Source organism: Cohnella herbarum (genome assembly GCF_012849095.1).
GTDB lineage: Bacteria > Bacillota > Bacilli > Paenibacillales > Paenibacillaceae > Cohnella > Cohnella herbarum.
The window spans coordinates 7,048,087-7,278,772 of the sequence record NZ_CP051680.1 but is presented as its reverse complement, the minus strand read 5'-3'; the positions used below and the strand labels follow the sequence as shown (position 1 = coordinate 7,278,772).

Here is a 230,686-nt window from a genome sequence, read left to right as displayed (position 1 = left end):
CGGTGCTTCCCAAGGGATCGAATAAGACCAAGAGAACGAGCGGTCGCCTTCTTTCTTCATCACGTCGTAGATTCCGTATTCGGATATCCGCAACACGGAACGATCCGATTCGGAAGGGTCGACATTCTCATAGTCGACTTTCATCGTCACTCTCTCGCCTCGCTTTCCCGTTTCCGGGATAAAGACGACTTTCGCTTCGTAATCCAGATTCATGATAAGTCCTCCTCAATTTGTTTAACTGACCAGTCAGTACAACACAATCCTAATTCGATCCGATTATTCTGTCAATACCGAAAAACCAATCCTCGCTCAGGAAGCCATTGGTGGATGAGTTATCCTCGAAAAGATAACTGTTCTCTCCGTGAACGAGCGAAATAACGGTGCTCACCACCGTTAAGCAACAGGAAACCGACTTCCAAGGCGAAATAACGGTGCTCACCACCGTTAAGCAACAGGAAACCGACTTCCAAGGCGAAATAACGGTGCTCACCACCGTTAAGTAATAGGAAACCGACTTCTAAGGCGAAATAATGGTGCTCACCACCGTTATGCGGCAAGAAACCGGCCTCCGAGGCGAGATAACGGTGCTCACCACCGTTAAGCGGCAAGAAACCGACTTCCAAGGCGAAATAACGGTGCTCACCACCGTTAAGCAACAGGAAACCGACTTCCAAGGCGAAATAACGGTGCTCACCACCGTTAAGCAGCTGGAAACCGGCCTCCGAGGCGAAATAGCGGTGCTCACCACCGTTAAGCAACAGGAAACCGGCCTCCGGGGCGAGCGATTATCCCGATTTCCTTTTTCTTCACCGTTTCAGGGTTGACATCTCTGACAAATTCGCTCTATAGTTATTGTACTGACCAGTCATTCTAATTTTATTTTCAGGAGGAATTCTTATGAAACCCATTTCCGTCGATGGTTCGCGATTCGTAGATGCTCAAGGTCGTCACGTTATTCTCCATGGCATTAGCATGGTCTGCAAAGACAAAAGCAAAGGATATATCGATGATTGGTCCGAAGAAGATTTTCGAAAATTACGGCAATGGGGATTTAACGTCATCCGGCTCGGCATCATCTGGGATGGGGTCGAACCGAACCCCGGAGAGTACGACGTCCGATATATCGAGAAAATCAGGGAACAAATCCGGCTCGCCTACCGCTTCGGCATATATGTGTTCCTCGACATGCACCAGGACCTATTCAGCTCGCGATTTTCGGATGGCGCGCCGGGGTGGGCGACGTTAACCGATGGCCATTCCTATGCTCCAACCGCATTGTGGAGCGACGCCTATTTGTTCGATCGAGCGGTACAAACCGCGTTCGATCACTTCTGGGCCAACTCCCCCGCTTCAGACGGAGTCGGTCTTCAAGATCATTACGCCGCCGCATGGCGGTTCGTCGCCGCACGGTTGCGCGATGAACCGAACCTGATCGGCTACGACTTGATGAACGAGCCTTTCATCGGTTCTAAAGTGGAGGAAATGGTAGGCGGGATGTTCACTTCCTACGGTGAACTCGCAGCCGAATATACGGGACAACCGGCGCCCGACGTGGAACAACTGTTTGAAATTTGGTCCCATCCCGAGCAAAAGTTGCAGGCGCTGAGCTTGCTCGATTCTCCCGATGCCTATCGCAGAATCATGGAAGCTACCGCTCCCGCGCAAGTCGTTTTCGAACGGAGCGTGCTTACCCCGTTTTTCCGGAAGGTAGGGCAAGCCATTCGCGAAGAAGATCCTGACGGCATCTTGTTTCTAGAGACGAACTATTTTTCCAATCTGGGTGTGCCGAGTTCGATCCTGCCGGTAACGGATGTCCAGGACCGTCGCGACGGTCAACAAGCCTTCGCTCCTCACGGCTACGATCTCGTCACCGATTCGGAATACGTTCATGCCGCCAATAGCGGCAGAGTGGATTATATTTTCGAAAGCCACGAGAGGACGAGAAGCAGGCTCGAAATGCCGATGTTGATCGGAGAGTGGGGCGCTTACGGGGAATCCGAATTGGCCGAAGAGGCGGCGCTTCAAGTACAACGGAACTTCGAACGATTGTTATGCAGCGACGCGTATTGGTGTTACCTCTATCCCGAGATGGATCGATACTCCTCGTTTAACGCGGTGTGCCGAAGCTATCCGATGGCGACGTCCGGTACCCTTCTTAGTTACTCGTACGATCGCGACCGTAACGCGTTCAATATGGAGTGGGAAGAGGATGCCCATGCCAAGGCTCCGACGCTAGTGTTTTTGCAAAACATCCAAGCAGCCATATCCGCGGGCTTGCGACTATCGCCGATGACGAGCGGATACGAATGGTCGAGTCTGAAGGATACGAAGGCGGGCGTTCTCTCTATTCTTCCTTCCGGAGGAGGCAGAAGAACGCTAACGGTCGGTTAATTTCCAGAGGGGATATGTTATACTGGGACAAAGATCGAATCGCCAGAAGGGACCGATACTTCAGTGAGCAGAAATAAAATCGTCGACGCCTCGGTTAAACTGTTTTCCGAGCTTGGCTATCATAGAACGAGCATGGACGACATCGCCAAGGAAGCCAATGTAGCCAAAGGGACGCTTTACTATCATTTTTCGGGAAAAGGAGAACTGTTCGAGACAATCGTCACGGACGGTTTTCAAATGCTGAAAGACCAGATCGGGCAAGTCCTAAGCGAAAATCAACCTCCCGAGCAGCAAATCAGAAGCATCGTCCAACGACATGTTGAACTGTTCCTCCAGTACAGCGAGCTCGTCCATATTATCGCCAACGAAATTACGAACGGAATCGAACCGGAAATTCTCGAGCGGATTATGGGACTTAAGAACAAATATATCGATTTTCTGTCGGACATTCTGCGTCAAGGACATGAAGACGGCGAACTGAACAAGCTCCATTACGAATTGGCTGCCGCAGGCCTGATAGGCATGATCGAAAGCGCCAGCATGTACTTCATTAAGCAAGGGAAAGGTACCCGGGAAGAGCTGCACGAAACGATCAATACGATCGTTCTTCCCGCATTGTTGCGTAACCTGTAACGGCGAATCCTGCTTGGAATTCGAACAACCCGTCATTCTCTCGCGAATGACGGGTTGTTCGGGTATCGAGGCGACCTTACCGGCTTGATTTAGAAATGATATTGAGCTTCTTTTTCCGTCCGGATTTTAGTAAACGTTTCGGTCAACACGTACGTATCCTCGACTAAACGATCGATCCGGAAGAGAACGTCATCGTCTACGATTTCTTTGCGATGAAAATCTTTCTCCTCGATAAATACGTAAGTTTGGACAATCTGCGCTTTCATGTAAGCTAGTATCGGTTTGAGCTGTTGTTCCGCCACAAGGTAGTGCTTCGGCGTGCCGGCCGTAACGAGCATGCTTACGATTTTGTCGCGGAAGGCATTAACCGGCAGCAAATCGAAGATGTTTTTTAACGTTGCCGGAATGGATGCTTGGAAAATAGGCGTTCCGATAACAATGGCATCCGCTTCCATTAGCTTCCTTGTAACGAATCCCGTATCTCCTTCATACTCCAAGTAACTTCGCCCATCGCTGAATTGAACGTCGTAATCCGCCAGGTCTATGAGAGTGATTTCCGCATCCGGATATTTATCGGCAAACGATTTGACGGCGTAATCCATCGCCGTGCGCGTTTTCGATCCTACCTTCGAGCCCGATAATCCCACGATTTTCATCATTCATTCCCCCCCTATTATTTTGCGGTATGCTTACGTACCTCCGGTAAAATTTTCGTCGCGATCAGCTCGATATTATTCAATAGCTTCTCAAAGGGTACGCCGCCGAAATCCATTTGCGCGATGTAACGCTGATGGCCGAACAGCTCGTGTTGGTACAGTATTTTTTCAATGATCTGCTGGGGACTCCCGATTAGCATGGCGTCGCGGGCATCGCCGCCTTGGGCGAAATGCTGTTTTGGATACCCGCGCCCGTTAACCAACTCCATACCCACGTTAACATGCGGATAAGCTTCGCTTAGCGCCTGTTGAGTAGTATCGGCAACATAGAAGAAACCTGCGGTCGCAACCGGAAGTTGTGCGGGATCGAAACCGCTCTGCTGCGCGGCTTCCCGATAGGCATCAATCGATCGCTTAAAGCTGGAAGCAGGACCGCCTAATGTAGCGAGCATCATCGGAACTCCGGCATAACCGGCTTTAATTGCGCTTGCCGGATGCCCGCCTACTCCGCGCCATATCGGCAATGAGCCGTTAAGAGGACGGGGATACAGCTTGGCATTCTTTAAGGGAGCCCGGAACTGTCCGTTCCAAGTGATGACCTCTTCTTCGTTAAGCTTCACTAACAGTTCGAACTTCTCTTCGAACAGCTCCTCGTAATCGCGGACGTTGTAGCCTAACAATTCGAACAACCCTACCCGGGAAGCCCGACCGGCGATTATCTCCGCGCGTCCGTTGGAAATCAGGTCTATCGTCGCGAAATCCTCGTAGACGCGAACCGGATCGGACGTGCTGATAATGGTCGAAGAGCTTCCGATTTTTATTTTTTCGGTTGCCTGGGCAATTGCCGCTATAACGACCGAATGCGCCTGAGTCGTAAAGTATTCTTGATGACTCTCGCCTACGCTGAAGAAATCGACGCCCGCTTGCTCGGCTAACTTGGCTAATTCAATAATCTCATGAATGCGTTGCTGCGATGATATTCGATTCCCGGTACCCGGGTCGGGAAGATGATCGCCTAGCGTATATATGCCGAATTCCAGCCCTTTGTTGGGGTCGATACGGTATTTTTCCATTGCGATCCTCACTCCTATTCATTTAAGTGGCAACACTTTGTTTGCTGTTTCATAATGCTATTGTGTACCATAAGGATGAATATTAATAGTACGCACATCAATGTGGTATAGTATACAAAAAGATACCGTAAAGGAGCAAAGGGGAATGCAAATCGAACCGGACTTATGCCGAGTAGAAGATGCGCTGGGGATTCTCGTCGGGAAATGGAAACCGATTATTTTACTGCATTTACTAAATAAAGGCACGACTAGATTCAATGAGCTTAAACGAATCGTTCCGGGCGTTACGCAGAGGATGCTGACCAAGCAGCTGCGCGAATTGGAGGACGAGGATATTATCGTGCGCGTAGTCTACCCTCAAGTTCCGCCTAAAGTCGAATATTCCATCAGCGAATACGGCAAAAGTTTAGAACCTATTCTCATGGCCATGCATGAATGGGGAGCCGCGCATACTTTGCATAAAATGCAGTTAACGAAAAAGAAGGACTGAATCGCTCAGCCCTTCTTCGTCCCCGATTACGAGACCGCTTTCACTTTTGTAACGGAACCGTAATCTTGTCTTCATCTTCTCTTCATGAAAGGGGGTTACAATACAAACATGACCCCCCTTTTCAATAATATATATCTTGAGGCTTGCGGCTCGACGCCGTAAGCCTACTTTTTTTGTAACGCCGTTCGGAAGAAGGTCGTCACCGCCGGCCAGAAAGCCGGATCGCGATCCGAGGCGCTGTGTCCTTCGGCATCCACGAACAGATGAGGCAAATCCGGCGCGTGGGATAACACGAGGTTGAGCTCGGATGAAGGGATGAATCCGTCTTTGCGCGAATGAACGAGCAGAACGGGAGTCATGCGATTCCGTGCGTTATCGCTGAGTATTCTGGCGGGATTCGCCCGCTTCATCATGGAACGGGATATTCCGCTGCGCCACACCATCATCCGGGGCAGCAAATGCGCGAGCGGAAATTGCGGCAACTTCCTTCGTTTCAACTCCGCTCCGATCATCGTCTCGAATTTGACCGGCATCGAATCGGTAACGAGCGCGGCAATCGGAGCTCCTTCATCAAGGGCAAGCACGGCACCGAACGCGCCTAACGAGTGCCCGAGAACGCCGATTCGGCTTGGATCCACCTCGGTCCGTTGACCGAGCCAATTCAAGGCGGCAAGCAGATCGTCTCGGAACTGCAAACCTGTCGGCGTCTTATAAAATTCGCTCTCCCCATGGCTTCGCGCATCGTACATCAGAATCGAATAGCCTTCATCATAGAGCGGAAGCGCGTATCTCAATACCCTTGATCGGTTGGAGCCCCAGCCGTGCGCGACGATAATAACCGGACCCGGTCCGGGGGATTCCGCATCCGCATGGGATAAGAACCAACCTTTGACCGTCTTGCCGCCGCTTTTCCATTCGGTTGATTCGTACGGAACCGACGGCACCTTCTCGTTCGGCACAAGGCGAGGCCTCTGCGCTTTCACGGTTATACCGTACAAAGCCGCAGCCGCGCTTCCGGTCACCGCACCTACTCCGCTAACCATCCAGCCAATGACTGACATCTTCGCTTCCTCCGTTCTCTCCCGACCCTTTCCCCTTATTTTACCCCAATTCAACTCAACTCTGCACGCTGCCACGAATAAGAAAAAAAGACGCCCGACCGGAAATAAATTTTCCGAACGAGCATCTCCCAGGGGTATTCTCTAATTCTCTACTCCACTTAAGCTTTCCAGAGGCACCGGCACATGGCCGTATTGCGGCTTCGCCCCTCCGGACCAAGCGCTCCATCTTACGGCATTAGCTATCACGCGTTGGATCTCGGGATTGTGGTATGTCGGATACGTTTCATGCCCCGGACGAAAATAAAACACTTTCCCTTGTCCCCGATAGTATGCGCAGCCGCTGCGGAAAATCTCTCCTCCGGCGAACCAACTCACGAACACGAGATCGTCCGGAGCGGGAATATCGAAATGCTCTCCGTACATTTCCTCCTGCGGCAGCTCGATATATTCGCCGATTCCGGCAGCGATCGGGTGAGCCGGATTCACGACCCAAATCCGCTCCTTCTCGTCCGCTTCCCGCCACTTGAGTCCGCCGCTCGTGCCCATCAGTTTGCGGAATATTTTCGAATAATGGCCGGAATGAAGCACGATCAACCCCATCCCCTCCAGCACGCGGGCATATACCCGCTCGACGACGGCATTCTCGACTTCATCATGCGCCATATGGCCCCACCAGATCAGTACATCCGTTTGCCGAAGTACCTCTTCCGATAGCCCATGCTCCGGTTCGTCTAAAGTCGCCGTGTCCGCGTCATGCCCGTCTTCCCTTAGCGCTCGAGCAATCGTTTGATGGATGCCGTCCGGATAAATTTCTTTTACCGCCGGATTCGACCTCTCATGCCGATATTCATTCCAAACTCTAACCCGAATGGTCACCTTAATTCGCCCCCTTCAACGCTTCTTCCGGCGAAGGAATCTCGGATAAAGCAATCGTTCTTCGTTCTCCGGCAGCCCGAGCTATCGCTTCGAGCACTCGCTGGTTCTCATAGCCGTCCACCAAAGATGGAAGCTCATCGCGAACTCGTCCGCGCACCATATCGATGAAATCCTGCATCTGGCCAAGCTCGTATTTAGGGGGCACTCGCCGTGCTTCCGTCACGCTCGAGCCCGGATTGTCCAATTCGCTTTGCGGTCGAATCCATACCAACTCTTCGGGTTTCTCGCAGTTGACCTTAATCGTACCCAGATCGCCGTGAATCGTTAACTCTAGTTGATTACCGGAACCGTATGCGTTGCGGGAAGTTTGGAAAACTCCCGATACGCCTCCATCGAGCAAAGCCACGAAACCGGCGAAATCGTCGACGTCTACCGTCCCTTCTCCGCCCGATTTCGGATCCGGACGACGGGATATAAACGTATTCAGATGCGCGGCAACCTCCTTGAACTCGCCGATCATGAATCGCGCGGCGTCCACCATATGGGAGCCTAAATCCCCAAGCGCTCCTGTTCCGGTGATCGCCCGTTCATACCGCCAGTTCATCGGAGTATCGAACATCGGGATGCCCCAAGACTGCAAATACTGAACGAAGACGCTTCGAACCGTCCCGATCGCTCCCCCGCGGATCAAGTCCCGGGCGTAACGGAAGGAAGGAACGTAGCGATATGAGAATCCGACCATGCCTTGCAGAGGGTTCGGAAGATATTGCCGATACAGTTCGAATGCTTCGTCATACGTACGCGTGAACGGCTTCTCGGTCATGAACGGTTTGCGATGCTTCATGCAGCATTCCAATATCCGATAATGAACGTCGTTCGGTGTAATGGAGAGCACGGCATCTACTTCGGGATCCGATATTAATCCGGCGTAATCCGTATAGCCTTGTACCTGCCCAAGGCCGATCTTGCTCGAGAATTTCTCTACAGCGTCGGCGTTCGTGTCGCATACGGCCGTAATCCGGACGGATTCCAGCTTAGATAAATGCCGTACATGTTCTCCGGCCATGCCTCCAAGTCCGATGATGCCAATTCTGATTTCTTGCGGTTTCGATGTTTCCTGCATTACTTAATCCCTCCAAGCTGAAGTCCGGTTTTGAAAAAGCCCTGAGCGAAAATATACAAAAGGATGATGGGAAGCATGGAGATAAGACTGCCTGCCATTAACGTGTTATACTCGCTGGCGTATTGTCCGTTAAGCGAATTAAGGGCGAGCGGCAAAGTCATGAGTTCCTTGTCCGACAATACGATCAGCGGCCAGAAGTAATCGTTCCATGCCCCCATGAACGTTACGATTCCAAGGGTAGCGACGATAGGCATCGACAGCGGAACGATGATTCGCAGAAAGATGTTCGCTTGCGAAGCCCCGTCGATGAACGCCGCGTCCACGAAATCGTTATGAATCGTCTTGATGTGTTGTCTAAGCATGAAAATAGCGAACGGATTGAAGATGGTAGGGAGAAGAAGTCCCGTGAACGAATTCAACAATTGAAATTCTTTAAGCACGAGGAATACGGGAATCATCGTCACTTGTCCGGGTACCATCATCGTGGCCAGGAAGAGAGCGAATACGACCTCCCGGCCTTTGAACTCGATTTTGGCGAATACGTAAGCGGCCATTAGAGCCGAAGCGATGACAAGCGAGGTGCTTGCTATCGAGACGAATAAGCTGTTAAAGATCGCTTTCGCGAACGGGAATACCGTAAAAATTTTGTTGTATCCCTCGAACGATATTTTCTCCGGAATCCATTCGATCGGTATGCTGATCAGAGCTCCCTTGCTCTTGAGCGACGTACTGACCATCCAGAAAAAAGGAATGAGCGCGAACACCGCGAGCAACGACGCGAACGAATAAAACAACAGAGGTTTGGCCAACCGGTTACGAGTCATAATGCACCCACTTTTTCTGCAGCTTCATCTGTACCGCGGTGAAAACGAATATAATGACGAACAAGATCCAGGAGAACGACGAAGCGTATCCCATCTTGTAATATTTGAACGCGAACTTATAGATTCTTTCGACCATTACCTGCGTGGAACCATAGGGCCCGGCATCTTGGGTCATGATCATCACTTGCGGGAAAAGCTGAAACGAATTAATGACGCACATAATGAGTACGAAAAACAGCATCGGAGACAGGAGCGGCAGCGTGATTCGGATAAAACGGCTCCAGAAATTTGCTCCGTCCATGTGGGCGGCTTCGTAATAAGTCGGATTAATCGCCTGCAAGCCGCCAAGAATAATTAGCGCGAAGAAGCCCATGTCCTTCCAAATACTCGCGAACACGATACCTGGCATTGCCCAAATCCGATCTTGGAGCCAAGCAGGCCCATCGATGCCGACGAAAGACAAGATCGCGTTAATAGGTCCGTATTCATCGCTGAGAAGCCATTTCCAGATCAATGCCGCAGCTACCCAAGACGTCAGAACCGGAATGAAGAAGATGACGCGATACAATCCGATAGCCTTGTACGTATTGTTAAGAAGGACGGCCGCCAACACCGAAGCGATCAGAATGAGCGGGATATAGAGAACGATATAATACATCGTGTTCTTAAGCACCCGCCAGAATTCTTCCCCTTCGAGGATTGACTTGAAATTGCCGAACCCGATGAAATCCGGCGTTCCAGCCGCGAGATTCCAAGGATTTAATCCGTTCCAGTCCGTGAAGCTGATGACGAGAGAGTAGACGATAGGGATTACGCTAAAAACGAGAAGCCCGATCGTCGAGGGCAACAAGAATAGGATTATCGTCAGCCATTTCTTGCGGTTTCTTTCGCTTTGCATCCTACACCTCGCAACAGGAACAAGCGGCTGTCGGTCTGTCGTTCAACGTAAACCGACAGCCGCTTCGTCCGTTTATAGATGATCATTCCGTTCCATCGCGAACGTCTTACTTATTTATAGCTTGATTTTATCCGTCAATTCCTTCTGAGCGTCATCCAACGCTTGTTGCGCGGTTTTCGCCCCTTCGGAGGCCGCCGTTAAGTGAATGCCCAGAATGTCCGCCATTTCCCCGAATTGCTCGATGACGGGCGGAGTAACCAAATATTCCAATGAATCGAACACCGCTTGGCGGTTAGACGGAGGCGTCAATTTCAGGTAGGATTCCAATACGTCCGGATAAGTGACCGCCGGCAGCTCCCATCCCGCGTCAACGCGAATTTGGGCCGCTTCCTTGCTGGAGGACAGGAATTTGATCCATTCGAATGCCGCCTCTGCCACTTTGCTGTCTTTGTTGATGACCAGACCGTTGGAGAAGAAATGAGTCGCCTTCTTCTTATTGCCGGGCTCGACGGCGACATCCCATTCGAACGTCACGTTCTTCATAAAGTCGGAGAATGCCCATACGCCGGTAACGATCATGCCCAATCGACCCGATTTGAACAGATCCCAATCGCCTACACCGCTAAGCTGAGCTTGCGTTGGCATAATGTTCGTCTTCAGCACGCGGTCGACAATCCTTTGCAGCGTCTCCACGTTCTCGGGAGTATTGACCGTGAACGCCGTTTTGTCCGCATTCAGCAAGCTACCGCCATTCTGCTGAACGAGCTTATAGAATTCATGGAACTGAATCGGTTGGAACACGCCGTACGTGTTTTTGTCCAACGCGCGGATCTTAGCGCCCGCCTCGTCGAATTCTTTCCAAGTCCAATCTTTCGTCGGCAAATCGACTTTCGCTTTCTCGAACAGCTCTTTGTTGTAGAACAGCAAGACGTTGGAGAAACTTCCCGGCATGCCGTATTGTACGCCGTCTGCCGAGAAGGCATTTAGCGCTTGAGCGTTTAACGTCGATTTATCGAATTGCGTCGCATCGAAGAAAGGATTGATGTCGAGCAGTACGCCTTTCTTCGCATACGATACGAAGTTTTCATAGTTAAGCTCGTAGGCGTCCGGCGCTTGCCCCGCCGCCACTCTCGTCTGCATCTGGGTAAAATAATCTCCGTAAGCGATCGTCTCGATATCTATCTTGATGTTCGGGTGTTCTTTCTGGAAGGCTTCCTGCATTTGCGTCAAATATTTCGCGGTATCGCCTGAGCCCGAGAAGTTGCCGAACTTCACCGTTACGTTCTCTTCCTTAGCCGGCTCCTCGGAAGCTTGTTCCGACGGCTCCTGAGAAGATTCCTTCGGAGTGTCCGAAGCTTTCACTGACGGACTAGCGTTTGAACCTGAATTGTTGCCGTTCCCTCCCGAACATGCTGCCAATACGACAACCATAGTGAGCACAAGGAATAATGAAAACGCCTTCATGAATCTGAACTGTACCATCGAATACATCCCCCTATACCTAATTTGAAGGCCATTCTTGCATGGACAAGCTAGATTAAGCGTTTAACCTTCGAAACCTGCGAGATTAATTTGGTGAGTAGCGTGCCTCGCAGTTTACTTGGTTAACTTACGGACCGTTTCCCTTTCCACGACCTCTAGCGGAATTTCCGTTCGGTCGCCCTGGTTCTTCACTCCGCGTTTGTTTCTGATCTGTTCAATAAGGAGCTTAGCCGCGGTTTCGCCTTTTAATGAAATCTGCTGCTTCACCGTTGTCAGCGGAGGCAAGAAAATGTTCGCCATGGAAATATCATCGAACCCGATTACGGATACGTCCCCGGGAACTTCCTTGCCGGACTCCTTGATGCCCCGGATGACGCCGAAAGCGACCATGTCCGCCGTTGCGAATATCGCGGTAATCTCCGGAAATTTACTCGCGATCAATGAACCCGAGTTGCGTCCGTGCACGTAGCTAACGGAATTCTCGAACACGTAATCCGAGTTGTAGAATAGACCGGCTTCCTGCAAGGCGCGCTTATAACCTAGAAATCTTTTCTCGACGACGCCGTCCTTGCGGATCATCCCGGTAACGAGCCCGATGTTGCGATGACCGTTGTCTATCAGGTGTTTGGTCGCCAAATAGCCGCCCAACTCGTCGTCGATTCCGACTTTCGCGAAGTCGTTGTCGTGTACGTAACTATCGATAAGCACGATCGGGATGTTCGCCAGCTTGCATTCTTCATAGAGCTGCTCCGAATAGATACCCATGATAATCGCGCCGTCTAGGTTGCGCGAGGTGGAAATATCGAGGTACGTCTTACCCTTGTCTACGCCCGCTAGAATAATATGATAGCCGTAATCGCGTACGACGCCTTCGATGGCGCTGATCATTTCGCTGTAAAAAGGGTTTTCGAAAACGAGTTGCTTGTGGTCTTCGGTCTGCGGAATAATGACTCCGATAAGTTCCGATGTGTTCTTAACTAACCCCCGCGCAGTCATGTTAGGGATATAGTTCAAATCCTTAATCGATTCGTGGATTCTTGCTATGGTGTCCTGCGACACTTTGTTTTCCTTGCCGTTAAGCACATAAGATACGGCTGCGATGGATACTCCGGCATTGCGGGCTACGTCTTTTATCGTAATTTTCCTCATGATCTCGTGGGAACCAGCCTCCCTCTTAGTTAAACGTTTAATGTAAATATAAAGGGTGAACGAATTGTTGTCAATATAGTTTGGAAACGCTTTATTAAATTATTTTTGGGTTATCAGTCACGCCTCTTGGCGGTTCTTTCCCCTTCTTGGCGGGTGGCGTGGTCGGTGGTGTGGTTTGAGTACCACAAAACAAACCCCGCCTTCAACAACCTTCTCGCAATTCGAAGCATTCGCTTTCGGCAGGACACTGAGAGTACCTTTTTTCAGCGCGTGGTCGGTGGGTGTGGTTGATAGCCAGGCGGTTAGAGCACTGAGAGTATCTTAAACAAACCCCGCCTCACAAATCTAAGTTGTCACATTCCGTAGCGTACTTTGAGTACCTTTTTTTCAGCGCGTGGTAGTTGGTGTGGTTGATAGCCAGCCGGTCAGAGCACTGTGAGTACCTTATTTTCGCCAGATGTTGGGTGAAGTTGTCTGTAGAGCACTGTGAGTGCCTTATCTTCGGCGCTTGGTGGGTAGAATTGGCTGTAGAGCACTGTGAGTACCTTATCTTCGCCAGATGCTGGGTGAGTTTGTCTGTAGCGCACTGTGAGTACCTTATCTTCGACGCTTGGTTGGCCGGCTCCCTCTATTTCTCCATCATTCGTCTAAGCGACCCCCCACTACCTTGTTTATCACCCGTTAGCTTATGGGCGCATATCCTGCAGTAATCGTCATTCGCCCATGGGCAAAGGAGGAACAACGATGTCGAAATCGCGATCGACGGGTGCGAAACCGTTATTGCGCAAAGCAGCCGCTGATCAGAAAGCCAAGCTTTCATCCCGTCAATCCACGCAACATCAAACTAAAGCCTCGTCCGGCAAAAACAATAAAAAAGAGTCTAAAAAGGGGGACGTCGTCCATTTACATCAGAGCGAAGAGCAACCCCCATCTTACTTGACGCGTCCGATTCCATGGTGGGTTTTCCCGCAAGAAAAAGAGCGCGGTCTGCTCGGAGGGTTGTTCGGAGGAGGCTCTGGTGGACAAGGAGGGGGCATATTCGGTGGACCCGGAGGGCCAAATAGCCCGGGTGGACCTGGAGGACCAGGTGGACCAGGTGGACCAGGTGGACCCGGTGGGCCAGGTAGCCCGGGTGGTCCTGGATGGTCTGGCGGACCCGGTGGGCCAGGTAGCCTGGGTGGACCTGGATGGCCTGGTGGACCCGGTGGGCCAAGTAGCCCGGGTGGACCTGGATGGCCTGGCGGACCCGGTGGGCCAGGTAGCCCGGGTGGACCTGGATGGCCTGGCGGACCCGGTGGTCCCAATGGGCCCGGTAATCCGGGTGGACCCGGCGGGCCTGGCGGATTTCCAACGTTCCCCGGATCTGGACCAGGTGGGCCCGGTGGTCCTGGTGGACCAGGGGGACCCGGGCACGGCCCTAGACCTTTCCCGCCACCGCCGTTCCCTGGACCCGGTCCCTTTCCACCGCCATTTCCCGGACCAGGACCTTTTCCGATCCCGATCCCAGTACCGATCCCCATCCCGATTCCAGGACCGCAGCCTTTCCCGCAGGCCTATATCACGGTTCGAATTAACGGAGGAGCCGCATTTCCTTGGGTGAACTACACGAACTATATTCCTTTTTACCCGGGGATTACGATCAGCCAAGCTCTCGCCTCGACCGGTCTTGTCGACTTCGGACCGCAAGGTTTCATTCGCAGCGTTGCCGGTATTCCAATCGGCGGACAGACCGATGTGCGGCTTCGTTACAACGGGCGAGTCGTGCCGCAAACCATTCTCAATTCGCCGGCCGAGCCTGGAAGCATCGTCGGCTTAGAACTAATCAACTTAACGGGAGCCGTGCCGATCCCTCTTTAAATCGTTCACTTGCCGCCTTCCATCTCCCGTTCCACCTTGCGGCGAAACAGAAACGGAACGGCCAAAGCAACGGCAAATACGCATGCGGCGATTCCGAAATCCCGCCAGCTGCCCTTAGTTAAACTAGCGCCGAGAAAGTTATAAGCGAACGTTCCCGGTAATGTCCCGATAATCGTTGCGGGCAAGAAAGCCCGCAACGGGACTCGGGCAACGCCGGCGGCGTAACTCACCAAGTCAAACGGTACGAATGGGGCAATCCGAAACAGAAGCACCATCATAAACCCCCGTCTCTCCATCGCCTGCTCTATTTTCACCAACCTCGGATCCTCTTTTCCCCGAAAGAAACCCCCGCCTATTTTCCTTGCCAAGAGAAACGACAACACCGCCCCGGTAACGGCTCCGATCAACGTATAGAGCATTCCGAACCATGTTCCGAACGCAAGACCTCCCGCCATCGATAGAACCGAAGCCGGAAATAAAATAAACGGACGAGCGATGTACATAGCAACATATAGAACCGGCGCCAGCCAACCGAACGATAACACCCAAGTGCGTATCGATGCCGGATTCACATTCAAATACTTAAAGTCGATCCACAATAAGACTGCCACGACAACAACCGCAGCCCCGATTTTCAATGCCGTTGAACGACGCAAGCGGACAAGCCCCTTCCTTTGTTTGCCAGTTATCTCCGTATCATACAAGATCTTAAAGAGGAAGACAAAACGGCAATCCAAGGCTAAGCTATAAGTTCGCTCCTTACGTACAGTAGGTCAACCGTTGAACATTTCGTTTTATCATTGTAAAATAATGGCTTCTCTAGCCTCTTGATTTAGACTAAACTGAAAGTGTATGCGTTCAAAGCGTTATTATCTCAAGGTGGAATAGGGTGAATCCTTCTTATGCAACCGAATTTGCTCCTTCTTCTTGGTTCAAGCTTCCACACGTTAAACCAGACGCTGCAGGAAGAGATTTACCGCGAGTTTTACCAATTCCTCTATAAACCGATCGTATATATGATCAATGACCATGCCGCGACGGAAGATATCATCCAGGAAACCTTCATGGCAGCCCTAAGTAAATGTCCTTCGGTCGAGAACGAGGAGCATATGAAAGCTTGGATCAAGGTCGTCGCCAAGAACTTCACGATCAACCATATCCGCAAAAGAAAAAAGTTCCGAAACGACGTCAGCTTGGAATTCCCTTGGGATAGCGGAACGATGTCGCAAGCGGCCGCGGTATCCGTCGAACAAGAAGTCGAAACCAAATCCTTGGAAGAGCGGATCTCCCATCATCTGCAAGACATGAAGCCCGAGCAACGCGCCATTATCGAGTTGAAGTGGAAAAAGGGGTTAAGTTATAAGGAAATCGCGGTGGAAACCCGCGATACGGAAGCCGCGGTCAAACACAAACTGCATAGAGCCCGCAGTTATCTTAAGAGAAAACTGTACAAGGAATGGGGAAACCGAGATGAATAAGGATCAATTCGATCAGATGTTCGATGCCGCGTTCGAGGTTTCCTCCAAGCAGTTCAACGATAACGTTTCGATCGATCACAGACCTTCTTGGCTTCGAGTACAGCAGCGGCTATCCGCACGTCGCAAAAGAAGAAACAGATTTTCGAGATTATCGAAGCTATCCGTAATCGCAGCCTCCGTCTTGATTGGCGCCGCGATCTTCGGGAATTCCCAAGCAACAAAAGCAATCGACCCGATCTATACGACGATTAAAGAATATCCTTCGGGTCTTCTCGGCTTCTTCATGGGGCGATCGGAAGATCAGAATACCTCCCAAGCAGAGACGCCGTCGCACGAGTATCTTGAGGGTTTAGACGTCCAGAAGATCAATGAGAACTTAATCATGGCGAACGTTTCCAAAGCGCAAGCCGGCCACTTGCTCTCCTTCGAAGCACCGATGTTTCAATACTCCCCGAGCGGCTATTCCTTCTATCAAGCGCAAGTGTATTTCTACGATGGGAACGATAAGGCCGATCAGGCAATCTATCTATTCAACACCGAAGAGGGAAAATTCATGACGGTACAGTTACGAAAGCTCCCTCAGGATACGACCGGTTTCGGAATGAATGCCGAGGCCGAAGGCGTGACCGTAACCAAGGTTGACCTGAGCGACGGTCCAGCCATCTTAACAAGCGCGACGGACGGCAGCAATGCGCTTGATACAATCTCGCACGGCCTCCAAATTACTCTGAGCGGCGTCGTACCTAAGGACGAATTAATCGAAATGTACGAAGGCATGTACGAGTAATCAAACAAGGTTGGCAAGGGTTGACCCAGCCAACCTTGTTTTTATTCCGTGCCCTCTTCACTGGGTCGTAAACCTTAGAGAATACGGAATTTCCATTCTCATATTCCGATGGTTCGAGATTCTGCCCGTCACGATAATCTCTATCATATTATTGGAGCCTAATCTTTCGGCATCCGCTTTCAAATAGAGGTATAAAGTCCTCTCTTCGGCTATGTAACGATACAGAAAGCAATTCGATATCAACCTGCCTCCGGAATTGCCGTTCAGAATCAGGATATTCCTCATATTTAAGGTGTGCCTGTTAATTTCCTGTTGGAAGGTAATGGAAATAAGCGTATTTTCAGGAATATCATGAGATTCAGGTAGGGGTTGCGTTTCCTTGATCCACTCCGAATGCCGATTCATTATTTTCCTACGATTGAGTTGCTGAATCTCTCGCCTTCCTCGTAAACTCCGTTTTCGCTCACCCAATGAACGGTTCGGGCACGATACGTCGTTCCGGCCGTAACTGATTTAGAAAAGGTATTCGAATAAGTGACGGCATTATTCCCCCCTGTCGCAGTTCCCGAACCCACGTTTTCCCATGTACCCCCGTTTAATTTCTGCAAGTAAAATGTGATTCCTATGGAATCGACTAGCCCCCCTGCCGTAGTCGTCGCTGTGACGGTGACCGAGCCGGCCGTTGCGCTTATCGATACCGTCCCGTTGCTTAAGTAAAGGTGATTCGGATTAAATACTCCGAAGAGTTCGATCGTTGATGCAGAAACCGCAGCCTGATCTCCAGTAGGCGAGTTGTTCAACGCAATAGGTACCGTATCCATGGCGTGAGCGATATTGATCCTATCTTTGAAAATCGTGCCTGTCATTCCTGTCAGCATCAGAATAGCCGTCGTACCGATTACCGTTTTCGCGAAGTAGCTTTTGGTCATGTGTTCTACCTTCCCCTTATCGTATTTACAAACTATACACACCCGAAATCCATAAAGGTTGCAACAAATTTCGACATTTTTTATTTTTTTTGCGACAACGCAAAAAAACTGGAACTCACTCTACATGAACTAAGAGTAAGTTCCAGCCAACGCTTATCGCTTATTTTCGTAAAATCTCAGCCTATCGCGACTCCGCCGCCTTAATGAGAAGCCTCGTCCTTTAACGACTTCAACCGCTTCATGACGTCGTTGGCGCCGCGACCGAAGTAATCGTGAAGAGTGCCGTATTCTTGGTACAGCTTCTCGTAAACGGCAACGTTAGCCGGGATCGGCTTGAACGTCTCCTCGCGCACGCGAGCCATCGCTTTGGCGGCATCCACGACGCTGTCGTAGCCGCCTTTGGCGCTACCGGCCGCAACCGCTCCGAACATCGCGGCTCCGATCGCCGGCGTTTGCTTCGAATCCGCGATCTTAATCTCTCGATTCGTTACGTCCGCGTAGATCTGCATCAGCAAGCTGTTGCGCTGCGGAAGTCCGCCGCACGCGTATACCTCGTCCACGGGGACTCCGTTACTATGGAACGCATCGATAATCTTGCGCGTACCGAAAGCCGTCGCTTCGAGCAAAGTCCGATAAACTTCCTCCGGCTTCGTCAGCAAACTGTATCCGACGATTACTCCGGTTAGATTCGTATCCACGAGCACCGAACGGTTGCCGTTCCACCAATCTAGCGCGAGCAAGCCCGTTTCCCCGGGATTATAAGTCGCTGCCCGCTCCGTCAACCATTGATGTACGCCCACTCCGTCTTTCTCTGCGGCTTCTTTCACATAAGCAGGCACCGCTTCTTCCACGAACCATTCGAAAATGTCTCCAACGGCGGATTGGCCGGCTTCGTATCCGAGGTATCCCGGAATGATTCCGTCCTCGACGACTCCGCACATTCCCTCGACTTCAACCTCTTCCGTACCCAGAAGCATATGGCAGATGGAAGTTCCCATGGCCATTACGAGCTTACCCGGCGTAACGACGCCCACTGCCGGAACGGCAGCATGCGCGTCTACGTTACCGACCGCGATAGCGGTACCCGCGTTCAACCCGGTCAGCTTCGCCATCTCTTCCGTCAATTCGCCCGACTTGGTGCCGAGAGGTTTGATTTCTCCACGCAGCTTCGTTTCCGTCAGATTTTCCAATCTCGGGTCGAGCGCTTTGAAGAAATCTTTGCTAGGGTAACCGTCCTTCTTGTGCCAGATCGACTTGTACCCCGCCGTGCAACTATTGCGAACGAAATTACCCGTCAGCTGCGAAATGACCCAATCCGTCGCTTCCGTAAACAATTCGGTTGCCTCGTATACTTCAGGAGCCTCATTAACGATCTGCCATACTTTCGCGATCATCCATTCGGAAGAAATCTTGCCGCCGTAACGGGGCAGGAATTTCTCGCCGCGCTCCGCCGCGATCGCGTTCAGACGATCCGCTTCGTCTTGCGCCGCATGGTGCTTCCACAGCTTCACCCAGCCATGAGGATTATCTTTCCACTCCGGCTTGAAGCACAAGGGAACTCCTTGCTCGTCGATAGGCAACATCGTGCAAGCCGTAAAATCGATCCCTAATCCGATAACGTCGCTAGGATCGACTCCGGATTGCTTAAGAACCGCCGGAACGGAACGACGGAGCACCTCTAAGTAATCGTCCGGGTGTTGCAAAGCCCAGTCATGCTCTAATGGTAAACCCGAAGTCGGTAATTTCTCATCGATAACGCCATGGGGATAAGGTGTGACGTGATCGGAGATCTCGTGTCCGTTAGATAGATCGACGAGAACCGCGCGTCCGGATTGCGTGCCGTAGTCAACTCCGATTGCATATTTCTGGCTCATGGTAAGCCTCCTGTATGAATATGGATTAATCCTTCATTGCATCAATGTCTCGAATCGCCAGGTTGACCATAATAAGCATTAGCTCCGTGTTTACGCAAATAATGTTTGTCCAGCAGCGTTTGGTTCATGGAAGGGATGCCGGCGTTTAACTGTCTTGTATGGTAAGCCATCTTGGCCACTTCCTCCAGCACCACCGCATTGTGCAGCGCATCCATGGCATCCTTGCCCCAGGCAAACGGCGCATGGCTGTTCACGAGCACGCCCGGAATACGGTTCGGATCGATTCCCCGAAAAGTCTCAACGATGACATTCCCGGTTTCCGCTTCGTATGCCCCTTCGATTTCCGCGTCCGTCATCGGGCGAGTGCAAGGAATCGTTCCGTAGAAATAATCGGCTTGCGTCGTCCCTAGCGCCGGAATCCCTTGACCTGCCTGCGACCATATTGTCGCCCATGGCGAGTGCGTGTGAACGATACCTCCGATATTCGGAAAAGAACAGTAGAGAACCAAATGGGTCGGCGTATCCGAGGAAGGTCGCATTGTGCCTTCCACGATGTTGCCGTCCAAGTCCACGACGACCATTTGCTCCGGCTTCAGCTCCTCGTACGGCACGCCGCTCGGCTTGATAACCATTAACTTCGACTCCCGATCGAAGCCGCTCACGTTCCCCCACGTGAAAGTTACCAATCCGTAAGTCGGCAGTTCCGCATTCGCCCGACATACGACTTCTTTAAGTTGTTCCAACAAGTGAAACACTCCTTCCTTCTGCGCGAATCCCTATTCCAGTGCGTGTCGTCAAACAATCTACAGCCCATATTATACACTTGTACGTACAGGTGTGTCGATAGTTTCCGTCAACGGATATCCAGAACGGATTGGCGAACGATCAGCTTCGGCGGATGCAGCATTTCTTTGCTTGACGGAGCGTTCCCTTGCTCCAGTTGCGCGATCAGAACGTTCGCCGCTAATTCGCCGAGACCCGATTTCGGATGCTCGATCGTCGTTAGCTTCGTTTCCGTTGCCGTCGCTAGAAAAGAATCGTCGTATCCTATCATCGACAAGTCTTCCGGAATCCTCAAGCCCAGATCCCTGATCGTATCAAGCAGCGATACGGCCAGTTGATCGTTATAACATACGATCGCCGTAGGAGGCTGATCGGAAAGGAGCAGTTCGCGGAGCATCCTCTGAGGAAGCTCGTCTTTATTTTCGGTCGAATACCGTACAATCGAATTTCCGTCGGATGGAAGCTGATACTCTCTGCAAGCGCGAATAAACCCTTTCATCCTGCGTACCCCTTGCAAGTCGTCCGTTTTGAAAAAACCGGCGATTCTCCGATGACCCAGCTTTAGCACGTAGTCGGCTGCCATCAGTCCGCCGGCGTCGTCATCCATTCTCACGCTCGGAAACTCCAAATCCGGATAAGATTCGTTGATCATCAGCACCGGAATTCCGTGGTCCTCGATCGCCAAATAGTTATCGAAGTTAGGATTCCCTTCGGCGCTCTTGGTCGGCTCCACGATAAGCGCGCATACCGAGTGGCTCAGCATCATCTCCAAGCACTCCCGCTCCCGGTCTTTGCGATGATCGGTACTGGACAACAGCAGACGGTAGCCTTTGTCTTTAAGCGCCGATTCGATGCCTCGGACGATAGAAGGAAAGATGTAGTCCGATATAGAGGTCGTGATGACCCCTACGGTACGGTTCCCCGAAGCGCTGCGGCGCTCGGCGGATTGCCTGCTCACGTAGGTTCCTTTTCCCTGTTCTCGGGTGAGCCACCCTTCCGCGACAAGCTCTCCGATCGATTGGCGCACCGTCTGTCGACTCAAGGAAAACTGCTCCGCCAATTCGTTCTCCGAAGGCAGCTTGTCTCCCGGACGATACCGCCCGCCCGCGATCCATGATAAGATCTCTTCCTTAAGCTGCAAATATTTCGGCGATTGTGCATTCATCTCTAAGTACCTCCAGCTCGCGCGAACTCGTCAAAATCATTATGGACAGTATACCACAGGAAATCACTTGTACGTACCATTTTAACATTAATCCCTTAAGGTTGTACGGTGTCGCTTAACGTTCATCGCCGCTGCCCAAACTTTCGCAAGATATGATATAGTTTGATATAGTTTATATATCTGATCTTGGAGGTTTTCTATTGGCCAGCCGAATGATATATACGACCGAATTTATCGATATCAGTGCCGATAACGATAAAAAACAGGTTCACATCGAGCTTTCGAGCAGCGGTTACCGTCCGAAATACGTCTCGTTGTTCATCGATAATCGCGAAGAGTTAGAACGAATCATCGACGCGTTGCAAACGGCGAAAGCTTCTCTAGAGTAAAACGATATTCGATTCACCTATTTAAGGAGGAAATTCAAGTTGGTCGACATCACGTTTAAGTACAGCGAATATATGGGGAAAGCAATCAGAGGGTACCATCATAACTCTCTCCGGTTCTGGGTCTCGAACGGGATCGGCTTAGCGATCGTCCTGTTAGAAATCATTATGTACAGCCAGAATTCCAACTCAAGGCTATTATGGATCGCCCTCTTCGTCATCTTGGCGCTCGGCGCCTCTTATGCGGCATCCTGCTATCTTCAGCCCTCGAGATTTACCAGCGATCCGAGATATAACAAGTTATTCACCCTATCCGTCGGCGACGAGAAAATCCAATTGAATTCCGAAGACCTCCATTCCGAAACCGACTGGAACAGCGTGAAGAAGGTTTGGGCTACGGATCGATTTTATTATCTCTTCCTAGACAAGAGAGAATTCTGGGTGCTTCCGAGAGACCGATTCACGGACAGCGCTCAAGAAGAGCAATTCAAGCAGATCGTGAGCAAGCATCATCCAATCAATAAAGGACTCATTAAGTAACCGCGAAAACCGGATGATCCAGGTTGCCGATTTATCCTGCTATCCGCATAAAAGAAGAAGGACCCGCTCACGAGGCAGGTCCTTCTTCTTCAATAGGAGGAACGAGCAGTAGTCTTCGCAATTCCTCGCGCTCCAATAACGGCTCCATATCCTCGACCGGCCGGCCAACTCCTAGCTTCGGATGCACGGCGGAGCTCATTGCGATTTCGATCTCGGTTAAATCCGGGCCTACCGTTCTTTGCGCGTCTACGGAAGCCGCCCAAGCCCGAAATTCTTCCTCATTCGAGACATAAGAACCCGGTATACCGTAGGCTTCCGATAGCTTCACGAAATTCGGGCTGCTGTATCCGTCCACCGTGGAAGTTTGTCGGCCGCCGAAATAGAGATCCTGGAACTGCCTGACCATGCCAAGCGAACGGTTGTTCAGAACGATCATCGCGATCGGCAGCTTCCACCGAACGACCGTTTGCAACTCTTGGAGGTTGACCTGCATCCCTCCGTCTCCGGCGATCATGACGATTCGCCGATCCGATGCCGCGAAGGCGGCACCGATCGCCGCGGGAAGACCGAAGCCCATCGCCCCCATTCCTCCCGCGTTCAACATTCGCATATCTCCTCTTATCGCCAAAGACTGGCTCGCCCACATTTGATGCTGTCCGACGTCAAGACAGACGATCGTCTTGTTCCCTAACGCATCCCCAAGCCGTTTCATAAGCCGATTCGGATCGATCGATTCATTCTCTAACCCACCGCCCCCGGTCGGGTACCGCTTGCGGTAAAAGTCCAGCCGATCTTTCCAAGCCGTCCATTGCTGCTGAATCGGGTAGGCTTTCCACGCCGCCAACAGCTTCTCCGCGAACGGCCGCAGAGGACTATGGATAGCGAGCTCCGCTTTCACTTTCCTCCCCAACTCCGCATCGTCTATATCTACATGAATTACCTTCGCCCCTCGCGCGAACGTCTCCGGCCTCGTCCCGGTCTGCCTTGTATCTAGCCGCGATCCCAGCACCAACAAGCAGTCGCAATTCGCTAACGCCAGATTAGCGTAGCGGTGGCCGTAAGAACCGATGAGTCCCAAGTTCCAAGCATATTCCGAAACTATCGCGTCTAATCCCATAAGCGAACAGACGGCGGGAATGCCCGACAAAGTTAACCATTCCCTTACCGCGTTCGTTGCTCCGGAAGCCCTCACGCCTCCCCGACGAGAACGATCGGACGAGTCGACTTCTTAAGCAGCGCGATCGTCTGGCGAATATCCGCATCGGCAGGACCGGAAGGACTCCCGGCAAGCTCCAAGGCATATTCTTTGCTGGCGTAATAACTGTCTAGCCGCTCCGGAACCACTTCCGCTCGTTGCACGTCCATCGGTATGTCCAACAGTACGGGTCCCTGTCTCCCCGAGCGGCAAAGAAATACCGCCTTCTCCAGCTCATATCGAAGGTTGGCCGCATCCGTCACCATTGCGGCGTATTTCACTAGCGGCTTAGCTACGTTTACGATATCCGTCTCTTGAAATCCGTTCTGACGCACCTTATCGGCGAATTTATACTCGAACGTGTTCACTTGCCCGGTCAAGAACAAGCAGGGCACCGAATCGAAGTAACAGCTTCCGATGCCCGTCAGCAGATTTAAGGCACCCGGACCGCTCGTCGCCATGGCAACGCCGATATTGCCGTTAACCCGCGCGTATCCTTCAGCGGCGAACGCTGCCGCTTGCTCGTGATGCATCGCTACGGCCTGGATATCATCCCGTTCATCTAACGCATCCAACAGATGGGCAATCGCCCCTCCCGCCATTTCGAACACGTGCTTGACGCCGGACTCCGCAAGAAAATCTATCATGTATCTCGCTGCCTTCATGTCGGCCAAACTTTCCAAGGAGCGCTGCCCGATTTCCACAATCCTTCTAACAACGTTTTATCGCGCAGCGTATCCATCGGATGCCAGAACCCGTCATGCTCGTAAGCTTTCAACTGACCTTGCCCCGCCAGCGCTTCCAACGGCTCCTTCTCGAGCATCGTATCGTCTCCCCCCATGTACGCGAACACCTCCGGCTGAAACACGAAAAAACCGCCGTTGATCCATCCGCCATCCCCGCTTGGCTTTTCTCGAAACCCGTCTACCTTTCCCGATGCGCCGATTTGCAAAGCTCCGAATCTTCCTCCCGGCTGCACCGCGGTTACGGTCGCCATTTTCCCATGAGAGCGATGGTATTTTACGAGCTTAGAGAGGTTCACATTGCTTAAGCCGTCGCCATAAGTAAGAAGAAAAGGCTCATTGTCCAAATAAGGCCGAATGCGCTGAATGCGACCGCCGGTTAACGTATCCCTGCCGGTATCCACTAAAGTGACTTTCCACGGATCCGTGCAGCGTTGGTGCATCGTCATGCTGCCGCCGTCGGCGAAGTCGAAGGTGACGTCGGACTCATGCAAGTAATAATGGGCGAAAAATTCCTTGATCAGCACCCCTTTGTAGCCGAGAGGGATGATGAATTCTTGAAACCCGTAATGCGAGTAAAGCTTCATAATGTGCCACAAAATCGGTTTATCCCCGATCTCGATAAGCGGCTTCGGCCGATTTGCCGTTTCTTCGCTAAATCTCGTACCGTAGCCTCCGGCCAGAATGACCACTTTCACGGTCAATCCCCCTTATCCGACAGATTGTCTCTTACTTCATATGCCGGAACCGGAAACGGGGTGTGGGACGAGGGCGGTTAACTATTCGGGGAGGACAAACCGGATTTTTTCATTGCGAAAACAGTCGAAAAATCGTACGATGGAATTAAATTCGACTATTGGAGACGATTTCCATGGGCAACGGCGCCATCGGCGGACTCAAGCCATTATTCACAGGCAACTGAAAATCGAAAGCTCCCGCTCGCGGAGTTACGCTCGGAGCGCAATTACATATGAACCCCGTGCTTGATCTTCAGCAATCGGAGCAGGAGAGATGCAGGTCAGGGACGGTCAAGTCGCGCTCGTCTCGGATGCAAGCGGGCACTACCAACCGGGATCCAAGCAAATGATGCAAACCGTTCAGGAGCTGGAGAGAAAAAAGGTTGCCATGGAAAGATTGGGCGTGGAGTTCGTCGGGAAACGGGAAGACAAGGAAGACGAGGAAGACGAGGAAGACGAGAACGGCTATCTCCAGCTAGATGAGGAAGATAACCCTTTGAAGCAAGATCAGCCGAACAAGAACATGCAAGTCTCCGCCTTGGAACTTCTCGGGTACGCGAACCATAGTCCGCATACCGCCGAAGCGCAAATGCGCAAAAGCCACGCCAAGAAAAACGAGTTTTACAACAGTTACTTAGTACGACAGCAACTAGAAACCGCGCATAAACTACTTTTAGATTGGAGAAAAATCCATGACAAGAGCTCGTAGCAACGCGATTTCCGGAGGTCAGGCGCCGTTCCTGGGCGCCCAACGATCGCCCGGTCCCGCGAGACCCCCGATGATCGGTTCCCACAGGCAAGCGCAACAAAACCCATTGACGGACATGCAGCAATCGATTGGAAACCAAGCTACGATGCAAAGCATGGATGTCGCGCCCGAAACCCCTTATTATACGGAAACCGCCTCCTCTCCTCCCGTCATTACAAGCGGTTACTCCGGGGCTCCGACCGCCCCCGATACGACTTATTACACGGATACGGATTCATCGTCTTCGATCCCGCAGCAAGCTCCCAACGTTCCGAACGCAAGTTCATTCGAGATGAAACCGATGTTGCCTTCGATGCCGAAGTTCGACAAGCAAGACGTCATCGGGCCGAACGCGAGAATGAATACCGTATTGCCTTCCCAAACCTTTTACGCCGATACGGACGAGGCTAGAGCGCCATTCGCCCGCGGCTTCAACGATCAAGGCCAAATGACGAACGCTTCGGACGGAAGCGAGCTGAGCACGATCGGAGCCAGGCAAGCCGCTTTTAAGGGCTCTAAGCCGGATCGCCATATTTTCACGATGGATAAAGAGGGGCAATTCCATACGGCAGACGCCATCAAGGAAAACGAAGATCGGGGACAAAATGCCCTTAACCAAGGCCTTCCAATGCAAGAGCGATTCCATCACTCCAGCTTCCATGGCGGCAAGGACGTAGCGGGGGCGGGCGAATTGCAAGTGAGAGACGGACAAATCGAGCTCGTCTCCGATACGAGCGGCCACTATCAACCCGGATCCATGCAGATGATGCAAACCGTTCAGCAGTTGGAAAAAAGAAAAGTACAAACCGAGCGGCTCGGCGTCGAATTCGTCGGAAAAGGCGGTACGCAGAATATGCAGGCCTCGGCAACGGAACTGCTCGGTTACGCCAACCACAATCCGGAAACGGCCGAAACCCAAATGCGCCATAGGCACGGACAAAAAAACGCCGTTCTCTCGGAGCTGTTAAATAAGGCCAACAACCCCGACGGTCAGAACTTGAAGCCTTCCGAATTGAACCGCAGACCCGAGGAGATGGCGCCTGACAACGCTTCCGACCAGCGGGCACAAGCGCCTTCCGGATTCTATACCGGCGATGAAGCAGAGGAATCGGAGCAAGCTGAGTACGTCTATACCGATATCGACTCAGGTTCGGATACGGCAGAAGATCATTCCGAAGCCGAAACCGAGAATGAAGACATTTACTATAATTAAGCGGAAAACGCCAGCCAAAGCTATAAAAGTTTCCGTTTACGCGATTGTTCCTCCTTCGTCGGAATCCAGATCCCTTCCATGGACGCTCCGACTCCCAGCTCCGGCGTATAGACGACTTTCCCGCGACTCATCGTCAGCATAACCCGGCAGCGGAATTCCCGTCCGGCATACACGCTCTGCCGATGCCGGTAAAGGAGTTGCTCGGGTTGAAGCACGTAAGGCGCATCCGGATTCACGAGGACGATATCCGCATCCGAGCCGATCGCGAGCTTCCCCTTCCCGGGGAACAATCCGAACCTCTTGGCCGGATTTTCCGAGAGCAGGCGGGATAACAGAGGCAGCGGAATGCCTCTGCGGAGATACCCTTCATCGAACATCAACTCTAACGTACTCTGAGCGCCGGATATTCCGCCCCATATCGCAAAATAATCGTCGCCGGCGTTCATTTTCATCGCAGGAGGGCAGGGCGAATGATCGGAAGCGATCAGATCGACTTTACCCTCCGCTATTCTCGCCCACAATCCTTCCCTCTCCCTCATTCCGCGCATGGGAGGCGCGCATTTCGCCAGAGGACCTAAATTCCCCATATCCTCATCCGTGAAGAGCAAATAATGAGGACAAGTTTCTACCGTAACATTAACGCCGTTCTGCTTCGCCTCCCAAATGATATCAACGGCTTGAGGGCTGCTAATATGCACGAGGTGCAGAGGGCAATCCGTCCTATCCGCGAACAGGAGCACTCTGCGGACCGCATCCAATTCAGCCGCGAGCGGTCTAGATTCCAGAAAATCCCCTACGCTTCTCCGTATGCGACCCTCGAACTTCTTGGACATCGCCGCGATGATTTCCTGACTTTCCGCATGGACAGCCAACACTTTATTTTTGCTTGCTAGAACTTTCATCCCTTCGAATAGAGCAATATCGTCTACTTCCCTAAAGCAGCCCTCGCCCGTATCGCCAGGGAAAGACATGAACGCCTTAAATCCGACGACCCCGGCGTCCGCCAATGCCGCCAGCTCCTCCAGGTTATCCGGAACGAGTCCTCCCCATAACGCGTAATCGACATGAACGCCCGACCTTGCGGCAGCTTCAAGCTTCCGGTTCATGGCATCCACGTTCACCGTCGGAGGAAGCCCGTTCAAGGGCATATCGATGAAAGTCGTGCAGCCTCCGGCCGCAAGCGCAGCCGAACCGCTCTCGAATCCTTCCCATTCGCCTAGCCCGGGTTCATTGAGATGAACATGAGCGTCAACGGCTCCAGCCATCACGAATAATCCTTGCGCATCTATCGTTTGCTTAGCGGAAAATGGAATGTCTGGGGCAATGTCTACGATCTCGCCGTTAAGGATTCCGATATCCGCAACGCGGACGCGATCGGAAAGCACGACGTTCCCACCCTTGATAATAAAATCCAACTTGACTTCATCGCGCACGCCGATCCCTCCTACACAAATAAAACATCCTATTTTATGTTATATAATATAACATAAAATAGGATGTGATTTGAAAAAGAAGAGACTTTTCATTTTATATGTAATAATACATAACACAAAAGATACATGGACTAGCATAATAATCCTCAGTCAAACCAACCCTTGCGCTTAAACCACATATACATCCCCGCGCCTAACGTGATCATCACGCCGATAACGACAAAGTAACCTGCTTTCCACTCAAGCTCAGGCATATGGACGAAGTTCATTCCGTATACGCCCGCGATAAAGGTTAACGGCATGAAGATCGTCGTAATTACCGTTAAAGTCTTCATAATCGCGTTCATCCGGTTCGAGCGCAACGAATCGTAGCTGTCTCTGAGATCCGCCGTCATCTCTCGGTTAGACTCGATCATCTCCGTCAGTTTCAACAGATGGTCGTAGATGTCCGTGAAATAAGCGAGCTGTTCTTTAACGCCGGAGATCTTATCCGAGTTAATGACCCGATAAAGCAAATCCCTCATCGGAATGACGGTGCGCCTCAATCTGAGCAGATCCGCCCGGATGTCGTATACTTGCTCCGTCAACGCCTGAATATCCGGTCTATTTTCACCCTGATCTTCTAGCTCGTTCAACTGATCCTCAATCGTATATAAGGTCGGAAAATAATTATCGACAAGCTTGTCCATGATCAAATAAGCGACGTAATTATGATCTTTGCCCTTGCGAATCGCCGAATCCTGCATTCTCCGCCAAGCCTCGTCGACTTCCGAAGAGGGAGCGAGATGGAATGTTACGATCCCTCTCGGACCGAGGAAAAAATCGATCTCTTCAGCCTTAAGAGTCTCGGGATGAAGGGCATGCAGAACGAAGAAATGCGTATCCTCGTAATGGTCCACCTTAGGCCTCTGGAGTAAATGCATGCAATCTTCGATCGCGAGCGGGTGAAAATGAAAATAGCTGTCCAAAAGCTGAATTTCTTCGTTCGTCGGACAGTCGAAATCGACCCAAAACCATTTGATATTGCCGTCCATCAGGTTATGAAGGGGAACTTCCGCCAACAACTCCTGATCTTCCGTAACCGCCATAATCCGAAGCAATCTCCTCACCTCTATCGTCCATTATGCTCCGAATCGGTAGGAAATGGCAACTGCAATCAGTATGGATTTTTACGTACGTTCAGCACGTCGGAAAGGAAAGCAAGCGTAAGCCCTTGGCCCCAGCCTTGGATTCGTTTATCGGGTACGCCCTTGTAACCCGCGGCGTCTTGCATGACGGCCGTTCCGGCAGAAACTCCGGTTACCGTGCCGTCCTCTTGGATCCGGGCGATGATTCCATCGATGGAACGTTGCGTGTACTTGTTGTAAAGCCGGCCTTTGGTCAGCAGCGCTGCGGCGATGCCCGCGGAGCCCGACGTCTCAAGAGGCGAAGACGGATCATCCAATATCGTGTGCCATAACCCCGATTCATCCTGCAATCGCGCTAACGCGCTCAATTGATCTCGCAGCGAACCTTCGATGACCATGAAATTCGGAAGATCGACCGGCACGATATCCAGCGCCCGCGCCATCGTTAATGCCGCCCACGAATTGCCGCGCGCCCAGTGAACTCCCGACATATGGTTTCCCGCAATGTTGTCCCAACCATGATAATAGAGGTTAGTCTTCGCATCCTGAAGAACGTTCTCATGGCCATGATACTGACGTAATCCGTCGGCGAAATAATCGTCCCGATTCAACAGCTTGCCGATCCGAAGCAGGAAGTACCCCGCCATGAACATCGTGTCTACCCAAGCCTGCTCGGGGAAATTGTAGGTTTCGGAATTGACCGTATGCTGGAAAATACCCTCCCCGAACCTGACGGCTTCATGCGTCAAATACTCCGCCATTTCTTTCGCCGTCTCGATATATCGCTCGTCCTTCGTAACCTCATAGAGCGTTAGCAACGAATGTCCGATTGATACTCCGTTCACGGACAGCTTAGGCAGCCCATCCTCCATATTTTCGTCTACCCAAGCTTTTAACCGATCCAAATACTCCGTTTTCCCCGTTGCCGCATACGCTTCGCACACGCCATAAAAGGCTACGCCGCCGGGCCAATCCCAGCTAAAATCCATCCGGAACGTCCGGTCTACTACGCGATCGATAACTTCGATGATTTCGTTATCGTTAAATTGCAATGCAGGCATGTCGTCTGCTCCCTCCAATGTGAATTACCCCTTTAAGCCGCTTGTGCTGATTCCTTCGACGATATACTTCTGGAAAATAAAGAAAATAACGAATACCGGTACGAGAGACAGCGTCGACATCGCGAACATTCCGCCCCAGTTGTTAAGCGACTCCCCGTCGAGGAACAGCTTAAGCGCGAGCGATACCGGGTATAAATCCGGTTTGTTCAAATAGAGCAGCGGATGGAGGAAATCCTCCCAAGTCCAGTAAAAGGAGAAGATCGCGGACGTCATAAGCGCCGGCACGATAAGCGGCAGGATGATTTTGAAGAAAATGCCGTATTTACTGCAGCCGTCTATTTTCGCCGCTTCGTCGAGATCGGCCGGAATCGTCCGGATAAATTGCATGATCAGAAAAATGAAAAACGGGATTCCCAGAAACTGCGGCACGATAATCGGTTTGAACGACTGCAGCCAGCCAAGCTCGGAGAACATGATAAATTGCGGGATGATCGTCACGTCGCGCGGCAGCATCAACGTCAGCATCATGCAACCGAACCAAAAGCCCTTGCTGAAGAACGGGATGCGCGCGAACGCGTAAGCAACCAACCCGGAGCTGCAAACCGCTCCGATCGTCGAAAGGATGACGATAATAAACGAGTTTTTGAAAAACGTTCCGAACGAGTTGCCGGCGAAACCGGCCCATCCGGTTACGTAGTTGTCCCATTCGATCCGGCTAGGAATCAAGCTGTACGCCGTCGTGAAGATTTCGTCGTTAGGCTTAAGCGAGCTGACGATCAGCCATAAGATCGGGTAGAACATGCAGAAAGCCAGACCGCCGACGAGGAGATGATAAGAAAGCGACTTCCATCTTTTGCGCGAGATCGCCATGTTATTTGTCCCCTTTCGATTCGTAGTGCACCCAGTAGCGGGAGGATTGGAAAATCAGCAACGTGACGATACCTATGACGATCAAGGCTACCCATGCCATTGCCGAAGCGTAACCCATTTCGTAGAACACGAACGCCCTTTTGTACAAGTACAGGGAGTACAACAGCGTCTGATCAAGCGGACCGCCTTCGCCTCTGGAGATAATGTACGCCGGCGTGAAAGTCATGAACGCGGAGATCGTCTGCATGATTAAGTTAAACAGGATAATCGGACTAAGCAACGGCAGCGTAATCTTGAAAAACTGGCGAACCTTGTTCGCACCGTCGACGCTGGCGGCTTCGTAATAATCCTTCGGGATGTTCTTCAATCCGGCAAGGAAGATAAGCATCGAGGAACCGAACTGCCAGACGGACAAAGCGATCAGCGTCCACAATGCCGTGGCCGGATTGCCGATCCAAGACGTATCCGAATCGATCCCGATAAGGCCGAGCGCGGAGTTGACCAACCCTTGATCGCCGAACACTTGCGACCATAGGATCGATACCGCGACGCTTCCGCCGATTAATGACGGCAGGTAGTACGCCGAGCGATAAAGTCCGATTCCCGATATCGCTTTGTTAAGCAGCATCGCGACTCCCAGGGCAAAAGCAAGCCTTAAAGGCACGCTGGCGAAAACGTAGTTAAGGGTGACGGAGATCGACTTCATGTACTTCTCGTCGTCCGTGAACATCGTTCGGTAATTGTCCAAGCCGACCCAATTCGGCGACTCCAACAGGTTGTAGTCCGTGAAAGAATAGTAGAGAGAGGAAAACACCGGGTAAACGATAAACACCAGGAAACCCAGGATGAATGGAGCGGCGAACAAGTAGCCGACCACATGGTTATTCTCGCGTAGTTTCATGATTTCAGCTCCTTGGGCATGTCGGGTTCGATGCGGTTGCGGTTGCTTTAGCTAGGTTAGAAAGCGTTTACTCATACTCTTATTATGAAGTTCGCAATCGAACATCTGAAGGCAAAAAACCGTTGTTTTTGTTCAATTAGCCGACATGCCTAAGGGGAGCTAATCGATTATTTCGAGCAATTCCGGCAGTCCGGCGCTTCGCCGCGCAATTCTGAATCCCCGTACGCAAGCAAAACCGGATCCGCGATAATCGCGGACCCGGTTTCATTGGCCTTTGGCTTATTTTTTGTTCTTAGCAAGAATTTTGTTCGCTTCTTCGCGGAACTTGGCCGCGCCTTCTTCAACGGTCAGCTTCTTGTACAGGATTTGCTCTGCCGTATCTTTCAGAAGCTTGTCGACTTCGACGGCCCCTACCGGATTCGGCGGATCCATTTGGCTGCTGTTCTGTTCGGCCCATGCGACGTAATCGAATACTTTCGCTTGATCCGGAGTCAGGCTCGGTTTCAGAGCTTCCTTCACTTTGGAAGAAACCGGTACGCCGCGCTCGCCCATGATGATTTTGTTCGCTTCAATATCGTTAACCCAGAAGCTGATGAATTTCGCCGCTTCTTCTTTGACTTTCGAGTTTTTGGCGATCGAGAAGTACATGCTCGGTTTCAGGAACAACGCTTTGTTGTCGTTCCAGCCCGGTACCGGCAAAATCTCGAACGGACGTTTCGCCACGCTGGACGAAAGGATGAATTGGTTCGACCAACCCCACGTGCTAACCGCGTTGCCTAGCTCCAGTTCGCCGTCTTCAGGCGTGCCTTTTTTCTGCGCCAGCTTGTCGAGGGACAACAGATTTCCGTTGTCGTACCACGTTTGATACATCGTATAGAAGTCGATGAACGGTTTGTCGTCGGCATATCCTAGGCTGGAACCGTCCGCCGCGTACATATGTTGACCTTGGCCTCGTAGATAGAACGGGAAGAATACGTCATGACGAAGATCTTGCGTCAGAATTTTACCTTGCGCCTTCATGATCGGACCTAACTTAGTGAAGTCTTCCCATTTCCAATCTTGCGTCGGCATCGTGCCGCCCGCTTTCTCCAGCATCGCCTTATCGACGACTGCCAAGAGAGCGTTGGAACCGAGGTTCATCGCGAACAATTGATCGCCGATTTTACCGCCGGATAACGATGCTTCGCTGATGGAACTCACATCGATCGTGCCGTCTTGCGTGAAAGCCGTCAGATCTTCCAACTGGCCGCGACCGCCGTATTGGGAAAGGTAGGAAATATCCATTTGGATAACGTCGGGAAGATTGCCTGCCGCCGCGTTCGGGGCGAGTTTCTTCCAGTGATCGTCGAAGGAAGCATATTCGGGCTCGATCGTTACGTGCGGGTTAAGCGACTCGTACATCTCGATGACTTTCAGCGTATAATCGTGACGGGCTTGACCTCCCCACCAGGCAACGCGCAACGTAACCGGATCTTTGTTGTCGCCTTCCGATGCCGACGGCGAAGCTTCCGCCGAACTAGCCGCCGGCGATGATGCCGCCGGAGCGGAGCTGGCCGCGTCTTTGTCGTTATTGGAGCCGCATCCGATCATGCTCATGACTAAAGCAAGGCTTACTAACCCCGTTAATGCTTTTTTCATTTTTTAGTCCTCCCCTGAGCCCTCAGTAATTATTGATAGTGCTTACATTTCCTATTATCAGCGGGATCGACCGAAAGCGTAATCCAAAAAACCGTGCTGTTTGTTCAAAAACCAGAGTTGTCCGGAAGCTTCATATATTCGGATGGGGTGCATCCCATTTGTTTCTTGAACACCTGACTGAAGTATTGGGGATTATCTCCAAAGCCGAGCAATTCGGCCATTTCGAATATTTTAATATCCGGGTCCTTCGCCATCAGCTCCGTCGCCTTCTTGATCCGGGCTTTCACGACATAGTTGGAAAACTTCTCTCCGGTTTCCTTCTTGAATAGTTTACCTAAGTAGTCAGCGTTCATATAGAGCATCTCGCTAGCCACTAAGTTGAGAGAGAGCTCGGAGTTGCTTAACTGACCGTCGACGATATCGATGACCTTGCGGACGATAGAAGTATGCTTGACCACGTTCCGCTCATAGTGGTACTGCGCAAGCTCGCGTACCGTTTCTTCTAATAACTCTTGGATCGCTTGCAGCGTATTCAGCTCTACGAGCTCCGACATTTTGCGGTAATAGCGGTCGATCAGTTGCGGGTCTCCCAACCGTAGCAACGACACGTATTGCTGAATGACATAGGTTTTGGTCACGTTGATGTCCAGCTTCGCTCGCTTGAGCGCTTCCATCAGATCGGATAACGCCTGTTCGGCCTCTTCCCGAAGCCCGGACTGTACCGGCATCGTCAGCTTCTCTTCCTCGAAATCGAAATGCCCCATCGACCCGGGACTTCGCGCTCCCGTATCCTTCCGCGTGATAAGTCCGCCTTCTCCCAGATAGAACCGATATTTCAAGCTTTGGAGCGTTTCCTGATACAAACTTCTCGCCCGGGTTATCCGATCCGGCTCGCTCAGAGCGATCGTCGCGTCCATCTTATAGTAATGCTGGAACGTATCCCGAATCTCGTGAATCCGTCGGTACAGTTCGGAAAGCTCGAGCGTATCTTCGACGAGAACGAGTACGTGGTCGCCGATCGTCGTACTAAGCAGCGTGTTTCCAAGCAGGTCTTCCGCGATGTTCTTCACCGCAAACAAGTGCTCGAACTCCACGGAGCCTTCCAGTTGGAAGAGCAACAGCCGCACGGGACGTTCGATCTCGAAACGAAACAACTCGCGATAATACTCCCAATCCCGGCTGCCGTAAGTTTTGTTCGTAACGAACTCCTTCAGTACCTGCTCCTTGACGTGCGGCATTACCTTCAATAACCCCTGCTTCATATTCAGCACGAACCGCTCCCGGGTTTCGTCCAGATTCAGTTCCTCCACGATTTCCGTCAACGCTTCCGCGATTTTCTTTTCGTTCGTAGGCTTAAGCAAGTAATGCTTAACACCGTACTGCATCGCGCGGCTCGCGTAATCGAACTCTCCGAAGCCGGATAAGAGCACGAAACGGACGTTCGGATGGGACGCGTGTACGGCGGCTACCAGTTCCAGCCCGTCCATTCCCGGCATCCGGATATCGCTGACGACGACATCCGGCATCAGCTCATTAATTCGCTCGTAGGCCTCCAGCCCATTAGGCGCGGTTCCGATTAGCTCCGTGCCGATGGACGACCAGTCGATCATCTGCGAGATCCCGTCAAGAATAATTTTCTCGTCATCGACGAGCAACACTTTGTACATCTTTTAATCCTCCTCGTCCCGCGGTAAAGCAATGATCACCCGGGTCCCTTGTTCGGGAGCGCTGTCTATTCGCACCCCATACTGCTCCCCGAACGCGATTTTGATCCGTTCATCGATGTTAATGAGCCCGATCCCTTTTCCTTTGGCTTCCATTTCCCCGCTCCGCAGCTGAATAAGCGTGTCTTGCGGCATTCCCGGTCCGTCATCCTCGACGACGATGAACAGACCTTCCTCCGATAACTCGGCACGAACGACGATGCGGCTTGTCCCGATCGTCGGCTCCAACGCGTATTGAATCGCGTTCTCCAAGAGCGGCTGCAGCGTTAACTTGGGAAGCTTGCGCGACAGCAATTCGTCGGGAACGTCTAACTTGAAATCCAAGCGTTCATCGAATCGGTATTTCTGGATCGTCACGTAGCTTCTCACGACTTCAAGCTCTTCCCCGAGGGTCAGAATCTCTTCCTTCATGTTAATGGAATTGCGAAGCAGAAAACCTAGCGACTCCACCATGTTCGAAATTTGCGCCTGCTTGTTTACCTTCGCGATCCAGTTGATCGATTCCAGCGTGTTGTACAGAAAATGCGGGTTGATCTGCGCCTGCAGCGCCTTGAATTCCGTTTCCTTGATCAGCAATTGATTGGCGTAATTTTCCGTGATGAGCGTGTTAATCCGCTCGACCATCAGCCTGAACGTACGATGCAAAAGCCCCATCTCGTCCATCGCCATCGGCGTATCGTCCGCGGTTTGCAGGTGAGCCCCGGCGAAATTTCCTTTCTCGGCCATTTTCATCCGGGTAATCAAACCGTCGATCGGACGAGTCAGGCTTCTGGCAAACCGAATTCCGAGAAAAATTACGAGCGCGAATATCGCGATAAATACGATAACGACTAACTCTTTAATAAAAATAACCCGTTCGAAAATTTGATTAAAGGGAGTGATATTCAAATACGTCCATCCCGTGTTCGTGGACTTCGTATACGAGATAAAATACGTGTGGCTCTCGATTTTCCGAGTAAAATAGCCCTTCTGCGCTTGAAGCTCTTCGCGAACGACGCCAACGTCGAACAGAGGTTCCTTCGGATAAATAACTTCCCCGCCCGAAAAGAGGATCAAATCGCCCTCTGCGGCCGAGTATTGCTGCGCGATCTTAGCGATATTGACGCGAATAACTAACGTTCCCAAAAATTGCAGATCGAAATTCGTGTTGCTGAACGAACGAATTTCCCTCGCGGAAATAAGCGCGGGATCCTTCTCGTCCGGATAGATCCACACGATATCTCCTTCCGCTTCGCTCGTTAGACGCTTCATCCGTTCGCTTTTGCCGGCATCGATCTCCGTTACGTTCCCCGCGCCATTCTCTTTCCCTTCGGAGTCGATCAACTGAATCGAATAGATGGACGGCTCCGATCCCGCATAGGTCAAGAGACGATCGATTAGTTTTTGCCGCAAAATATGCTGGTCGTATTCGGATTCCGCATTCTTTATCGCCAGAAGCTGGCTCTGCAATTGAATATCCGCAATGATATCGTACGACATTTGCTCTATGCGGCTCAGCTTGGTCTCGATCGCCGCCGAGGACAGATTGAGCACTTGCGACGATTTGTCGTACAGCTGTTGATCGTAAATCGAAAAGGCATATTGTTGCACGAGAAACGTAAACGAGAACGTAACCGCGATAATCAAAGCAAACAGGATCGATAGCTTGTTCTTGATTTTCATATGCCGGAAGGAGTTAAACCAGTTCTGCATGCCGGATGCCGTCCTCCCCATCGAATAGGAATAAGTTTTAGTCAGTATGACATCCGCGGCAATCGACGTAAAGCGACCGTTCGAAAATTCGGTTCTCGGTTACGATCTCAAATACATAGCCAATGGCCAGATGGCGGTCGACCGGATCCCGGAAACGACAAGCTCAGCGATTCGCATCGCACCCTGCTCTTGAAAATGCGTATTATCTTCGATACCGCCAGGGAAGTTGGCGAACTCGCCGGTAGCCCCCCACATAAAGACCGACTTGGTCGCTTCCTCGCCCATTTCTTCGAACAACCGCCTGCTCGTTTCCGCAAGGTCGATCAACGGAACCTCCAACTCGGACGCCAATTGGCGAACCGCTTCCAAATACGGACCGTGCGTATCCCTAAGTTGCCCATTCGCTTCATAGAAACGCCGATGAACCGAGGTGATCAACACCGGATGAGCGCCTTTCGAACGGGCGCCCTCGACATACTGCCGGAGGTAACTCCGATAAGAGCCTGAAGGATCGGTGTAGCGCTCCTCATCCGGCTTCTGGTCGTTATGGCCGAATTGGATGAACAAATAATCGTTCGCTTTCGTTTCACGTAAGATCGCGTCCAATCTGCCTTCGGCGATAAAGCTCTTCGAGCTGCGACCGGACTCCGCGTAGTTGGCGACGATAACGTCGTGCTTGAGTAACCGAGGCAGCATTTGCCCCCAGCCGGCATAAGGAAACCCTTCCTCGGGTTGATCCGTTACCGTCGAATCCCCGGCTAAATACAAATTGATCGCCTGCGGAGCCGCGGATATCTCCAGAGCGTTCACCCTGGGAGCCGGCCCTGAAAAGGCAAGCTCCAGCCTGCCGTCGCGGACGTACACCCCAACCGTCTCCCGCACGAACTGTCCCGCGGATACGCGCCGATGATGCATAAGCAGTCTGCCGGGGTACGCCTTTAACGTCGTGCATGCCGGCACGATCCAATCTCCCATGACGATCGTTACTACGTAATTACCGTTAGGCACGTCCACCCGGAATGACGTATCCGCGGGAATGCATAGATCCCGCTTCAACGCATCCGGATCTTTCCGGTCTCGCGCGGTCACCCGCGAAATATCCGTAAAACCGTAGCCGAGCGCCGAATCATAGGCACTCGCGGATGTGATTTTCGTATATCCGATCTCCGCTTCGCCGATGCCGAAGTCGAATTTCCACTCTTTCGCAACCATCGTTAAGCCCCCAAACGGAAGGTTTTCCTTCCACTACAAGCAAAACGACTTCGGCGTCCTTCTGGACAGAGAATGTCGACTTTGTCGTAGCTATCAGATGAGTATGAAGATATAAAATCTTCTACTTTCTGATAGTTTAAAATAAAGACCGATTAATCGATGATCGATTATCCGGTCTCTTTGTTTAAAAATCAGTCTTTTTGATCCAGTCGAATATTGGAACGCCTTGCTCGCTTATTCATTGACTGTCCCTTGACTGCTAACCGCATAATCGGTTAAACTTAAACTAATTCTAAATTAAAGGAATGGTTCCGATGAGAAAAGCGGGAGCTATGACCGTGCAACGCAAAACGATTTACGATATTCTAACCGCGACCGACGATCACCCTACCGCGTCCGATATTATCGAGCGCCTTAAGGCCGGCGGACACAATTTCGCCTACGCGACCGTCTATAATACGTTGAAATATTTAACCGAGGAAGGCCTTATCCACGAGCTCAAACTCGAAGGAGACGCCAGCCGTTACGATGCCAGAACCGAGAATCATCAACATATCGTCTGCAGCTCGTGCGGCAAAGTCGACGAAGTGTTCGTTGAACCCCCGACAGCCTGGCTAAACTCGATCTCCGAGCAAACAGGCTATGAGATTACCGAAGAGAAGATTTTGTTTAAAGGAGTGTGCGAAGGATGCAAGAACGCGAAGTCAGCGGCTCATTGAGCGGAATTGCCGTCATGAACGATCGGATCATCTCATCGGAACAGCCGGGAAATGCCGATTATTGCGAAATCACTAACCGAATTCTTATCGTCAGCCCCCGTCCCGCTTCGTTACGTGCGTTGGTCGCGGAACTTGCGGAAAAATGCTACGACGTTCTTCTGCTGCACCATGCCGACGACCCGTTACTGAGCATGGTACAAGGGAATATCATCGTGGCGGATCGCACATACCAACTCCCTTCGGCTGTTTCCTGGCCTAGCGACGGTTCGGCTCCCGTTCTCGCGCTCGTGAACCCGGCTGAATCCGCGACCTTTCCGGGGGAAGAAAGCGTTAGTTGGCCTTGCCCGATCGATGAGGTCATCGCTAAGATTCAGCAACTTTCCTTGCAGCACGCCGTACCCGCGGAAGAATCGCGCAATTACGTGTTTAAGGAGCTTGTTCTGGATCCGGATCGTATGACCGTAACTCGTAAAGGCGCCAGGGTCGACTTAACGAAGACGGAATACGACCTGCTCAGAACGATTATCGCGGCCGACGGTAAGGTGATGACCCGCCAAGAGCTCATGAACGGAATATGGGGAGAACAATATTTCGGAGGCAGCAATGCGGTAGACGTTCATATTCGCAGCTTGCGCAGCAAACTCGACGACGATCCGCGGGCACCGCGTTATATTGCGACCGTAAGAGGGGCTGGCTATCGGCTGGCCGACTGATCGTCCATGTTCATGCGATCTTCACGAAACCTTAATCATACCTTCATGCAGCACGAGCGGCTATGAGGTATGATTTTTTCATGGCCATTCGTTATACTTAGTTTAATTATAAAAGAACAAGGAGTGTTACATTCATGTCCGAGAACATCATGAGAGTTGCCAAAATCGGGGAGCTTGCGCCTGCGTTCGACCTTCCTTCCACCAAAAACCTGGACACGCTCGAAGAAAACGTAAGCTTAGAAGCCTACAGAGGACGCTGGGTCCTGTTTTTCTTCTGGCCCTATGATTTCACGACCGTATGCCCAACGGAAATTATCGCTTTCAACGAATCGGCAGGCACGTTTCGGGATTTGAACTGCGACATCATCGGAGCATCGGTGGATAGCGTCTATACGCACCGGGCTTGGATGAATACGCCTAGAGATCAAGGCGGAATCGGTTCTATTCGTTACCCGATGGTATCGGATTTCACGAAAGAAACGGCGCGCGCTTACGGGGTTCTGGACGAGAAAACGGGAGCCGCTCATCGCGGACTGTTCATCATCGATCCCGAGGGCATCATTCGCTATCAAGTCGTTACCGACATGAACGTCGGCCGTAGCGTCGAAGAAACGATCCGCATTCTCGAAGCTTTGCAATCCGGAGGTCTATGTCCGATCAACTGGAGAAAAGGCGACAAAACCCTCGCATAAACGCCGCATTATGAACAGAAGGACTATCCTTTTAAGCTTTAAGCTTAGAGGATAGTCCTTTCTATTAGCTTATGAATGACAGATGGGTCAGCTTATCCGGATTGATGACGATATAAATATCGGCGATTACTCCTTGATCGACGTGGAAAGTTATAACGTTGTTCGGCTTCTCCCCGTGGTAGCATATGATCCCCGTTTGACCGTTAACGGATACGATCCGGTACGAGAAATCAGGAGGAACCTTGCTAAGCAATCCGAAAAGGAACATCGAAATTCTCTCCGCTCCAATAATCGGCTGTACCGCCGCCTTAACTTTCCCGCCGCCGTCGGAATAAAGGACCGCATCGGCTTTCAGCAGGTTTACCAATTGCCCCGTATTCCCTGAAGTCAGTGCCTGAACGAATTGCTCGATCCGCAGTTTTACCGATTCCGATTTCGCGACGTCCGGCTCTTTCACATCGGATTTTTCCGATATTGCCCCTTTGGCGCGACGGAAGATTTGCCGACAATTGGCGCTACTCTTGCCGACGATATCGGCAATCTCGTCATATTCATATTGCAGCACTTCTCGCAGGATAAACACGGCTCTTTCCGCCCATGAAAGTTGCTGAAGCAGCAAGAGATACGCCGTAGAGAGGGACTCCTTGTGCATATAAAGGGCCATCGGATTGCTCTCGTCGGAATAATGATCGTCGGTCATTAACGGAGTTGGCAACCACGGTCCTAAGTATGCTTCCCTTTGTTTGCTTGCAATACGTATTCGATCAATGCTTCGATTAGTGACCATTTTGCACAAATAAGCTTTTTCGTTCCGAATCGGCTCCGATTTATTCTCGTTCCAAGACAGGAACGCCTCTTGAACAACATCCTCGGCATCCAAGACGTTGCCTAACATCCGATAAGCAATCGAAAACAATAGCGGTCTGTAGGACCTGTAATCCAATTCCGTCCCCTTCGTCTCTTCCAACAAACCCGCCCTCCTTTCCCGTTCGAGTTAATTCGCAACAGATATTTTGCCGAGCTGTCCAGTCTCGTATCGATCCGCTTCGAGTATATGTTTAGCGGCCCGAATGGCGCTGGCCGCCGACGCGTCCGCAAGCATCTCCCCATGGCTAGCCCAATCTCCCGCCACGCACAAGCCTTTAATCTCCGGAACCCCCGGCCCTACCTCGAAAATCGTTCTGCCCAAGTGAGGATAATCGTGGACGATCGTCATATTCGGTAAGTATTGACGGGATACGACCTCGTTTTCCCAACCCGGATGAATAAGATTCATCATGCTCTCGAGCAGTCTTTCGTCCGACTTGGCATCTTGCTGTCCGGCTCCGTTATATTTGGTCAGATGCACCACTATTGTACCATTATCGCTTAACCTTGCTGCCCTAGAATGATCGGAGAAAAAAACCGGCTGATCCAGCCCGATAACAAATTGTCGGTCACCGATCGGCAAACGTTTAAGCGCTAAATCCAAGCTCGCCGCTACCGCAGGCCGTGCCTCATCCTTCCATCTGCGAAGCACCGTATTTTCCGCCCCCTTCGTCATTTGATAAGTGGCGGCGGGCGGAGCGGTGCTGATCACGTACGAGCAGGGAATGAGTTGTCCGTCCGAGCATGCGACTCCTTGGACTTTCCCTTGATCGTGAACGATTTCGAGAGCCGTTGTACCGGAGTGAATCGCAACCCCAGCGCGCTTAGCCTTATCGACAAGCTGATCGATGATGGTTTGCCAGCCTCCGTCCAAATATTTCACGCCGGACCGTAACGAACGTTGAACCTGCTTCAGCACCGGACCCGCAAGTTGCTTATCCGGATCTTGCGTATATGTCGCCGTTCGGCTTAACGCATAGAAAATATGGCGAACCATCGGATCCGCGATTTCCGATTCCGCCCATTCCCGCAAGCTAATTCTTCGTAGACTATCGGGATTTGCTCTCGTCACTTTCACGATCGTAGACAATAGCTTTGCTTTTCCCGACCAGTTCAGAAGCTTCGAGGTTAACATTGACTTCGGATCTCCCGGAAGCGGAGACAATTCATTGTCCCAGATCGCCAAGCCTTTGGTCGATGGCTTGCTTCCAGTCAATTTCAGCCCGTATCGTTTGAATATTTGACTTGCTTCCCCACCGATATATAGCGCGTGCCCGCCCAGGTTAAACAGTGCGCCATTCTTGCTGATCGTCATCGCCCTGCCTCCGAGTTTACTTGACTTTTCAAGCACCGCCACGGTTTTTCCCGCCTCTGCCAATTCGATTGCCGATATTAACCCCGCTAAACCTCCGCCGATAATAACCGCCTCGTATTTCGTCATCTTGATCAGCCTCCCATTTTCGTTCTCTACCCTAGTCGTAAATGGAGGTTGATTTGTGACACTTCATCCGCAATTTTTTTTGCCGTACGAAACGAATCATTCGATAAATTTGAGCGCAAAGTAAGATCATCTTGAAATCAAAGGAGGTAACGGATGATGGCGGGAAGAAACAACAAACCCGACAACGACGGTCCAGCTAGCAGCCCAAGTCAGCTCGGCCAGTTCGGAAGCAAGCTGGCCGAAGACAACGACGAGGAGTTCCAAGCCGCCGCGGAGCAGGCTTGCGAGGTTGCGGATGAACCGGATCACTAACTCTTGCTCGTTCGGGTAGCTTGCGCGTTTTTCGCGTTTTCGCCTTTTCGACGATATCCCCTACGCTCAGGAAACACCCTATGCGGGCTCTTCTGAGCGAACGGGATACCGGAAAAGAAAAAGAGTCATCTTCTTTGCTGTAATTTTCCAGCGGAAGATAACCCTTTACTTGTTTCGGATAGGATATTATTTGAGTTTATCTAATTCATCGATCGTAAGACCGGTACACTTCACTATTGCCTCGATGTCCAAGCCCAACGCTAACATGTTTCTCGCTACCTCTTGTTTCCCTTCAGCTTTTCCGTCTTGTTTACCTTGCTGAATGCCTTTTTGAATTCCTTTTTTCTCGCCGTTCTTCTCGCCGATTTCAATTCCTTCTCTTAATCCGGCCCTTCTAGCCGCAGACATCCCGCTGTTGTATTCGATGAACGCTTCTTCCCGGGCTTCATACAATCGGAGCGTTTCTTCGTCGCAGCTTAACCGCTGCAGGCGTTCCTCGGCAGTTTTAATCGTGGAATCCATAGTCATCAACTCCTCTAATTGTTGTTCTGTAACTTTCTCGTCCAGAAACAATAACCATCGGTGTAACGGATTATTCAGATCATGCTGCATCGCACGAAATTTAAGACACTCTAAAAAGTGAATTTCAAAAATGTCGGTGAGCATGAACTCTTTATTCCCGTCATCATAAAGATGAAATGTATTGTGAAAATGATCTAGAGGTAAATAGTTAAAATCCAGTATGTTAATCGTAATCGTTTTCTTAAGCAGATCATAATCATGTCCTTCTTTAATCGAGCCAACGAAGAGTTTGCTAAGGTAGAAGAGCGTTCTCTTATCCATAGCATGATCTCGTTCGATCTGCACCTCAAGGTCGATCTGCTCGTTATCCTCGGTTTCGCAGCGAACGTCTAGTCGGCCACTCTTGCCGTCGATGACTTCTTTAACTAATTCCTTGTTGTCGATCACCGTAACATCAATAATTTTCTTGTCATCCGCTGGATGAAGTATCGCATTCAACAAGGAAATCAACAGATTTTTACTTTCCGTCTCGCCAAATAGCCGTTTAAATAGAAAATCGTTCTTCGGTTTCAGGCGTTGGGCAATCATCGAATTTCTCCCTTCAGTATAACATTTTAGGAATGCGCTAGAAAACATGAAAAAACCGCTCCATTCCCCCTGTCTATAAGGAGAACGAGCGGCGTGTGCTTCACGTCCGAGTTTTTTACTTCATATCTAAAATATCATAATTGCTTCCAAATCGAAAGCCTATCCGAAGAAATGATTCAATGGTTTAGTGGCCCGAGCCCGAGTTTTCCAAAAATCTTTCGCAATCGAGAGCGGCCATGCAACCGGTTCCCGCTGCGCTGATCGCCTGGCGGTATTTGTTATCCTGAACGTCTCCGCAAGCGAATACCCCTGGGATATTCGTTTCGGTCGACCCCGGCTTAACGAGCAGGTAGCCGGTTTCGTCGGTGTTCAATTGCCCGCCTAAAAATCGGGTATTCGGCGTATGTCCGATCGCGACGAAAATCCCGTCCGTGGCGATCGTCTCTTCCAGCCCGGTTTCGTTGTTCGTTACTTTCAGACCGGTGACGCCGAGCGGTCCGCTTACGACTTCAAGCGGAGTACGGTTAAGGCTCCAACTGATCTTAGGATTGCTGCGAGCGCGATCTTGCATGATCTTCGATGCGCGAAGCTCGTTGCGACGGTTGACCAATACGACCTCGGATGCGAAACGCGTGAGGAAATGCGCTTCTTCCATCGCCGAGTCGCCGCCGCCGACGACGATGATTTTCTTGTTGCGGAAGAAAAATCCGTCGCAAGTCGCGCAAGTACTCACTCCGCGTCCCACGTTGTCTTTTTCGCCGGGAATGCCTAAATACTTAGCCGAAGCGCCGGTAGAAATGATCAGCGTTTCCGCCGTTAATTCTCCCATGCCTTCCACGGTTAACGTAAAGGGGCGTTTCGACATATCCACGCTATTCACCCAACCGGAACGGAACTCCGCTCCGAATCGCTCCGCTTGCTTGCGCATGTTCGCCATAAGCTCTGGCCCCATAATGCCATCCGGGAAACCCGGGAAGTTCTCGACTTCCGTCGTTGTCGTCAATTGTCCGCCCGGCTCGGGTCCTTCGATAACAAGAGGGTTCAAGTTAGCGCGAGCCAAGTAGATCGCCGCCGTTAATCCGGCCGGTCCTGTTCCGATGATGATCGTTTTATGCATGTTCGTCCACTTCCTTATATGTGCTAGTATAAAAAAATCATACCATTCACGCAGGAAATATGCATGAAGGTATGATGAACGTTAGATGAAGGTTTCATGAAGAAAATAAGAAAGTAACAGATGGTTTCAGCTAAGGACGCACCAGAGTACCATCGGCTTTGCGGTCCAACGTATAGGGATTATGATAGTTTACTCTTTTCCAGCCGTCGCCGACAAGCAGCTCCGCCTTCGATTCGTCCAGATCGATGCCTAGTCCGGGCTTATTCGAAGGATAGAGGTAACCGCCTTTTCTTACGATATGGCCCGGGAAAGCGTCCAGCTCCTCCGGTTTGAAATGATTGATCTCCTGGATGCCGAAATTCCAGACGGCCATGTCCAAGTGAACCGATGCCGCTTGGTTAACCGGATCGTTCTCTCCGCCTTCTTGCCAAGCCGTTCTTACTCCGAATGCCTCGCTTAACGCGGCGATTTTACGACAGGCGCTTATGCCTCCTACCTTGGATACGCGAACCCGGATAAAGTCGATCAATCTTTCTTTGATTAACTCCGTCCATTCTTGCGGGTTCACGAACAATTCCCCGACGGCTTGCGCCGTCGCGCTTTGCTGTCGGAGCTGCCGGTACCAACCGATCTGTTCGGGCGGTAGAACGTCCTCTAAATAGAACAGACCGTAAGGCTCCAATCGCTTGGCAAGCTGGATCGCGATGATCGGCGAGAGGTGCTCATGGACGTCGTGAGTGAATTGTACTTCCGTGCCGAATGTTACTCTCAATTGCTCGAACATCTTCGGAATGGAGCTCAAATACGCATGTTCATCGAACACCGCATCCGTCTTCCAAGCGTTATCGGGCAGCTTAGCCTCACTCGCGGATAAGAATCCGCCGCCTCCGTAGCCGCCCAACTGACATCTTACGACCGTATACCCTTCCTCTACGAATCGCTGTACGTCTTCTCTCAATTCCGCAATGTCCCTGCCGCCGGCATGACCGTAACAAGCTACCGCGGAACGACTGGCTCCGCCTAATAATTGATAGACGGGCAGCCCCGCTTCTTTGCCCTTAATATCCCACAGAGCCATATCGATTCCGCCGATCGCCGTCAGCATAAGGGCCCCGTTGCGCCAGTAGCCGCTTAAGTTCATCGTATTCCAGAGATCTTCGATATTCGCGGCGTCTCTTCCGATGAGAATCGGCGCCAGCAGCTGCTCGATCACCTGAACGATAGCCTCGGGATTGTACACGTCCGAAGCCGAGCCTATTCCGTATAATCCATCCTGATCCGTCGTCACTTTCACGATCGTCCAGCTTCCGTTTCGCCTTGTGCGAATGCATTTGATTCCGGTTATTTTTGCCATGCTTCTCTGCTCCTTTATAGGAAAGAAAAGCCGGCCTCACGCGCAAGGTCGGCTTTTCTTCTAGGCGTTATTTTTTGCTGGCCAAGTAAGCGTCGACTTGCTTCTGCGCTTCCTCGATGATTTTGTCGAGACCGTTGCTCTTCTGCTTCTCGATATAATCCGTAATGGAAGCGTCCACGTCCTTGACGACTCCGAATTCGATCGGCTTGCCGAATTCCTCGTAGGCTTGATCGCGTTTGGCGATTTCGTTCTTGATATTGTCTTCCGCGATAAACAGACCGTCGATCGGCGAATTGACGTTCACCGGTATGCTGGCGAACTCGGCTTCCTTCAACCAGAAATCCTTCGGATACGTCTGGTTCGGACGCATGTATTGCGGTTTCCAGAATGCCCACTGGCCGCCCCATTCCATATAGTTGCTCGTCGTAAATTGCATGCCTTCCGGATATTCCGCGACATCGCCATTCAGCACGTAAGTTTTGCCTTCGATTCCGTATTGCACGAGATCGTACAGCACCTGATCCGTCTCCATCATATCCAGGAACCGCAAGACGCGGTCGGGATGCTCCGAGTTGCGGTTAATGGCGAGCACGTTCGCGAGCGCCGTCCGGTTAACAAATTTTTTGTCCGGATAGAGGAAGGACATTTGATGCTTAAACGAAGGATCCGAGAAGCCCGGGTCCGCGAACGCCCACTCATGCGACGTCATCGTGAACAACGTCTTGCCGTTTCTCCATTGGCTGGCTCCGTCTTCCTTATCGATCATCGCGTCGCGGTTGAGGATTTTGTCGTTATACCATTTCTTGGTCATATGTGCAGCTTCCTTGTAGAAAGGCTGCTGTTCCATCGCTTGGATTTTGATTTCCGGATCGTTCAAGTAAAACCCGAGCTTATGGAAAGCCAGATCTACCCACTCGTCGCGGGTTTGATACATCTCCTGCGCCGTCGTGCGAGACAATTTCTCGTTCGGGTAAGCCGCCTTCAACTCGTGCAACAAAGCATCGACATCTTCGACCGTCTTGACCGAATCCGGCTCGCGCGTGATGCCCGCTTTCTCCGCCAAATCGGCGCGCCAGCCCACGAAAAACCGCTGGTTCATTTTCATCGTCCAAGGAAGTCCCACGATTTTACCGTTTACCGTAGCCGCTTCCAGCGTTCCTTGCTCTTCATACTTCTTGTTCAGGTTCGGAGCGTATTTCGGAAGCAAATCGTTTAGGGCCATATAGGAATCTTTCGCCGCCATTTGCTTATAGGACAACCAATCTCCGTCGAAGTTCAAATCCCACTTGTCTCCGGAAGCGGCCATTACGAGCATCTTATCCTTGAAATCGCCGAACGGGATAAAGTTGATGTTGAACTTGACGTTCAGCCCTTTGGCCTTGACATATTCGCTAACCTTGTCCCACACTTCGTCCGTGGCCGCCTTCTTGTCGCCTCCGAAGTAGAATTTGAGCGTTACCTCTTCCTCCTCTTTCGGAGGTTCTTCCGATGCCGCTTCCGATTGAGGCGCGGATGCGGAAGCAGACGGGGATACCGCGCTGCTTGCGGACTCCTTGCTCGGTTCCGCGTTGTTGTTCTTACCGCTGCACGCCGCCAGTACGATACTCAGAAGTAAAATGACAGATAGGATAATAGGCAGCTTGGCTTGTCTTCTTGACATTGTAATCTCTCCCCATGACTTGATATATACAATACAGCCGAAGCTGGCATTGTCATCCTTTGACCGCGCCTACCATCAATCCTTTGACGAAATATCTTTGCAAGAACGGGTATAGGAAAATGATCGGGCCGATCGTCACGACGGTCAGCGCCATCTTGATCGATTCGGACGGAAGCTGCATCGCGATCCGCTGAATGTCCATCGAGTTGCTCGAGCTCCTGAGGAACTCCACGTTGGAGATCAGCGTTCGAAGCAGTAACTGCAACGGCTGCAGCTCTTGCTTATCTACGAACATCAAGCCTAGGAACCAATCATTCCAATAGCCTAGGGAAACGAACAGTCCGATCGTCGCCAGCACCGGCGTCGAAAGCGGAATAATAAGCTGCGCGTATATTCTGAATTCCCCCGCTCCGTCCATTTTCGCCGATTCATGTAAATCCTCCGGCATGGACATCATGAAATTGCGGATAAGGAACATGTTAAACGCGTTGGCGAGCGGCGGCAGAATCATCGCCCACATCGTGTCCTTCAACTCCAAGTACCTCACGCAGATGATGTACCACGGAACCAAACCGCCGTTGAACAAGATCGTAATGATCGCGTAGATCGATAAAACGTTGCGATAGCGGAACGAACGTCTGGCCATCGCGTACGCGCCCATGCTCGTAACGATCAAGGAAAGCACCGTTCCCACCGCGGTCACGATAGCGCTGATGACATAGGCATCGACGATCCGGTTCGAACCGAGAATGAGTATCCGATAGGAATCGAAGGTGACATGCCTCGGAATAAGCGAGTATCCGTGGGTCACGATGTCATTCTCCGTGCTTAACGAGCCGGAAATGACCATGATGAAAGGAAAGAGACAGGCTAGGCTGAATAAGGAAATCATCGCGACGATGCAGGCTTGCCCGAACGTATATTTTTTGAGTGGCATGGTTCCTTCCCTCCGTAGCGGGTGATATTACTGCTCTAGAAAATGGCCGAATCCCTGTCCGCCTTGCGCGCGATGTAGTTGCTTCCCAGCACCAGCACGAAGGCGACGATCGATTGAACGAATCCCGCTGCCGAAGCCATGCCGATGTCGCCCGATTTACGAAGGCTTCGATAGACGAAAGTATCGATAACGTCCGTCGTCGGGAACAGCAACGCGGCATCTCCGATCATCGCGTAGAACATCCCGAAATCCGCGTTCATAATTCTGCCGACGGCAAGCAGCGTGAGGATCATAATCGTCGGTTTCAGCAACGGGATGCTAATGTAGCGCATCTGCTGCCATCTGGAGGCGCCATCTATGGAAGCCGCTTCGTAGTAAGAGTTATCGACGCTGGTCAAAGCCGCCAAGTAGATGATCGTTCCATACCCCGTTACTTTCCACCGTAACGCCAACGTCAGAATGAATGGCCATAATCCCGCTTCGCTGTAGAAATCTATGGGATCGAAACCGAGCGACTGGATGATTCGGTTTACGGCCCCGCTTTCGAAATTCATGAGGTTGTAAGCGAAAACTCCTACGACGATCCATGAGATGAAGAAGGGGAGGAACGTCAACGACTGCGTAACCCTCTTAAAATATTTGTTCCTGATCTCGTTGAGCATCAGAGCCAAACCGACCTCGAATACGAGACCTACGGCAATGAACAGCGCATTGAGCAGGATCGTGTTGCGAACCGCGCGGTACGCCGTCTCGGAAGATAATAAATAATCGAAGTTGTTCAAGATCGGGCTTGCCCAATCGCTGCCGAATATGCCTTCGGTGAATTGGAAATTTTTGAAGGCAATGACCAGCCCCGCAAGCGGCAAGTAATTAAAAAGGAATAGGAGCGTCGCGACGGGCAGGAACATAAGAAGCAGCGTACGGTTACGAATCAGCTCCCGAACGACTCCGTTACCTTTCGTTCTCGCGCGAGCGATCGTCCTCCCGGCTTCTGTCTCTATTTTCACGGTCATTCCCCTTTCTCTAGTGGGATAACATAATCATACGGGCGCGGCCAAACGCTTACTATGAGTCAAACTTAAACTTTGCTGGCTAGAATTGTCCGCATCGGTCGCCATCAGGTCAGCGACTATCGAACGATAGGATCGATATCCGTCCCGGTCACCGTACCCGGCTTGGAGTCGTCATCGAAACCGATCGGTCCGTTATAGAGGTTGTTTGAGATGACCATCCGCTTGACCAGTTCTCCGGCGTATGCATGGGTTTTGCCTGCTTGCTTGAAGAAAGAGTCGTACAAATACATCTCGCCTCCACCGGAATTAATGCCGCGAAACCCGACGACGGTGAAATTCCCCTGCTGCATCGTAAGCTTTCCGGATCTGACGTCGATTCCGCGCGAAGGGTCGCCCCACATGGACGTGTTGAAGAACGTAACCTCCGATTGAAATCCCTCTCCGACCGTCACGTATACCTTATCCGTCGTGCTCATGGACACGAGTTCCGTGTTGATGAAGACCAGCCCTCCCGGACCCGCGTCTTCCAGGAACACCCCTTTCTTGCTGCCATCGGTTCCGTGTCCGACGATGGTGGCTTCCGGTCCGACGATGGTGGCTTCCGGTCCGACGCCATTTTGCGAAGCGAAATGGATGCCGTATAACGAGCCGTACACGAACGTGTTGAAAATGGTCTGATCCTTGACGTTGCCTATCCGGAAAGCGTCCAAGTTTTCCTTCTGATAGCCCCATACTTTATCGAATTCGTTGTCCATCGGCCGGTTCGGATACTCGCTTCTCGCGGCATAGTGCGGATTGAACTGGACGTTGCGCACGATCCCCCCGGTTGCTCCGCCGCCGACATGGATGCCTTCCTTGAGAGGGGAGCCCGCAACGTAATCGATGTAATGCCCGCTCGTATCGTAAGATCCGAAATCGATGCCTTGATAAGAATCGGGAAGCGTCGTATCGATGACGTACACCCCGCGTCCTTTGCCTTGAATCGTCCAAGCAAACGGCTTGATCGCATTCCAATCTTGTCCGTCGTAGTACACATTAAGCCCGCGAATGCCCGCATCCGCTTCAAGGACGATAAACGGTACGCCTTCGGGATCGTTTTCTCCGTAATTCGTGAAAATAACGCTCCCCCCGCCGATCGTATGATGAGGAACGTCCCATGAGCCTCGAAGCTCGACTCCGCTTGGCACGCTTAGCGGCTCTTCGATCCGATATTTGCCCGCGGGCAAATAGACCGTCCCTCCGCCGGAATTTCCGGCATCCGCCAGTGCTTGCTTCACGGCGGCGGAAGCATCCTTGTCCCCGTTCCCATCCGCGAAGTATGGCGCCTCCCTCACATTAAAAAGAACGCTCGTCGCCGGTTTCGGCTGAACGGGGATATCGAGGTTCTTCACGTCGGGTAACCGTTTCAACACGTAGCGGTCGTCCTGAGTGACGCTTATCTCCGCCTTTGTCGCACGGTTAGTAAGGTCTAGCTTGCCTTGGAAGCCGGAGTTAAGCGCCTTAACCGACTTCACGTCCGCTTCGATCAGCACATGGCCTTCCGGCTGGACGAAGTTGGTTCCGCCCAAGATCAACGAACCTGATTTCGCTACGATTCCATGTCCGATAGCGGAGTCCCAGCCGCCGATCTCGCTGTTCTCGAAGGACAACACGCCGCTACCCTCGTTCACGACCGCATCGCGGGTCATCCCTCCGACCTTTACGGTGTTGAATTGCACGATGGAACGGAAGCCGGAAGTCGCGCGGATCGCCGTCGGATTTTCCCCAACGTTCGCCTGGAAGCTGCTGTCCGTGATGAGCAAGCCGTAATCGTTAACGCCTTCGATCAAGAGAGCGACGTTACAATTATCGATATCGATCCGATAAAACTGCGCGTTAGCCGTTTCGTCGGAATTCGTCCTAGTCGTCACTCTCATGCCGGTTTTGAAGCCCGCTAGCCGAATATCCGACATGTATTCCCAATCGGATCGTCCCATCACGATCCCTTCGGCGTGTTTCGTCGTATACTCGAACAACGCCTCCGGCGCCGGAGAGCCCGGCAAGCCGGAATTCGCCCAATATTCCGGCGACAGTCGGATCCCTTCCAGCCGCCCGATGTCGGTCGTGAAATCAAGAAAGACGCCCGTCTTCAGCACTGTTCCGTAGACCTGCTTGATATAATGAAGCTCGTTCCAGTCCGGCCCGACCTTGATCCCGTTATAGGCGTTGACCAACGTGACCTTCTCGACCGTCGCGCTGTCTCCGGACATTTGCTCGATTGTCCAAGGGTAAGCGTAGGGCTGATCCAGACTTTGCTCCGGATACCAGATCGATAGATTCGTGATTCCGCTTGCCTGCTGGAGGGAAATAAAGCTTTCGCCCTTCTCGTCTCCTCTGCCGGAATAGGCCTGAAGGATCGTTCCTTCGACGGCTCCGCTCGTCCAGGAATTGCTTCGGTCCCCTCTTAAGGTGACTCCCGTAGGAACGAATAACGTCCCCGCAATCTTGTAAAAACCCGCGGGAACGAAGACGACTCCCCCGCCATCGCTTCGGGCTGCGTTAAGCGCCTTCTGCACGGCTTCGGTATCGTCCGTCTTGCCGTCCGCGACAGCGCCGTAATCGGCAACGTTATATTCGGCGATCACGATATCTTCCGACGGATAATTCGTTTGAATGACCTTCTTCTGCTCGGCCGGGTTGAGCCATACCGCCTTTGGGGCGGTAGATTGCGAAGGAGATGGTGACTGCTCGGTGCTCGTCGTTGAGGCGGCGTCCGCAGCTGGCGTCTCTACGACTTCGGTCTCTACGGAATCAGCCGTCGCGCCGTTCCCTCCTTGGGTATCGTCGCTATTACCGTTCCCATTTGTCCTTGCGTAGACGATGCCGACGATTGCGACAATCGCTATAATAGCCGCTAAGTAAACGATAAGATAACGTTTGCTTCTCCACTGATTACTTTTTCCCCGCCACTGTTCACTTCTTTCCCACCACCGTTTGCTTTTTCCACACTGCCCGCTCATTTGCGCCCAGCTCCCCTTCGTCGTTCGCCAAATCGTACTTCCCGTGCGAGAAATGCCGGGACTCTAAAGTTAATGTTATCGACCCTCCCGAGTGCTTACTAGGAGACATCTTTAAACTTTGCGGGCTAGAATTGGCCGGTTTTTAGCTGCGCTAGGTTTCGCCTTGCCGCAAAATTCTGCGTTGGATATGAACGCAAAAAGACCGTCAAGGGATGTTTCCTTCCCCTGACGGTCCTCAGCAAATCTATTCCTACTGAAACGTAGATAGCGTTATGCCATCACCCTATTCTCCTCTGTCTTCTCGATCCTCTCTTCTTAACGTTATGGGATCACCTTATTGATCCGTTTGATCACCCAAACTAGGTTTTTTTGGAAAATAACGTTATTCCATCACTCTATTCGTCACCAAACGCTCGTTCCACCCCACTTAACGTTATGCCATCACCTTATATTGAGTTTAACCAATTGGATGTGCTGAAAGATGTACCTCCATCAATGAACCAGGGGGCATTATTGTGTTACTTCCTGGCACTGTAGCCTCCATCGATGAACCACGGGGCATTATAGTGTTGCTTTCTGGCACTGTAGCCTCCATCGATGAACCACGGGGCATTATAGTGTTGCTTTCTGGCACTGTAGCCTCCATCGATGAACCACGGGGCATTATAGTGTTGCTTTCTGGCACTGTAGCCTCCATCGATGAACCACGGAGCATTATAGTGTTGCTTTCTGGCACTGTAGCCTCCATCGATGAACCACGGGGCATTATAGTGTTGCTTTCTGGCACTGTAGCCATTGAAGTTCATTGAGGAGAGTAACTATTGGTTATGCAAAGAAGAACCCGCCCAAAGGAGGGCGGGCTCTTGGGCTCTTTGGCTCTTGGGCTGTTTTTTTCCACTTCTACCGCTCATACACGTCCTACTGATTCTACCGTTCCTACCGCGCCTCCCCGTCTTACTGATTCTCCCCCTCCTACCGACTCTCTCCCTCCTACCTCTGCTCCCCCTTCAACCGCACTAAATCCTATCTCTCTTTCGCCATATACTCGTCGATCTGCCGCTGAGTATCCGCGATGATTTTGTCCAGGCCGACCGCCTTTTGCTTCTCGATGTACTTTGCGATTTCGCTTTCCACGTCTATGGCCAATCCGAATTCGATCGGCTTGCCGACCTCGTCCGCGACTTGATCCCGTATCGTAAGCTCGTCCTTAACGTTGTCTTCCGAGATGAACAAGCCGTCGGCCGGAGAATTCACGTTAATCGGCAAACTTGCGAATTCGGCTTCCTTCACCCAGAAATCCCCGGGATACGTAGGCGTCGGACGCAAAAACTGCGGTTTCCAGAGCGCCCATCGGCTCTCCCATTCCATATAGTTGCTGGATAAGAACTGCATTCCTTTCGGAAACTCGGCGGCCTCCCCGTTCAACACGTAAGTTTTGCCCTCGATTCCATATTGCACGAGGTCGTAGAGTACCTTGTCCACTTCGAGCATATCCAAAAATCTGAGCACCCGATCCGGATGTTCCGAGTTGCGGTTAATGGCAAGCACGTTCGCAAGCGCCGTTCGGTTAATGTACCTTTTATCGGGATAGATCAAGGACATTTGCTGTCTGAACGAAGGATCCACGAACCCGGGATCCGCGTTCGCCCATTCATGGGAAGTAATCGTAAATACGAGCTTCCCGTTCCTCCATTGATCGGCTCCGTTTTCGTTATCTATGCTCGCATCGCGATTCAGGATTTTGTAGTCGTTCCATTTCTTGCTCATTTTCGCGGATTCCACGTAGAAAGGCTGTTGCTCGATCGCCCGAACGGTCATTTTCGGATCATCCATGTAAATCCCAAGACCGTGGTAGGCGAGATCGATCCATTCCTCCCGAACAAGATACAATGAAAGTGGCGGGGTGCGGGACAGCTTCGCATTCGGGTAGGCATCCTTTAATTCGTGCAAGAGAATGTCCAGATCCTCGACCGTCTTGATCTCGTCCGGCTTCCGGAAAATTCCCGCTTGTTCGGCGAGATCGGCACGCCATCCGACATAGGGACGTTCGTTCATCTTCATCGTCCAAGGAAGCCCGATGATTTTCCCGTTCATCGTTGCCGCCGCCAAAGTGCCTTGCTCCTGGTACTTGCTGTACAAGTGCGGCGCGTATTCCGGAAGGAGTTCGTTCAGAGCCATATAAGAGCCCCTTGAGGCCATTTGATTGTAAGACAGCCAATTCGAATCGAAATTCATGTCCCACCTGTCTCCGGATGCGGCCATGACGAGCATCTTCGCCTTAAAGTCCGAGAACGGAATAAATTGAACGTTAAACTTCACGTTTAATCCCTTGGATTTGACGTATTCGCTTACCTTGGACCATACTTCGTCTGTTGCCGCTTTCTTCTCCCCGCCGAAATAAAACTTAAGCGTCACTTCGCTTTCCGTAGGGGGCGGTTGAGTCGTCTCGCCGCTCTGCCTGCTGCATGCCGCTAAAGCGAATCCGATCATGAAACAGATTGCAACGGCGGCAATTGGAAAACGAATGTACGATCTTGGCGTGCGCATGCGCGTTGTCTCCCCTTAAGTGGTATGTTCCGAAGTCATACTAAAAGCCGCGCGACAATCGCGAAGCCCCGCACACGAAGAGCGGATTCGATGTTCTATATGAATTTCAATGCGCAATCGGTTATTCCTTCCGGCATCCGTTATGTCGAGATCGCCTTAGGACAAGCTCTTAACGATGTACTCCCGGCCGGCTTGAGCTTCCCATTGGATCAGCCCGTCGACCGTCCTCGTTTGCTTGACTTTCAGTCCTTGCTCCGTCACTTCGACGTCACACCCCGTTCGAACCGTACAAACGCCGTCATACCCAACGCGGATCGCGGATCGCTTCAGCATTCCGTCGTTCCAATAGAGATCGACCTCGCAGCCGTTTCTTGCCCTTAGACCGGTAATCTCCCCTTCCTTCCATGCCGCAGGCAATGCCGGCAGCAAATGGATTTCACCCGCATGGCTCTGCAACAGCATTTCCGCTATACCCGCGGCGCCACCGAAATTGCCGTCGATCTGGAACGGGGGATGATTGTCGAGCAGATTCGGAAGCGTGGAGTGCGTCAGTAACGCTCGTAAATTCTCGTACGCCTTCTCCCCGTCCTCCAACCTTGCCCACAGATTGATGATCCATGCCCTGCTCCATCCGGTATGCCCCCCGCCTTGGGACAATCGACGGTCCAGCGTTACTCGGGCGGCGGCCGTCCATTCCGGCGTTCCTCTAACCGTAAATCTTGAGCCCGGATGAAGGGCGAACAGATGCGAAATATGACGATGACCCGGTTCGGCTTCTTCGTAATCCTCGAGCCATTCCTGCAATTGACCGTGCTTCCCTATCGCGGGCTGGGGTAATCGACCTCTTAGCTCCGCTAAGACCCGCGCAAATGATTCGTCTTCGGCTAACGCTTCGGAGGCCTGGATACAAGCCGTGAACAGCTCGTGTAAAATCTGGCTATCCATCGACGGTCCGATGCATAGAGTACCGGATTCACCGTTAGGCAGAATGTATGTGTTCTCAGGGGATACCGACGGATTCGTCACCAATACCCCATCCTTATTTTCAGTCAGAAAATGAACGAAAAACTCCGCCGCTTCCCTCATTGTCGGGTAGACGCGCTTGAGAAAGGTAATATCCTTCCCATAAGCGTAATGCTCCCACATATGAAGGCTTAACCAAGCGGCTCCCATTGGCCAGTAAGTCGCCGGGAGATAGAGATCTTGCGGAGCCGTATCCGCCCATATATCGGTGTTATGATGCGCGACGAAGCCTCCGCATCCGTACATCGTCTGGGCCGTCTGCCTGCCGGGCTCGCGCATTCGCTCGATCAGATCGAACAGCGGCTCGTGGCATTCGGCCAAATTACCGCTTTCCGCCGGCCAATAGTTCATCTGAGTGTTGATGTTAATCGTATATTTGCTATCCCACGGCGGCAGCATATGCTCGTTCCATATGCCTTGGAGATTAGCGGGCAACGAACCCGGACGGCTGCTAGACACGAGCAAATAACGTCCGAACTGGTAATAGAGAGCATATATTCCGATATCCTCGGTGCTCTCTGCCTTCAAACTAGCCAATCTTACGTCAATCGGAAGCAGATCGAACCCTGCAGGAGCAGACAACCTGAAACCGACCCTGTTCATCAGGGAGCGAAAATCGTTCGAATGCCGTTCTTTAAGCGATAAATACGTTTCCCCGGAAACCCGCTCCGCGATTCGAAGAGCTTCGGCTTCAGGATCCGGGAAACGGAATGTCGTCGCGGCGGTTAATACAAAAATCACGCTATCCGCCCCCTCGACAAGCAACCGCTCCCCGACAATAGACAGGCTGCCGCCCTGAACGACCGCTCGAACGACGGTGCGGAAGTCGGAACCCCCAGCACCGCCGCAATTCCCCCTCATGACGATCATACTCGGATCGACTCTACCGATTTCATCGTAATAACGATTTCTCTCTCCACGCGTTAATCGAGCTTTTAAGCTGATTCCTCCGGGACGATCCGTCGTGAAATTCATCACGATCGCCTGATCAGGAAAGCTGGAGAACGTTTCCCGCTTGTAAGCGAATTCTCCGATTCGATAACTGACTTTCACGATTCCTTCCACGAGGTCCAACTCACGGGAATAATCCATAACCTCACCGGCTTCGTGTTGAAAGGATAAATGAAAATCCCCTAGCGGCATATAGTGACGCTGCGATTCCGGAATGCCCGACAGAGCCAACGTCGACAGCTCTTGAGCTTCGCGGAGCCTCCCTTGTCGCATCAAGCCGCGTATCGTTTCAAGATGCACAATGGCATCCGGGTTATTACGGTCTCGCGGCCCCCCATACCAGACGCTGTCCTCGTTTAATGCCATACGCTCCTGATGGATACCGCCGAATACCATAGCCCCCAATCTCCCGTTTCCGATCGGGAACGCTGCCTCCCAAGCGGCAGCCGGCTGCCCGAAAGCCATTCTCGTTGTCATTGTCATTTCTCCCCCTCGTTCCACATGTTGTAAAAAAATACTCCATAATTGAACAAATTCCTTCTCGACAAGCAAAAACGCTTATATCGATGAAAAGAGAGCGGAATCGATCTTCCGCTCCCTCTTCGGACAAGCTAATCTCTTATTTCAACGCTGCCCGAAGCTCGAGCGTTTTCTTGTTCCATGCTTCCGTCAACGGAATAATTTCATTGATATCGCCTTCGCCGAAGATGACATCGTTAAGAATATTATTCCAATTGTATTCGCCCCATCCCGGAATCGTAACTCCCGGTTGGATAACCGCGTTTTCTTTGGCGATTTGGACCGCCGCGATATTTTTGCCCTTCCACATCGGCGTTTGCTCGTAGTATGCCGTCAGTTCCGGATCGATGACCGAAGCATTGGCGCCTTGGTCGATCTTCCACATCTGCGCTTCCTTCGTGAACTGGAAGCTGAGCCATAAGAAAGCTTCTTCCTTATGCTTCGAACCGGCAAGCAGCGCAAGCGGACCATAGATCGTATATCCCGGTTGGCTAACTTTGCCTCTTGGGAAAGGCAGGACATCCCACTCGAACTTCGCGTTTTCTTTCAACTTCGGCAGCACCCAGTCCCCGCCGATCGCGAAGCCGGTTTTGCCGTTAATGAATTCTCTCGTTACGTCGCCTTGCGCCGTCGCCGCGGCGTTGTTCTGAAGCGATCCGTCCTTCGTAACGAATTCTTGCAGCCATTTCACGTCGTTGATGACGTCGGGGGTGTGCATGACGCTTTGCGTTAAATCTTCGTTCATATATTGAAGGTTCGCCGCATGTCCGTCCGCGATCGCTTTCGTGCTAAGCAGGCGCATTTGGAATTCGGCTTGCGTCGTCAAGCCGTACTCTCCCGCATCGACGTTCGTTAGCTTCTTCGCGATATCGCGGAAATCGTCATAGGTCCAGTCGTTCGGAGGCATTTCCAATCCGTTCTTGGCGAGAAGATCCTTGTTCACCAGAATCCACATCGGAACGTCGACCATCGGCACCGCAAGTTTCTTGCCGTTCAAGCTCATCGTATCGTAGAAGCCTTGCGGCAGAGATACGCTTTGCAGTATCGGATCTTTGTCGATATAAGGCGTCAAATCCTCAACCAGCCCGTTCTGGTCGAACGCGACGAGATCTTGATCGATCTCCGTCACGTCGGCGGGCGTACCGGCAGCTTCCAAAGTCGCGATAATTTCCATGATCGGCTGACCGTTCACCGGGATTTGCTCGATCGTAATCCACGGGTATTTCTGATGGAACAATTCGTACAGCGGGTTATAGGTATCTTTCCACGAGATGAACTTCAGAGTGACAGGCTCCCGATTCTCGTCGGGCGCGGATTCCGATGGCGGAGCCGATGCGGACGGTTCCGCGGACGGCGACGAGGATGGCGAGCCGGACGGACTTCCCGAGCTGTTCGAGCCTTTATTTCCGCCGCTGCACGCGGCAAGGACTACGGATAATATCAAAACCATACTCAGAACCCACAGCAATGAACGTTTGTTTTTCACTGTATTGCCTCCCCTAATGAATGATTGTCACAACGTGCGAATGAGTGCGTTTATGCGCTCCAGTTCCAGTTTTCGTTCCAACTCATGCTCGATTAAACTGCCGGCTGTTCCACCACCTCCCGAACGGAATCTATCGCCTCGCGAAAGCTCTATTCCACGATCCCCGTTCTCTCGATCCCGCTAACGAACCAGCGTTGCAGGAACATGAACACGACAATCGGAGGAAGAATGATCATAAACGCGGCCGCCATCTTGGAGCTCTCCGTTGCGGGATTATCGATCGTGTTCCGTTGGCCGAGCAAGGAAGGATTCAATACGTCCTCCAGCCGATCCAGCCGGATTGATAGAGGCGTGAAGTTGTCGGACAGAAACCATGACGGCTCGTAATACATGTTCCAGTACCAGATGAACGAGAAAAGAAAGACGACCAAGCAAGCCGATCGGGCTAACGGAAGCATGATTCCGAAGAAAAGCCTTGCCGTCGATGCTCCGTCCAACTTGGCCGCTTCTTCCAGGCTTAGAGGCTGCGACTTGAAAAATTGGCGGAAAATAAGGATAAACAGCGCGCTCTTAAGGCCTTGCCCGAAAATCGCCGGAATGAGGAATACGAAGATCGTATTCAGCAAGCTCAGTTTGCTGTAGATCACGTACAACGGAATAATGATGATTTGGGGCGGAATCAAAAACGTCATGATGACGAGAGCCGTAATCAGGCCTTTGAACGGCACCGTGAGCTTCGCAAGCGCATACCCGGTCATCGCGCAGATCAGCACTTGGACGATGGAGCACGAAATAGCGATCAACGCCGTGTTCCTAAGCGCCTCGGGATACTTCAAGCCTTTGATCGCTGTCGTGACGTTCTCCCAAGTCACGACCCTCGGAATCCACTTCACCGTCGGATCCAGCAGATCGCTCAGAGGTTTGAGCGCGGTGCTGATCATGTATAGAATCGGCTGCACGTAGAGATAAGCGACAATCGATAAAAGCAAATACAAGATGAGCTTGGCGAGCAGACCGTCCGAGATGCTGCGTCCCAAGAGGACGACTTTGATCCTCTGGGCCGTACGGCTCCAGAACACCCCTCTCACCTGAGAGCCGAACTTCTCGAACCATAAGCGGGTATTCATGAGCGATTCCTCCTGGCGTTCATGCTCCGGTTAAACAGCCACAGCACGAGGGCGATCAGTACGAAGATGAAGGCGAAATAGATCCACGCGAGCGCGCTGGCGTAACCGTAGCCCGTATCGATCTTAAACATGTTGTCCCGGATATGCTGCAGCACCGGATTGAGCGGGAACGTGAACAGATCGATAATCGTGTAGAGCACGTTCAGGCTGATGAAAGGAATGCTCGCCGGCAGCGTAATCTTCCAGAAGCTGTCCCACGGTGAGGCTCCGTCAATGCGAACCGCTTCGTAGATCGTCGGGGAGATCGTCTGGAATCCCGCGATGAAAATAAGAATTTGCACTCCGGAGTACCAGAGAATGAGAACGACCCGGCTAAGCACGTCCATTACCGTCGTTGCGAACTGCAGCCCCACGTATTTCTCGACCATCGGCTGAAGATCGTACTGCTCCAAGAACGGGATGTCCCCCGCTCCTTGCGTGAATAACTCCGACAGCACTTGCCCGGTCGCGAAAATAACGGGTAAAAAGAAAATCGCGCGGTAGATGAACCTGCCGGGAAAGCGCTGGTTGAGCATAAGCGAGATAAGCAGCGCGAAGATGACGATGATCGGAACCATTAGCAGCATCTGCTGGATGTACGTGATCAACTCGATCGGAAAGATGTTATCGACCACGAACGCGTCCTTGAAATTTTGCATTCCGAATCGTTCGTACTTAAATCCTCCCGGGACGACCGTCACCTTGTGAAGAGACATGAAGATCGACCAGCCGATCGGAATCGCGACGAAAATGCAGAAGCCGATCAACCAGGGAAGCATGAATAACAGACCGATCCCGTAACGTTTCGAATGGAAGTGGCGCTTCTGCCGCAAAATCTCTTTGGTCTTCATCGCGCGCCTGCCCCCTTCTCCACGTTGAACGTTTCTTTGTCGTAGTCGACGATGACGCGAGTTCCATCCTCATAAGTCGTCGCGTATTGATTGTTGGACAATTTCTCGTGATCGATGATTTTCTGCGCAAACAATTTTGCTAGCGAGTCGAACTTGCCGTACTCCGCTCCGACTTTATCGGCCCACTTCTCGTATTGACTGCTGAACAGGTAGTACATCCCCCCATCCCGCAAACTCCTGGCGTCCTCATGGGTCAGGAAGAACGATGGCATTGCCCCATACTCGATCGCCTTCAGAAATTCGGCCTTCACGTCGTTGCGCATGTTTCCTTCATCGAACGAATAAGGGACATAACCGTGCAGAACGATCGGGTAGAACGGAACCGTCTCGTCGATCATGAAGTCATAGCTGGACTCGTGGGGAAGATCTTCGATGTAATCGACGTGGGCGACTGAATAGGCATTGCCGCGGAATACGGCCGCCGATCCAAGCGTCTCCCGCGTGTAATCGAGCAGTCCTTCGTAAATCTCGATCGTATCGGCGCGCGTCGCGATCGACGAAGGATCGTAATCGTGGAATACCATTTCCCCGATCCAGTCATAGAACACGCCGGAGACGCCGATCTCCTTCAGCTTGCGAATCGTATCGTAAGCCATGTCGACCGTCCTTGCCGGCTTGCTTAAGAACCAGCCCTCGAACACGGAAACGATTCCTTCGACTCCGCGGATCCCGCTCGACTTCGGCGACAATCCGGTATTCGCCGTATTCAGCCATACGAAGTCGTCGAAGAACTGAACCTTAACATTCGACTTGCGCATTTCCGATATGAACTTCTTCGCTCCCGCCTCGCCCCCGAGCTTCTTCTCGATCGGAAAGCGATCGTCCAATTGATACCCTCCCATATTCGCCCAACCGTAATAGATCACTTCCATGTTGGCGACGCCTTGCTCCTGGAGACCTTTCACCATATCGGTTGCTTGGGAGAAAGTCGTCGCGGGAAAATATTTCACTCGGCCGTAAGCTTCATTGAAAGAACCGCCCATGATTTTCAGATATAACGGAACATGCTCGACCGGTTTCAACGGTTCGCCTAGACGGCCGTTCTCAGCGAGATAATTACGGTAGGAGTTCGCCATTCCGACGTAACCGGCATCCTTACCGCTCAAGAATCGGTATTCGATCTCCCGGTCCGTTTCCAAGCGTTTCTTCTGAACCGCTTTGACCGGCGTCGACTCCCTGCTCCTCATGTAGAGATAATCCTCGCGATAAATCTGATTCGAGAACACGTTATAGAGCGAAGATTTCAACCCGGGGGGCATCGCCGCGATATTCGCCGAATCTCCTCCGCGGCTAATGACCGCAACGTAACCGTTGTCACCGTGCGTCATCCCGAATACCGGGTAAGCGATATCCTCCCTTCTCTCGCCCGAACGGGAGAAGTTGATCATGTTCGTCGGTTCCAGCCCGTATATCTGATGAACGTAACCTTTGGAAATATCCGCTCGTTTGCTATCGAACTTGATGAGTCCGCCGGGACCGTCGGGAACGAAGATGTACCCCTCATCTCCTGCCGCGGCCGCTCCGAAATAGGGAAGCAGGTCCAGAGAAAACACGACGAATTCGCCCTCTTCCTTGATTCCTTCCGTAGGAACCCGCACCTTAAGACCGTTCGGAGTCAGTTCGTATTGAATGGACAGTCCAAGTCCTTTATCCGGAAAATAATAAGAAACCTGAAGTCCTTCCGCGCTCTTCGCCATCGAAATTTCAATCTTAGGGTCGAGAACGTCGACGGATTTGCGATTCGTCTGGTCTTTCCCCTCGGTCGTCACGTAAGTCAGCACGAACGTCGATTTCAGATTCGTCAGCAGTTGGCCCTTCACCGTCTCCGAAGCCAATTGCTCCTCCGAAGGGCTGCTGGTCCATCGATATCCGGTTGCTTTGTTGACGAGCGCGATTTGCGTATTATCGGGGCGAACGTATAGCGCGTACCCGTCGTTCTCCAACGCCAAGGAGTAGCCATCCGCTCCGGGCGCGGGCTTCCAACTCTCTCCCGCGTAGAGAGGCGCGCGGACGGAAGCCGGCTCGGCGATTCCCGCTTCCGCCAACGCCTGGGTCAGCGAGGTTTCTCCCGGCCGGAGAAAGAAGATCAGCAGGAACGCGATAACGATACATGCCGCCGAGGCAACCAGCTTTACTCGAAGGGATAGACGTTTGATGAAGTTAACGATAGAAGATCACCTCATTGTAAAGCTGATGGAAAAAGTCGTATAAATTATAGGTCAGTCCGAAAACGATAAATCCGAACAGCCAAATCGTGCCGATCGTGAACACGGTAATGACGATATTCTTCAGCGACTCCAGGAAATCGAAATTATGGATGACCTGCGTCATGACGATGAACATCGCCGCCATCCAGATGTACATGACCGACGATAAGGAGTTAAACAGTACGCTTTCCTCCAGCGTCATGACATTGGAGAGAATCATCAGCGGAATCGAGAACACCACGAAGGGAGCGAGCGCGTACGTGCTTCCTTGGATGACCTCCCTGAACTTCCCTTCTCCGTCCTTGATGCTGCACACTAAATAGTTGGCGATGATCCAAGTTATCCATGGAAGCACGAACCACAGAAGAGCATTGAACAAGTCGACCTGCGACACGTCGATCGGATTGATCAGAAATCCGGTCAAGTAGATGGCCGCGATTTTCACGGACACGACGACGACCAGAAGCGCGATGACCAGCCAAGGCGCCACCCGAGCCTCCTTCAACCGGTAGAACCCGTCATAGGGATGGATCATGACGTGGAAGAAGTTGCGCACATCCGCCAGATGACGATCGAACGATTTCGGCAGCGGCCGTCTTTCGAGCGTTTTCCGAACCGCCCACGGGAAGTACTTCACGAGTACAACGAAGGCCGCGATTCCGAGCAGCAACCCGAAGAAATGATTTTGCAGCCAGACGAGACGGATTTCCCAGAACGCTTTGGAGTACCCTTTCGTGTCGTAAGCTTCCTTCATGAACTCGAGCGCTTTTTCGTTGTTTTTCTCTTCCAAGTACACCTTGCCGAGCCCTTGATAGATGCTGTTGAACATCTCGTTCCTGGCGAATACCCGCTCCCAGTAAGGTTTGCTTTGCTCATACTTGCCTTCGCCGTAAAGCACTAACGCATTCATTACATCGTGACCGAACTCGGTGCGCTTGAACTTATGAACCGTCTTCGTACGGCTATCGGATACCCAAATATTGAACTTCGAATCGACTCCGATGCTGGTCGGAAAACCGAACACCCCGTATTGCTGCGTATTCACGTCGGTAAAGCCGAAGGCGAACAGCGGCAAGCCGTTCCGATCGAAAATATTCGCCCTTCCGAAATCCAGATCGATGTTGTACAGAAATCCGTTCTTGTCGATCGCGACGTCCTTGATTCCGTGGCTGTGCTGGAACGTTTTGTTCTTGAAAGCGTCGACGCCTCCGGCGTTCAGCTTGCGAATGGCGCCGACGCCGAAGTTGCCGCCCGTTGAGGTATAGATGAATCCGTCTTTATCAAGCGAGATATTCACGATCGGCTTAGGTAAGCTCGGAACCTCCTTAGCCAACTGTTCCTTGTTCAGAATGAGCTTCTTCAGCCAGTTCAGCAGCGTTTGCTGCGCTTTGTTGGCTCCGAAATAACCCATGAATTTGCCTTCTTGGTTTATCCGCACCAAGCCTTGATACGAAGCATTCAGTCCGACGTACATGACGCCGCGGCGATCGACGACGAGCTTGATCGGAACGAATTGTTCCTGCGCCATCACGGTCGTATCCGGTTTCTTATACTCCCGGTTGAATTTCCCCTCCGCATCGAACACGGCGATCCTTTGATTTCCGGAATCCGCCACGTACACTTCTCCGTTCGGCGCGACGAACACGCCTTCCGGCGAGCTTAACGCTCCGGCGCCCTCTTCGTCGCCGATGGAACGAATGACGTTCCCGTCGTTCGCCATCACGTAAATTTTGTCATTTCCCTTATCGGCTACGTACACGTTATCGTCCGTTCCGATATGAAGATCGACTGGCTCGTCGAAGTTGTCGCCAAAGGCTCCTTCAGGCTTATAGATCGCCTGAATTCCGAACCAATAGGACAAATTGCTATCGAAATAGGTCGTCTGATACGGGAGCCGCGCATGCGTGGTAACCGGTGCCGCAAGCAAGGCGGTCGCTGCCAGAAGCAGGAAAACAAGCCATCTTTTCATTGTTCCGACTTCCTTTGCTGGATTGTCACTTGATTCCGGAATGGACCATCGTCTCTAGCACTTTCCTCTGGAACAGCAGGAAAATAATCAAGTTCGGGATGAACATCAACAAGCCGGCGGCAGCTGCCATGTTCTGGCCCGATACGCTGTTCTGCAGACCGCTGATCAAGCTGTTGACATAGAAGGCCAACGTCCTCATCGTTTCATCTTGCATAAACAAAGTCGAAGGCTCCACGTCTCCCCATACGCCCTGGAAGGTGAAGATCGAGATCGTCGCAATCGCCGGGATCGTAAGAGGCAGTACCATTTTGGTAAAAATCCCGAATTGACTCGCCCCATCGATCTTAGCCGCTTCGAGCAGCTCGTTCGGAATCTGGGAAATGAACCCGATCAGCATGAATACGGCGATAGGCGAAGCGAGCGCGGGCAAGATATGCCCGAAATACGTATCGTTAATGTGAAGACCGCTAATGATCAAATATCTGGGAATGCTTACGGTCTCCGGCGCGAACATCAGGGACAACGTAATCAGCGACATGATCAATCCCTTAAAATGAAAACGGTACTTCGCGATCACGTAACCGGCCATTGTACTTACGACAATGACTCCGATGAGCGTAAGGATGACGATCAGGATGCTGTTGAACAAATACCGAGTGAACGGAACCGCCGAATTCGAGGCATGAAGGAGCAAAATTTCGAAATTACGCATCGAAGGATCCTGCACCCAGAATCTCGGCGGAAACAAGAACAGCTCGCTTTGCGGCTTAAAAGCATGGTTCACGATAAATATGATCGGCAGCGACATGAACGCGGCCAGCGCGCTAAACGCGGAAATCAGGATGACTTGAAACGGCGACACTCTACGAAGTCTTCGAATCATCGTTCTACAGCTCCTCCTTCGATCCGAACAGCCGATAAGAGAACCTCATGGCGAAATAGCTGACGAGCAGCAGCATGACCGAGATCGCCGAAGCATAACCGAGCTCGAAGCGGATAAACGCGTAATCGTCGATATGGTTGACGACGAGATGCCCCGCGTATTGCGGCGTAACGGGAAGACCCGTCAATTGCGTGGCGATGCTTCCCGCCTTCAAAGTCGTCACGATGGTCATGACGGCGCTGAACAGCATCTGCGGCTTCATCGAAGGTAGCGTAATGTAGAACATCTCTTGAAGCCGATTCGAAATTCCGTCGATTCTTCCCGCTTCGTATAATTCCCGGTTGACCGTCTGGAGACCGGCCAGCATAGCCAGGAAACCGACGCTGAAGCTCATCCACAAGGAAACGATGATCATGACCTTCATTAAATACTCGGGCTTCTGCAGCCACACGATCGGTCCGTTAATCCAGCCCATGTCCAGCAAGAAATTGTTCACGTAACCGACGCGATCCCCGCTGAACGCCGCAATCCATACGACCGACAACGCCACGGCTCCGGCCATCGAAGGAGCATAGAACGCGAGCGTGTAATAGTCTCGAATCTTAATCGGAAGTTGATGGATCAGCCAGGCGAACAGAAAAGCGAGCAAGTAACCGCCGGGACCGACGATGATCGCGAACAAAAACGTGTTCGGCAACGCTTTGGTCAAGAAGATGATGTCTTGAGTGAATAACGTGATGTAGTTGTTAAATCCGATAAACCTTAACGAGCCGAACCCGTCGTAGGACGTAAAACCCAACGTCGCGGCCATGACGACGGGAATGACGATAAAGATCATGAAACAGACGAGAAAGGGAGCCAAGAACAGATAACAGAACATGTCGCGTTTCATATCCGCGAAGAAGCGAGCTAGCTTCGTTCTCCATTGAACCGACCGGCCGACCTTGGCGATCCCGGGAGTAAGCTCCGTATTCGTCATTGAGGTTCCTCCCATTCGTAAGGTTCGCTAATTTGCGGGACTTGCAGATCCTCGTCGCCGGCGATGCCGAAGTCCTTCTGTCTCCGATACATCTCTCGCTGCAGCGACATCTGGGCTTTCTCGAGCGACTCTTGCGCAGGAACGCGATCGAACACGGTGCGGTTCCAAGCGAATTCCATTTCCCGCGTTAGGAAGTAGTACCCCGGAACGTACGGCAAATTTTTCGCCCATTTCGCTTGCTCCCTTAATGCCTTCAAATCGTCGTTAGGCCAAGAGAGAGTTTTCATCGCATCGACGTTGGCCGTATTCCAACGGAATTCGATGCCGTAGAACGATTCGATGTCGCTCGCGTACTGAGCTTGCACCTCTGCCGAGGTCCACCATTTCAGGAATTGCCAGGCTTCGTCTTTGCGCTCGCTTTTCTTCATGATCATGCCAGCCGACAACCCTTGAGGCGACCATCTCGCCACTTGTCCGTTCGGTTGCTTGATTCCCGGCAGCGGGGCGATCTTCCAATGACCGGTTATTTCCGGCGCGGCGACGAGCAACTGCACGTAAGTGTTGAAGTCCGCAACCCCGATCGGAATGTCCCCATCGCGGAAATGCTGGAAGAACGCGGGAATATCGATCGGCAAATTGTACTTGTCGAATAATTCCGTCCATCGCTTGAAAGCTTCCATGCCTTGATCGCTTGTCAACGTGCTCGTAAGTCCGTCCGCGGAATAAGGCTCCGCGCCGTTCTGGAAAAACAAAGTCGAGAAGTCGGCTTTCGGATAGTTCATCGTCATCCCGTTCTCTTGGAGCGTCGGAAGCATATCGAAGACGTCTTCCCATGTGTCCGGCACCTTCAGGTTCAAGCTCTCCAGAATATCCGTGCGGTAGAACAGCATCTGGAAGTTCTGTACCTCCGGTAACCCGTACACACCGCCGTCATAGCTCATCGCGCGACGTACGCCCGGGATGAACCTGTCGAATACTTCTTCGAAGTCGGGATAGCCGGACAAATCTTCTACCGCGTTCCTCATCGCATAATCCACCGGCGTGGCTTCGCCAATCCCTAACGCGACATCCGGCACTTCCCCAGCCGCGTTCCCGAGAATGAGCATATTCGGGTTCGGCATGAGATTCACGTTGACTTCGATTCCCGTCTTCGGGGTGAAATCCTGATTGATCATCTCGCGTAACAGATCCGCGTAATCGCGTCCGCGCTGCACCCAGATCGTCAAAGCTTCATCGCGATTATGCTTGCGCATATCGTAATCCTTCACGAAGGAACGGCTGAAATCGACAATCGAATATGGAATGCGCGATAGCCCCGTCGGTTCTTTTAATCCCGTCTCGGTACCCGGAGTACGCAGAATGATGTAATCCAGAAGCAGCGGCTGCTGCGTCAGCGTCGTCATCCACGTTCCGATATTGCCTTGAATCGTCGAGAAATCGTTAATCTTGTTCGGAATCTCGTCCACGTCGTTCCTCATCTTCACGAGGAGATCCAGCGCGTTAAGCAGCGCCTCCGAGATATCCGAATTTTTACCGTTCATATCGTTAAGGTAGTCCCTAATCATCGTCATTTGTTGGACGAAGCCATCCATCTTCCTCTCGATGTCCGGATCGAATTTCTTCATATCCCAAGTCCGCTTCTCGTCCATGTTGCCATCGAAGGCTTTAATGCTGTAATTGCCCGTTATGAGCCGAATGTTGCGGTCGAAGGTGGACAAATCCGTTAACACGTCCGTCAACGCCAGCTTAACCGGTTGCAGCGGGGAGGAATCCGCCGTCATGCGCAGCTTGTGCGCGCCTTCGGTCAGGTAAAAGCGATAAGGCTTGCCCTCCTGATCCACTAAAGTCTCGATCGTGAACTCCCTATTGAATTCGATCGGATACCGCAACAACTCCCGGAAAGGCGTCTCTCCGTCGATTTCGATCGTTCGATAAGCTTTGAAGCCGTTCCGATAGTTCTGGTACGCTTTCAGATCGATTTCATACCAGCCGTCTTTCGGCACCGTCAGTTCCCATTCGACCCACTCGCCCGGCAGGCGCCATCTCTGGCCGCCAAGCGTGTTATACGTGATGTATCCCTTAGGTTCAGGAGAGACGTAAGGTTCGTTCCAGTGTTCCGTTTGGATCATTAAGCTGGACTTTCGTTGAAAATGTTCCGCTTCCGTTAGCGAGTACCATTCCGCTTCGTCTTTGAACTCAGGATGGGCTGCCGCATACTCGGCATATGTCTTCAACCTTTGCTTCGGGAGGAACTTTATCTCCCTCAGCGCGACCGACTCCTTGTTGCCGACCATCCGCAGCTTGTGCTCACCCTGCTCAAGCCGGTATAACAAGGGCTCCGAGGAAACGGAAAAGTCGGAAACCGCCTTCGTCGACCAGTCTACGAGCTCCGTCTGTTGCGGACGTATTTCCATGCCGATCTCGTTGCGGTCGTACGGATACTTGGCGTCTTTCCAATTCCGCTGCAGCTCTATCCGTTCCGACTCCAAGAACGGGTAGGAGCCGTCGATCTCGATTCCCAGAATGACCGATCCTTTGCCGCTTGCCAGCGGTTTGTAATCGAGATGCAGTTCATACCAGCCCGAGCTGGGCACCCTGAAAGTCCATTCCACCCATCCTTCTTCGTTTAGCCAATGCAGGGCCGACCCGTCCGCATCGTTGATGATCTCGAGTTTGGCTTCCGCTCCCGATTCTCCATACTCGGCTGCTTGGATCCCGATCTGCTGTCCCGTACCGCCGGATTCGGCGTCCTCAGAGTGTTCCTGCATGAGCTTGGCGTAAGGAATCTTCTCTTCCCTGTCCTCATAGGACAACAAGTCCGAGGTCGTTACGCCGGAAGCGTAAATAGCCGTTTTCCCGCCATTGATCCAGCGATAACCGCCGAACAGGACGGCTGCGATCAAGACGAGTCGCAAGATGACGCGGAGGGTAGCGCGAGGCAGCTTCATCCTTGTCATCCTTCATCTCCTCCGACCTTAAGCGATACGCCCGTGTTCTCATCGAAGAAGTGCAGCTTGCCCATATTGAAACCGATTGCAGGTTTGTCGTCCTTGCTATACGTAATACCCGGATCCGTCCTGGCAATGATCTTGGATTCACCTACCGTCAAGTAGACGTAACTATCCGCTCCCGTCACTTCGGTCATCTGAACAATGCCTGACGCATATCCGTCCTCTTCGTCCTGCTGTTCCGGCTTGAGCAAGACATGCTCAGGACGGACGCCAAGCAACACGTTGCGAACCGATCTGTTCAATTTCTCGAATTGAAAATCATATTGTCTTGGCAGCAGCAACTTCATCCGCTTGTTGTTGAAATAGAACCGTCCTTCCTCAAGCGTGACGATGCCTTGGACGAAGTTCATTTGCGGAGACCCGATAAAACCCGCCACGAACAGATTCGCCGGTTCATCGTAGAGCTGTCGCGGAGGGGCGACCTGTTGGATGATCCCGTCTTTCATGACGACGATGCGCGTTCCCATCGTCATCGCCTCTACTTGGTCATGCGTGACATAGACCATCGTCCGCTTCAGATCGGCTTGAAGCTTGATGATCTCCGCGCGGGTTTGCGCTCTCAGCTTGGCATCCAGGTTCGACAGCGGCTCGTCCATGAGGAACACTTGCGGTTCGCGCGCGATCGCTCGGCCGAGGGCAACGCGCTGCTTCTGCCCTCCGGACAACTGGCTCGGCTTGCGGTCGAGCAGGTGGGAAATCTCTAATATTTTCGCGACGCGGTTCACCCTAAGCTCGATATCGTATTTCGCCGTCTTGCGAAGCTTCAGTCCGAGCGCGATATTCTCATACACCGTCAGATTCGGATACAGCGCGTAGTTCTGGAACACCATCGCGATATCCCGATCCTTCGGCGACACGTAATTCACGAATTTATCGTCGATGTACAGTTCCCCGTCGCTGATTTCCTCAAGTCCCGCCAGCATGCGCAACGTCGTCGACTTTCCGCAGCCGGAAGGACCGACGAGCACAAGGAATTCTCCTTCTTCAATGGACAGGTGGAAGTCGTTTACGGCCGGGCGCGACTCTCCTTTATAGTGTTTGGACACATGATTGAACGTGATGCTTCCCACCTCTGTTCACCCCTCGCGATTACTGTGGTTACACTTGCTTTCATTCATGTTACCGTACACGCGCTTGGGCAAAACAGGAGTGAAACTTGGCTTTTGCAGTCTATACTTAGCCTATTGCCGAGTACCGTTTTCCGGATTTGTCTGCCGGATTGTCTTGTGACTCTCTCATCCATGAGCTAAGATAGGGTTAATATCGCCTTTCCCGGGAGATAACCCTATGAATCCATGGCATGAGAAGATTGCTCTTAAAACGAATCATCCGCTTAAAATCATAGTCAGCTCCCTAGAGGAAGGTTTTCCGACGCATTGGCACCAAGAGATCGAGATTATCTATGTCCTGGACGGGCACATGCAGATCGGGATCAACGATGTCCTCTATTCCTTGAGCACCGGCGATCTTTTGTTCGTCGGCTCCTGCGAGCTGCACCATTACTTGCCCAATCCGCTCGGCTGCCGCAAAATCATCCTCCAACTCGGCAAACCGATTTTCGACGCCTACTCGGATCTCGTTTTCGGACACCGGTTCGTGATGCCGCATTTAATAGCAGGCTCCGAAATCTCTATCGATTCGGGAGAGAGTTTGCATGGAATCATAGAACGGCACATCGTCGCGTTATATCAAGAATGGGAAACGAGAGAGGCCGGGCACGAACTCGTGACCAAAGCCCGAATTAACGATATCGCCGCCTTCATGATCAGACATCTCCCGATGGAAGCCTATAGCTTGCAAGAAAGGACGAAACGCCTCGAACAGTTGGAACGACTGGACAACGTCTTAAAATACATCGAAAGCGACTACGGTTCGGAAATTACGCTGCAGAGCGCCGCCGAAGTCGCGGGGTTCAGCGTCACTTATTTCTCCAGATTCTTTAAGGAAGCCACCGGTTCCACCTTCGTCGAATACGTCAATTCGTTCCGCGCGAACATCGCCATGCTCCTGCTGACGAACAACGAGGAATCCGTAACCGAAATCGCCTACCGGTCGGGCTTTAACAGCATCGAAACCTTCAACCGGGTGTTCAAAAAAGTAAACGGCTGCACGCCTACCGCTATCCGCAGCAAAAAATGACGACTCTTTCTCAACCCCTGACAAGAAATGTCGGGGGTTTTTTTCTATATTTAAGATATGGCTTTGTTAAAGCGGTTACATTTAGCTCTGAAAGAGGGGGACTAAGGATGAATGCAACGAACGATATCGCGATCTACCGGAATCCCGACATCAATGTCGAAGCGCGAGTGAACGACCTTCTGGGCAGAATGACGTTCGGCGAGAAGGTGCGCCAGCTCGAACGATATTGGGGCGCTACATTCATGAGCGGGATGTATTCAAGCATGGATAACAAGCCAGTCAGCGACGCGAGGATTCAGTGGGATAAAGTGATGAGCAGAATAGGTGACGACGGAGTCGGCTGCATCTATGGTTTATTCGGCGCTCCCAAGGTGTATAATCAGTTGCAGCAATACGCCATTGAGCAGACCCGCCTCGGCATCCCTATCCTGTTCTGCGAAGATAAGCACATAGACCGGGTTGTCGATATCGGAACAATTAGCATAAAAAGCTTGGATATTGCCGTAAGTCGCGTGCTGAACCAAAAAATCAAGTTGGGGCTATTCGAGAAACCTTATGTGGAGTGAGTTTGTACTGATGTGCGGATAGGGAGGTGGTTATAACGGGGCCATCCAAAAAAACCATTTTACTTGGCTGCATACTAAGAATTTATTTTTTTCAAAATGCTTTCAGCCCACTGAGGAAGGGATTTCGATTGCGAGGTTATTGAACCATTGTTTACACTCAGAATAACCTCACCTTCTGTATGACTGTTATCAATAACGATTAAATTGTCGATCAAGTGGATGTGAGACAGTAAATTTTGAAGAGATGTTTGATGCCGTCTTACGATGTCTTCGGTCGGAATATGATGCCCGCCATTTTCTACTCGGATTGCTACCCTCTTGATATTCAAACGATAATCTCCTAGCCCTACATAAAACATTGTAACTTCGAACCCATTTGCCTTTGCATCGCGCATAAGGCGGATCGCATTTCCTCCAGCGAGTGTTGTTTCGACTGAAAAATCACGTCTGTTATGAATACAATCTCTAGCCAGTTTAATAGCTTCTTTCCCTGCGGATACTTTTCGACTTTCAGGATGAACCGAATCTATCCCACGAGCAAGAGCATCGGGATCGATGTTAACACTGATTCCAAGCCGATCAATGATCAAGTTTCTAATCGTACTTTTGCCGCTTCCGTTATTTCCGGCAAAGACGTACATGATCGGTACTAGTTCATGCATGAGGGACCTCCTCATCGGAAACGGGAACAATGGTTCCGTTGTAGTATTCTTTTACGATTTGACCGTCTTTCGTCTTATAAACAATATAAGTTTCGTTGGCTTTAGCATCCAACTTTGCGCGATCACCTGTGAGTTTTATTAGCTTTTGAAGATCTTTGATTTGATTCAAGCGACTCACCATCCCGTTACGTCAATCTCTACTTTGATTCTAATTATAACACAACTAACCGAAGAACCGCCTAAAAGGCTGCCCCTTAACCAACTTAAGGAGCAGCCTATTCCGCTTACTTCACCGCCACGATTCCGTTGCCGATGAAGTCGAATCTATTGACGTTAAACAGCCACCCGTCGCCGCCGTTAAACGCGAAGTAAATATCGTGCAAACCCGTCGGCGCGGCCTTGATCTCCCCTGCTACGTCGACCCACTTCTGCCAATCGCCCGTAACGGGGATTTCGAGCGTAGCGAGGAGCTTTCCGGTCGGGGAATCCGTCCTCATCTCGATCGTACCTCCGCTCCCTGCGGAGGATACCCTTGCTTGGATGCCGGTGATGTTCGCGAGATTCATTTTCTTATACGCGATCCAACTGGCGTTCTCGATAAAGCCCAAGTTGCGCCCAGCTCCAACGTCGGACGTATCTTCCGTCTGCAGCTTACCTCCGCTGGAATCCTCGTAATACTCCGCTTGGCGGTCCTTGGACAACACGACGATCGTTGAAGAGCCCATAAGCGGCGCAGCATCGTTGGTGCCATTGTCCGTGTAGCTGGCGGTAATGTAGTAAAACGTGTTTTCGATGCTCGTATCGCTCGTCGTCGTCTGGAACGAACCGGTACATCCCGTCCGGGTGGCACCCGGATGCGAATGCTCATCGTGCCCTAGAGCCGGCGTCACCTGCACCTTCGAGCAATCGATGGACTTATCCTCCGCATCGATTACCTTGACCGTATAGGCGATCGTGTCTCCCCAAGCGAAGAAACCCCGCTCTGCCGGAGCCGTAATCGTGACAACCGGAGCGCGATTGCCTACGGTAATCGGAATGATTACCGATGTCGCGTTGTCCTTCCTATCCGTGACGGTGACTTTCGCGTTATAGTTGCCGTTCTTGTCGTAGATGAAGCTCGGATTCGCTTCGGCAGAATCGACTTTGCCGTCGCCGTCGAAATCCCAGGCATAGGTCATCGGGTCGCCGGCCGTATCGACCGTTCCGTCCGTGCTGAACTTGACCGCCAGCGGCGCGAGTCCGTTCGTCGCGTCGGCGACGGCTTTGGCATTAGGCGCTTGGTTGCCGGCCGCTCCGTTATAGGCGACTTTGGAAATTTTGCCGTCGGATCCTCCGGTTCCGTATTCGATGACGTACAAGTTCCCATCCGGACCGATCTTCCCGTAGATAGGGTGATCGAACTTGAGGTTCGTCAGGAAAGGGTTGATCTTCAGCAGTTCACCTTTCTCGTCGAACCGGACTTCCTTGAACCATTGCCGCGAGAAGTCGAATATAATCAGCGACTTATCCAAATACGCAGGCAGCTTAAACACGTTGGCGTTATTCTCATCATATCGATAAACCGCGGCCGCGGCGGCCGTCCTTCCCGTGCCGTCCGTCATTTCCGGATATTCGGCGCTAGGTCCGTATGGATAATAGATCATTGCGCTCTGCGCCGGCGGCAGGTCCTTGCCCCCGGTATTATTCGGAGAATCGTTCTTAGGCGCGGAAGCATCGAACAGTTCGCCAATGGAATGCGTGACGAAATCATAATCCATGTACGGCTTATTGTCGGCGATAAAATGAGGCCAGCCGTAATTGCCCGCGACGACCGCTTTGTTAATCTCGTCGTATCCCTTCGGTCCCCGGGCTACGTTGTTCGCTCCCGCATCCGGCCCGACATCGCCCCAATACAGCGTATTGTCGTAAGGACTAATCGCCATTCGGAACGGATTCCGCGTCCCCATGACGTAAATTTCCGGTTTGCCCGAACCGTCCGTAAACAAGTTCCCTTTCGGAATCGAGTAAGTTCCGTCCTTCTCCGGTTTGATTCTGATTATTTTCCCGCGTAAATCGTTCTTGTTACCCGCGGTAAGCTGGGCATCCCAAGCGGATCTCCCCGGCGTCTCGTCGATCGGCGCGTAACCGTCCGAAGCGAACGGGTTCGTGTTGTCCCCGGTGGACAGATAGAGATTGCCGTCCGAACCGAATTCGAGGTCTCCGCCATGGTGACAGCATTCTTCTCGCTGATTCGGTACCCGGAGCACGACTTTCTCCGTTGCCAGATCGATCGTGTCCCCTTTCGCCTCGAATCGCGAGATTCGATCCTCGTTATCCGATCCTACCGGAGAATAATATAGATAAATCCAGTTATTATTCTCGAAATCGGGATCCAACGCAATACCTAGCAACCCTTGCTCGTTCCCGTCGACGACCTTCAAAGTGGCGGCGATCGTAGCCAACTCCGTCTTCGGAGAGTACACTTTCACTTTGCCGTCGATCTCGATGAAGAACATCCGGCCATCCGGGGCGAAGTCGAGCCCCATAGGCGCTTGAAGGTTCGTCATCAGTTCCTGCTTCTTATAGTTCGTGTCGTTGTATACGGTAGCCGAGCAATCTCCGTCCGCCTTGCCTGCTGCCCATTGGATGCCTCCGAGAATATGCCGGAGAAAACTCGGATCGTTCTCGTAGCTTTCCTTGGCGTGTCCGAGCCCCGTATACCAAGACCTGCCGCCGTCGTACTTCTGGCACCAGGCAATCGGATGGTCGTTGCCCATTTTGCCTCCCTTGTACGATTTCTCGTCGGCCGTAGCGAGCACGTGCACCTTGCCCCTCGGATTCGCAAGAAAGTTATACCATTCTTCCGAGCGCTGCCACACGGATGGAAGCCCCACGGTTGACGGATGGACTTTGTCCGCCACTTTGACCGTGCCCGGAGCGAACTCCGGGTGATCCGTGAACATGCCTCCTACCAGGTTCATATACCATGCCCAAGAATGCAGCGTATCGGAAGCAGAATGAATGCCGACGTAACCGTTCTCTTCTTGAATATACGCTTGGAAAGCCGCTTGCTGCTCCTCGTTCAGAATTTCCCCCGTCGTGTTCAAGAAGATCACCGCCGCGTATTGCCCGAGATTGGCCGCGTTGAACTTCGTCGCGTCTTCCGTGGCGTCGACCTCGAAGTTATTCTCGCCGGCAAGCTTCTTGATCGCCGCGATTCCCGGCCCGATCGAATCGTGCCTGAAAGCTTGAGTCTTGGTGAACAGCAGCACTTTGTATTTCTCCGGCGCGGCTACCGGTTTGGCGTCCACGCTCACGTTCTTGCTCCTATTTCCGTCCTCGCCCCCATTCCCTGTTTTCTTCTCGGGATTTATGAGGTAGTAACCTCCGCCAATCAGTAGGATAACGGCAAACGCGAGTGCTCCTAATAGCCATTTGGTTCGTCTCGGCATAGTCTAGTCTCCTCGAATTAGGAAGGACATCCGATCAGTCCATGAACGGGCTGACGGTCATGCTCTCAATACGGATGTTGCCGTTGCCGCCCGCGAACCGAATCGCGTTGTCGCTTCCTGGCCGTAACCTAACGGTGATGCTGGCACGACCTGAGAAATCCGAATCGCTGCCCGAAGATGGAGCATTAAGCAAAGAGTGGTCTTCGCCGTTAACCGTCAAATGCAGTTTGGCAAGGCGCTCCGCCGTCGCATAACGAATATAGAGGGCGGCTCTCCCTCCCCGATCGCCATCGATCTGATCGAACTGGCAATAAGAGCCGTCTTGATGCACTCGGGCGACCCTCGCATTTCCTCGAACGACCGTCTCCAACGTTGCCCCTCCGCCAACGGCGCTATTTTCCGCGGAGTAGGTTTTCTGATGCGGATTGGGAGCAGGCGCCGGCGCTACCGGAGGGACGCCCGTCTTCGTCTGAACGACGGTCTGAATCGTTCCGTCTTCGTTGAAGTACAATCGATCGATACATACGCTTCTTAAGTTGCCTTGATTCGAGATCGCTTGGTTATGGTAGAACATATACCATTGCCCCTTGTATTCCGCGACGGACCCATGGGAAGTCGAACAACCCGTCGGCTCTAGGAAAACGCCGCGATAAGTCCAAGGGCCAAGCGGATTGACGCTGGTGGCATATCTCATGCGGTTATGGTTATCCAGATTATCCGAGTAAGTCAAATAGTAAAGCCCGGCTCGCTTGAACACCCAAGCCGCTTCGTGGAAATCCTCGAGCCCGACCATTTCGCTCATCTCGCCCTTAATGGCCATCATGTCTTCGTTCAACTCTCCGCCCGCGCACTTGCTGCCTCCGCCATAGTACATATAGGCGCGTCCGTCATCATCCACTAGGACGCATGGATCGATCATCGCGAACCCTCCGAGGCCCGTAATATAACCTCTGTCCGTGAAGCCGCTAGCGGGATTTTGGCTGGTCGCGACCCCCATTTTCCACGTATCGTTCCATTTCGAGCCGCTTGGATGCGGATAATAGAAGTAATAGGTCCCGTTCCTATACGCGCAATCCGGCGCCCACATGAAACCGCCTTCCGGTCGGCCCCAGGCGACGTCGTCCGAACGGAGAATTTCGCCCTCGTCTATCCAGTTCACCATGTCCTCCGACGAGAACACATGATATCGGTCCATCAAATCGCAGCCTCTGGCCGGATCCATATCATGAGAAGCATAAATATACACCTTGCCGTCCTCCCAAACGTGGGCGGACGGGTCGGCGGTAAATATCGTCGTAATCGTTGGGTTCTGCGAAGTTTCCTTAAGAAAGTCCGCCGGCATGCTTTTGTTGCTCATCGGTTTGATCCTCCAATAAACGTGATAGGTGAAGCAGATCGGCTTCTATTGAAATAAGCCTACTTCAGCATAACGCGACGCCCCATGGGTCACCATGGGGCGATTTTAAACTATATAGGTGAATCAAATACACAAAGCGATGCCAACCTCATCGCGAACTTGGCTCACCCTAATTGGAACTTCTCCCAGGGGCCGATAGTCGCGCGATTGGCAATCAGAGAAGCCGCTCCCGCGTTATCCGCGCAAACGTACTGGTTGTTCGCCACTGCCCGGAGGGAGAACGTACCGTCGCCGTTCGCGACCCAAATGAACTTCTCCCAATTCCCGATTGAATCGGCTTGCGCGATCAGGTTTCCGGCTCCCGAATTCGTGGCGGAGACGAATTTGTTGTTGATCGTTGCCTTAAGCGCGATCGCTCCCCCTCCGGCATCCACGACGGTGAATTGCTCCCAACCGCCTCCGGCCGGCCGATTCGCGATCAATGCCGCCGCGCCCGCGTTTTCCGCGCAAATGAACATTCCGTTTACCGTAGCCTTGAACGTGATCGTCATTCCGATCGGAGCAGAAGTGCCGCCCCCGCCGTTATCGACGATCTTAAACGAGGAAATCGTATTGTCGTTGCCTGTAGCGGCCAGATTCGGATTGTCTGCGGTAAAAGTCCATGAAGGTCCGTCGAAAGCTCCGTCACCGTAAGCAATAACCGAAATTCCGGACGGTACCTTTATTGACGAGATACTGTCGTTCGCGATCCCGGCGGCTTGCATCTGGGAAATGCTATAATCGCCCGGAGGCAAAGAAACGCCCGTTCCGCTGTAATTGGCGTTCGGATAGAACGTCGGCTTAGCTCCCATATACGGAGCTCCGCTTCCCAACGTTCTTGGCGTCCCGTTAAACGTCGCCGTTCTCGGGCCTGCGCTCGCCGTACCCGTTAAATTCTGGTAAGAGTAACTGCCTAGCGTTTTCGCCGTTCTCTCTACGACGTAAGACGTATTCCCTGCCGTCGCGAAGTTAAATTCCGCGCTAGACGAAGTCGCCACGATCGCGTTATCCGACAACCTCCGCGCCTGTACCGGCTGCGTACCCCACGGATTCACGACCGTCGCCGTTTTACCGTACAAGCTCTTCACTCCGACGTATTTAATCTCTCCGGCTTCCTTCTCCGAGCTGACCAGAAATCCGCCGCTAGCCAGCAACGTGAATTTGCCGTTAAACGTCGTGTCGCTCGGCGCCGCCGGAAACACGCGAATCTTATCGTTATAGCTCTGAAGAAGCGACTCGTTTATCGCGTTCAGATGAACGCCCATATACTCGAATTCCCCGTTCGTGTTCGTCGTCCGCCCGTTCGGATAGTCTTGGTATCGCTGAAGCATCATTTTCATGCCGAGATACGCTTCGTCGCCGAGACCGAGCCTCGCCGCCTGAATCGGGGCCGGATCCCACACGTTATTGGAGCCGTAAGGATACGGGCGGCTATTGTAGTTATTGATCAGCATTTGCTGATCCGCCGATCCGATCCCGCTTACGTTGTACGGCCATGCTAATTCGAGGATCACGTTCTCGTTGTTGCGGTTTTGCGATAAAGGCGGGGCATGCGGAAAATATTTCGCCGGGTTGGCCGGATCGACCGGATAAGGAACGAGATTGTTCAGTATGTTTTGCCACTGCGACCGTAACGTCGCGTCCAAGCCGAGCGCTTGGCTCGTCTGGATCGTCACGGGGAACAATGCCCGAACCGCCGCTAGATCGGTAATCGCGTTCTGCACGTCCCAATGCTGCTCGTGCGCGTTCGACGAGGCCATGTAATATTTTCCGGTTCCGGTATTGTAAGAGAGCTTCCCTGCGTAAAATTTAGCCGCCTCTTTCATGAACGGGTACGCGGTACTGCTCAAATAAGCCGAGTCGTTCGTATACTTGTACTGCGCGTACATATTAAGCGCGGCTTCCGCCGCCGTGGATAGCGTATCCTGCGTATAATCGCTATTGATCGTGCCCCTTGCGTTCCCGTCCCAGCCCATCGTCTCCGGTACCCATATCCCGTCGATGCCATAGCGCGTCATCGTGTACGATTTAAGCGCGTTGAAATTACGGCTGTACAAATGATTAAACGTGTTCACCATTTCGGGATGGTTGGACGCGAGGAAAGAGTGATAGACGTCCCTCTGGTTCCAGTACCAATAGGCGTTGCTCCACTTCCCGCTGTCGTTGTCGTTCACGGCGCTGAACACTCCGTTAATAAAATGGAACGGATAATTGCCGTAAGCGCCCGCCGCGATCATGTAAGTGCTGAGGTAATAGAAATTTTCCAAGTAGTCCGCATCGCCGTTCGCGTTGGAATACTGCACGAACGATTTGCCCCAGAATTCGTGCCACCAATTTTTATAATTGGCCAACGTAGTCGGGTATCCGGTACTCTTCACGTTGTTCAGCACCGTTTTGGCTTGGTTGACCGAGTTATAGCCCGGAGCGTTAAGCCTGCTTGCGCTGGCGATCCAGATCGTATAGCTCGAGGAAGGCGTAATGTTCAACCGCACCTTCCGGGAGTCGACGGACTGGGTCGTGAAGCTTGCGCCTTCGACCGTCGCCGCAAGCGTATAGCCGAAGTTGTTCGCATCGGTCTGTCCCCGGCTTAAGCCGACTACCGTCGGTTCGGCGAAGGTCGATACGGTCCTCCACGTGTTAATGTCCGGAACATCCCCGCCGCTGAATCCGCTCACGTCCCACAGGCTCAGATCTAGGGATACGTTCGAAACGCCGGTTCGGCTGTCTTCCACATGGATGCCGATCACCTCGGAGTTCGGCGACCCCAGGATCGTGACGGTGCGGTTGGCGTCGTATTTCGTCGTGACCATCCCGTCGTACAACGAAAGCCTTTGCTGGTAAGAGCTATACCCTGTATCCAATCCCGGATTCGTGTACAGGTTCACCAGCCCTTGCGAAGCGAAACCTTCCTGCGACGCATCGACCCCGGACACTTGCATCGTAAGTCCACCCGCCGTGTTCCATACCATGGCGCCTACTCGCCCGTTACCGACGGTAAGCCCGCTCTTCGGTTCGGTTACCGGCGAATTGAAGACGATGTCGTGCTTGGACATATAGTTCGCGTAATCTACGTTCAGCAAGCCCGTTCCCGCGTTCAAGGAATGACTAGTCGGGCTGGCCGACGAGATCCCCGTTAACTGCTTGGACGTAAACCAAACGCAACAAACGAGCAATAGCGCGAGAACAACCTTTACCCTTTTGCCCATCATAACGCTGCTCATCATTAAAACCTCCCATCGGATTGGATGAATCGATTTTGGATCACGCTTACATTTATCTTTAAGTGGCTGTTGAACTCCTCCTTTCCTCGACTCCCGTAATCGGAATAACGTTACACCATCGCCTTATCGCCTCATCTCACATCATCCAATCGAACGGCATGCACGACGAACCGGGCGTCTTCATAAGCCGAAGAGCAGGTCGAGAGCGTCAGGATCGTGTCCTTGGCCGTCACCTTCACGTCGGAAGCGTGCAGCGATTTCGCTTGTACCGTATCGAGGAAAACCTGAAACTCTTCATCGGAACCGAATTCCGTTTTAATATAATCGAACGAGGAATCCGTCGTGTACGCCGAGAAAATAACCCATTTCGCATCGCCGTATATCGTATCGAATTCGATCAACGCCTTATTCTCGAAGTTCCACCTGCTCTCGTAATCGATCAATCCGGCGAACATCGTTTTGTTTTTCATATCGTGTCCGTACAAAATGGTATTTCGATTCGCTTCTCCGACCTTGTTCCGGTAATCCATGAAAATACTGCCCGCTACGTTACTCTTCCTGTTAACGTCGTTGCTCAAATAAAAATCGTTATCCTCCGCCTGTACGACGGGGTAGTCGATGCGGGTCTCGTCGATCTTGACCCATCCGACGATGTCTTCGTTCAGCTTGACCAGATCCGCGAATTTGGCATTAAACTCAAGGTTCGCAGGAATTTTCGCCGCGGCAGACGAAACTGCGACGGAAATCGGCTTCGCCTGATCCGTTGCGGGGTTCGTCTTTGGGGCGGCGCCTTGCACGATCGGCTCCTCGTAATACGCGTCGCGGATACCTTCGTACGTTTTCTTGTTCTCATAGCCGTCCCACGCGTAGACTCCGATCTTGTATAACGAGAAGAGTAGCACTACCGCCCCCGTTACAAGTAGGCTCGTTCTAACCGAGCGCTCGTTCATCCTGATCTTAATCCCGATTCTCAAGTTATCACCGCTCCATGCAAGAACGCCCCTCCGCCGCTGGCGCGGCTTCGGGAACGTTCTCTTGTCATAATGGAATTAGCAGGATTCGTTCGATATGATTTCGACGGTGAGCTACTGCTGTCTAACGAGTTTTTTTCTGGAGAGGAGCATGACCGCGGCAGCGCCGCCAGCGAGCAGTACGTACATCGTTACGCCATTGTCGCCCGTTGCGGGGTTGCTTGCGGGAGCTGCTCCATCCCCGCCGCTCGCAGCGCCCGCAGCGGATTCAAACCCGATCGCCCGGACGTTGATGTCGCCATCCGTAAATACAACGTACAGATCATGCGAACCCGTCACGCCGGTAACCGGAGCTTCGAACCATTGATACTTCTGCCAATCTCCCGTCGGCTCGTATTTGACCGTTGCGAACGGCGCGCCTTTGGGATCGTCGATCACGAAAGCGACGGAACCTGCCGCGTTCGGAGTCGCCAGCTCGATTTTCGCTTTCGCGGCGCCGTCGGCACCGAAGTCTACGCCGCTGAATTTCGCGTAGTTGCCTGCGATAATGTATCCAAGGTTCTTGTTCTCGTTATCCTCGATGCGAGGCCCGTTGCCGTCGGAAAATTTACCCGAATCGCTGTTCAGCTCCGAGTTCTCGCTCGGCGCGATCGTGCCGTAAGGATTGATTGCCGCGAACGCGAGGCTAGCGCCGCTTACTAGCATTACGACGACCATGGATAGTACGAATAACGATTTTTTCATGGATTTTTGTACACTCCTTTTAATTTGAAAAATACATGGCTTGCCTTGCTTGACAGTGTTGCGAATTCGTCCTTTCTTGCTTAACCCTGGTTGCGGCAACCCCGACCTCCGGCTTTCTCGTCGATGTCGTAGAAATACAGAGGCCTCCCTACCACCTCCTTGCCGATCCGACCAGAATGGAAGTGCTTTCATTTATTCGTTGCTAAACCGCTAAACGCCGATTACTTACGCTGAAATCCAATTTCTAGCCTATCTTATAATGTCTGGGCGATTCCCGACATGAGACGTTCTTAAATTTTCCGGTATAGGACTGTCTTCTTTGGCGGGGATACGCTTGAGGAACCAGTTACTGTCTCTCTAATCATCCGAAGCAAACAAATAAACGGACATATAGTTACTACTCGGGTCACTCTTTTTGCCTTTCTTAGCCAGATACTCTTTGTTGTCTAGGCCGAATGCACCTAGTTGGCGGAAGTATGGCGAGTGCGCCGAAAGTAGGCCAAAAATGTGCCTTGTTGGACGGAAGTATGGAGCGTGCTCCGAAAGTAGGCCAAAAATGTGCCTTGTTGGAAGGAAGTAAGGTGAGTTCGCCGAAAGTAGGCCATAGTCCGCCTAGTCCGCCTAGTCCGCCTATTTCGCTGTTTCGCAGTTTCATATATAGACGGCATTAAAGATTCTCAATAAACGAAGCGAAATCAGTCATATAGATTGCAACTGTTTTCCGAAGAGTAAACCTGGAAATCTTGTACATCTAAGTGTAAAGCATACAACTAGTTTGGGGAGTTCTTCGTTCCTCAACTGACTAAGTGCAAAACATACAACTCGTTTGGGTGAATATTTCGATTGCAGACGAAATCAAGCAATCTAAGTGCAGGTTATACATTTAGTAGGTGGAAACGGGGAATATAGGCGAAACTAAATGTACATTTTACAACTAAATTTTGAGTGGTGCGAGAATCGGCGTTAACGGATTGTTTAGTACCGTCTATATAGTTTCGCTACTTAGCTATTCGTCTATCCATCTGCACAAGGCAATGCTAATCCGCTCTGGCATCATCATTGCCAGTCAGAAAAAAAAGCGGCTAGCAGGGTAAAACCCGCTAACCGCCGCTCTTCGCGTTATTGATGGCTCGTAGGATGATTAACCGTCGGTTGAATCTCTCCCTTGAACATCTTGTTGATGTCGCTGGCTAACCGGAGATAAAAGTCCGATGATACGGCCACTCCGTCCACGTCAAGAGTTAGGAAATATTGATTGGTCGGGATCATGGAGCTGTTCTCGGCGATCTTGGCTATGGCCGTCCCTTCATCATATTCGTCGAACATGGCGATGTACCCGGTATTGATGCCCAGCGACTTCATGTTGTAGGCTTGCCTCCACATAAAGTCCCCGTGCAGCCTCGGATTCTCGTTTCGCGGACCGCCCGTCATGTTCGACCAGGCGGATCCCGGCCAGATGACCGGCTGGTAAGTGATATTCCGTTGCTGCGTATACGCGAAATCCGGAGTCCACTGATTCGTTTTGTACGCGTCCACGTCGCTTAGCCCGTTTCTGCCGAATCTTCCGACGAACCAAGGAGAGAGCATATCCAGCGAATCGTATACGCTCTGGAAACCGGGTTTGGAATCGTTGTTGCCCGTCCGCCAATACGTAGGCACCCCTCCGATTACGTAGACCCCTTGGTTCTTAAACCAATTGATCAGATCGGCATGCTCCGCCGCCGTTCCCGGACGGTCGGTGAAGCCGATTCCCCAGATGCAGACGACAATCTTACCGTTCTGCTTGGCGTATGCGGTAGACGAAGTCAGGTGCATGTTGTTCACGATGTTCGTCGTCCAATCGTGTTTGACGGCGTTCGCCCAGTTGCTTGCGTTCATTCCCGTAATGTCGTACATGACGTAAAACTTGCGATTATAAGTTTCGGCCGCGTTCTTCACCTTGACCGCTACGCTGTCGCGGTTCGTCTTCCAATTGTTCGGAACATCGCTTTCTTCTGCACCGAAACGCTGCAACGCGGCTCCGTCTATGTTGTAAGTCTGCATCCATTCGAAATGCTTGTTGACCGTCTCCTGATCGTAAGACGAGAACAGCTTCGCTTGGGTTCCGTTCCCGAAGTTGGCCAGATTCGTCGCATAGAGCTTCGAGTACTCCCGGATATCGGGATACAGCTCGAAGTTGACGTTAGAGTTAGCCGTCGGAGCGCTGCTGTTCTTGGACCAATGAATCCAGCCTCCGTTGGGAGAGCCGTCGCCTACCGCGTTGAACCAGCCTTGGTATCCCGCGAACAGCTTGCCGACGACGTCGCCGCCCGTCACGGGCGGGGCGTTGCCGAACTTAAACCAATTCAAGTTAAATAGGTTGCCCGCTCCTCCCGTAAACTTCAAGAAGAGATTGTGCACTCCCGTCGCGTTGTTCACGGAGCAGGAGGTGTTGACCCAATTCTGCCAACCGCCCGTTCCCGGTACTGCGCAGGTTCCCGCTAGAGTGCCGTTTAAGCTATCCAGCCTGACTTCGATATTCCCTCCGCTCGCGTTGTTGCTTGCGACCCTTGCCTGAAAGGATGTCGCCCCCGCACCGAAATCGACGCCGTTAAACGCGATATAATCTCCGTTATCGATGAACCCGATGTTCTGCCCGCCCTCGCTAGATGCTTCCGTCTGCGTGCCCGATTGGCTGCTGAATGCTTCCGCTTCAATCTGGTTGAACGCAGACAATCCCCCTCCGAATTTATACCAAAGAACGTTGAATAGATTGCCGGTTCCCCCCGTAAATTTCAAGAAAAGGGTATGCGTTCCGCTTGCGCTTCCATTCAGGCTGCAGGACGTGTTAGTCCAATTTTGCCAGCCTCCGGTACCCGTCACGGCGCATGTCCCGATGACGGCGCCCGTAATGCTGTCCAACCGGATCTCGATATTCCCCCCGCTTGCGTTACTTGCGACTCTGGCGGTGAAGGAGGTCGCTCCGCTGCCGAAATCCATGTTCGTATACGCGACGTAATCGCCGTTGTCGATGAATGCGACGTTCTGGCCGCCTTCGCTGGAGGACTCCAATTGGATGCCGGATTGACTGCTATACGCCGATGCAGCGTTCTGGGTGAAAGCGGATGCCGCCGAAGCAACGGAAGGCGAGAACGAGAATTGCGAGAGCAGCAACACCGCGATAAGCGAGATCATGGCGATCACGTTTCTTCTTGCTAACGGTTGATGGGTTTGCATAACTCAATACCTCCTCGGATTTTATTCTGGCCACGACAATCTTGGCTTCCCTATCGTATGGTGTAGGATCAGCTCCTCCTCTCCGGGCAACATGGGTTACGCAGTCGGACACATTTTATACGATCGGCGGAAAATTGTGTATGAGGCATTCTTATCATATCCCTAGCGATTATTATCCGATTTGGGGATGAAAATAGAGACGCCAAGATCGCACCGTAAAGTTTGTTATTCTCTCATTGTTAATGGGGGCGGACTCCCTTACAATTACCGCGTATATTCTATTTCCTTCACAGAAAAGAGGCCATCTCATGAGCACGCCGAAACGGGTTATCCACGTCATCTCCCATACGCATTGGGACAGGGAATGGTATATGCCATACGAAGCCCACCATGTAAAGCTCATACAAACGATGGATGCGCTGCTGGACACCTTTGCTACCGATCCCGATTTCCGCAGCTTTTATTTAGACGGCCAGACCATCGTTCTAGAAGACTATTTGCAAGTGTATCCGGAAAAAAGAGAGCTGCTGCAACGATTGTGCAAGGAGGAGAAAATATCCGCCGGTCCTTGGTACGTGCTGCAAGATGAGTTCCTGACGAGCAGCGAAGCCAACGTCCGGAACCTGCAGATCGGACACCGCGATGCAGCCGCGTTCGGCCCCGTATCCAAGGTGGGGTATTTTCCCGATTCGTTCGGAAACATGGGGCAAGCTCCGCAACTGCTGAAGCAGGCTGGCATTCACAATGCCGTATTCGGACGCGGGGTCAAAGCGACCGGGTTTAACAATCAAGTAGGCGAAGGCTCGAGCCTTGAATCTCCTTTCTCGGAACTCACATGGGAGTCTCCCGACGGGTCGCAAGTGCTCGGTATCCTGTTCGCTAACTGGTACAACAATGGAATGGAAATCCCCGTCGATCCCGCGGAAGCTCGCCAATATTGGGATCATCGTATCGAGAGCGCGTCGCGGTACGCGTCGACGCCTCACTTGTTGCTCATGAACGGCTGCGATCATCAACCCGTGCAGACCAATCTCTCCGAAGCCCTTAGGGTAGCCCGGGATTTGTACCCCGAGCATGAATTCGTGCATTCCAATTTCGACGATTATATTAACGATGTCCTAGCTACTCTGCCGCCGAAGCTTAGCACGACGCGCGGTGAACTCCGCGGACAGAAAACGGACGGATGGTTCACCCTCGTGAATACCGCGTCCGCGCGGGTTCCGATTAAACAGCTCAACCAGCGAAACCAGACTCTGTTGGAGAAGGTGGCGGAACCGCTCGCTTCTCTCGCGCTTGTCGAAGGCAAGCCCTACCCTCATGCTCTGTTCAACTATTCTTGGAAAACATTAATGCAGAACCACCCTCACGACAGCATCTGCGGTTGCAGCGTCGACGAGGTGTATCGCGAGATGGAAACCCGGTTCGCTAAGAGTACCGAAGTCGCGAAAGCGATCATTCGGGAAAGCGCGCGACACTTAAGCGAACGAGTCGATACAAGCGGCTTCGAAGTTTATGGAAGCGCCGCCGCGCCGTTCGTCGCGTATAACACGAGCGGTTACAAAGGCTCCTCGGTTACGAGTTTCGATGTCGAGTTAAGTAGGAGATACTTCAAGCAAAGCGAGAACCCGGTTCGAGTCGCGGAGGAAGTCCGCCAAAGAACGACCGCGGACGGATCGTTGATTAATCATCGGGGAGAGCCCGTAGATTTCGCTTCCGAGGATTTAGGAGTGAAGTTCGGGTATGACCTGCCCGACGATAAATTCAGGCAGCCTTATATGGCAAGATTCGTACGGCTGACTTTCGAGACGGGAATCATGCCGGCAATGGGACACTTGGTATTTGCTTGGATTTCGGCTATTGGCGAGGAGCAAGCTACGGGAAGTTCGGGAGTCGCTTCTCTCGTCACGGGAGAAGCGACATTGGAGAACGCCAATTTGCGTTTATCGATCGAAGCGGATGGCGGTATGACGTTGCTAGATAAGAGGAGCGGTCAAACGTTCTTGGATCTGGGGCACTACGAGGATGCGGGCGACGTTGGCAACGAGTATATTTTCAGACAACCGGACGGCGACGTTCCCATTACGACGAAGGGCGGCAACGCTCGGATTCGCGTCGTCGAAGATGCCCCTTACCGGGCAACGATCGAGATCGTACAGGAGATGAGTATTCCCGTATCCGCGGATGAAAGGTTGGATCAAGAGGTTCGGACGATGGTTTCGATCCTCGATCGGAAATCGGGTCGCTCGGTTAAGCGGGTGCCCCTCGTTCTGACAACGAGAGTGAGCTTGGAGCGGTTAGGCAAAGGCGTCCAAGTTAGCGTATCTTACGACAATCCGGCCAAGGATCACCGCCTGCGGGCGCTCTATCCAACCGACGTCCGATCTTCGACCCATTTCGCCGACTCTATCTTCGAGGTAGCCGAGCGACAGAACACCCCGTCCCGGGAGTGGCAAAATCCGAGCAACTGCCAGCATATGCAAGCGTTCGTCGATGCTCACGATTCCCAGCGCGGGCTGACCGTCGCCGGCAAAGGCTTGAACGAGTATGAGACGCTGCTCGACGGAAGGAGCACGCTGGCGGTCACCCTTCTGCGATCCGTCGGTGAGCTTGGCGATTGGGGCGTCTTCGAGACGCCGGAAGCGCAATGCCTCGGCAACCACTCCGCCGAGTGGATGATCCTACCTCACGGCGGGAGCGATCGAATCGATGCCTACCGGGAAGCGCACCGTTTTCCTGTGCCGTTGACGGTTTGCCAGACCGGCTTGCATGCCGGAACTGTCCCGCCGCGGTTCGAGTTCCTTCGTTGGGAAGGGGAAGGCATTTTGTTCTCCAACCTCAAGACGAACGAGCAACGAGGAGACTGGATGGCGCGATGGTACAACGCGAACGGGGCGCCAAGCGAAGTCAGGCTAGTTACGGCGCGGGACGGTCAAGCGTACGTTAGCAACATTCTCGAAGACAATAGCCACGATGCGGTTAACGGACAATTCCCTGTAGGCCCCTATCAAATCGTAACCGTCGGACTGCGCAACTAATAAAAACGAGGCTGCCCCTATGTCATCTTGGGCAGCCTCGTTACGATTTCATTGCTTCCGCGCTGTTTTTCCTCGCTGTAACCCGGTCCACCCGGGCTAATTCGCCCATACGCTGCATTTCCCCGCTGTAACCCGGCCCAGCCGGGCTAGAGGATTTGCCTCGCTCTCTCATCACCATCCGTATCCGCTTCCCCGAGCGAATCCAGAATCGGGTGACGGATCGTGATCTTCGTCCCCATGCTCTCGCCGGTTTCGATGAGCAACTTGTAGTTGTTCCCGAAGTAGAGTTTCAAGCGCTCATTGACGTTACGCAATCCGACGCCTTGGCGACGTTTGCCTCTTCCTCCGGTATCCTCGGCATCCAACTGCGTCAGAACCGACTCCGGAATCCCTTTGCCATTATCCGTAATTTCGATAACGAGATCCTGATCTTCCACGTAACCGGACATGATGACTTTACCTTTCTCGAAATTATCCCGGATACTATGCTGAATCGCATTCTCGACGAGCGGCTGCAGAAGCAGTCTCATGAACGGCAGCTCCAGCATTTCCTCGTCGAAGAAATACAGAACCCTTAGCGGCATCCCGATACGGGCTTGTTCGATCTGCACGTATGCTTTCACCTGTTCGATCTCGCGTCCGACCGTCGTAATGTCCTTCCCTTGATTCAAGCTAAGCCGCAGCAAATTCCCTAGCGCGGAAACCATCTCTCCGATATCGCTTCTCCCGTGATTCTCCGCCTTCCATCGAATCGACTCCAGCGTATTGTATAGAAAATGGGGATTAATTTGGTGGCTCAAAACTTGGAATTCCAGCTCCTTCTTGTTTCTTTCCGAACGGGACGTTTGCTCGATCAAACCTTCGATCTTCTTGATCATGCTTCCGAATCCGCGATACAGCCAGCCGATCTCATCCTTACGGGCCGACATGGGAACCTTGTATTCGAAATCCCCTTCCTCCAGCCTTCTCATCAGACGGACGAGCCTAACGACAGGTTGGGTAAAGTTCAAAGTGATATAGATGACGACGCCGACGGAACAGATCAAATAGACCGCGATAAAAAAGATCAGCAGCCGATTCATGACATTGATCGGTTGCGTCAACGCATGTAATGGCGTCATGCTTACGATCGTCCACGGCTCGTTATTCATTTTCGTATACGTGATCAGTTTCTTTTCCCCGTCCATCATCAGCGTTTCCGCACCCTCGGGGGATGTTTCCCGAATCTGCAGAAATTTCTTCGACGGAATGACGTCCCCCGTCCATTCATTGTCGAAGGAGTCGAACAGCACCCGGCCATCCGCGCCGACGATGAGAAACTTCTGGCCTTCCATGCTCTCCGAAGGAGAAAAGAATCTCTTTAAGTGATCCTCGGCAAGGTCCGTTACGATCATCCCCCGAGGAATGCGGTCATATAAGCCCGTAAACCTCTTAATATAGGAAAGCAAAGGTCTCCCGTAGAGACCTTCCTTAGGCATAGACAGATGCCAGGTCGGTACGACGGTAGCCTTCGACTTCCTGAACCATTCCTCTTCGCCGACCTCGATCGATTCCCCCATCGTGTTCATATAGGTCGGATAACGGGACGGATTCAACGGCAGGATCCGAACTCTGAGCGCATCGATCTGCGGCTTCCGCTGATAGACGAACCCTAACATGTTCACGGCGAAAGCCTCTTCCTCTTCGTTGCTCCAAGGCTCGCGTTCCAACCATTGCTGCACGGATCTGTTGCCGATCAAGTCGTTGACCTGATCGTTCAATTGATCCAGATACGTTTCGAAGTTCATTTTGGCTTGCTGCAAATAACTCATGGAGAACGTCGCGTTCGCGTTCTTGATGCCCTCGATCGATTTCATATAAGCGTAGTAAGCGAATATGATGAACGGAACGATCGTAATCGCGAAGAAAATAAGAATCATTTTATTCCGAAAAGAGGAAGCGAGACGCAACGAAGCCTTAATCATCCGCGATTCCCCTTTGTTTCCGATACTCTTTGGGCGTGAACCCGGACTGTTTCTTGAATAGCTTAGTGAAGTGAACCGGGTCCTTATATCCGACTTGATACGAAATCTGATAAATCTTGTATTTGACGTCCCCGAGCATATCTTTCGCCTTCATAATTCTGACCTCGGTCAAATATTCCAAAAAGGTTTGCTTCTTCTCCTTCTTGAATAGCTTGCTGAGCCACACCGGCGTCACATGCACCTCGTCGGCTACGATCTGGAGAGAAAGATTTTCCGAATACCTTTTGCGTATCATCTTCTCCGCCTCCAACACGATCTGGCTAGGAGAAGCCGTCAGTTTGCGGAAATCGGCTGCCATCGAGAGAAGAAACCCTTCGGTCTTAGCCCGAAGGGACTGCAAGTTATCGAATTGCTCTAACTGCTCCCAGAGAGAGATCGGGTTTCGTTCCCAACTTCGATCCGGCCATCCGGCCGCTGCCGCGCTCCGAAAGATTCCCATCAACCATTTGAATATTTGTTGCTGAACATCCTTGAGATTGGCCAGTCTCCAAGACTGCACCATGTCCACGAATCCGTTCATCGAGACGCTGATCTCTTCATCCGAGCCGTATTTGACAAGATCGAGTACTTCTTCGGACTCTCGAAGGGAAAACTCCGCCCTCTCTCCGTCGAATTCGAAGTCTTGTTCCGTAAAAATCCGATTGCCTCCGTATACGATTTTCCTGTCCAACAGTTCGCCCGACTCCAAGAACATCTCGTGGATATGCTTCAAATCCTTGGGCATCGAGCTGATTCCGATACTGGCCTTCACCTTAACGAATTCGTTGATTCTCCTCAGACAGATCTGAGCTACCGAATTGCCGAGCAGAATCTGTTCCGGATTTTTGCAGCTAAGAACCGCCCCCCACCTCAAGCCGGAATCGCTGAACAAGGCGAACGGGAACGGAAATTCCTCGGTCAGCGTCTGGTTAACGACGTTGCCAATACCGAATAACACCAGCTCCTTCTCGTTCGTATACCCGGCCCGATTAACGATCGCTTTCAGATCGTCAACTTCCACGATCATCATGAGCAACGGCTGTTGCGTCATCCATTCCAGATCCAAAGCTTGGAGGCGATGAACGATTCTGGTTTCCCGATAAGGATCGTATTCGTGCTCTATAATTTCGCGAAGCAGCTCTTCCCGCAATTTCGGCACGGCTAGCTGCATCTGATTTTTCATCTGGGCTTGGTTGTGCTGATCCATTCTCTCCCGCATGATTTGATCCGAAGCTTTGCGTACGATTCGTCCAAGTTCTTCCGTATTGATCGGCTTGAGAATATAGTCCATCGCGCCGAGCTGCATCGCTTGCTTCACCAATTCGAAATCGTCATAACCGCTTATGACGACGGCTTTCCATAAATATTCGTTCTCGCGGTACAGAGCTCCGAGAAATTCCAGACCGGACAACCGGCTCATCTTAATATCGGTTACGATAATATCCGGCTTCTTCTCCAGGGCGATCGCCAGTGCCGTATCGCCGTCATCGGCAACGAACACTTCCTCGATCCCGTAATCCAACCAGGGCACTCTCTTGCGCAAGCCTTCCCGAATCTCGAACTCATCGTCCACTATGAGAGCGCGCAACATAATCCATCCCCTTCCCGCTATTGGGTTAGCATTCTGGAAAACGCTTACAAGAACAATCATAACCGAATTCAGTTTAAGATTACACGGGGGTAATCTTAAACTTTCCGGTATTTATTTATTCTGTTCCCAGGTGAACTCCGGGGTCCAATTCAAGATGCTCTTGGCTCCCGCATTGCTTACGATGGCTTCTCTGCCCGCGAAAGTTTGACGTCGATCCGTAATCTCGGGATAGAAATGCGACAATAGCCTTTCCGTCGGCCAATCGCTCAACGTATCGTTACTCGTGATGTTTAACGTATGGCAGCCCTCATCGTCCGATCTCAAAGACGCGATACATGCCTGAACGGCATCGCGGATATCGATGTAGCTCCAGAGAATGCGTTTGTACCTTTCAGGCTCGGAGATGGCGGAACGCGAATATTCCTGCGGCGTCACGATCATGGAGAACCTCAGCGAGTAAACCCGCATGCCGGTTCGGCGATGGAACATCTCCGCCGTTTGCTCCCCGACGATCTTCGATAGTCCGTAGCATTCTTGAGGCAACGCGGGATGAAGCTCATCGACGGGTACGTAGTTCGGCGAGAATGGCGTCTTCGCCCAGCAGAAGCCATAAGCCGATTCGCTCGAACCGGTGACGACTTTATCGATTCCTAGTACGGACGCGGCTTCAAGCACATGATAAGTCGATCTAACGTTGTTCGAGAAAATATAATCGTTCGTATATCCTAACGGCGCCGGAATCGCAGCGAGATGGATGATCGCATCCGAACCGTGCAGCGCTCCGACGACTTGACCGAAATCGGATAGATCCACCTTCAGTTGCTTGCAACGTAATTTGTCGGACCGCTTCTCGTCCAACGATACGACTTGATAACCTTGGCGAAGCAGATCATCGACCACCCAAACTCCCAGCTTGCCACTCCCGCCCGTAACCGCGATTGTACGCATCCTTATTAATCCCCTCTCGCCCCTTTACTCAGTCCGCCTCTATCTTAAATCCCGAGCTACGGAGGGACAATGAGACAATGTTAAATAAAAGCGTGCGATATTAGCCGATCGAATAAAAATCCCGCACGCCGGGATTATCGGGAACGGGATTGGTTATCGCTGAGATTAAAGTTCTCTTTGAATCGTCTTCAACGCTTTCGGTAACATCGGCGATTCAATCTATTATTCGGATGCGCAGAAGCGTTCCAAGCCTTGCGCTAGGTTATCATAGGCCCATTTTACATGGTTCTCGTTATCATACTTGCGAAAAGCGCATTCGATATACAGAATCAGGTCAAGGTAAAGATCGTATAGTTTTCTTCTGGCGAGCTGCGAAGGTTCGGTCAAGGAAATCCCGTACCCTTGCCTGAAAGGGACCGATGGATTAAAGTGGCTAAAATAATGCTCCATGATCGGATCGCCCCATATCGCCCGCTCGAAATCGATAATGCCGGAGAGCTGCCCGTCTTTTACGAACACGTTGCCATCCCATAGATCCCAATGTAACAGTCTCGGCTCAATGACCTCGTCTAACGAATATAATCGCTCTTCAATGAGGCGTTCCAATTCCGGGTAAGCGATAGGCAACGACACTCCCGCTTCCTTCCCGTCCTCAAGAACCCCGAAGATCATTTCTTTGAACGTATCACGCCATGAACGGTCGGTTGGCCTGGAATAGAAGCCGAAGCCTTCTCCAATACACTCGTTGATTTGATAGTTGAGCTCCCCCAGCCGGCGTTCAATCGCATCCCTTTGTTCCTCTGGCAACTCGGCCTTCACTTGATTGTAAGGCTTACCTTCAAGATGCTCCATAATGAAATATTCGACCGGAAGAAGCTCAAGCGATTGATCGTAGACGTAAATATGAGGAATCGGTAAGGATCGGTTTGATGCCAATCGCCGCATCGCATCAACTTCCGTTTTCATCTGGTCGACTTCGCACCGCATGTATCGGATGTCCGCGGGAGGACGCGCTTTGAGAACTACCTTTTTCCCATCCTCCATTTCGATCGAATACGCGCTGTTCGCCCATCCCTCGGTAAGCTCGGAGTAAGACCGAATGGTACTATTCATCTTGGCTTGGATAACTTCATTAAGCTGCCGTTCGCTCAGCTTCGACTTATAAGCGCCTTCCATCCGGTTCCGCGTCCTCCTTCAAATGGACGGTCGCGCCGCCATCTATTCGTATTTCGCGGTTATCTACGGCAACCCATACCGGAATAGCGGAAGGATTGTGCGCCAGATGTCCCGACGCCGAGAACCGTAATCCCTTCAACGCTTTGGAATAAAGCACGATTTCCATGTTCGTCGCATACCAGATGTCGGAGCGGTTGCCAACGAGTTGCCCGAACTGGTCCAGCAGCTCCCAATTGTTCTCCCGATCGAAATCATGGCTATGCCCCCACACGTACAGGAGTGCCATTGTCGGAAATACCTTATTGTCGCTAAGCCATTTCTCGGCATGTCCGATCATATCGCGGTGATGGCATGTCGGAGACCATTGCTGAAAGTTGTCCGGCATCCGATAAGAGCCATGACTGTCTACCGTCCGGGCGTATTCGATCCCGACGGAATCCAACATTGATACGATGGAACCATCCCACGAGCCGAAAGGATAGGATAGACCTCGAACCGGGTACCCCGCCAATTCTTCCAAAGCGATTCGGTCGTTCAGCAATTCCTGTACCGCTTGCTCCTTCGGAATAAAAGGCAGAAACGGATGAGTCACGGTATGCGCCGATATCTCGTGCCCCGCGAACAACGTCGCAATCTCATCCCGCTCCAAGTAATCTTTCTTGCCCAACATCCCTGAATTCAAATGAAACGTTCCGCGAAGGCCGTAACGATTCATCGTCTCCACGAGCCTGCGATCGTGATAGATGCCATCGTCATAACTCATCGTTAACGCCATTCTCTTGCCATCCGGAAACCTGTCCAACTTTACTCGCATACTCGTTTCCACCTCATTTAAGGATGTAGGTGCTGCGGTTGTCTCGCCATTGTCGCATTTCGCGACAATGGGAGGGGAATGCACCATCCACAGCGCGCTATTGTCGCATTTTGCGACAATGGCAGGGAGCTCCGTTCACACCCTGTCACTATCGCAAATTGCCAAAGACGCTGAATGCCCTAAAGCCTCAGCGTCTTTCCGTCACTCTCTATCTAGTCTTCGGCAAGAATCCACCTTTACGGTTTATTCCTCTTATATCTCATAAATAATAGCCTATGTCTACAACTTCCCACATAAAAATTCCCAGAAACCGAGTCATCCAAGCACCATGAGTACCATCACACGTGCTTATTCCCAGAAACCGAGCCTCCCAAAAACCCATCAGTACCGCCACACGAGCTTATTCCCAGAAACCAAGTCACCCGAGCCCCTCACAATAAGCCCATTAAACTCCCCATAACTCTATCGCCGCTTACCAGCTAAACTTATACTGCCCGGAACCAACCGCCAGAGCGACGGAGCCTTCCACTTGCTTCGAGGAGACCACGCCGACCGCGGCATCTAACGATTTCCCGCTCTCTTTGACCGATGCCAGATCGGCCCCCGGAAGATGAATTTCCGCGGTCGTGTTCGCCGGAACGGACACCTCGAGCTCCATTCCTCCATCCGTCTTCTTCCAATACGAACGAATTTCCCCGTACATCGAATCCAATCGTCCATCCGCCCAAGTCAGTCCGTCACCCGGCCGAGGACGAATCACGATGCGCTTGTAACCGGCCGCTTGCTCGTCCGTATCGATACCCGCTACGGAACGGTAGAGCCAATCGCCGATCGCGCCGTAAGCGTAGTGGTTGAAAGAGTTCATGTCTTTGCTCCAGAAGCTGCCGTCTTCCTTGATTCCGTCCCAATGCTCCCAGATCGTCGTCGCGCCTTTCGTTACCGGGTACAGCCACGAAGGATAATCCTGTTGCAGAAGCAGCTTATAAGCCGCGTCGTTCTGGCCGTTGTCGCTTAACGCATGGTTCAAGTACGGAGTACCCACGAATCCGGTCGTCAGATGGAATTTGCTTTCTTCCAGCAGCTCCATCAGCTTGGCCGTAGCCCGTTTCTTAGCCTTGTCATCGAGGATTCCGAAGGTGAGGCCGAGCACTTGCGCCGTCTGGGTCGGAACCGAAGATCGGCCCGACGGGGTGAAGAACTCTTCCGCGAAAGCGGCTACGATTTTCTCGTACAGCTCCCCGTACTTTGATGCATCTTCCGTTTCTCCGATGACCGCCGCCGCTTTCTGCAGCAAGGAAACCGAATAAGCGTAGAACGCCGTCGCGATATAATCCCTGTCGGTCGCTCCGACGTACGTATCCGGCTTGGAATCGAGTCCCAGCCAATCGCCGAAGTGGAATCCCGTATTCCATAGATATTCGTTGTCGCCTTGGCGGCGAATATATTCGACCCAAGCTTTCATGCTGCCGTATTGCTCTTCCAGTATTCTTTTATCCCCATAACACAGGTAGATCGTCCACGGACAGATAACGGCGGCGTCCCCCCAAGCGGCAGAGGAATGGGAATCTTCGTTCAGCACGTGCGGAATGACGAACGGAACGCCTCCGTCTTCCCTCTGATCGGCTGCCAGATCGCGGTTCCATTTCGTGAAGAAAGGAGCGACGTTCTTTAAGTAAGCAGCCGTGCGAATGAACATCTGGGCATCGCCCGTCCATCCGAGCCTTTCGTCCCGTTGCGGGCAATCCGTCGGCACATCGAGGAAATTGCCTTTTAGGCCCCATTCGATGTTGTGCTGCAATTGATTCACGAGCGGATCGGAGCACTCGAATCGGCCGGTCGAAGCCATATCCGAATGAAGCACGACTCCGGTGAAATCCTCCAACCGAATCGGCTCCGGGAAACCGACCAATCGAACGTATCGGAAGCCTTGGAACGTGAAGCGCGGCTCGAATGTTTCCGGCTCTCCGCCTTTCAGCACATACTTAATGGTCTGCTTCGCGGCGCGCATGTTCTCGGTGTAGAAGTTACCTTCCGAATCAAGCACTTCCGCGTGGTGAATTTCGACTTCCCTGCCCGCGGCACCCTCTACCGTAAAACGTACCCAACCGACCATGTTCTGACCGAAATCGATGACGGTTTCTCCGAGCGGCGTCTTAATCAGTTCGATCGCTTTAATCTCTTCTATTTTTTTGACGGTTTCGTTTTCTTGGGCGATCAGGACCTCATTGGATTGAGCGATAACCGCTACTTCGTCCCACCCGTCGTCATCGAATCCCGCGCTGCTCCATCCCGGTTGCTCCAATCTCGCGTCGTACGTTTCTCCGTGATAGAGTTCGGACATGAGGATCGGGCTTCCCCCCGTCCGCCAGCTTGCATCCGTCGTTACGATCTGTTCCGTCCCGTCCGCGTAAGAGATGTGCAACTCCAAAAATAGCGCTTGGCGATTACCGTACAAGCAATGATGATTTTCCCAAGCAAGCGGTCCCTTGTACCAACCGTTGCCGAGCATTGCGCCGATGGCGTTCTCTCCGGTTGCGAGTTGGTGCGTTACGTCATATGTCTGAACTTGAAGCCGATGCTTATAACTCGTCCAGCCCGGGGTAAAATAACTGTCGCCCACCCTGGAGCCATTGATCTCCAGTTCGTATATTCCCAAAGCGGATGCGTATACGCGAGCTTGTTTTACGCCGCCCTTTACTTCGAACCCTTTGCGTAGCAACGGGCTTCGTTCCGAAGGAGATTCCGGTTTCCCTTCCAACTCCGCCTCGTTCTTGATAACGCCGATCCATTCCGCCCGCCATTCCGTATTATCCAATATTCCCGTTTCGAAATAAGCCGTTTCCGACCAGCCGGAGTTGTCCCCGCTAGTGCTCCAGACTCGAATCCGGTAATGATAGAGTTTACGCGAAACCACGTTTAAGCCGTCCAATTCCACGTGAACGGACTGTTCCGATATCACCTTGCCCGATCCCCACACGACGGCATGAAAGTCCTGCTCTTCGGCGACTTCGATTTCGTAAGCCGATTGCATGACGGCTCTCTCGTCGGATTTTAGCTTCCAACTGATCCGGGGGTTCGTTACGTCCAGCCCTACCGGATTGATTTTGTATTCGCAACGCAGCTCGATAACTTCCAACATCACTGAGTTAACTCCTCTCTGAATGACAGGCGATTTATCTCTTTATGATATAATGGAGCCACTCGCATGTATTGCGGCATTACGGACATCTTATATTTGTAAAACGGACATTGTTGATCGGTAAAAGGGAGCGGAGAAACGGATGAGCAACAGGCCGGTAGAGACATTTAAGAGCGAAGGAATGTTTCAAAAAGATATGCTTCTTTACGTGAACCGGGCTTCGGAAGATTTCAACTCGCCGATGCACGATCATGATTTTATCGAATTCGCTTATATTGCCGAAGGCAACGGATTTCACCATGTCTTCGATCAAGTTCACGAAGTAAGCAAAGGGCAGCTCTGCTATATTCCCATCGGCACTCCCCATGTTTTCCGTCCCATATCGGCGAATCTGACCAAACATCCGCTCACCGTCTTTAATTGCGTCTTTAGCCCGCGACTTCTAACGAAATTAGGCGACTTCGTCTCCGACGGCCATGTTAAAGCTTTCATATCGGCCCTTCATGAAGGCGCGCAATCATACTTCCACCTCGCGGAGGCGGGAGATTCCATAGAGAAGTTATTCGTTCAGCTCCATCGCGAATATTCGTTGCCTCTAGGTGGATCGGCGGATTATTTGCACGCATTGCTGCTTCAATTGCTCATTGTCGTCAACCGGGGAAAACATGTCCCGCATTCTCCGCCGATACGTAAATTCTCCGACTTCGACCATCTGTTGACGTATATGGAACGGAATTTGTCCCAAGAACTGTCGCTCGCCCGCCTCGCGCAAATCAGCCGATGGAGCGAACGGCATCTTCAACGCTTGTTCATGCAGCATACCTCTCAATCCTTCAACCGGTACCTGCAATCGCTGCGCGTGCGCAGAAGCTGCGAACTGTTAAGAAATTCGACGTTCAAGGTCAACACGATCGCCGAAATGACGGGTTATAAGGACATAGCCTCGTTCTTGACCGTTTTCAAACGAATCGCGGGCATGACTCCCAGCGCTTATCGGAAGGCCCATTCACGAGTTTCGGATAAGTAGCGCGAATTTTTACTTTCCGAAACTTGTAACAAAATCACAATAACGAGTGACTATATAGACGGCATTAAGGGTTCTCTATAAATGAATGCAAAATCAGTCATAAAATTAAAAGTGTTTTTTGAATTAAGCGACTCAGCAATTTAGAGTAAACCTGGAAATCTTGTACACTTAAGTGTACAATCTACAACTAGTTCGGGGGAATTTTTCTTTCTCAAATGACTAAGTGTAAAACCTACAACTAGATTAGGTGAATATTTCGATCACAGACGAAATCAATCAATCTAGGTGCACTTTTTACATTTAGAAGGTGGAAACGAGGAATTTGGACGAAACTAAATGTACATTTTACAATTAAATTTTGAGTGTTGTGAGAATCGAGTATGTATTTTTATTAAGCATAGATAGGCGATAGATAACATTCCGGGAAATCTTTAAGCGCTGCTGTTAAAAGGCTTTATTGACGAAATAACTGATAGACCAATAGAAAGTATCGACAAGCTTTGAGTTAAAAAAATATGGATTTTTTAGTACTCGTCTATATAAATGAATATGTGTACTTTGCTCAGGAGCTAAATATTGAAGAATCAAACAAAATTCTACTTCCTATACAACAAAAAAAGCCGATCCGGGATAAGATTATCCCTGATCGACATGGACATAACTTGCCGGCACGCCATCCTCCGCCTAACTTTTTATTCCGGTCATCGTGATTCCCTCTACGAAATACTTTTGACCGACCAGGTAGAAAATCACGCCCGGAGCAAAGGACAGACACGTGGCTGCCATCGTCAGAGACCAGTCCGACTTTAATTGACCTCTGAAATTGGTAAGCCCCAACGCAATGGTATATTTATCGCTCGAATTAATGTAAATCATCTGTTGGAGCAAATCGTTCCATAGGCCGATGAAAATAAACAACGCGACGACAATCATGGCCGGCTTGATCGCCGGGATAATAATGCTGAACAAGATGCGGAAGTATCCGGCGCCGTCGATCGTTGCCGCTTGGTCGAGTTCTCTCGGTATGGAGAGAATAAACTGTCGGATCAAAAAGATATTGAAGGCGCCGCCCCCGCAGAAATAAGGCAAAATCAAAGGCAGATAGCTATCATGAAGCCCCAGACCCCGCGTCCACCCAATGTACAGCGGAATGAGCGTAACCATGGTAGGTAAAAGCATCGAACCGATGCAAAGCGCCCAGATCAAACTTTTGCCCCGAAACCGCAACCTCGCAAAGGCATATCCGCACAAGGTGGCCGTAAACGTTCCCGCCAAACAGGAAGGAACGATAATGACCATCGTATTCCACAAATATTTCCAAAATTTGAATATTTCCAAAGTTTTTTCATAGTTGGAAAACAGCCAATTATTCGGTAGGAGCGAAGGCGGAAATCTGTAAATCTCGGCATTCGTCATCAGCGACGTACGGAATATCCACCAAATCGGAAAGAGTACGAGAACGGCGCAGAATACGACAACGACAAGCGTTAGGACGTTCATCATTCGATCATTGCGTTTTTTGCTCTTTAGTCTGCCATATACGGCTTCGCTCATTTGTCGTCGCCCCCTTCGGAAAAGATCCACCGGTTCGACGTCTTGAACAGCACGGCGGTAAAGGCGGCAAGGATGGCGAAAATGATAAAGGTCGTCGCGCAGGCATAACCCAGCTTGTAATTGACGAAAGCCTGATCGTACATCAGATAAGTCATGAATCGGGAAGAATTGCCCGGACCTCCGTTCGTTAGAGCAAGGGCCGGCGTAATGACTTGGAGATTAGCGATCAGGCTCATCAACAAGTTGTAGAAGATGATCGGCGAGATACTGGGCAAGGTAATATGCCTGAAGCGTTTCCAGCCATTCGCGCCGTCCATTTCAGCCGCTTCATGATAGACTCTCGGAACGTTCTGAAGCCCGGCCAAAAAAATAACGATCAAGTTCCCGGACAGCCAGACCGCAATCAAGGATAGAGAGGGGACCACGTAATTGGAATCCGCAATAAAGAGAACTTTATCCAACCCCATCTCGGAGAGGAGATAATTGAAAAATCCAAAGTTCGCCTCGTACAGCCAGGACCACCCTACGTATATGGCAACGGCCGGCAAAACATACGGCACATAAAATACGGCTCTAAAAAAACCTCTTGCCGGAATTTTACGATTCAACAGCATAGCGATGAAAAGCGAATAAACCATGCTTCCGGCTACGGATAAAACGGCGAAGTAGATCGTCGCGATAATCGAATCTTTGATATAAGGATCGGTAGTAAAGATCTTGATATAATTATTGAGGCCGATAAATTCGGGATTTGCTAACCCTGTCCAATTCGTCATGCTGATTCCCAGCACTCCCAGAAGAGGGAGATAGGTCAGGAAAATCAGTCCGAGGAATGCCGGAATCAAGCATATATAAGCAACCCTTGCCTCGCTTGAATGAATGCGGGAACGACGTTGCGGCGGTTGATTAAAGGTTTCCATTTCTCGCTCCCCACCTCATGTACGAAGGACGACCGCCACTTGCGCGATCTTGGCGGTCATCCTTCTTATTCGTTATTTTTCGCCTTTATTGGCTGCTTTCAAAGCTTCGAGATTTTTGGAAATGGCTTCCTTGGCGGTCGTCTTTCCGGTCCACACATCCCCCAGAGTCGATCCGAGCAAGGTGTTGAATTCCGTCGTATAATTCGTAAAGAACCAGGAAGCCGGTCTCGCTGCCGAGGATTGCGCATAATCGACTACCGCGGATTTATATTCCTCGTACGGAGGGAAGTTCGGATTGTCGACCCATTTATGGGTGAGAGTTTCATCCTTATACCACTTTTCCAGCACCGGCATCCAGATTCCCGATTCAATGAGTCCCCAGTTGTTTTCTTCCGAACCGTACCACTTGAGCCATTCCATCGCTTCTTTCGGATGTTTAGTCTGGGAGAATACGACATTAGCGCCGCCCGTATTGAGGGTAACCTTTTCCTTCATGTAAGGCAATACGGCTACGCCATAATTCAACCCTTCCGCTTTGGCGGCATTCAAGCTTGTTCCTACGTTCCACTGGCCGTTCGTGGCCATGGCGACCGTTCCCGCAATAATGGTGCGCTGAATGCCGTCGTCGGTTTGTCCGACGGACAACGGGGCAACATGATCTTTCAAATACAGATCCGCGACTTTCTGAATCGCTTCGGTGCTGGCGTCATCCCCGATTTTCACTTCTGTCCCGTCGGCGTTATAGAAACCGCCGCCATTGCTGAGCGCCCAAGTTTCTAACTGCCACGGCAGATTTTCGACGGATGCGCCGTACTGAACGATGCTCTGCGAATCAAAGCCATCCTCGTCAGGATGTTTGCCATTCTTGTCGATCGTCAGCTTCTTGGCCGTTGCTACGAATTCGTCCCATGTCCATGCTTTATCCAACGCGTTCGGAGGATAAGGCACGCTCGCTTTGTCGAACATGTCTTTGTTGTAATAAAGAAGGAGGATTTCGTTCGCGGAGGCATAGGCTACGGTTTTGCCTTGATGTTTGTAAGCCAGGCTATCCAGCGGTTTGCTGTCGCTTCCTTCGTACATGGCGCTTACATCGTTCAGCATGCCTTCGGAGGACCACTGGATGACGCCATCCTCCCGCATCATCCCCGTATCCGGCAATTGACCTGCCGTTGCCATCGTATTCAACTTGGTCATGTAGTTTTCCCAAGGAATCGCTTGCACTTCTACTTCGATGTTTTCTTGGGAAGCATTAAACTTGTCGGCCACTTCCTGGGTTTTGCTTCCTTCTTCCGCGCTTCCCCACATCGAGTAGATAATTTTGACTTTCTCGGTCTTGGAAGGCTCTTGCGCCGGCGAACTCTCCGGCGATTTCGAAGCCCCTTCTCCCGATGGCGATGCGTTTGTATTTTCGTTATTTTTGGAGCTGCATCCCACGATCAAGGCCAAGATCAAGATCATAGCTACGCTAATCATGAATCCTTTCTTCATTGCCTTCACATTAACCCCTCCATCATATAAATTTCGTTGTCTTTCCTGAATTCCTCCCGCGTCGGCGGGGAATATTTCATCTGTCTATAAGGCGGTTATTCCGAGGAACGATTGCTCCATGCCCTTCCCTCCCTGACCAGAGTCGGAATCGTACTCTTTCACCAAAACAGGATTAGTGCCATTTCTCGGAAATCCATACTCTCATTTCCCCCGCGCCCCTGTTAGCCCATGCAAAGTAGGGAATGAACCGAGCCGTCGCGGGCTCAAGCCGAACATCGACGTTTGCTTGATAGAGCTTATCCTTCCAGCCTTCGTCCCGTATTCGATATGCGGGGACCGAAATCGTCTGCAGCCCGCCGAGAAGGCTATCATCAAAGCTTGACTGCGATTGGCCGTCAGGCTCGATAATCATTCGATGCAGATGAGGACCGTTATCCGCTTCTTCTAAGCAGTAAACCATCGGGCCTCTCTGCAGGGATACTTTCCCGATCGTCTCGCGAATAAGAGGATTACCCTTCATGAAACGGGTGGTCATCGGAAGAACGAGATGGACAATGTCTCCCGGCAACCATTCCCTGTCGAGATGAACGTAGCCGTCTTTCCGTTGCTCGTCGGAGATTTCGATCCACTGACCGTTAACGGAAATCTCGGGTACCTTGCTCCATTCCGGAATTCGCAGCGCCAGCGTAAACCTGGCGGCTTGCTGCGGCAAAACCTCGAATCGGATATTCCCTTCCCAAGGTAACTCCGAATGCTGCACCAATTGAATTTTCCGATCCGCAAGTTCGAATTGGACTTGGCTTCCGATATAGAGATGCACGTATGCCGTATTCTCTTTGACCGAATAAATATAGGAACCTAACGATGCAATCAATCTCGCGATGTTAGGCGGGCAGCATGCGCAACCGAACCATCTCTGACGCTCTGCCTTCACATGCTCGAAATTTTTGTTTTTCGCATTGCCTTCAGGCCAAACCTCGAGCGGATTCACGTAGAAGAAATGCTTTCCGTCGCGCGACATCCCTCCGATGACCGTATTGTACAGAGCGCGTTCCATGATGTCTGCGTATTCGCTTATCGGTCGGATTCGAAGCATTCGTTGCGCGAAAAAGATCAATCCGATCGAAGCGCACGTTTCCGCGTAAGCGGTATCGCTTGGCAGATCGTAATCGAGAGTAAAAGATTCGCCGTGAGCCATGGAACCGATCGCGCCCGTAATATACATTCGCTTGGACACGATGTTATGCCAGAGCGTACGGCAGGCTTGCAGTAAACTTTCGTCTCCCGTCACGGCCGCGACGTCCGCCATTCCCGAGAGCATGTAGACGACCCTGACCGCATGGCCTTCCGCCGTCTGTTGCAGCCTAACCGGAAGATGCGCTTGACTGTATGATTTGTCTTTGGACATTCGCAAGCTCTTGAAGTGGGTCGCTCCGTCGCGCCGATCGTATTCTTCGTCGTAGAAGTGCGGAAGCTTCCCTCTCTCGTCCAAGAAAAACTTGGCCAGCCGCAAATACTTGTCTTGACCGGTCGCGCGATATAACTTCATAAGAGCCAGTTCGATTTCCTGATGTCCATCGTAACCCTTGATTTTGCCTTCCTCCGGACCGAAGGCTTCGTCGATGCAATCGGCAAGCTTGCATGCTACGTCCAGAAGAAGCCTCTTCCCCGTCGCCGAGCTGTATGCGACGGCGGCTTCTATTAAATGCCCGGCGCAATATAACTCGTGGCATTCCGCAAGATTCGTCCATCTGCCGTCCGGCTCCTTAAGCGTGAAGTACGTGTTCAGGTAACCGTCCTCATGCTGCGCTTTGGCTATAATTTCGATAACCTCATCGGCGATGTTCTCCAGTTCTCGGTCCGGTTGAAGGGCTAACAAATATCCGACGGCTTCAAGCCATTTCGATACATCGCTGTCTTGGAACACCATTCCGTAAAACTCGCCCTGCTCCAAACCCGCCGCGATTTTGAAATTCCGAATCGCTCGGCTCGGCTCCGTCCCCTCGATCCTGTCGTTAAGCGCCTCCCATTGATAAGGAACGACTACGTCGCGGACTAATGAAATATAGGGGGACCAAAAATCATCCTGAATGATTACCTGCTTAAGAGAAATGGCTGTGGAGTCGGATAAATTTCGCATCAAATATGCCCCTTTATTTTATAAATCCCACCTAAGATGTAAGCGCTATATTAAGTATAATACATGTGTTATCATGGGATTTATATATTCAATTACAACCACATTTTTAAAAATTACAACCAACAGGAGGGAACGAATTTGAGTACGCCTATCCTGCATTTCATCTCGCCGCCCGTGCCTTACTTCATCGATTGCGGCCGTGCTTACTACCGGATCGGAGATCGCCATGTCAGTCGGAATCATATCGGAGTGTTCGATTTAGTCGTCGTTACGAAGGGGAGATTGAATCTGGGAGAAGGCTCGACCGAATGGACGATCGAACCGGGAGAAGCCTTCATCCTGCGGCCCGATGCCAATCATTACGGGACCGAGCCGTGCACCGAAGAAACGGAGATCATCTGGATTCATTTCCATACTTTCGGGGCTTGGGATGAATGCGGCGGGATGAACAAATGTTTGGAAAACCAGTCGGCGCTTATCGCCAGCCATAAGCAAACCGCGTATTTGAATCATACCGAGGTATGCTCGGTATTCATCCCGAAACACGTGAAGCTGAAGCCGAAGGCTCTTGAAATCTTAAATCAATTTTTCCAATTGGAAGACGAGCCCCGATCGCTGCGCAACTGGAAGCGGCAATCCGCCTTTCAACTCTTCATCCAACATCTAGACCGCGAACTCGCTTCTACTTCGGACGGTACCGCATTTCACTTAGCCGAGAAGATCGAACTGTTCATCCGGCAAAATTACACGAATAAGCTAACCAACGCAACGTTGCAGGAGGAACTGAACTATCATCCTAATTATTTGGCCAAATGCATGTTGAAAGTGTACGGAATGACGCCGATGGATTATTTGCTTCAATATAGGTTGGAGCAAGCCAAGAAGCTGCTCGTCCAAACGGATTGGTCCGTCGGACGCATCGCGGAGGAAGTCGGCTTCCAGCATGGCTCCTATTTCACGTTCTGTTTCTCCAATAAAGAAGGGATCGCTCCGCTTGCCTTCCGCAGGAAGCTCATGGGACATCCCTAGAGGAACGGAGAGCATACGAAAATCCGCTCTGCTGCGTTGCTCGCAAAGCGGTCATGGAATGACCTATCGGCCATTGTCGGCCGGAATTATAGTTCCCAAGCCTATTTTCTCGGAGCGACCTAGTAACCGATCGCTTTATTCACCGCTTCGACAACCCGATTCGCTTGGAACGGCTTGACGATAAAGTCCTTGGCCCCGCTCTGGATGGCTTCGATAATGAGATTTCGTTGCCCCATTGCGGAGCACATCACGATGCTGGCCGTAGGGTCGAGCTTTCGTATTTCTTTAACGGCTTCGACGCCCTCCATCACGGGCATCGTAATATCCATCGTTACGAGATCGGGCCGAACCGCCTTATACCTATCCACGGCCTCTTGACCGTTCGCGGCTTCGAAGATGACCTCGTGACCTGCCTTCACCAATATATCTTTAAGCATTGCGCGCAAGAACGCCGCATCGTCTACTACCATGATTTTTGCCAATTGAGCCTACCTCCCCAAGTAAAACGACGTCGCCCTCTTCGAGACGGCGGTACGCGTTTGTATCGAGCGATCGGATGAGTATAAAGTCATTGAATTTTATACTTTCCGATAGTTGATCGTAACCTTTGTTATGATCATACCCGACAGGACTCAACAAATTCTGAACAAATCCGCTTATGATGGCATCCGATCGTTGCGGCTTTCGAACCATTCCGTCACGATGCCCGACGGACGCACTCCGAAATCCTCGTTTAACATGTCCGTCAGCAACTCGTATTGATGATTAACTTCGGAGGTATTGCCAAGCTTGTCGTATAGTCTCATCAAACCGAAATAGCTTTCTTCGATTTCCGGAAACCGCACTTGAATTTGTTGAAACAAGGAAATGGCGTCTCCGGAAGAACCCGCCGCTTCCAATTGGCTTGCGTTCTTCAGAGCGTGTTCCAGCCATAATGCCCTCAAGCGCTCTCTCTCGTTCGCCGCCCAATGGAAGTCTTCCGTCTCCAAATAATCTCCGCGATATTCTTTGACCAGCAACTGAACCATTTTTTCCGGTTGGTTCTCCTCGGCCGCCGCCTTAACCGCATTCTCCCACGCTCTTGCGTCGACTTGAACGTTCGCGGGAAGATCTAACCGATAGCGACCTTCCTTATATTCGATTTTTAGAGGAATGTTGGCGGTCTTAAACGCCTGGCGGATTTGATAGATGGCCGTATGCAAATACGTAACGGATTTATCCAGATCCCCTTCCGGCCAAATCCGGTCCAGCAGTTCGTCCTTGTTCGGCGTCTTATCTGCCAGATGGATCATGAAAGCGAACAATTCCTTGGCTTTCGTCGTTCTCCAAGGAATTTCCATCGCCCCTCCCCGGGCGTCTTGAAAGCTTAAATGGTGCAGCAGACAGAGCATCGCTAAACCGTCCTCGCGCGGTTCGCTTCCGCCCGGGCGCATCGCCGCGAGCCGCTTCAAGGTGACGTCCAGCCTTTTCAATTGAATCGGCTTCAACAAATAATCGACGGCCGCGAGCTCGAAAGCATCGATCGCGTATTGCTCGTAAGCGGTCACGAACACGATATGCAGCTCCGGATTGGCGGACTGAAGACGGGAAGCCAGCTCCAAGCCGTTCCATTCCGGCATTTCAATGTCCACGAAGGCGACGTCCGCGCGTAAATGTTCCTGTTGCTTAAGAGCTTCTCTCGGATCCACGAAAGCTCCGACCACCTCGACTTGATAGCGCTGCAGTATCCGAACCATGCTGTCGACCGCCAAAGGCTCGTCATCGATCACGATAGCTTTCAAGAAATTTCCTCCTTCGCCTTGGTCGGAATCCGAAAGCTGACTTCGGTTCCCGCCCCCGTCTCGCTGCTAATATTTAATCCCGTGCCATGCGCGTTAATCAAACGGCGATGTACGTTAAACAGTCCTATTCCGGAACGATAAGCTCCCGACAACACGGACTCGATCTTCTCGGGCTTGAATCCGACCCCGTCATCCCGTACGATCACCCGGTACCCCCCCGTTTCCTCCTCAACCTCGATCCGAAGCTCTCCGCCCTCGAATCGCGGCAGAATGCCATGTCTTAGAGCATTTTCGACGATGGGCTGAATCGTTAACGGCGGAAGCATGAATTGAAGGCGATCGGGTAACGCCACCTTCACGCGTATCCGATTGCCGAACCGAGCCTGCTCGATCTGCAAGTACGACCGCACAAGCGTCCACTCCTTCTCGAAGGTTACGAGCTTGTCCAAGTTGCGGAGATCGAAGCTGTTGCGCAAATAGCTGCCGAAGTCGTTCAGAAGCTCCCGGGTTCTTTCCGGATCTATCTCGCTTAAGCTCGCGATCGTGTTTAAGGTATTATACAGAAAATGCGGTTTAATCTGAGCTTGGATGAGCGCCATCTCCATATGGAGCTGATCCCGAATCGATTGCTTCATTCTCAACAAGGTTCTCGTTCGGGCTTTGAATTCGGATGCGTCGATCGGTTGGGTGACATAATCGTTGGCTCCGGCATTGAAGCCGACGAGCAGGTCGGCAGGCAGATTGCGGGACGTCAAGAAAAGCACCGGCAAGTCGTAGAAAGAGTTTCTTGTCCGGATATGGCGGCATAGCTCGTAGCCGGACAACCGGGGGAGCATAACGTCCAATACGACCAGATCCCAGTCCGATTCCCTCTCCCATGCTTGAAGCCCCTGCATGCCGTCCGAGACGGCGGTTACGCGCAATCCTTCCTGACGAAGAATATCCGCCATGATCTTCAGCCCCACGGGATCGTCGTCAACGATCAAAGCTTTGGGGGCATCCGGGGATGGATGAACCTCGGCAAAGGCGTTGGAGGTAGCCGCGATGAGCGAATTAACGTCGTCGTCATCGCCCTCTTCATCGCCAAGCAATCTAGCGATTGAATCCGGCACTTCGTCCTGTTCGGCGGATAACGGGAGCTCGAATCGAAGCTCCTGAGCATTCTCGGCCGAGGTCGAGGTCGAGACAGCTAAGGTCCCCCCGTGCATTTCAATCAGCTTTTCGCTAATTTCAAGATTCATTTCGGTGTCCGATAACGTTTCCTTAGGCAAATTACCGTTACGATCGGCATGAATAATCACCGACGCCTTGCCGGGGTCTCCGGTTAGCTCCGCTTTCACGACGATCAAGCCTTCCGCTCCGGATTTAACCGTATAGTGGAGCAGATTAAACAAAATCTGCATAAGCCTCTGTTCATCCGCCAACACATGCGGAACGCCCGGTTCCGTACGGTTCTCGAAGCTAACGACGTCATTGTCGCTCATATACCGCATAACTTCCAATACCCCGTTAATCGCCATACGAGCGTCGACCGCGCGAAGCTCCAATTCGACCCCGCCGTCATTTAGCTTGGATAAGTCGAGAATATCGTTCAACAAATAGGCGAGCTTCCTCCCGGTCGCGACCATCAGCGACAAACGTTCCTCTTGCCGTTTTCCTTGAAGCTCCCCCTCGTCGATCATAATTTGAGCCAGGTTAATGATGCCGTGCAAGGGCACGCGGATTTCTTGGGACGTGTTCGCAAGAAAATCGTTCTTCAATCGATCCGCGACCAGCAACCTTTTCGACAATATCTCCACTTGCTCCATATTCGTAAAGAACCTTTTCGCGATAAACAAAGCCATCATAATCACGAACAACAATCTTTCGAACGGGGGGACGGCAACATCCGTATCGAATCCTAAATAGCGGAAGGCGTGTACTAAACTTTCCATCAGAATGCAGACCGCCGCGATTAAGGAGAATACGGATTCGCTCTCCCGGCGGAAGCTGCCCGCAAGCAAAATATAGAGAGAGTAGAAGAACACGATGCTTTCGCCTACGATCAACTGCGTATCCCATTGGGAGAACAAAGAAGCGTCCGCGACGACGACCGCGCCTGCCATTCCTATCGCCAACGCCATAATAAACCGGATGACCCGCTTGTTGCCGTACCCGGGAAACATGGCGAGAACGAATAGGAACAAGCTCGAGTACAGACCGATGGAAGGAAGCATCTGCAGCTTCGTTTGCCAATTATAGCCGATATCGGGAAACAGCCAGAATAACAGCCTTTCTCCGTGCGACGCCCAGAAGAGCAGCGACATCCAGAAGAAGAGACCGAAGTACAGCAGTTCTTTGTTTTGCCTGCGGAATAAATACAGGAACATGAAGTATAGGCCGCTCACGATATAGAAGCCCATCAACAGATTATTCCCGACTAACCGGAGCTGAACGTTACGTTCGACCGCTTCCGATGAACCGAATTGGATATTCTGGAAAATACCGCCTAGGCTGCCGTAATCGAAATTAGAAGCAACTATGACAAGCTCCATCATGCCGTCCGCATCTGGGGTAACCTTAACCGTATAAGGCATTACGCGAGGCTCGGAATGCTCTCGGTCTATTCCCGGTACGCCCTGTTGTCCGACGAGCTTACCGTCCACGAACAACTTGTGAGCGGTTCTTATGACTTGCGCTTGAATCGCATATTCGTCCGCCCCTTGACGAGGCAACAAAATTCGAAGCCTGTATGTGCCGTAGCCGAACGGAGTCGGGTTGCCCGGAGCTATGGCCGTATCCCAAGCACCCGGCACTTGCAAATAACGCACCCGTTCATCTTCAATCGGAAACGGACCGCTTCCGGGCTCGATGAGCTTGCCGGGATAGAATTCCCATTCCCCGCGCAGGCTTAAGACGTCGCCCGCGGTTTGGATATCCGCCGCGGAGGAAGCTCCGACATTCCATTCCGACAAGTCCAAGACGCCGGCTTTAGCCTGAGGAGGTTGCTGCGTTCCCCCTACGTATATCCATAAGCTTCTTATGCCGATCAACGCGATAAATACCGCGATAACGATTCCTAATTTACGTTTCACGACTTCACCCGTTATTCTAGCTCGCATTCGTGCTTTTTCTATAAAATTCTACATCGCGAACGGCGGTTCCTGCACAACGCAAAGAGTCCGGACGGTTTCATCCGGACTCTTCCGCAAACCTATGATCGTCTTACCTGCTCGCGCCTCCGCCTCCGGACGATCCGCCGCCGCCTCGTCCGCCGCCGGCACCGCCTCCGGATCCTCCTCTGCGGCCTAACAAGTTGATCACGGAAAAGGTAATCGCTCCTCCCGTAAACTTGAAGTCGAGGAAAATGAGCAATGCGATCCCCAAGCCAAGCAACACCTTCATGTAGCCGGGAATGCTTTCGAAGAAATTGCTGCCGTCGCTAACTCCCATAGGAGGCGCAAGCTCTTCCGTAACCCCCGATGAGTCCAAACCGTATTCCGCGGCGATCTCGTTCAAGATCGCGCTTTGCGTCTGTAAGAAAGCCGCGTCGAGTTGCCCCGAGTCGCGATTAGGGACAAAGTATTGATCCAGGATCGCCCCGGCTTTCCCGTCCGGAATACGTCCTTCCAGCCCGTATCCGACTTCCATCCTTACGTGGCCGTCGGATGCGGAGTACAGCAGCAACACGCCGTCGTTCCTCGCCGAATCTCCAAGTCCCAGCTTGCGGAAGGTCGCGACCGCCACATCTTCGAGCGTCTGTCCGTCCAGAGATCGAATCGTTACGATACCGATTTGCGCCGTTCCGGTGTTCTCTTTCAGCCATTTCGCCCTTGCGTATAGTTCGCTGCGCGTTTGCGAAGAAAGGACATTAGCTTCATCCTGAACATAGACGCCGTAACGGCTATCCGTTTGCGCGTGGACATGGACTCCTCCTGCTCCTGCCAACGTGAGCAAGAGCGGGATCAAGATCAACAAGCTTAACGCGTATTTCCTCACGCTAAGTCTTATCCGAGCCATCATCAGAACTGTACTTCAGGCACGGTTTCCGCGCCCGGCGCCGCCTTGAACAGGTCTTTCTTCTCGAAGCCGAATAGCGATGCATAGAGAGCGGTCGGGAACTTCTTGATCCTTGTATTAAAATCCGTGACGGAATTGTTATAATCCTGGCGGGCGACCGCGATGCGGTTTTCCGTTCCCGACAGTTCATCCATCAAGCGGGTAAACTGCGCATCCGCCTTCAATGTCGGATAATTCTCGACGACGACGAGCAATCTCGACAAGGCCCCTTCGAGTTCGGCGTTAGCCGCCGCTTTCTCCGTGGTGGTGCCTGCACCCGCAAGCTTGCTTCGCGCGTCGGCGATCGCTTGGAATACTTCCTTCTCGTGGGCCGCGTATCCTTTGACCGTATTGACCAAATTCGGAATGACGTCCTCCCGACGCTGAAGCTGGGTATCGATCTGCGCTTCCTTGTTGTCTACCGCCGTTTCCGACGAGACGAGTCTGTTGTAGGAGCCCACCGTCGACATCACGACGATAAGCACCAATGCCGCAACGACAATCCACGTAATCGTTGAACGTTTCATCGTTTTCCTCCATCGTAGCTCTCGCTATTTTCTCTTATGTCCTTATCCTTATTGTGCCCAAATGAATCCGTTTTGGCAAATTGCGGCGTCCATCCGTTAGAGGGACCAGGGATTGATTGTTAAACAAAGAAGCTCCCTTACGGGAGCCCTGACCTTAACTGCCTTTAGTGGAAGCCACTTGCCACTAACGAATATTCACGGTTCGTACTTGCCAAACTCCCCGCATTTCACTCGGTAGCCCCCGCTTTTTTCGCCTCCATAGCGGCATAACCGTCGCAAATCAGCTCAAGCTTACCGGTTGTCGGATCCATAACAAAACCATGCACCGGGATAAAGGAAGGAACCAACGGATGTCTGCGGATCATATCGATGCTGTGTTTCACGCCTTCTTCGGGACGATCGAACCCTCTCAGGAAACGATCCATCCGGATGCCCGAGTTTTCCAACGTTTCGATTACCGTCTCCGAAATCCCGTTCGCCTTGAATTTCTCCACGAGCGAGGCCGAGTCTAGCTGGGTCATGCCGCAACCGTGATGCCCGATGACAAGCACCTCTTTCACTCCCATTTCATGAATCGCGATCAATATGCTCCGCATCGCGCTTCCGAAAGGCTGGGTTAAGATCGCGCCCGCATTCTTGATTATTTTCGCGTCCCCGTTGCGCAAGTTCAGCGCTTTGGGCAACAGCTCGACAAGACGCGTATCCATGCACGTTAAGATGGCTACTTTCTTCTCCGGGAACTTGTCCGTTAAATATTTCTCGTACTTCTTCTGCTCAACGAACTGCTGGTTATGCTCCATAATGTTACTTACGATAGACATAGATCTCACTCCTCGCTTCCCATTCAAACCAAACATACCAACCATGAAACCATAAGATTCAAGAGGTTGTTTCTTAATTTTATTCGATTTGATTAAAAATGCAAAACTTCTTTTCGGCGGATCGATGATAACCAAAGCCAGTCTCAATAGCGAATCGCCGGCTCTAGAATGGTAATCGTTCCGTTGTTCGCGTTCATATTCACCAATGCTCCGATCGGCAGAGCCGCTTTGTAAATGCCATGACCGGTCGCCAAGTCGGCGATCAGCGGCTTGCCGAACGGCACGATATAATCTTCGATTAAATCTTCGTACGTTTGCCCGTAAGCATCTTGGCAGCCCGTGCATTCTCCCATGATAATCCCGACGCAATCCTTGAACTTCCCTGCGAGACTAAGCTGCAATAGGTAACGATACACGGTGTTTACCGGTTCATGGACTTCCTCCAGAAACAATATTTTACCTTTCGTATCGATCTCGAACGGCGTGCCGAGAGAACCCACGAACGAGGTTAAATTCCCTCCTACGAGAGTTCCGGTCGCGCTTCCGGGCACTTTGCCGACAAGCGGTTTTCCCGGAGGATTATCGATCGCGCGTGGCACTTTATTCGATGAGGTAGCCGTAAAAAACTGCTCGAAATTGTACGGAGGCGTCTCCGGTTTAAAATCGAGGAGCAACAGGCTGTGCAACGTAATGATACCGGATAATTGCGAGAGCACGTTTAACAGCACTGTAATATCGCTGTATCCGCTAACGATCTTCGGATGACGACGAATAAACGAATAATCCAGGAAAGGAAGAATTCCCTCCACGCCGACCCCTCCGCGGGATGGAAGGATTAACCTCACGCTATCGTTAGCGAACATATCCATAAGATCCTCGGCACGCTGCCTATCCGTCCCGGCCAAAAAACCGTTCTCTTCGAACGCGTAGCGGCCTAGAATAACGTTTAGCCCCATCGAACGCAAGTACGCAACGCGGGCGTTGATCGTCTCCGGCGCGAGAGGACTGCCCAACGTAACGATTCCTACCGTATCTCCTTGCTGCAACGCCAATGGTTTAATCGCCATTACGTCCCCTCCCGGCATTGATTCGCTATTGCTACTCTATGAAGGGGGATGCGCTACGATACTGCAAAAATCGAATATCAAGAGCCGGTCCCGTTGGGTTATAATGGGGGGAAGCCTGTAAGATGACGGGGGGCGTGTTGACGATTGGCGAAAACGAAAATTTTTATTAGTTCAGTCAACGAGGACGGGCTTAAACGGCTGCGCAGGGATGCGTTCGCCGAACTCAGGGATCTCGGGCACGAACCGCTCATGTGGGAAGAGAATCTCGGCCCTTGGCCGGCGAATATCGATCCCGTCGTCAAATGCCTCGAAGCGGTCGAGGAATCCGATATTTTCTTGCTGTTCATCGGGAATAACGGAGGTACCTACCATAAGCCGGCGCAGAGAACGGTTACCCACATGGAGTTCATTAAAGCTTACGACCGGGACAAAACGATTCTCGTTTTCGTGGACGTCACGGTAAAAGCTTTATTCTTCGGACGCATCAAGAAATGGATAGACGACTTCCTGGAGCAATACATAAGCGAATCGAACCAGCATCCCTCTCCCGAAGTCATGATGACCGCTCTTAAGCTTAATTCCGACATTCCCGCTCATATCGATCCGTATGTCTGGTTCCTGCTCCATGACTTAACCATTCGAAACGTGTATATGGACGATATCTCGTTAGGCGTTAGAATCGATTGGAAAGAATATTTCAGCGATCTGCTCCGCAGAGGATCCATGTTGCTTCCGCTTCAGCATTCCATTATGGAAAACGGCAAAAGACTGGAACAATCCGAGGACGCTTTCCGGTTTCTGTCTCAACTGTCCTTGCTTACGCAATCGCCCGATGCCTCGAATTACGAAGCGATATTAACGGCGATCATGCATAGAATGTCTGGAGGACTAATCGAACATCGATACGGGAAATATATGACCGAAGTTATCGGCTCTTACAAAGCTTGCATCGGAGCGACCCTATACACGAACGAAAACGACAAAATGAAATACGTGGCCAAATGTTCCGACGTCGCCTGGAACCGTTCCTTCAGGCTCGAAGACAAAAGCTCATACGTTGCGTTAACTTATAATTTAGGTAAGGATACCGTTCATTATACGCAGGCGAAACAAATGTTCTATTGCTGCTTCAAACAAGGCGACTACGTGCTTACGCTGCATTTTCCCGCGAATTCGGACTGGGATAATCACAAGTACATGACCTACCAAGAGAGCGTAAATGATGCTATAATTAATAAAAATCCTTACTTGGTCGTGATGATCAAAATGTTCTTAGGAGGCATGCAATCATGAGCGTATACGTATCCAAGAACGGCAAGGTTAGTCTCGCGGTCGGAGCTCAACCGAAGGACGCGCTTCTGTTCGCTCCTTCCAAGAAATCGTCGACGCAACTGCTTAACGAGAATCTGTCCGCTTGGAAGCTAAGCAATACCCTCATTCAAGAACGGTTCGCCAAAGCGACTCAGCGTCATTAAATAAGATTCGATAACTGCCCGCGATGCCGAATCGGCTTCGCGGGTTTATTTATTTTCGGGTGGATCGGAGAGACTACGACGAGCGAACGGATTTACATCCTTTAATTTATTTGATATAGTAACTTACATTAAGTAACTAATCGTTGTGGGGGTATGACAAATGTCTCAATCCATTCATGCCGATACGGTTCTCGGGCAACTTAAGCTAAAGGTAAGAGATCTTCAACGCTCTATCCGCTTCTATAAGGAAATCATCGGCTTCCGAGTACTTAGGGAAGAGGCGGGAATAGCCCATATGACCGTTAATGGCAAATCGACCTTCCTGATTCTCGAGGAAGTACAAGATGCCGCGCCCGTTGCGCGAAGATCCACTACCGGGCTATATCATTTCGCAATACTCGTACCGACGCGGGAACAACTGGGCTTGTCCCTACGCAAGTTGGCAGAGTCCGGAGTCCAAGTCGGGCAAGGAGACCATCTCGTAAGCGAAGCCTTATATCTCTCCGACCCCGATCATAACGGCATCGAAATCTACCGCGACCGTCCTCGCTCCGAATGGAAGAAGGATGCGGAAGGGAACTATATCATGGGAACGGATCCCGTGGATATTAAGGGGCTGCTCGAATTGGCGGGAAATAAGCCTTGGACCGGCTTGTCTCCGGAGACGATTCTCGGGCACATCCATCTGCACGTAAGCGAGCTTTCCGCGTCCAAAACGTTCTATTGCGACATCTTAGGGTTTGACGTAGTCGCCGATGTTTCGAAAAAAATGGGGGCGTACTTCATCTCCGCCGGAGGTTATCACCACCATATCGGCATGAACATCTGGGCGGGAGTAGGCGCGCCGCAGCCTCCGGCCAACAGTACCGGCTTAGCCTTCTATACGATCGTGCTGCCAACCGAGGGGGAACTCGAACGTATTCTCGCGCAGTTGGGAACCTCCGGTATCCCTTTCGCTCAGGAAGCCGATTATTGGCGGGTTAACGATCCCTCCGGCATCGAGATTCGGCTTACGATCGCAGCTTGATCGGCGAAATCGCCCTGCATTCTGATAAGTCTTTCGATTTCTTCAAAAAAAAGACTTGCTTAGCCCCAAAATCGGGGTCTAGGCAAGTCGTTTTCCGATTTAGGACGCTTCAGAGGGTTCCGCCGATTGCTCCGCGCTCGTACCCGCGTCCGCCGGCCGCTTCTCTCCGCCTTCGAAGCCCCTTCCTTTGCCGCCGCCATGATGACGTCCTTCTCCGAACCCTTTGCCGTTGACGATTTTCTCGGCGATATCGGCTGCGTTCGCCAATTGCTTATCCGCTTGTTCCTGCGTCAGCTTGCCTGCCTTTAGCGCCTCGTTGATGGTTGCGGTCATGGAAGCCGCTTGGGCATCGATCAACTTCTGCGCTTCAACGCCTTTTTCAGTCGCTAGTTCCGCTAACGATTTGCCCTCTTTCAACTGCTCCTTCAGTTCATCGGCGCTTAAGCCAAGCAGCTTCGCAACCGCCGTTAGGTCCCGCTCTCCGCGGAACCCGCCTCCCATGCGGCCATGCTTGTCCGGTTTCAGCTCGGAATCGATCGCCTTGTCCAAATTATTCGCGAAATCCTGTTTTCTTTCCTCGAGTTTCTTATTGTAAGCTGCCGTCATGACGCTCTTGAGGCTTTCGCGCGAAACACCCTGCTCTTCTGCAATCTGAGCCAACGTTTTCCCCGTTCCGGTCTTCTCGTTTAAAGCCGCTTGATCGAGCTTGAGCAGATCCAGAACCTCTTGGCTAACGATGCCGCCGCGTCCCTCGAACGAGCCGCCTTTAACCGACCATGCCGGTTTCTCCGTCGTCTCTCCCGAAGATGTGCCCGTAGTCGCGGCATAAGCGGAGAAGGGAATCATAACCGCTAACGCTGCAGTAATTCCTAGTGTTTTTACCGATCTTTTCATTGTTTTTCCTCCTATTCCTATAGTCGCCTTACCTCTTTCATTATTCGCACCGATCCTGAAGCCGGGATGAAACCAACCTTAACGGAACATAAGGCCCAACTGAATGTTATCTGAACGTTTACTCCCCTAATCTTAAGATTTTCTTCAGGTCTTATTTCCAATTCATTAAGGATTGAACCTGTATAATCAGACTAGAACGGAGGGAATACGATGATTGAAATGATTCAAATAAACCATCAATTCGCGATTGGCAAAAAAGGGAAGGAACGAGTCGTTCCCGTGCTTCACGATATCGATCTTCATGTTAAGCAAAGCGAGATCGTCGCGATCGTCGGACGCAGCGGTTCCGGCAAATCGACGTTGCTTAATCTCATGTCCGGGTATATCCGGCCGACTTCCGGATCGATCCGCTTGGCCGGACAAGACGTTACCGGCTTAAGCGAAGGCGATTGGGCGAACTTCCGGTTGGCGCATCTGGGCTTCATGTTCCAGAGCTTCCAATTGATCCCGAGCATGACCGCCTTCGAGAACGCCGAGCTTCCGCTCGTGCTTAAAGGCTTGCCCGTCGCCCAACGCAAGAAACGGGCCATGGAACTTCTGGAGCAAGTCGGAATCGCCGAATACGCAGGCCATTATCCGGGCGAATTGTCCGGGGGGCAACAGCAACGGGTTTCCGTCGCCAGATCGTTAATGCTGAATCCGCCTATCGTGCTTGCGGACGAGCCTACCGGAAGCTTGGACAGCGACAACGAACACCAGCTTCTTGCGCTTATACGCCATCTGAATCAGGATCGGGGAACAACTTTCGTCTTGATTACCCATGACGATCAAGTCGCATCGATCGCGCATCGTACGATTACGCTGAGGGATGGGCATCTCTTGAACGCGGTCCACAAAGGAGGGGTTCACGCCTATGAAACTCACTGATCAATTCCGGTTTGTCCGGCAAAACATGAAGAAAAACAAAACGCGGCTGTTCATGACCGTGCTAGCGACGGCTATGGGCTGCTCTTTCCTTATCGTGCTCGCTTCCGTCGGCTTCGGCTTGCAGAAGAGCATCGTAGACAAAGCGGTTGGGGATCGAATGGTTACCGCGATAGAAATATACGGGATGGAATCCTCTAACGAAGTGGAGAGGCAGATCGGCCAGAAGAACGTCGAAAGCCTGCGATCTCTGAAGAACGTCAAGGCGGTTACGTATCGCAACCCTATTCGCCAATCCTTGAATCCTTCCGTAGATGGCGTCCCCGTGAATAATAACGGAACGACTCACCTCGACTTCGATGCCGAGACGAAGGCTGGTTTCGAGCTAAGCGCCGGCAGGTTGCCTCAAGCCGGAAACGAGGTCGTCGTCGGGTACCATATCCGCATATCCAATGAGGCCAAACCGAACGAGGAGCCTCCGGCCGCTAAGGACTGGCTTGGCCAAAAGATGGATCTCGAGGTACAACAGCTAGAGAAGGACGGCACTCTGACTAAGAAAACAATCCCCGTCACCATCGTGGGTATCGGCCAGAAGCCGTCCCGGGAATGGCTGACGGACGCGAAAATCTACATCGGAAACGATTTATTGTCTAAGATCGAAAGCTATACGAAGACGCAATGGGGAGAAACCAGAATCGTTCCCGACAAAAATAATCCGGAAGGCTACGAGCCCCCTGGATTGCAGGACCCACGCGGATACAGCCAAGTGCAAGTCATCGCCGACCGGGCGAATCACGTCAAAGCGATCTCCAAAGAAATACGGGAGCAAGGGTACTTCATCCATTCGATCGCGGACGAGTTGGACCAGATCAACCTTATATTTTTGATTATGAAAATCGGACTCGGGTTCGTCGGCACCATCGCCGTGCTCATTGCCTCTATCGGGATATTCAATACGATGACGATGGCGGTCACCGAACGGGCGCAGGATATCGGCATTATGAAAGCCATCGGCGCGCATCCTTCCGCGATCCGGCGCATCTTCCTTCTGGAAAGCAGCCTGATCGGCTTGCTCGGAGCGATCATCGGAACGATTGTCGCCTATGTCATTTCCATAGCCGTCAATGCGGGATTGCCTATGATCATCGAAGGATTCATGGACGAGAAGGTACCGTCGGATTTCGTCTTCTCCTCGATCCCTCCGACGCTTGCTATCGTAGCTTGCTTGATCTCTCTGGGGGTCGCCTTATTATCGGGATCGCGTCCTGCCAAACGGGCTACGCGCATTGACGTCTTACGCGCTCTTCGCAGGGATTTATAAGCCGTGCAGCATCGCAATACGCTCGCAAAGGGGCCATCTTATGAGCATGAAATACCGTTTCGTTTTGATTGCGGCTCTCGCCTTTGTCCTTCTTCTTTTTGCAGGAAAATGGGCGATCAATCTGCTCGAGCCGTTCCGATCCTTTACCGTGACGGTTCATAATGAATCCGGACGTCCTATCGTTGCGGTGGAAACCGGAATTAATACGGGGAGCCCTAACACCTCCGATGTCTCAAAGCACGATTACGAAGAAGTCATCGATGCGGGAGAGAGCGTTAAAATCAAACCAAGGCTCACCGTCAGCGGAGAAAGCAGCATTTATCAGAAATTTACGTACGAGAACGGCGAAACGAAGGACGTCGTCGTATGCGGGTACACGGAATATGCTTCGGGCTACTCCAAGGTCACCCTTCGCGCCGATGGCACCGTCGACGTAGAACAAAAATGCATGTAATTCAACGAACCCTGCCAACAAGCCGCTCATCCCACTAAGGGGAAGAGCGGCTTGTTTCATTGACTGGTCTGCTGTTAAATGAAGATATTCATTAAGACTTGACGGTTATGCCCCGCAACTCCTCGTGGGTTCCCCGCACAGCGTCCGCGAACTCCGTCCAGAGCCGGTCTTCCTTGTCGTACAAGCCGTAATTGCCGATCAAACCTTGGCGATCCCAGAAGTCGTACAGGGAAAACCAATGCGTGCCGATCATATAAGGCAATCGGGCGGCTTGAGTCACGAAATCGCGATAGCATTCCCCGCGGCGCTTCTGATCGCGCACGTGGGTCAGTTGGGCGCCGTTCGTGATCAGGTCGAACCCGGCGCTGCGTCCCGCCCCGAAGCTGAACTCCGTGATCATCATCGGTTTACCGGCGATTCCGTAGGCGCGATTTAAATACTCCTCGGGGATGTCGAAGCTGTAGAAATTGACCGACATGACGTCGACGTATCTCCCCATCGCCTCCAGCACGATTTCCGGCGTGCTCGTTCCGACCAGCCGGCAACCGAGGATCAGGTGATTCGCGTCGTACGTCCGCAGAATCTCCGTCGTCGTGCGGAAATACGTTTCCGCGATCCGTCCGAGGAATTCCAGCTTATCCCGTTCGTAGACGGCTTCGACCGTCCGGTATTCCTTGATCCACAGCAAATCCTCGAAGTCCTCGTACTCCGCCGCCCAATCCTCGTTTAAACGTTCGATCGTGCCGTAGCGCTCCCGCAAAAAAGATACCCACGCTTTCTTGCCGCTCGCGTCCGCGGGCAACCGGATGTAATCTTCGACGAGGTTCGTTTCGTTCTTCCCCTTGCCGGGATCGTTCATCCCCCATTGTCCGGACGTCCCCCACCAATGCAGCTCGTTGTCCGTATACACCCCGATCAACGTCGGGTCGTCCGCTAGATCCGAGCTTCGGTTGCAGTAAGCCTCGACCATCGCCTCGTGCGCGGAATCGGCGAAGCTCGGATCGAAGACGTCGGGGAAGCCGTATCCTCCCCAACCGTTATTCACCATTTTCGACTTGGCGGAGCAGCGGATCTCGATCGTCTTGGGCAGCGCCCGCCGGGAGAAAGAAGCATCGTGCCAGGCCGCCAACGTATTGAACCCGAGCTCCCATACTTCCGACAGCTTCGCATCCGCCCAGCGCCCGTACCAGCCGGGACCGCCGTATTTGTCCATCAGCTTCCGTTCCATCGGAACGCCCAAGCCGTAGTTGAAGCAGTTCACGCCCAACGAATAGAAAGGGTTGCCGTCGCCGTCCGTCAGCCGCCATCGTCCGTCTATTTCTTTGTTAATCCGATAAAATGCGCCCATTCCTATCGTCCTCCCATTTCTTCACTATCCTTTCCGGAATCGTTAGCCGTCCCGGTATTCCTGAGGGGTAATGCCGAAGTGCTTCTTGAACACCTTCATGAAATACGTGCTCTCGTATCCGACCCTAGCCGCGATTTCGTAGATTCTCAAGTCCGTCTGCTTAAGCAGCGTCGCGGCTTTTCCTAGCTTCTGCCGGAACAGGTAGTCGGTCAACGTCGTCCCCGTCTCCGTCTTGAACACTTTGGAGAGGTAGACGGGATGCAGGTGGACGTGCTCCGCGATCGCGACGAGCGAGACGTCTTCGGCCATCCGGGATTCCACGAACGCTTTCACTTGGTCGAGGATCGTCGTCCGCGCGCTTTTCGTGCGGCTTGCCAGATCGTCCTTCAGCCTTCGCATGACGCGCAGCGACCAGCTTCTGAGCTGTTTCCCCGAACGCAGATCGTCCGCCTTGCCCGCGATCCGGAAATCGTCGTCGATGATCGGGGCCAGCCGTTGGCCGTTCTGATGCGCCATATTGGAGAAGGCGGCATACACGACGTAGAACGCTTCGAGCAGATGCTCGCGCGAATCCCCGAACGAATCGTCGATTTCGGCCGTGATCCTGTTCAGCTTTTCTTCCCCTTCTTCCCATCTGCCGGCTTCCAGCAGATGCAGCAGCGTCGGCGTCCGGTACAGCTCGTCCAGCGAGTTCGCCTTCGTCTTGCCGGGTTCGTCCGTCATCGTGAAAAAGTATCCCCGGTCGCTGCCGACGCGGGTCCGCAGAGCGGACAGGGACGCCCGGTACAACGGTCTAACGTCTGACGGAAACTGTCCCCACCGGCTGAGCATAAGAGAGATGCGTCCCCGCAAATAGGTTTGAACGCTTCTCTGGAGCTGCGAAGCGAGCCGTTCCACCAGCCGTTGCCTTTCCGCGGCCCTTTCCTCCGAAGGCTGCCCTCGGTCGTAACGATCGTCCTGCTTGATCGCGAACACGAGAAAATCGTGCGCGTCCTTGTGATACCATAGCCGAAAATGTTTGCCGAATATTTCTTCCGTAATATTGCACACGGCATAAGCCAGCAGATCCAGGCCGTTATCGGCGTATTGGACGAATTCGTCCTCCAGCCGAAGAATCATGACGGCCGCCTCGTCCCCGTCCGCGAAAGGGATTTCCAGGAATGTCATCTGTTCCTCCAGCCGTTCCAAGGACAAGTAGTGACCGTTCAGCAATTCGCTTAGCAGTTGCCCTCGCATAAGCGGACGATGCTCGTACAGCTTCGACATCGTTTGCTGGACGGAGCTGACCTGCTCCCATTCCCGCTTCAGCTTCTCCTGCACCTCGCGGACGGCGAAGACCAGATCTTCCACACGCACCGGCTTGACCAAATAATCCATCGTCTGGGAGCGGATCGCTTCCCGGGCGTATTGGAATTCCGCGTGCCCGGACAGGATAATGCATCTCGTCCCCGTCCAGCCGTCCTGAATCGCTTGCAGCAGCTCCAATCCGCTCATGCCCGGCATCCGGATATCCGTTATGACGATATCGATGGGATGCCGCTTCATCAGCTCCAACGCTTCGTAGCCGGATGCGGCTTGGTGGACGTACTCGACGTCGAGCTGCTCCCACGGAACCGTGTACGCGATCCCCTCGCGCACCGACTCCTCGTCGTCAACGATCATCAGTTGAAACACCGCGTTCCCCTCCGTTCCTCGAGCCTTATGCGTTCGCGGCGTCTTCGCCGTCCCTGGCCGTTCGGAGCTGCCAGCTCAACGTCACCGTCAATCCGCCTCCGGGCGTATTCGAGTACCGGACGCCGGATTTGTCGCCGAAGCCGAGCTTCAGCCTCTGGTTCACGTTCCAGATGCCGTACCCCATGCCTTGCCGCATGGGCAAGCCGAGCTGCTGCGTCAATTCCGCGAGCTTCTCCGGCGGGACGCCGACTCCGTCGTCCGCGACTTCAATCTCGGCCCGATCTCCCGTCCGCCTGACCGCGATGCGGATGAGACCGCCTTCGACGAGCGGCTCCAGACCGTGCACGACGGCGTTCTCGACGACGGGCTGAAGCAGCAGCCGAGGCACCTCCAAGCTCGCCATCTCTTCGGACAGCTCGATTTCGTACCGGATCCGCTTCAGTCTCAGCGCCTGAATGGCCAAGTAATTTTCCACGAGCCGAATTTCCTCTTCCACCGTCGCTTCCGGCTTTTCGGACCGGGTCGTGTACTTGTAATAGTCTCCGAGATTCATCGCCATCTTCTCTACCGCTTCTTCTCTGCCGAGCCTTGCCATGTTCACGATGTAATAGAGGCAGTTATAGAGGAAATGGGGATTGATCTGCGATTGCAGCTGCTTTAATTGGGCGTCCCGCGTCGTCAGTTCCTCCCGGTAGACCCGCTCCACGAGATCGCCGATCTGGCCGGTCATCTCGTTGAACTGCTGAAACACGAAACGGAATTCGTTCGGCGGGCGGTTCAGAATCCGCGTCGTGAAATCTCCCCTCTTCACGCTCTTCAAGCTTCTAAGCAAAATCCGCAGAGGATGCTGAACGTGCCGGTACAAGAGAAACGCGACGATGAATCCCATGACGAGCAACAGGCCGATCGAGGCGTAGAACAGCCGGTTGCTCATCTTCATCGGCAGCAGCACGTGCTGCATCGGCACGAAATCGACAAGTCTCCAGCCCAGGGCGGGACTGTCGATGCTGTTCACCAAATACGTTTCCCCGCTCAGCTTGACGTTGAAGGAGTCGAGTTTTTTCGTCGGTCTGTCGTTCAACACGCCGGCGACCAGCTCGACGGTCTTCCGGTCGGCGCTGCTGTTGGCAATGATACCGGAATCCGGGTCGTAGAGGAACGGCTCTCCCTGAGCGGATAGCTTGTATTCATCCAACATGCCGATCAAGTTGGCGTCGGAAAACCGGATTTCGACGATATTGTCCGCTTTAAGCGGATTATAGTAGGCCGAATACGGCGTGGCCGCGTAGAAGTAAAAGTCGAACCGGCCAGGCCGATCGGCCGACGAAGGCCAAGCCTTCCAGTGGCTGGCTACCCGGCTCTTCAAATAGTCGGGATCGTAAACCACGCCGGAAGCCGGCGAGATCGCCTGCGAAGACAGCGGGAAATAAACGCTGATGTCCATCGGCCACTCCATCGTATTGCTTTGCACGGCGATGCGGGCTTCGAGCTGCTGTTTGAATTGGATGACGTTGAAATAATCCTTGAAGCTTTCCAGCGTATCCACCGAGCGCAACGAAGGATCCGAGCTGAGCAGAAAGCCGCTGCGGGACATATGGTTGACCTGCGTGTTCATCCGATTCTGCAGGAACCCCAGCCGGCTGATCAGCGATTCACTGACGGTTTCCTTCACAACCCTTACGGAAACAACGTTCGAATAGGAATAGAGGAGAACGACCAGGATTAACAATAGCACGATAAAGAAAAAGATTTTATGGAAGATTGTCCATCTCGTCTCGTTCAATCCCTTGCGCCTCCTCTTCCTTTTTTTCTGCGTACCCTACTCCTTCACCGCGCCCATAATGACCCCTTTAACGAAATATTTTTGCAGGAACGGGTACACGAGCAGAATCGGTAGCGCCCCGATGAAGATTTGCGCCGCTTTGACCGTCCGGTTGGAGATGTCCTCGAGCGCGCGCGGGTCCATCGTAATCTTGCTAAAGTCCTGCTGCACGATGATCGTCTGCAGCAAGGTCGCCAGCGGATAATTCTCGGCTTTCGTGTTATAGATCATCCCGTCGAACCACGAGTTCCAATGACCGACCATCGTGAACAGCGCCAAGGTCGCGATCGCGGGCAACGAAAGGGGGAAATACACCCGCCACAACGTCGTAAAATGGTTCGCCCCGTCGATCAAGGACGCTTCTTCCAATTCCTTCGGGATAGCCCGGAAGAAATTAAGCATCAGGATTAGCGAAAACACGTCCACCGCTCCCGGAAGCACGAGCGCCCAGATCGAATTGTTCAGTCCGAGCTTGATCATCAACATATAACTCGGCACCAGCCCACCGCTGAACAGCATTGTGAAGACGAAATACCAAATATATAGGCTGCGCCCCTTGAAAGAGCGCTGTTCTTTCGATAAAGGATAACTCGTAACGAGCAGCAATACCAGAAAAATAAACGTGCCCAGTAGCGTGCGAATCGTCGAGATGGCCATCGCGTTCACGAAATTCCGGTTCTCGAACGTCTTGCGGAACGCGTCTATCGTGAAGTCGACCGGCCAGAAATCAACCAGATTGGCGTTCGCCGCCGCCTTGCCGCTAAAAGCGACCGCCAAAATATGAATCATGGGCAAAATGCACGCGAGGGACAGCAACGCGAGAAACGCGATATTGACCACCGTAAAAGTCCGATAACCCAAAGATTTGTCAATCACGGGAAACCCCTCGTTTCACTTAGAAGTACGAGTTCAAAAAGTCTGATTTTCAAGAAGGTTGGATGAAGACCGGTGATGAGGAACAGAATGTAGGCAAACCTACATGATTACCGGAAGATCCGGCTGAATTCAAGATTAGACGTCGAATCCGCTTCCCGATTAGCTTCGTGATCAAAATTGGGCTTTTTGAACATCCTCTTAGAAGATGCGATAGTTGGCCCAGACGTATGCCATCCGGTAAGCCGTCACGATGAGAAACATGCCGATGATCGACTTGAATAGGCCGACCGCCGTGCCGAACCCCAAGTTTCCTTGCACGAGCGCGGTTCGATAGACGTAAGTGTCGATAATGTCCCCTTTTTCGTACACCATAGAATTGTACAGGTTAAAGATTTGATCGAAGCCCGCGTTCAGAATGCCTCCGAGCGCCAGCGTTCCGACGACGATCGTAATGGGTATCATGGCGGGCACGGTAATATGCAGCGTTTGTTTCCACCGGTTCGCCCCGTCCACCAGCGCCGCTTCGTACAAAGTCGGGTTTATGCCCGCCAGCGTAGCTAGGAAAACGATCGTGCTAAAGCCGAATTCCTTCCACACGTGGCTGACGACGATCGTGAACCGGAACCAATTGCCGTCGCCCAAGAAGAAGATCGGATCTATTCCGAACAAGTTATACAGCAACCGGTTGATCATCCCTCCATCGACCGATAGCATGTCGATTAAGATCCCCCCGAGAATGACCCACGACAGAAAATGGGGCAAATAGACCAGCGTTTGCACCGTTCTCTTGAACGCGGCTTTGCGCACTTCGTTCAGCAATAGCGCGAACAGGAAGGGCACGACGAGTCCGGCTACGATTTTCCAAGCCGAGATGACGACCGTGTTCCAGATTACCTGAACGCTGTCCTGCTGGCCGAACAATTTGTGAAAGTTATTGAAGCCTACCCAAGGCGAGCCCCCGATTCCCAGCCAAGGCTTGAAATCCTGGAAAGCCATGATCACTCCCGCCATGGGCAAATACGCGAAGATGAACACCGCGATCACGGCAGGAACCATCATCGCGTGAAGCTGCCAGTTTCTTCTCCAATTCCAGCCGATCTTCGGTTCGTATGTCGCTTTTTTCATGCTCCTGCCTCCTCCGGTTCTCGGCCGCAAAACGCGGAACGATCCTTGAGCCGCGCACGGCGGGCTCAAGGATCGTTCCGCCCGTCTTCCTGGGTTACTTGCCCCCTGCTGATTTGTACCATTCTTGGATTTCCTTGGTGACTTGTGCGCCACCGGCAGCATTCCAATCCTTGACGAAGTCGTCGAAGGAGTCCAGGCTAGCGTTGCCGTACAGGATTTTCGTGAAGGCGGTAATCTCCATCCGCTTCAGGTTCTCCCATTTGTCCTTGTAAGTCGGTGTCGGAGCGCCGGTAAACAGATTGTCGAGCGTATACTGATGCTGGCTGGAGACGATCGACGCCGCTTCCAACTGTTGCTTCGTGGAAGAGAGCGCGAGCTTCTTCTCATACGGCGTCGAAGGCTCCTTGCCATCGTAAAGCTCCGCCAGCGTCTTGACGAACATGGATGGCGTGCGCGGCGGGATGCCGAGGAAATATTTCGCCGGATCGATGTATCCGCCCGGAATGTTCCCCTCGAACACCGGTTTGCCGTCGACGATATCGTAGTCGTAGCCCTTGGCGAAACCGTATTCGAACTCGCCGCCTGCCACCGGATCGTTATAATGGTCGTACATATAGTTGATATACTTGAAATAGATTTCCGGATGTTTCATGTCTTTGTTAATCAACGTGACCAACACGTGCGTGCCTTCGCTAGCCTGGCCTATTTTACCGTCCGGTCCCGCAGGCAGCGGATAAGGCTTCACGACCGCTTCCGGTACGTTCTTAACGACGTCTTGCAGCGGCCAGTTATACAACCATGTCGGACCGAAGGCGATGCCCGCCTTGCCGGAGATGAACAGCTCGGCTGCCTTCATTTCATCCTGGAGCGCGACCTCCTTATGCAGATAGCCCTTCTCGATCCATTCCTTCAGCTTGCCTAGCGCCTGCTTGATTTCCGGTCGCACCGAGCCGTACACAACCTCGCCGCTCTCGTCCTTCTCCCAGATTTGCGGCACCGCTCCGAACGCTCCGAAGATTTCTCCGGTACCGATCCAAGCGTTATAGCTTTCCTTCATGGTCGAGATCATACCGTACGTATCCTTCTTGCTGTTGCCGTCCGGATCTTGATTCACGAAGGCGTCCATGACCTTCTCCATCTCGTCGATCGTCGTCGGCGCCTTTAAGCCGAGCTTATCCAGCCAATCCTGGCGAATAAACATCGCGTCGTCGTGCTGCATGATATAATCGATTCCCGGGATCGCCATTCGCTTTCCGTCCCTAACGTAAGGAAGCCAAGCGTCCGGCACTTCGGCCATCGCTTTCTTGTAAGCTTCCGAAGCGTATTTGTCGAACAGCGCCCCCGCATCCTGGAATTTACCCGATTCGATCAACGCGTGGGCTTCCGTTCCCGGAACTTCAATAATGTCGGGAAACTCTTCATTGGCCGTCATCGACAGAGTCAGCTTCGTCTTGAAGGCATCGTTGGCCTTCGGAGTCGTCCATAAATACTTAACGTTGATTCCGAGCCGCTCTTTCATCCACTTCGTATACACGTTGTTGTCGATCGTCTCCCCGTCCTTGAACTTGACGTCGTCCCCGAGCGCACGGACGTTCGTAAGCGTCACTTCCGGGACGAATTTGCCATCGATTTCGGGCAACGAATCTCCCTCTCCCGCTGCTCCGTTCGATGCTGCGCCCGCTTCCCCCGAAGCGGACGGAGACGAATTGCCATTCCCCGAACAACCGGCGACCAAACCCGCGATCAGAATAACCGCCAAAACCAGGCTGAACCGTTTACGCCATTGGTATTGCATGCAAGACACCCCTTATCAGCGATATATTAAGCTACAAAATTCAGTATAGACATCCTAATCGCCGTGGTATATTGTAACCGCTTAACATTCATTGGTTTCTGTTAGCCAACTTCTAATCCATGCCGCTTCGCTCTTTGATGCGCGTTGCCGACATAGGGAAAAGACCGGTACAAGCCTCAAGAGAGGCTTCGCCGGCCTGATGCAGATTGTAGAAGTCCTTACCTTGACATTGTCCATCCCCGTCTCGTCCGTCGTATCGGTCAACTGGTCGCCGCGGGTCTCATCCGCCAATGCTGCAAAGAGGCAGCTTCATGCTCCGTCCCCGCCGTCGAACGTGAATCCGTGGACGTGATCCGCCAGCCAGACACCGGTCTTCTGCAGATTTGTTCCCGTATCGCGAATCGCGTTGCCGCGAAAGACGTTGTCGGCGGACGCCCCCTCTGCATAGATGCCATATCCGGACTGCTCGTTGCCGTTATCCTCGACGACGTTGTTCGTCCAGATATTCCGGTTCGCGCCGTTGCCCGTTTTCTCCGGTCTGAAAATAATGCCGCTTTTGGCGTTGCCTCGGAACTCGTTGCCGTCGAACAGATTGTCGCTATCCTTATGCCCGATCGAGATGCCGCATTCTCCGTTGCCGGAAAACGTATTGCGCGAGAAATCTCCATGCTGCACGCGCCAGCAAATGAACAATCCCGCCCGACCGTTGTCGCTGCAATCGCATTCCGTCACGCGCGAGTACAGAGATCCCGAACCGGGGTGCAATCCGGAATCGGCGCAACGCCGGACGACGCAGCGATGTAGGGAGATGTTCTCCGTAATCTGCCAGCTGATTCCGTCCCCGTTGAAGTCCAAGACGGATACCCTTTCGATCCGGCAATTGTTCGCTTTGTATAAATAGATGCCGCCGGCTCGACAACCGCCAATCGGCCCGTTCGCGGCTTTGTTGCCGTCTATCGTCAAGTCGGAGATCAGGACGTGCCCGATTTCCGTTCCTTCGATGATCGAGCAGGCGTTCGTGACGGTACCCCCGTTATCCGCTTCGTAATCCCGGACCAGATAACGGTCGAAATGCAGCACGTTGCCTTCGATGGCTGTCACGACCGCCGTGCTTTCGTCCCAGCCGTATTTTTGCGAGTCGTCGAAGATTTGCAAGCCCATGCCGACGCGGAACCCGGAGGCGTCCTCGACCTCCGCTCGTAGCTCTCCGTAATCGGCGTCAAGCGTAAAGCGGCTTCGGAAGCCGTCCGCCTTGCGCAGCACCGTCTCCGGACCCGATCCTTGCAAGGTTAAGCCGTCTACGAGCCGAACCGGCCCGTCCATCCGAAAGATGCCTTTATCCAGCAGAACGCCGCCCCCGCCCGACCGCGAAGCCGCTTCGACGGCCGATTGGATCGCCTGGGAGGTAAAACCCGGGAAGTCGCTGTCCGGACCTCCGACCGTAATCGGTTGTTTTCTGCTCTTTAACACGTGGTTTCCGTTCATTTCGGTTCCTCCTCGGATATCGTTATCTAGTTAGCCCCGCGAAATGACGCCCCGAGGGCAATTAATCCTATTATACCGAGCGCAACGTACTGCCAACTATTGTAATTTCCCATCTTTTATAGTCTTTTGATAACTTATTATTGAGGGGCGACTTTATACCGGACTTTATACCGCCTATTCGGTCAAGATTGTTTCCTGAAAGGTAATGTTCCACTTCCAAAACGAAAAGCCCCGCCGATTTGCCTTGATGGCAAACCGGCGGGGCTTTTCGTTATTTCTTACGATCGGACGGAAGCCAAAGAGCGAACAGTCCAACGAGCGGAAGGAAGCTGCAAGCGAGCATCACGTCGTACAGTCCATAAACGTCCGCCGCTTTTCCTAGCGCGACAGCTCCGATAGCTCCCATGCCGAAGGCTAATCCGGTCGTCAAACCGGAAGCCATGCCGACGTTCGCCGGCATAAGGAATTGCGCGTATACGACGCTGACGGAGAAGCCGGATAATACGACGAATCCGAGCACCGTAATGACGGGATAGATCCAGAATAGCGGAAGATGAGGGAGAACGAGGGCGATCGGGGCCGCACCGGCTATGGAGAACACGATCATGTTCTTCAACCCGAGCTTATCCGCGAGAACCCCGCCGAAATAAGTGCCGAGCACGCCCGCCGCTAGAAACAGGAACACCGGAATCTGGGCTTGCTGCGTCGTGAGCCCATAGTGATCCTTCAGGAAAAACTGATAGAAGCTGCTAATTGCCGCATGGTACCACGAACGGGCAAATACCAGAAACACGAGCATCGCCATCGCGAATTTGACCCGCGGATGGCTCATTTTCTCGACTAGCGTCGAACCAGCCTTGCCCGCTGCCGCCCTCGACCGTTCCGTCTCCCACTCCGCCAGCTTGCGTCTATACCAAGGTAAGAGTCCGAGCAATACCGCAATCGCGAATCCCGCGAACAAAGTTCCCCAGATCGCGCCGAATTGTCCGAGCGGCACGAAAATGAATGCCGTCATCAGGGGAGCCAAGGAGCTACCCGCGTTCCCTCCGACTTGATAGACCGATTGGGCGAATCCGCGCTTGCCTCCGGCCGCGAAATACACCACTCTCGAGCCCTCGGGGTGAAAGATCGCCGAACCTAATCCGATGAAGACGACCGCAATCAGCAAGAACCAGAACTGCGGAGCGAAAGCGATGCCTATCATACCGATCATGCTTAGGCCCATCCCGATCGGGAGCATGATCGGCATCGATCGGCGGTCGGAATAGGCGCCGACGACGGGTTGCATAACGGATGAAGTCATATTCAACATAAAACCGATCCAGCCGACCTGCATGAGCGACAAGTCCAAAGAATCTTCCAAGATCGGGTACAAAGCCGGCACGACCGCTTGCATGGAATCGTTAAGCATGTGCACTAAGCTAATCGCCAAGAGCACGGGCATTACGGCTTTGGTTCCCTGCGATGCCGCCGAATTGGAACCAACGTTTGAAGCCACGAGTCATTCCTCCGATGAGATAAAGCTTATGAATATCAAGTTTAGGAGCGGAGTTCCTTGATGTCAAGGAATGACATTGTGACATTAGGCAACAATCGATCTCTTTCCTTATCCCTGGGCTTCAATCTACTTTCAGCAAAGCGTCAATGAAAGCCTTTATCCCCTTCTTGTCCGTCGAGGACGACCATTTGTCCAATTGCGCTTGTTCCCCGTCGAAAAAATATTCCAGAACGCGTCTCAGTTCCTCGATATAACCGCGTTCATCTAAGCGGCTTTCTCGTTCGAGGGTCATGACCAGTCCGCTCCAATTTGGGACACCTCGCTCCAAGGGAGCCCACTCGGGGTACTCCTCGGCTAATCTCGCGGCGGTTTCGATCGAGCCCGCGACGTACAGTTCGACCGCCAAGTAATTGCCGATAAAGCGATGAGACCGGTCGCTCTCCATCGCCTCCCGGAACTGTTCTGCCGCATCCGCAAACCGTCGTTGCATCATTAGCGCGGACGCATACCGGGACTGGGTGTAACCCTCCGGTTTGCCTCCGTTCGCGATAAGATACCTATGGTAGTACTCATCGGCTTTCGCCCAATTCCGCCGGCTTTCGTAAACATCGAATAATTGAAACAATATATCCCTGCTCCCCGGATTCAACTCCTGCATTTTCTCGAGATAAGAGATCGCCTCCTCGGACAACTCATATTCTCGGGCCATGGAAGCTTGTGCCCCTAGAATGCGGATGATCATATGCAGGCTGTGCCGATCCGACCGGTCGGCTGCGAAGTCTTTCTTATATGCAGACAGAGCCAAATCCAACTGCTCGTTGATCATAAATTCATCCGCGGCGGTAAGGGTGCGCTCCTTCAAATAGAAGAACGGCAAAGCTCCCATCGTATTTTCGTTTAACCGATAGCCATCGCTTCTCGTGATCATTCGGTCGTTGGCGTCATAGGCCTCAACGTACCATGAATAGCGGTTGTTCGGATTCGCTAAACCGAGCAAATCCTTAGCCGTGACGACCATCTTGCCGTCCACTTCCCTTAGCGAGAACCCACCGGATGCTTGGTAAAGGGTTTCGACGGGTACGTCCGCGGAAGCGTCCGCGATTCGATCTTGCAATCGCAAATTCGATACGCCGCTTTCGAGCGGCGCTTTCCCATATAGCGCATAGTACGCCGCCCCTTCGACGGGTTTCCAGCGGAACTTCACCGTTCTTCCGGTGAGGGTCGCATCGTTAGCCGGCTCCTGAATTTCGATCAGCGGACGCAGCGTCACGTCCTGGGCGACCGAGTGTCCGTTACCGACCGCAATCCAATCGTCAACCATCGTCGGCCATGTCCAACCATCGATCTGATCGTACAGTAGCCCGATATACAATTGATAATTGCCCGGGATGACGTTCTTGAACTCATATCTCCCATGGGAGTCCGTAATCATCTGGTACGGTTCTCCGTCCGTTACGCTATGGCTAACGTCTTGTTCAGCCCTTAAGAATACGCCTACGCGAGCCATAGCCGTGCCATCGCTTCGTTTCACGGTACCCGACACGGTTGCCGTCTCGGTTTGCGCATTGTCGTTCAATGCGCGCACCAATTGCTCCCGGAACGAGGTGAGCTGTTCCAACTTAACCGGCGTAAATTCGTCCATTTCGGGAAACTTCTTTTTCTCGTCCGCCATCCACTTCCTGGTCTCGTCCAACTCTCGATCGATTTCCTTAAGCGCGAAATCCGCCCTGCCTTCCCCCACGAGCAATTGCGCCTTTAACTGCGCAACCTTTCCATCGAAATCGAGATCGACCGAAGGCCGCTTTGCTTCTAGTTCGCTTATAAGCCGCATAGCTTCGCCCGATTCGCCGGCGTTCGAAAGTAACTTCGCTCGTTCGAACTTCAGTTTATCCGACGTCGAGCGTCCTGAACGCGACTCCGTCTCTTCCAATATCGCCAGCGCCTCGTCCGTACGGTCATCGCTAACGAAGTATTGAACGAGTTGATTCGCCGCGCTGATTCGATAGATGTCATCGGGACCTTCATCCAAATACTGCCGCAAATAAGGAAGCTTCTCCTCCCAGCTCCAGATACGGCTTTCCCTTTCGGTAGAATGGCTCATGATCGAACCGGAGCCTACGTATACGTCGAAGCTGTGCGCCGGAGAATCCGATCCGTAGCCGATCATGTATTCGCGTATCAGCTCCCACTTCTTGGATGGGGAAGCCGCATTCTCCAGCGCGGCCAGCAGGCTTTTCTTCCCTCCGACGTTCCCGGCTTCGTAGTCCTTGACGGCCGTGCTTACCTGAAGCTTCGGGATAACGACGAATTGAAGCAAAGATAGGAGGATGCCGATCGCAGCAACTCCCATGACCAAGTGCTTAACCTTGAGGGTCACCTTCAAGCGAAGCCACCGCCCTCTCGTATTGATCTTTCCAATAGGTGTTGCCGCCGGCTTCTATGAGTTGCCTTTGATCCCCTTGGCGCGTTTCATCGCTAATTTCCGAATTCCGTACTTGAACGACCGCCATAATCGCAATAATGACGGCCATGCTCATGCCGAGCGGAAGAAGCGACACTTCGATTTCCTTGTTCCACAAGGCGCTCCATTTCTGCCTCCAAGTGCGGGGATGGGCGAGCCCCAACACTTCCGCTTCTTTCGTAAACCTCATCCGGCCAAGTTCTTCGTCCAGCTTTGTTTTATAGTGCTCCCGCTCCGTCTTCATCCCCATCCCCCTCTTCCTCAAGCATTTGCCTCAGCCTCATTCGGCCTCTGGCCAATCTGGCTTTCACCGTATTCTCGTTGCTCTTGACGTGCTCGGCGATCTCCAGCACGCTAAGTTCGTTGTAATAGTACAACGTAATGACTTCTCGATACCGATAATCAAGCCGATGGATCGCCTCGCTCAAGCGTTGATTGCGCCATTCCGCTAGCAAGAGATTTTCCGGACCGGGTTCGGTTTCCTCGATCATCCGTTCGATAGAAGCCGAGGGAAACAGATTCCTCCAGCTCCAAGTTCTCATTTTCATCCGGCACCGATTCACGACGATTCGGAGGAGCCAACCGCGGAGCTTATCCGGCTCTTTAAGCTGATGAATTTTGCGATAAGCTTGTATAAAAGTATCCATGACCGCTTCCTCTGCCGCCTGCCGATCTTTCACAAGCAAGAAGGCGGTACGTTGCAATTCATCGCCGTACTGCGCCATTAAGGCTTGAAGCGCCAGCTCGTCTCTCTCTAGTAATCTCCGAACGACATCCAGGTCTGCTCCCCCTCTCCTACACAATAAGATGCGTCTCCTCGCGATCGGGTTGCATCCCGCCTTAAATTTTATTCGCGTAAAATAATAAACGGCCCGCAAGCCGATGGACTTGGGGCCGGTTTTGTATTTGGTCTATTCCGTCTTGAACTTAAAGTTTCTAGCCCAATAGATGATCGGTGTCGATGCGACGGAAATAATAAACTTCAGCACATAAGTCGTAATTACGATTTCCCACCAAACGTCCCACGGATATTCCCCGGCGAAAGCAATCGAGCAAAAAATGAGCGTATCGACCAATTGACTAACGCCCGTGCTGCCGTTGTTGCGGATCCATAGCTGGCTCCTCGTCGGATATTTGACCTTGAGCTTGCTGAATAGCTTAACGTCGAGAAATTGGCTGACCAGATACGCGGCCAAGCTGCCAAGCGCGATACGCGGAGCTAAACCGAATATCGTCTGTAACGCCGGATGTCCGAAATCGGTCTCCTGCGGTTCGAACACGAGCACCATCTGCATAATGGCCGTAGACATGAGCAAGAAGAAAAATCCGAACCAAACCGCTTTTTTCGCTTCCTTCTCTCCGTACTTCTCGTTCAACAAGTCCGTCGTCAGGTAGATCGTGCCGTACATCGTATTGCCGAGCGTCATGACGAAGCCGAACATTCCGATCGTCTTGACCACTTGAATGTTGGCGAGCACGACCGCCGCGGCGATCCAGGCGTACAGCCCCATCTTGCCGAACAACCGGTAACAGATCAAGAACAACGCAAAGTTGACCAGGACGAATAACACGCCCCAACCTAAGTTAAACATTAAACCATCCTCCTAGTTTTGTTGACGCGGGAGTTTGCGAACCGCGGCTCCGCTTTGCGGAGCGAACGGCTTATTATAGCATGAAAAAAACGAATGCGGGACGGAATATCATTCCATCTCGCATCCGTTTGTATAAGTCGACTGTCGATCGGGGTTAAGCCGCCTCTTTCTTGAGGTTTTCTTCTTGCGGGTGTTTGACCTTCCCGACGAGTAAGCTTAGAGGCAGGGCGGCTACCGCGATGAAGGTCGCGATCAGGTAAACGTCGTTCACGCTCATCGTAAAGGACATCATCGAGATAAATGCTTTATCGGTTTCTCCCGCCATGGCGAAATCCATGCCGTGGTGTACGGACCGCGTTGCCAGCAAAGTCGTAAAGATGGCGATCGCGAACGAGCCGAACACGTTCCTCGTCCAGTTCATGATGGCGGACGCGTGACCGGACAATTCGCGAGGTACCAGTTCCATGCCCGCGTTGCTGGAAGGCATCATGACCAACGCGATGCCGAGGTTACGAACGATCATCCAGAATAAAATGTAGGAATGGGATACGTCGATGCTAAGCCAGCTTAACGTTAACGACCCTACGGATAACAGGACGATCCCCGTAACCATGAGCCAGCGCGGTCCGACGATCCCGTAGAGCTTGCCTACGATCGGCATCACGAGCGCCATGGCCAGCGAAGCCGGCAACAGGATAAGTCCGGTGTCCATCGCGGACACGTGCTGGATTCTTTGCAAGAATACCGGGGTAAGGAAAGTTCCCGAGTATAGGCTGATCGTCAGAATGTTGGCGATAATGAGATTTAGAGTATATCTGCCGTTCTTGAACACTCGTAAGTTCAATAGAGGCGTCTTGGCCGTAAGCTCTCTCCATATGAAAAGAACGAGAGTGATCGAACCCCCGACGAGCAAGGAGATAATTTCCCAAGAATCCCAGCCCCAATTATGTCCTTGTCCCAGCGCCAGCAACAAGGCCGAACTGCTCGCGATAACGGTAATGAGTCCGAATGCGTCGAAACTCTTGGGAACGCTAAGCCGATAATAAGGAATATAAGCGATGACGCACCAGATCGCGATTAAACCGATCGGCACGTTCATCAGGAACAACCACTGCCAATCGTAGTGTTCAAGCAGCCAACCGCTAAGCGTAGGCCCGAATGCCGGAGCCATCATGGAAGCCAGTCCCCATAACGCCATGGCCATCGGTTGTTTTTCCCTTGGTATAATCTGATAGATGATAGACATCGTTGCCGGAATGATCAATCCGCTGAACGCGCCCTGTAATACGCGGAACGCGATCAAGGACGATTCATCCCATGCGGCGGCGCATAACGCGGAAGATAACGTAAATCCGATCAACGAGAAGAGGTACAATCTCTTGTAGCTGAACTTCTCGCCCAAATAACCCACGATCGGCGCCGTCGTGCCCATGGCAAGCATAAAGCCGGTTAACGTCCATGTGATCGTATCCAATGACGTATCGAAATGGTCTTTCAAAATCTCCAAAGCGATGTTAATCGTGCTAGAAGCAAGAATACATAGGAACGAACCTATAAAAATTGCAACCATTACCGGTAGAAAACGTATTTCTTGATTGGTGTTGCCGCTGTTCATCTCTCTACTCCACACCCTCCACAGTACTATGTATATTTTTACATAAAAATTGGTACGGAGAATTATCATACTACTGGAATTACCATCTGTCAAAGTTTGTTATCGCCTGGAGGCTCGGACATGAATACCCTCTCTTATGGACTATTAAGCCTGATCTCCCACTCGCCTTTGTCCGGTTACGACTTGATGCTGAAGATCCAGCCGTTCTGGCCGGCCAAGCACAGTCAGATTTACCCGTTGCTCGCGAACATGGAGAAGGAAAACCAAGTGACGTTCGAACTGGTTTCCCAAAGCGACAAGCCGGACAAAAAAGTCTATTCCATAACGGCAGAAGGAATAGAATCGCTGAAGCTGTGGTTGACGGAGCCCGCTTCCGACCCGGTCATGAGGGACGAACTCATGCTTAAAGCCTATTGCGTCTCTTTCGTCGATCCGGCGATTTCCCGTAAGCTGTTCATTGATCGTCTGGAGTATTACCATATGAAATTGCAAAGGTACAAAGATAAGATCGCGAATATTCAAAAGGCCGATGGCTTGAAGGAAGGCGAAGTTCCTTCCTACCGCTCCCCCTTGTTCGGAGCTTATATTTTGCTTAACAAAGCGCTAATGAGCTGTCGAACCAATATCGAATGGTGCGAATGGGTACTTTCCGTCATACCCCCCGAGGAAAAATAAGACGCCATTCCTCACCGAGCGCGCTCGTAGCCCCGAGATAGATGGTTATTCAGGTAAAAGTCAAAAAAGACTGATCGTTCCGGCACAGGGAACGATCAGTCTTTTTTGCGTTATTTTATTACAAATGCGTGCGGGGAGTTAAGATGTCCCTATCTGCTTTGCCTCCTGCTCTGCGCTTGGTCACGGCCGCCCAGCCTTTACGAATCCATGGAAGCAGAACGTAGTCGAGCCCGAATTTCCCCGCGTTCGCCCCTCCCGCCAGCACGATCATTCCGATAAGCAGAAGCCAAGGATTAGTCGACACCGTTCCGGCGAACAAGAACAGGAAGTTCATCAGCACTCCGAAGAATGCGGCGGCGGCCGTTAATCCCCCTACGATAAGCCCCAAGCCGACCAGAAACTCCCCGACGGGAATCAAGAAATCGATCAGCTTCACGTTCGGCAGCGCGAAATGCTCCAAGAATGCCGTATACGTCGGGAAAATCGCTTCTTTGGTCGCTTTGTCCGCAATCGGATTCGCGACCGCGTTCTTCAAGAATCCCGCCGCGGTGAATGCTTCGCTTCCGGTTAATTTATGCCAGCCCGCCTCCATCCACTGCCAACCCAGATAGATGCGTATAAACGTAAACGCCACTGCTGCCCAGACGTTTTCCTTCAGAAATTTCGAAACCATAGCAGCCATCTCCTATTCGGATAATCTTATGTTGATCTTGCACCCTCATTATGCTCCCGTCGTCAAAAAGATAGTGTGAATAAAATCACAAACTATGTGTCGAAATGTTGAAGACAGCAATACGTGATACAATAGTCGAAAAACGTACTGGAGATTACCTGCGATGAAGGAAAACAACTCAAACTTAAACGCTAAGCAGGAGCAGGCCATTATCATAGGAGCCGGACCCTGCGGATTATCCGCCGCGCTCGAACTGCAAGCCATCGGGATCGAACCCCTGTTGCTCGAGAAAAACGCGGTCGTCCATTCCATCTATCAATATCCGACTTATATGAACTTCTTCAGCACCGCCGAATTGTTAGAGATCGGAGGCATTCCGTTCACGAGCCCGAACGACAAACCCTCTCGCCGCGAAGCGCTGCAATATTACCGGGACGTCGCTCTCCGTCGTCAACTGCGCATCCGCGCTTATGAAGCGGCAACTGCCATCCTACCTCAAGAAGACGGAGCATTCCGCGTGGAAACCTCCGACCGGTTCGGCGGAAAGCGCGTCTACGAGACGCCTTACGTCGTCGTCGCGACCGGCTACTTCGACCACCCGAACCTGCTTGGCATCCCGGGAGAAGAGCTCCCGAAGGTTACGCATTTCTTCGGCGAGGCGCATCCGTATACCGGGATGAAGGTGGCGATCATCGGCGGAAACAACTCCGCGGTGGACGCGGCGATGGAACTGTTGCGGGTAGGCGCCGAGATTACGGTCGTCTATCGAGGAGAAGACTATTCGCCCAGCATTAAGCCTTGGGTCAAACCGCTATTTCAGGGCATGGTTAATAAAGGGAATATCCGCATGATATTCTCTTCTCGAGTGGTCGGAATCGGGGAAAATACGATCACCGTTCAGCCGAACGATCAAGATAGCGAATCCTATACGCTCGATAACGATTTCGTGCTTGCATTGACCGGTTTTCGGCCAGAGCGAACATTGCTGACGGATGCGGGAGCGGAAGTCGATGCCGAGTCGACGATTCCGACCTTCGATCCGGAGACGATGGAATCGAATGTCCCCGGTCTATTCATCGCGGGCGTAATCGCCGCCGGACGGGAAGCGAACGAGATATTCATCGAAAGCGGACGCCACCACGGCGAGCTGATCGCTCGGCGTATCCGGCAACTCAGGGAATAGTGGCGCGGGAAAGGTGGGTGACGCTGGAAATTACTCGATTTAATCGAGTAATTCTCGTGAATTGGGCTTTACGGCGAAGAATTACTCGATTTTTTCGAGTAATTCTTGCGAGTTTGACTCTACGGCGAAGAGTTACTCGATTATTTCGAGTAATTCTCGTAAATTTGGCTCTACGGTGAAGAGTTACTCGATTTTTTCGAGTAATTCTCGTGAATTTGGCTTTACGGCGAAGAATTACTCGATTATTTCGAGTAATTCTTGCGAGTTTGGCTCTACGGCGAAGAGTTACTCGATTTTTTCGAGTAATTCTTGCAAGTTTGGCGCTACAGCCAAAGACGAAAGAGATACTCGATTCCTAATCGAGCATCTCGTTTCAATCTCGCTGAATTTATTTATTCGCCGCTTGAGGAAGGATCAGCGATACTTGAGTACCCGAGCCTGGCACCGAGCGGATGCGCAGCTCTCCTCCGATCGCACGAGCCCGCTCCTCCATGCTGAACAGTCCGACGCCTTTCGTACCGCCGTCTCTTGAGAAGCCTTTGCCCCGATCCTCGATCTTGACCTCGACGTAGGCTCCGTAGTCTTTCACCGCAACCGAGGCTTCCTCCACGTCCGCATGTTTGCCGAGATTCATCAACGCCTCTTGAATGATCCGGTAAATGGTCGTTTCCTCTTGTATGCTTAACCTTCTCCGCAGATCGGACGTAAACTGGACCCGAATTCCGTAATGCTTGGAATACGTATCGAAATAAGTACGCAACGCCGGGATGACGCCGAGATCGTCGAGAACGGACGGCCTAAGCTCCCATGCCAGTCCTCTCACGTCCGCCATCAGATGGGCAACTTCCTCCCGCAGCGCTCCCAAGCGGTCATGTTCGCCGCTGGAGATGATCGTATCCATCGAAATCAGCAACGAAAACAAGCTTTGACCGATGCCGTCGTGCAGGTCGCGCGAAAACCTCCGCCGCTCTTCCTCCTGGATCTGCATCATTTGGGAAAGCAAGAGCTGCAGCTCTTCCTCGCCGTTTTTCCTGGCGGTAACTTCATGACGGATCGCCAAATATTGATAGGGCTTGCCCTTGTCGTTCAAGAACGGAACGATCGTCGTATCGACCCAATAGTAAGCGCCGTCCTTGTTGCGATTCTTAATTTCTCCGCGCCACACTTTTCCGGAGGAGATCGTACGCCATAATTCGGTCATGAAAGATTTGCTATGATGGCCTGAATTAATAATCCGATGATCTTGACCGATAAGCTCCGCTCTGGAATACCTGGAAATCTCGCAAAATCTGTCGTTCACGTATTGGATTTTCCCCATTCGGTCCGTGACGGCAACGATCGAAGCTTCGTCCAAGGCGTGTTTCAGATCGGACAGCTGCTTAACCGTCTGTTCCAGCGAACCGTCGAATTCCGAATCGTACCTGCCGTACTCATGCGTCAAAGTTCAACAGCCCCTTTTTCATCGCGAACCTGACCAAATCCGGTCTCGTTTTCAGATTGAGTTTGTCCATCAGATTGCTTTTGTGCGATTCAACGGTTTTGACGCTGATGACGAGTTGCTCCGCAATGTCCTTGTTCGTGTAACCTTGGGCTACCTTCGCCAATATTTCCTTCTCCCGATCCGATAACGATTCGAAGCTGCCCTGATCGTTGCCGTTCTTCAGCTTCTCCAAGTATTCTCCCATCAATCGTTTGGTCGCCATCGGGTGCAAATACGCGTTCCCCTCCGCAACGTGACGAATCGCGCTAATCATCTCTTCATGCGGCGAGCTCTTCAGAATATAACCGGAAGCTCCCTGATGAATCGCTCTAAACAAATATTCCTCGTCGTCGTGCATCGTCAGAATCAACACGGCCGTATTCGGAAGCCTCTTCTTCAACTCGGCAGTCGCGCTAAGGCCGTCTTTCCCATGAGGCATGCTCAGGTCCATGATCACGACATCGGGCAAGTATTGCATTGCTTTCGCGATGGCTTCCTCGCCTTCCGCCGCTTCTCCGACGACTTCCATGTCTTCCTTGGCGCCTAGCAACATCGCGAGCCCGGAACGAACGACGGCGTGATCGTCGACTAGCAATATTCGGATCATTGTCCCGCCTCCTTATACGACTACTATATCAAATCTTCCATACTGTCGGCTAATTCCGTTGCAACCCGATCGACCGTTTCGCGTTGATTTACTTCATATATACGAGGGCTCCTGTCACCGATCAACAAGATTCCTTTCATTTCTTTCCCTATCCAGACGGGAACGGCGTATGCGGACTCCAAGCGTTCCGTCAGCCAAATCGAATAGTTCGCATGTACGTTGGCCTTCCTGGAATCCATTTTATCCCACGTCATTCCACGGCCTACCTTAATGATTTCTCCTTCGATGCCTTGCCCGTGCCGAACCCGAATGTTCAAGTAACGATCGTTCAGATTGCCGGAAGCCCATTTCCATGAAATGCAGCGTTCTTTGCCGTCGATAACGGCAAGAGCGGAGAAGTCGCAACTCGTCTGCTCTCTCATTCCGCTCAAAATATCCCCTGCGCGCAATCTCATCCCCATCCCCCCGCTCTTCAAGCTTCCTCCTTCTATTTTATCGAGTAGACGCCCGGTTGTAAGTCAGGGAATCCCCTGAAAGAAACGCGGGAAAACACCTAACTTTACGTACGGGTGTGATTTTCCTCACAACAAAATAGGGGAATTCCCCTTATCGATTCAGAGTATTCCCCGATAACAATATTTACTTGCGCAGGGTACGATAGTATTAAGATTTCACAAGGGGGATGGCGGCAATGAGCATCAATTTTCCAGCTACGGCGACCAATCTGGAAGAGAGTACGAATCCGAGCGCGGGAAGCAAGGGGTTCGCGAGCTTCTGTACGCCTAGACAATTCCAACAACTCGAAAGCATAATGGTTCCCATGCGCGTTGCCTCGGGAGGATTCCTGTTCTGGGAAGGCGACGAAGCGGACAATTTGTATTATATTCGCAGCGGAAGAGTGAAGCTTCGCAAATCGACGGAAGAAGGCAAAGAAATCATTCTCACGATCTTGCAATCGGGGGATTTGATCTGCGAGAACGTTAGCGGTCTCTCGCTTCTTCAGTACGGTTTCACGGCGGAAGTGACGGACGCCGCGGAGATCGGCGTTATTTCACGGTATGCCCTGGAAGCGCTCATGCAGCATAACGGTGAGCTGGCGCTCAGTTTCATGCATTGGATGGCGTTATCCCATCGGGTAACCCAATCCAAATTCAGGGATCTGCTCCTCTTCGGCAAGCCGGGAGCATTGGCTTCGACGCTGATTCGCCTGAGCAATTCCTACGGGGTCATGGAAGCATACGGAATCCGGATCGATATGAAGCTTACGCACTCGGAGCTTGCGGACTTCATCGGCGCGACCCGCGAGAGCGTCAATCGCATGCTGAACGAGTTCAAAGAAAAGGGAATCCTTGATTTCCGTTACGGCAAAATCATCATACGCCAGTTGAAAGCACTGCAAGACATTTGCCAATGTCCGAGTTGCCCCGGTTGCTCGAAAGAGATTTGCCGCATCTAGGCTTCCGGTTGATTGCCGCTCCCTTTATTACCCTGGACGATACTTGGGTAAGATGATTAGACGACGATACAAAGCTAAAGGCAGCAAGCATGGGTCATCGGAATGAACCATGTATAAGCTCCAATCGTCTAATCGGGCAAGAAAGGGAGCTGATCATCATGTCCAGCATCGGAAAATATCGCTTTCTCCTCGTCGCGTCGTTGCTCGTCCTCTTACTCGTTGGATGCTCGAAGAGCGAAAGCGGGAACGGAATGAACTCTTCGACCGACGGAAATACGACCTCGCAAGCAACTACCGCCACCATTCCTACCGGTACATCCTCGTCCGGTATCGCACCGTCGCCTTCAGCAACGCAGACCGCATCTTCGCCTGCTTCGGAGGCGCCCCCGGCTACCGACCAAGCTTCTCTCGGCAAGGTGACTGCCTTGCGATTAGCCGACTTTCAGTCCGGTTGGGCCGGAGGCGAGGGCTGGATCGCGAGAACGGACAACGGCGGCAAAAGCTGGACGAAGCAATTAGAACATAAGTATATCGTTAATCAATTATTTGCTTTGAACCGGAATGAAGCATGGGCCGCACTCGACATTGGCGATTCGAAAGGATTGCAATTGCTGCACACGACAAACGGAGGAAAGAAATGGATAACGGACGGCAGCGTGCCTAATCATGATTTCCTCCATTTCGTAACTTCCAAGGAAGCTTTCAGCGGCAGTGCGCGTACGACGGACGGCGGGCAAACATGGACCACTCTCAAAGTTCCCGATTCCATAGCGGGGGATGCCTATTTCCATGATCGGAACAATGGCTGGGCGGTTACGCAGGGAACGAATAAATTCAACATCATGCGTACGACGGACGGCGGGAAAACTTGGCGGTCCGCGATGTCGCGAGCTACGGTATCCCCAGTGACCGGCGTCGTCATCCGATCGGCAGGCAATAATGACGCTTGGGTCGAACTAATCGGCGATTCCGGCATGTCCCAAACATCCTACTCCCTCTTCCATACCGCGGACGGAGGCCGCGCTTGGATTCCCGTCTTGGCCAATAACCAAGCCGGATCCGGACCGGCTCCCGGTTACGAGATGGATAAGCCGACGAAAGTTCCCCATAACAAGGGAGCCGGACCTGGCACTCTCTATGTCGTGAATTCCCAAACCGCCTTCATGGGCGGGAAATGCATGGCATGCGATCTCCCGAATACGATGGGTAAAACCTTGGACGGAGGAAAAACGTGGGTGAACCTTCCCGCCGAATTCGCGGGTTACGGAGAGCAATATATCGCGGCCGCGGATGCTAAGCATATTTGGTGGATCAATAGCGACAACACGGAATCCTCCATCATGTACACGTCTTCGGACGGCGGTCGGAACTGGAACAAAACGTATACATTCGCGAAACCGAAGTAAAGATCGGCAATGACTGCCTAGACAATAACAGCCCAGCCCGTTGAGCCGAGCCTTCACCAACGCTTTTTAAGCGGGGGTCGGAGGCTTTTTCCGATTGCATGACTCCCGTTTCTGTGACATACGTCACAACTTTTGTCATTTTAGTCATGAGATGAGTTCAGGCACAGCCATTTCGTTCGCACTTGTGTTAATCTGAAAGCATCCTAATGAAAAGAAGATGCCCATGATCCGAGTGCTGATAGTCGATGACCAAACCCTGCTGCGGGAAGGCTTGCAGACGATTATAAATTTGGAAGAGGATATGCAAGCCGTCGGCCTCGCTTCGAACGGTCTGGAAGCCGTCGAGATGGCCTCTAATCTTCGACCGAACCTCATTCTAATGGACATCAAGATGCCGCTTCTTAACGGAATAGACAGTATGAAACGCATCAAGGAAAATCATCCCGGCGTGCTCGTCCTCATGCTGACGACTTTCCTCGAGGACACCCTTATTGTTAGCGCTATGGCGAACGGAGCCGACGGCTTCCTCTTAAAGGACATGGCGGGGGAACATATCGTCCAAACGATTCGCGAAGCGATTAAAGGACATCTTATCCTGCCTGCGCCTATAGCAGCCAAGCTTACCGAACGGCTCGCTTATTGGAATCAAACGGAGCCTGGCCCGTTTCACGAGCATGCACTGGAGCAGCACGGCCTCTTCTTCAACGAGAAGGAAAGGGAGATCATTCTGCTCATGGTCCAAGATAAACCGAACAAACAAATCGCCTCCACCCTCTATATGAGCGAAGGAACGATCCGCAATTATATTAGCGTCATCTATAACAAGATCGGTACGAACGACCGTACCGCGGCGATTATCCGATTGAAGGAGTATATGATCCCATGAAACGCAGGTCGACTTCCTTATGGATTTGGATAATCGTATGCGCGATTGTTTTGGGGGCTTTCCTGCCTTCGCTCTTTATCAATAAAAAATTTATCGAACAATCGAGTTCGCCGCCTGCCCGTCTCGTTAACGACTGGGAAGTCCGTTTCGGGCAGCAACCCGGCCAAGGCGATAGCTGGCAAGCTCTCGGCGAAGAGGAACAGAATAAGCTAAGCCATTACAAAGGTTCTCTATGGGTTAAACGTACGTTACCCGAACTGCCTTGGAATAAGCCGTATTTATTCCTATCCGGAATGAACAGATTCGAAGTTTTCTTGGATGGGCAGTCCGTCTATCGTTTCAATATGGAACCCGGCCTTATCTGGAATCATTTCATCATGACCTGGCATCCGATACCGATCCAGCCGGAAGACGAGGGAAAGGAACTTTCCCTGCATATGGAATGGGACCGCATGCCTTTCATGATGAACAACTGGATTGTCGTCGGAGAGCCCGACTCCATCTTAACCCGCTTTTTGCAACAGGACTCTTCGCGTTACATTTATTCCGTCCTTTATATAACCGTCGGCATCGTAGGTCTGATTTTCTTCGCCAGACGAAGGGAAAAACTATACTTCTGGTTCTCTCTGCTCACGTTATCCTCGGGTTTCGGACTCCTTCTGATATGCAACTCTCTGCAATGGTTCTTCGATGTTCAAGCCTTGTATTACTGGAAAGATCTATTATTAACGCTGGGTGTATACGCGTTTACCGGATTATATGGCGAAGTGTTAGGCGCTTCTAGGCGACTCATCGTCCGAATCACTAAGCTTACCTTGCTCCTATACACGATAGCGTCTTTGTTCGCGGGAATTTGGAGCCCGACTTGGTATTGGAAAATGCTTAACGACGGTTTACCATGGTTAGCGATCGTCGCAATCGGCGTAGTGACCTATGCCTTGGCACGGTTTCCGAATAGCGCCCAACGGCAGTACGAAAGAAGATGGTTGCTTCGGGGTTACGTCATATTGGTCATTAGCGGATTGGGCCATATGATCTCAAATTACCTATACGCTCAATACAAACCTTTCAACGAGTTATGGCATTATTTCAATATCGTAATCGCGAACTTGCTCCCGAACGGCCTTCTTCTCTTCATGTCCTGCATGGTATTCGTCGTCATTCATAGAGTAGGCTACATCTATCAAGATTCGGAACGGAATGCCCGGGATCTGCAAACGAAGAACATCGAGCTCGAGCAGTTTTATCGGAATTTGGAGCAAATCGTAGAAACTCGCACGCAAGAGCTGGAAGAAGCGAACCGATCCTTAACGATCACGCTGCGGGAGAAAGCGGAAACGTTGGCCGAAGTGTCCGTATTAGAGGAAAGAAACCGGATCGCGCAAGACATGCATGACGTCGTAGGCCATACGCTGACGGCGGCAATCGTCCAATTGGAGGCGAGTAAGAAGCTCGCGGCCAAAGAAGGCAACCTTCCCTCCGAGAAGCTCGACACCGTTAGCGGACTTGTCCGTAAAGGCTTGGAGGATATTCGCAAAACCGTGCGGCTGCTGAAGTCCGATTCGCCCCCCGTCAAGCTGGAATTTGCGCTTCGAGAGCTAATACGCGAAACGATCGAGACGATGGAGGTTGCCATCGAAGCGGACATCGAACTTCCGTGCGAAATGGGGAAATTAACGGAGAAAGTCATCTATCACGCTTTGCAAGAAGGCTTAACGAACGGTATCCGCCATGCGGGCTGCAGTTGGTTCCGTTATTCGATTCGTCCTCGCGAAGACTTATTGGAGATCAAACTATGGAACGACGGCAAACCTTTCGGCTTCGCTAAACCGGGATTCGGCTTGACGACTATGATGGAACGGGTTCATCTCCTCGGCGGAACGGTTGCCGTCGGATCCTCCGAAGGGGCTGACGGCATTCCGATGGGATGCGAGCTTGCCATTACTTTTCCGTTACCTTTACTTCTACCGTCGTCGCCTCGGTCGACTTCGGCTTAATAGCACAAGAAGGCAGCGCAGGAATATTTCCCGCACTGCCTTCTTTCATATCCTCTTCATTCGCTGGATTGCCTATTTCAATCAGGAGTACTTCGGAAGCCAATCCCCATGGGCCTCGATCAGATCGTCGCACATGGAGACGATATCGTCTATCGAGAGCTCGGCGGCCGTATGCGGATCCAACATCGCCGCGTGATAGATATGTTCTTTCTTACCCGTGATAGCGGCTTCGATCGTTAACAATTGCGTATTGATATTCGTGCGGTTCAGCGCGGCTAACTGCGGCGGAAGATTGCCGATGTAAGTCGGGTTGACTCCGGAACGATCGACCAGGCACGGTACTTCGACGCAAGCTTCGCGAGGCAAGTTGGCGATTAAGCCGCCCGTGTTCATGACGTTGCCGCCGATCTTGAACGGGACGTCCGTCTCGATCGCTTCGAAAATGTAAGAAGCGTATTCGTGAGAGCGAACGTGCTCGAGGTTTGCATCGTTGACAAGCTCTTCGCGCATGTTTTTCCATCTGCTGATTTGCTCGATGCAGCGGCGCGGATACTCGTCGAGGGGAATGTTGAACCGTTCGATCAGCTCCGGATAGTTACGTTTGATGAAATACGGATGGTACTCGGCATTATGCTCCGAAGATTCCGTGATGTAGTAACCGAAATTCAGCATCATCTCGTACCGAACCATATCGTTATGCTTTTCTTTCTGCTTCTCCTTCGCGCGTCTCTTGATTTCCGGATACAGGTCCACTCCGTCTTTAGACACTTCCAGCAACCATGCCATATGGTTAATGCCCGCGATCTTCGACTTCACTCCCGTCTGATCCAGTCCTAGATGCTTGAACATTTCGGGAACGCAAGCCTGCACGCTGTGGCAGAGACCAACCGTGTTCACGCCGCCGTAAGTATTCATCACGTTGGTGAGAACGGCCATCGGATTCGTATAATTCAAGAACAAAGCATCCGGACATACTTCGCGAATGTCCGCCGCGAAATCGAGCATAACCGGAATCGTGCGCAAATTGCGGAATAGTCCGCCGATCCCGACCGTATCCGCGATCGTTTGTCTGTGGCCGTATTTTTTCGGAATTTCGAAATCCGTAATCGTACACGGATCGTATCCGCCTACTTGAATCGCGTTGACTACGAATTTAGATCCGCGAAGAGCTTCTTTGCGATCGGTGAAGGCATTGATCACGCAAGTGCTTCCGGATGTCTTTTTGATGTTATTAAGCATGTTCTCGGAATCTTTCAGTCTTACCGGGTCGATATCGAACAGCGCGATCTCGAAATCCTGCAACGCTGGCGTAAGCATGACGTCCCCGAGCACGTTTTTAGCGAATACCGTACTTCCTGCGCCGAGAAAAGTGATTTTGGACAAGATCAAAACCTCCGAATGAATAATGTGAACTGCTATTCTAAATGTAATGCAAGCGTCATCAAAAGAGTATGGAAGGTTCGCGCATCTATATGGACATTTGTCGTTTATTTGATAAAGTAGAAAGAAACAATTCAGACAGGTGACGCCTATGTCTTCCGAACACCATTCCTATTCGGTCAGCATGAATCCCTCTCCCGCGGAGGGTGAGCTTTCCGTCCTCTTCAGCGGAGAAGCCCAGCCGATGGGCTTGCATAAAATCGGACCGGCCATACACGACTATTACCTGGTTCACACGGTTCTGTCCGGTCGCGGGGAGTTCATCATTCGGGATACAAGCTATCCGTGCGTTGCGGGAGATACTTTCGTTATTTTCCCTGGGGAGCTATTCTCCTACCAAGCCGATGAACGCGAGCCGTGGAGTTATGTATGGGTCGGCTTCATCGGCCGCGGAGCCGACGACGTCATGTCGCAAGTGGGGGCTACGCCCCATCACCCGGTTATCCCGGGTAGTCTTAACCCGAACATCCGTAGCTATTATGACAAGCTTATCGGTTGTTACGATTCCGCTGCCCTTCCCGAACTAGCCAACCTCGAGGCCGGCGGATGGATTCGTCTCTTGCTGCAACAGTTCGGAGTCGCCCGCAAGAAGCTCGAGAAGAACCATCCCGAATCCACTGCGGCGATCGACCTGGTCATTAAGCAAGCGATCCAATATCTGACCTTGCAATATACCCAGCCGATATCGATCGAGCATCTGTCCGGGATGCTAGGCTACCATAGAACTCACCTTTGCAAGCTGTTCAAGCAATCGACCGGGTTGTCGCCTTCGCAATACTTGTTGAACATTCGCATGCAACGAGCCGAATCCTTGCTCGCATCTTCGATGACCATCGAACAGGTCGCTTCCTCCGTCGGCTTCGGCGATGCCCTCTACTTCTCGAAGAAATTCAGGAAGTGGCGGGGCCAATCCCCGACCGAATACAGAAAAGCGCTTCGGACTCCACCGAAGCGCTCTAAAGATCCCTATAGATTGAACTGACGTTGGTTACGTCGTTGGTTACGGATTATAAATCTGATCGAATATTCCTTTGTCCGCGAAATGCTTCTTCTGCGCCGCCGGCCATCCGCCGAAATCGCGAATCGTGACCAACTCGAGCTTAGGGAACTGCTTCTCGTATTCCTTAAGAACGGCAGGATCGTTCGGACGATAATAATGTTTCCCTACGAGTCTTTGCCCTTCCTTAGTGTACAAGAATCTCAGGTATTCGTTGGCCACTTCGGTCGTTCCGTTCTTGTTGGCGTTCTTGGTCACGACCGCAACCGACGGCTCTGCGAGTATGCTTAAGGAAGGCGTGATGATCTCGTAATCGAAGCCGAATTCCTTCTGAACCAAATGGGCTTCGTTCTCCCATGTCAACAGCACGTCGCCGATGCCGCGTTGCGCGAACGTCGTCGTGGAGCCCCTTGCCCCGGTATCCAGAACGGGTACGTTCTTGTACAGCTTCGTAACGAAATCTTTGGCCGCCGTTTCGCTGTTCTTGTTATGCTTCAGAGCATATGCCCATGCCGCTAAGTACGTCCAACGCGGCGCTCCGCCCGTCTTCGGATTCGGAGTGATGACCTGTACCCCCGATTTGACGATGTCGTCCCAATCCTTGATTTTCTTCGGGTTCCCCTTGCGTACGACGAATACGATCGTAGAAGTATACGGCGAGCTGTGGTAAGGAAGTTTATCTTCCCAACGCGCATCCAGCAATCCTTTGTTTTGAACTTCCGTGATGTCCAGCGACAGCGCCAACGTAACGACGTCTGCCTTAAGCCCGTCGACGACCGAACGCGCTTGTTTACCGGATCCGCCGTGAGACTGTTTGATTTCCACCGTTTGACCGGTTTTTTTCTTCCAGTAGGTCGCGAAAATTTTGTTGAATTCCTCGTATAGTTCCCTTGTCGGATCATAAGAGACGTTCAGAAGCGTCACTTTTTTCTTCTTGGACGCCGCCTCCGCTCTGTTATCGTCTCCCAAATTTGCCGTTCCGAAAATCAAGGCGATCGCAGTCAGTATTAAGACGGCGGCTTTCAAAGTTTTGAAGCTTTTCATTGGCCTTTCCTCCAAACTGGTAAGTTTTAGTTGGTCCTCCATCATCATAATACATACTATTCCTAGTTGTAAACTAGTATTTAAAGTAACGGGATTGGCTGGCATTATTCGACAATTCCCTTGACACGATTAGATTACAAATGTAATCTATAGTCGTAGACTACAAGTGTAATCTTTAATCCGGCATCACCGGTGAACATCGGATGCAATCGAACAGGAGGAATGAATATGCCTGAATCCCCCAACATTTCGGACGCGGAATGGGATATCATGCGAATCGTTTGGCAGGCGTCGCCCTTAACGGCCGCCGATATTATCGACCGCCTCAGCGACAGCAAGTCGTGGAAGCCGAAGACGGTGAAGACGCTCATCGGCAGACTCGTGCAGAAGGAAGTGCTTGGATTTCATAAGGATGGTCGGGAATACGCTTATTTCCCGCTGGTAAACGAAGACGAATGCGTGCAGGAAGCCAGCCGTTCGTTCCTCGACCGAATTTATGGGGGTTCGCTTAAGCCGATGATGGTGCATTTTCTGGAATCCGGCAAGCTCTCTTCCGAGGACATTAAGGAGTTGAAGGCGCTGCTCCAGGAGAAGGAGAAATAATCGATGGAGATTATGATCCGTTTATTCGAGCGCACGTTAATCAATTCCATGGAAGCCGCGGCAGTGGTAATCGCAATTCTGCTGCTCTCTTGGTTGTTTCGTAAAAAACTTTCCCCGGGTTGGCATTATGCCCTATGGATGTTGCTTCTCGTAAAATTATTGCTCCCGTTGCTTCCCGGCAACTTGGAGAGCCAGCTTCGCTGGATATCCCTTCCCGACTCGATCGAGGCTTCCGTCCATGACGACGGCAACGGAATCCGTAACTCTGATCCCGTTGCCGTACCGGCGGGAGTGACCGATATTCCTAGTAACTCAGCTACGGGCAGTACCGACGGAGGCACCGTTACCGAGCCTTCGGCTGCCGCTTGGCAATTGTCCGACGACGTTATTCGGATATCCGCGATCGTATGGCTATCCGGGGTCGCGCTAATATGGCTATTGCTATCCGTCGGACATCTGAGAACGTCTCTAGCCTTTCGTAAGGAAGCACGCATCCCCATCCCTCGCGAATTGGACGAACTGTTCACGAAAATTCGAGCTAGCAGCGGAATTCATTCCAGAGTAGGCCTTCGGCTCACCCGGCTTGTCTCCGCTCCGGCATTGTTCGGCATAAGATCACCCGTCGTGCTGATTCCTCGCGAAGTACTCGGGCATCTGACCGAGGCCGAGTGGGAATGCGTCATTCGCCATGAGCTGGCTCATTGCCAACGCAGGGATATCCCGATAAATCTGCTAGCCTATTTGCTAGCTTCCGTCCATTGGTTTAATCCGGCCGTCTGGTTCGGTCTGCAACGCATGCGGATCGACCAGGAAAACGCCTGCGATGCGACCGTCCTTAGCTCCTCCGAACTTAAAGAACCTTACGCCGCAAGCATCGTCAAATTACTGGAAATCGGCGCGTCGCAAAAAACCGTTACCGCCGGCGTCGGATTTTTCGGCAACAAAAAACAGATCAAGAGGAGGATTGTCATGATCCGCGATTACCAGCCTTCCAAGAAAAAGATCTCATTGATCGGATTATCTCTGCTTCTCGCGGCGGCTGTCCTAACGCTGCCGTCTGCATTCGCCGATAGCAAGCCCGCTCCATCGGAGCAAATCGAAGAAGCGGCACAGCCTTTAGCGGAGATTATCCCCGCCGCTAAGACTAGCGACGAGAGCGCCATCGAGTTCTCGCTCCAACTGCCTAAAGGCAGCAAGATTTCCTCGCCCTTCGGTTATCGTATCCATCCGGTGAGCGCGAAGAAATCCCTTCACGACGGCATCGATATCGCCGGCAAAAAAGGAACCGACATCGTCGCGGCGGCCGGGGGAAAAGTCGTCCTAGCCGAATCCGTGAGCGCTAAAGGGCTCACCGTAACGATCGAGCATAACAAAGTTTGGAGCACGGAGTATCGGCACTTGGACAAACTTTCGGTCAAAGAAGGCGACGAGGTCAAGGAAGGCGACTTGATCGGACTGATGGGAAGCACCGGGAATTCCACCGGACCTCATCTTCATTTCTCCGTCCTCAAGAACGGCGAGTACGTCGATCCTAATCCCGTGACAACGATCCGCGTTAACGAGAAATAATATTGTCCGGTTATAAACCAAAGGAGCTATCCCATTAAGTCGGGGATAGCTCCTTTGGTTTATAACAAAAAAAATGGTATTAGCACCGCCACACGCACCATTCTACCCCGCTTGAACGGGTTGCTTTTTCTCCGTACTAATCCATACCAAACCAGCCGCCATGAATAGCGCTCCGATGATCTGCCATGCGGTGATGCCTTCGTCGAAGAAAATAAGCCCGGCTACGACGGCTGCCGCCGGCACTACGTAACGGAAGAAATTCGCGCGAGCCGCGCCGATCTTGAACATGCTCGCATTCCATACGACGAACGCGAACACGGTGCAGATTAGCACGTTATAGACGATGGCCGTATAATGCCCGGTCTGCAATTCGCTCCAGTCGACTTTTCCCCAGCTTCCCGCCGTAAAAGGCAGCATGAACAAACTTCCGAACATAATAAACCAGGCACTGACGCGCAGCGAAGAATAACGCTTCATGAGCGGCATGCAAGCGAGATTAAACAAAGCTCCAACGATACTGATTCCGAACGCCAACAAATTTCCCGTCATATGGTCGGAAGAAAGATTCAAGCCTTCCGCCCCGCCGAGAATGATGAACGAAACGCCGACGATCGCCGCCGCCCCTCCTACTCCAAGACGCCGAGTAAACTTCTCCTTCACGAATAAGGGAGCGAACAAAGCCGCGAATATCGGCCATGGCGCAACGTTTAACAAGGAAGCGTTGGCGAGCGTCGTATATTTAATCGAGTACATAACCGCGATCTCCAACCCCGTCACGCCGATCAATCCGATCAAAGCCAATTGCAGAACGGCTTTCCACGGCAACCCGACGCTGCCTTCTTTAATAAGCAAGATCAGGAAGAAAAAAGGAACCGCCGGCCCGAAACGCAAAAAAGAAAACAAAATCGGGTCGAAAGTTTCCATCGCCGAACGCGATACTCCAAAATTCGCTCCCCAAATGATCGAAACCGCTATTAATCCGAGATAATAAATCCACTTTTTGTCTTTGTCCATGGTGCGCCGTCTACCTCATCCCTATGAATGTAACCTAGAACAGTGTGAATGAAATGACGAGCATAATCAATACAATATCGAAAAACGCTCAAGCGTAAACGGCTTACGATTCAAAAACCGAATCATTCAAAAGAAAGAGCCGCCCCTTATCGGACAGCCCCTTCCGTTGCGAAACTCGATCTATGAATAATAATGATAATGCCTATCTCTCAATCCAAGCTATAATCCGTCAAACCTAGAGGCAGCGAAGCGGGCTTCTCGCAAGTGCTCTTCATCACGTAATGAACGCCTTGCTCGGCCGCGTCGTGGAAACCGTGCATAGCTTCCAACACATGGTAAGCCATCTCTCCGTTCGCCCGATGTTTGCGCCCGGTTTGAATCGCCCTTGCCATATCGGCGGCGCCTACGCCTCGCGCGTTCTCGGCTTTGCCGTGCGTTAGCGGAATAGTAGACCATTCCTTGGAACCGGCGCGCCATACGCTAATCGGACCGCCGAAGCCGTTCGGATCGGGAACGATTAGCGTCCCTTCGCTGCCGTAGACTTCGATGCGCGGGAGCATCGAATTTCCCTTCACGTCGAAGCTTGTTAGGATCGTAGCGATCGGACCCGAGGCGAAATCCATGATTCCGGCGACGTGAGTCGGCGTCTCCACTTTGATCTTCTGACCGAATTTCGGTTGGCTCGTAATCGTTCGCTCCGGATAAGAGATGCGCGTCGATCCCGTCACGCGGGAGATGGGACCGAGCAATGCGATCAACGCAGTTAAGTAATATGGCCCCATATCGAACATAGGTCCGCCGCCCTTATGGTAATAAAACTCGGGCGCAGGATGCCAGTTCTCGTGACCGCCGCATACCATGAACGCCGTCGCTCCGATCGGAGTTCCGATCCATCCGTCCTCCACGAGCTTAACTGACGTTTGAATACCGCCGCCGAGGAACGTATCGGGCGCGCTTCCGACGAGAAGCCCTTTGCGTCGCGCCAGCTCCAGCACCTGCAAACCTTCTTCCCTGGTTACGGCCAGAGGCTTCTCCACGTAGACGTGTTTGCCGGCTTCGAGCGCCTGCAAGCAAACCGATGCGTGCGCTAACGGAATCGTCAGGTTAATGATCATCCGGATCCCGGGGTCGGCAAGCAGTTCCTCTACCGAACAGCCGCGGATCCCATGTTCCGCCGCCTTGGCAATCGCGCGCTCCACGTCCAAATCCGCGCAAGCGACGACTTCCATCGACTCGAATCTTTTTCCGTTTTGAAAATAAATGCCGCTAATATTTCCCGTACCGATAATGCCGACTTTAATTTTATCCATAGATGCCCCTCTTCCCCGAGTTAGAGTTGGTTATCGGCCATGCCTGTATATGCTTCTTGAGCTTGGACTGCGGGAGCAACGGCTTTGCCTTCCGCGCACCAATTAAAGCCTCGCCGCATTAATTCCTGAACGACGGGGATTTCCATGATATTCGCCTGATGACCGAGCGAATTGTAGTAAACGCGTCCGTGACCCCAGCGTTTCGTCCAAACGACAGGCATATCCACCGCTTTATTCGTCGAGTGAGGACCGGGCGCCACGGGAAAACGAGTCGTAGCCAGTACTTCATTTGCCGGATCGACATGCAAATAATACTGTTCCGTCGACACCTTGAAATCTTCTATTCCTTCGACTAACGGGCTTGAACCGCTCTTGATCTCTACCGTATATTCCGTTCCGTCGTTACCCGGATGCGAGATCCATTGCCCGCCGGTCATGAATTGCCAGTCCGTGTTCTCGCGAAATGCGTCGCACATCCCGCCGTGACAGCCCGCTAAGCCTACGCCGCTCTGCACGGCCGCGGAGACGTTGTTCACCCAATCCTGCTCGATCCGTCCCATCGTCCACACCGGCACGATCAAATCGAGTCCCTTCAGCTTCTCCCCGTCGGCGAAAGCTTCCAGCGTATCGGACACCTCGACTTCGAAGCCTTCCTTAACGAGCTGTCCGCGGAAGATCTCCGCGACTTCCTGAGGTTGATGGCCATTCCAACCGCCCCAGACGATCAATGCTTTTCTCATGAATCCATTCTCCATTCGGCTCAATCGCCGCTAGATTTTCGAATCTTAAGCTCGGTTTGTAATCTCTCGTTGATGACCGCCTCCGAACTCTCCTTATCCATGAGCCGGGTAAGCAATTTCTCCGCAGCCAGCCGTCCCATATCGTAGAATGGAACTTTGACCGTCGTAAGCGGCGGTTCCGTCACGCTTGCCGCGTCGGAATCGTCATAGGCGACAACTTTAAGATCCTCGGGCAACCGGCAGCCTTGCTCCCTTAATCCTTGCATGAGCCCGATTGCCATCCGATCGTTGCTAACGAAGATCGCATCCAACCGGCTCAGATCGCGATGAACCGGAATTGCGGCAAGTCTCCCGCTCGTCCGGCTGTAGTTGCCTTCGTATACGATCGATTCATCCAGTCGAATTCCCGCATCCCGCAATGCTCTGCCGTAACCGGTCATTCTATCGCGGCTATTCGAATATTGCGGAGAGCCGTTCAGAAAGCCGATTCGCTTAAACCCTTTGTCGAGCAAATGCCTCACCGCTTCGTAACTTCCCTGCTCGTGATCCGCGGCTACGATGCTGACTAACGGATTATCGAACCTCTGGTCCATGACGCAGAAGGGCAGTCCTTCATCCGCGAGTCTATTGATCCCTTCCTTCTCGGAATCGATTTCGCTAGCGCCTAGAACGATACAGGCATCGACCCGTTGCGTGCGGTATAAAGAAACGTAATCATACGCTACGGCCGGATCGCGAAACATCAACAACAGACCGTAACCTTTGGAACGGACGGCCTCGCCGATTCCGCTCAATAGCTCGGAGAAATAATAGGTCGAGAACAGATGAACTTTGGGCACATAAGGAAGCACGACCCCAAGATTCCCGCTCTTCCCCCGGGCAAAACTCGACGCGACGGCATTAAGCTCATAGTTAAGCCGTTTGGCTGCCTCCAGCACCCGATCCCGGGTCGATTCCTTCATCGGACCGATTCCGTTCAGCACGCGGGATACGGTCGCTTCGGAAACTCCCGCTAGCTTCGCTACCTCTTTGCGATTCGTCAAAAGGCTAACATCCTTCATCAATCCGTTTAATGTACGCGTGTACATTATGTCATGGGCAAGAGATGGAGTCAAGCGAAATTGCAATGAAATCGACCGCTCGGCGCTACAAACATAACCCGCTTCCGCAGTCTTTTGACGACGGTACACGTTATTGATTGCCTCGCGACGTCTTTCCCAAATCTCGAGGCGTACAAGAAGTGCATATTATACGCTTAGATTCCTCGAGACTCTTCAGCTTCAACATCCAAGTGTAAAATTTACATCTAGTTGGCGGTTCACAGACTTGATTTGAGCAATCCGTTTAATCTAGTTGCATGCTCTACATTTAGCTCATTAATCGAGTAGAACTCATCTCCATCTAAGTGACATTTTTACACTTAGTTGTTGGTGTTAGACGAGTGCGAATGCTATACTCTCTGATTAAATTACGAAAACCCGCGATATACGCGGGTTGGATTTCAATACATAGCGTTCGATACCTGATCTAGGCGTCGACTATTTGGGCGCTGACGTACGGTTCATGAATTAGGCCCGGCTCCCCAACGCAGGCTTAAGCTTGTCCGCTCTAAATTGCGTACGGTATAGCCAGAGCACGGCAACGATCATTAAGCACATGACGATGAAAATATTGCTGTACACGAAAGCCCCTTCATTGGTAACGAACGGATTGAGATGCAACGCTATCTGCTTATTATCGAGCAATTTACCGATAAGGCTCATGGAAATCGCGCCGGAAATGAAATTCATCATGGAAAACAACCCCATGCCCACTCCAATTTGTTCCTTAGCGAGCGTTCGGGAAATCGTATTCGACATGGCCACCTGCATGAACGTTTGGCCGATATTGCCTGCGATCAAGATGATTGCTATAACGTAAGGCGTTACGCCTACAAAGCTCGACAGCAAAGCGAAGCATAGAAGCATCAAGAACGAAGCCGTCGTCAGAACGAATCCGCTTCCGCGTTCGTCGGCCAGCTTTCCGCCTCTGCGTCCCAACATCGCCGAAGCGATGGCCGCCGGAAATAATACAAATCCGATGCTTCCCGGGGATAAATCGTTTAGATCCGCCAAAAACTGCGGAGTCATGAACGTAACCCCGAAATTCATCGACGTCGTAATAAAGGTAATGAGCAATCCTATGGAAAAGCCCTTATTGGCAAAGATGCCCGGATGAATGAACGGATTGGCCGCGGTCCGAATTCTGACAATAAACAAAGCAAACAGGATAGCGCCGACGAAAAATAACGGCCAGTTGCTTTGCGTGATCGCCAATAGAAACAACGAAACCGTTCCCGCCAGAAGAGCGCCGCCCCAGTAGTCGATATGCCCGGCTTCTCCTTTATCATCGCCCAAATATTTACGAAAGAAGGGGAGCGTGACTAAGGAGAAAAGGGAAAACAAGAACAACAGCCTCCAACTGCCGAAGTTCGAGATCAGCCCGGCGACGATCGGCCCCAATGCCCCGCCGAGAGCCAGGCCGACCGCCGAAGTACCGAGCGCCCTTCCCCGTTTCTCCGGCGCAAAGTAGCGAATGGGAATAATCATCGCGGTCGCCGGCATAACGGCAGCTCCTGCGGCTTGAAGAATACGTCCGGCAACGATCATCCAATATTCGGACGCGAGCATTCCGACAACGGAACCTATGGCGAAAAGGATGAGTCCGAACGTTAATAAGTCCTTCAGTCGGTATCTGTCCGCAAGCTTCCCGAATACGACCGATCCGATGGCATACACGACCATATAACTCGTCATGACCCAACTAACCTGCGAAGGAACGAGGTCGAACTCGCTCCCGATGGTCGGCAGGGCGACGTTAAACATCGTCCCGTTCATTACCGAGAAGATCAGCGCAAAGACGAGAACGCGCAGAAGTTTGTCCGCATTTTTTGCAGTTACATCAGTCATCATTGTGCATTCCTCCTAGTTGCTGCATTTCATGCAGAATTTGGTTGTGCTGCCGAGACCCCGTTAGTGGGAATGGTGACTTCCCTTGCTAGTCGGGATATAATGAATGAATCAAACGCGACCTATTATTAAGCAAAGGAGCAATCGCAAATGTCCAACCCTGACAATGTACCTTTACCGATCGATCTCATTCATATTTTGGTTAGGGCGACCCACTCTATCCAAAGGGATTTTAAGACGCAGATCTCGTCCCTTGACCTGCCATTCCAACTATCCGGCCCTCGCTTACGCATGTTATCTACGGTTGCCGAAGAGGGAGAAATCCGCATGAACGAATTGGCCGTCAAGTTGGGAATTAAGGCTCGAACCGTAACCGACTTTGTCGACGCGCTCGAGAACGACAAGCTTCTCGTCAGAATCCCGGATCCCAAGGACCGCAGGGCTACGCTCATTCAGCTCACGGAACTGGCGCAAGTCCATTTGAACGAAGCGCTGGAGAAACAAGCGATTATTGCCGAGCAATTAATCCATAATCTCGGGTCGGAGCAACGAAAGGAACTTCACGCGCTACTGATGCTGTTAATGAAAGAAAAGGATTATTCTTCCGACTGTATCGAAGATCTGAATTCATAATTCAAATATGCAGTAAAGCTAACGTTAGCGATAAGAGCGTTAATAGTAAGGGAGCACCGAACTGCTTAAACGAATCCCCCGCCCGCATATGGAACAGGACGGCTCCAAGCATCGTACATGCGATCCACAATGCGGCCAAAGAAAGCATCCCCGTATCCCAGAAGCCCGCAACCAATCCTACGACTCCCGCCAATTGCACGAATCCCGTAACTATTCGGAACCACTGCGGAATTTTTAAGTGGTTAAATACTTGTACTTGCATCGATGCGCCGGCAATTTTACTTGCGCCGCTGAATGAAAAAGCAAAGATTAAAAGACATTGTAAAATGACTGAGAGTATGGTCATTGTCTTCCCCCATTTTCTAAAGTTGCGGCCGGCATTAAAGACACCACCTCTTAATGAGATCATAACTTAATGCGGTATCACATAATGAGGATACACAGTATATTTCGAGAAGTCAACAATTGCGAAAAACAAGCTTTGACAGAAAGAGTCGAACTCTAATATGAAGATGTGGAAAACAATTAAAACAAATTGTTTTCCTTGTTTTCACAGTATTAAGGAGGGATCATATGAAGAACAGAATCCTGCAAGAGGCCACGAAGGAGATCTTGCACAGAGGCTTGAAATTTTCCGTCAGGGATCTCGCTTCACGTCTTGGAATAAGCACGAAAACGTTGTATCAGCACTTCCCTTCGAAGGAACGGATTATCGCCTCCATCGTCGAGCAAGCGGTCAACCAAATGAAAGATCGCGAGAAAGAACTCATGAACGATTCGTCTCTCCCCCTCAAACAAAAACTTTACGAAGCGCTGGTTATCATTCCGCAAGGCTTCGTCTTTAGCGATATTCGCGTCATGAAGGAGCTTCAGATGGCTTACCCCGATCAATGGGCAATCATGAACGATTACTTAACCAAGGGCTGGGATAACATTCGGTTGTTAATCCTGGAAGGCACGGAGAAAGGCGATATCCGCGACTTCGATGTCGAGACGTTCATTCGGGTGTATATCGGAGCCATGTACCAACTGATGGATCATAGCGTTGCCAGCCCCAGTGGACTTAGGATGGAAGACTCGCTTTCCCTCGTGGTCGACTTACTGTTGCGAGGCATTTATGCGGATCCTTCGGTTAAGGAGGGGTCCCGGTGAAAGCCTATTTATTCTTGACCGTAGCTATCGTCAGCGAGATTATCGGTACTTCCATGCTTAAAGCTTCTGACGGATTTACGAAGCTGTACCCAAGTATCGGAACGGTCGTCTGCTTCGTGCTGGCTTTCTATTCGTTATCGCTTAGCCTCCAACATATTCCGCTCGGCGTTGCTTACGCCATCTGGTCCGGAGTAGGAACGGCTTTGACCGCCGTCATCGGAATCGTGATATGGAAAGAAACGGCAAGTCTGACGACTGCCGTCGGGATCGTGCTCATCATTGCGGGCGTTATCGTTCTTAACCTCAAGGGTGCCGGAGCGCATTGATGCGTTTATTGAGTCGCGGCGGCTTGATCTCATCTATTTACGAACCAAGTATGGAGCGCCCAGCTTGTTGTCTACACTAAGAGAAAAACCGTTCTCTAAAGGCAGGGAGCTTATGAAAAGATGGCGCGCTTGGATCATTCTCGGTACGGTCACCTTATTGACGGGTTTCGTTCTGTTCCGGCAACTAGAAGGCAGCGGCACGATTTCATCCGCTTCCTATAAATCATCCGCGTTAACGGACGATCGGCAAACCCCCGAAAAACCGCAAATCGGTTACACGGCCCCCACCTTCTCCTTAACAGGCATGGACGGTAAAATCTACGATTTGAAGAAGCTCAGAGGCAAACCCGTCGTCCTTAACTTCTGGGCTTCCTGGTGCGGTCCATGCCGGGACGAAGCTCCGTCCTTCGTGAAGCTGAACAAGCAATTCGGAGATCGCTTGCAGATTATCGCCGTTAATCTGACCGCCACCGATAGCGTTCAATCGGCTCGCGAATTCGCTAAGAATAACGGGTTTACGTTCCCCGTCGTCTTCGATACCGATGGCAAAGTCGGGGCAAGCTACGAGATCCGTCCCATCCCGGCAACGTATTTCGTCGACCGCAACGGAATCATCAAGGACGGCGTGCTCGGATCGCTATCCTGGGACGACTTGGAAACCCGCTCCTTAGCGCTACTTAGATCGTCCGAACCGGAACGGTAAGGAACGGATAAGGAGCGATAACCAATGCCATCTTTAGGCGTTCAAAGCTTGCTCCGGCGACGAGATGACTTGATCGATGATTCCGTATTCCAGCGCTTCCTGCGCGGTCATGAAATAATCGCGGTCCATGTCTTTCTCCACCCTCTCGAGCGGTTGCCCGGTTCTCTCGGCGGTAATCCGATTCGTCTTATCCCGAATTTGCAGAATACGCTTAGCGCTGATCGCGATGTCGCTTGCTTGCCCTTGCGCTCCTCCGTGAGGCTGATGGATCATGATCTCGCTGTTGGGCAACGAGAACCTTTTCCCTTTGGCTCCGGCCAACAGCAGAATCGATCCGAACGATGCAGCCATTCCCATGCAAATCGTGTGCACCGGAGGCTTAATAAATTGCATCGTATCGTAGATGGCGAATCCGGCCGAGGTCGACCCCCCCGGAGAGTTGATATAGAGACTGATCTCCTTCTCCGGATCCTCCGCGGTCAAGAACAGCAGTTGGGCGATGATGCTGTTCGCGACTTGATCGTCGATCGCTGCCCCCAGAAATATGATGCGATCTTTCAGCAACCGAGAATAAATATCGTAGGATCTCTCTCCGCGATTTGTTTGCTCCACGACGTACGGGACGTAATTCGACATGCTGCATTCCTCCGATTCCTTTGATGTTGATTCGCTTGCTCCCGGTAAACGAACGGAGGACTTCGAAAGATACGGCCAACGCGCTATAATATAGATAACGAAAATCCGAAAAAGATTTGTCGTTCTCGCGTATCCTTTTACCCGTTTCATTCGTTTACTATCGCAAGGATCTATGACTTCGCCGCCCTACCGGACGGTTACCGTCAATTCAAGGTAAAGGAGCAATACGGATGACCTTGGCCGATAATGAAATACTCGCCGCGCTCGAACCGGGCAACGGAACCTTCGAACAATTGCGAACGACGTTGAACAGATATTGTCTTTCTCTCACGGAATGCCCATGGGATGCAGAGGATTTAGCGCAGGACACTTGGGTTAAAGCGCTTAGCTCGTTGAAATACTTTAACCATCATAATCCCGAAGCGCTATTGCTGCGAATCGCCAAGAACGCTTGGATCGACCGAACGAGAAGACAATCCGTACTCGTCCGAATCTTGAAGAGCGAACAGATCGCCGCCTCCTTGCCGGACAACGGATTTCTCGAGATCGAAATAGCGCTTCATGCCCTGATGGAGCATTTATCCCCTCTGCAGAGAACCGTTTTCTTGCTAAGGGAAGTGTTCGACTTTTCGATTGCCGAAACCGCCGCCAAACTTCAAACGACGGAAGGCGCGGTGAAAGCAGCTCTCCATCGCGCTCGAAAGTCGCTGGACGCGATTCGAGGGGACATGGAAGCAGGCACGATTCCTTTGCCGTCAGAGGAGCATGAACGGACATTTCTCCGGGCGCTTGCTTCCGCTTATCGCACGGGAGACGTTCCGACGCTCGTCGAACTTGCCATGCAAGTCTACGCGGAGCCCGTCATGGCAATCGGCGTCTTACAAACCCCGCTTTCACGTCAATCGCATGCCGTGCAGCCTATGGCCAACTCCCACTTCTACTCTCACTCCGCGACGCAGAGTTTCATGCGAATGGTTTCCTAAGCACGATCCAAGACTCTATCGAGATCCCTATCAAAGGGATCTTTTTTTATTCAATCTATGTTTTTCGTGAATAGGCCGAATCCCAAGCCTTCCAACCGTTATTTACAACTTTCGGATAATATCTAAGGGTACATCTTCATGATACTGTAAACAGGTATTAGCGATAAAATAGGGAGGAAACAAGGATGAAAAGGTCCAAAATCATCGTATTGCTTGTCGTAATCGCTTTATTCTATACAGCGGGCGTAGGTTATGCCGCGAGCAATCTTACCGAGATTAAAGCGTATTTGAACGGGGATATCAAATTTATCAAGAACGGCGTTAATTGGCGACCGACCGACGATAAAGGAAACGAAGTACTGCCGATCGTCTATAATGGAACGACCTACCTTCCGCTTCGGGTAATCGCGAACGGCTTCGATGTCCCGGTGTCCTATGACGGGGCAAACCGTACGGTACTTCTCGGCAGTTCTAACACGGCTCTGAATTTTTATTCCGAACGAGTTAAAGTCGAAAATAAAGCCCTCTTTCTATACGATGTTATCAATAAGCAGCAGCTTGTATTCGGCGGAAAGCAATATAACGGAGCTTATGCATTCACGGCGGATTACCTGGAGAGCGGATCTATTAAGATTGATTTTGGCGAGAAATTCAACACCTTGCACCTCGTTATCGTTGGAAAAGAGAATCTGAAGTTTAAAGTATACAACGGCAATAAACAGCAGCTGTCCGATGAAATAAGCCTTGTTAAAGGCGAGGTCAAGGAAATCGATATCGATCTGCAAGGAAGCCAGCATGCGTTGATCTACGGCTATGGCGCCGCTCAAAATCTAAAACTCGAAGAACTCCCGCTCATTTACGTTCTGAAGGACAGCTTCGCGACGAACGGCGAGACCCCGCCGGGGGGACTTGTAATGCCGGAAGATACAGGTACCGGAGTTCCCGATATCAAATAAACACATACGAAACCGTGTTAAAAAAGATGGCGTTCTCCCATTCGGCAACCGGCTGCTCGTAGCAGCCGGTTGCTTGTCGCTTCAAGGAATCTGCTCCTCGCTCTCCAGTACGAGCTGATGTTTCGAGAAATCGGGTACGTACGAATACCGGGTTGCGCCGTCTTGCCCTGCTGCTCTGCCGCCTTCCACGACAAGTTTACCGTCGGAGACGATCGGCAAGTTTACGGGCGACGTTATCGCATTCGGCAAGGTGCTCTCTCCGTTCAGGAACGTGAAATTCGACGCTTCCCCGGACTCCTTATCGACTCCGTACGCATAGAACTCCAAGCCGTGACAGTCCGTGTACCTGGGAATAAACAAGAAAATTTCTGCGTTCGGAAAATCAAGCTTCATGAACTCGATCGCGCCGTTCTCCCGTTGGATCATTTCCAGCCGGTTGAATTGCTGAACTAACTTCTCATCTCCCGATCTGTTAAGGAAGTAAAGCTCGTAGTCGCCGGCGAACTGAAGATCCGTTTCCTGACCGATGCAGCTTGGCGCCCCAAGAGCTTGGATGTTCTCATCTCCGCCTTGCCGGGGACGCAGTTGAAAGAGGCCATACGCGGATTCCCCCGTTGCCCGAATTCCTTCGTTAGGGGCTGGCATTTCCGCTTCGATCGGAGGAACCTCAGCGTCGGGCGATTCCATAACGGGAGGATCCGTTGGCGGTGCTTCCTCCACGCCAGGACCGATTTGCGTCGTATCGATATCGCCCCCCTCGTTCAGCGTTTTGTAAATAACGCGTTCGACGACGCGATCTTTCCAATAAATGACTAACTGTGCTTCAATATCGCCGTTATGCAAGCCCGCTAGATCGAAGCTGCCGTCTTGATCGGTGATCCCGTTAACGGGTGCCGCTTCATAACCGGCGCTCATGCCGTAGTCGTAACGCCATATATCTACCGCGCTCCAGGTCGACATGTCTCTCGGATCTTCTTTATGCTCCCGCGGGAAATCCCGCCGGACGGACTGACCGACGTACTCTTCGCCGAATGCTCGTTTAACCTCCTCTTCCGACAAACCGATCCTCAGATGATCAGATACGTATTGAACCGTCATAACCGGCTCATCGGCCGCTTGTCGATCGGATCCGTTAGGTTGGCTCAGCGCAGGAATGAGAATGAACGCCAGCGCGAGGATAGCTACGGCCGCAATCGTGACAGCCCAAGGATTCAACCGCCTTCGGGACTTTGTCGGCCCTCCTGCTCTAGCCCGCGATTCCACTTCCTTCTGCTTGTTCGAGTCGAATGCGTTTTCCCCGAAAGGACCTTTCCTCAATCTGGCATACCACTCCGGTTTATGATCGTCCATCGTTTTCCGCCTCCTCCAGGTACGTCCTCATTTTCGCGCGGGCTCTATGCAGCCTGGACTTGACGGTTCCGATCGATATTCGGAGCAATATTGCGATTTCCGCCAACGGCAACTCATATTGGGCGTCGAGGATGAGCACCTCCCGATATTTCGGCGCTAGCTTCAGAACAAGCAGCCATATGGAATCCGTATAAGCGCGATTCATGTATTGCTCCTCCGCCGAGGGAGAGCTCGGGGCCGGATAGAGGAAGCCGAGCAGCGTGACTTTGCGGATAAAGGCGGACTTCCTATAGTTATAGGCCGTGTTTCTCGTAATCGATAATAACCACGTTCGCACGGACGACTGCCCGCGGAACGAGGAAATGTGCAGAAACGCCTGCAAAAACACTTCCTGGGCGATATCGTCGGAAACGTGGTGGTTTTTGGTCAATAGGAACGCATAATTCCATACGTCTTGCCCGTGCTCCCGCATCAGATCGCGCAATGACGCGGACTGCATGTTGGATACGTATTTCAAATAATCTTGCGCCATCGTGCTCACCTCGATAATTAGACAACGCAGCGAGCAAAAGGTTCCCGATTCCGAATCTAAAAACGACTTTCGGCGTAAAATTTCTTCGAATCCTATCCGATCTTACGAAACTCGGATACGGTAACCCCGGTTACTTCTTTAAATACTTTGCAGAAATACGAAGTATCCTGGTAACCCACCTTCTCCGCGACTTCGTATACTTTGAGTCTCGGGTCGGCCAGCAGTTGCTTAGCTTTGTCCATTCGAACGCGGTTCAAATATTCGATCACCCGCATCCCCGTCTCCGCTCGAAAGAGATTGGACAGGTAGTTAGCGCTGAAATTCAATTCATGCGATAACTTTGCCAACGAGAGATCTTCGCGATAGCGGGCATCGATCAAAGCAATAGCAAGTTGAATTTCTTTGCGGTAGACCTTCTTAGAACGATTCGTCTCGAATACCGTTCTGCAATACGCCAATACCTGCTCATGCAACCGCTCGACGGAATCCAATCTTTCAAGCGCCCGGATGACCGTGCCATGCCAATCTCCGGGCACTGCACTCCGGATGTTACGCGCTTCGGCTTGAACGCCAAGCAGCGCGAACACGTTAAACAGCAATTGCCTCATGGCCTGTTTGGGCAGCCGAATCGTTCTAACGTGACGGAACAAAGCTTCCAATGCCGATTCTACGGCTTCAAAGTTTCCTTCCTTAAGCGCCGACATCCAATGATGTAAATAAGCAGGATCGAGATCGATCGCCGCTTGTTTCGCTTTATCTACCGCATAAATCCGGTTCCAGCCCTCGTACGCGGTTTGGTACAACGCCGCTTCGGTCTGTTCCAAGCGCATCTTCAACTCCGATAACTCCACGCTAATCCCGTTGATTCCTACGGAAAGAGATCGATGGATGAGGTTACCGGCGGCTATCAATCCGCTAGCCAATTCGCCGGCTGCATCCCCTATGTCCTTCTCGTTCCGGCCCCCACGAAAGCTTAGCAGGATAACGTATTTGCCGGGCGATAACGCAACGGTCAACGCTTTAACGTTACCTGACTGATCAAGCAACCAATGCTGGACTCCGGTTTCTATCCTTTTCTTGGCATGCTCTTCGTTATCTCCGATGTCGGCATCGAATTCCGGCAAGCATACGACTAACATGACGTTGTAAGAACTCTCTCGCATAGAGAAACCGCGTTCTGCCGCTTTTCGGTCGATATCGTCCTTATTCGTCAGTTCCCCGAGCATAATCCGTTTCATGAACATCGATTCCGCTTCCATCCGATCGGCCTCTTGGCGCTCATGCGCGCTTCTGTTCCGCTCCAGCCTTTCCCTCACCTGCCCGAGCATCCGAAGCAACGACTCCGGTTCTAGATCGTGCTTGAGCAAATAATCCTGGGCGCCCAGCTTCAGCGAATCCTTAACGAACCTGAAGTCGTCGAACGAGCTTAGCATGACGACAATGGTATCCGGCGTCTTGCTCTTAACCGCTTGAATGAGATCGATGCCGTCCATCTCCGGCATGCTGACATCCGTTAATATCAGGTCGAATCGTTCGGTTTCCATATATTGCAACGCTTGTTTGCCGTTAATCGCTTCGGCGGCCAGATCGAACCCGTTCGCCGGCCAATCGATGATGGTTTTGACCGCATAACGGTAGATGGCATTGTCCTCCACGATCATCGCTTTATACGACATCGCGTTTCACCTCTTCCTGACGGTTAGAGTAAGGAATATGAATCATCGCTTTCGTACCCGCGCCTTTGGCCGTCTCGAACGATAGACCGTACCTGTCTCCGTAGAAGGATTGTATGCGTTCATGCACGTTGCGCACGCCTATGCTATTCAGACCGGGATAACGCTTCTCGCGATCCGATGTCAGTAGTTCCGACACCTGAGCGGGATCCATGCCGATACCGTTGTCTTCAACGACGATTCGCATGATTCCTTTCTCCGCCGATGCCAGAATACGGATGAGCCCCGTTTCCTTGGACATCTCCAGCCCGTGCATGATCGCGTTCTCCACGAGAGGCTGCACGATAAATCTCGGAACGAATCCGTCCATCGCGTTCGGATCGGCTTCGTATTCCACCTCGAATGCGTCGCCGTATCCGATTTTCTGAATATGAATGTACTTGCGAACGTCATCCATTTCCTCCGAGAACCTATGGAATTCCCCGGCGCCGCGAATCGAAGATTTCAGCAGGCCCGTCAACGCGCTTATCATTCTTTCGATCTCGCTCTGCCCCCGGCTATGGGAAAACCAACGAATCGTGCCTAACGTGTTATACAGAAAATGAGGATTGATCTGGGCCAGAAGCACCGAATATTCCGCTTGCTGCTTGGCGAGTCTTTCGTCGGAGACGTTCGTGATCAACTCGTTGATCCGGGAAACCATCATGTTAAACCGAACGGCCAGCATCCCGATTTCGTCGCGCCCCCGCGGAACGGCCTTCACGTTAAAGTCCCCGTCTTCCACCCGCCTCATCGTTCTCTCGAGCAGCTTAATATCCCGGGTCGTACCAACGGAGAACCAGAAGGCCACGATAACGGCTATGAAAATGAATAGGATACACACGGCGATAATGATCGTTTCCAGCACGCGAGTACCGGCAAGCAATCGGTTTAGCGGGATAAAACACAATATATTCCACCCCGTATCGACCGATTGGTATTGGGTCAACAACGCCTTTTCCCCATTTACGCGCATAACCCGTTCTACCCCGGAGGCAGGTCTTTCCCCGATATTCGCAACGAGCTCCCGCACTTCTTGGGCCGATTGCCCCGACCCGATTTTCCCGGCGATCAGAGGATCGCCTTGCCCGCTCAGAATAACCAAGTTATCGGTATGGATAATGGAGCCGTCGGAAAGCAGCTTCATGAAATAGTCCCGGTCGAGATGAAATACGATGATCCCGAAATCGTTATTCACCTGATTGATATCGATATAGGATCGAGTCAGGGCAACTTCGTCCGTTCCCCTTAGCGATGCCGACCAGACGATTCCTTTGTCCGCCGCATCGAGTTTCGCCGCCGCACGGTCCGCGATCTGCCTCGCTACCGTCGTATTCATCCCTCTTTGCGCGGCAGAAGGGCGTTCCCACCAGAACAACCGTCCGTTGTTGTTCCGAATCGTGATGGCGTTCAGGTACGGATTGTTGCTGCCGTACTGGAATAGCAGATTCGACACCCTCGTGTATGCCGATGGATAATTGGAATCCGTCAGTGCTCCGGTGCGTTCCGATATGATTTGCGACAGCGGCTTGTCGTTCAGCAAGAACACGGTCGCATTCACGAACTCTTCGACCCTGTTGTCCACGTTCTTGGAAAACTGGTCGATTACGTTAAGCGAAAGCTCTCTCGTGTTGGCTTCGATATAGTGCCGGGAAGCGAGAGTCGCCACGCTGCCGATTGCCAACGCTAGGAGCAAAATAATAAAAATATTGGATAAGAGAATTTTAGTGCGGATCCGAAAATCTTTCATTCGCCTCATCAAATGAAACCGTTCCGGTATACGCATAGCTCCGCCCCTCTCTTCCATCGTCACTTCTTCAAAGGACGAACGCGGTTGAAGGCCTCGTCCAACGCCCGAATGCATTTGTCCACGTCATGCTCCGGGTCGTAGAGAAACAAAGTTAACTCGTTCTGATAAGCGACGAGAAGCTCCTGGTTGACGATCTCCGGATAGAAGATCGAATAATCGAACGTCTTGCCCGGCTTTAAGTAGCGTTGATCCAATTCTACGTATGCAGGATCGAAGTCGATGGGAGAATCGGCCATTATGGATATCCCTTTCTTCTTATCTTGGTAGACCGCCGCCATCTCCGGGGTCGAGAAAAACTTCGCTACCTCCAAGGCGATATCGGAATGTCGCGATTTCGGATTCAACACGATTCCGCCGGTCGACTTCATCGCGAATTTGGCGTCCGTCGGATCTTCGGAAGGCGGAAAAGCGAATAAACCGATCTCCGCATCCGGGTTGTAAGAACGTACTCCGTCTATCGTCCAAGTACCGTTCAGGATCATCGCGGCTTGACCGGATGCAAGCATGCCTAGCGCATCGGTCCACCCCGTGCTAAACGGATCGTCTCCCACATACGCAAACCTCTCCGCTAGCCGCCTCAACACTCCTTTGAGACCGCCTCTATCATCGGCGTAAGATGATCTTCCCGCTTCGATATCCTGAATCCAAGTCGGATCCTGTACGCCGCTTGCTACGACATCCGGCTGAATGTCCGCCGTTAACGTCCATATATCTTTGTAACCTGCCGCAATCGGCTGAATTCCCGCTTGTTGCAGTTTTCTGCATACGGCAATGAATTCGCTCCAAGTTTCGGGAACGTTGCGGATGTTCGCTTTGGCGAACGCCCTTTTGTTGTAGAACACGCCGATTCCGTTTCGGTCTAAAGGCAAAGCCCATATTTTGCCGTCCCGCGTTCGAACGCCTCTTAAATCTTCCTTATTCAATCCCTCGACTAACGGTTTTCCCGTCAGATCCATAGCATAACCGGCTTCTATGAATTCTTGCTGCGCCTGAATGCTGTCGACCATATAGATATCCGGCATTCTCTCTACCGCGGCCAGATTATGAAGCGCGCTCATATAGGTATTGCCATCCGTGGCAATAATCTCGAACGTTACGTTAGGATGCGACTCCGTAAATCGTCTCGTTCCGATTTCCAGCCATTTCCGGGCGCCCTCTTCGCGAAAATGGTGATACCACACTAACTTGACCGGCGTTTCGCGGACTTGAGCTTGATCGGGAGTACCGCGTCCGTCCAGCTGATCCGCCACCCAACCGCAACCCGCGATTCCGATCGCCATGGAACCTATCGCACAGACGCACAGTAGCTTCCGGATTCGGTCTCTCATGTCCTCCACCACCCATGCCCTCAAATTGAAGCGCTTACATTAATTATATCATATTGCGTTCCTTGCTTCAGCGGAAGCGCAAACTGCCGCCCCCGATGGAGACAGCAGTTTGCGGCGCCTCGCGCCAATCCCGTCCGATTATCCTTCGATCAGCTTCTTATAAGCATCCAGTTGCTTCTGGAGTTCCGCCATGATTTTGTCGTAACCGGCGGCCTTCAGCTTGGCGCGGAAAGCCTCGACGGCTTTGACCGGATCTCCGGCTTTGCCGTAAGTGATCGCCGGCCCCATCTCTCCGGTCACCTGGGAAATAGCCGCGAACTCGGCTTCGATCGGCGTTTTATCAAAGACGAACTGACCGTACGCGTACGTTTTCTTGATTTTGTCGTACTCGGCATACAAGGTCTCTTCCACTTGATCCCATGTCGTATCGCTCGGGATTTCCAGCTTATCCACGCGCCCGCCCCAGAAGTCGGAGTAAAACTCGTGCTGCTTCGGATCATAGCTGGCCGGACGAACCCGCTTGCCGTCCTTGATCTCGTATTGAACGCCTTCTATTCCATAGTTGAGCAGACGGTATACCTTCTCGTCGTTGCGGATGAGATCGTACGCCATAAGCGCCCGTTCGGGGTTCTTGCTATGAGCGCCCAGCGACGTGCCGCCGTGCGTAATCGATAGCTCGGGCAAGTTGCCGCTCGTTCTGGAGAACGGATACATCTGCAGCTCCGATCCCGGTTGTTCGCGATCCATATCTACGCGTAAAGTTGCGAACGTCTGGGTATGATGCTGATCGACGCCGGTTAATCCGCCTTTCAGCAACGTACGCGTGTCTCCCTTGTAATTCAATACGTCCTCGCGCCAGAACCCTTTATCCGCCCAGCTTTTCATTTTCGCGGCGAAGTTGATCATCGTGTCTTCGAATACCGGACTCACGACCGTATATTTCTCGTCTTCGCTTTTCGAAGCGAACACCGGCAAATACCCCGTGGAGAGCGGTAGCTCCAAATTTCCCGTATAAGATTGGACCCAACCGCCGAACGTGCTCGTTCCGCCTTGAGAATCCCAAGGAATAACGCCTTGCTTGTTGTCCTTCACGAACTGCATGTATTTCTCCATTCCATCCCAATCCTTGATCGGATCGGTTATGCCTGCCTCCTTCGCCCAGTCCCCTCGATAGAAGAAGCCATGGTTGACCCATTGGGTATAAGCGTCCTCCGGAATGAGAACGATTTTACCGTCGTATTTGCTCTGGGCCCAATTTTCCGGCGGGATAGACTCCCAGGTTTGCGGCGCGTACTTCGGCAGCAGATCGTCAAGGTTTTTGAAGGCGCCCCGCTGCGCGTTCCCCCAAGTATCGAGCCAGTCGGTCCCGATCGTAATCAAGTCTATCGCTTCCCCGGAGGCTAGCAGGAGGTTGTATTTCGTCTGCCAATCGGCCCACTCTACCCATTTCCATTCCAGCTCCGCGTTGATCTTCTCCTTCATGATCTTGTTGACTTCTTTCAGCGCCGCGTCGAATTGTCCGTTCTTCGGTTTATCTCCGAGAATGACGTAGCTGATCTTCACGAATTCGGAAGTATCGATGGCTCCGGCTTCGGCCGAAGGCTTCTTGCTCTCCGAATTAGCCGCATTGCCGCCGACGTTAGCCTTCTTGTTCCCTGAACATGCCGCAAGACCGATAACGAGCACCATCGCGAGCAGCAGAACGGAAATCCTCTTGAATTTCTTCATACGCAATACCCTCCCCAATCGAATAAAATGGATGGACGACTATGTGAGAAGACCGGAGTTCGGTCATTAACACCGCATCTGCGCGGTTCAGCCTTTAACGGCACCGACCGTAATGCCTTTAATAAAGTATCTTTGGACGAACGGGTAGAAAAGAATTACCGGTCCCGTAGCTACGACCGCCGTCGCCATCTTCATGGACTCTAATGGCAAATCCCGCAGCTCTACGTTCGAAGCGGCCGAGGAACTCCTAATGAAATCGGCGCTCGTAATGACCGTATACAGGAACAGTTGCAACGGGCGGTATTGCATATCCGGCGATAGGAACAGCATGGAATGGTACCATTCGTTCCAATAACCGATCGCGATGAACAATCCGATCGTCGCGAGCGCGGGAGTCGTCATCGGTAGAATCAGGCGAATGAAAATTCTAAAGTCTCCCGCTCCGTCGATCTTGGCGGATTCCGTTATCGCGTGGGGAATGGAGCGAACGAAGCTTTTCATCATAATGATCAAGAACGGAGTCATCAGCCCCGGCAGCAAGACGGCCAAGTAGTTATCTTTAAGATTCAAATATTGAGTGATTAGTAAGTAGAACGGAACTAGCCCTCCGGAAAATAACGTGGTGAAATAGATAATGAACGATATCCCGTTGCGATATTGAAAGTCGGGGCGTTGCAACGCGTAACCCGTCATCGCTACGAGGAACAAGCCTGCCGCCGTTCCGACGATCGTAATTCCGAACGTGACCCAGTAAGCTCCGATGATCAGATCAGGGTTCTCGAACACGATTTTATAGGCGAACGTGCTGAAATCGCGCGGCCAGAAATTGAAGCCGTTTCTAGCGATCGAGCTTTCCGACGTAAGCGATGTGCCTACGACGAGCAGGAACGGCAATAGACAGATGAGGCCGAATACCCCGATGAACGCATAGCCGAATCCCCTAACGAGGTTGGACGAAACATCCGAGCGAATTTTCGTGCGCGTCGTTCCCATGCTCTCTTCTCCTTTCCGTACCCAAGATGGATGATAAGCGCGTGTTCAAAAAGTCAGGTTTTTAGAACAATGAATTATCGGGGGATACCTTCCTGACCATCCAATTGGCGCTGATGACGACGAAGAAACCGAATACGGACTGGTACAAGCTGACGGCGCTGCCCATCGAGAAGTTAAAATTGTTCATCAGCGAACGGAATACGTACGTTTCGATAATGTCCGTAGTCGCGTAGAGCGCCGTATTGTTAGCGCCCACCAAGTTGTAGAAGAGACCGAAGTTCCCCCGAAGCACGCTGCCGAGAGAAAACAGAAGCAGGATGATGAACGTCGGCTTAAGCCACGGCAGTACGATGTAACGAATGCGTTGCAAGGCGTTCGCTCCATCGATTTCCGCCGCTTCCACGATCTCCGAGTCGAGCCCCATGATCGCCGCGAAATAGATGATGGAACCATAACCCGTCGACTGCCATAAATAGGTGAGCAAGATGATGAACGGCCAGATGTGCGGGTTGGAATACGTTTTGACCGGATCAAGCCCCGTCGATTTGAGAATCCCGTTCAGCAGCCCGTAATCATAACTGAGAATGTTATAGGCGATTAACCCGATCAAGACGAACGAGATGAAGTAAGGCAGAAACATCAGCGTCTGGGTTAATTTCTTGAACCATTTTCTGCGCAGCTCGTTAAGCAAGATCGCCACGATAACCTGCAAAGCGTTGCCGATGAGAATAAAAGCGAGATTGTAAGCGATCGTGTTATAAGTAAGCCTCCATAAATCTCCGGTCATGACGAGAAAGCGGAAATTGTCCCATTGCACGAACGGGCTCTTGAAGATTCCGTCGGTGTAGTTGTACTTAATGAAAGCAAGATACAGGCCGGGCATCGGCAAGTAAGCGAAAATAAGGAAGAACGCAATGGCGGGCAGGCACATGAGAAGAAGAGTTTTGTTGTTGCGCAGCGCGCGAAGTCGCGATCTCTTGCTCTTCAGTCCGGTATGGACGATTGTATCGGTCGGGGTCGTAGCGCTCATGTTCATTCGGTTTCCTCCATATCTCGGACTTCATCGGATAATCCGGTCATACCGGCAAGAAGCGGAAACTTCGAACAACCGCCTCCTGTCCCTTGTGAACCGCTTCGAGCAAGATCTCCAACCCGTTCGGCGCTTCTTCTTCGAACCATGGTCCCGGCACGTAAAACGAATCCGGGCTTCCGCCTTTCATCGAAGGCTGCTCCTCGCCGCCCGGAAGCCATAGACGCCCGACCAACCGTTTGTTGAAGAAAACCGTCAGTTTAACGTTAGACCCGTCGACCGCCACTCTCCAACCTTGTCCGTCATTGGAGTCGTCCAAAGCCCCGAACAACCAGGACATGCCGCCCGGCGGCAATTCACAGGGGAGCTCAACGGAAGCGCATTGGCCTCGAACCGCCTCCGCATGGGCGAGCAGTTCCTTCTCTCCTGCCGAAGACAGTCGCCAGCCCGTTGCCGATTTCCCTTCCAGAAGCTTGATTTTCCCGGTCGGCAGTCCTAGCGGACGTTCAAGCAGCAACGTTATTTGCTGATCTCGCTCCTCCGGGGAAATCCAAAGGGAAATATCCAAGTAAGGATCGATCGGCGTAACTCTACCCGCTTCCCGGCCATTCACCCACACCGTGACCAACGCTTGCAGCCCGTCGAAGTGAAGCGTCCACGAGCTTGCCGATTCGGATACTTGCAAAGCTCTTCGGTAATATTCGAAAGCATGAATATCGGATGACAGCCATCCTCCGAAGCCGACGATCGGCCATGTTCCGTCCGGATGTTCCGCATCGGACAATCCGGGAACGGGCGCTGATGACGACGCTCGGAATATTCTCCAATTACCGGTCAGATCGTTGATCCGGGTCACCGTTACGAGATCGGCAAGTCCCTTCATGGCATGCAGTCGTAGACTTGGCAACCGTACGTCGTCGAAATTGGAGTGACCCCATATTTCCACGCGGGCGGCAACATGGCGGACTTGTCTCGGATCCGGAAAAGAAACGTATCGGCTCGCGCCGCCTGGAGCGATGGTTCCGACGTACTCCTCGTCCGCGTAGAGGGAAATCACATCGCTCCCTTGCCGGATCAGAATACCTTGGACCATAGGATCGTCCGCTTCGGCCTCGTACCAAGCGAAGCCGCGATAGATGCCTTGAGTCTCCAATAACTCGGCTCGCGGAAGAGAAATAGAGCATTCCTGCGTCAACGGAACGTGAGGCTTCAATGCCTTTGCAGACCAAGCCACGGGAAGGTCGTTCCTTGGTGCGGTCTTCGCGACTTTCGAATGCTCGTATCGAATTCGCCAGCCGCTCTCTTCCGACTCTATCGAATCGACGAGCAGCGCTTTTGCCCGATCCATTCCCGCGATGAAAAGCGAGGTGCCGTCGGATAAGCGGATGCTGCATCTGCTTTCCCCTTCGGGCCCGAAAATAAACTTCACTAGACCGTCATCATCCCGAACCGCCATGCCGGCCGACTCTATCGATTGCACCTCCGAATGAAAACGGAAAAGGACTTCGCCGTGCGCCTCCGCATGGAATACGAGCATCGTGCTGCTTGCCCCTTGAACGGAATCCGTCATCTCCGCGCTGGAACTTACGATCTCCCCTTCGATCCCCCACCTTTGCAGCGGAACGTTTTCAGGGCATATCGGGCAATAGCCTTGCTCTAGATCCGTAAGGAAGACAAGCGCTCCTCCTCCGGCTAAATTCAGTCGATAGGGAGCGGCTGCCGTTAACGCATGACGGTCCTCCGGGATAGCCTCGGTTAACGAGTCGCCGTAAACATTCATAATTCTGCGGAGCAATTTTCCCTCGTAAGCTTCTTCCCGGACATGCCCTTCAGGAGAGATCATCCCTCCGAAATCGTAATCCGAGGTCATGAAGGCAAGCGGCTCGCCCCAATTGTTGATCGCGTTCGTAAAGCCGAAGTCCGTCCCGGATACCTGCAAATAAGGGCCAAGCAGCTTCGCTCCGCAGGACATCAATCTCCGGAGCAGAAAGTGGCTGCGGTTCGTTTCCGTAACGAGCAGAGGAAAGCCTCGCTCCCCCAACTCGCGCTTATAGGCCAGCACTTTCGCTTCGAATTCCGGGTCGCGATCGTTCGGATAGAAATTACAAGCCGGTACGAGCCCCTCCGCGTAACCGGTCGCTCCGAATAATCCGCCTTGTCCCGCGCAGGCGATCAAAGGAACCGTCAATCCGCGAATGTTAGCCATGTCTCTTAAGACGGAGAGATACCCGCGCGGATCGGAGCAGCCATAGAAATCCAGTTCGTTCTCGAGCTGTACGGCGATGATGTTGCCCCCGTTATCGATCTGATAATCTCTCAGAATCGGCATAATCCGGTCAAACCATCGCGATACGTACCGCAGGAAAACAGGATCGTTATCTCGTAGCTTCATCGCTTCTCCGGCAAGCAGATAGGCGGGCAAAGCTCCGCCGTCCCATTCCGAACAAATGTACGGGCCCGGCCTGGCCACGACCCATAATCCGATTTCCTTAGCCGTTCTCAAGAAAGCCTCGACATCCCGTTCGCCTTCGAAGCTCCATTCGCCCTCCGCGGACTCGTGATAATTCCACGGAAAATAGACGTCTATCGCGTTATAACCGAATGCTTTTACCCGTTCCATCCGTTCCTTCCATAACGCTCTCGGAATTCGGAAGTAAAATAAGGATGCGCACAGGATAAGCTCGCTTTTGCCGTTCACGATAAAGCGGTCAGGCTCCAATCGAACCGAGTTGTCCGCAATGCTTACGTCATTCAATTCTTTGTCCTCCCTTCCGCTCACCCGCAATGAAAGCGGTTACTTAAAAGTGTAAGGGAAGCCGCTTCTTATATCATTCAAGAAAACTTCGATATGTTGTAGAAAACACCGAACCTTGCCGCCGTTAGGAGGGACGGAGATCCGTAGTCCTTTTCTCGTTCGCCCGGCATATGATTTTTCTACGATTTATTGGGAATATGAACGAAAAAACGGCTTCGCCGTCCCAAAAGTTCTCCCAGGGTGCACAGATCGTTTTTGCTAAACCTTGTTTCTATCCACCGCTATTTTCGACTCCCTGAGTAAACTGCACATACCTGCTCAACCCCATAGCGGATTGGATACAGGGCAATCGCATTTGGAATGATTTAGTATTGTAGGCTCAATACGCTAGCTTATTTTTTTAACGGAACCTACGGTCGTTATTCTGCTCAAAAAGGGACTTTTCAAAATCTAACGGATGTGGGCGCTCTTATTTGTGTGTTTTCCAGTGAAATCATGCCTATTGCGCGTAAATAGAGGCTGCTGGCTCCGTTAGAATTCCGAAACACTTCTTTTCTACGAAATAGCGGCTGTGGCCGCCGTTAGAAAATAATGCTCGATTGTTGTTTGCTATGTGATCGTTGCTCAGGAACCCACGATTCTTGATCGAGTTTCATTTCCTATACATCGCAAAAAGCCGTACATCCCGATAAGATGTACAGCTTTCAGCGGTGTATGCCGATCCGCTATCTAGTCTTTAACCGCTCCCGATGTGATCCCGTTTATGATGAACTTCCTAGCTAATAAGAATAGGACTACGGCAGGCATTCCGAGCACCACGAGCGCCGCGTTGAATTTGCCGAGGTCTGCCGGCGTAAAACCGAACAAGCCTTTCAACGTATTGACGGCTACCGTGGCGGTAAGCAGCGACTTGTCGGTAAGGAACATCAGCGGCAGCAGAAAATCCTGCAACGACCACATCGTCGATAATACGGCCAAGTTAATGAGCGCGGGTACGGATAACGGCAAGTAGACGCGGTAGAACACCTGCAGCTTGCTGGCGCCGTCGATATTCGCCGCCTCCATCAGCTCGTGCGGCAGGTTGTCGTAATAATTGCGCAGCATCAGTATCGCGAAAGGCAACGTAAGCACAACCTCGCCAAGGATCACCGCCCCCAACGTATTGTACAGATGCAACTCGGTTAGTATTTTGTAGAACGGGATAATGATGACCACCCCGGGCACCGCCAAGCACATCAGGACGACGGAATAGATCACTTCTTTGCCGAAAAACTTAAACTTGGAAAACGCATATGCCCCAAGAGAAGCGACGAGCAAAATGATGGCCGTGTCTCCGATCGCGATTAGCCCGGAATTGACGAACGTTCGGGATAACGATATCCCGTTAATGTCATGCTTGAACAAATCGACGTAATTTTGCAGCCCGTTCACTTTCAAAGAATTGCGAATAGCCGTATAGAACGGAAATAACCACGCCAGCGCGAACAAATAAATGAAAGCTTGGACGAACAGCTTTTCCTTCCTCCGGGCCAAGATCTGGTTCATGCCGCTTTCCTCCTCTCTCTCTTAGGCTTGTAAACGAACAGTTGTATGAGGGAGATTCCGAATGCGATCAATAAGACAACGACGGACGCTGCGCTAACGAAACCGATGTTGGACCCTGCCGAACGGGCGAAGCTGTAAATGTACACGCTCGTATTTTCCGTCGTTCCAGCGGGTCCGCCCTGCGTAAGGAGAAATACTCTCTCGAATTCGCGAAAGCTGCCCAAAATCGTCGATAGGATGATCGTCTTATGCGCGTTCTTCAGCAATGGGAACAGGATGTTCCACAGGATTCGCGGCATGCTTGCGCCATCGATGACCGCCGCTTCAAGCAAGCTCGGATTAACCGTCGTCAGATCCGCGTTGTAATACATCATAGGAAGACCGATGAGAAAGATAGAGATGGAAATGACCGATACGAAAGCCAACTGGGGATCCGATAACCAACGCTGTGCCAGAAAATCCAGTCCGATGCTGCTCAAAGCTTGATTCAGCGTGCCGAACCGGTATTCCAGCATCATCGAGAATACCATGGCGATCAAAGCTAGCGGCATGAAGGAAGGGATGAAGAACAGGGCGCCGATGAACCGGGAGCCCTTGAACTTGAAATTCAAGAATACCGCGGTAATGAATCCGACCGTAATGCTGATCAATATGGCAGCCGCCGAGAACGCTAGCGTGTTGACGATCGAGAATAGAAAACGATTGTCGCCTAACACCTGGCGGTAATTGTCGAGTCCGATATATTCGGCGTTGCGGAAGGAAATATCCTCATAGAAGAAGCTCGTTTTGATAAGGAACAAGAAGCTGTAAGCCAAAAACACGGCAAAAATAATAAGCAGTGGCGCGATAAACAAATACCCTGCGGCTTGCTCCTTCCACTTCGTTCGCATGCGTTCACTCTCCCGTAAGGCCAACTTGTCCGTAAGTCCCTCCGCGATAGCGCCTGCATGGGGCAAGCGCTCTCGCGAAGAGGAGTTTATTCGATTTAGTTCGGATATTTGCCGGTTTCGTACTCTTTTTGAATGTCTTTCGCGATATCGGCAGGTACCGAGTTTTTCAGAATCATCTTCTGCAACTGCGCTCCGACAACGTCGGAGAACGGGGAATTGTTATTGCGATCCGCCGTTGGATTGCCCACCAGCTCTACGAGCAACTTGAAGGAATCCTGCGCCGCGGGCGTCGTGAGCAACGATGCATCCGGAGTGAAGCCGATTTTGTTCGTCGTGAAATTAAACTGGGAGGACAACATGTCGTTTCCTTCTCCGAACACGAGATACTTGATCCATTCCATTGCTTCCTTCGGATGTTTCGAGGATACCGGAATAGCGAGGCCATTCTCGATGAACGAACGAATCGAAGCTTTGCCGCTTGGATCGATGGACGGAATCGCGATCATACCGACGTCATTGATCGTCACTTGATTATCTTTGCGGTATTGCTCGGACAGCATATTGGCTTCCCAAGTGCCTTGGATGAAGAACGCCGCTTGACCGGAAGTAAAGATGTTCCGGGATGCCGTGTAGTCCAGATCCATGACGTCTTCCTTGGAGAAGATCCCGTCGTCGAACAGCTTCTTGAAGCTTTCCAACGCTTTTACGTAATCAGGGCCGTCAAGTTTTCCGCCTTTGTTGTAACGCCATTGGTTATAGAGATCAGACTGTTGTCCGAGAATCGTCAAGAGCACTTCGTCTAATATCCATGCGTCCTTACCGCCAACGGCTACGGTCAGGATGTCTTTCTTCTTCTCGCGAACGGCTTGGGTAATCGCCTTCAGTTCGTCGTATGACTTAGGTGCAGCAAAGCCGAGCTCGTCGAGAATATCTTTGTTGTAATACATCACCATCGAACCGTGAGAGCCCATCGCCAGGAACTTTAAGCCGTCCGCTTGGGATTTGATTTGCTCCACGCTGTTCGCGGAGATCACCGATTGCCAATCGGGCTGAGCCTCGGCCAACAGTTCGTCCAACGGAAGGAGACTGCCCTGGATTTTACTCGGCATGGCGCCCGTCTGAACGCCGACGACATCCAGATCCTCGCCTCCGTTCGTCAGGGCTAGCGGCATCTTGGTTTGGAAGTCCTTACTTTCCATGACCGTCAGATCGATCTTAATGCCGGGATGGCTTGCTTCGAACTTCTCGATAACCGGCTTATACGCATCTGCGGAAGGATTCCAAGTCCAGAACTTCAACGTTACCGGTTCTGCGTTAGCGGGAGCCGATTCCGAAGATGCCGGCGCGCTGCTCGATTCTTGGGCCGCGGGGCTTGAGTTACCGGAGCCGGAAGACGAGCTTTCCGAGTTGCCGTTATTGCTGCCGCAAGCCGATGCCAATCCGGCTAGCAGCATGCCGACGGTAAGCAGCATAATGATTTTCGCGGGTTGTTTTTTGTTCATGTGCGTATTTCCCCCTGTTTCGAATGAGTGGATGAAGCGGTTACAACACTCATGCTACAGCCCAATCGCTCAAGCGAAAATGGAGGAAGCACATAGATTGATATGGACAAAACACATGAAAAAAAAGGTTCCGCATTTACTCCCCCCGAAGCGCGAATCATTGTCCATGTTATGGCCTAGGTCTCGGATTTCCATGCGATCCCGATCCCGAACCATGCCTAGGTTTGGAGGCCGTAGTGAAGGTTAGACGGTATTCGCTGGCAAGACCATCGCCTAGCTCGCCTTTAATCGCGGAAGCCGGAAGGGTCAATGTATATGTCGTAGCCGCTTTAAATCCGCTCTTCGGATATACGGACAACGTATTGCCGTTCAATTGAAGGTGTGCCTTCAAGGAATGGCGGCCCGATTTTAACGTGATCAAGTTGAAATTGGCACCTTGCTTCAAAGTTTGATTAAACGTAATCTTAGCGGACGCGTGCCCATAAGGTACGTTCGCGGCTTGATCCGCAGGTTGGCTTGAGATAACGGCAACGGGTTCGACGATCTGCACGGTTACGGTTGCGAGATTAGAAGCTTCATAGCCGTCGTCGACGAAATAAGTAAACGAGTCGGTCCCGCTGGCTCCCGTATTCGGGGTGTAGCTGAACTTGCCGGTTCGGTAATCAATGACGGCCGTGCCTTTAAGACCGTTCTCTTTTACCTTGTAAGATAGCGCATCCCCGTCTTCGTCCATAGCCAGCAATTGACCTATGAAATCTTGATTGATCGCCGTTTGGACCGCCGTGCCGTTAGCGACGGGCTTGCGATTCGATGCGGATACTTTAACTACCTTAAACGCGTCGACAAGCATATAAGCACCGTTTTTCTTCACGAGCTTGATCGTATGCGTTCCGTCAGGAGACAAGCCTTGTTTGGCAAACACGACTTGGTTGGTCATTCGCGTCGGGGAATACGTATTCACGGTACCTTGGCTTACTCCGTCTACGTAAACTTCGATTTCCCCCTGATTGGAAGCCGTCTCGGTAATGAATTGGATCTCCGATCCGCTAAACGTAAATTCCGCGCTATCCCCGTTCGTCATCGAATAGTGCACGTCCGTGCGGTATGTATCTCCGCTCCTGCCGGTGCTTACGTCCCAATTGCCCGTGTAAGCGATGAACGGGTCCGAATCATTGTACATGCCGCGTTGCTCTGACGGATCATCCGTGCCGATAATGCCGTATTTGGCCGCGTTCTTGACGTAGATCATCGACTGGACGGAATTCGGGTTCATCGAGCCGTCTTCGTACATCATCATGTTGTAGCTCAAAACCTGATGATCTTGCATCGCCGTGACGATTCGGGAAACGGCATCGCCGGCGGAGACGGAAGGGACGATAGGCTGGTTAGGCAGATGGATGCCCCAGTCGTTCTCCATATTAAACGCTACGTGGGCCTGCAACCCCTTATATCTGCCATCGATCATGATCCCGTTGTCGTTGTTCGGAAGCGGCATATACCACTCGGCGGACACGTAATCCTGGAAGTCCGTACCTCTCGGTCCTTGCCAATTGTTGTAGGTAATTAATCGATCGGGGTTGCCTGCTTTCGCCGCAGCTCCCAGTTCCTCATAGTCGGCAGGGTAGTATATACAGTCGTCATCGATATACCAACCTGCTAATTTGGTACCGTAGCGGTTGCCGACCTCGGTCATGATTTGTTTCCAATGGGTCAGAAACTTCGTTTTATCGTCCATCGATACCCAGGTTTCGTCCCACCAAGGCTTTGTTTCGCTTCCCGTGTGATAGTAGAGCATCAATTTAATGCCTCTTTCGTTCAAGGCATCCGCGAGTTCTCCGATCAAATCCCGTTGGGAAGTGTGTCCGGGGAGGATATCGTCGACCGCCTGAATCGGAGCAGGGAAGTAATAGCTCCACCAGGTTACCGACCAAATCACGTAACCTGCGCCCATGACCGACATCTGATCGGCGAATGCGTCTACGTCGAATTCGTCGATCTGCCGCGGCCAAGGCTTTTTGGCGCCGGATTGCGGATAACCCCATTCGCCCCACTGGAAGAACACCCCGTATTTCGCGTCCCTAAACCATTGCGTATCCGAACGGAAATCGGCAATCCGTTGTTCCATCGCAGGCCATTCGGCCGCTGGAATCAGCTCGAGCGATTTGAGCTCGTTATGATTCGGATTCGAAGCCGTCACCAGAATTTCGCTTAGTCCGGCGGGAAGCAATAGCGTTCCCGGAGCTCTAATCTTATCCCAGTCTCCGGAACCCGCGAACTGGACGTTGCCGTACGTGACGCTCGTCACCGTGATGGTCGAATTCGTCGGCGCTTTAATTAAAGCATCGACTACATATTCGCCCGCGACGGGAACGTTTACCGTCCATTTGAAGTAATCCGCGGGGGAATTCCAATTCGTTACCCAGAACCGCTTTTCGTTCACATGGCTGGGATCGACGAATTGTCCGAGAGAGGCGGAACGATCTGCCCGATCCGCCATCAAGTAAGTGATTTTGCCGTTGACCGGAATGGCCTCTAATTGTTGAATGGCTATTTTAGCGTCCGTCAGCCTCGAGATGTCGCCGACTAATGCCTTTTGAGCTTCCGTCAAGGCGTTATAGCTATTTTCGGCCGCCTGAACGGCCTGTTTATCCGCCAACGTTACCGAAGCTTTGTCGGGCAACGCGTCGATCTTCGCTTTTACGAGATCGGCAATCTGTTGATCCGTGAGCGTACCGTTCTCGTACTTGATAAAAGCATCGACCTGCAGGTAAGAACCGCTCGTCTTAACCAATCTAATCGTATGCTGTCCCATGGTTAGATTTTTGTTGCTGTAGAGAATCTGCTGGGATAAATAATTCGAGGATCTGCCCCCGGCGTCCGCAATGCCTTGCGACACTCCGTCGATAAGGACGTCGAACTTCCCGTAACCGGCATCGTTGCTTGCCGGCGCGACGACTTCGATTCCCGTACCGACAAACGTATATTCTACGGAATCTCCGTTAGCGGACGTATAGTGTACATCATTCTGGTAATCCCCCGCCCCTCGGTTGGAGGAATAGCCCCATCCGCCGTTATAAGCGATCGATGGATCCGTATCGTTGAGATAAATCCCAGCGGTTGATGCCAAGGCGTTGCCGGCCCCGATCCCGGTGAAGTTGAACATACCGAATAATAGCGTAAAGACTAGCGAAAGCACGATCGATTTCTTTTTGTTATAAGAAGACATCTGTACCCACCATCCATTAGATTATTTTGGAATGCCCTTCCGTTTCGTCCGGAAAATTCAGCAATTTCTTTCCTTATCACCTTCTGCTCTTCTCTTGTTTAGCCTTCGACAAGTTAATGAAAGCGGTTGCATTTTGGGGCTGATCTCATTCTCTCGTAATTGCATAACTAACAGAATGGATAAACCATAGAACTTCGAATAGACAATCCACAGAAATCGCCGTCTTATAGTAGCAAAATAACTGAAATATCGTTACTGCTTTGGTCCACTTCTTTTAAGAAGCAGTCCTTGGCACATCTTGGCTTACTTCGGCAATGTTCGCAATCCAGCCTCACACTAAGTAACATTCTCCGTGGATCGTTAGCCACCCTTCGGAGGGTGTAAGTTACTCTCAGTTCGTTTCGCAGTTCGTTAGCCGAAATTTGGCAGTTGTAAGGTACTCTCAGTGCGCTTCCCGGATCGGCAGCCAACCTTTGGCGGAGATAAGGTTCTCTTTGTGCTCTAACGGATTTGCAGATAAAAGAAAGAATTTCTCCGAATTTGGGGAGACCTGAGTAGTAACGTTCGCAACGCACCAGAAGCCGCCAGGGAATTCTCCCTGACGGTCTGGAACGATCCTATAGGAGTAGGGCGATGTCGATGCACGTTTATTGCGCTTTATCGGAATGATGCCGCGGCTTTCCGTTCTTTTCGCGTTATTTTCAAAACCCCGGAATACCCCTCTGCTTCGCGGCCTGAACGCGATTGTCGTCCATCTTGGCGATCGCCTCGTCGATCGAGAGGGAGCCGATCATCATTTGTTGAACGAGCTTGCCCATTTCATTCTGGCTATAACCGACGATGAAAGGGGTCACCGAGGGGTACAGATACTTATCGATAAGGCTTTTTGCTTCCTCGTATTGCTTCGTGAGCTTGTTGCTCGTCACGCTGGCGAAGTAGGTTTCCGTATACAGATCGCGATAGATCTCGTTTAAGATTTCCGGCTGGCTTACAAAGTCAATAAATGCTTTGGCATCCTGCAAATGCTGTCCGTTCTTGTTAACCATCAGCATCGCCGCGTTCGGTCCTTCGAACTGCTTGGCGTCCGGACCTCCCATAAAGTTAGGCATGATGCCGAATTTATCCGCCGTACCGGGAAATTTCTTCTCCAGATCGGTATACAAATACACGTCCCATGCCATCGCCATCGCGTATTTGCCGTTCGCCAAAGCCGCGGGTTGGCTGTCCCAATTATTATTGAGCACGTTTTTGCCGAAGTAACCGCCGTCCTTCATTCTCATGTACCATTCCAACATTCGGCGAAACTCCGGAATATCGGCGAAGCGAATGCGGTTGCTGTTCAGGCTTTCGACGAGGTCGGGCACTTTGCTGACCAGAAAATCGATCCCATATTGGGGCAGTAAAGGCCACGTGTCTTTGCTGGCCAGATAAACCGGGATAATACCTACTTTCTTTAATCGCTCGCACGCATCGAAAAACTCCGCCTGATTCGTCGGGACCGGGATGTCGTATTTCTCGAAAATCTCTTTGTTATACAGCATGCCGCCGATCGAGGATTCCCACAAAGGCAGGCCGTAGATTTTATCCTTATAGGTCAGCCTCGGCACGATCGCAGGCTTCAAATCCGCGACCCACCGTTCGCCGCTCATGTCCGCGAAGTTATTCTCCGGCTGCAGGTCGCTGAGTCCCGCTCCTCCGAAATGGATGACGATATCGGATATTTCGCCCATCGCGACTCTTTTGCGGATCAAGGTGTCTACCGTATCGATCGGGAACGCCTGCACTTCGACCCGGTTCCCCGTCTGTTTCTCGTAAAGCTCGATAGCTCTAACGATGATAGGCTTCTGCACCCATTCTTGGTTCCCCATTAACGTGAGAGTCACCTGAGGTTTACCCGATCGGGAAGGATTTGAGGGATTCGTTCCGCCGCAAGCCGACAACGAGACCGCTAACGCGACGAGCAGCGATAAACACCATCCGTTCCGCCTCGTCATTCCATCTCCCCCTTGCGCGTTCCTTTGTATTCCTTCGGACTGGAACCTGTCGCGTTCTTAAACACTCTGCTGAAATAGAGCGCATCCTCGTAACCGACGTTCTCCGCGATTTGCTTGAGCGGCATGTCCGGATGGTCGCGCATCATTTCGATCGCTTTGCGAATACGCAGCCTGGCCAAGTACTTGCTTGGCGGTATTCCTTTGACTTCGCTGAACACGTTAGAGATGTAGATCTTGTTGTAGCCGAACATCTCCTGCAGCTTCTCGTTCGTAATCGTATTCATATAATTGTGCTCCAAATACGATTCGATCCGGGAAATCAATTCCTTGGCCGAATATTCCGTTTTGCCTTTAAGGCGTATTCCGTTCAACTCTTTCATGAAGCCGCGGAATTGTCCGATCACCTCGTCGAACGAAAGACAGCCCGTAATGAATTCATTGGCATCGAAAGACGGCGACTTGCCATTCTCGTTCATGGACCAGTAGCTGCGATACATTCGAACGATAGCTTCGAGAAGCGCTTCGACGCCGTGCTGAGGATACCTGGCATTTTGCCACTCTTCGATCCAGCCCTGCAACGTTTTCTCGAACTGAACATGGGAATCCAGCTTTACGAGCGATTTGATCGTCTGTTCTATCTCGTTCGTAATCAGAAAGGGCTGACGCTGCTCCGAGTTTTCCTCATGGGCGTAAAGCCGCGTTTCTCCGATCACCGTATGCTTGGCAAGCTTCACCCTAAGCCCTTGAACGATTCCACCGAGCGACTCCGCGGACGTAACGGCTTGTCCGACGCTAACGGAAAGAGGAAGTTTCGCCTTTGCGGCACACCTCTGAAGGATCCCTGTGCCGATCAGTTCGATATCGCGTTGCTCAAGCTTGCCGGAGACGGCCAGAACGACGATTTTCTCGTTCGTTTGTATTCCGTTTAAGCACCAAAGCTTGAGGATCCGGTCGTCTTCCAATCGATCAAGCAGTTCCGGCCCGACCGCGTTCATTAAAGAGCGGCCCGGGTTGTCATAGTCGAATGCCGCATGGGAATAGTTGCCCGCTCTTACCAAGATCGGATAGTAGCAGGGGTAATCAAGCTGTACGGGCGGCACCAAGGTCTGCGGCTCCGATTGGTGAAACAGGGATTTCATGTACTCCGATTCCCTGTCCGCATCTTTCTTTTCCAAACAATCGGCCACTTTCGCAAGCATATTCGTAAGCACTTCGTCTTTAATCGGCTTGAGCACGTAATCGAACGCATGCAATTGCAGGGCTTCCCTTGCATAATTGAAGTCGCTGTACCCGGATAGAACGACGCAAGGAAGATCGGGCCACAGCGCCTTCGCTTCTTTAATCAGTTGCAACCCGTCGACGAAGGGCATGCGAATATCGGTAATTAACGCGTCCGGCTTGTTTTCCTGCATTTTCTTCATGGCATCCCGGCCATTAAAAGCCGTATACGCGACTTCAAAACCGAGCCCCGCGGATTCGATCATTTCTTTGACCATATAGAGAATAGGCGGCTCGTCTTCGACCAGCAGAACCTTATGCATGTATTTCTCCTCCGATCACGATTTCGGCTCCGCCGTCCGCAGGGTTGGACAATTCGATTCTCATCGTAGCCCCGTAATAAAGAATAAGCCTAGTGAATACATTCAGCAGCCCGATGCCATTACCGGCAACGGGGGTAGTTTCCAGCTCCGACTTGCCTAAAGTTTCGCCGCCCGTCGTATGCGCGATCCATTCCGCCTCTTGGCGAAGCCTCGACAAGGTTTCCGGTTCGAATCCTTTGCCGTTATCGAGAATTTGCAGACTCCACCTTTTATCGGTTACCGTCCCCCGAATCCGCAGCACCCAAGGAGGATCGATGGCATTGAAGCCATGCTGGAAAGCATTTTCGACAATCGGTTGAATAATAAGCTTGGGCATCGGGATGACGTTCATGGCCGGATCGATCGAGATCTCGTATTCCACGAAGCTCTGATAACGCCTGCTCATAAGCTCTAAGTAGTTGCGCATATGTTCCACTTCGAAGTGAATGTTGGATTCCTTCTGCTCGAACTTCATCGTATAACGCATCATGTCCGACAACGCCGTACACATTTCCATGACCTCGCCGTTTCCTTTGCTTTTGCCATAGGCTCCGATCACGGTAAGCGTATTATATAGAAAATGCGGATTCACTTGCGCCTGAAGGGCGTTCATTCGCGCCAGCATTTCCCGTTGATAGGAGTTTTCCGCTTTCTGCATCGTTTCCTTGAGCTCATCCAACAGTTGTTGAAAAGCAACTCCGAGCAGTGTTATCTCATTGCGGGTTTGCAGTTGGGCCGGGAGAAGCTCCAGGCTCGACATGTCCACGTTCGCAAGGGAATCCTTGAGCCTGCGTAGCGGACGGGTTACTCTCCCCGCGTATAGATAAAGAATGAGCAGCAGCACGACGAGCAACGCGAAATATACGGCAAGCGTGCTGTTGCGTAAATACTTCACCGGCTTGCCGAATATTTGCATATCCTCGATTAATAAGATATTCCAGTCCGTGGCCGCTAGCTTAGAATAGAACACCATATAGTCGCCGTTAGCCGTTTTCCATCTTTCATGTCCGAAGTCGGACGTCAACCGAATGTCCTTGAGCTCCTCCGATCTCAGACTCCAATCCGGATTTAACGTGCTGTAGAGGATTTGACGGTTCGAGTCGTTGATCGCCACGTTGCCGGTCGTCAAAGAGTTCTTGAAATAGAAAATATCTTCAAGCTCCTTGATGTTATAACTAACCTCTACCAAGCCATACAAGGTAGTTATCCCTGAGCGGCCTAACGATGGAGAAAACGGTGTCCCCGGTTTCCGACCACTCGTCCGGATGAGGGGGAAGAAATAGCTTATAAGCTTTCATCGTAAAATATTGCCGAACTTCGGGCATTTGACGGATATGGGTTTTGTCCACATTACGGCTGTCCATCTTGTTGCTGACGCCTAAATAATCCCCGTACAACGAAATGATGCTGATTCTTCCCTTCAACGGTTGCAGGGAAGTGAACGATAATAGCGTATTGCGAATATCCCGGCTAAGCTCGGAGTTCTCGTCGAAGTAATTGTCGCTCGGGTCGTCGGGAATGTCCCGCAGGACGTTCATGATTTTGTCGGACGCGTTAATGGAGATGGACAGCTTGTCCATCTCGTTCAATACGCGGTCTACCTGCTCTTGCAGCTTCAACGTCGTCTGCTGCTTGTTCTGGGCTACATTGCTTTCTATTATCGATTCCATGCGGAAATAGAAGTACATATTGATCAAGGAAAGAACGATAAAGAGGGATACGGACAACGAGAGGAAAATTTTCTTCTGATAGCTTAGCGATTTGAACATGGCGTATTCCCCTAGTGGAGGATAAGTGCGATGCTGTCGGGCAGTGAATACAGCTTTCTTCATTGTACAACAGCGCCGCGATTCGTCCTATGGACGATTCAAAGTTAGAAACATGGAGGATATACAGTTCGACCGCAAAAAAAAGACGACACCAGGATAAATCCTCCCGAGCCGTCTTTCCCCTACTTTTATTTCTTCCCGTTAGCCGTCAACCATTCGTCCAGTTGCTTCTGCATTTCTTCCGTCTGTTTGGCGACGCCCGCTTTCTGAACGGCATCGTAGTATTTCGGGAATACTTTCTCGGGATCGACCGCCCCGCTTTGCAAAGCTTTGCCGTACTGCTCGCCTACGGCGAACACGTTGGCTCCTTCCGTCTTGTACGGCTCGTTGTTGAAGTTAAACCCGTGCACTTCCGGAAGCTTGGCGTTCTTGTTAAGGGCCTTCGTAACTTCCCAAGTATCCGGCGCCTGGCCTTCCTTCAGATATCCGATCAGCACGTTGCCGAATACCCAGCCCAAATCTTCTTTGTATCCGCCGTCTTGGTTAATCTTAACCGTATTGTCGCCGACTTTGGTATAGTGCTTGCCTTCGATGCCGAACGCGAGCAGGTTGAACAACGTTGGATCCGTAGCCGTTAGCTCGAGGAACCTTAATGCGCGATCCGGATTTTTCGATGTCTTGCTGATCGAAGTCATCGTCGGACGCACGCCCGTGAATTCCGGCTCGGAGATGCGTTTGTACACGATCTCGTTGTTGCCGAACCGCTTCTGATCGTCCACTTCGCCGCCCGGCTTCATCGTCGTATTCCACTCCATGGCGACTTTGCCGGAACTTAGCAAGCTGTTCAATTGATCGTCCTTGATCGTGGCGGCGTCCTTGTAGATGTATCCCGCTTTATACCACTTGCGCATCATATCGAGGAACGTTCTATATTCGGGTTTGTCGAGCGTATCGATGATTTTATACTCGGGATCGCCGAGCTTGTAACCCTGCGGCGCATAACCGTATTGGCGACCGAAGTCGAACATATGGGCCGTTTTGGCGATCGGAATGATGTCCGGCTCGTTGTCCTTAATAACCTTCAGCACGGGCTCGATATCGGCTTGGGTTTTGATCCCGTCGAGATCGATGGCGTATTTGTCCACGAAACGTTTCTGAATGGCGAAGCCTTCCGCTTTGGCCGCGATCTGCATGTTCGGAACCGCGTAGATTTTTCCGTCTACTTTCGTATCGTCCCATGCGACTTGCGGGATCGCCGATTGCAGATTCGGACTGGCCGCTAGCAGATCGTCGAGCGGCAGCAGTGCGCCCTTGACGACTTTGTTGTCGTAATCTCCGCCGCCCCAATTGGAGGTCCATAACAAATCGAACGCTTCGTTCGCGGCCAGCATCGTGTTTATCTTATCTTTGTAACCGGATTCAATAATCGGTTTGAGTTTGATCGTAGCGTTGATCTTCGGTTTAATGTACTCGTTCACGGCATCTTCTACCGCTTGCTGGTCGGTCGGCATGTTGAATACGATGTAATAATAAGTCAATTCGACGGGAGCTTCCTCCGGCGTTGCCGAAGGTGATTCGGATGCGGATTCCGCAGGCGATGACGGTGCCGACGGCGATGCCGCGGATGACGAAGCCGCTGGCTCGTTATTGTTCTTACCACTGCACCCGGCGAGAATAAGTACTGCCATGAAGCATATTGCCAACGCGCTTGCCATGGAACGTTTCCAGACTTTCATGGGTTGACCTCCTTGGTCGAACTTGTTTTTTATATTTCAATCTATTGCCGGGTAAGAACAGATTCGAGATGACCCCTCCATGTTCCTACCTGGTCGAATAGAAGAAAACCGGCTTAACCTTTCAGCGAACCTACCGTCAGCCCTTTGACGAAATACTTCTGGAAGAACGGGAAAATGAATACCATCGGTCCCCCGGCTAATATCGCCATCGCCATCCGGGCCGATAGCGTGGGCAGTTCGCTCGTATCGACGCCGAATTGGTTCACGAAATCGCTGTTACTGGTCAGGAACTCCAAGCTTTGCAGCATGCGAACGAGCAGCAGTTGAATCGGGATCAGCTTCTCGTTATCGATGTACAACAAGGAAGGGAACCAAGAGTTCCAGAAGCCGAAAGAGATGAACAACCCCAGTGTCGCAAGAGCGGGAGTAGAGAGCGGCAAGACGATCGTAAAAAATATTCTCAGCTCCCTCGCTCCGTCCATCTTGGCCGATTCGATGATCTCGAACGGCATTTTCGTCAAAAATCCCTTCATGATCATGATGTAGAAAGGGGATACGAGCGATGGCAAGATGAGCGCCCACAACGTATTTTGCAAAAATAAATATTGCGTAATCAGAATGTAGGAAGGGACCAATCCCCCGTTAAACAGCATCGTGAAGAAAATAAAGAACGTCGCCGGTACCCGATACCGGAAATCGCGCCGGGAAATGACGTACCCTAGCATCGCGGTTATTAATAAGCTGAGCAGCGTGCCGGCTACCGTAATCAACACCGTCACTCCGTAAGCGCGCAGCAACAGGATCGGCGCCTTGAAAATGTATTCGTAGGCTTTCATCGAAAAGTCCGAAGGGATGAACTGATAGCCGTTGTCCAAGATAGAGCTTTCGTCCGTGAAGGAGATCGAGATGACGAGAATGAACGGGACGATCATGCATAAGGTTACGAATATAAACAGCAGATGGATGAGCAGCTTGCCGGGCGCGAATTTAGCTTTCATGGCATTCAAAATTGTTCCTCCTTAGAACAGCGAGTTTTCTTCGTTGATTTTGCGTACGACGTAGTTCGCCGCTATGACGAGAACCAATCCGACCGCCGACTGATACACTCCGATCGCGGTCGACATTCCGATATCCCCGTAAACCCGCAACGCCCGGAAAACGTAAGTATCGATGATATCCGTCGTCGGGAACGTCATGCCGTTATTGTTCGGAATGAAATAATGCAGCCCGAAATCTCCGACGAAAATATGCCCGATCGCCAGAATAAGCAAAACCACGATCAACGTGGACAGCATCGGCAACGTCACCCTCGTCGCCATCTGCCATCTGGAAGCCCCGTCTATTTTCGCGGCCTCGTAATACTCTTGGTTGATTCCCATAATCCCCGCGAAATACACGAGCGTGGAGAATCCGATATTTTTCCACAAATACGCGGATACGAGAATGTAAGGCCAAGGCTTCGTCTCCAAGTACCACATATGAGTTTCCATGCCGAACAACTCCAGCACTTTGTTCAAATATCCGTTCGAGCTATCCAATAGCGCCAAAGCTAAGTAACTGACGACGACCCAAGAGAGGCAGTACGGAATGAACATGGCGGTTTGATGGATTCGCAGCCACTTTTTCCCCATCTCGTTCATGAGCATCGCGAAGGCTAATGCAATGACGGTGGTCAGGAGCATATAAATGAGCCCGTACCCGACCGTATTGCGCGTAATCAACCACGCGTTATCCGATATGAAGAAAAATCTGAAATTATCGAATCCGATCCAATCGCTGCCCCAGAATCCTTTGTCATACCTGAAATCCTTAAAGGCCAGCACGGTACCGAACATAGGCAAATAAGAGAAAACAAAAACCAAGAGAGCGCCGGGCATCAGAAGCAGCAACAACTCCGAATTTTTCTTGAGATGAACCCATTCCGATCGACTTTTCATACGTTTACCTCCAACTGATCGTCCATGATTAGGACTGCGACTTGCTGCACCCCCATCATGGCAAACCCGCAAACGAAGGAATACTGTGCGATCGGGTTTTTCATCGATTTGCGGCTATGATTTTTGCGACTCCCTGCGTCAAACGCACAAAAAGCGCCCGATTCGACCCCTTTGGAGGCCAAATCGAAGCGCTTCATACGCAATTTCGACTAACTGATATTCCTTTTCAACCGATATTCCTTCGGGGTGACCCCGTACTTTTTCTTGAACAGCTTGAAAAAGGTGCTTTCGTTCAGATAGCCGACCAGTTCCATGATCTCTTTGATGCTGAAATTTTTCGTTTCCAGGTATTCCAGGGCGCGCGACAGGCGTACCTCGTTAATATATTCGCCGACGGAGACGATTTCGCTTTGCTTGAACATTCGCCCCACGTATGCGGGAGTCATTCGCAGCATCGAAGCGATGCCCTGCAAGCTTAGATTCATATCTCCATAATTCGTGGCCACGATTTCCTTGATCGCGTCCATTAACACCGTATTTTTATCCTGCTCCGAATTTTGCAGCTTTTCGTGGATTTCGCGACAGACTTGATGGATAAGCTGCTCGATTTCCCCTAATGTTTCCTTCTCCAGCACCTGTCGGCTCAGCGCGCTCAGATCGACGGATACCGATGCGACCCTGAGCTTGTTCATATCTCGGATCGTCGTCTTGACGATGTCGACCAGTTGGAGAATGCCATGAAGGATATGATCGTAATGATAAGCGGATACCTGAGTTATAATGATGCTGACCAAGCTCTCCATCGCTTCCAAATCGTTCGTTCTGATCGCTTCGCTCAGCTTCTTCTCTTGCTCGGGAGGGAAACTGTACTCGAATCGTTCGTTGTTCGGTTTCACCCGTTCCGGCGTAATCATCTGTCCCTTACCGAATACGAGTCTATACATCGAATGCTGGATCGCCAATCCATATTGCACCGTAATCGCTTCATGGCCTCTAATCAATTCGCTGGTCGTCATCGTCAACGATAACTTGTAGTAACCCTTTACGATGTCCTGTATTCTTGTTAATAACGATTCAACCTCTTCGAACGAAGTTGCCGTTCCCGCTTCCCTGCTCACGATCATAACCAGATGGTCGTTTCTCATATCGGCGATTTCGGATCGGAACGGGCTAGGGGACATAATCTCTTCCGCGATGTTCGAGATGGCGAAGGAATACAGTTTTCTTTCGTTATCGCTCGTTCTCGAGACGAACTCTGCGTATTGATCGATCTTGATGAGTACGAGCCAGATGAAGCCGTCCGGCACGATTGCTAGCCCGTTCTGAGTCACGCAGTCGCGAAAATGATCTTTCGTATACGAAGAACTGCCCGTGATGATGCTTCTTAGGTGATAGTTGTGTACGATATTTCTTTGTTTGTCCTGCTCGTTCGTGACGAGGCTTAGCTTCTGCGCCATTAAGCTATAGACGTTGGTGACGTAAGATAACTCGTCTTTGCTCCGGTTAACGGGATCCGCGCCCTCTCCGGCATGGTTACGAATTCCGGCAAGCATCTGCTCCACGGGTTTATACAGTTTATGCGCAATGAGGATAGATAAAGCGATCGACAATAGGAGGAAACAGACGATCACGTAGATCGAAGTCATCCTCATCTCGTAAATGCCGCCCAACACGGCATGGTACGGTTGAACGCTTATCGCATTCCAGCCACCGACGCCCATCTGCATATACGAAACCATATATTTGCCGGATGAGCCGAAGGATTCGGAGAACGAACCGAATTTACCTTCATGCTTGGCTTGATACGCCGCAAGCGCTTCCGTTAGACCGTTCAGCTCCGGAACGTTCCGTTCGTTGCCGGAGAGTACGACTTGACCGTTCCGATCCATGATAAACACGTCCGACTCGCCCGGAATCGCGAAATCGTTCACGGCTTTCAGATTAGCGAAAATCCATTCCGGTTTGACGTTTACGACAAGCGCGCTCTCATGATCGTTAATGTCGTTGAAGCTTTCGTAGATGATCATCGAGAAAAAATCGACGGAATTTTCCCGTTTGCTCAGATTCATCGGAATCAGCTGCATTTGGGGAAGCTTCTGCTTGTTCTGCAGTTGTTTGGCGATATTCTCGGCCATGTAATGATCCTTCAAATTTTCCGCCAGAAAGCCGAGCGCGTAGATTTTATCCATATGTCCGTTGTAGATCATGACCGAATGAAGAAACGCCGAAGATTCTTGCGCCTTGTTCATCAGGCGGATACCGTTAATAATATCGATTTCTTCCTGCTCTTGGCTGGACATAAGCGTGAAGAAAATTTGATTGTCGTTATAGATCGTTAACGCTTGATTCCTAACGATCTCCTGCATGTAGGAGATGTTGTGGTTAATCTGGTTCATGACCTTGCGATTCGCTTCCTTCTGCATCTGCACGACCCGGGTTTCCGTACTGTAATGAAGAACCATCGATGATAAAATCAAGACGAAGACCATCAAAATCGAGATCGTCAGCAATATCCGTTGCAAGTATTTTCTCGATTTGTAGGCTTGCAGCACTCTCATCGGGCGACACCCTCATCTCATCTTTCTTCCGTTGAGTCTAGAATCGCACACAAAGACGCTTTGTTCTACTGTGATTTTTGCGAATAACTTACGTTAGGCTGCGGCCCGATCCTCCCGAACTGGATATCTCTCCAACCTAGCCCGTAGGCGGGCGATTCGCTCCGCAAACGATAATCCCCGGCCCCCGCATCCAGGAACAGAGGGTCGGCGATCCGAGAGTCACCATCATATTTGCCCTCCAGTAAGGAAAGCCACTGCGTCCAGTCGTATTCGCCCCGCCCGAGCGAATCGGACTTCCGCTCGATCAGCGGCAGCTCGCCCGCGATTCGGCACGACTCTCCGTTCCGCCAATACAGATTCCGGTCCGCCACCGTAAACCTCTCCTCGTCCCAGTTCACGAAGTAATACAGATATTTACCGGAGTTCGCTATCACATTCCCTTCCACGATAACGTGTTTATTCGTTTCTCCCGCCATTTCCTGCGTTCCGATCGCCGAGATCGCTTGAGGATTATCCACGAGCAAGTTGTTACGAATCCGGTTGCCGATTCCCTTGGAAAAAATAAGCATCCATAGCTTGCCCTCTCCCGTGCTATAGAGATGATCCAATACGTTGTTCGATACGATAAAGTCATCCGAAGCGTCATCCAAATAAATGCCGAAGCCGAACGAGAAATGGATACCGCTGTGGTGCAGCCGGTTGCCGTGAATGATATTCCCCCTGCCCGGGCCCCACGATTCGATCATTCCTCCGTCCTGACTGTCCTCCATGACATGAGAAATGTCGTTATAGGCGATCCGATTGTTTCGCGTATGAAGGAAATCCCAATGGTTCTCCCAGGTGACCGGGACATCGTACAACGTAGAAGGCATCCCGCCGTATCTTAGGCCTTTCATCGAGATCCCGTATCGCGGCATATGGGAAATCAGATTGTGGGAAACGTCGCTGTCGCCGCTTTGGAAAAGTAAAATGCCGCAACCGTGCCCGATCAACTCCCCGCCGTGCCGAATGCGATTGTTCGTTATCGCGTGCCCCTTATTCGTATATGAAGCTTCCGCGGTCTTAAACTCGCCCTCTCCCGGCGCAAAACCTGACGCGTACACCCCGACATACCCTATGTATTCGATCTCGTTTCCAGACAGGACGACATTCCGCGAATGGCGATCCAAGAAAATTCCGCACGTTCCCGAGTTACGGATCGTACAGCCCGTAATCGTGATTCCGGAGGCGTTGTCGACGTAGATTAGCCCTTCCCGATGCTCCTCCCTCTCGGAATTGTCCGCCATCATCCGATATTCCCTCGCGCTATCCGTGCATGCCAGCGTAAGTCCGGCAATATCCAGATTTTGCAGCCTATGCTCCGGATCCCGTCCTCTTAACTCCAAGAGACGGGTGACGGTCGGAGCAATGATTCGTTGGGGCAGCGAACTCTCCTCGTCGAAGTTATCGCCTTGAAGCGGCCAATAGTACAGCATTTGCGCCCCCTCGTCCAAATGAAACTGACCCGGGGAGCGAAGGAATGCTAATGAGCCTTGAATATAGTAACGCGAGCCTTGGCCGATCTTCCATGTCGCCGGGGACTCGAAGATCAGGGTGCGCTTGGAATGATCGATCGCTAAAACGGTTTTCGTCTCGGAAAACCAATTCCATTCCCCTTCCCCGGGCCAGACGAACGCTTGAGCGCTCTCGAGCCGGATATCCTCGGGGATATCTCCCAACCGGAAACGAAATCCGGCGATCACGTCATCGACGGCTTCGTCGGTATGAACGGCCTCATCGGTAAGGAAATAGCCCTTCTCCGGGAATCGCGCCTTCAAGACGCGGCGACCGTCGTCGTATAAAGTTTGAAAGCGATATTGCGACTCCACCTTAGCCTTCCATACGGTATCCGAATGCTTTTCCCATCCCGTAATCGTTCTGCCGCCGAATAGAACGGGCTTTTCGTCGGGGGCGTTGCAATAACGGACGCGGAACCCGTCCCTGCCCGAGTCCCGTTCGTCGAACCGAAGAGCGGCATCGATTTCATATGTTCCGCCATGCATATACACGATCACGTCCGCGGTCATTCCGCCGCTAATCTCCTGACGAACCGATCGCTGCGCCCGATTGATCGTTAAGAAGGGCAGATCTTTGCTTCCATCGTTATCGTCGCTTCCGTGCGGAGCTACGTACAAACATTTTGGATTAGGCATACATTCATGACCTCCGGTTTCAGGGATAGGAAATGCGCTTCCTACCATTGTGCATGAAGGACTCTCGTAAACCTAGCCGTAACCATTCGAAAATCGCCTTTCTCGGACTGTTCATTTTGCGAAAACCTATGCCGTGCATGATTTAGTTGCGTCTTCCTCTGCTGCTCATTATGATGAGGGAGATAACCTGATCCTCATCACGCCGTAAGAGGGGTTTCTTCTATGTCTATCGCAACGTTGGACGACTTGATGCCGACGGTGAATTTCGCCAGTCGCGCGACTACGCAGGCCGCAATGGACTGGGGCGTGCGCCTCATCCCGGATTGCCAACTCGTCTATGTCGTTTCCGGACAGGCCGAGTTGACCGTGGGGTCGAATCACTATATCGTTCGCGGGGGAGAATGCGTCTATTATGGTCCGGAATGCCCTCATCGGTTGTCGGCCTCCGGCATGACCGATTATTACAGCGTGCATTTCGATTGGAAGCAATCCTCGTCGCTTCCGGTTCATCCCGCGCATCGAATTCGATTTCTTGAACAAGACGGGCTCATCGGCGATACGCGTAACCCCATACTGGATATTCCTCCGTTCGGTAAGGTCTTGCTTCCGACGCGGTTTTCCGTTTCCGGATTGGAGCCGATTCTAACGAGAATCGTTAAAGAATACGAGCTTGAGCAGCCGGGATATGCAGTGACTCTCCGCGGACTCATGATACAAGCCTTATCGCTGCTGTTCAGACAACTGCTGGATAAGGGAACGGCTCGAAAGCCGCATAACCGAATTGATCCCGCCATTCAAGCGATGCAGGAGCAACCCGGCAGAAACTGGGCGGTATCGGAGCTCGCAGCGATGTGCGGCTACCATCCCGTTCATTTCGCCAAGCTGTTCAAGGAGGAAATGGGGCTGCTGCCCAAACACTATATCATCGGGGAAAGAATCAAGAGAGCGAAGCGCGAGCTATTGCATGGGGAGAAGGTCGAGGTCATATCGGAGACGCTCGGATTCGCGAGCATTCATTACTTCAGCCATCAATTTAAACGACTAACCGGATTGACGCCCACAGAATTCAGAATGCATGGGCGTCCTCCGGAAACGTAAGACTGCCTATCTCACGAGGAGGAGTTAGGCGGTTTTTCGGCCTATCTCCTCGCGGTCACGCGTTTTAGCAATAATCGAATTGAATTCAGCCGAATCGAATCGCTGTTACTCTTTTTTCTGCGCGACGGGCATCATCATCCCGTCATCCATGCCCATCATTCTCACGCTATCCGACTCGTCTTCCGCTTCGGACAAGAAGACTTCGCTCCCGTAAATAGGCTCCGCATAAGGCAGATGCGTACGCCCGCGAGCTAGAATTTGCCGATAATTGCCCGAATCGCCTTCGTATCCGTCGTGATCCCAAGGAATCCAAGAACGGGCGTTGCAGTAATGGCAAACATAGGAACGGCGATAACGGTCGGTCGTTCGATTAGGGAAAGATCTGTGAAACAGATGGGAGTGAAAAAACAGTACGTCTCCAGGTTTCATCGGTACGGAAATCGGAGGCGGGTAGTTCGCGACGATCTTGGATAACGTGTTGACGTCGTCATCGAGGTGGCTGACGTTCGCGACGGTCCCCAGATCCTTGAAGGCGTCCACGGCGTGAACGTTGCCGCCGTTATAACCGTCCGGCGGATAGATCGGCTCGTGGTTAGATCCAGGAACGACCCATAAGCATCCGTTCTCCTCGTCCACTTCCTCCAACGCGATCCATGCGCCGACCATCGTATCGGGATGGGTTTTAATATAATAGGAGTCCTGGTGCCAGCCTTGTCCTCCCCGTTCAGGTGGATTGAGGAACATCATGGACTGTAGCGCGTACACATCGGGGCCAATCAAAGCCTCGGTTACATCGAGAACCCGAGGATGAAGCAAACCCCATTCGGCGGTCGCATCCAGTCTGGAAACCATATGAACCCGCGTCTGCTGCGCGAATTCCTCCCGCAAGGGATCTCCCTGCTCGTCTGCCTGCTCGTCTGCCTGCTCGTCTCCTTGCTCGTACCCTTGCTTGTCTCCTTGCTCATTTCCTTGCGTATCCGCTACATTCCGTTTTGGGGCAGGCTCTTGCGGCACGAGAGTACCTAATCTTGTTCTCTCCGCCAAATCGAATAGACGATCAATGTCATCATTTGATAACAATCCTCTAACGATTAAATACCCGTCCCGATGGTATTGGGTATACTCCTTCACGCTGACCAAATAACGATCATCCCTTACCCGCGACTTCGGCGTATATGAAATCCCCATCTCACGAACCCCTCCATTGCTTTCTGTTACTCACATTGTGCGATATTCCAAGCATCGTCTCAATGGAGGGAATCCGGTAATTGATGTGTTTATTTGATATATTCGTTCACGAAGATATGACGATTTGCGGGGTATGGCGTTTCCTGATCGTGTACCGCCGTCGCATGCCGGAACAAGGAGCTTTCGCAGCGTTCGATATAAGCGGTCGGCGGCATTCCCCTAATGCGCTTATACATTTTGGAGAAGTGATGCTCGTCTCCGAAGCCTACCCGGAACGCGATTTGCTTAACGGTCCATTGACCGCTCATCATGAGCTGCTCCGCGCGGATCAGCCTGCGTTCGAGTAACGCGCGTTTCGGAGATATGCCTACCGAAGCCGCGAACATACGCGTGAAATGCTCGTGGGACCAGCCCGATTGCCGTGCGATCTCCTCTATCGTAACCGGTTCCTCAAGATGCGCCTCCATGTAGGCGATGGCCCGGGCAATCGGAATAGGCAACGGGTTCGCCAACTCCTCTAGCGCATTGTCCGCGGATGCGCAAAGCTCTTCCAGAGCCGCAGCAAGCAAAGCCGATAACCGCCTCCTCCAATATGGGGATTGGAAGTTGGCGATTCGCAGCATTTGTTTCATCAATGATGGCAGCAAACTATGGCTGCTAACAAGCAATCGATGCGTGTCTCTTAGCAACGTGCCGAACCGGATATCGTTTTCCCTTAAGCATTCGTAATCGAAATGAATGAACAGATGCCGTACTTTGCGTGCGGGATCGAACACATAACGGTGATTCTCTCCCGGGCGGGTAAACACGAAACAAGGCTTATCTAAGGATATAGATAGCCCTCCGACTTCAACCTCGTATACGGAGGCGGTTCCCTCCGGAAAATACACAAGCTCGTAATCCGGGATGTTTCTCGTTCCCAGAATAGAACCGGCTTGCGCCCACACGTCGCCGACGGTATGAATAAACGGCCATTGGTTCTCCAGATCTGCCATTATTCTTCGTCGCTATCCGGAAACACGTTTGCAAGATCTATCGCTAAGCAAGGAACGGTTAAAGACGTCAGCTTATCCTGCTCCGTTAAGGTAGATGCCAACATATATCGCCCGTCTGCCAATACGAATTGCTCAACGATTCGGAATACCGGATCGGTCAGCCAATATTCCTTCACGCCGAACTTCTCGTACAAAGCCTTCTTGATCGTCTTATCTCGTCGGCCAGTGCTTTTCGACAAAATCTCAACGACCAAATCCGGCACTCCGAATATGAAACCGTCGCGAATGATGCCCAAATTCTCTTTGGCGATATAAATCACATCCGGTTGAACGATATTCTCCTCGTCGAAATGAACGTCCAGTGGCGCTAAATACGTTTTCCCGTCCTGACGGCAGGAGATTTGAAAATGAAAATGAAAATTGCCCAATATTTCCTGATGAACGGCTTTCGGAGAAGACAGAAAATCATAGCGTACTCCTCCTATGATTTCATACCTTTCGGGCCGATCGTATACTCCCTGACCTTCCTTGACGATCGGGTCGGGTTTGCTCTTCTTGGACGTATCGGATTCGCTCATCGATTACACCCCGCCATCTACTATTTCCAGTTATTATAGCATAGAAAGACTGATGGCAGGGCTTCGACGTCCTAATCTTACAGCGGCCGCAGCTTGGTCAATCGTCCATCGTGAATCCACTCCGCTACGTAGACGTTACCCTCGGAATCCACGCATAGGCCGTGAGGAGAACTGAATCGGTCGACGCGGTAATACGATTTCGCCAAGTTAGGCCAACCCTCTTGCTTATAGGCCTGTTGGTCTTCGCCGAGATGAGCGCAAAGCCTGTCATGTCGATCGTAGATCGACACTCGGCTATTCAAATCGGGAATGTACATCTTCCCTTCGAAAAAGTAGAAGCTGCACGGAAGGTCCATGTCCTTGTCGATGATTCTCTTGAATTCGCCGTCCGGCGTGAACGCTTGGAGCCTATGATTTCCCCGATCGGCCACATAGATTTCCGGCTCCCCGCTTCGCAGATCAACGGATATTCCGTGCGGACAGTCGAACCGGCCGGGATCGCTGCCTTTTCCTCCCCAGGAATTCTTGTATTCCCCGGCAGCCGTGTAAACATGAACCCAGCTTTGTCCGTACCCGTCGGTAATATAAATATCCCCGTTCGGCGCGACCGCTACGTCCGTAGGCATGTATTTGCGCTCCGCATCGTATATTTCCGGAAGATCGGGCGCCCCCAGCGTCATGACCTCTTGTCCGTCCAAAGTCATCTTAACCATTAGCCCTCTAGAGATATCCGTTGCGTACAAATATTCGCCGGTCGCCTCTTGGTGCAAATAAAAGCCATGCGCTCCGTCTCCGAACGAGTCCCCGAACGCGCTTAAGAAGTTCCCTTCCTTATCGAATTTATATATGGAAGAAGCGCCCGTATGAAATACGTAGACCTGATCCAAACTATCGGTTACGATTCCGTGCGTGTAACCAAGCGTATAGGATGACGGAAGTTTAGCCCAGCCCTCGACGATCTCATAATCATAGCTTTCGTTTCCCATTCGTAATTGCGGTTGATTCGTCATTTAATCAGCATCCTCTCGACTAGACAAAATGGAAGAGCGATTCGCATCGCTCTTCCTACAGTATACATCATCTACTTAACGCCAGCAGGCGCATATACGACCGGAAAGTGCTCGCCTTGCATAATTTCGCCCTTGGCCACCGTCACGTACGACAGCATGACATGATCGCTTGAAGGCTCGTAACGCGTATGTCCCGGCATATAGTGAACCGCGATCGCCCTGCGCTTCATCTCGGACCTATTGTTCGGACTTCCATGCCATGTGAGACTGTGATGATAACCGACCTGTCCTTTTTTGATTTCGAAAGGAACGGCTGTGACGTCCGCGCCTTCCGGAAGCAACTCCGGATGCCGGTGATAGGGCATAAAATCTTTGTCGCTGGCCAGATGCTTCTGATGGTTGCCCCACTTATGGCTTCCGGGCACCATCCACATGCAGCCGTTCTCGATTACGGCATCGTCTAACGCGACCCATGCGCTCACGAGCTCCGCGGGCTGGATGATCGGCCAGAGCGGATGATCCTGATGCCAAGCCGTGGGACCTCCGGTGATCGGCGGTTTGTACTGAATTTGATCGTGCCATATTCTGAGCGTATCGGTTCCGCACAGTTGCGCGACCTCCTCGCAGATCGTCTTGTTGGCGGCGTGTTGGAAGAATGCGTCGCTTGCCATCCAGATGTTGACGATCTGAACGACTTTCTCGTTCGCGGTCATCTTCATCCCTTCGTACAGCGCCGCCTTTTCCTTCTCGTTTTTTTCTTCGTCGCCTAAGAGATTGTGATTCAGCACCGGTTTTTTCACCGATTTGCCCTGCATCACTAGATCAAGCTCGTCGCGCAGCGCTTCTACCTCTTCGTCGTTCAGCACGACGCTCCCCTTCAGAAATCCGTTTTTTTCGAATTCGGCCAATTGGTTCTCGTTCAACATCGGGATTCACACCTCTCTCGATACTCGTTAGGATTGCGGGTTGATAGCTACATCATAAGAGATCGAGGCGACGTTGTATTTCCGATAAACCAACATTCGTTTGCGTTTTTCTAAGATTTTAATCGACGATCTTGAAGTTCGGCTTCACTTTATCGAAATTCGGATTTTCTCCGCTCACCATCAATCCCATTCCCCAATCGAAATGTTCGTTCTTCGTCGGAAAATCGGCAGGATCCCGGTATTGGATCAAGACGTTCCTTCTTGTCCGCTCGCTGCGGTTGGCGGATGAACCGTGGATCGTTAAATAGTTGAAGAAAAGAACGTCCCCCGCTTCCGCCTCGCACAACGTTCCGTCCGTAATCGGATATTCCTTGTGATTCAAATAATGCGCTCCGACATGCGGCAATTCCCCTTGCTTGTGGGAACCCGGTATGACGCGCAAGCATCCGTTCTCCTCGTCCGCGTTATCCAGATGAATGCTCGCCGCCAGCATCGTGTGCTTTTCATGCGGGAAGTACGGGTAATCTTGATGCATCGGGAACGCGGCACCGTTCTCGGGCGGCTTCACGAGCATCTTGGAGTGATGGATTTGAACGTTGGGCCCGATTAATCGCGAGAGCACCTCGACCATATTCGGATGAATGGCTGCCCGCATGAAAGACGCATCGTGATAGTGAACGTCATGGAAACCTTTAAGCACCAGCTTCTTCAATTGCTCCGGAGGAAGGAAGTCTCCTTGCCATGCCGCGTTCGAGTCTTGCTTAGCTTGGGCGGCCCTGCGAATGATCCCCTCGACGGCTTCTCTCATCTGATCTACTTCGGCTTGGTTGAATACTCCTTTAACTAATAAATAACCGTTTTCTTTGTAAAATTCCACATCTTCCACTCGCACCATCGTTATTCCTCCTTTATGGGATTTAGAGTTTGAAATCTTTGTTTATGTAGCTTATTGTAGGGTTATTAACGGAATCCGTCTTTGCTCGCAGATGACATTGTTTTGTAAAATAAGGACATCTATCGATATAGAAGAGAGAGGCGGTTAACGAATGTATCTTTGCAAGGAAACGCACGCGATGTTGAACGAGCAAGCGCTTCTGCTGGATGGAGAAGGAGCCGCGTTTACGATTCACTATTGGGGCGTTATCCCTCAACTCTTCGACAATCCCGTACACAAGCATTCCTTCTTCGAAATTTGTTATGTCATGAACGGAGAAGGAGAATATACCGATAACGGAACGACCTATCCTTTGCGAGAAGGCACTCACTTCTGCTCCAAACCAGGAGCGACTCATCAGATTCGAACGAAGGAAGGGCTATTCTTGGTCTATGTCGCCTTCGAATTGGATGAAACCCGCTCGCAGAATCGCTACATCGACTCCTTCCGCGTGCTTGCCGAACAAGGCACGGTCTGTATCCCCGACGGCAACGAGACTCCAACCGCGCACCTATGGAAAGCTCTTCTCCTGACGGAAAAAGGGAACTTGCCCCCTCCGGCGGTCACGTCCGTCGCTCGCGCGCTGCTGCTCTCCTTCCTGGCTCTCTTCGGAAATCGCGAATCGTCGGTCTCTTCCAGAGGCGATTCGGCCGTCATTGTGCGCCAGGCTAAGCTGTACATTCGGGACAACCTTTCGCAACCCTTAAATCTACGGGATATCGCAAGATACTTGAACGTCTCCGAAAGACATCTTTCCCGGCTGTTCTCGGCAGGCATTCACGAGAATTTCACCAACTACATACGGGATGAACGCATTCGGAAAGCGGCCGGTTTGCTGACGGCCAGCGAGCTTTCGATTAAAGAAATCGCCGCGGCCACGGGCTTCTCTTCCGTTCATTATTTCACTCGCGTATTCATGCGAGTAAAGCGTTTTTCGCCGGGCCGCTATCGCCAAAAGTTCGGAAAGTTCAACGAAAAAGACTATTCCAAAGATCAGATTTGACCTTTGGAATAGTCTTTTTCTCTTTACTGGCTTGAATCTCGGCATTAACCTGCCGAAGACTGATCTTCAGCGTCTCCGATCGCCTCTTCCGTCGTACCATTCGGGTTCGTCACATAGACGATGATCCGCCGCGCCACTTCATCTTCTCCGGTAACTTCGGATGTTACCACCCCGAGCTGCGATCCTGCCGGTACCGGTATCGGAGCTTTATTCGCGTGCCAGACTACGAACGCGGACCATGCCCCGATCAATACCAATAACGCCGCGCCGATAACAAATGTTTTCCATCCGCTTTCCCTTTTATTTTCCCTCTTATTCATTCATGTCTCTCCTTAAGCTTCGCATACTTGATCCCAATTCATCCACAGTGTATACGATGGAGAGATTCGACGTTAGTGACCGCAGCCATGCATTACCGTCATAATCGGTCATGAATGACTTTCCGGTGATAAGGCGTCCAGCTTCCGGTCACCTTTTAATTAGATCAGCTTAGCCGCCCACAAGCCCGCGTTCAGAATCAGCTTCCGGTAACCTTCCACCTTGAAAGCGGACAAGCGATGTCCCGGCATCAAGTAGACGATACGTCCCAAGCCGAATTCATGCGTCCAAGCGGCAGGCCACATCTCCCCCTCGTGCTCGTACTCAGCCAATATTGTCGTGCGAATATGCGGGTTGAATTCGAATCTGTAAGGCTCGTCATCTACGATAAAAGGTTCGACCCGATCCATGATCCGATGATTCGGCTCGCGAATATGAATCGGCAACGAAGTAAACTCGGGATGGCTCGCGAACTTCGCGCCGATCATAACCGCAAGCTCCTGATTTCTCTGCAGCGAAATGCCGTTATGGATCGCCAGCATTCCGCCGCCCCGCGCGACGAACGACAACAGTGCCGCCGTACGGGAGGGAGATACCTTCTCTTCGAGAAACTCCGTATAGGAAATGAACAGCTTGTAAGGAGCAAGATACTCCTCATGAAGCATTCCGTAGTCGCTCGTGCTTCTAACTTCTATTCGGCCGTCGAAGATGCTCTCGATTTCCTTATCGACACCCGAGAACGGATGATAGATCGCATCCGAGTAATTGCCTAATGCCAGTGCTTGAACCTTACTCATCCGATCGTTCCTCCCTACCTATATCGTTATATCCATGCGTCGACCGAGATCAGGATCGGGATCCCCGTCTCCCCCACTACTCGGTAACTCGCGACCGGCTCGACGAACAAGAAAAATGACCCATAAACAACAAATCCAATAACCCAATGCAAGCAGAAAAAGGATCGCCATCATATCTTGGAACGTGAAATTAAGCTGAAACGGAAATACGAATAAGGTTAGCGCACCGAAGCCGAAGAGAACGTTCCACCCCGATCTGGCGGATTCGGCAAGTCCGATCGTGCCGCGAGACAAGGCGCTTCTCCGTATCCCTTCGCAAATCCCATAGAGCATCGTCAGCTCTATGGCGGTCGAAAATGCGGTTAGCGTTAATAAAGAAAAGGATGGCGTGACGTAATTGGTTAGGGAGAAGCCGATCTGCAGTCCTAGAATTTGCAGAATAGACAATATAAACTGAATTCCGGCTGCTCCCCAAGCAATCGAGAACGGGCGCTCGTTCGAATTCAACCGCGACAACCCGATCAAGATCAGTAAGTATCCGATCACGTCGGGCAGCACGTCGAAGCTCCCCAAACGAAAATCGATCAACGCGAACGCAAGCCCCCAAGCGATCTGCGAATAAGATTTCTTCATCCGGCCAGCCTCCTCTGTTCGCGTACATAGGCGCGCATCTGGGATTCCGACGGATACGGCATGTAGTTGGCGAACACCGTGTAACCGTAGCTCTCGCCTTTGCTGTCCTCGAAGTTCTCCCGGAGTTGCAGGTTATACACATCCAGCGATTGCGTGCTTTGGCGGGACAGCATGAAACGGTAGTTCAGCGTAAGCGTTTGGCCGGCCCGTAATTCGATGGGAAAATCTGCCTGTTTCGGATGAGGCGCTCCCGCTTCGGCGGTTGTTTGCACCTCGTACTCGAACAGGCCTTCCAGCTTCTCCAGCCAGATCGAGGACACTCCCGTGAACTTAACCGGTTTCTCGATGCTTATCGTTGCCGAACCATGATGGTCCGAAGACCCCATCGTGGAAGACATTTGAATCGGACTTTCCGGGATTTCGGTTTCCGCTCTCGGCCAAGCCTCCCTGATGACGACGATCTCGCCGACGTCTTCCTCTTTCATGCTGCCATCGCTGTATAAGGCTTTGACCGTATGAATCTTCAGCGGCTCATCCGCGGGCCAGCTCGACTTATCGTCGAAATACCCCATCAGCTTGTAGATCGTTTGGTGACGCAACTCCTGATGAATCTGCACCGGATTAAATCTAAGAGTAGGTAACTCATCGACCTGAACGCCGACGATTTTACGCTTATCCGCCGAATTCGCTACATATAGAAGTTCAAAGGCGAAGGAAGGTACTGTACGCGCTTCTACATAGTGCCTTAAGAATCCCGCTTCAGGCAGTTGCGAGTAACGATTGTATGCGTAGTTGCCAGCCCAACTTGCCAATAGGAGCGCGAGTACGATTAAATAGCTGATTTTCGTTTTCATCGCACCGTGTAACTCCTCTCCGTACGAAGCGTTTTGTTTTTCCATTTCTCACCTATACCATTTAACGCTTCAGGTTGAACATAGTTCCTGCAAGAGTAAAAAATATCCTCCTCCGATTCGGCCTGCAAGAATTCCCGGAACCGCAAAGAGGCTAACCCTTACCCGGTCAGCCTCTCACTTCGATAGCAAAAATATGGTATAATCTATTAAAATTATTCTTAAATGGGTGGTGAGTTCTTCTTATGAGCGATAAAGCCAACAAGAAAGACCAAGTCAAGGAGCAAACCGAGGAGTATCAATCCGATCCTGCCTCATCCTCGCATTTACCGCCCTATTCAGAGATTCCGCTAATAGAAGAAAGATACGAAATCATCGACGGCATTCGGTACGATTGTCATCCATCCCCTACGCTTAAGCACCAATTGCTCGTTACTCATCTTTGTAATGACCTGCAAACAAGCTGTCACGCTACAGGTACGATCGTAGTCGCTCCTATGGATGTCCATTTGGATGAAGACAACATCGTTCAGCCTGATCTTATCTACGTCTCGAACGAAAACGAATCCATCCTTAAAACGAGAATCGAGGGCGTTCCCGATCTGCTAGTCGAGATTCTGTCCCCAAGCACGGGCGAGCACGATAAAGTACGCAAGAAAGCGCTATACGAACGTTTCGGCGTTCGCGAATATTGGATCGTCGACAGTCACCATCGGACGATCGATCAATTTGCGCTGCAAGCAGGCAAATACGTCCTGGAGAAAACTTACGGCTCGGCGGACGTATTGTTCTCGGAGCGTTTTCCATGCGTGAACGTACGACTTGGCAAGCTTTTCGAAATTCTGAATCGGTTCGTAGACTCTGATTAGCTCAACTCTGAAATCCCAACACGGCAACTCCGTTTGCTTCGATCGTCCAATCTACGTCCACCCCGGGTTCAACGTCGATGGCGGACCGCAACCCGCTCAAGTCGCTTAACGTTCCCGCACGCTCAAACCTCAGGTTCGCCGATCTGCTTGGCCCTTCATTCATCACGACGAGTACCTTGCCCTTCGGATGATGCAACAGCTTCAACCGTAAACCTTCACCTTCATCTTTAACTTCTCCGTTATCCCCTTCGATCAGGCGAATCTCTCCTATCGCGCTGTCGCCGATCAAAGATCGAACGAATCCGCGAGTCGCGCGATCGGGCATCGCGAAGTAACGCTGGAACGCGTTCGTCCCTATCCGGATCGCCGTTCCTTCCCCATGCTTCTTACTCGTGATCGCAGGTCTGCCGTCCGCAAACCAAGCCAGCACGCGAGCCGCCGGCGACGCTTCGAGCGGCAACCGATAGAACCAGCCCGGCAGCACGACTTCGCCGTTCCCGTCGACCAACTGAAGTCCCTCGTCGTCCGTCTCGATATCTTCCATCCCGGAGCCGAACAACGAAGCCAATTCGCGCTGAACCGCGGCATCCATTTTACCGTTCTCGTCCTTCATCCCTACAAGCCCGTCCGCGATCAGCATACCGCCTCCGCGAACGAACGATTCAATGACCGCGCATTCCGCAACGCCTAGCACGATCGTATTCGGCAAGATCAGAACGCGAATATTCTCGTCAATGCCTTCCGTCGCCAAGCGATCCTCGGAGATGAATTCCGCTGCTATCGACAGGTCCGACAACAACAGGTGCGCCCCCGCCAAAGCATCCGCGTACATATTCCGGTTGCGCGGATTCGTTGGATCCATCCCCTCGCCTTCCACCTGGCCTAACGCCATCGAGCGCTCCGAATACAGCAGCAACGCCTTGCCTTTATCCGGAGTCGCCTCCCGGAACAGACTCTCGTGAGCGCCAATCATCTCGGAGGCTTCCTTAGCGGCAAGCAGACGCGGGGACGGCTTCTCCAATTGATTCAGCAAAGCCCATTCGCCCGCCTCGTACCCCGCGTTCCGCGAATTAAAGCACCAGAAGACGACCGCCTTGGCCCCGCTGCCGATCCCTTCCCATATCCACCTTTTCATAGTCGAATAGGAGGGCGTGAACGGCTTCACCGAAGAGTACAGCGTCGTCCCGCCTTGCAGCTCGCTTACCCAGAACTTGCGTTCCGGATCCCGCGTCGCGCTCTTCATTAAATCCGCGAAATACCCGACCGATTGCGTCCACCTTTTCTCGGGAAAACGTACCGAATGCCACATCGGGTGAGCGGAACACCCCATGAAGTCGACGATATCCGCCTCCATCCAGATCGATTGGCCTACCCCCTGCATATCCAATTGAATGTTGTGCGGATTCACGTGAACCGGATGCACGGGGTCTATTCGACGAATCTCGTCGCGAATAAAGATCAGTTGACGCTCCATATTCCGCACGGTAAACCTCGTCCACTCCAACTGCTCGTTAAAGGAGACGAAGGGCTGCTCATAGGAAAGAATCGTTCTCCCCATCCCCTCCTCCAACTCCTCGAAGCTGGCATATTGAATGTAAGAGCCCTTGTTCACCTCTTCGATCGTCCCGTACGTTTCCTGCAAATAGCTGGAGTAGGCCTTAATCGCATGCGGAGTCTTGTAGATCGCCCGACTCGGTTCATTCCATAGAATCCAAGAATCGAGCTGCGGATGGTTGCCGTATCGCTCCACGATGCGTTCGATATAAGATTTCATTCTTAACCGGTAAGCCGGGTCATCCAGATCCGCCAACGATTGCGGGCCTTCCGTCAATCTCATCCATCCCGGGGGACTCACGGACATAAGCGTAGGAACGACCGTCAGCCCGGACATCTCCGCCTGCTCGAAGCAAGCATCATAGTTGTCGAAGCGCCACTCCCCTTCCGCGGGCTCGAGTTGTTCCCATATCATGAACAGGCGAATGATCTCCAACCCGTTTTCCTTCATCAGCGCGACCATGCGTCTCACGTACTCGGGCGTATCGTCTTTATTGATGAATAATTGGCTTCCTATTCTCACGCGTTCCGTCAAAATGACCGCCTCCGATTCGAATCTGATTTCATTCAAATCTTACTACCGCGGAAGATTCCATGATACAATGTTCCCGGGTAAAAATAGCACGATTCTATCATTGCATGAGGTTGGAGGCGTGGTCCGTGACGAATGCCAGCATAGAAGAGAAACGGTTCACCGGCGGGATTTCGCAGCATCCGTTCGCGAGTAAATCCTTCGACACGAAAGGGTTAGGTTACCACTGTCCCCCGCATTGGCATACCCACGTCGAGATGCTATACGTGACCCGCGGCCGCGGAACCTTCCATGCCGGAGGTTGCGCCTATACGGCGCAAAGGGGCGATCTCTTGCTCATTAACGCCAACGAGGTGCATTCCGTGGACGTCCGTCCGGAAGACGACGCCGAGTACTTGATTCTAAGCGTCGTTCCCGAGGTTTTGTATCATTCCGGAAGCACCATTTTCGAAGCCAAATACGTTCTCCCTTTCCTCCTCGGCAACCGACAGCACATTCGGCATTTTCAAGCGAAGCAACTGGAAGATTCTCCTATTCCGGGGCTTCTTGCAGACATTCACCGCGAATACTCCGAACAACGATACGGCTTCGAGTTAGCCTTAAGATCGGCATTTACGAGCGTTTTTCTCTGGATGCTGCGCCACTGGATCGACAATGATCCGGCTCAAACGGGTTTTCCCGCGTTTAATGCGTCCTCCTTGGATAACATTAAGCCGATCTTCGAGCATTTGGAGTCCCGCTATAAGGAAAACCTTACCGCTTCCGATGCAGCCGAATTATGCGGTATGAGTTATAGCCATTTCGCTAGATGTTTTAAGCGCATTACCGGGCATAGTTATGTCCAATATTTGCATTACCGCCGAATATCCGAGGCCGAGAAGCTATTGCTCACGACCTCGCACAGCGTCACGAACATCGCGCTGGAAGTCGGTTTCTCCCATACCAGCTACTTTATCCGTCATTTTCGCGCTCTGAAGGGACTTTCTCCGAAACAATTCGTACTGAGGGCTAGAGGACAATAAGCGCTATTCCCCGTATTGCAACCGGAACTGCACCGGCGTCATTCCGGCCGACTTATGGAACGTGTGAACGAAGTGGCTGTCATCCAGAAAACCGACCGCGGCCGCGATTTCCTTTACCGTTCTGCTTCGGTCGGCCAGCAGCAGCTCCTTCGATTTCTGAATTCGGAATTGAACCAAATACTGATAAGGACTGATTCCCCAGCTTTTGCGGAACAGCGTATTCAGGTACTGAGGACTGACCCCCAACTCTTCCGCCATGCGAACTAATCCAAGGTTCGGATCGCCGAATTTCTCCTCTATGAGGATGTAAATCGGCGTTAATCTCTCGTGCCCTTTGGACAACGATGGCTGCCCTCTCGATTGCCCGTATTGCTTGATCTGCGACAAAAAAGCATACACTTCAAGCGATCCGTTGATGCCCGCGAAGTCGAAGCTGTACCCGTGCTTCTCCCTATAATTCTCATGGATGCCGGCAAGCGGACAATCGGTATCCCAACTTAGCGGCAACATTTGCGGAATATCGAGCGATGCCGTGATCGGACTTGCCAATGCCCCGTCGAAAGTCATAAACCAAGTCTTCCAGCCCCCTATGTCCGGTCCGTAGCTGTGCGGAACGTAGGGTTTAAGCAAGATGCCTTGGTTCGGATATAGCTTTACGGTACTTCCGTTGACCGTAAATTCCCCGCAACCTTCGACCGTGTGCAGCCAATGATAGCTGTGGAACCCGTTCTCTCTCGTTATCGCTCCCTGCTCGGTAAAGCCGATGCTAGTCAAATGAAGCGGCAACCGCCGATCCCACTCCGTCGTGACGAAATGCCTTCCGTAAAACTGCTCCAAACTCGCTCACCTAGTTTCATTTTCCTATACCGGATAGGAAGTATATTATATTTAATTCATGCGGTGCTTGAACTACAATAGGGTCGTAAGTTGAATTATACTATATCCTATTGAGCAGGAGTGGACACGCATGACGTTAAAGCTTGGATTTATCGGATCCGGAGGAATTGCCCAGCATCACGTTAAAAATTTGGTACAGATGGAAGGCGTCGCGTTGTCGGCCTTCTACGACGTCGATATTCAACGCGCGCAAAAATCCGCCTCGGAGCATAGCGGAGCGAAAGCGTTCTCGAATCTGGACGAGATGCTGGACGGAACGGATCTGGACGGCGTATACGTATGCGTCCCCCCTATGGCTCATGGCGATGCGGAAAATAAATTGGTCGAACGGGGCATCCCTTTCCTCGTAGAAAAGCCTCTCGGCATTGATAACGAAATTCCGATCGCGATCGGCGAACGGATCAAGGCGAAGAAATTGATCACCTCCGTCGGATATCATTGGAGATATAATGAATCTGCAAGCTTGGCCAAACAATTGCTGACGGAGAGCAAGCCGGGGATGGCGCTCGGTTATTGGATGGGCGGAATGCCGATGGTTCCGTGGTGGAGAGTGCAAGCCGGATCGGGCGGCCAGTTCGTCGAACAGACGACTCACATCGTCGACTTGCTTCGCTACTTGTGCGGAGAAGTACGCGAAGTATACGCCGCTTATGCGCTGCAGGTCATGGGAGAGAAAGTCGAAGGAACCGATGTGCCGGATGTCGGCACCGTTACCTTGAAGCTTGCGAACGGAATGGTCGCAACGATCTCCAACACTTGTTTGCTGCCTGTCGGGCACCACGTGGGTCTCGATATTTACACGAATAACGGAGTTTTGGAGCTGCGGAGCGATGCGCTCAAAGAAATTACGACAGCCGGAAGCCAAACGCACGCAAACGTTGCAAACCCTTACTACGTAGAGGACGAGGCTTTCTTGCATGCTCTGCGCACGGGAGATACTTCCCGTATTCTATCCGACTACGAGGATTCCTTGAAGACGCATAAAATTACGATCGCAGCAAACGATTCCGCCTTATCGGGCAAGCCGATTATTCTATCTTAAACTTGATATATTCCGAAAGATATTCTGAAGGGAGCTAAAGAAATTTTATGAAATATTCCTTATGTATCGGAGCTTATTCGGGCAAAGACGAAATCTATCATCTGGAGAAAATCAAAGAACACGGGTTTCACGGTCTCGAATATTACGCTTGGTGGGATCTGAACGATCTGAAGAGAGTAGCCAAGGAACAGGAACGGATCGGCGTCGGCATTAGCGCGACATGCACCAGGTTCATTAGCCTTGTCGACGAGTCTCTGAGGGAGGCCTATCTGGACGGCATCCGCCAGACGATCGAGGCTTGCAAAATTCTAAACGTTAAATCCGTTATCTCCCAAACCGGCAACGTAATCGATGGCGTTCCTCGCGATACGCAGCGACAAACGATGGTCGAGACGTTGAAACGCTGCGCCCCTCTGTTCGAAGAGGCGGGCATCGTTCTCGAAGTGGAGCCGTTAAACGGTCTCGTCGATCATAAAGGCCATTTCCTGCAGCGGTCGGACGAATCGGTCGACGTTATCGACCAAGTCGGCAGCCCGAACGTCAAGCTCGTATTCGACGTCTATCACCAGCAGATCACGGAAGGTAACGTCATTCGCAATGCGACCGGTTATATCGACCGCATCAACCATTATCACATCGCGGACAATCCCGGCCGCAAGCAACCGGGCACGGGCGAGCTGAATTACGTCAACATCCTGAACGCGATCAAGTCCACCGGTTTCTCCGGCTTCGTCGGTTTGGAGTGCGGTTACACGGTAGATACGGACGTAGCGGTCCAGCAATTCAAGGATGAGATTATTTCCAAGGTAGAGTAGTTTGCAGCAGTCATGCAGGCGCGGGGAGTGGCTCGATTATGTCGAGCTACTTTCTCGCGCCTGCTGTTTTTTCGGGGAGTTATTCGATTTCATCGAGTAATTCTTGCGTTACTGGCCACATTCAGCGTTACTCGCCGTGGATTCGGAATTTCCGCCAATCTCCAGGGGGCGTTCCGCAGCATTTACGAAAAGCTTTCGAAAAATGATGCACGTCCGAGAAACCGCAGTAAGAGGCGATTTCCTCTTGCGACAACGCCGTATTTTCCAACAATTCCTTGGAATGGTCGATCCTCATTTGAAGCAAATAGCGATGAGGCGAAACGGAATAACGCTGCTTAAACAACGCGCTGAAGCGCGATACCGATAAATTCGCCCTATCCGCCATCCTCAGGATGGAAATCGATTCATTCAGATGCGCGGAGAAATACGCGACGACCCATTTTAACGGATCCGCCCCGACCCGCTGGCTCCCCTCGCCGGGCATATAGGCTTCCAACACGGCAATCACGATCTCGTTAGCCAATAAGTGAGCCTTTAACTTCATCAACGGATCGTTCTGCTGCCATAACTCCACCATCATGATCGTCGCTTCGCTCAGTTTCTTGGGCTGGAGCACCTCTATGCGAACCGGAATTTCCAGTCCGTAGAGAGCTTGAATGGTCGGCTGCAAGAGATGACTGTATGAAGTAAGATCAATCTGCCCCGGCCTTGTCGGAAAACTCTTCGCTCGTTCGGCGCGGTAGAAGAGATCCATATGGGCGAACGGCGTAATCGTGTCGGTCTCCCCTTCCAGGGCGACGATGCTCCCCGGTTGTACCAAACAAAACTGCCCCGACTCGAAGAGATACGAACGACCGTCAACCTTTACCCTTAGAACGCCTTCCTGGATATAGATGAACAAGTAATCGAGCAACCGGCGTTCGGCATATTGCCACGGTCTGCGAACGGCAAAATCGCTCTGTCTGATATACGGCACGATCGGGTCCTTCTCGATGCGCTCCATCAGGTCAGCCATAGACATTACCCCCAAGGGTTATTATTGCAACTCAGTTGTTTTGTACAAAATTATAACAAGGAATGACAATGACGCCTAGCCGGATTGCTTCTATGATGAGGAGGAAGATCAATCCATAATTAAAGGGGTTTATACCATGTCCGATCAGGCTGCATCATTACCTTGCATGACCGAGAACTATGCAATATCTCAAGATCAAATCGATTATTATAAGGAAAAAGGGCATATCCTTCTTCGCCAAGTAGCAACGGCCGGCGAGATTGAAGTTTACGAGCCCCTCATCAGCGAATGGGTACGAAATTTGAATAATCACGATAAACCTCTCGAAGAACGGGACACCTATGGCAAAGCTTTTATACAAATCGGAAATCTGTGGACGAAACACGAGGATCTCTCTAGATTTACACTAGCGAAGAGATTCGCAAAAATTGCCGCGGAACTTATGGGCGTTGACGGCGTACGAATCTATCACGACCAAGCGTTGTTTAAGGAGCCCGGCGGGGGCCATACCCCTTGGCATCAAGATCAAATCTATTGGCCGCTCGACACCTCGAATACGATTACGATGTGGATGCCGCTCGTACCGGTCTCGGAAGAGGTCGGATCGATGACGTTCGCCTCCGGTACCCACAAGCTTGGTTACGTCAATAAGTTGCAAATTTCCGACGAATCCCATAAAACGTTAGCCCAGTTCATCGACGGCAAAGGGTACGAGAAAATCACGTACGGCGCAATGGAAGCCGGAGATGCGACGTTCCATAGCGGTTGGACGATGCATAGCGCTCCGGGTAACCCGACGGCCTCTATGCGCAAAGTAATGACCGTCATTTACGTCGCCGACGGGACTCGGGTCGCCGAACCGGATAGCAAAGCCCGCTCAAGCGATCTAGCCACCTGGTTTCCAGGGTTGAAGGCTGGCGATTTCGTATCCAGCCCTTTGAATCCTATTGTGTATAGCAGGGATATAGACAAGTGAAACGCATAAGGAAATAACGTTACAGCATCATTCTATTTTTTGCCTTACCTCAGAGCGACAAGCCATAACGTTATGCCATAACCCTATTATCGTCGTTACCTAGATTCTCCGATCGTATCGGGTGGTATAGCGTTATCCCATCGCTCTACCCCCGGTCAAAGATCGAATCGAACCCAAGAATAGCGTTACGCCATCACCTTAACGCATCAAAACAAGATCGAATTTCTGAAAGAATTTCACCGTTAAGATCAGTTTCGCAGCCGACGACTAGCTTACCCAATCCTCGTCCACGCGCAAAAACGAGTACCGCCGTCTGGGATGGCAGTACTCGTTTGTTTTGACTTCTTTTGCATTAACCTTAGATTTGAACTTTAACCGATTAATTCCCTTAATGCGGATAAGCCATATCGAACTCTATTCCGCAGGGACCTCCGTCCGGATTGGCTTCCAAATCGACAGCCGTGCCGTCTTCCCGGAACAATGGACGATAATGCGTGCTGATATGGGTTGCGGATGAATTCGCATAATGACAAATGAACGCCCGTCGGAATTGATCCTTCGTCTTATTCCGATAGGAGCCGTGAATCAGGTTGCCATTGAAGAACAGTACGTCTCCTTTGTCCATGATGGCGGGGATCGCCTTCTCTTCCTTAGGGGGCTTCACGAAATGGGTCGTGAACGATTCGTTGGAGTCCGCAAGCTCCGGGCATACGAGCGCGTAATCGCTCGTCTTCGGAACGACGAGCAGTCCTCCGTTCTCTTCGTTCGCGGCGTCGACCGCCGTCCATGCCGCGATGCAGTTCCCCGGTTCGACTTGCAAATAGAAGTTATCCTGATGGAGCGCCTGCCCGCGCGATCCCGGGGGCTTGTAATAGAACATACTCTGGGCCGCATAAGCTTCTTCGCCATATAGATCCGCAAGCACGTCCATCACCGGCTTGTGCAGCATGTACCTTTTAGCCGTTTCGTTGAATCGATGAGGGTGCATAACGCGGGGATACCTCTTCAAAGGATCATCCGTTGCCCCTTCCAAGTCGGGTTCGAAATATCCCGGCACCTTCGTATGGCTGATTTCCTCGAAAGTTTGTTCGATCGAAGTAAGGTCATCCGACGTGAAGAGGTCCTTTACGATCAAATATCCTTCTCTCGCGAAATGCTCAAGCTGCTCTTCAGACAATATCTTTAATCCAGTATTCATCCGTTATCGCTCCTTCATGCAAGTTCGTTTTCCTTGACATTAGAATAGCGCTTTCCGTATGTTAGATGAAGTAGGATTGCTGCTGTAAAGTATAAGAATTCTGCTACGAGTTCAATTGAATGGAGGTTGCCTATGTCATCTTATGAAAGGCCGGAAGACTTCCCGGAACAACTTCCTGCCACCATTATCGGCGGTCATTTCGATGAAGACGACACTTATCGAATGCGCCGGCCGAACGGAATGAGCGATTGGCTTATCGTATATACCCTTAGCGGTGAAGGTTATTTCCGTACGCCTACCGGAGAGAAGCTATGCGGTGCCGGCCAAATCGGTCTGCTCCGCTCGGGAGTGCCTCATGAATACGGAACCGCGCAGGGGAAACGCTGGAACTTCGTATGGGCGCATTTTCAAAAACTAACGGAAACCGACTACCTCCCGCCCGACGAAGTTCTCGTTCACGCTCTACCGGATGGGCACTTGCAGAACCGGGTAGCTCACACCTTCCAGAACCTGCTCCACGATTCGCGCGAACGTTCCGGCTTCTGGTATGCCCTATGCGAGAACTCCATAAGGGAAATCCTTCTCCTGATCGCGCAACGTCTGGAGAAGAAACTCGATGCGCGAATCGAGCATACTTTGCGACTGCTCTCTCTAACGATGAAGGAGGAAGTCCGCATCGTGGATCTTGCCGCATCGGTAGGTTTGTCCCCCTCGAGACTCTCCCACCTCTTCAAGCAAGAGACCGGAGAATCGATTGTCGAGCATCTCAACAGAATGAGGCTCCGGCAGGCCGCTCTGCTCATGCAACACATGGGCAGGTCGGCCACCGAAGCCTCGCTCGATGTCGGATTCAATAATTATAATCATTTCGCCGAGTTGTTCCACAGAACCTACGGCGTCCGTCCTAGAAGTTACGCGAAGCAATCCAGAGACTAAGCGGTATCTCGGGAGCCTCGGATACGACGGATAATCGGTATCGCTATCGGCATGCTATAGCTGCCGCAACCGCTTCCGTCATCAGAAGCCGTCTTACTCCGACTCCTGCTGGACGACATGCGAAGCTTCATGCGGCAAATGCTGTTCTTGTCCGGAACCGACATGAATGTCCGTTCCTTGCGCGTACGACATCGCTTGAATTTGAGCTGCCTCGTCGGAGTTATTATGCACGTTCACGCCGTCCGCTTGTTGGTGGCCGAAGTGAGCTTCGATTTGATCTCTATGGGGTAAGCTCGACGGGTTCGTTTGGGTCATGGCCATCGCGGCTTGGTTGCCCACCTGAGACTGCAACGCGAGTATACGATCCGCGCTCATGCCATGAGACGCCGACGCGCCGGCACGCGCGCGTCCATGAGAACCCGCGTGGCCTGCTTGTGTCCTTAGTCCTTGGAAGTGGTTAGCCCTCATGATTTTCCTCCCGATTAAACTCTAAACAATCCATACCCGGTCAAAGGAACGACCGGATTCTCGTCGACGATAAGCCCTTCCGATTTCCCGCGAAGCGCGACGTCCACGAGCCACTTCGTGAAGGGAGCAACGTTCATCGTCTCCATCTCCTGAAGGCTATAGAAGCCGGCCGCGTCTACCTCGACGCCATCGGGAGTCGGTTGTCCTCCCACGTATTCCATAGAAAAGGCGACGTACAGGTTATGGATGTTCCTCGGCTGATCGCGCAACGCAACGACGCTGCGAACGGTTGCTTCGATCCCGCTCTCTTCCAACACTTCCCTTCTAATCGTCTCTTCGATCGGTTCCAACTGCTCGATATATCCGCCCGGATTGGTCCAGTATCCCTTTCCGGGTTCCTGCGCTCTCCGCACAAGCAGAACCTTGTCCTCTTTAACGACAAGCGCTCCTACTCCGATGCTATAGTTTCCCCAATGAACGAAGCTGCACGCCGTGCAAGCTCTTCTTGCCGTTCCGTCTACGTCCCTCGTTTCCATCTCGCTTCCGCAAGAGGAGCAATATTTAACTTCCAATTCCGTCACCTGCTCTATCGCTGTTGATCCTAACATTTTAAGTTATACTCCTGTCTCGTCATTCTAGCAATAGGTTTGTAACAACCGGTCTCCCTCTATCCGCCGAGCTGATAAAAACAAGAAAAAGAATTGTCCTCGAGGTTCCGACGGAACACCCGAAGACAATCCCTAAGCTCCCGACCGCCTAATCGCAAGCGATCGTCCTATTCCGCTTCTCCCGTCACGAATTTTTTGCCAAATCGGTCCAGCATCCGCAAGTATCCTTCCGCCGCCGCGCCGTTCCCCCAATCGAAAATCGTAAACTCGCCCATGGGATCATCCGCCGCGTTCGTCCTTCCCCCGTGACCGTAGTTCTCCATCATGAATCCGTAATCCCTTTCGTTCAGGAACGGCCACGCCTTTTCCCATCTCGCTTTAACTTTTTCGTTTTCGGGACAGTACATCATCGTGAACGATGCGCGCATAGCCGCCAATCCACGTTCCTTATACTCCTCCACTCCCAGCTCCATGCCGTAAGATACGATCAATTCGGCGAAGAGGCTTTGCCTCGCATCGTTCCATTCCCCGTCCGCATTCATCACGCCGAATCCGCCTAAGGCGGGCACGTAAATGTAATTCGGCTGCCATGTCGCCTGGGTCATCAGCATCTCATCCAAGCATCTTTGTCCCACTTGCAGGTATTCCTCTCTGCCAGACGACCGATAGCAGGCCAATAAGGCTTCCGCTGTCCAGAACATCGAAAAGTTGCACTGTTTGTACATATTGTTCCTGGCAATCTTACGTCCTTTCCACTCTTCCTGCCCCCAGCGACTGCATGACCAGTAGGTTTCGAAGTCTTCCCAGCGCCCTTCCGGCACGATCTCGTCGCATACGGCCTTCATAGCCAGATAAGCGGAATCTTCATACTTTCGATCCCCGGTCAATTCGTACAGCTTCAGCAAAAACGTAACCGAAAGGGACGTTTCCGGGGATTGATCGAGAACTCCGCAAGGCCGGAAGCTTTCCCGATCGATCCATCCGGGGAAAAACCCCTGCTCGTCCTGTAACTCCAATAGGGAATCCGCATAAGCGCGAGCATAGTCGACCAGTCTCTCGTCTCGCTCCAGCTCTTCATGCCAACGCAACATCAACAGCGCCGTCCAACTCATATCCAACACATGAATCGGAGCTTCGCGGATGCTCAGACCGAAAGGATTGCGGTCCGAGTTGCCCCAGTAGAGAGTCGACCAGCCTTTGGAAAGATTACGAATTTCCCCTTCAATATCGACCTGCTCCATCTCCGTGGCGATAACCGATGGAAAAAATCCGTTCGTCTGCGGCGCCGCTAAAGCAAGCTCCTTCATCTGATTGGCCTTGTCTACATACTCGCTGTTTCCATTAGCTCTCCCATATCGGAACAGCCCCTGCGCGGAACGCAAAGAGCTGAACCACGCTTGATTCCAGATGGAACGAGTTTCTCTCTCGTTCACGGCTCCCGGATAATTAGGGCTTTGGGTTACGTTCACGATAAACACCGGGGCTCCCACTCTTGTGCCGCCAAGCTCGAAATCCTGCCATACCGCGCTACCCCATTCCCGAAACGCCCATTGATACGCCCAACGGACGTACGGTTCAAGCTCTCCATCATTCGGTTGACCCTGCAAGAGAAGCGGACGACCCCAGCGTTCCCAGAAAAAAGCGAGCAAATCGCGCCAAGGATTAGCAATGCCGGCCTGTTCCTCGGACGCGAAGAGATAAAACCCGAACTCTATCTCTCCCCGAGGGAATATCGCTCCCGGTTCGCGAACGAACAACACATGCTCCCTGACGGACGTGCCGCACATCCCCAAGATGAGGCTATTGTTGAACGCATCCATGTCCATATACCAACGCGGCGTCCTATTCTCGAAGCTCGTATCCGCGCTGCCCGCCTCTAGCAAATCCAGATCGGGAACGACCGACAGCATCCTTTCGCCATCATGCACGATGAGCGCGGGCGCGCGGAAGGAATGCTGGTCGACCACATGCTCGGATGTCGGCGTAAGATGCGGGGACCAGTGGTAAGTCGGCGAAATGGCCGGACGAATTTCCACGCGCCAATCATCCTGTCGAACATCCTCCTTTAGCGTAAAACGAATGCGAACTTTGGCCATGCCCTCCCTAGGGTAGGTCACCACGATAGCGGGTCTCGCATCCCCTAACCAATCGCAGGTGATCGTCCCGATATAACTTTTGAATTCCTTGTTCAACATGATCAATTCGAAAATAGGATTCATCTGTCTCCCCCATGTCCTTGGCGTTAGCCTTTAATTCCAGAGCTTACAATGGACTGAACGTAATATTTTTGCAAAAACAAAAACAAGATCAATATAGGTACCGATGCCACGGTATCCGCGGCAAGGATTTTGCCCCATTCCGTAGACTGCAGGTTCGTAAACGTCGCGATAGCGACTTGAAGCATTTGTTTGCTCTCGTCGTTAATGACGATAAGCGGCCATAAGTAAGCATCCCATTGTCCCAAAAACGTAATCAAACCCATCGTAATTAAAGCCGGAACCGTAGAGGGGATCAGGATTTTGGCGTAAATGCCGAACCACGAAGCCCCATCGATTTTCCCCGCCTCCAGCAGTTCCCTCGGTACGTCCGCGAAAAATTGAACGAGCATGAAAATACTGAAAACGGAAACCGCGCCGGGAATAATCAAAGCCTTGAAGCTATCTATCCAATCGAATGCGTTCATCAACAAATAAGCGGGTACCATCGTGACTTCTCCGGGGATGACAAGCGCGGAAAGGAATACCGCGAATACGATGTTGCGCCCGCGAAATTTGAGTTTAGAGAAGGCGAAAGCGGCCATCGAGTTAAACAAAAGCGATAATAAGGTGACCGAGACCGCAACGATTACGGTATTCTTGATGAACATCACGAAAGGCTTGCTCGAATCGGAGAACAGATCAATGAAATTTTGAAAAGTCCATTGGACCGGAATAAAGAGGTGCCACTCCAAGCTCAAGTATTGAAACAATTCGCTTCTCGGACGAAGCGACCCCATGATCATCCAGAAAATAGGGATGATGGATAGGAAAGCAATCGCGATCATAAGAGCCCACTTCAGCAGAATTCCTATACGTTCCAAAGCCAATCCCATCCCCTCCTCAATATTCCACGTCCGATTTTAACAGCCGCAATTGAACGATCGATATGCACATGACGATAAGGAACAGAATAAACGCCGCCGCGGAACCGTACCCCATCTCCATTTGCTGGAAGGCCATCTTATAAATATAGAAAACGGACGTCGTCGTTGAATCCGACGGCCCGCCGCCCGTCACTAGCGCTACCGGAACGAATATTTTCAAGGCGTCCATCGTCGTAATGATGATGACGAAAGTCAGCGTTCTTCTCAACAGCGGCAGCGTGATCTTGTAAAATTTCTGCAGCGCCGTCGCGCCGTCGACTTCGGCCGCTTCATACAAATCGCTCGGAATGTTGTTTAATCCCGCAACGAATATGATCATAAAAAAGCCTGCCGACTTCCACATTCCCATTAGCATGATTCCGTACAAAGCGATACTAGGATCCGATAAGAAGGAAATAGGCGGCACTTCGAAAACATGGAGGAGACTGTTCAGCAATCCATAGTCCTGATTATAGATAAGCTTAAACAAGGTCGAAGCCACGCCGATGGATATCACGACCGGCATAAAGTATACCGTTCTAAATAGACTTGCGACCCAAGAGTTTCTGTATATAAGCAACGCCAGAACAAGCGCTATAATCGTCTGAACGGGGATGACTACGATTGCCAGATGAAAGGAACGGAACAGACTGTTAACGAATTTGGGATCGGACAACAGATTGCGATAGTTGGTCAGCCCGATGAAGGTAGCATCTGGGTTAATGAGGCTATATTCCTTGAAGCTGATAATAAAAGCATTGATCATCGGATAGAAGGTAAAGAGGGCGAGGCTGACGACTGCCGGCAAAATAAACAATAAGGCCGCGCGCTCTTCTTGTTTGCTGAAGGACGAAGAAAGTCTCAAGGTCTCACCTCTCCTGATCTTTTTAAGAAAGGGAGAGCGGCTTAGGCTCCCCCTCTTCATGAAGATCATTTATATTTTTGCAGAGCCTTATCGATGGTTGTTACGGCCTCGTTTACCGCCTCGTCGAGATTTCGATTGGCTACCCCCAGATCGGCGAACAATTTGGATATGGCCGCCGTGACGACCGGATAAGCTGGCGTTACCGGCCTTGGATGCGCGAACTTGCTGGACTGTTCCACGAAAATGTTCATCGGATATTCCATCAGTTCGGGAATCGCGCTCGCGGTTGAGAGACGCGCGGGCAAGTTTTTGGTTTCTTGATACCAAGTTTTGGCCCCTTCGATTCCCGTTACCCAATTGACGAATTTCCATGCCTCGTCTGGATGTTTGGAGTCTTTCGTAATCGCCATGTTCCAGCTGCCGTTAGGCGTTACTTGTTTGGCGTCCTTCCACAATGGCGCGATGTCCCAGTCTTCCCCTAACTTGAATTCCGGATGGGACGTCGCGAAGCCCGATATGGCCCAAGGTCCGTTAACGATGATTCCGAGTTTTCCCGTCTCGAATGCTTCCGGAGGAAGTTCTTTGGCTGCGACTTTGTGCTCGTTATACAGGGAAGAGAAGAACGACAGCGCCTTCTTGGATTCCGGAGAATCAAGATACCCTTTGACTTCGGTCCCATCGGGGCTCAGAATCTCGCCGCCGGCTTGCCAGATGAAAGGCAGCTTGACGAACGTAGATCCTTCTCCCTCTCCCAGTCCCCAGCCTGGATCGATCCCGTATATTTTATTGGCGGGATCGTTGATTTTCTTAGCCGCTTCCAGCACCTGTTCCCAGGTCCATGCTTGATTCGGATCTTTGGAAGGCAGCTCGATACCGTTTTTCTCGAACAGCTTCTTGTTATAGAACATCCCTATGCTCGCGTCGTTAAGGGGAGCGGCGAAAATCTGTCCCTTATAGGTCAAGCTTTCCAATACGGGAGCCGCGATATCTTCTTTGTTCCCGTCGATGTCCATGTACTTATCGAGCGGAACGACGGCTTCTTGATGGGCGTAAGCGGCCAACGTCGGTCCGTCCAACCCGATGATGTCAGGCGCGTTGCCCGCGGCGAGCGCCGTGCGGATCTTCGTCTCGTAGTCTCCGTAAGGGATGACTTCCATCTTGACCTTGACGTTCGGATTTTCTTTCTCGAACGCTTGGATCATCTTCTTCAGCGTGGCGACCTCCGGAGCGAAGTCGTGCCTCCAGTATTTAACCTCGACTTTCTTGCCGTCGCCTTTATCGGCTTCGGTGCTTGCGCTCTCGTTCGTTTTCTCTTCGTTCGAACCCGATTCGTTCGACTTCTTGGAGGAGCAAGCCGACAGCATCGCGATCCCCAAGCAAACGATAAGCAACATGACCATTGACCTGCGCCATCTCAACATCGTATCCCGCCTTTTCTATAGAAAATGATGAATATGATTTTAAGATAGCACGTTGCGGATCAGGTCTACATGCAACCGTTTTAGGAGATGAGATGTAATATTTTTAGAGGTAGTTGAACACGTACTTTTGGAGGTCGTTGAACACGTACTTTTAGACTGACCGACCAAGGCTACCCGAGCTTCTTGCGGTACTCGTTAGGCCCGACGCCGTAATAGCCTTTGAACACGTTGCTGAAATAAGCCGAACTCGCGAAGCCCGTCAGCTCGGCGATGCTCGCGATCTTCAGATCGTTGATGCGCAGCAATTGCGAAGCATGATCCATCCGGATGCCGAGCAAGCAATCGCTAAAAGTGCTTCCCGTCTGCTTGCGGAACAGATCCGACAAATAGGCGACGTTGTAATGGAAACGTTCCGCGATCGCGGTTAACGTGAGCTCTTCCCCGTAATGGCTAAGCATGTATTTGCGGATGGCGCCGATCGTGTCTTCCTTCCCCTTGCTTTTATTGCGTTTGAGAGTGGCGATGGCTTGCAAGACGAGCTCCCGTAAGTTGCCGACGATCTTATCCAGCGATTCGCAGTCCCATGCGGAATTGATATAGGGCCATAGCATCTGATGCAGATCAAGCTCCTTCAGGTCGTGTTTGCGGCTTAATTCGTCGAGTTTCAGGCAAAGCTGTACGAGAAAGAACGAGTAGGACTGCACGGATGCCTGCTTACCGGATTGAGAAATTTCGCCCAACACCTGTAACGCTTGGCCTTCGTCGGCGTTCTCGACGGACAAAGCGAATCTCTTCAGCAACTCGTGCGCCAACCCGTTCTCCTTGTCTTTGTCCCCATTAAATACGGTCTGGGATATCCGGTCTGGCTTGCTTCTGCTAAGCGCCGTCAGGCTCGACTCCAATCCCGCCTTCCACCCTCGGAATCCGCATACGGGATCCCCGACTCCAACCACGAGCTCGATCTGCAAGAAACGGATCACCTTTTCGTTGACGTCGGCTATAAAACGGTCGAGGAGGCCATCCGCCCCAGCCTCCGAAAGCGAATCATGACGGACGATAAAATGCATCCTATCGGGTCGATTCGCATCTCTGAAGGCAACGATACGATCCTCCCATTGAGAAACGATTTCCCGTAAGAGCAGGTGATAGGCTTCCTTGAAGGAGCTCCCATTCGTGCCCGTTCCCGTCAGCCGTTCCGCCGGGATCCTCATCTCCGAAGTCACGAACCTTACGCAATGGCCCTCGAGCATCCACTCGGCCATGCCAT

193 protein-coding genes (2 of these 193 running past the window's edge) are annotated in these 230,686 nt (G+C 51.8%); 49 read left to right on the top strand and 144 right to left on the bottom strand.

Annotated features, from left to right (window positions below):
- A protein-coding gene (locus HH215_RS30595) for a hypothetical protein (protein WP_169283342.1) crosses the window boundary here: on the bottom strand, positions 1-213 show its 5' portion. Its footprint begins 90 nt before the window's first position; the window shows 213 of its 303 coding nt (coding positions 1-213); its start codon is at positions 211-213; its stop codon lies off the left edge, out of view.
- A gap of 119 nt (positions 214-332) precedes the next feature.
- Entirely contained in the window at positions 333-758 is a 426-nt protein-coding gene (locus HH215_RS30590) for a hypothetical protein (RefSeq protein ID WP_169283341.1), read from the bottom strand.
- 139 nt (positions 759-897) lie between these two features.
- Here HH215_RS30590 and HH215_RS30585 point away from each other — a divergent pair, with 139 nt between their 5' ends.
- A complete protein-coding gene (locus tag HH215_RS30585) occupies positions 898-2,391 on the top strand; it encodes a cellulase family glycosylhydrolase (RefSeq protein WP_169283340.1) in 1,494 nt (497 codons plus the stop codon).
- Positions 2,392-2,454: 63 nt separating this feature from the next.
- Positions 2,455-3,024, top strand: coding sequence for a TetR/AcrR family transcriptional regulator (locus tag HH215_RS30580; protein ID WP_169283339.1), 570 nt, complete (start codon positions 2,455-2,457; stop codon positions 3,022-3,024).
- An 89-nt stretch (positions 3,025-3,113) separates the two neighbouring features.
- Here HH215_RS30580 and HH215_RS30575 read toward each other — a convergent pair whose 3' ends face one another.
- Together HH215_RS30575 and HH215_RS30570 are read right to left on the bottom strand one after the other, a co-directional pair.
- Positions 3,114-3,680, bottom strand: coding sequence for an NADPH-dependent FMN reductase (locus tag HH215_RS30575; protein ID WP_169284659.1), 567 nt, complete (start codon positions 3,678-3,680; stop codon positions 3,114-3,116).
- 17 nt (positions 3,681-3,697) lie between these two features.
- Positions 3,698-4,753 carry an LLM class flavin-dependent oxidoreductase gene (locus tag HH215_RS30570; protein WP_169283338.1) on the bottom strand — a complete coding sequence of 352 codons (1,056 nt, stop codon included), beginning with the start codon at positions 4,751-4,753 and terminating at the stop codon, positions 3,698-3,700.
- A gap of 145 nt (positions 4,754-4,898) precedes the next feature.
- On the opposite strand from HH215_RS30570, the gene HH215_RS30565 reads away from it, so the two are divergent.
- Positions 4,899-5,243 carry a winged helix-turn-helix transcriptional regulator gene (locus tag HH215_RS30565; RefSeq protein ID WP_169283337.1) on the top strand — a complete coding sequence of 115 codons (345 nt, stop codon included), beginning with the start codon at positions 4,899-4,901 and terminating at the stop codon, positions 5,241-5,243.
- Between the two features lie 164 nt (positions 5,244-5,407).
- On the opposite strand, the gene HH215_RS30560 is transcribed toward HH215_RS30565, so the two are convergent.
- From HH215_RS30560 to HH215_RS30530, 7 genes are all read right to left on the bottom strand, one after another.
- A complete protein-coding gene (locus HH215_RS30560) occupies positions 5,408-6,304 on the bottom strand; it encodes an alpha/beta hydrolase (protein WP_254450274.1) in 897 nt (298 codons plus the stop codon).
- A gap of 141 nt (positions 6,305-6,445) precedes the next feature.
- Positions 6,446-7,174: a ThuA domain-containing protein gene (locus HH215_RS30555; protein WP_375140536.1), complete on the bottom strand. Its 729-nt coding sequence runs from the start codon at positions 7,172-7,174 to the stop codon at positions 6,446-6,448.
- Between the two features lie 7 nt (positions 7,175-7,181).
- A complete protein-coding gene (locus HH215_RS30550; protein WP_169283336.1) occupies positions 7,182-8,303 on the bottom strand; it encodes a Gfo/Idh/MocA family protein in 1,122 nt (373 codons plus the stop codon).
- Positions 8,303-9,127: a carbohydrate ABC transporter permease gene (locus HH215_RS30545; protein ID WP_169283335.1), complete on the bottom strand. Its 825-nt coding sequence runs from the start codon at positions 9,125-9,127 to the stop codon at positions 8,303-8,305. The genes HH215_RS30550 and HH215_RS30545 overlap by 1 nt, the downstream gene beginning before the upstream one ends.
- Positions 9,117-10,025: a carbohydrate ABC transporter permease gene (locus tag HH215_RS30540; protein WP_169283334.1), complete on the bottom strand. Its 909-nt coding sequence runs from the start codon at positions 10,023-10,025 to the stop codon at positions 9,117-9,119. Before HH215_RS30540 ends, HH215_RS30545 begins: the two co-directional genes overlap by 11 nt.
- 114 nt (positions 10,026-10,139) lie before the next feature.
- Positions 10,140-11,507: an ABC transporter substrate-binding protein gene (locus HH215_RS30535; protein WP_169283333.1), complete on the bottom strand. Its 1,368-nt coding sequence runs from the start codon at positions 11,505-11,507 to the stop codon at positions 10,140-10,142.
- A 114-nt stretch (positions 11,508-11,621) separates the two neighbouring features.
- Entirely contained in the window at positions 11,622-12,656 is a 1,035-nt protein-coding gene (locus tag HH215_RS30530) for a LacI family DNA-binding transcriptional regulator (protein WP_169283332.1), read from the bottom strand.
- 1,018 nt (positions 12,657-13,674) lie between these two features.
- Here HH215_RS30530 and HH215_RS36160 point away from each other — a divergent pair.
- Together HH215_RS36160 and HH215_RS30520 are read left to right on the top strand one after the other, a co-directional pair.
- Complete coding sequence (locus HH215_RS36160; protein WP_217362257.1) at positions 13,675-14,256, top strand: hypothetical protein; 582 nt, start codon at positions 13,675-13,677, stop codon at positions 14,254-14,256.
- Positions 14,253-14,513 (top strand): hypothetical protein, encoded by a 261-nt coding sequence (locus HH215_RS30520; protein WP_169283331.1) that lies wholly within the window; start codon positions 14,253-14,255, stop codon positions 14,511-14,513. The genes HH215_RS36160 and HH215_RS30520 overlap by 4 nt, the downstream gene beginning before the upstream one ends.
- A 5-nt stretch (positions 14,514-14,518) precedes the next feature.
- On the opposite strand, the gene HH215_RS30515 is transcribed toward HH215_RS30520, so the two are convergent.
- Positions 14,519-15,169, bottom strand: coding sequence for a TVP38/TMEM64 family protein (locus HH215_RS30515; RefSeq protein WP_169283330.1), 651 nt, complete (start codon positions 15,167-15,169; stop codon positions 14,519-14,521).
- Between the two features lie 246 nt (positions 15,170-15,415).
- Between HH215_RS30515 and HH215_RS30510 the strand changes: the two genes are divergently transcribed.
- Together HH215_RS30510 and HH215_RS30505 are read left to right on the top strand one after the other, a co-directional pair.
- On the top strand, positions 15,416-15,991 hold the full coding sequence (locus tag HH215_RS30510) for an RNA polymerase sigma factor (protein ID WP_169283329.1): 576 nt from the start codon (positions 15,416-15,418) through the stop codon (positions 15,989-15,991).
- Entirely contained in the window at positions 15,984-16,778 is a 795-nt protein-coding gene (locus HH215_RS30505; protein WP_169283328.1) for a DUF4367 domain-containing protein, read from the top strand. The genes HH215_RS30510 and HH215_RS30505 overlap by 8 nt, the downstream gene beginning before the upstream one ends.
- Before the next feature lie 57 nt (positions 16,779-16,835).
- On the opposite strand, the gene HH215_RS30500 is transcribed toward HH215_RS30505, so the two are convergent.
- The 5 genes from HH215_RS30500 to HH215_RS30480 form a co-directional block, all read right to left on the bottom strand.
- Positions 16,836-17,183: an Ig-like domain-containing protein gene (locus HH215_RS30500; RefSeq protein WP_169283327.1), complete on the bottom strand. Its 348-nt coding sequence runs from the start codon at positions 17,181-17,183 to the stop codon at positions 16,836-16,838.
- Positions 17,183-17,707 carry a hypothetical protein gene (locus tag HH215_RS30495; protein WP_169283326.1) on the bottom strand — a complete coding sequence of 175 codons (525 nt, stop codon included), beginning with the start codon at positions 17,705-17,707 and terminating at the stop codon, positions 17,183-17,185. Before HH215_RS30495 ends, HH215_RS30500 begins: the two co-directional genes overlap by 1 nt.
- Before the next feature lie 200 nt (positions 17,708-17,907).
- Positions 17,908-19,581 (bottom strand): ribulokinase, encoded by a 1,674-nt coding sequence (locus HH215_RS30490; protein ID WP_169283325.1) that lies wholly within the window; start codon positions 19,579-19,581, stop codon positions 17,908-17,910.
- Positions 19,582-19,622: 41 nt separating this feature from the next.
- Positions 19,623-20,327 carry an L-ribulose-5-phosphate 4-epimerase gene (araD, locus tag HH215_RS30485; protein WP_169283324.1) on the bottom strand — a complete coding sequence of 235 codons (705 nt, stop codon included), beginning with the start codon at positions 20,325-20,327 and terminating at the stop codon, positions 19,623-19,625.
- 107 nt (positions 20,328-20,434) lie between these two features.
- Positions 20,435-21,529, bottom strand: coding sequence for a GntR family transcriptional regulator (locus HH215_RS30480; RefSeq protein WP_169283323.1), 1,095 nt, complete (start codon positions 21,527-21,529; stop codon positions 20,435-20,437).
- A gap of 200 nt (positions 21,530-21,729) precedes the next feature.
- Between HH215_RS30480 and HH215_RS30475 the strand changes: the two genes are divergently transcribed.
- A complete protein-coding gene (locus HH215_RS30475; RefSeq protein ID WP_169283322.1) occupies positions 21,730-21,918 on the top strand; it encodes a hypothetical protein in 189 nt (62 codons plus the stop codon).
- A 39-nt stretch (positions 21,919-21,957) separates the two neighbouring features.
- A complete protein-coding gene (locus HH215_RS30470) occupies positions 21,958-22,455 on the top strand; it encodes a YcxB family protein (protein WP_169283321.1) in 498 nt (165 codons plus the stop codon).
- 67 nt (positions 22,456-22,522) lie between these two features.
- Here the strand turns inward: HH215_RS30470 and HH215_RS36155 are convergent, their stop codons facing one another.
- Genes HH215_RS36155 through rfbF form a run of 3 tightly spaced genes read right to left on the bottom strand, consistent with a single transcriptional unit; the run spans position 22,523 to position 25,091 of the window.
- The gene (locus HH215_RS36155; protein ID WP_217362256.1) at positions 22,523-23,647 is read right to left on the bottom strand and encodes a thiamine pyrophosphate-binding protein; all 1,125 of its coding nucleotides are present in this window, start codon (positions 23,645-23,647) and stop codon (positions 22,523-22,525) included.
- The gene (locus HH215_RS36150; protein ID WP_217362255.1) at positions 23,644-24,315 is read right to left on the bottom strand and encodes a thiamine pyrophosphate-binding protein; all 672 of its coding nucleotides are present in this window, start codon (positions 24,313-24,315) and stop codon (positions 23,644-23,646) included. Before HH215_RS36150 ends, HH215_RS36155 begins: the two co-directional genes overlap by 4 nt.
- Positions 24,312-25,091, bottom strand: coding sequence for a glucose-1-phosphate cytidylyltransferase (rfbF, locus tag HH215_RS30460; RefSeq protein WP_169283320.1), 780 nt, complete (start codon positions 25,089-25,091; stop codon positions 24,312-24,314). The genes HH215_RS36150 and rfbF overlap by 4 nt, the downstream gene beginning before the upstream one ends.
- 313 nt (positions 25,092-25,404) lie before the next feature.
- Between rfbF and HH215_RS30455 the strand changes: the two genes are divergently transcribed.
- Positions 25,405-25,839 carry a hypothetical protein gene (locus tag HH215_RS30455; RefSeq protein WP_169283319.1) on the top strand — a complete coding sequence of 145 codons (435 nt, stop codon included), beginning with the start codon at positions 25,405-25,407 and terminating at the stop codon, positions 25,837-25,839.
- Positions 25,823-27,091, top strand: coding sequence for an IQM protein middle domain-containing protein (locus tag HH215_RS30450; RefSeq protein WP_169283318.1), 1,269 nt, complete (start codon positions 25,823-25,825; stop codon positions 27,089-27,091). Before HH215_RS30455 ends, HH215_RS30450 begins: the two co-directional genes overlap by 17 nt.
- Positions 27,092-27,111: 20 nt before the next feature.
- Here HH215_RS30450 and allB read toward each other — a convergent pair whose 3' ends face one another.
- The 9 genes from allB to HH215_RS30405 all read right to left on the bottom strand — a co-directional run bounded on the left by allB (position 27,112) and on the right by HH215_RS30405 (position 38,749).
- Positions 27,112-28,524, bottom strand: coding sequence for an allantoinase AllB (gene allB, locus HH215_RS30445; protein WP_169283317.1), 1,413 nt, complete (start codon positions 28,522-28,524; stop codon positions 27,112-27,114).
- Between the two features lie 146 nt (positions 28,525-28,670).
- Positions 28,671-29,624 (bottom strand): magnesium/cobalt transporter CorA, encoded by a 954-nt coding sequence (gene corA / locus HH215_RS30440; RefSeq protein WP_169283316.1) that lies wholly within the window; start codon positions 29,622-29,624, stop codon positions 28,671-28,673.
- Between the two features lie 56 nt (positions 29,625-29,680).
- Positions 29,681-30,712: a glycoside hydrolase family 88/105 protein gene (locus HH215_RS30435; protein ID WP_169283315.1), complete on the bottom strand. Its 1,032-nt coding sequence runs from the start codon at positions 30,710-30,712 to the stop codon at positions 29,681-29,683.
- Between the two features lie 24 nt (positions 30,713-30,736).
- Positions 30,737-31,513 (bottom strand): carbohydrate ABC transporter permease, encoded by a 777-nt coding sequence (locus HH215_RS30430; RefSeq protein WP_375140535.1) that lies wholly within the window; start codon positions 31,511-31,513, stop codon positions 30,737-30,739.
- A 70-nt stretch (positions 31,514-31,583) separates the two neighbouring features.
- On the bottom strand, positions 31,584-32,483 hold the full coding sequence (locus tag HH215_RS30425) for a carbohydrate ABC transporter permease (RefSeq protein WP_169283313.1): 900 nt from the start codon (positions 32,481-32,483) through the stop codon (positions 31,584-31,586).
- A gap of 279 nt (positions 32,484-32,762) precedes the next feature.
- Entirely contained in the window at positions 32,763-34,121 is a 1,359-nt protein-coding gene (locus HH215_RS30420; protein ID WP_169283312.1) for an ABC transporter substrate-binding protein, read from the bottom strand.
- A 104-nt stretch (positions 34,122-34,225) separates the two neighbouring features.
- On the bottom strand, positions 34,226-35,788 hold the full coding sequence (locus HH215_RS30415) for a response regulator transcription factor (protein WP_169283311.1): 1,563 nt from the start codon (positions 35,786-35,788) through the stop codon (positions 34,226-34,228).
- 3 nt (positions 35,789-35,791) lie between these two features.
- On the bottom strand, positions 35,792-37,537 hold the full coding sequence (locus HH215_RS30410; RefSeq protein WP_169283310.1) for a cache domain-containing sensor histidine kinase: 1,746 nt from the start codon (positions 37,535-37,537) through the stop codon (positions 35,792-35,794).
- 99 nt (positions 37,538-37,636) lie between these two features.
- On the bottom strand, positions 37,637-38,749 hold the full coding sequence (locus HH215_RS30405) for a rhamnogalacturonan acetylesterase (RefSeq protein WP_169283309.1): 1,113 nt from the start codon (positions 38,747-38,749) through the stop codon (positions 37,637-37,639).
- 314 nt (positions 38,750-39,063) lie between these two features.
- Here HH215_RS30405 and HH215_RS30400 point away from each other — a divergent pair, with 314 nt between their 5' ends.
- From HH215_RS30400 to HH215_RS30390, 3 genes are all read left to right on the top strand, one after another.
- Positions 39,064-39,468: a Fur family transcriptional regulator gene (locus HH215_RS30400; RefSeq protein ID WP_169283308.1), complete on the top strand. Its 405-nt coding sequence runs from the start codon at positions 39,064-39,066 to the stop codon at positions 39,466-39,468.
- On the top strand, positions 39,438-40,181 hold the full coding sequence (locus HH215_RS30395) for a response regulator transcription factor (protein WP_169283307.1): 744 nt from the start codon (positions 39,438-39,440) through the stop codon (positions 40,179-40,181). Before HH215_RS30400 ends, HH215_RS30395 begins: the two co-directional genes overlap by 31 nt.
- A 134-nt stretch (positions 40,182-40,315) precedes the next feature.
- Entirely contained in the window at positions 40,316-40,873 is a 558-nt protein-coding gene (locus tag HH215_RS30390) for a peroxiredoxin (protein ID WP_169283306.1), read from the top strand.
- Positions 40,874-40,937: 64 nt separating this feature from the next.
- Here HH215_RS30390 and HH215_RS30385 read toward each other — a convergent pair whose 3' ends face one another.
- A complete protein-coding gene (locus HH215_RS30385) occupies positions 40,938-41,840 on the bottom strand; it encodes an RNA polymerase sigma-70 factor (RefSeq protein ID WP_169283305.1) in 903 nt (300 codons plus the stop codon).
- Between the two features lie 27 nt (positions 41,841-41,867).
- Positions 41,868-43,181, bottom strand: a complete 1,314-nt coding sequence (locus tag HH215_RS30380) for a phytoene desaturase family protein (protein WP_254450273.1) — start codon at positions 43,179-43,181, stop codon at positions 41,868-41,870.
- 153 nt (positions 43,182-43,334) lie between these two features.
- Between HH215_RS30380 and HH215_RS30375 the strand changes: the two genes are divergently transcribed.
- Positions 43,335-43,493 carry a hypothetical protein gene (locus HH215_RS30375; protein WP_169278029.1) on the top strand — a complete coding sequence of 53 codons (159 nt, stop codon included), beginning with the start codon at positions 43,335-43,337 and terminating at the stop codon, positions 43,491-43,493.
- A gap of 186 nt (positions 43,494-43,679) precedes the next feature.
- Here the strand turns inward: HH215_RS30375 and HH215_RS30370 are convergent, their stop codons facing one another.
- From HH215_RS30370 to HH215_RS30285, 18 genes are all read right to left on the bottom strand, one after another.
- Positions 43,680-44,603 (bottom strand): Rpn family recombination-promoting nuclease/putative transposase, encoded by a 924-nt coding sequence (locus HH215_RS30370; protein WP_217362254.1) that lies wholly within the window; start codon positions 44,601-44,603, stop codon positions 43,680-43,682.
- Between the two features lie 184 nt (positions 44,604-44,787).
- Positions 44,788-45,720 (bottom strand): thioredoxin-disulfide reductase, encoded by a 933-nt coding sequence (gene trxB / locus HH215_RS30365; protein ID WP_169283304.1) that lies wholly within the window; start codon positions 45,718-45,720, stop codon positions 44,788-44,790.
- Between the two features lie 130 nt (positions 45,721-45,850).
- Entirely contained in the window at positions 45,851-47,074 is a 1,224-nt protein-coding gene (locus tag HH215_RS30360; RefSeq protein ID WP_169283303.1) for an enolase C-terminal domain-like protein, read from the bottom strand.
- Positions 47,075-47,141: 67 nt separating this feature from the next.
- The gene (locus HH215_RS30355) at positions 47,142-48,734 is read right to left on the bottom strand and encodes an extracellular solute-binding protein (RefSeq protein ID WP_169283302.1); all 1,593 of its coding nucleotides are present in this window, start codon (positions 48,732-48,734) and stop codon (positions 47,142-47,144) included.
- Positions 48,735-48,786: 52 nt separating this feature from the next.
- Positions 48,787-49,671, bottom strand: coding sequence for a carbohydrate ABC transporter permease (locus tag HH215_RS30350; protein WP_169283301.1), 885 nt, complete (start codon positions 49,669-49,671; stop codon positions 48,787-48,789).
- 35 nt (positions 49,672-49,706) lie between these two features.
- Entirely contained in the window at positions 49,707-50,678 is a 972-nt protein-coding gene (locus HH215_RS30345) for an ABC transporter permease (protein WP_254450272.1), read from the bottom strand.
- Between the two features lie 122 nt (positions 50,679-50,800).
- The gene (locus tag HH215_RS30340; RefSeq protein ID WP_169283299.1) at positions 50,801-53,683 is read right to left on the bottom strand and encodes a glycosyl hydrolase family 28-related protein; all 2,883 of its coding nucleotides are present in this window, start codon (positions 53,681-53,683) and stop codon (positions 50,801-50,803) included.
- A gap of 1,023 nt (positions 53,684-54,706) precedes the next feature.
- Complete coding sequence (locus HH215_RS30335; RefSeq protein WP_169283298.1) at positions 54,707-56,230, bottom strand: extracellular solute-binding protein; 1,524 nt, start codon at positions 56,228-56,230, stop codon at positions 54,707-54,709.
- Positions 56,231-56,386: 156 nt separating this feature from the next.
- Positions 56,387-58,681, bottom strand: a complete 2,295-nt coding sequence (locus tag HH215_RS30330) for a glycoside hydrolase family 95 protein (protein WP_375140471.1) — start codon at positions 58,679-58,681, stop codon at positions 56,387-56,389.
- A 142-nt stretch (positions 58,682-58,823) separates the two neighbouring features.
- Positions 58,824-60,209 carry an ABC transporter substrate-binding protein gene (locus HH215_RS30325; protein ID WP_169283296.1) on the bottom strand — a complete coding sequence of 462 codons (1,386 nt, stop codon included), beginning with the start codon at positions 60,207-60,209 and terminating at the stop codon, positions 58,824-58,826.
- Between the two features lie 149 nt (positions 60,210-60,358).
- Positions 60,359-61,336 carry a carbohydrate ABC transporter permease gene (locus HH215_RS30320; RefSeq protein WP_169283295.1) on the bottom strand — a complete coding sequence of 326 codons (978 nt, stop codon included), beginning with the start codon at positions 61,334-61,336 and terminating at the stop codon, positions 60,359-60,361.
- Positions 61,333-62,226, bottom strand: a complete 894-nt coding sequence (locus HH215_RS30315; protein ID WP_169283294.1) for a carbohydrate ABC transporter permease — start codon at positions 62,224-62,226, stop codon at positions 61,333-61,335. The genes HH215_RS30320 and HH215_RS30315 overlap by 4 nt, the downstream gene beginning before the upstream one ends.
- Positions 62,223-64,331, bottom strand: a complete 2,109-nt coding sequence (locus tag HH215_RS30310; RefSeq protein WP_169283293.1) for a DUF5696 domain-containing protein — start codon at positions 64,329-64,331, stop codon at positions 62,223-62,225. Before HH215_RS30310 ends, HH215_RS30315 begins: the two co-directional genes overlap by 4 nt.
- 115 nt (positions 64,332-64,446) lie before the next feature.
- Positions 64,447-66,462: a YIP1 family protein gene (locus tag HH215_RS30305; RefSeq protein ID WP_169283292.1), complete on the bottom strand. Its 2,016-nt coding sequence runs from the start codon at positions 66,460-66,462 to the stop codon at positions 64,447-64,449.
- A gap of 25 nt (positions 66,463-66,487) precedes the next feature.
- Positions 66,488-67,345 carry a carbohydrate ABC transporter permease gene (locus HH215_RS30300; protein ID WP_169283291.1) on the bottom strand — a complete coding sequence of 286 codons (858 nt, stop codon included), beginning with the start codon at positions 67,343-67,345 and terminating at the stop codon, positions 66,488-66,490.
- Positions 67,346-67,349: 4 nt separating this feature from the next.
- On the bottom strand, positions 67,350-68,324 hold the full coding sequence (locus HH215_RS30295) for a carbohydrate ABC transporter permease (protein WP_254450271.1): 975 nt from the start codon (positions 68,322-68,324) through the stop codon (positions 67,350-67,352).
- The gene (locus tag HH215_RS30290; RefSeq protein WP_169283290.1) at positions 68,321-71,281 is read right to left on the bottom strand and encodes an extracellular solute-binding protein; all 2,961 of its coding nucleotides are present in this window, start codon (positions 71,279-71,281) and stop codon (positions 68,321-68,323) included. Before HH215_RS30290 ends, HH215_RS30295 begins: the two co-directional genes overlap by 4 nt.
- Complete coding sequence (locus HH215_RS30285; RefSeq protein ID WP_169283289.1) at positions 71,278-72,405, bottom strand: ABC transporter ATP-binding protein; 1,128 nt, start codon at positions 72,403-72,405, stop codon at positions 71,278-71,280. The genes HH215_RS30290 and HH215_RS30285 overlap by 4 nt, the downstream gene beginning before the upstream one ends.
- A 217-nt stretch (positions 72,406-72,622) precedes the next feature.
- Here HH215_RS30285 and HH215_RS30280 point away from each other — a divergent pair, with 217 nt between their 5' ends.
- On the top strand, positions 72,623-73,474 hold the full coding sequence (locus HH215_RS30280) for a helix-turn-helix domain-containing protein (protein ID WP_169283288.1): 852 nt from the start codon (positions 72,623-72,625) through the stop codon (positions 73,472-73,474).
- Positions 73,475-73,581: 107 nt separating this feature from the next.
- Positions 73,582-74,040: a hypothetical protein gene (locus HH215_RS30275; protein ID WP_169283287.1), complete on the top strand. Its 459-nt coding sequence runs from the start codon at positions 73,582-73,584 to the stop codon at positions 74,038-74,040.
- A gap of 74 nt (positions 74,041-74,114) precedes the next feature.
- On the opposite strand, the gene HH215_RS30270 is transcribed toward HH215_RS30275, so the two are convergent.
- The 8 genes from HH215_RS30270 to HH215_RS30235 form a co-directional block, all read right to left on the bottom strand.
- A complete protein-coding gene (locus tag HH215_RS30270; protein WP_169283286.1) occupies positions 74,115-74,702 on the bottom strand; it encodes an ATPase in 588 nt (195 codons plus the stop codon).
- A complete protein-coding gene (locus tag HH215_RS30265) occupies positions 74,695-74,871 on the bottom strand; it encodes a hypothetical protein (protein WP_174887645.1) in 177 nt (58 codons plus the stop codon). Before HH215_RS30265 ends, HH215_RS30270 begins: the two co-directional genes overlap by 8 nt.
- Positions 74,872-74,986: 115 nt before the next feature.
- Positions 74,987-78,133 carry a ThuA domain-containing protein gene (locus HH215_RS30260; RefSeq protein WP_169283284.1) on the bottom strand — a complete coding sequence of 1,049 codons (3,147 nt, stop codon included), beginning with the start codon at positions 78,131-78,133 and terminating at the stop codon, positions 74,987-74,989.
- 34 nt (positions 78,134-78,167) lie between these two features.
- Positions 78,168-79,490, bottom strand: coding sequence for a family 43 glycosylhydrolase (locus tag HH215_RS30255; protein WP_169283283.1), 1,323 nt, complete (start codon positions 79,488-79,490; stop codon positions 78,168-78,170).
- A 164-nt stretch (positions 79,491-79,654) separates the two neighbouring features.
- Positions 79,655-82,753, bottom strand: coding sequence for a glycosyl hydrolase family 95 catalytic domain-containing protein (locus tag HH215_RS30250; protein ID WP_217362253.1), 3,099 nt, complete (start codon positions 82,751-82,753; stop codon positions 79,655-79,657).
- A 128-nt stretch (positions 82,754-82,881) separates the two neighbouring features.
- The gene (srtB, locus tag HH215_RS30245) at positions 82,882-83,724 is read right to left on the bottom strand and encodes a class B sortase (protein WP_169283282.1); all 843 of its coding nucleotides are present in this window, start codon (positions 83,722-83,724) and stop codon (positions 82,882-82,884) included.
- 111 nt (positions 83,725-83,835) lie between these two features.
- A complete protein-coding gene (locus HH215_RS30240) occupies positions 83,836-84,465 on the bottom strand; it encodes a carbohydrate-binding protein (RefSeq protein WP_169283281.1) in 630 nt (209 codons plus the stop codon).
- Between the two features lie 1,119 nt (positions 84,466-85,584).
- Entirely contained in the window at positions 85,585-87,681 is a 2,097-nt protein-coding gene (locus HH215_RS30235) for a carbohydrate-binding protein (protein ID WP_169283280.1), read from the bottom strand.
- Positions 87,682-87,989: 308 nt separating this feature from the next.
- Between HH215_RS30235 and HH215_RS30230 the strand changes: the two genes are divergently transcribed.
- Positions 87,990-90,716 (top strand): alpha-mannosidase, encoded by a 2,727-nt coding sequence (locus HH215_RS30230; protein ID WP_169283279.1) that lies wholly within the window; start codon positions 87,990-87,992, stop codon positions 90,714-90,716.
- Positions 90,717-90,862: 146 nt separating this feature from the next.
- Here HH215_RS30230 and HH215_RS30225 read toward each other — a convergent pair whose 3' ends face one another.
- The 6 genes from HH215_RS30225 to HH215_RS30200 all read right to left on the bottom strand — a co-directional run bounded on the left by HH215_RS30225 (position 90,863) and on the right by HH215_RS30200 (position 100,387).
- Positions 90,863-92,680 carry a cache domain-containing sensor histidine kinase gene (locus tag HH215_RS30225; RefSeq protein WP_169283278.1) on the bottom strand — a complete coding sequence of 606 codons (1,818 nt, stop codon included), beginning with the start codon at positions 92,678-92,680 and terminating at the stop codon, positions 90,863-90,865.
- A complete protein-coding gene (locus HH215_RS30220; RefSeq protein ID WP_169283277.1) occupies positions 92,673-94,310 on the bottom strand; it encodes a response regulator in 1,638 nt (545 codons plus the stop codon). The genes HH215_RS30225 and HH215_RS30220 overlap by 8 nt, the downstream gene beginning before the upstream one ends.
- 111 nt (positions 94,311-94,421) lie before the next feature.
- Entirely contained in the window at positions 94,422-95,258 is an 837-nt protein-coding gene (locus HH215_RS30215; protein ID WP_169283276.1) for an NAD-dependent epimerase/dehydratase family protein, read from the bottom strand.
- A gap of 222 nt (positions 95,259-95,480) precedes the next feature.
- Complete coding sequence (locus HH215_RS30210; protein ID WP_169283275.1) at positions 95,481-96,434, bottom strand: phosphotransferase family protein; 954 nt, start codon at positions 96,432-96,434, stop codon at positions 95,481-95,483.
- Complete coding sequence (locus HH215_RS30205; RefSeq protein WP_169283274.1) at positions 96,418-97,248, bottom strand: polysaccharide deacetylase family protein; 831 nt, start codon at positions 97,246-97,248, stop codon at positions 96,418-96,420. The genes HH215_RS30210 and HH215_RS30205 overlap by 17 nt, the downstream gene beginning before the upstream one ends.
- A 472-nt stretch (positions 97,249-97,720) precedes the next feature.
- Positions 97,721-100,387, bottom strand: a complete 2,667-nt coding sequence (locus tag HH215_RS30200) for a family 78 glycoside hydrolase catalytic domain (RefSeq protein ID WP_169284652.1) — start codon at positions 100,385-100,387, stop codon at positions 97,721-97,723.
- A gap of 142 nt (positions 100,388-100,529) precedes the next feature.
- On the opposite strand from HH215_RS30200, the gene HH215_RS30195 reads away from it, so the two are divergent.
- Positions 100,530-101,414, top strand: a complete 885-nt coding sequence (locus HH215_RS30195; RefSeq protein WP_169283273.1) for an AraC family transcriptional regulator — start codon at positions 100,530-100,532, stop codon at positions 101,412-101,414.
- A gap of 684 nt (positions 101,415-102,098) precedes the next feature.
- Here HH215_RS30195 and HH215_RS30190 read toward each other — a convergent pair.
- The 4 genes from HH215_RS30190 to HH215_RS30175 all read right to left on the bottom strand — a co-directional run bounded on the left by HH215_RS30190 (position 102,099) and on the right by HH215_RS30175 (position 107,516).
- The gene (locus HH215_RS30190; protein ID WP_169283272.1) at positions 102,099-102,968 is read right to left on the bottom strand and encodes a carbohydrate ABC transporter permease; all 870 of its coding nucleotides are present in this window, start codon (positions 102,966-102,968) and stop codon (positions 102,099-102,101) included.
- Positions 102,965-103,888: a carbohydrate ABC transporter permease gene (locus HH215_RS30185; RefSeq protein ID WP_169283271.1), complete on the bottom strand. Its 924-nt coding sequence runs from the start codon at positions 103,886-103,888 to the stop codon at positions 102,965-102,967. Before HH215_RS30185 ends, HH215_RS30190 begins: the two co-directional genes overlap by 4 nt.
- A 72-nt stretch (positions 103,889-103,960) precedes the next feature.
- Positions 103,961-105,376: an ABC transporter substrate-binding protein gene (locus tag HH215_RS30180; RefSeq protein ID WP_169284651.1), complete on the bottom strand. Its 1,416-nt coding sequence runs from the start codon at positions 105,374-105,376 to the stop codon at positions 103,961-103,963.
- Positions 105,377-105,548: 172 nt separating this feature from the next.
- Positions 105,549-107,516 (bottom strand): glycoside hydrolase family 127 protein, encoded by a 1,968-nt coding sequence (locus HH215_RS30175; RefSeq protein WP_169283270.1) that lies wholly within the window; start codon positions 107,514-107,516, stop codon positions 105,549-105,551.
- Between the two features lie 138 nt (positions 107,517-107,654).
- Here HH215_RS30175 and HH215_RS30170 point away from each other — a divergent pair, with 138 nt between their 5' ends.
- Positions 107,655-108,545, top strand: a complete 891-nt coding sequence (locus HH215_RS30170) for a helix-turn-helix transcriptional regulator (RefSeq protein WP_169283269.1) — start codon at positions 107,655-107,657, stop codon at positions 108,543-108,545.
- Positions 108,546-108,664: 119 nt separating this feature from the next.
- Here the strand turns inward: HH215_RS30170 and HH215_RS30165 are convergent, their stop codons facing one another.
- From HH215_RS30165 to HH215_RS30135, 7 genes are all read right to left on the bottom strand, one after another.
- Positions 108,665-109,027, bottom strand: a complete 363-nt coding sequence (locus HH215_RS30165; RefSeq protein WP_169283268.1) for a response regulator — start codon at positions 109,025-109,027, stop codon at positions 108,665-108,667.
- 174 nt (positions 109,028-109,201) lie between these two features.
- A complete protein-coding gene (locus HH215_RS30160; RefSeq protein WP_169283267.1) occupies positions 109,202-110,326 on the bottom strand; it encodes a response regulator in 1,125 nt (374 codons plus the stop codon).
- Positions 110,323-113,400 carry a response regulator gene (locus HH215_RS30155; RefSeq protein ID WP_169283266.1) on the bottom strand — a complete coding sequence of 1,026 codons (3,078 nt, stop codon included), beginning with the start codon at positions 113,398-113,400 and terminating at the stop codon, positions 110,323-110,325. Before HH215_RS30155 ends, HH215_RS30160 begins: the two co-directional genes overlap by 4 nt.
- 130 nt (positions 113,401-113,530) lie before the next feature.
- On the bottom strand, positions 113,531-114,328 hold the full coding sequence (locus HH215_RS30150; RefSeq protein WP_169283265.1) for a TPM domain-containing protein: 798 nt from the start codon (positions 114,326-114,328) through the stop codon (positions 113,531-113,533).
- On the bottom strand, positions 114,328-114,891 hold the full coding sequence (locus HH215_RS30145; RefSeq protein ID WP_169283264.1) for a LemA family protein: 564 nt from the start codon (positions 114,889-114,891) through the stop codon (positions 114,328-114,330). The genes HH215_RS30150 and HH215_RS30145 overlap by 1 nt, the downstream gene beginning before the upstream one ends.
- A gap of 227 nt (positions 114,892-115,118) precedes the next feature.
- Positions 115,119-115,712 (bottom strand): beta-class carbonic anhydrase, encoded by a 594-nt coding sequence (locus HH215_RS30140; RefSeq protein WP_169283263.1) that lies wholly within the window; start codon positions 115,710-115,712, stop codon positions 115,119-115,121.
- A gap of 143 nt (positions 115,713-115,855) precedes the next feature.
- Positions 115,856-116,779: a S66 peptidase family protein gene (locus HH215_RS30135; RefSeq protein ID WP_169283262.1), complete on the bottom strand. Its 924-nt coding sequence runs from the start codon at positions 116,777-116,779 to the stop codon at positions 115,856-115,858.
- 144 nt (positions 116,780-116,923) lie between these two features.
- Here HH215_RS30135 and HH215_RS30130 point away from each other — a divergent pair, with 144 nt between their 5' ends.
- From HH215_RS30130 to HH215_RS30120, 3 genes are all read left to right on the top strand, one after another.
- Complete coding sequence (locus HH215_RS30130; RefSeq protein ID WP_169283261.1) at positions 116,924-118,072, top strand: DUF4062 domain-containing protein; 1,149 nt, start codon at positions 116,924-116,926, stop codon at positions 118,070-118,072.
- Complete coding sequence (locus tag HH215_RS30125; RefSeq protein ID WP_169283260.1) at positions 118,069-118,254, top strand: hypothetical protein; 186 nt, start codon at positions 118,069-118,071, stop codon at positions 118,252-118,254. The genes HH215_RS30130 and HH215_RS30125 overlap by 4 nt, the downstream gene beginning before the upstream one ends.
- Positions 118,255-118,414: 160 nt before the next feature.
- A complete protein-coding gene (locus HH215_RS30120; protein ID WP_169283259.1) occupies positions 118,415-119,281 on the top strand; it encodes a VOC family protein in 867 nt (288 codons plus the stop codon).
- 99 nt (positions 119,282-119,380) lie between these two features.
- On the opposite strand, the gene HH215_RS30115 is transcribed toward HH215_RS30120, so the two are convergent.
- Positions 119,381-120,175 carry a hypothetical protein gene (locus HH215_RS30115; RefSeq protein WP_169283258.1) on the bottom strand — a complete coding sequence of 265 codons (795 nt, stop codon included), beginning with the start codon at positions 120,173-120,175 and terminating at the stop codon, positions 119,381-119,383.
- A gap of 210 nt (positions 120,176-120,385) precedes the next feature.
- Between HH215_RS30115 and HH215_RS30110 the strand changes: the two genes are divergently transcribed.
- The 3 genes from HH215_RS30110 to HH215_RS30100 are packed head-to-tail and all read left to right on the top strand — an operon-like array spanning position 120,386 to position 122,874.
- Complete coding sequence (locus HH215_RS30110; RefSeq protein WP_169283257.1) at positions 120,386-121,102, top strand: ABC transporter ATP-binding protein; 717 nt, start codon at positions 120,386-120,388, stop codon at positions 121,100-121,102.
- Positions 121,089-122,420 (top strand): ABC transporter permease, encoded by a 1,332-nt coding sequence (locus HH215_RS30105; protein ID WP_169283256.1) that lies wholly within the window; start codon positions 121,089-121,091, stop codon positions 122,418-122,420. The genes HH215_RS30110 and HH215_RS30105 overlap by 14 nt, the downstream gene beginning before the upstream one ends.
- 40 nt (positions 122,421-122,460) lie before the next feature.
- Positions 122,461-122,874, top strand: coding sequence for a hypothetical protein (locus HH215_RS30100; RefSeq protein ID WP_169283255.1), 414 nt, complete (start codon positions 122,461-122,463; stop codon positions 122,872-122,874).
- 91 nt (positions 122,875-122,965) lie between these two features.
- Here the strand turns inward: HH215_RS30100 and HH215_RS30095 are convergent, their stop codons facing one another.
- From HH215_RS30095 to HH215_RS30035, 13 genes are all read right to left on the bottom strand, one after another.
- On the bottom strand, positions 122,966-124,222 hold the full coding sequence (locus tag HH215_RS30095; protein ID WP_169283254.1) for an alpha-amylase family protein: 1,257 nt from the start codon (positions 124,220-124,222) through the stop codon (positions 122,966-122,968).
- A gap of 42 nt (positions 124,223-124,264) precedes the next feature.
- Complete coding sequence (locus tag HH215_RS30090) at positions 124,265-125,896, bottom strand: response regulator transcription factor (RefSeq protein WP_169283253.1); 1,632 nt, start codon at positions 125,894-125,896, stop codon at positions 124,265-124,267.
- Positions 125,897-125,921: 25 nt separating this feature from the next.
- Positions 125,922-127,679, bottom strand: coding sequence for a sensor histidine kinase (locus tag HH215_RS30085; RefSeq protein WP_169283252.1), 1,758 nt, complete (start codon positions 127,677-127,679; stop codon positions 125,922-125,924).
- Between the two features lie 36 nt (positions 127,680-127,715).
- Positions 127,716-128,594, bottom strand: coding sequence for a carbohydrate ABC transporter permease (locus HH215_RS30080; protein ID WP_254450270.1), 879 nt, complete (start codon positions 128,592-128,594; stop codon positions 127,716-127,718).
- A 198-nt stretch (positions 128,595-128,792) separates the two neighbouring features.
- Complete coding sequence (locus HH215_RS30075) at positions 128,793-129,719, bottom strand: ABC transporter permease (protein ID WP_169283251.1); 927 nt, start codon at positions 129,717-129,719, stop codon at positions 128,793-128,795.
- Between the two features lie 94 nt (positions 129,720-129,813).
- The gene (locus tag HH215_RS30070; protein ID WP_169283250.1) at positions 129,814-131,514 is read right to left on the bottom strand and encodes an extracellular solute-binding protein; all 1,701 of its coding nucleotides are present in this window, start codon (positions 131,512-131,514) and stop codon (positions 129,814-129,816) included.
- A gap of 309 nt (positions 131,515-131,823) precedes the next feature.
- Positions 131,824-132,999: a right-handed parallel beta-helix repeat-containing protein gene (locus tag HH215_RS30065; RefSeq protein ID WP_169283249.1), complete on the bottom strand. Its 1,176-nt coding sequence runs from the start codon at positions 132,997-132,999 to the stop codon at positions 131,824-131,826.
- 271 nt (positions 133,000-133,270) lie between these two features.
- Complete coding sequence (locus tag HH215_RS30060) at positions 133,271-134,443, bottom strand: MFS transporter (protein ID WP_169284649.1); 1,173 nt, start codon at positions 134,441-134,443, stop codon at positions 133,271-133,273.
- A gap of 175 nt (positions 134,444-134,618) precedes the next feature.
- A complete protein-coding gene (locus HH215_RS30055) occupies positions 134,619-136,880 on the bottom strand; it encodes a carboxypeptidase regulatory-like domain-containing protein (RefSeq protein ID WP_169283248.1) in 2,262 nt (753 codons plus the stop codon).
- Complete coding sequence (locus HH215_RS30050; RefSeq protein ID WP_169283247.1) at positions 136,858-137,202, bottom strand: hypothetical protein; 345 nt, start codon at positions 137,200-137,202, stop codon at positions 136,858-136,860. Before HH215_RS30050 ends, HH215_RS30055 begins: the two co-directional genes overlap by 23 nt.
- Positions 137,177-137,761, bottom strand: a complete 585-nt coding sequence (locus HH215_RS30045; RefSeq protein WP_310735516.1) for a sigma-70 family RNA polymerase sigma factor — start codon at positions 137,759-137,761, stop codon at positions 137,177-137,179. Before HH215_RS30045 ends, HH215_RS30050 begins: the two co-directional genes overlap by 26 nt.
- Positions 137,762-137,869: 108 nt before the next feature.
- Entirely contained in the window at positions 137,870-138,550 is a 681-nt protein-coding gene (locus HH215_RS30040) for a queuosine precursor transporter (RefSeq protein WP_169283246.1), read from the bottom strand.
- 154 nt (positions 138,551-138,704) lie between these two features.
- The gene (locus tag HH215_RS30035; RefSeq protein ID WP_169283245.1) at positions 138,705-140,165 is read right to left on the bottom strand and encodes a DHA2 family efflux MFS transporter permease subunit; all 1,461 of its coding nucleotides are present in this window, start codon (positions 140,163-140,165) and stop codon (positions 138,705-138,707) included.
- A gap of 120 nt (positions 140,166-140,285) precedes the next feature.
- Between HH215_RS30035 and HH215_RS30030 the strand changes: the two genes are divergently transcribed.
- A complete protein-coding gene (locus HH215_RS30030) occupies positions 140,286-140,840 on the top strand; it encodes a PadR family transcriptional regulator (protein ID WP_169283244.1) in 555 nt (184 codons plus the stop codon).
- A 118-nt stretch (positions 140,841-140,958) separates the two neighbouring features.
- Here HH215_RS30030 and HH215_RS30025 read toward each other — a convergent pair whose 3' ends face one another.
- Complete coding sequence (locus tag HH215_RS30025; protein ID WP_169283243.1) at positions 140,959-141,513, bottom strand: DoxX family membrane protein; 555 nt, start codon at positions 141,511-141,513, stop codon at positions 140,959-140,961.
- Positions 141,514-141,676: 163 nt separating this feature from the next.
- Here HH215_RS30025 and HH215_RS30020 point away from each other — a divergent pair, with 163 nt between their 5' ends.
- On the top strand, positions 141,677-142,696 hold the full coding sequence (locus HH215_RS30020; RefSeq protein WP_169283242.1) for a YpdA family putative bacillithiol disulfide reductase: 1,020 nt from the start codon (positions 141,677-141,679) through the stop codon (positions 142,694-142,696).
- A 388-nt stretch (positions 142,697-143,084) separates the two neighbouring features.
- On the opposite strand, the gene HH215_RS30015 is transcribed toward HH215_RS30020, so the two are convergent.
- Genes HH215_RS30015 through HH215_RS30005 form a run of 3 tightly spaced genes read right to left on the bottom strand, consistent with a single transcriptional unit; the run spans position 143,085 to position 145,238 of the window.
- The gene (locus HH215_RS30015) at positions 143,085-144,137 is read right to left on the bottom strand and encodes a sensor histidine kinase (protein WP_169283241.1); all 1,053 of its coding nucleotides are present in this window, start codon (positions 144,135-144,137) and stop codon (positions 143,085-143,087) included.
- A complete protein-coding gene (locus tag HH215_RS30010) occupies positions 144,127-144,783 on the bottom strand; it encodes a response regulator (protein ID WP_169283240.1) in 657 nt (218 codons plus the stop codon). The genes HH215_RS30015 and HH215_RS30010 overlap by 11 nt, the downstream gene beginning before the upstream one ends.
- 23 nt (positions 144,784-144,806) lie before the next feature.
- Entirely contained in the window at positions 144,807-145,238 is a 432-nt protein-coding gene (locus HH215_RS30005; protein WP_169283239.1) for a GAF domain-containing protein, read from the bottom strand.
- 236 nt (positions 145,239-145,474) lie between these two features.
- Here HH215_RS30005 and HH215_RS30000 point away from each other — a divergent pair, with 236 nt between their 5' ends.
- The 4 genes from HH215_RS30000 to HH215_RS29985 all read left to right on the top strand — a co-directional run bounded on the left by HH215_RS30000 (position 145,475) and on the right by HH215_RS29985 (position 150,528).
- A complete protein-coding gene (locus HH215_RS30000; RefSeq protein ID WP_169283238.1) occupies positions 145,475-146,239 on the top strand; it encodes a Crp/Fnr family transcriptional regulator in 765 nt (254 codons plus the stop codon).
- A gap of 158 nt (positions 146,240-146,397) precedes the next feature.
- Positions 146,398-147,645 (top strand): beta propeller repeat protein, encoded by a 1,248-nt coding sequence (locus tag HH215_RS29995; RefSeq protein WP_169283237.1) that lies wholly within the window; start codon positions 146,398-146,400, stop codon positions 147,643-147,645.
- A gap of 223 nt (positions 147,646-147,868) precedes the next feature.
- The gene (locus HH215_RS29990) at positions 147,869-148,531 is read left to right on the top strand and encodes a response regulator (RefSeq protein ID WP_254450269.1); all 663 of its coding nucleotides are present in this window, start codon (positions 147,869-147,871) and stop codon (positions 148,529-148,531) included.
- Positions 148,528-150,528 (top strand): sensor histidine kinase, encoded by a 2,001-nt coding sequence (locus HH215_RS29985; RefSeq protein ID WP_169283235.1) that lies wholly within the window; start codon positions 148,528-148,530, stop codon positions 150,526-150,528. The genes HH215_RS29990 and HH215_RS29985 overlap by 4 nt, the downstream gene beginning before the upstream one ends.
- Positions 150,529-150,609: 81 nt before the next feature.
- Here HH215_RS29985 and HH215_RS29980 read toward each other — a convergent pair whose 3' ends face one another.
- A complete protein-coding gene (locus HH215_RS29980) occupies positions 150,610-151,911 on the bottom strand; it encodes an alpha-glucosidase/alpha-galactosidase (protein ID WP_169283234.1) in 1,302 nt (433 codons plus the stop codon).
- A gap of 148 nt (positions 151,912-152,059) precedes the next feature.
- Between HH215_RS29980 and HH215_RS29975 the strand changes: the two genes are divergently transcribed.
- Positions 152,060-152,950 (top strand): helix-turn-helix transcriptional regulator, encoded by an 891-nt coding sequence (locus HH215_RS29975; RefSeq protein WP_169283233.1) that lies wholly within the window; start codon positions 152,060-152,062, stop codon positions 152,948-152,950.
- 18 nt (positions 152,951-152,968) lie between these two features.
- Here HH215_RS29975 and HH215_RS29970 read toward each other — a convergent pair whose 3' ends face one another.
- Positions 152,969-154,009: a sulfate ABC transporter substrate-binding protein gene (locus tag HH215_RS29970; RefSeq protein WP_169283232.1), complete on the bottom strand. Its 1,041-nt coding sequence runs from the start codon at positions 154,007-154,009 to the stop codon at positions 152,969-152,971.
- A gap of 228 nt (positions 154,010-154,237) precedes the next feature.
- On the opposite strand from HH215_RS29970, the gene HH215_RS29965 reads away from it, so the two are divergent.
- Positions 154,238-154,612, top strand: coding sequence for a BlaI/MecI/CopY family transcriptional regulator (locus tag HH215_RS29965; RefSeq protein ID WP_169283231.1), 375 nt, complete (start codon positions 154,238-154,240; stop codon positions 154,610-154,612).
- Between the two features lie 3 nt (positions 154,613-154,615).
- Positions 154,616-156,181, top strand: coding sequence for a M23/M56 family metallopeptidase (locus HH215_RS29960; protein ID WP_169283230.1), 1,566 nt, complete (start codon positions 154,616-154,618; stop codon positions 156,179-156,181).
- A gap of 102 nt (positions 156,182-156,283) precedes the next feature.
- Here the strand turns inward: HH215_RS29960 and HH215_RS29955 are convergent, their stop codons facing one another.
- From HH215_RS29955 to HH215_RS29935, 5 genes are all read right to left on the bottom strand, one after another.
- On the bottom strand, positions 156,284-157,195 hold the full coding sequence (locus HH215_RS29955) for a DMT family transporter (RefSeq protein WP_169283229.1): 912 nt from the start codon (positions 157,193-157,195) through the stop codon (positions 156,284-156,286).
- Positions 157,196-157,404: 209 nt separating this feature from the next.
- On the bottom strand, positions 157,405-158,505 hold the full coding sequence (locus tag HH215_RS29950; protein WP_169283228.1) for a Gfo/Idh/MocA family protein: 1,101 nt from the start codon (positions 158,503-158,505) through the stop codon (positions 157,405-157,407).
- A gap of 20 nt (positions 158,506-158,525) precedes the next feature.
- On the bottom strand, positions 158,526-159,245 hold the full coding sequence (locus HH215_RS29945) for a ThuA domain-containing protein (RefSeq protein WP_169283227.1): 720 nt from the start codon (positions 159,243-159,245) through the stop codon (positions 158,526-158,528).
- A 20-nt stretch (positions 159,246-159,265) separates the two neighbouring features.
- On the bottom strand, positions 159,266-160,288 hold the full coding sequence (locus tag HH215_RS29940) for a LacI family DNA-binding transcriptional regulator (protein WP_169283226.1): 1,023 nt from the start codon (positions 160,286-160,288) through the stop codon (positions 159,266-159,268).
- A gap of 525 nt (positions 160,289-160,813) precedes the next feature.
- Entirely contained in the window at positions 160,814-162,193 is a 1,380-nt protein-coding gene (locus HH215_RS29935) for an MFS transporter (protein ID WP_169284647.1), read from the bottom strand.
- Positions 162,194-162,343: 150 nt separating this feature from the next.
- On the opposite strand from HH215_RS29935, the gene HH215_RS29930 reads away from it, so the two are divergent.
- Positions 162,344-162,826 carry a MarR family winged helix-turn-helix transcriptional regulator gene (locus tag HH215_RS29930; RefSeq protein WP_169283225.1) on the top strand — a complete coding sequence of 161 codons (483 nt, stop codon included), beginning with the start codon at positions 162,344-162,346 and terminating at the stop codon, positions 162,824-162,826.
- 1 nt (position 162,827) lies between these two features.
- Here the strand turns inward: HH215_RS29930 and HH215_RS29925 are convergent, their stop codons facing one another.
- Positions 162,828-163,172 carry a DoxX family protein gene (locus tag HH215_RS29925; RefSeq protein WP_169283224.1) on the bottom strand — a complete coding sequence of 115 codons (345 nt, stop codon included), beginning with the start codon at positions 163,170-163,172 and terminating at the stop codon, positions 162,828-162,830.
- Positions 163,173-163,399: 227 nt separating this feature from the next.
- Between HH215_RS29925 and HH215_RS29920 the strand changes: the two genes are divergently transcribed.
- From HH215_RS29920 to HH215_RS29910, 3 genes are all read left to right on the top strand, one after another.
- Entirely contained in the window at positions 163,400-163,978 is a 579-nt protein-coding gene (locus tag HH215_RS29920) for a TetR/AcrR family transcriptional regulator (protein ID WP_169283223.1), read from the top strand.
- A complete protein-coding gene (locus tag HH215_RS29915) occupies positions 163,975-164,304 on the top strand; it encodes a DMT family transporter (protein ID WP_169283222.1) in 330 nt (109 codons plus the stop codon). The genes HH215_RS29920 and HH215_RS29915 overlap by 4 nt, the downstream gene beginning before the upstream one ends.
- Before the next feature lie 112 nt (positions 164,305-164,416).
- Positions 164,417-165,007: a TlpA family protein disulfide reductase gene (locus HH215_RS29910; RefSeq protein ID WP_169283221.1), complete on the top strand. Its 591-nt coding sequence runs from the start codon at positions 164,417-164,419 to the stop codon at positions 165,005-165,007.
- A gap of 33 nt (positions 165,008-165,040) precedes the next feature.
- Here HH215_RS29910 and clpP read toward each other — a convergent pair whose 3' ends face one another.
- Complete coding sequence (clpP, locus tag HH215_RS29905) at positions 165,041-165,793, bottom strand: ATP-dependent Clp endopeptidase proteolytic subunit ClpP (RefSeq protein ID WP_256376647.1); 753 nt, start codon at positions 165,791-165,793, stop codon at positions 165,041-165,043.
- 80 nt (positions 165,794-165,873) lie between these two features.
- Here clpP and HH215_RS29900 point away from each other — a divergent pair, with 80 nt between their 5' ends.
- Both HH215_RS29900 and HH215_RS29895 read left to right on the top strand, forming a co-directional pair.
- Positions 165,874-166,626: an RNA polymerase sigma factor gene (locus tag HH215_RS29900; RefSeq protein WP_169283219.1), complete on the top strand. Its 753-nt coding sequence runs from the start codon at positions 165,874-165,876 to the stop codon at positions 166,624-166,626.
- A gap of 185 nt (positions 166,627-166,811) precedes the next feature.
- Positions 166,812-167,582 carry a stalk domain-containing protein gene (locus HH215_RS29895; protein WP_169283218.1) on the top strand — a complete coding sequence of 257 codons (771 nt, stop codon included), beginning with the start codon at positions 166,812-166,814 and terminating at the stop codon, positions 167,580-167,582.
- 81 nt (positions 167,583-167,663) lie between these two features.
- Here HH215_RS29895 and HH215_RS29890 read toward each other — a convergent pair whose 3' ends face one another.
- The 22 genes from HH215_RS29890 to HH215_RS29785 all read right to left on the bottom strand — a co-directional run bounded on the left by HH215_RS29890 (position 167,664) and on the right by HH215_RS29785 (position 201,749).
- Positions 167,664-168,932 (bottom strand): hypothetical protein, encoded by a 1,269-nt coding sequence (locus HH215_RS29890; protein WP_169283217.1) that lies wholly within the window; start codon positions 168,930-168,932, stop codon positions 167,664-167,666.
- Positions 168,919-169,464 carry an RNA polymerase sigma factor gene (locus tag HH215_RS29885; RefSeq protein WP_169283216.1) on the bottom strand — a complete coding sequence of 182 codons (546 nt, stop codon included), beginning with the start codon at positions 169,462-169,464 and terminating at the stop codon, positions 168,919-168,921. Before HH215_RS29885 ends, HH215_RS29890 begins: the two co-directional genes overlap by 14 nt.
- A 92-nt stretch (positions 169,465-169,556) precedes the next feature.
- Entirely contained in the window at positions 169,557-171,140 is a 1,584-nt protein-coding gene (locus tag HH215_RS29880) for a response regulator transcription factor (RefSeq protein ID WP_169283215.1), read from the bottom strand.
- On the bottom strand, positions 171,130-172,962 hold the full coding sequence (locus HH215_RS29875) for a sensor histidine kinase (protein WP_217362252.1): 1,833 nt from the start codon (positions 172,960-172,962) through the stop codon (positions 171,130-171,132). Before HH215_RS29875 ends, HH215_RS29880 begins: the two co-directional genes overlap by 11 nt.
- A gap of 23 nt (positions 172,963-172,985) precedes the next feature.
- Positions 172,986-174,314: an ABC transporter substrate-binding protein gene (locus HH215_RS29870; protein ID WP_169283213.1), complete on the bottom strand. Its 1,329-nt coding sequence runs from the start codon at positions 174,312-174,314 to the stop codon at positions 172,986-172,988.
- 138 nt (positions 174,315-174,452) lie between these two features.
- Entirely contained in the window at positions 174,453-176,042 is a 1,590-nt protein-coding gene (locus HH215_RS29865; protein WP_169283212.1) for a DUF3502 domain-containing protein, read from the bottom strand.
- An 87-nt stretch (positions 176,043-176,129) separates the two neighbouring features.
- Complete coding sequence (locus HH215_RS29860) at positions 176,130-177,035, bottom strand: carbohydrate ABC transporter permease (RefSeq protein WP_169283211.1); 906 nt, start codon at positions 177,033-177,035, stop codon at positions 176,130-176,132.
- A gap of 61 nt (positions 177,036-177,096) precedes the next feature.
- Positions 177,097-178,065 carry an ABC transporter permease gene (locus HH215_RS29855; RefSeq protein WP_169284646.1) on the bottom strand — a complete coding sequence of 323 codons (969 nt, stop codon included), beginning with the start codon at positions 178,063-178,065 and terminating at the stop codon, positions 177,097-177,099.
- Between the two features lie 46 nt (positions 178,066-178,111).
- Positions 178,112-180,820, bottom strand: a complete 2,709-nt coding sequence (locus HH215_RS29850) for a beta-galactosidase (RefSeq protein WP_169283210.1) — start codon at positions 180,818-180,820, stop codon at positions 178,112-178,114.
- Between the two features lie 729 nt (positions 180,821-181,549).
- Complete coding sequence (locus HH215_RS29845; protein WP_169283209.1) at positions 181,550-182,365, bottom strand: carbohydrate ABC transporter permease; 816 nt, start codon at positions 182,363-182,365, stop codon at positions 181,550-181,552.
- Entirely contained in the window at positions 182,362-183,255 is an 894-nt protein-coding gene (locus HH215_RS29840; protein WP_169283208.1) for a carbohydrate ABC transporter permease, read from the bottom strand. Before HH215_RS29840 ends, HH215_RS29845 begins: the two co-directional genes overlap by 4 nt.
- Positions 183,256-183,350: 95 nt before the next feature.
- Positions 183,351-184,757, bottom strand: coding sequence for an ABC transporter substrate-binding protein (locus tag HH215_RS29835; RefSeq protein WP_169283207.1), 1,407 nt, complete (start codon positions 184,755-184,757; stop codon positions 183,351-183,353).
- Positions 184,758-184,926: 169 nt separating this feature from the next.
- The gene (locus HH215_RS29830) at positions 184,927-187,983 is read right to left on the bottom strand and encodes an Ig-like domain-containing protein (RefSeq protein WP_169283206.1); all 3,057 of its coding nucleotides are present in this window, start codon (positions 187,981-187,983) and stop codon (positions 184,927-184,929) included.
- 701 nt (positions 187,984-188,684) lie between these two features.
- Positions 188,685-189,977, bottom strand: coding sequence for an ABC transporter substrate-binding protein (locus HH215_RS29825; RefSeq protein ID WP_169283205.1), 1,293 nt, complete (start codon positions 189,975-189,977; stop codon positions 188,685-188,687).
- Entirely contained in the window at positions 189,974-191,518 is a 1,545-nt protein-coding gene (locus HH215_RS29820) for a response regulator transcription factor (protein ID WP_169283204.1), read from the bottom strand. Before HH215_RS29820 ends, HH215_RS29825 begins: the two co-directional genes overlap by 4 nt.
- On the bottom strand, positions 191,511-192,755 hold the full coding sequence (locus HH215_RS29815; protein WP_169283203.1) for a sensor histidine kinase: 1,245 nt from the start codon (positions 192,753-192,755) through the stop codon (positions 191,511-191,513). Before HH215_RS29815 ends, HH215_RS29820 begins: the two co-directional genes overlap by 8 nt.
- A complete protein-coding gene (locus HH215_RS29810) occupies positions 192,733-193,326 on the bottom strand; it encodes a cache domain-containing protein (protein WP_169283202.1) in 594 nt (197 codons plus the stop codon). The genes HH215_RS29815 and HH215_RS29810 overlap by 23 nt, the downstream gene beginning before the upstream one ends.
- A 188-nt stretch (positions 193,327-193,514) precedes the next feature.
- Positions 193,515-195,062, bottom strand: a complete 1,548-nt coding sequence (locus HH215_RS29805; RefSeq protein ID WP_169283201.1) for an ABC transporter substrate-binding protein — start codon at positions 195,060-195,062, stop codon at positions 193,515-193,517.
- Positions 195,063-195,175: 113 nt separating this feature from the next.
- Complete coding sequence (locus tag HH215_RS29800; RefSeq protein ID WP_169284645.1) at positions 195,176-196,060, bottom strand: carbohydrate ABC transporter permease; 885 nt, start codon at positions 196,058-196,060, stop codon at positions 195,176-195,178.
- 21 nt (positions 196,061-196,081) lie between these two features.
- A complete protein-coding gene (locus HH215_RS29795) occupies positions 196,082-196,999 on the bottom strand; it encodes an ABC transporter permease (protein ID WP_169283200.1) in 918 nt (305 codons plus the stop codon).
- 209 nt (positions 197,000-197,208) lie between these two features.
- Positions 197,209-199,557, bottom strand: coding sequence for a helix-turn-helix domain-containing protein (locus HH215_RS29790; protein WP_169283199.1), 2,349 nt, complete (start codon positions 199,555-199,557; stop codon positions 197,209-197,211).
- A 65-nt stretch (positions 199,558-199,622) separates the two neighbouring features.
- Positions 199,623-201,749 (bottom strand): right-handed parallel beta-helix repeat-containing protein, encoded by a 2,127-nt coding sequence (locus tag HH215_RS29785; RefSeq protein WP_169283198.1) that lies wholly within the window; start codon positions 201,747-201,749, stop codon positions 199,623-199,625.
- A 222-nt stretch (positions 201,750-201,971) separates the two neighbouring features.
- Between HH215_RS29785 and HH215_RS29780 the strand changes: the two genes are divergently transcribed.
- Entirely contained in the window at positions 201,972-202,847 is an 876-nt protein-coding gene (locus HH215_RS29780; RefSeq protein ID WP_169283197.1) for a helix-turn-helix transcriptional regulator, read from the top strand.
- A gap of 105 nt (positions 202,848-202,952) precedes the next feature.
- On the opposite strand, the gene HH215_RS29775 is transcribed toward HH215_RS29780, so the two are convergent.
- From HH215_RS29775 to HH215_RS29750, 6 genes are all read right to left on the bottom strand, one after another.
- The gene (locus HH215_RS29775) at positions 202,953-204,035 is read right to left on the bottom strand and encodes a phytanoyl-CoA dioxygenase family protein (protein ID WP_169283196.1); all 1,083 of its coding nucleotides are present in this window, start codon (positions 204,033-204,035) and stop codon (positions 202,953-202,955) included.
- Between the two features lie 89 nt (positions 204,036-204,124).
- Positions 204,125-205,030, bottom strand: a complete 906-nt coding sequence (locus tag HH215_RS29770) for an AraC family transcriptional regulator (protein ID WP_169283195.1) — start codon at positions 205,028-205,030, stop codon at positions 204,125-204,127.
- A complete protein-coding gene (locus HH215_RS29765; RefSeq protein ID WP_169283194.1) occupies positions 205,030-205,608 on the bottom strand; it encodes a Uma2 family endonuclease in 579 nt (192 codons plus the stop codon). The genes HH215_RS29770 and HH215_RS29765 overlap by 1 nt, the downstream gene beginning before the upstream one ends.
- A gap of 77 nt (positions 205,609-205,685) precedes the next feature.
- Positions 205,686-206,618 (bottom strand): NHL repeat-containing protein, encoded by a 933-nt coding sequence (locus HH215_RS29760; protein WP_169283193.1) that lies wholly within the window; start codon positions 206,616-206,618, stop codon positions 205,686-205,688.
- Positions 206,619-206,689: 71 nt separating this feature from the next.
- Positions 206,690-207,544, bottom strand: coding sequence for a phytanoyl-CoA dioxygenase family protein (locus HH215_RS29755; protein ID WP_169283192.1), 855 nt, complete (start codon positions 207,542-207,544; stop codon positions 206,690-206,692).
- A gap of 118 nt (positions 207,545-207,662) precedes the next feature.
- Positions 207,663-208,439: a phytanoyl-CoA dioxygenase family protein gene (locus HH215_RS29750; RefSeq protein WP_169283191.1), complete on the bottom strand. Its 777-nt coding sequence runs from the start codon at positions 208,437-208,439 to the stop codon at positions 207,663-207,665.
- Positions 208,440-208,590: 151 nt separating this feature from the next.
- On the opposite strand from HH215_RS29750, the gene HH215_RS29745 reads away from it, so the two are divergent.
- Positions 208,591-209,481: a helix-turn-helix domain-containing protein gene (locus HH215_RS29745; RefSeq protein WP_169283190.1), complete on the top strand. Its 891-nt coding sequence runs from the start codon at positions 208,591-208,593 to the stop codon at positions 209,479-209,481.
- Between the two features lie 44 nt (positions 209,482-209,525).
- Here the strand turns inward: HH215_RS29745 and HH215_RS29740 are convergent, their stop codons facing one another.
- The 4 genes from HH215_RS29740 to HH215_RS29725 all read right to left on the bottom strand — a co-directional run bounded on the left by HH215_RS29740 (position 209,526) and on the right by HH215_RS29725 (position 212,083).
- Positions 209,526-209,801 carry a hypothetical protein gene (locus HH215_RS29740; protein ID WP_169283189.1) on the bottom strand — a complete coding sequence of 92 codons (276 nt, stop codon included), beginning with the start codon at positions 209,799-209,801 and terminating at the stop codon, positions 209,526-209,528.
- A gap of 159 nt (positions 209,802-209,960) precedes the next feature.
- The gene (locus HH215_RS29735) at positions 209,961-210,596 is read right to left on the bottom strand and encodes a ThuA domain-containing protein (protein WP_169283188.1); all 636 of its coding nucleotides are present in this window, start codon (positions 210,594-210,596) and stop codon (positions 209,961-209,963) included.
- 18 nt (positions 210,597-210,614) lie between these two features.
- On the bottom strand, positions 210,615-211,229 hold the full coding sequence (locus tag HH215_RS29730; protein ID WP_169283187.1) for a hypothetical protein: 615 nt from the start codon (positions 211,227-211,229) through the stop codon (positions 210,615-210,617).
- Positions 211,226-212,083, bottom strand: coding sequence for a hypothetical protein (locus HH215_RS29725; protein WP_169283186.1), 858 nt, complete (start codon positions 212,081-212,083; stop codon positions 211,226-211,228). Before HH215_RS29725 ends, HH215_RS29730 begins: the two co-directional genes overlap by 4 nt.
- A 242-nt stretch (positions 212,084-212,325) precedes the next feature.
- On the opposite strand from HH215_RS29725, the gene HH215_RS29720 reads away from it, so the two are divergent.
- On the top strand, positions 212,326-212,949 hold the full coding sequence (locus HH215_RS29720; RefSeq protein WP_169283185.1) for a Uma2 family endonuclease: 624 nt from the start codon (positions 212,326-212,328) through the stop codon (positions 212,947-212,949).
- 1 nt (position 212,950) lies between these two features.
- On the opposite strand, the gene HH215_RS29715 is transcribed toward HH215_RS29720, so the two are convergent.
- Positions 212,951-215,038, bottom strand: a complete 2,088-nt coding sequence (locus tag HH215_RS29715) for a beta-galactosidase (protein ID WP_169283184.1) — start codon at positions 215,036-215,038, stop codon at positions 212,951-212,953.
- A gap of 125 nt (positions 215,039-215,163) precedes the next feature.
- Here HH215_RS29715 and HH215_RS29710 point away from each other — a divergent pair, with 125 nt between their 5' ends.
- On the top strand, positions 215,164-216,057 hold the full coding sequence (locus HH215_RS29710; RefSeq protein ID WP_169283183.1) for an AraC family transcriptional regulator: 894 nt from the start codon (positions 215,164-215,166) through the stop codon (positions 216,055-216,057).
- Between the two features lie 3 nt (positions 216,058-216,060).
- Here the strand turns inward: HH215_RS29710 and HH215_RS29705 are convergent, their stop codons facing one another.
- On the bottom strand, positions 216,061-216,894 hold the full coding sequence (locus HH215_RS29705) for an AraC family transcriptional regulator (RefSeq protein WP_169283182.1): 834 nt from the start codon (positions 216,892-216,894) through the stop codon (positions 216,061-216,063).
- A gap of 130 nt (positions 216,895-217,024) precedes the next feature.
- Here HH215_RS29705 and HH215_RS29700 point away from each other — a divergent pair, with 130 nt between their 5' ends.
- The gene (locus tag HH215_RS29700; protein WP_169283181.1) at positions 217,025-217,996 is read left to right on the top strand and encodes a Gfo/Idh/MocA family protein; all 972 of its coding nucleotides are present in this window, start codon (positions 217,025-217,027) and stop codon (positions 217,994-217,996) included.
- Positions 217,997-218,043: 47 nt separating this feature from the next.
- A complete protein-coding gene (locus HH215_RS29695) occupies positions 218,044-218,811 on the top strand; it encodes a TIM barrel protein (RefSeq protein WP_169283180.1) in 768 nt (255 codons plus the stop codon).
- A 127-nt stretch (positions 218,812-218,938) separates the two neighbouring features.
- On the opposite strand, the gene HH215_RS29690 is transcribed toward HH215_RS29695, so the two are convergent.
- Positions 218,939-219,826 (bottom strand): AraC family transcriptional regulator, encoded by an 888-nt coding sequence (locus HH215_RS29690; protein ID WP_254450268.1) that lies wholly within the window; start codon positions 219,824-219,826, stop codon positions 218,939-218,941.
- 136 nt (positions 219,827-219,962) lie between these two features.
- Between HH215_RS29690 and HH215_RS29685 the strand changes: the two genes are divergently transcribed.
- Complete coding sequence (locus HH215_RS29685; protein WP_169283179.1) at positions 219,963-220,802, top strand: phytanoyl-CoA dioxygenase family protein; 840 nt, start codon at positions 219,963-219,965, stop codon at positions 220,800-220,802.
- A gap of 388 nt (positions 220,803-221,190) precedes the next feature.
- Here the strand turns inward: HH215_RS29685 and HH215_RS29680 are convergent, their stop codons facing one another.
- Positions 221,191-222,000 (bottom strand): phytanoyl-CoA dioxygenase family protein, encoded by an 810-nt coding sequence (locus HH215_RS29680; protein ID WP_169283178.1) that lies wholly within the window; start codon positions 221,998-222,000, stop codon positions 221,191-221,193.
- A 132-nt stretch (positions 222,001-222,132) separates the two neighbouring features.
- Here HH215_RS29680 and HH215_RS29675 point away from each other — a divergent pair, with 132 nt between their 5' ends.
- Complete coding sequence (locus HH215_RS29675; protein ID WP_169283177.1) at positions 222,133-222,936, top strand: helix-turn-helix domain-containing protein; 804 nt, start codon at positions 222,133-222,135, stop codon at positions 222,934-222,936.
- 93 nt (positions 222,937-223,029) lie between these two features.
- On the opposite strand, the gene HH215_RS29670 is transcribed toward HH215_RS29675, so the two are convergent.
- From HH215_RS29670 to HH215_RS29640, 7 genes are all read right to left on the bottom strand, one after another.
- Positions 223,030-223,404, bottom strand: a complete 375-nt coding sequence (locus tag HH215_RS29670; protein ID WP_169283176.1) for an eCIS core domain-containing protein — start codon at positions 223,402-223,404, stop codon at positions 223,030-223,032.
- Between the two features lie 14 nt (positions 223,405-223,418).
- Positions 223,419-224,012, bottom strand: coding sequence for an NUDIX domain-containing protein (locus HH215_RS29665; RefSeq protein ID WP_375140470.1), 594 nt, complete (start codon positions 224,010-224,012; stop codon positions 223,419-223,421).
- A 167-nt stretch (positions 224,013-224,179) separates the two neighbouring features.
- Positions 224,180-226,231 (bottom strand): glycoside hydrolase family protein, encoded by a 2,052-nt coding sequence (locus HH215_RS29660; RefSeq protein ID WP_169283175.1) that lies wholly within the window; start codon positions 226,229-226,231, stop codon positions 224,180-224,182.
- Between the two features lie 23 nt (positions 226,232-226,254).
- A complete protein-coding gene (locus HH215_RS29655) occupies positions 226,255-227,097 on the bottom strand; it encodes a carbohydrate ABC transporter permease (protein ID WP_254450267.1) in 843 nt (280 codons plus the stop codon).
- A gap of 13 nt (positions 227,098-227,110) precedes the next feature.
- Positions 227,111-227,998: a carbohydrate ABC transporter permease gene (locus HH215_RS29650; RefSeq protein WP_169283173.1), complete on the bottom strand. Its 888-nt coding sequence runs from the start codon at positions 227,996-227,998 to the stop codon at positions 227,111-227,113.
- A gap of 65 nt (positions 227,999-228,063) precedes the next feature.
- Positions 228,064-229,419, bottom strand: coding sequence for an ABC transporter substrate-binding protein (locus HH215_RS29645; protein ID WP_169283172.1), 1,356 nt, complete (start codon positions 229,417-229,419; stop codon positions 228,064-228,066).
- A gap of 170 nt (positions 229,420-229,589) precedes the next feature.
- Positions 229,590-230,686, bottom strand: the 3' portion of a protein-coding gene (locus HH215_RS29640) for a response regulator transcription factor (protein WP_169283171.1). 451 nt of this gene lie beyond the right edge of the window; the window shows 1,097 of its 1,548 coding nt (coding positions 452-1,548); the start codon falls outside the window, past its right edge — the gene reads right to left on this strand; the stop codon is at positions 229,590-229,592.

Bases quoted from the DNA above. Each gene is read 5' to 3' on its own strand.
- HH215_RS30585 (WP_169283340.1), top strand. From the start codon at position 898: ATGAAACCCATTTCCGTCGATGGTTCGCGATTCGTAGATGCTCAAGGT.
- HH215_RS30575 (WP_169284659.1), bottom strand. From the start codon at position 3,680: ATGAAAATCGTGGGATTATCGGGCTCGAAGGTAGGATCGAAAACGCGC.
- HH215_RS30570 (WP_169283338.1), bottom strand. From the start codon at position 4,753: ATGGAAAAATACCGTATCGACCCCAACAAAGGGCTGGAATTCGGCATA.
- HH215_RS30565 (WP_169283337.1), top strand. From the start codon at position 4,899: ATGCAAATCGAACCGGACTTATGCCGAGTAGAAGATGCGCTGGGGATT.
- HH215_RS30560 (WP_254450274.1), bottom strand. From the start codon at position 6,304: ATGTCAGTCATTGGCTGGATGGTTAGCGGAGTAGGTGCGGTGACCGGA.
- HH215_RS30550 (WP_169283336.1), bottom strand. From the start codon at position 8,303: ATGCAGGAAACATCGAAACCGCAAGAAATCAGAATTGGCATCATCGGA.
- HH215_RS30545 (WP_169283335.1), bottom strand. From the start codon at position 9,127: ATGACTCGTAACCGGTTGGCCAAACCTCTGTTGTTTTATTCGTTCGCG.
- HH215_RS30540 (WP_169283334.1), bottom strand. From the start codon at position 10,025: ATGCAAAGCGAAAGAAACCGCAAGAAATGGCTGACGATAATCCTATTC.
- HH215_RS30535 (WP_169283333.1), bottom strand. From the start codon at position 11,507: ATGGTACAGTTCAGATTCATGAAGGCGTTTTCATTATTCCTTGTGCTC.
- HH215_RS30530 (WP_169283332.1), bottom strand. From the start codon at position 12,656: ATGAGGAAAATTACGATAAAAGACGTAGCCCGCAATGCCGGAGTATCC.
- HH215_RS30510 (WP_169283329.1), top strand. From the start codon at position 15,416: ATGCAACCGAATTTGCTCCTTCTTCTTGGTTCAAGCTTCCACACGTTA.
- HH215_RS30505 (WP_169283328.1), top strand. From the start codon at position 15,984: ATGAATAAGGATCAATTCGATCAGATGTTCGATGCCGCGTTCGAGGTT.
- HH215_RS30500 (WP_169283327.1), bottom strand. From the start codon at position 17,183: ATGAATCGGCATTCGGAGTGGATCAAGGAAACGCAACCCCTACCTGAA.
- HH215_RS30495 (WP_169283326.1), bottom strand. From the start codon at position 17,707: ATGACCAAAAGCTACTTCGCGAAAACGGTAATCGGTACGACGGCTATT.
- HH215_RS30490 (WP_169283325.1), bottom strand. From the start codon at position 19,581: ATGAGCCAGAAATATGCAATCGGAGTTGACTACGGCACGCAATCCGGA.
- HH215_RS30480 (WP_169283323.1), bottom strand. From the start codon at position 21,529: ATGAATGCACAATCGCCGAAATATTTGCAGCTTAAGGAAGAGATCTTA.
- HH215_RS36150 (WP_217362255.1), bottom strand. From the start codon at position 24,315: ATGAAGGCAGCGAGATACATGATAGATTTTCTTGCGGAGTCCGGCGTC.
- HH215_RS30455 (WP_169283319.1), top strand. From the start codon at position 25,405: ATGCAGGTCAGGGACGGTCAAGTCGCGCTCGTCTCGGATGCAAGCGGG.
- HH215_RS30450 (WP_169283318.1), top strand. From the start codon at position 25,823: ATGACAAGAGCTCGTAGCAACGCGATTTCCGGAGGTCAGGCGCCGTTC.
- HH215_RS30435 (WP_169283315.1), bottom strand. From the start codon at position 30,712: ATGCCTGCATTGCAATTTAACGATAACGAAATCATCGAAGTTATCGAT.
- HH215_RS30430 (WP_375140535.1), bottom strand. From the start codon at position 31,513: ATGTTCTACCCGATCTTATGGCTGATCGTCAGCTCGCTTAAGCCTAAC.
- HH215_RS30425 (WP_169283313.1), bottom strand. From the start codon at position 32,483: ATGAAACTACGCGAGAATAACCATGTGGTCGGCTACTTGTTCGCCGCT.
- HH215_RS30420 (WP_169283312.1), bottom strand. From the start codon at position 34,121: ATGAAAAAAGCATTAACGGGGTTAGTAAGCCTTGCTTTAGTCATGAGC.
- HH215_RS30415 (WP_169283311.1), bottom strand. From the start codon at position 35,788: ATGTACAAAGTGTTGCTCGTCGATGACGAGAAAATTATTCTTGACGGG.
- HH215_RS30410 (WP_169283310.1), bottom strand. From the start codon at position 37,537: ATGCAGAACTGGTTTAACTCCTTCCGGCATATGAAAATCAAGAACAAG.
- HH215_RS30405 (WP_169283309.1), bottom strand. From the start codon at position 38,749: ATGGTTGCGAAAGAGTGGAAATTCGACTTCGGCATCGGCGAAGCGGAG.
- HH215_RS30400 (WP_169283308.1), top strand. From the start codon at position 39,064: ATGAGAAAAGCGGGAGCTATGACCGTGCAACGCAAAACGATTTACGAT.
- HH215_RS30395 (WP_169283307.1), top strand. From the start codon at position 39,438: ATGCAAGAACGCGAAGTCAGCGGCTCATTGAGCGGAATTGCCGTCATG.
- HH215_RS30390 (WP_169283306.1), top strand. From the start codon at position 40,316: ATGTCCGAGAACATCATGAGAGTTGCCAAAATCGGGGAGCTTGCGCCT.
- HH215_RS30380 (WP_254450273.1), bottom strand. From the start codon at position 43,181: ATGACGAAATACGAGGCGGTTATTATCGGCGGAGGTTTAGCGGGGTTA.
- HH215_RS30375 (WP_169278029.1), top strand. From the start codon at position 43,335: ATGATGGCGGGAAGAAACAACAAACCCGACAACGACGGTCCAGCTAGC.
- HH215_RS30370 (WP_217362254.1), bottom strand. From the start codon at position 44,603: ATGATTGCCCAACGCCTGAAACCGAAGAACGATTTTCTATTTAAACGG.
- trxB (WP_169283304.1), bottom strand. From the start codon at position 45,720: ATGCATAAAACGATCATCATCGGAACAGGACCGGCCGGATTAACGGCG.
- HH215_RS30360 (WP_169283303.1), bottom strand. From the start codon at position 47,074: ATGGCAAAAATAACCGGAATCAAATGCATTCGCACAAGGCGAAACGGA.
- HH215_RS30355 (WP_169283302.1), bottom strand. From the start codon at position 48,734: ATGTCAAGAAGACAAGCCAAGCTGCCTATTATCCTATCTGTCATTTTA.
- HH215_RS30350 (WP_169283301.1), bottom strand. From the start codon at position 49,671: ATGCCACTCAAAAAATATACGTTCGGGCAAGCCTGCATCGTCGCGATG.
- HH215_RS30340 (WP_169283299.1), bottom strand. From the start codon at position 53,683: ATGAGCGGGCAGTGTGGAAAAAGCAAACGGTGGTGGGAAAGAAGTGAA.
- HH215_RS30335 (WP_169283298.1), bottom strand. From the start codon at position 56,230: ATGCGCACGCCAAGATCGTACATTCGTTTTCCAATTGCCGCCGTTGCA.
- HH215_RS30330 (WP_375140471.1), bottom strand. From the start codon at position 58,681: ATGACAACGAGAATGGCTTTCGGGCAGCCGGCTGCCGCTTGGGAGGCA.
- HH215_RS30320 (WP_169283295.1), bottom strand. From the start codon at position 61,336: ATGAATACCCGCTTATGGTTCGAGAAGTTCGGCTCTCAGGTGAGAGGG.
- HH215_RS30315 (WP_169283294.1), bottom strand. From the start codon at position 62,226: ATGAAGACCAAAGAGATTTTGCGGCAGAAGCGCCACTTCCATTCGAAA.
- HH215_RS30305 (WP_169283292.1), bottom strand. From the start codon at position 66,462: ATGAAAAGATGGCTTGTTTTCCTGCTTCTGGCAGCGACCGCCTTGCTT.
- HH215_RS30300 (WP_169283291.1), bottom strand. From the start codon at position 67,345: ATGATTCGAAGACTTCGTAGAGTGTCGCCGTTTCAAGTCATCCTGATT.
- HH215_RS30295 (WP_254450271.1), bottom strand. From the start codon at position 68,324: ATGACGAATACGGAGCTTACTCCCGGGATCGCCAAGGTCGGCCGGTCG.
- HH215_RS30290 (WP_169283290.1), bottom strand. From the start codon at position 71,281: ATGACAAGGATGAAGCTGCCTCGCGCTACCCTCCGCGTCATCTTGCGA.
- HH215_RS30280 (WP_169283288.1), top strand. From the start codon at position 72,623: ATGAATCCATGGCATGAGAAGATTGCTCTTAAAACGAATCATCCGCTT.
- HH215_RS30275 (WP_169283287.1), top strand. From the start codon at position 73,582: ATGAATGCAACGAACGATATCGCGATCTACCGGAATCCCGACATCAAT.
- HH215_RS30270 (WP_169283286.1), bottom strand. From the start codon at position 74,702: ATGCATGAACTAGTACCGATCATGTACGTCTTTGCCGGAAATAACGGA.
- HH215_RS30260 (WP_169283284.1), bottom strand. From the start codon at position 78,133: ATGCCGAGACGAACCAAATGGCTATTAGGAGCACTCGCGTTTGCCGTT.
- HH215_RS30255 (WP_169283283.1), bottom strand. From the start codon at position 79,490: ATGAGCAACAAAAGCATGCCGGCGGACTTTCTTAAGGAAACTTCGCAG.
- HH215_RS30250 (WP_217362253.1), bottom strand. From the start codon at position 82,753: ATGATGAGCAGCGTTATGATGGGCAAAAGGGTAAAGGTTGTTCTCGCG.
- HH215_RS30240 (WP_169283281.1), bottom strand. From the start codon at position 84,465: ATGAAAAAATCGTTATTCGTACTATCCATGGTCGTCGTAATGCTAGTA.
- HH215_RS30235 (WP_169283280.1), bottom strand. From the start codon at position 87,681: ATGCAAACCCATCAACCGTTAGCAAGAAGAAACGTGATCGCCATGATC.
- HH215_RS30230 (WP_169283279.1), top strand. From the start codon at position 87,990: ATGAGCACGCCGAAACGGGTTATCCACGTCATCTCCCATACGCATTGG.
- HH215_RS30225 (WP_169283278.1), bottom strand. From the start codon at position 92,680: ATGATTAAGGCTTCGTTGCGTCTCGCTTCCTCTTTTCGGAATAAAATG.
- HH215_RS30220 (WP_169283277.1), bottom strand. From the start codon at position 94,310: ATGTTGCGCGCTCTCATAGTGGACGATGAGTTCGAGATTCGGGAAGGC.
- HH215_RS30215 (WP_169283276.1), bottom strand. From the start codon at position 95,258: ATGCGTACAATCGCGGTTACGGGCGGGAGTGGCAAGCTGGGAGTTTGG.
- HH215_RS30210 (WP_169283275.1), bottom strand. From the start codon at position 96,434: ATGGAAGGCGCTTATAAGTCGAAGCTGAGCGAACGGCAGCTTAATGAA.
- HH215_RS30205 (WP_169283274.1), bottom strand. From the start codon at position 97,248: ATGCGAGTAAAGTTGGACAGGTTTCCGGATGGCAAGAGAATGGCGTTA.
- HH215_RS30200 (WP_169284652.1), bottom strand. From the start codon at position 100,387: ATGTTGGAAGTTATCGAGCTGCGTTGCGAATACAAAATCAATCCGGTA.
- HH215_RS30195 (WP_169283273.1), top strand. From the start codon at position 100,530: ATGAGCAACAGGCCGGTAGAGACATTTAAGAGCGAAGGAATGTTTCAA.
- HH215_RS30190 (WP_169283272.1), bottom strand. From the start codon at position 102,968: ATGAGCGAAGCCGTATATGGCAGACTAAAGAGCAAAAAACGCAATGAT.
- HH215_RS30185 (WP_169283271.1), bottom strand. From the start codon at position 103,888: ATGGAAACCTTTAATCAACCGCCGCAACGTCGTTCCCGCATTCATTCA.
- HH215_RS30180 (WP_169284651.1), bottom strand. From the start codon at position 105,376: ATGAAGAAAGGATTCATGATTAGCGTAGCTATGATCTTGATCTTGGCC.
- HH215_RS30175 (WP_169283270.1), bottom strand. From the start codon at position 107,516: ATGCGAAATTTATCCGACTCCACAGCCATTTCTCTTAAGCAGGTAATC.
- HH215_RS30150 (WP_169283265.1), bottom strand. From the start codon at position 114,328: ATGATGGCTCGGATAAGACTTAGCGTGAGGAAATACGCGTTAAGCTTG.
- HH215_RS30145 (WP_169283264.1), bottom strand. From the start codon at position 114,891: ATGAAACGTTCAACGATTACGTGGATTGTCGTTGCGGCATTGGTGCTT.
- HH215_RS30140 (WP_169283263.1), bottom strand. From the start codon at position 115,712: ATGTCTATCGTAAGTAACATTATGGAGCATAACCAGCAGTTCGTTGAG.
- HH215_RS30135 (WP_169283262.1), bottom strand. From the start codon at position 116,779: ATGGCGATTAAACCATTGGCGTTGCAGCAAGGAGATACGGTAGGAATC.
- HH215_RS30125 (WP_169283260.1), top strand. From the start codon at position 118,069: ATGAGCGTATACGTATCCAAGAACGGCAAGGTTAGTCTCGCGGTCGGA.
- HH215_RS30120 (WP_169283259.1), top strand. From the start codon at position 118,415: ATGTCTCAATCCATTCATGCCGATACGGTTCTCGGGCAACTTAAGCTA.
- HH215_RS30115 (WP_169283258.1), bottom strand. From the start codon at position 120,175: ATGAAAAGATCGGTAAAAACACTAGGAATTACTGCAGCGTTAGCGGTT.
- HH215_RS30110 (WP_169283257.1), top strand. From the start codon at position 120,386: ATGATTGAAATGATTCAAATAAACCATCAATTCGCGATTGGCAAAAAA.
- HH215_RS30105 (WP_169283256.1), top strand. From the start codon at position 121,089: ATGAAACTCACTGATCAATTCCGGTTTGTCCGGCAAAACATGAAGAAA.
- HH215_RS30100 (WP_169283255.1), top strand. From the start codon at position 122,461: ATGAGCATGAAATACCGTTTCGTTTTGATTGCGGCTCTCGCCTTTGTC.
- HH215_RS30095 (WP_169283254.1), bottom strand. From the start codon at position 124,222: ATGGGCGCATTTTATCGGATTAACAAAGAAATAGACGGACGATGGCGG.
- HH215_RS30075 (WP_169283251.1), bottom strand. From the start codon at position 129,719: ATGAAAAAAGCGACATACGAACCGAAGATCGGCTGGAATTGGAGAAGA.
- HH215_RS30070 (WP_169283250.1), bottom strand. From the start codon at position 131,514: ATGCAATACCAATGGCGTAAACGGTTCAGCCTGGTTTTGGCGGTTATT.
- HH215_RS30065 (WP_169283249.1), bottom strand. From the start codon at position 132,999: ATGAACGGAAACCACGTGTTAAAGAGCAGAAAACAACCGATTACGGTC.
- HH215_RS30060 (WP_169284649.1), bottom strand. From the start codon at position 134,443: ATGCCCGTGCTCTTGGCGATTAGCTTAGTGCACATGCTTAACGATTCC.
- HH215_RS30050 (WP_169283247.1), bottom strand. From the start codon at position 137,202: ATGAAGACGGAGCGGGAGCACTATAAAACAAAGCTGGACGAAGAACTT.
- HH215_RS30040 (WP_169283246.1), bottom strand. From the start codon at position 138,550: ATGTTTAACTTAGGTTGGGGCGTGTTATTCGTCCTGGTCAACTTTGCG.
- HH215_RS30035 (WP_169283245.1), bottom strand. From the start codon at position 140,165: ATGAACAGCGGCAACACCAATCAAGAAATACGTTTTCTACCGGTAATG.
- HH215_RS30030 (WP_169283244.1), top strand. From the start codon at position 140,286: ATGAATACCCTCTCTTATGGACTATTAAGCCTGATCTCCCACTCGCCT.
- HH215_RS30025 (WP_169283243.1), bottom strand. From the start codon at position 141,513: ATGGTTTCGAAATTTCTGAAGGAAAACGTCTGGGCAGCAGTGGCGTTT.
- HH215_RS30020 (WP_169283242.1), top strand. From the start codon at position 141,677: ATGAAGGAAAACAACTCAAACTTAAACGCTAAGCAGGAGCAGGCCATT.
- HH215_RS30010 (WP_169283240.1), bottom strand. From the start codon at position 144,783: ATGATCCGAATATTGCTAGTCGACGATCACGCCGTCGTTCGTTCCGGG.
- HH215_RS30005 (WP_169283239.1), bottom strand. From the start codon at position 145,238: ATGAGATTGCGCGCAGGGGATATTTTGAGCGGAATGAGAGAGCAGACG.
- HH215_RS30000 (WP_169283238.1), top strand. From the start codon at position 145,475: ATGAGCATCAATTTTCCAGCTACGGCGACCAATCTGGAAGAGAGTACG.
- HH215_RS29995 (WP_169283237.1), top strand. From the start codon at position 146,398: ATGTCCAGCATCGGAAAATATCGCTTTCTCCTCGTCGCGTCGTTGCTC.
- HH215_RS29990 (WP_254450269.1), top strand. From the start codon at position 147,869: ATGATCCGAGTGCTGATAGTCGATGACCAAACCCTGCTGCGGGAAGGC.
- HH215_RS29985 (WP_169283235.1), top strand. From the start codon at position 148,528: ATGAAACGCAGGTCGACTTCCTTATGGATTTGGATAATCGTATGCGCG.
- HH215_RS29975 (WP_169283233.1), top strand. From the start codon at position 152,060: ATGTCTTCCGAACACCATTCCTATTCGGTCAGCATGAATCCCTCTCCC.
- HH215_RS29970 (WP_169283232.1), bottom strand. From the start codon at position 154,009: ATGAAAAGCTTCAAAACTTTGAAAGCCGCCGTCTTAATACTGACTGCG.
- HH215_RS29965 (WP_169283231.1), top strand. From the start codon at position 154,238: ATGCCTGAATCCCCCAACATTTCGGACGCGGAATGGGATATCATGCGA.
- HH215_RS29960 (WP_169283230.1), top strand. From the start codon at position 154,616: ATGGAGATTATGATCCGTTTATTCGAGCGCACGTTAATCAATTCCATG.
- HH215_RS29955 (WP_169283229.1), bottom strand. From the start codon at position 157,195: ATGGACAAAGACAAAAAGTGGATTTATTATCTCGGATTAATAGCGGTT.
- HH215_RS29950 (WP_169283228.1), bottom strand. From the start codon at position 158,505: ATGGATAAAATTAAAGTCGGCATTATCGGTACGGGAAATATTAGCGGC.
- HH215_RS29945 (WP_169283227.1), bottom strand. From the start codon at position 159,245: ATGAGAAAAGCATTGATCGTCTGGGGCGGTTGGAATGGCCATCAACCT.
- HH215_RS29935 (WP_169284647.1), bottom strand. From the start codon at position 162,193: ATGACTGATGTAACTGCAAAAAATGCGGACAAACTTCTGCGCGTTCTC.
- HH215_RS29930 (WP_169283225.1), top strand. From the start codon at position 162,344: ATGTCCAACCCTGACAATGTACCTTTACCGATCGATCTCATTCATATT.
- HH215_RS29925 (WP_169283224.1), bottom strand. From the start codon at position 163,172: ATGACCATACTCTCAGTCATTTTACAATGTCTTTTAATCTTTGCTTTT.
- HH215_RS29920 (WP_169283223.1), top strand. From the start codon at position 163,400: ATGAAGAACAGAATCCTGCAAGAGGCCACGAAGGAGATCTTGCACAGA.
- HH215_RS29910 (WP_169283221.1), top strand. From the start codon at position 164,417: ATGAAAAGATGGCGCGCTTGGATCATTCTCGGTACGGTCACCTTATTG.
- clpP (WP_256376647.1), bottom strand. From the start codon at position 165,793: ATGAAACGGGTAAAAGGATACGCGAGAACGACAAATCTTTTTCGGATT.
- HH215_RS29900 (WP_169283219.1), top strand. From the start codon at position 165,874: ATGACCTTGGCCGATAATGAAATACTCGCCGCGCTCGAACCGGGCAAC.
- HH215_RS29895 (WP_169283218.1), top strand. From the start codon at position 166,812: ATGAAAAGGTCCAAAATCATCGTATTGCTTGTCGTAATCGCTTTATTC.
- HH215_RS29890 (WP_169283217.1), bottom strand. From the start codon at position 168,932: ATGGACGATCATAAACCGGAGTGGTATGCCAGATTGAGGAAAGGTCCT.
- HH215_RS29885 (WP_169283216.1), bottom strand. From the start codon at position 169,464: ATGGCGCAAGATTATTTGAAATACGTATCCAACATGCAGTCCGCGTCA.
- HH215_RS29880 (WP_169283215.1), bottom strand. From the start codon at position 171,140: ATGTCGTATAAAGCGATGATCGTGGAGGACAATGCCATCTACCGTTAT.
- HH215_RS29875 (WP_217362252.1), bottom strand. From the start codon at position 172,962: ATGCGTATACCGGAACGGTTTCATTTGATGAGGCGAATGAAAGATTTT.
- HH215_RS29870 (WP_169283213.1), bottom strand. From the start codon at position 174,314: ATGAGAGACCGAATCCGGAAGCTACTGTGCGTCTGTGCGATAGGTTCC.
- HH215_RS29865 (WP_169283212.1), bottom strand. From the start codon at position 176,042: ATGAAGAAATTCAAGAGGATTTCCGTTCTGCTGCTCGCGATGGTGCTC.
- HH215_RS29860 (WP_169283211.1), bottom strand. From the start codon at position 177,035: ATGGGAACGACGCGCACGAAAATTCGCTCGGATGTTTCGTCCAACCTC.
- HH215_RS29855 (WP_169284646.1), bottom strand. From the start codon at position 178,065: ATGAGCGCTACGACCCCGACCGATACAATCGTCCATACCGGACTGAAG.
- HH215_RS29845 (WP_169283209.1), bottom strand. From the start codon at position 182,365: ATGAACCAGATCTTGGCCCGGAGGAAGGAAAAGCTGTTCGTCCAAGCT.
- HH215_RS29840 (WP_169283208.1), bottom strand. From the start codon at position 183,255: ATGCGAACGAAGTGGAAGGAGCAAGCCGCAGGGTATTTGTTTATCGCG.
- HH215_RS29835 (WP_169283207.1), bottom strand. From the start codon at position 184,757: ATGAACAAAAAACAACCCGCGAAAATCATTATGCTGCTTACCGTCGGC.
- HH215_RS29830 (WP_169283206.1), bottom strand. From the start codon at position 187,983: ATGTCTTCTTATAACAAAAAGAAATCGATCGTGCTTTCGCTAGTCTTT.
- HH215_RS29825 (WP_169283205.1), bottom strand. From the start codon at position 189,977: ATGACGAGGCGGAACGGATGGTGTTTATCGCTGCTCGTCGCGTTAGCG.
- HH215_RS29820 (WP_169283204.1), bottom strand. From the start codon at position 191,518: ATGCATAAGGTTCTGCTGGTCGAAGACGAGCCGCCTATTCTCTATATG.
- HH215_RS29810 (WP_169283202.1), bottom strand. From the start codon at position 193,326: ATGTTCAAATCGCTAAGCTATCAGAAGAAAATTTTCCTCTCGTTGTCC.
- HH215_RS29805 (WP_169283201.1), bottom strand. From the start codon at position 195,062: ATGAAAGTCTGGAAACGTTCCATGGCAAGCGCGTTGGCAATATGCTTC.
- HH215_RS29800 (WP_169284645.1), bottom strand. From the start codon at position 196,060: ATGAAAGCTAAATTCGCGCCCGGCAAGCTGCTCATCCATCTGCTGTTT.
- HH215_RS29795 (WP_169283200.1), bottom strand. From the start codon at position 196,999: ATGAAAAGTCGATCGGAATGGGTTCATCTCAAGAAAAATTCGGAGTTG.
- HH215_RS29790 (WP_169283199.1), bottom strand. From the start codon at position 199,557: ATGAGAGTGCTGCAAGCCTACAAATCGAGAAAATACTTGCAACGGATA.
- HH215_RS29785 (WP_169283198.1), bottom strand. From the start codon at position 201,749: ATGCCTAATCCAAAATGTTTGTACGTAGCTCCGCACGGAAGCGACGAT.
- HH215_RS29780 (WP_169283197.1), top strand. From the start codon at position 201,972: ATGTCTATCGCAACGTTGGACGACTTGATGCCGACGGTGAATTTCGCC.
- HH215_RS29775 (WP_169283196.1), bottom strand. From the start codon at position 204,035: ATGGGGATTTCATATACGCCGAAGTCGCGGGTAAGGGATGATCGTTAT.
- HH215_RS29770 (WP_169283195.1), bottom strand. From the start codon at position 205,030: ATGGCAGATCTGGAGAACCAATGGCCGTTTATTCATACCGTCGGCGAC.
- HH215_RS29765 (WP_169283194.1), bottom strand. From the start codon at position 205,608: ATGAGCGAATCCGATACGTCCAAGAAGAGCAAACCCGACCCGATCGTC.
- HH215_RS29760 (WP_169283193.1), bottom strand. From the start codon at position 206,618: ATGACGAATCAACCGCAATTACGAATGGGAAACGAAAGCTATGATTAT.
- HH215_RS29755 (WP_169283192.1), bottom strand. From the start codon at position 207,544: ATGTTGAACGAGAACCAATTGGCCGAATTCGAAAAAAACGGATTTCTG.
- HH215_RS29750 (WP_169283191.1), bottom strand. From the start codon at position 208,439: ATGGTGCGAGTGGAAGATGTGGAATTTTACAAAGAAAACGGTTATTTA.
- HH215_RS29745 (WP_169283190.1), top strand. From the start codon at position 208,591: ATGTATCTTTGCAAGGAAACGCACGCGATGTTGAACGAGCAAGCGCTT.
- HH215_RS29740 (WP_169283189.1), bottom strand. From the start codon at position 209,801: ATGAATAAGAGGGAAAATAAAAGGGAAAGCGGATGGAAAACATTTGTT.
- HH215_RS29735 (WP_169283188.1), bottom strand. From the start codon at position 210,596: ATGAGTAAGGTTCAAGCACTGGCATTAGGCAATTACTCGGATGCGATC.
- HH215_RS29730 (WP_169283187.1), bottom strand. From the start codon at position 211,229: ATGAAGAAATCTTATTCGCAGATCGCTTGGGGGCTTGCGTTCGCGTTG.
- HH215_RS29725 (WP_169283186.1), bottom strand. From the start codon at position 212,083: ATGAAAACGAAAATCAGCTATTTAATCGTACTCGCGCTCCTATTGGCA.
- HH215_RS29720 (WP_169283185.1), top strand. From the start codon at position 212,326: ATGAGCGATAAAGCCAACAAGAAAGACCAAGTCAAGGAGCAAACCGAG.
- HH215_RS29700 (WP_169283181.1), top strand. From the start codon at position 217,025: ATGACGTTAAAGCTTGGATTTATCGGATCCGGAGGAATTGCCCAGCAT.
- HH215_RS29695 (WP_169283180.1), top strand. From the start codon at position 218,044: ATGAAATATTCCTTATGTATCGGAGCTTATTCGGGCAAAGACGAAATC.
- HH215_RS29690 (WP_254450268.1), bottom strand. From the start codon at position 219,826: ATGGCTGACCTGATGGAGCGCATCGAGAAGGACCCGATCGTGCCGTAT.
- HH215_RS29685 (WP_169283179.1), top strand. From the start codon at position 219,963: ATGTCCGATCAGGCTGCATCATTACCTTGCATGACCGAGAACTATGCA.
- HH215_RS29680 (WP_169283178.1), bottom strand. From the start codon at position 222,000: ATGAATACTGGATTAAAGATATTGTCTGAAGAGCAGCTTGAGCATTTC.
- HH215_RS29675 (WP_169283177.1), top strand. From the start codon at position 222,133: ATGTCATCTTATGAAAGGCCGGAAGACTTCCCGGAACAACTTCCTGCC.
- HH215_RS29670 (WP_169283176.1), bottom strand. From the start codon at position 223,404: ATGAGGGCTAACCACTTCCAAGGACTAAGGACACAAGCAGGCCACGCG.
- HH215_RS29665 (WP_375140470.1), bottom strand. From the start codon at position 224,012: ATGTTAGGATCAACAGCGATAGAGCAGGTGACGGAATTGGAAGTTAAA.
- HH215_RS29660 (WP_169283175.1), bottom strand. From the start codon at position 226,231: ATGAATCCTATTTTCGAATTGATCATGTTGAACAAGGAATTCAAAAGT.
- HH215_RS29645 (WP_169283172.1), bottom strand. From the start codon at position 229,419: ATGTTGAGATGGCGCAGGTCAATGGTCATGTTGCTTATCGTTTGCTTG.